At 67.1% G+C, this 180,828-nt stretch carries 214 protein-coding genes, 8 tRNA genes and 1 other RNA gene; 70 read left to right on the forward strand and 153 right to left on the reverse strand.

Annotation, left to right across the window (positions count from 1 at the left end; all coding sequences use genetic code 11):
- Positions 1–179 precede the first annotated feature (179 nt).
- The 3 genes from D514_RS24360 (at position 180) to D514_RS24370 (ending at position 2,114) form a co-directional block, all read left to right on the forward strand.
- Positions 180–707 carry a methylated-DNA--[protein]-cysteine S-methyltransferase gene (locus D514_RS24360; RefSeq protein WP_017828905.1) on the forward strand — a complete coding sequence of 176 codons (528 nt, stop codon included), beginning with the start codon at positions 180–182 and terminating at the stop codon, positions 705–707.
- A 110-nt stretch (positions 708–817) separates the two neighbouring features.
- Positions 818–1,675 carry a LuxR C-terminal-related transcriptional regulator gene (locus D514_RS24365; protein WP_017828906.1) on the forward strand — a complete coding sequence of 286 codons (858 nt, stop codon included), beginning with the start codon at positions 818–820 and terminating at the stop codon, positions 1,673–1,675.
- A 94-nt stretch (positions 1,676–1,769) separates the two neighbouring features.
- The gene (locus D514_RS24370; protein WP_031205549.1) at positions 1,770–2,114 is read left to right on the forward strand and encodes an Lsr2 family protein; all 345 of its coding nucleotides are present in this window, start codon (positions 1,770–1,772) and stop codon (positions 2,112–2,114) included.
- Between the two features lie 48 nt (positions 2,115–2,162).
- On the opposite strand, the gene D514_RS24375 is transcribed toward D514_RS24370, so the two are convergent.
- Positions 2,163–2,810, reverse strand: a complete 648-nt coding sequence (locus tag D514_RS24375) for a MarR family winged helix-turn-helix transcriptional regulator (protein WP_081603847.1) — start codon at positions 2,808–2,810, stop codon at positions 2,163–2,165.
- A gap of 88 nt (positions 2,811–2,898) precedes the next feature.
- Here D514_RS24375 and idi point away from each other — a divergent pair, with 88 nt between their 5' ends.
- The 9 genes from idi to D514_RS24420 all read left to right on the forward strand — a co-directional run bounded on the left by idi (position 2,899) and on the right by D514_RS24420 (position 10,907).
- Entirely contained in the window at positions 2,899–3,420 is a 522-nt protein-coding gene (gene idi / locus D514_RS24380; protein ID WP_017828907.1) for an isopentenyl-diphosphate Delta-isomerase, read from the forward strand.
- Between the two features lie 3 nt (positions 3,421–3,423).
- A complete protein-coding gene (locus D514_RS24385) occupies positions 3,424–4,506 on the forward strand; it encodes a polyprenyl synthetase family protein (RefSeq protein WP_017828908.1) in 1,083 nt (360 codons plus the stop codon).
- The gene (locus tag D514_RS24390) at positions 4,503–5,411 is read left to right on the forward strand and encodes a squalene/phytoene synthase family protein (protein WP_017828909.1); all 909 of its coding nucleotides are present in this window, start codon (positions 4,503–4,505) and stop codon (positions 5,409–5,411) included. The genes D514_RS24385 and D514_RS24390 overlap by 4 nt, the downstream gene beginning before the upstream one ends.
- Positions 5,408–7,009, forward strand: a complete 1,602-nt coding sequence (gene crtI / locus D514_RS24395) for a phytoene desaturase family protein (protein ID WP_017828910.1) — start codon at positions 5,408–5,410, stop codon at positions 7,007–7,009. Before D514_RS24390 ends, crtI begins: the two co-directional genes overlap by 4 nt.
- Positions 7,009–7,350, forward strand: coding sequence for a lycopene cyclase domain-containing protein (locus tag D514_RS24400; RefSeq protein WP_017828911.1), 342 nt, complete (start codon positions 7,009–7,011; stop codon positions 7,348–7,350). Before crtI ends, D514_RS24400 begins: the two co-directional genes overlap by 1 nt.
- Positions 7,347–7,691: a lycopene cyclase domain-containing protein gene (locus D514_RS24405; RefSeq protein WP_017828912.1), complete on the forward strand. Its 345-nt coding sequence runs from the start codon at positions 7,347–7,349 to the stop codon at positions 7,689–7,691. The genes D514_RS24400 and D514_RS24405 overlap by 4 nt, the downstream gene beginning before the upstream one ends.
- A complete protein-coding gene (locus D514_RS24410) occupies positions 7,688–8,581 on the forward strand; it encodes a prenyltransferase (protein ID WP_017828913.1) in 894 nt (297 codons plus the stop codon). Before D514_RS24405 ends, D514_RS24410 begins: the two co-directional genes overlap by 4 nt.
- 26 nt (positions 8,582–8,607) lie before the next feature.
- Complete coding sequence (locus tag D514_RS24415; RefSeq protein WP_017828914.1) at positions 8,608–10,794, forward strand: MMPL family transporter; 2,187 nt, start codon at positions 8,608–8,610, stop codon at positions 10,792–10,794.
- Positions 10,795–10,834: 40 nt separating this feature from the next.
- A tRNA-Arg gene (locus D514_RS24420) sits at positions 10,835–10,907 on the forward strand.
- Positions 10,908–10,980: 73 nt separating this feature from the next.
- Here the strand turns inward: D514_RS24420 and D514_RS24425 are convergent.
- The 3 genes from D514_RS24425 to D514_RS24435 form a co-directional block, all read right to left on the reverse strand.
- On the reverse strand, positions 10,981–11,478 hold the full coding sequence (locus D514_RS24425; RefSeq protein ID WP_017828915.1) for an HNH endonuclease: 498 nt from the start codon (positions 11,476–11,478) through the stop codon (positions 10,981–10,983).
- Positions 11,479–11,787: 309 nt separating this feature from the next.
- Positions 11,788–12,534 carry a M23 family metallopeptidase gene (locus tag D514_RS24430; protein WP_017828916.1) on the reverse strand — a complete coding sequence of 249 codons (747 nt, stop codon included), beginning with the start codon at positions 12,532–12,534 and terminating at the stop codon, positions 11,788–11,790.
- 361 nt (positions 12,535–12,895) lie between these two features.
- Positions 12,896–13,597, reverse strand: a complete 702-nt coding sequence (locus D514_RS24435) for a metal-dependent transcriptional regulator (protein ID WP_017828917.1) — start codon at positions 13,595–13,597, stop codon at positions 12,896–12,898.
- A gap of 101 nt (positions 13,598–13,698) precedes the next feature.
- Here D514_RS24435 and serC point away from each other — a divergent pair, with 101 nt between their 5' ends.
- A complete protein-coding gene (gene serC / locus D514_RS24440; RefSeq protein ID WP_017828918.1) occupies positions 13,699–14,811 on the forward strand; it encodes a phosphoserine transaminase in 1,113 nt (370 codons plus the stop codon).
- A gap of 10 nt (positions 14,812–14,821) precedes the next feature.
- On the opposite strand, the gene D514_RS24445 is transcribed toward serC, so the two are convergent.
- Together D514_RS24445 and D514_RS24450 are read right to left on the reverse strand one after the other, a co-directional pair.
- Positions 14,822–15,421, reverse strand: a complete 600-nt coding sequence (locus tag D514_RS24445; RefSeq protein ID WP_020380572.1) for a DUF3027 domain-containing protein — start codon at positions 15,419–15,421, stop codon at positions 14,822–14,824.
- The gene (locus tag D514_RS24450) at positions 15,405–15,785 is read right to left on the reverse strand and encodes a cold-shock protein (protein WP_017828921.1); all 381 of its coding nucleotides are present in this window, start codon (positions 15,783–15,785) and stop codon (positions 15,405–15,407) included. Before D514_RS24450 ends, D514_RS24445 begins: the two co-directional genes overlap by 17 nt.
- Positions 15,786–15,903: 118 nt before the next feature.
- Between D514_RS24450 and D514_RS24455 the strand changes: the two genes are divergently transcribed.
- The 3 genes from D514_RS24455 to D514_RS24465 are packed head-to-tail and all read left to right on the forward strand — an operon-like array spanning position 15,904 to position 19,577.
- Positions 15,904–16,179, forward strand: a complete 276-nt coding sequence (locus tag D514_RS24455) for a hypothetical protein (RefSeq protein ID WP_017828922.1) — start codon at positions 15,904–15,906, stop codon at positions 16,177–16,179.
- Between the two features lie 10 nt (positions 16,180–16,189).
- The gene (locus tag D514_RS24460; protein WP_017828923.1) at positions 16,190–17,899 is read left to right on the forward strand and encodes a helicase-associated domain-containing protein; all 1,710 of its coding nucleotides are present in this window, start codon (positions 16,190–16,192) and stop codon (positions 17,897–17,899) included.
- A gap of 37 nt (positions 17,900–17,936) precedes the next feature.
- Entirely contained in the window at positions 17,937–19,577 is a 1,641-nt protein-coding gene (locus D514_RS24465) for a DNA repair helicase XPB (protein ID WP_017828924.1), read from the forward strand.
- 10 nt (positions 19,578–19,587) lie between these two features.
- On the opposite strand, the gene D514_RS24470 is transcribed toward D514_RS24465, so the two are convergent.
- Positions 19,588–20,619, reverse strand: coding sequence for a CPBP family intramembrane glutamic endopeptidase (locus D514_RS24470; RefSeq protein WP_017828925.1), 1,032 nt, complete (start codon positions 20,617–20,619; stop codon positions 19,588–19,590).
- A 163-nt stretch (positions 20,620–20,782) separates the two neighbouring features.
- Between D514_RS24470 and D514_RS24475 the strand changes: the two genes are divergently transcribed.
- The 3 genes from D514_RS24475 (at position 20,783) to D514_RS24485 (ending at position 23,660) form a co-directional block, all read left to right on the forward strand.
- On the forward strand, positions 20,783–21,475 hold the full coding sequence (locus D514_RS24475; protein ID WP_017828926.1) for a response regulator transcription factor: 693 nt from the start codon (positions 20,783–20,785) through the stop codon (positions 21,473–21,475).
- 61 nt (positions 21,476–21,536) lie between these two features.
- Positions 21,537–23,231 carry a cell wall metabolism sensor histidine kinase WalK gene (locus D514_RS24480; protein WP_017828927.1) on the forward strand — a complete coding sequence of 565 codons (1,695 nt, stop codon included), beginning with the start codon at positions 21,537–21,539 and terminating at the stop codon, positions 23,229–23,231.
- Between the two features lie 141 nt (positions 23,232–23,372).
- Positions 23,373–23,660: a WXG100 family type VII secretion target gene (locus tag D514_RS24485; protein ID WP_017828928.1), complete on the forward strand. Its 288-nt coding sequence runs from the start codon at positions 23,373–23,375 to the stop codon at positions 23,658–23,660.
- Between the two features lie 67 nt (positions 23,661–23,727).
- Here D514_RS24485 and groL read toward each other — a convergent pair whose 3' ends face one another.
- The 4 genes from groL to D514_RS24505 all read right to left on the reverse strand — a co-directional run bounded on the left by groL (position 23,728) and on the right by D514_RS24505 (position 27,391).
- Positions 23,728–25,347, reverse strand: coding sequence for a chaperonin GroEL (gene groL, locus D514_RS24490; RefSeq protein ID WP_017828929.1), 1,620 nt, complete (start codon positions 25,345–25,347; stop codon positions 23,728–23,730).
- 124 nt (positions 25,348–25,471) lie between these two features.
- On the reverse strand, positions 25,472–26,050 hold the full coding sequence (locus D514_RS24495) for a LytR C-terminal domain-containing protein (RefSeq protein ID WP_031205557.1): 579 nt from the start codon (positions 26,048–26,050) through the stop codon (positions 25,472–25,474).
- An 81-nt stretch (positions 26,051–26,131) separates the two neighbouring features.
- A complete protein-coding gene (locus D514_RS24500) occupies positions 26,132–26,389 on the reverse strand; it encodes a DUF3263 domain-containing protein (protein ID WP_017828931.1) in 258 nt (85 codons plus the stop codon).
- A 9-nt stretch (positions 26,390–26,398) separates the two neighbouring features.
- Positions 26,399–27,391: a DUF2332 domain-containing protein gene (locus D514_RS24505; protein WP_017828932.1), complete on the reverse strand. Its 993-nt coding sequence runs from the start codon at positions 27,389–27,391 to the stop codon at positions 26,399–26,401.
- A gap of 71 nt (positions 27,392–27,462) precedes the next feature.
- Between D514_RS24505 and msrB the strand changes: the two genes are divergently transcribed.
- Together msrB and D514_RS24515 are read left to right on the forward strand one after the other, a co-directional pair.
- Positions 27,463–27,867 carry a peptide-methionine (R)-S-oxide reductase MsrB gene (gene msrB / locus D514_RS24510; RefSeq protein WP_017828933.1) on the forward strand — a complete coding sequence of 135 codons (405 nt, stop codon included), beginning with the start codon at positions 27,463–27,465 and terminating at the stop codon, positions 27,865–27,867.
- A complete protein-coding gene (locus D514_RS24515) occupies positions 27,864–28,439 on the forward strand; it encodes a nitroreductase family protein (protein ID WP_017828934.1) in 576 nt (191 codons plus the stop codon). Before msrB ends, D514_RS24515 begins: the two co-directional genes overlap by 4 nt.
- Before the next feature lie 4 nt (positions 28,440–28,443).
- Here the strand turns inward: D514_RS24515 and D514_RS24520 are convergent, their stop codons facing one another.
- Positions 28,444–29,355, reverse strand: a complete 912-nt coding sequence (locus tag D514_RS24520; protein WP_017828935.1) for a DMT family transporter — start codon at positions 29,353–29,355, stop codon at positions 28,444–28,446.
- A gap of 102 nt (positions 29,356–29,457) precedes the next feature.
- On the opposite strand from D514_RS24520, the gene D514_RS24525 reads away from it, so the two are divergent.
- The 5 genes from D514_RS24525 (at position 29,458) to D514_RS24545 (ending at position 33,909) form a co-directional block, all read left to right on the forward strand.
- On the forward strand, positions 29,458–30,084 hold the full coding sequence (locus tag D514_RS24525) for an SOS response-associated peptidase family protein (RefSeq protein ID WP_017828936.1): 627 nt from the start codon (positions 29,458–29,460) through the stop codon (positions 30,082–30,084).
- Positions 30,085–30,179: 95 nt separating this feature from the next.
- Positions 30,180–31,091, forward strand: a complete 912-nt coding sequence (locus D514_RS24530) for an ABC transporter ATP-binding protein (protein WP_017828937.1) — start codon at positions 30,180–30,182, stop codon at positions 31,089–31,091.
- Positions 31,088–31,903: an ABC transporter permease gene (locus tag D514_RS24535; protein WP_017828938.1), complete on the forward strand. Its 816-nt coding sequence runs from the start codon at positions 31,088–31,090 to the stop codon at positions 31,901–31,903. The genes D514_RS24530 and D514_RS24535 overlap by 4 nt, the downstream gene beginning before the upstream one ends.
- A gap of 9 nt (positions 31,904–31,912) precedes the next feature.
- Positions 31,913–33,187 carry a sensor histidine kinase gene (locus D514_RS24540; protein ID WP_017828939.1) on the forward strand — a complete coding sequence of 425 codons (1,275 nt, stop codon included), beginning with the start codon at positions 31,913–31,915 and terminating at the stop codon, positions 33,185–33,187.
- Positions 33,184–33,909 carry a response regulator transcription factor gene (locus D514_RS24545; RefSeq protein ID WP_017828940.1) on the forward strand — a complete coding sequence of 242 codons (726 nt, stop codon included), beginning with the start codon at positions 33,184–33,186 and terminating at the stop codon, positions 33,907–33,909. Before D514_RS24540 ends, D514_RS24545 begins: the two co-directional genes overlap by 4 nt.
- Here the strand turns inward: D514_RS24545 and D514_RS24550 are convergent.
- On the reverse strand, positions 33,872–34,825 hold the full coding sequence (locus D514_RS24550; RefSeq protein ID WP_017828941.1) for an aldo/keto reductase: 954 nt from the start codon (positions 34,823–34,825) through the stop codon (positions 33,872–33,874). The two genes, D514_RS24545 and D514_RS24550, sit on opposite strands and share 38 nt — an antisense overlap.
- The gene (gene ppk2, locus D514_RS24555) at positions 34,803–35,723 is read right to left on the reverse strand and encodes a polyphosphate kinase 2 (RefSeq protein ID WP_017828942.1); all 921 of its coding nucleotides are present in this window, start codon (positions 35,721–35,723) and stop codon (positions 34,803–34,805) included. Before ppk2 ends, D514_RS24550 begins: the two co-directional genes overlap by 23 nt.
- A 233-nt stretch (positions 35,724–35,956) precedes the next feature.
- Between ppk2 and D514_RS24560 the strand changes: the two genes are divergently transcribed.
- A complete protein-coding gene (locus tag D514_RS24560) occupies positions 35,957–36,280 on the forward strand; it encodes a hypothetical protein (protein WP_017828943.1) in 324 nt (107 codons plus the stop codon).
- A 35-nt stretch (positions 36,281–36,315) separates the two neighbouring features.
- Here D514_RS24560 and D514_RS24565 read toward each other — a convergent pair whose 3' ends face one another.
- Complete coding sequence (locus tag D514_RS24565) at positions 36,316–36,594, reverse strand: hypothetical protein (RefSeq protein ID WP_017828944.1); 279 nt, start codon at positions 36,592–36,594, stop codon at positions 36,316–36,318.
- A gap of 160 nt (positions 36,595–36,754) precedes the next feature.
- Here D514_RS24565 and D514_RS38850 point away from each other — a divergent pair, with 160 nt between their 5' ends.
- The 6 genes from D514_RS38850 (at position 36,755) to D514_RS24595 (ending at position 39,813) form a co-directional block, all read left to right on the forward strand.
- Entirely contained in the window at positions 36,755–36,979 is a 225-nt protein-coding gene (locus D514_RS38850) for a hypothetical protein (RefSeq protein ID WP_017828945.1), read from the forward strand.
- Positions 36,980–37,088: 109 nt separating this feature from the next.
- Complete coding sequence (locus D514_RS24575; RefSeq protein ID WP_017828946.1) at positions 37,089–37,364, forward strand: hypothetical protein; 276 nt, start codon at positions 37,089–37,091, stop codon at positions 37,362–37,364.
- A 106-nt stretch (positions 37,365–37,470) separates the two neighbouring features.
- Positions 37,471–37,761, forward strand: a complete 291-nt coding sequence (locus D514_RS24580; RefSeq protein WP_017828947.1) for a hypothetical protein — start codon at positions 37,471–37,473, stop codon at positions 37,759–37,761.
- Complete coding sequence (locus D514_RS24585) at positions 37,761–39,050, forward strand: putative T7SS-secreted protein (RefSeq protein WP_017828948.1); 1,290 nt, start codon at positions 37,761–37,763, stop codon at positions 39,048–39,050. Before D514_RS24580 ends, D514_RS24585 begins: the two co-directional genes overlap by 1 nt.
- Positions 39,047–39,532, forward strand: a complete 486-nt coding sequence (locus tag D514_RS24590) for a hypothetical protein (protein WP_144052948.1) — start codon at positions 39,047–39,049, stop codon at positions 39,530–39,532. Before D514_RS24585 ends, D514_RS24590 begins: the two co-directional genes overlap by 4 nt.
- Positions 39,529–39,813 carry a WXG100 family type VII secretion target gene (locus tag D514_RS24595; protein ID WP_017828950.1) on the forward strand — a complete coding sequence of 95 codons (285 nt, stop codon included), beginning with the start codon at positions 39,529–39,531 and terminating at the stop codon, positions 39,811–39,813. Before D514_RS24590 ends, D514_RS24595 begins: the two co-directional genes overlap by 4 nt.
- 163 nt (positions 39,814–39,976) lie before the next feature.
- Here the strand turns inward: D514_RS24595 and D514_RS24600 are convergent.
- Positions 39,977–40,052, reverse strand: a tRNA-Thr gene (locus tag D514_RS24600).
- Between the two features lie 45 nt (positions 40,053–40,097).
- Entirely contained in the window at positions 40,098–40,937 is an 840-nt protein-coding gene (locus tag D514_RS24605) for a thioredoxin domain-containing protein (protein ID WP_306300791.1), read from the reverse strand.
- A gap of 335 nt (positions 40,938–41,272) precedes the next feature.
- Here D514_RS24605 and D514_RS24610 point away from each other — a divergent pair, with 335 nt between their 5' ends.
- Entirely contained in the window at positions 41,273–42,376 is a 1,104-nt protein-coding gene (locus D514_RS24610) for an ABC transporter ATP-binding protein (protein WP_017828952.1), read from the forward strand.
- Positions 42,377–42,460: 84 nt separating this feature from the next.
- Positions 42,461–43,765, forward strand: coding sequence for a DUF4032 domain-containing protein (locus D514_RS24615; protein WP_017828953.1), 1,305 nt, complete (start codon positions 42,461–42,463; stop codon positions 43,763–43,765).
- A gap of 12 nt (positions 43,766–43,777) precedes the next feature.
- Here D514_RS24615 and D514_RS24620 read toward each other — a convergent pair whose 3' ends face one another.
- The 5 genes from D514_RS24620 to D514_RS24640 all read right to left on the reverse strand — a co-directional run bounded on the left by D514_RS24620 (position 43,778) and on the right by D514_RS24640 (position 48,633).
- Positions 43,778–44,419 (reverse strand): NAD(P)-dependent oxidoreductase, encoded by a 642-nt coding sequence (locus D514_RS24620; protein ID WP_017828954.1) that lies wholly within the window; start codon positions 44,417–44,419, stop codon positions 43,778–43,780.
- A gap of 22 nt (positions 44,420–44,441) precedes the next feature.
- Complete coding sequence (rlmB, locus tag D514_RS24625; protein WP_017828955.1) at positions 44,442–45,455, reverse strand: 23S rRNA (guanosine(2251)-2'-O)-methyltransferase RlmB; 1,014 nt, start codon at positions 45,453–45,455, stop codon at positions 44,442–44,444.
- Positions 45,448–46,848, reverse strand: a complete 1,401-nt coding sequence (cysS, locus tag D514_RS24630; RefSeq protein WP_017828956.1) for a cysteine--tRNA ligase — start codon at positions 46,846–46,848, stop codon at positions 45,448–45,450. Before cysS ends, rlmB begins: the two co-directional genes overlap by 8 nt.
- On the reverse strand, positions 46,845–48,080 hold the full coding sequence (locus tag D514_RS24635; RefSeq protein WP_017828957.1) for a bifunctional 2-C-methyl-D-erythritol 4-phosphate cytidylyltransferase/2-C-methyl-D-erythritol 2,4-cyclodiphosphate synthase: 1,236 nt from the start codon (positions 48,078–48,080) through the stop codon (positions 46,845–46,847). Before D514_RS24635 ends, cysS begins: the two co-directional genes overlap by 4 nt.
- Before the next feature lie 70 nt (positions 48,081–48,150).
- Complete coding sequence (locus D514_RS24640) at positions 48,151–48,633, reverse strand: CarD family transcriptional regulator (protein WP_017201416.1); 483 nt, start codon at positions 48,631–48,633, stop codon at positions 48,151–48,153.
- A 137-nt stretch (positions 48,634–48,770) separates the two neighbouring features.
- Here D514_RS24640 and D514_RS24645 point away from each other — a divergent pair, with 137 nt between their 5' ends.
- Complete coding sequence (locus D514_RS24645; RefSeq protein ID WP_017828958.1) at positions 48,771–49,310, forward strand: hypothetical protein; 540 nt, start codon at positions 48,771–48,773, stop codon at positions 49,308–49,310.
- Positions 49,311–49,397: 87 nt separating this feature from the next.
- Here the strand turns inward: D514_RS24645 and D514_RS24650 are convergent, their stop codons facing one another.
- Both D514_RS24650 and D514_RS24655 read right to left on the reverse strand, forming a co-directional pair.
- The gene (locus D514_RS24650; RefSeq protein WP_017828959.1) at positions 49,398–50,081 is read right to left on the reverse strand and encodes a response regulator transcription factor; all 684 of its coding nucleotides are present in this window, start codon (positions 50,079–50,081) and stop codon (positions 49,398–49,400) included.
- On the reverse strand, positions 50,078–51,301 hold the full coding sequence (locus D514_RS24655) for a cell wall metabolism sensor histidine kinase WalK (RefSeq protein ID WP_031205564.1): 1,224 nt from the start codon (positions 51,299–51,301) through the stop codon (positions 50,078–50,080). The genes D514_RS24650 and D514_RS24655 overlap by 4 nt, the downstream gene beginning before the upstream one ends.
- 216 nt (positions 51,302–51,517) lie before the next feature.
- Here D514_RS24655 and phoU point away from each other — a divergent pair, with 216 nt between their 5' ends.
- Complete coding sequence (gene phoU, locus D514_RS24660; RefSeq protein WP_017828961.1) at positions 51,518–52,228, forward strand: phosphate signaling complex protein PhoU; 711 nt, start codon at positions 51,518–51,520, stop codon at positions 52,226–52,228.
- Between the two features lie 73 nt (positions 52,229–52,301).
- Here phoU and D514_RS24665 read toward each other — a convergent pair whose 3' ends face one another.
- Complete coding sequence (locus D514_RS24665) at positions 52,302–53,051, reverse strand: phosphoglyceromutase (RefSeq protein ID WP_017828962.1); 750 nt, start codon at positions 53,049–53,051, stop codon at positions 52,302–52,304.
- Positions 53,052–53,109: 58 nt separating this feature from the next.
- Here D514_RS24665 and D514_RS24670 point away from each other — a divergent pair, with 58 nt between their 5' ends.
- Positions 53,110–53,937 carry a class I SAM-dependent methyltransferase gene (locus D514_RS24670; protein ID WP_017828963.1) on the forward strand — a complete coding sequence of 276 codons (828 nt, stop codon included), beginning with the start codon at positions 53,110–53,112 and terminating at the stop codon, positions 53,935–53,937.
- Positions 53,938–53,960: 23 nt separating this feature from the next.
- Here the strand turns inward: D514_RS24670 and D514_RS24675 are convergent, their stop codons facing one another.
- The 3 genes from D514_RS24675 to D514_RS24690 form a co-directional block, all read right to left on the reverse strand.
- A complete protein-coding gene (locus D514_RS24675; protein ID WP_017828964.1) occupies positions 53,961–55,091 on the reverse strand; it encodes a folate-binding protein YgfZ in 1,131 nt (376 codons plus the stop codon).
- Position 55,092: 1 nt separating this feature from the next.
- Positions 55,093–55,695 (reverse strand): FABP family protein, encoded by a 603-nt coding sequence (locus D514_RS24680; protein ID WP_017828965.1) that lies wholly within the window; start codon positions 55,693–55,695, stop codon positions 55,093–55,095.
- 150 nt (positions 55,696–55,845) lie between these two features.
- On the reverse strand, positions 55,846–56,136 hold the full coding sequence (locus D514_RS24690; protein WP_017828966.1) for a hypothetical protein: 291 nt from the start codon (positions 56,134–56,136) through the stop codon (positions 55,846–55,848).
- Between the two features lie 71 nt (positions 56,137–56,207).
- Between D514_RS24690 and D514_RS24695 the strand changes: the two genes are divergently transcribed.
- The 7 genes from D514_RS24695 to pstB all read left to right on the forward strand — a co-directional run bounded on the left by D514_RS24695 (position 56,208) and on the right by pstB (position 64,307).
- Complete coding sequence (locus D514_RS24695; protein WP_017828967.1) at positions 56,208–56,891, forward strand: response regulator transcription factor; 684 nt, start codon at positions 56,208–56,210, stop codon at positions 56,889–56,891.
- A 51-nt stretch (positions 56,892–56,942) separates the two neighbouring features.
- Entirely contained in the window at positions 56,943–59,108 is a 2,166-nt protein-coding gene (locus tag D514_RS24700) for an RNA degradosome polyphosphate kinase (RefSeq protein ID WP_017828968.1), read from the forward strand.
- Positions 59,105–60,094 carry an NUDIX hydrolase gene (locus D514_RS24705; protein ID WP_017828969.1) on the forward strand — a complete coding sequence of 330 codons (990 nt, stop codon included), beginning with the start codon at positions 59,105–59,107 and terminating at the stop codon, positions 60,092–60,094. The genes D514_RS24700 and D514_RS24705 overlap by 4 nt, the downstream gene beginning before the upstream one ends.
- Positions 60,095–60,244: 150 nt before the next feature.
- Positions 60,245–61,351, forward strand: coding sequence for a phosphate ABC transporter substrate-binding protein PstS (gene pstS / locus D514_RS24710; protein WP_017828970.1), 1,107 nt, complete (start codon positions 60,245–60,247; stop codon positions 61,349–61,351).
- 92 nt (positions 61,352–61,443) lie between these two features.
- Complete coding sequence (gene pstC, locus D514_RS24715; RefSeq protein ID WP_017828971.1) at positions 61,444–62,394, forward strand: phosphate ABC transporter permease subunit PstC; 951 nt, start codon at positions 61,444–61,446, stop codon at positions 62,392–62,394.
- A 1-nt stretch (position 62,395) separates the two neighbouring features.
- Entirely contained in the window at positions 62,396–63,499 is a 1,104-nt protein-coding gene (pstA, locus tag D514_RS24720) for a phosphate ABC transporter permease PstA (protein ID WP_017828972.1), read from the forward strand.
- A 28-nt stretch (positions 63,500–63,527) separates the two neighbouring features.
- Positions 63,528–64,307: a phosphate ABC transporter ATP-binding protein PstB gene (gene pstB / locus D514_RS24725; RefSeq protein ID WP_017828973.1), complete on the forward strand. Its 780-nt coding sequence runs from the start codon at positions 63,528–63,530 to the stop codon at positions 64,305–64,307.
- Between the two features lie 90 nt (positions 64,308–64,397).
- Here pstB and D514_RS24730 read toward each other — a convergent pair whose 3' ends face one another.
- The 4 genes from D514_RS24730 to sigK all read right to left on the reverse strand — a co-directional run bounded on the left by D514_RS24730 (position 64,398) and on the right by sigK (position 67,496).
- Positions 64,398–65,282 carry an aminodeoxychorismate lyase gene (locus D514_RS24730; RefSeq protein WP_031205567.1) on the reverse strand — a complete coding sequence of 295 codons (885 nt, stop codon included), beginning with the start codon at positions 65,280–65,282 and terminating at the stop codon, positions 64,398–64,400.
- 164 nt (positions 65,283–65,446) lie between these two features.
- Positions 65,447–66,076, reverse strand: coding sequence for a hypothetical protein (locus tag D514_RS24735; protein WP_017828975.1), 630 nt, complete (start codon positions 66,074–66,076; stop codon positions 65,447–65,449).
- A 29-nt stretch (positions 66,077–66,105) separates the two neighbouring features.
- Positions 66,106–66,900, reverse strand: coding sequence for an anti-sigma factor (locus tag D514_RS24740; RefSeq protein WP_017828976.1), 795 nt, complete (start codon positions 66,898–66,900; stop codon positions 66,106–66,108).
- Positions 66,897–67,496 (reverse strand): ECF RNA polymerase sigma factor SigK, encoded by a 600-nt coding sequence (gene sigK, locus D514_RS24745; RefSeq protein WP_031205569.1) that lies wholly within the window; start codon positions 67,494–67,496, stop codon positions 66,897–66,899. Before sigK ends, D514_RS24740 begins: the two co-directional genes overlap by 4 nt.
- 195 nt (positions 67,497–67,691) lie before the next feature.
- Here sigK and D514_RS24750 point away from each other — a divergent pair, with 195 nt between their 5' ends.
- Together D514_RS24750 and D514_RS24755 are read left to right on the forward strand one after the other, a co-directional pair.
- Positions 67,692–68,348, forward strand: coding sequence for a fasciclin domain-containing protein (locus D514_RS24750; protein ID WP_017828978.1), 657 nt, complete (start codon positions 67,692–67,694; stop codon positions 68,346–68,348).
- 137 nt (positions 68,349–68,485) lie between these two features.
- Positions 68,486–68,558 (forward strand) — tRNA-Lys (locus D514_RS24755).
- A 93-nt stretch (positions 68,559–68,651) separates the two neighbouring features.
- Here the strand turns inward: D514_RS24755 and D514_RS24760 are convergent.
- Complete coding sequence (locus D514_RS24760; RefSeq protein WP_017828979.1) at positions 68,652–69,092, reverse strand: DUF1622 domain-containing protein; 441 nt, start codon at positions 69,090–69,092, stop codon at positions 68,652–68,654.
- 113 nt (positions 69,093–69,205) lie between these two features.
- Positions 69,206–69,661 carry a hypothetical protein gene (locus D514_RS24765; RefSeq protein WP_017828980.1) on the reverse strand — a complete coding sequence of 152 codons (456 nt, stop codon included), beginning with the start codon at positions 69,659–69,661 and terminating at the stop codon, positions 69,206–69,208.
- 180 nt (positions 69,662–69,841) lie between these two features.
- Between D514_RS24765 and D514_RS24770 the strand changes: the two genes are divergently transcribed.
- Complete coding sequence (locus D514_RS24770) at positions 69,842–70,387, forward strand: type 1 glutamine amidotransferase domain-containing protein (protein ID WP_017828981.1); 546 nt, start codon at positions 69,842–69,844, stop codon at positions 70,385–70,387.
- Positions 70,388–70,394: 7 nt separating this feature from the next.
- On the opposite strand, the gene D514_RS24775 is transcribed toward D514_RS24770, so the two are convergent.
- Together D514_RS24775 and D514_RS24780 are read right to left on the reverse strand one after the other, a co-directional pair.
- On the reverse strand, positions 70,395–71,339 hold the full coding sequence (locus tag D514_RS24775) for a DUF1254 domain-containing protein (protein ID WP_017828982.1): 945 nt from the start codon (positions 71,337–71,339) through the stop codon (positions 70,395–70,397).
- An 81-nt stretch (positions 71,340–71,420) separates the two neighbouring features.
- Entirely contained in the window at positions 71,421–71,936 is a 516-nt protein-coding gene (locus D514_RS24780; RefSeq protein ID WP_017828983.1) for a CGNR zinc finger domain-containing protein, read from the reverse strand.
- Between the two features lie 25 nt (positions 71,937–71,961).
- Between D514_RS24780 and D514_RS24785 the strand changes: the two genes are divergently transcribed.
- On the forward strand, positions 71,962–72,186 hold the full coding sequence (locus D514_RS24785) for a hypothetical protein (RefSeq protein WP_017828984.1): 225 nt from the start codon (positions 71,962–71,964) through the stop codon (positions 72,184–72,186).
- Here the strand turns inward: D514_RS24785 and D514_RS24790 are convergent.
- The 3 genes from D514_RS24790 to D514_RS38855 all read right to left on the reverse strand — a co-directional run bounded on the left by D514_RS24790 (position 72,167) and on the right by D514_RS38855 (position 73,422).
- Entirely contained in the window at positions 72,167–72,700 is a 534-nt protein-coding gene (locus tag D514_RS24790; RefSeq protein ID WP_017828985.1) for a DUF1697 domain-containing protein, read from the reverse strand. The two genes, D514_RS24785 and D514_RS24790, sit on opposite strands and share 20 nt — an antisense overlap.
- Positions 72,697–73,278 carry an isochorismatase family protein gene (locus tag D514_RS24795; protein WP_017828986.1) on the reverse strand — a complete coding sequence of 194 codons (582 nt, stop codon included), beginning with the start codon at positions 73,276–73,278 and terminating at the stop codon, positions 72,697–72,699. The genes D514_RS24790 and D514_RS24795 overlap by 4 nt, the downstream gene beginning before the upstream one ends.
- A 70-nt stretch (positions 73,279–73,348) precedes the next feature.
- A tRNA-Thr gene (locus D514_RS38855) sits at positions 73,349–73,422 on the reverse strand.
- Between the two features lie 130 nt (positions 73,423–73,552).
- Here D514_RS38855 and D514_RS39365 point away from each other — a divergent pair.
- From D514_RS39365 to D514_RS24805, 4 genes are all read left to right on the forward strand, one after another.
- On the forward strand, positions 73,553–73,675 hold the full coding sequence (locus D514_RS39365; protein ID WP_017828987.1) for a hypothetical protein: 123 nt from the start codon (positions 73,553–73,555) through the stop codon (positions 73,673–73,675).
- A 63-nt stretch (positions 73,676–73,738) separates the two neighbouring features.
- The gene (locus D514_RS38860; protein ID WP_186004812.1) at positions 73,739–73,888 is read left to right on the forward strand and encodes a hypothetical protein; all 150 of its coding nucleotides are present in this window, start codon (positions 73,739–73,741) and stop codon (positions 73,886–73,888) included.
- Positions 73,885–74,094, forward strand: a complete 210-nt coding sequence (locus D514_RS24800; RefSeq protein WP_017828989.1) for a hypothetical protein — start codon at positions 73,885–73,887, stop codon at positions 74,092–74,094. Before D514_RS38860 ends, D514_RS24800 begins: the two co-directional genes overlap by 4 nt.
- Before the next feature lie 20 nt (positions 74,095–74,114).
- Positions 74,115–74,360: a helix-turn-helix transcriptional regulator gene (locus tag D514_RS24805; RefSeq protein ID WP_017828990.1), complete on the forward strand. Its 246-nt coding sequence runs from the start codon at positions 74,115–74,117 to the stop codon at positions 74,358–74,360.
- A gap of 7 nt (positions 74,361–74,367) precedes the next feature.
- Here D514_RS24805 and D514_RS0119055 read toward each other — a convergent pair whose 3' ends face one another.
- The 11 genes from D514_RS0119055 to D514_RS38000 form a co-directional block, all read right to left on the reverse strand.
- Positions 74,368–74,625 carry a hypothetical protein gene (locus D514_RS0119055; protein ID WP_017828991.1) on the reverse strand — a complete coding sequence of 86 codons (258 nt, stop codon included), beginning with the start codon at positions 74,623–74,625 and terminating at the stop codon, positions 74,368–74,370.
- A gap of 87 nt (positions 74,626–74,712) precedes the next feature.
- The gene (locus tag D514_RS24810) at positions 74,713–75,021 is read right to left on the reverse strand and encodes a hypothetical protein (RefSeq protein WP_017828992.1); all 309 of its coding nucleotides are present in this window, start codon (positions 75,019–75,021) and stop codon (positions 74,713–74,715) included.
- Positions 75,022–75,422: 401 nt separating this feature from the next.
- On the reverse strand, positions 75,423–75,767 hold the full coding sequence (locus D514_RS24815; RefSeq protein ID WP_017828993.1) for a hypothetical protein: 345 nt from the start codon (positions 75,765–75,767) through the stop codon (positions 75,423–75,425).
- Positions 75,764–76,411 (reverse strand): collagen-like protein, encoded by a 648-nt coding sequence (locus tag D514_RS38415; protein ID WP_036322840.1) that lies wholly within the window; start codon positions 76,409–76,411, stop codon positions 75,764–75,766. Before D514_RS38415 ends, D514_RS24815 begins: the two co-directional genes overlap by 4 nt.
- Positions 76,404–76,706: a hypothetical protein gene (locus tag D514_RS24825; protein WP_017828994.1), complete on the reverse strand. Its 303-nt coding sequence runs from the start codon at positions 76,704–76,706 to the stop codon at positions 76,404–76,406. The genes D514_RS38415 and D514_RS24825 overlap by 8 nt, the downstream gene beginning before the upstream one ends.
- Positions 76,706–77,542 carry a hypothetical protein gene (locus D514_RS24830; protein ID WP_017828995.1) on the reverse strand — a complete coding sequence of 279 codons (837 nt, stop codon included), beginning with the start codon at positions 77,540–77,542 and terminating at the stop codon, positions 76,706–76,708. The genes D514_RS24825 and D514_RS24830 overlap by 1 nt, the downstream gene beginning before the upstream one ends.
- The gene (locus D514_RS24835) at positions 77,539–78,216 is read right to left on the reverse strand and encodes a hypothetical protein (RefSeq protein ID WP_186004814.1); all 678 of its coding nucleotides are present in this window, start codon (positions 78,214–78,216) and stop codon (positions 77,539–77,541) included. The genes D514_RS24830 and D514_RS24835 overlap by 4 nt, the downstream gene beginning before the upstream one ends.
- Positions 78,213–79,088: a hypothetical protein gene (locus tag D514_RS24840; protein ID WP_017828997.1), complete on the reverse strand. Its 876-nt coding sequence runs from the start codon at positions 79,086–79,088 to the stop codon at positions 78,213–78,215. The genes D514_RS24835 and D514_RS24840 overlap by 4 nt, the downstream gene beginning before the upstream one ends.
- Positions 79,085–80,200, reverse strand: coding sequence for a hypothetical protein (locus D514_RS24845; RefSeq protein ID WP_031205573.1), 1,116 nt, complete (start codon positions 80,198–80,200; stop codon positions 79,085–79,087). The genes D514_RS24840 and D514_RS24845 overlap by 4 nt, the downstream gene beginning before the upstream one ends.
- Complete coding sequence (locus tag D514_RS24850; protein WP_017829000.1) at positions 80,193–81,014, reverse strand: hypothetical protein; 822 nt, start codon at positions 81,012–81,014, stop codon at positions 80,193–80,195. The genes D514_RS24845 and D514_RS24850 overlap by 8 nt, the downstream gene beginning before the upstream one ends.
- Complete coding sequence (locus D514_RS38000) at positions 81,011–83,833, reverse strand: phage tail tape measure protein (RefSeq protein WP_017829001.1); 2,823 nt, start codon at positions 83,831–83,833, stop codon at positions 81,011–81,013. Before D514_RS38000 ends, D514_RS24850 begins: the two co-directional genes overlap by 4 nt.
- Positions 83,834–83,875: 42 nt before the next feature.
- Here D514_RS38000 and D514_RS38870 point away from each other — a divergent pair, with 42 nt between their 5' ends.
- Complete coding sequence (locus tag D514_RS38870; protein WP_186004815.1) at positions 83,876–84,046, forward strand: hypothetical protein; 171 nt, start codon at positions 83,876–83,878, stop codon at positions 84,044–84,046.
- 346 nt (positions 84,047–84,392) lie between these two features.
- Here D514_RS38870 and D514_RS24870 read toward each other — a convergent pair whose 3' ends face one another.
- The 14 genes from D514_RS24870 to D514_RS38890 all read right to left on the reverse strand — a co-directional run bounded on the left by D514_RS24870 (position 84,393) and on the right by D514_RS38890 (position 93,368).
- Positions 84,393–84,803: a hypothetical protein gene (locus D514_RS24870; protein WP_017829004.1), complete on the reverse strand. Its 411-nt coding sequence runs from the start codon at positions 84,801–84,803 to the stop codon at positions 84,393–84,395.
- A gap of 76 nt (positions 84,804–84,879) precedes the next feature.
- The gene (locus D514_RS24875; protein ID WP_144052950.1) at positions 84,880–85,386 is read right to left on the reverse strand and encodes a hypothetical protein; all 507 of its coding nucleotides are present in this window, start codon (positions 85,384–85,386) and stop codon (positions 84,880–84,882) included.
- Positions 85,387–85,497: 111 nt separating this feature from the next.
- Entirely contained in the window at positions 85,498–85,647 is a 150-nt protein-coding gene (locus tag D514_RS38875) for a hypothetical protein (RefSeq protein ID WP_017829006.1), read from the reverse strand.
- Positions 85,647–86,063: a hypothetical protein gene (locus tag D514_RS24880; RefSeq protein WP_017829007.1), complete on the reverse strand. Its 417-nt coding sequence runs from the start codon at positions 86,061–86,063 to the stop codon at positions 85,647–85,649. Before D514_RS24880 ends, D514_RS38875 begins: the two co-directional genes overlap by 1 nt.
- Positions 86,063–86,470 (reverse strand): hypothetical protein, encoded by a 408-nt coding sequence (locus tag D514_RS24885; RefSeq protein ID WP_017829008.1) that lies wholly within the window; start codon positions 86,468–86,470, stop codon positions 86,063–86,065. The genes D514_RS24880 and D514_RS24885 overlap by 1 nt, the downstream gene beginning before the upstream one ends.
- The gene (locus tag D514_RS24890) at positions 86,470–86,886 is read right to left on the reverse strand and encodes a DUF6093 family protein (RefSeq protein WP_186004816.1); all 417 of its coding nucleotides are present in this window, start codon (positions 86,884–86,886) and stop codon (positions 86,470–86,472) included. Before D514_RS24890 ends, D514_RS24885 begins: the two co-directional genes overlap by 1 nt.
- 8 nt (positions 86,887–86,894) lie before the next feature.
- Positions 86,895–87,353 carry a hypothetical protein gene (locus D514_RS24895; protein WP_017829010.1) on the reverse strand — a complete coding sequence of 153 codons (459 nt, stop codon included), beginning with the start codon at positions 87,351–87,353 and terminating at the stop codon, positions 86,895–86,897.
- A gap of 10 nt (positions 87,354–87,363) precedes the next feature.
- Positions 87,364–88,254 carry a P22 phage major capsid protein family protein gene (locus D514_RS24900; RefSeq protein ID WP_017829011.1) on the reverse strand — a complete coding sequence of 297 codons (891 nt, stop codon included), beginning with the start codon at positions 88,252–88,254 and terminating at the stop codon, positions 87,364–87,366.
- Positions 88,255–88,301: 47 nt separating this feature from the next.
- The gene (locus tag D514_RS38880) at positions 88,302–88,784 is read right to left on the reverse strand and encodes a hypothetical protein (protein ID WP_017829012.1); all 483 of its coding nucleotides are present in this window, start codon (positions 88,782–88,784) and stop codon (positions 88,302–88,304) included.
- 67 nt (positions 88,785–88,851) lie between these two features.
- Complete coding sequence (locus D514_RS38885; protein WP_017829013.1) at positions 88,852–89,610, reverse strand: hypothetical protein; 759 nt, start codon at positions 89,608–89,610, stop codon at positions 88,852–88,854.
- Positions 89,594–90,913 (reverse strand): phage portal protein, encoded by a 1,320-nt coding sequence (locus D514_RS24915; RefSeq protein ID WP_017829014.1) that lies wholly within the window; start codon positions 90,911–90,913, stop codon positions 89,594–89,596. Before D514_RS24915 ends, D514_RS38885 begins: the two co-directional genes overlap by 17 nt.
- Entirely contained in the window at positions 90,913–92,682 is a 1,770-nt protein-coding gene (locus D514_RS24920; protein WP_031205576.1) for a terminase, read from the reverse strand. The genes D514_RS24915 and D514_RS24920 overlap by 1 nt, the downstream gene beginning before the upstream one ends.
- Positions 92,666–93,031: a hypothetical protein gene (locus D514_RS24925; protein ID WP_031205577.1), complete on the reverse strand. Its 366-nt coding sequence runs from the start codon at positions 93,029–93,031 to the stop codon at positions 92,666–92,668. The genes D514_RS24920 and D514_RS24925 overlap by 17 nt, the downstream gene beginning before the upstream one ends.
- A gap of 181 nt (positions 93,032–93,212) precedes the next feature.
- Positions 93,213–93,368 carry a hypothetical protein gene (locus D514_RS38890; protein WP_017829017.1) on the reverse strand — a complete coding sequence of 52 codons (156 nt, stop codon included), beginning with the start codon at positions 93,366–93,368 and terminating at the stop codon, positions 93,213–93,215.
- Between the two features lie 405 nt (positions 93,369–93,773).
- Here D514_RS38890 and D514_RS24935 point away from each other — a divergent pair, with 405 nt between their 5' ends.
- Positions 93,774–94,082 carry an HIRAN domain-containing protein gene (locus D514_RS24935; RefSeq protein ID WP_186004817.1) on the forward strand — a complete coding sequence of 103 codons (309 nt, stop codon included), beginning with the start codon at positions 93,774–93,776 and terminating at the stop codon, positions 94,080–94,082.
- Here the strand turns inward: D514_RS24935 and D514_RS38895 are convergent.
- The 35 genes from D514_RS38895 to D514_RS25075 form a co-directional block, all read right to left on the reverse strand.
- Positions 94,079–94,237, reverse strand: coding sequence for a hypothetical protein (locus D514_RS38895; protein ID WP_017829019.1), 159 nt, complete (start codon positions 94,235–94,237; stop codon positions 94,079–94,081). The two genes, D514_RS24935 and D514_RS38895, sit on opposite strands and share 4 nt — an antisense overlap.
- On the reverse strand, positions 94,234–94,374 hold the full coding sequence (locus D514_RS39170) for a hypothetical protein (protein WP_017829020.1): 141 nt from the start codon (positions 94,372–94,374) through the stop codon (positions 94,234–94,236). Before D514_RS39170 ends, D514_RS38895 begins: the two co-directional genes overlap by 4 nt.
- A 9-nt stretch (positions 94,375–94,383) precedes the next feature.
- Positions 94,384–94,992, reverse strand: a complete 609-nt coding sequence (locus tag D514_RS38670; RefSeq protein WP_144052954.1) for a hypothetical protein — start codon at positions 94,990–94,992, stop codon at positions 94,384–94,386.
- Between the two features lie 300 nt (positions 94,993–95,292).
- A tRNA-Asn gene (locus D514_RS24940) sits at positions 95,293–95,368 on the reverse strand.
- A 218-nt stretch (positions 95,369–95,586) separates the two neighbouring features.
- Complete coding sequence (locus D514_RS24945; RefSeq protein ID WP_017829023.1) at positions 95,587–95,859, reverse strand: hypothetical protein; 273 nt, start codon at positions 95,857–95,859, stop codon at positions 95,587–95,589.
- A complete protein-coding gene (locus D514_RS24950; protein WP_017829024.1) occupies positions 95,856–96,479 on the reverse strand; it encodes a hypothetical protein in 624 nt (207 codons plus the stop codon). The genes D514_RS24945 and D514_RS24950 overlap by 4 nt, the downstream gene beginning before the upstream one ends.
- 154 nt (positions 96,480–96,633) lie before the next feature.
- Positions 96,634–96,768, reverse strand: coding sequence for a hypothetical protein (locus D514_RS39370; protein ID WP_017829025.1), 135 nt, complete (start codon positions 96,766–96,768; stop codon positions 96,634–96,636).
- Positions 96,761–97,129, reverse strand: a complete 369-nt coding sequence (locus tag D514_RS24955; protein WP_017829026.1) for a hypothetical protein — start codon at positions 97,127–97,129, stop codon at positions 96,761–96,763. Before D514_RS24955 ends, D514_RS39370 begins: the two co-directional genes overlap by 8 nt.
- Complete coding sequence (locus D514_RS24960; protein WP_017829027.1) at positions 97,126–97,731, reverse strand: hypothetical protein; 606 nt, start codon at positions 97,729–97,731, stop codon at positions 97,126–97,128. The genes D514_RS24955 and D514_RS24960 overlap by 4 nt, the downstream gene beginning before the upstream one ends.
- On the reverse strand, positions 97,728–98,051 hold the full coding sequence (locus D514_RS24965) for a hypothetical protein (protein WP_017829028.1): 324 nt from the start codon (positions 98,049–98,051) through the stop codon (positions 97,728–97,730). The genes D514_RS24960 and D514_RS24965 overlap by 4 nt, the downstream gene beginning before the upstream one ends.
- On the reverse strand, positions 98,048–98,392 hold the full coding sequence (locus D514_RS0119100) for a hypothetical protein (RefSeq protein WP_017829029.1): 345 nt from the start codon (positions 98,390–98,392) through the stop codon (positions 98,048–98,050). The genes D514_RS24965 and D514_RS0119100 overlap by 4 nt, the downstream gene beginning before the upstream one ends.
- Positions 98,389–98,823 carry a hypothetical protein gene (locus D514_RS24970; RefSeq protein WP_017829030.1) on the reverse strand — a complete coding sequence of 145 codons (435 nt, stop codon included), beginning with the start codon at positions 98,821–98,823 and terminating at the stop codon, positions 98,389–98,391. The genes D514_RS0119100 and D514_RS24970 overlap by 4 nt, the downstream gene beginning before the upstream one ends.
- Entirely contained in the window at positions 98,820–99,191 is a 372-nt protein-coding gene (locus D514_RS0119105; RefSeq protein ID WP_144052955.1) for a hypothetical protein, read from the reverse strand. The genes D514_RS24970 and D514_RS0119105 overlap by 4 nt, the downstream gene beginning before the upstream one ends.
- A gap of 145 nt (positions 99,192–99,336) precedes the next feature.
- Entirely contained in the window at positions 99,337–99,861 is a 525-nt protein-coding gene (locus D514_RS38010) for a hypothetical protein (protein ID WP_017829032.1), read from the reverse strand.
- Positions 99,858–100,022, reverse strand: coding sequence for a hypothetical protein (locus D514_RS38900; RefSeq protein ID WP_017829033.1), 165 nt, complete (start codon positions 100,020–100,022; stop codon positions 99,858–99,860). The genes D514_RS38010 and D514_RS38900 overlap by 4 nt, the downstream gene beginning before the upstream one ends.
- Positions 100,019–100,342, reverse strand: coding sequence for a hypothetical protein (locus D514_RS24975; protein ID WP_017829034.1), 324 nt, complete (start codon positions 100,340–100,342; stop codon positions 100,019–100,021). The genes D514_RS38900 and D514_RS24975 overlap by 4 nt, the downstream gene beginning before the upstream one ends.
- Complete coding sequence (locus D514_RS24980; RefSeq protein WP_017829035.1) at positions 100,339–101,088, reverse strand: hypothetical protein; 750 nt, start codon at positions 101,086–101,088, stop codon at positions 100,339–100,341. Before D514_RS24980 ends, D514_RS24975 begins: the two co-directional genes overlap by 4 nt.
- Positions 101,089–101,109: 21 nt before the next feature.
- Positions 101,110–101,388: an HNH endonuclease gene (locus D514_RS39530; protein ID WP_141369750.1), complete on the reverse strand. Its 279-nt coding sequence runs from the start codon at positions 101,386–101,388 to the stop codon at positions 101,110–101,112.
- A complete protein-coding gene (locus D514_RS24990) occupies positions 101,385–101,918 on the reverse strand; it encodes a helix-turn-helix transcriptional regulator (protein WP_017829037.1) in 534 nt (177 codons plus the stop codon). The genes D514_RS39530 and D514_RS24990 overlap by 4 nt, the downstream gene beginning before the upstream one ends.
- Before the next feature lie 61 nt (positions 101,919–101,979).
- Complete coding sequence (locus D514_RS24995; RefSeq protein WP_017829038.1) at positions 101,980–102,306, reverse strand: hypothetical protein; 327 nt, start codon at positions 102,304–102,306, stop codon at positions 101,980–101,982.
- Positions 102,303–103,196: a PD-(D/E)XK nuclease-like domain-containing protein gene (locus D514_RS38020; RefSeq protein ID WP_017829039.1), complete on the reverse strand. Its 894-nt coding sequence runs from the start codon at positions 103,194–103,196 to the stop codon at positions 102,303–102,305. Before D514_RS38020 ends, D514_RS24995 begins: the two co-directional genes overlap by 4 nt.
- Positions 103,193–103,483, reverse strand: a complete 291-nt coding sequence (locus tag D514_RS25005) for a hypothetical protein (RefSeq protein ID WP_017829040.1) — start codon at positions 103,481–103,483, stop codon at positions 103,193–103,195. The genes D514_RS38020 and D514_RS25005 overlap by 4 nt, the downstream gene beginning before the upstream one ends.
- Positions 103,480–103,692, reverse strand: coding sequence for an LPXTG cell wall anchor domain-containing protein (locus D514_RS25010; protein ID WP_017829041.1), 213 nt, complete (start codon positions 103,690–103,692; stop codon positions 103,480–103,482). The genes D514_RS25005 and D514_RS25010 overlap by 4 nt, the downstream gene beginning before the upstream one ends.
- On the reverse strand, positions 103,689–104,267 hold the full coding sequence (locus tag D514_RS25015) for a hypothetical protein (RefSeq protein WP_017829042.1): 579 nt from the start codon (positions 104,265–104,267) through the stop codon (positions 103,689–103,691). The genes D514_RS25010 and D514_RS25015 overlap by 4 nt, the downstream gene beginning before the upstream one ends.
- A gap of 264 nt (positions 104,268–104,531) precedes the next feature.
- The gene (locus D514_RS38905; protein ID WP_017829044.1) at positions 104,532–104,702 is read right to left on the reverse strand and encodes a hypothetical protein; all 171 of its coding nucleotides are present in this window, start codon (positions 104,700–104,702) and stop codon (positions 104,532–104,534) included.
- A complete protein-coding gene (locus D514_RS25020) occupies positions 104,699–104,917 on the reverse strand; it encodes a hypothetical protein (protein WP_017829045.1) in 219 nt (72 codons plus the stop codon). Before D514_RS25020 ends, D514_RS38905 begins: the two co-directional genes overlap by 4 nt.
- A gap of 120 nt (positions 104,918–105,037) precedes the next feature.
- Positions 105,038–105,253: a hypothetical protein gene (locus D514_RS25025; protein WP_017829046.1), complete on the reverse strand. Its 216-nt coding sequence runs from the start codon at positions 105,251–105,253 to the stop codon at positions 105,038–105,040.
- Positions 105,250–105,435 (reverse strand): hypothetical protein, encoded by a 186-nt coding sequence (locus tag D514_RS25030; RefSeq protein WP_017829047.1) that lies wholly within the window; start codon positions 105,433–105,435, stop codon positions 105,250–105,252. The genes D514_RS25025 and D514_RS25030 overlap by 4 nt, the downstream gene beginning before the upstream one ends.
- A 332-nt stretch (positions 105,436–105,767) precedes the next feature.
- Positions 105,768–106,004, reverse strand: coding sequence for a hypothetical protein (locus D514_RS25040; protein ID WP_017829049.1), 237 nt, complete (start codon positions 106,002–106,004; stop codon positions 105,768–105,770).
- Positions 106,005–106,441: 437 nt separating this feature from the next.
- Positions 106,442–106,954 carry an NUMOD4 motif-containing HNH endonuclease gene (locus tag D514_RS39535; RefSeq protein ID WP_017829050.1) on the reverse strand — a complete coding sequence of 171 codons (513 nt, stop codon included), beginning with the start codon at positions 106,952–106,954 and terminating at the stop codon, positions 106,442–106,444.
- Positions 106,955–107,450: 496 nt separating this feature from the next.
- Positions 107,451–107,672, reverse strand: a complete 222-nt coding sequence (locus tag D514_RS25050; RefSeq protein ID WP_017829051.1) for a hypothetical protein — start codon at positions 107,670–107,672, stop codon at positions 107,451–107,453.
- Between the two features lie 392 nt (positions 107,673–108,064).
- Complete coding sequence (locus tag D514_RS25060; protein WP_017829053.1) at positions 108,065–108,286, reverse strand: helix-turn-helix domain-containing protein; 222 nt, start codon at positions 108,284–108,286, stop codon at positions 108,065–108,067.
- Positions 108,286–109,140: a hypothetical protein gene (locus D514_RS38025; protein ID WP_144052956.1), complete on the reverse strand. Its 855-nt coding sequence runs from the start codon at positions 109,138–109,140 to the stop codon at positions 108,286–108,288. Before D514_RS38025 ends, D514_RS25060 begins: the two co-directional genes overlap by 1 nt.
- Before the next feature lie 2 nt (positions 109,141–109,142).
- Positions 109,143–109,985: a ParB N-terminal domain-containing protein gene (locus tag D514_RS38030; RefSeq protein WP_031205592.1), complete on the reverse strand. Its 843-nt coding sequence runs from the start codon at positions 109,983–109,985 to the stop codon at positions 109,143–109,145.
- The gene (locus D514_RS25075; RefSeq protein WP_017829055.1) at positions 109,982–110,227 is read right to left on the reverse strand and encodes a hypothetical protein; all 246 of its coding nucleotides are present in this window, start codon (positions 110,225–110,227) and stop codon (positions 109,982–109,984) included. The genes D514_RS38030 and D514_RS25075 overlap by 4 nt, the downstream gene beginning before the upstream one ends.
- Before the next feature lie 119 nt (positions 110,228–110,346).
- On the opposite strand from D514_RS25075, the gene D514_RS38675 reads away from it, so the two are divergent.
- Positions 110,347–110,940 (forward strand): hypothetical protein, encoded by a 594-nt coding sequence (locus D514_RS38675; RefSeq protein WP_017829056.1) that lies wholly within the window; start codon positions 110,347–110,349, stop codon positions 110,938–110,940.
- Positions 110,941–110,947: 7 nt separating this feature from the next.
- Positions 110,948–111,400 (forward strand): ImmA/IrrE family metallo-endopeptidase, encoded by a 453-nt coding sequence (locus D514_RS38035; protein WP_017829057.1) that lies wholly within the window; start codon positions 110,948–110,950, stop codon positions 111,398–111,400.
- Positions 111,401–111,444: 44 nt separating this feature from the next.
- Here D514_RS38035 and D514_RS25085 read toward each other — a convergent pair whose 3' ends face one another.
- The 11 genes from D514_RS25085 to D514_RS25130 all read right to left on the reverse strand — a co-directional run bounded on the left by D514_RS25085 (position 111,445) and on the right by D514_RS25130 (position 122,213).
- Positions 111,445–112,722: a tyrosine-type recombinase/integrase gene (locus D514_RS25085; RefSeq protein ID WP_017829058.1), complete on the reverse strand. Its 1,278-nt coding sequence runs from the start codon at positions 112,720–112,722 to the stop codon at positions 111,445–111,447.
- 118 nt (positions 112,723–112,840) lie between these two features.
- Positions 112,841–112,916: transfer RNA gene (locus tag D514_RS25090), tRNA-Thr, on the reverse strand.
- A 69-nt stretch (positions 112,917–112,985) separates the two neighbouring features.
- Positions 112,986–114,515, reverse strand: a complete 1,530-nt coding sequence (locus D514_RS25095) for an alpha/beta hydrolase (RefSeq protein ID WP_236610915.1) — start codon at positions 114,513–114,515, stop codon at positions 112,986–112,988.
- A 20-nt stretch (positions 114,516–114,535) separates the two neighbouring features.
- A complete protein-coding gene (locus D514_RS25100) occupies positions 114,536–115,693 on the reverse strand; it encodes a DNA polymerase III subunit delta' (RefSeq protein WP_017829060.1) in 1,158 nt (385 codons plus the stop codon).
- A 70-nt stretch (positions 115,694–115,763) separates the two neighbouring features.
- Complete coding sequence (gene tmk, locus D514_RS25105) at positions 115,764–116,393, reverse strand: dTMP kinase (protein ID WP_017829061.1); 630 nt, start codon at positions 116,391–116,393, stop codon at positions 115,764–115,766.
- Complete coding sequence (topA, locus tag D514_RS25110; protein ID WP_017829062.1) at positions 116,390–119,251, reverse strand: type I DNA topoisomerase; 2,862 nt, start codon at positions 119,249–119,251, stop codon at positions 116,390–116,392. The genes tmk and topA overlap by 4 nt, the downstream gene beginning before the upstream one ends.
- Positions 119,252–119,331: 80 nt before the next feature.
- Positions 119,332–119,658, reverse strand: coding sequence for a hypothetical protein (locus D514_RS25115; RefSeq protein ID WP_017829063.1), 327 nt, complete (start codon positions 119,656–119,658; stop codon positions 119,332–119,334).
- Positions 119,658–120,035, reverse strand: a complete 378-nt coding sequence (locus D514_RS0119140) for a TadE family type IV pilus minor pilin (protein ID WP_051056553.1) — start codon at positions 120,033–120,035, stop codon at positions 119,658–119,660. Before D514_RS0119140 ends, D514_RS25115 begins: the two co-directional genes overlap by 1 nt.
- 17 nt (positions 120,036–120,052) lie before the next feature.
- Positions 120,053–120,250: a DUF4244 domain-containing protein gene (locus D514_RS25120; protein ID WP_017829065.1), complete on the reverse strand. Its 198-nt coding sequence runs from the start codon at positions 120,248–120,250 to the stop codon at positions 120,053–120,055.
- Positions 120,251–120,309: 59 nt separating this feature from the next.
- A complete protein-coding gene (locus D514_RS25125) occupies positions 120,310–121,206 on the reverse strand; it encodes a type II secretion system F family protein (RefSeq protein WP_031205596.1) in 897 nt (298 codons plus the stop codon).
- A complete protein-coding gene (locus D514_RS25130; protein WP_031205597.1) occupies positions 121,206–122,213 on the reverse strand; it encodes a TadA family conjugal transfer-associated ATPase in 1,008 nt (335 codons plus the stop codon). Before D514_RS25130 ends, D514_RS25125 begins: the two co-directional genes overlap by 1 nt.
- Before the next feature lie 403 nt (positions 122,214–122,616).
- On the opposite strand from D514_RS25130, the gene acs reads away from it, so the two are divergent.
- Positions 122,617–124,584 (forward strand): acetate--CoA ligase, encoded by a 1,968-nt coding sequence (gene acs / locus D514_RS25135; protein ID WP_017829068.1) that lies wholly within the window; start codon positions 122,617–122,619, stop codon positions 124,582–124,584.
- 108 nt (positions 124,585–124,692) lie between these two features.
- On the opposite strand, the gene D514_RS25140 is transcribed toward acs, so the two are convergent.
- Together D514_RS25140 and D514_RS25145 are read right to left on the reverse strand one after the other, a co-directional pair.
- Entirely contained in the window at positions 124,693–125,151 is a 459-nt protein-coding gene (locus tag D514_RS25140) for a RidA family protein (RefSeq protein ID WP_017829069.1), read from the reverse strand.
- Complete coding sequence (locus D514_RS25145; RefSeq protein WP_017829070.1) at positions 125,148–125,372, reverse strand: hypothetical protein; 225 nt, start codon at positions 125,370–125,372, stop codon at positions 125,148–125,150. The genes D514_RS25140 and D514_RS25145 overlap by 4 nt, the downstream gene beginning before the upstream one ends.
- Before the next feature lie 89 nt (positions 125,373–125,461).
- On the opposite strand from D514_RS25145, the gene D514_RS25150 reads away from it, so the two are divergent.
- From D514_RS25150 to D514_RS25175, 6 genes are all read left to right on the forward strand, one after another.
- On the forward strand, positions 125,462–128,026 hold the full coding sequence (locus D514_RS25150; protein ID WP_031205598.1) for a transglycosylase domain-containing protein: 2,565 nt from the start codon (positions 125,462–125,464) through the stop codon (positions 128,024–128,026).
- Positions 128,017–128,958, forward strand: a complete 942-nt coding sequence (locus D514_RS25155) for a metallophosphoesterase (RefSeq protein WP_031205600.1) — start codon at positions 128,017–128,019, stop codon at positions 128,956–128,958. Before D514_RS25150 ends, D514_RS25155 begins: the two co-directional genes overlap by 10 nt.
- A 55-nt stretch (positions 128,959–129,013) precedes the next feature.
- Positions 129,014–129,090: transfer RNA gene (locus D514_RS25160), tRNA-Pro, on the forward strand.
- Between the two features lie 66 nt (positions 129,091–129,156).
- Complete coding sequence (locus D514_RS38040; protein ID WP_017829073.1) at positions 129,157–129,633, forward strand: VanZ family protein; 477 nt, start codon at positions 129,157–129,159, stop codon at positions 129,631–129,633.
- Positions 129,630–130,385, forward strand: coding sequence for an HAD-IIB family hydrolase (locus tag D514_RS25170; RefSeq protein ID WP_017829074.1), 756 nt, complete (start codon positions 129,630–129,632; stop codon positions 130,383–130,385). The genes D514_RS38040 and D514_RS25170 overlap by 4 nt, the downstream gene beginning before the upstream one ends.
- Positions 130,386–130,437: 52 nt before the next feature.
- A complete protein-coding gene (locus tag D514_RS25175) occupies positions 130,438–131,280 on the forward strand; it encodes a DUF1295 domain-containing protein (RefSeq protein WP_017829075.1) in 843 nt (280 codons plus the stop codon).
- 43 nt (positions 131,281–131,323) lie between these two features.
- Here the strand turns inward: D514_RS25175 and D514_RS25180 are convergent, their stop codons facing one another.
- The 16 genes from D514_RS25180 to ffs form a co-directional block, all read right to left on the reverse strand.
- Positions 131,324–132,583: an alpha-hydroxy acid oxidase gene (locus D514_RS25180; RefSeq protein WP_017829076.1), complete on the reverse strand. Its 1,260-nt coding sequence runs from the start codon at positions 132,581–132,583 to the stop codon at positions 131,324–131,326.
- A 10-nt stretch (positions 132,584–132,593) separates the two neighbouring features.
- Positions 132,594–133,316 carry a FadR/GntR family transcriptional regulator gene (locus D514_RS25185; RefSeq protein ID WP_017829077.1) on the reverse strand — a complete coding sequence of 241 codons (723 nt, stop codon included), beginning with the start codon at positions 133,314–133,316 and terminating at the stop codon, positions 132,594–132,596.
- A 161-nt stretch (positions 133,317–133,477) separates the two neighbouring features.
- Entirely contained in the window at positions 133,478–134,131 is a 654-nt protein-coding gene (locus tag D514_RS25190; protein WP_017829078.1) for a thymidine kinase, read from the reverse strand.
- 9 nt (positions 134,132–134,140) lie between these two features.
- Positions 134,141–135,571, reverse strand: coding sequence for a malate dehydrogenase (quinone) (gene mqo, locus D514_RS25195; RefSeq protein ID WP_236610947.1), 1,431 nt, complete (start codon positions 135,569–135,571; stop codon positions 134,141–134,143).
- Positions 135,572–135,696: 125 nt separating this feature from the next.
- Entirely contained in the window at positions 135,697–136,767 is a 1,071-nt protein-coding gene (locus D514_RS25200) for an aspartate-semialdehyde dehydrogenase (RefSeq protein ID WP_017829080.1), read from the reverse strand.
- 181 nt (positions 136,768–136,948) lie between these two features.
- Positions 136,949–138,229, reverse strand: coding sequence for an aspartate kinase (locus tag D514_RS25205; RefSeq protein WP_031205603.1), 1,281 nt, complete (start codon positions 138,227–138,229; stop codon positions 136,949–136,951).
- Positions 138,230–138,357: 128 nt separating this feature from the next.
- Positions 138,358–139,275, reverse strand: coding sequence for a DMT family transporter (locus D514_RS25210; protein WP_017829083.1), 918 nt, complete (start codon positions 139,273–139,275; stop codon positions 138,358–138,360).
- Positions 139,272–139,865, reverse strand: coding sequence for a recombination mediator RecR (recR, locus tag D514_RS25215; RefSeq protein ID WP_017829084.1), 594 nt, complete (start codon positions 139,863–139,865; stop codon positions 139,272–139,274). Before recR ends, D514_RS25210 begins: the two co-directional genes overlap by 4 nt.
- A complete protein-coding gene (locus tag D514_RS25220; protein ID WP_017829085.1) occupies positions 139,865–142,138 on the reverse strand; it encodes a DNA polymerase III subunit gamma and tau in 2,274 nt (757 codons plus the stop codon). Before D514_RS25220 ends, recR begins: the two co-directional genes overlap by 1 nt.
- 44 nt (positions 142,139–142,182) lie before the next feature.
- A complete protein-coding gene (locus tag D514_RS25225; protein WP_017829086.1) occupies positions 142,183–144,687 on the reverse strand; it encodes a glycoside hydrolase family 65 protein in 2,505 nt (834 codons plus the stop codon).
- Positions 144,684–145,442 (reverse strand): HAD-IA family hydrolase, encoded by a 759-nt coding sequence (locus tag D514_RS25230; protein WP_017829087.1) that lies wholly within the window; start codon positions 145,440–145,442, stop codon positions 144,684–144,686. The genes D514_RS25225 and D514_RS25230 overlap by 4 nt, the downstream gene beginning before the upstream one ends.
- 100 nt (positions 145,443–145,542) lie before the next feature.
- Positions 145,543–146,763: an acetate/propionate family kinase gene (locus D514_RS25235; RefSeq protein WP_017829088.1), complete on the reverse strand. Its 1,221-nt coding sequence runs from the start codon at positions 146,761–146,763 to the stop codon at positions 145,543–145,545.
- Complete coding sequence (gene pta / locus D514_RS25240; RefSeq protein ID WP_017829089.1) at positions 146,760–148,892, reverse strand: phosphate acetyltransferase; 2,133 nt, start codon at positions 148,890–148,892, stop codon at positions 146,760–146,762. Before pta ends, D514_RS25235 begins: the two co-directional genes overlap by 4 nt.
- Before the next feature lie 65 nt (positions 148,893–148,957).
- Positions 148,958–149,653: a hypothetical protein gene (locus D514_RS25245; protein ID WP_017829090.1), complete on the reverse strand. Its 696-nt coding sequence runs from the start codon at positions 149,651–149,653 to the stop codon at positions 148,958–148,960.
- Positions 149,650–150,261, reverse strand: a complete 612-nt coding sequence (locus tag D514_RS25250) for a rhomboid family intramembrane serine protease (protein WP_017829091.1) — start codon at positions 150,259–150,261, stop codon at positions 149,650–149,652. The genes D514_RS25245 and D514_RS25250 overlap by 4 nt, the downstream gene beginning before the upstream one ends.
- Positions 150,262–150,327: 66 nt before the next feature.
- Positions 150,328–150,424, reverse strand: an RNA gene (gene ffs, locus D514_RS38435) — signal recognition particle sRNA small type.
- Positions 150,425–150,568: 144 nt separating this feature from the next.
- Between ffs and D514_RS25255 the strand changes: the two genes are divergently transcribed.
- From D514_RS25255 to D514_RS25265, 3 genes are read left to right on the forward strand one after another with little or no spacing between them, the layout of a single operon-like run.
- Positions 150,569–151,558 (forward strand): MoxR family ATPase, encoded by a 990-nt coding sequence (locus D514_RS25255; RefSeq protein ID WP_017829092.1) that lies wholly within the window; start codon positions 150,569–150,571, stop codon positions 151,556–151,558.
- Positions 151,559–151,569: 11 nt separating this feature from the next.
- Complete coding sequence (locus D514_RS25260) at positions 151,570–152,760, forward strand: DUF58 domain-containing protein (protein ID WP_017829093.1); 1,191 nt, start codon at positions 151,570–151,572, stop codon at positions 152,758–152,760.
- Positions 152,747–155,014: a DUF3488 and transglutaminase-like domain-containing protein gene (locus D514_RS25265; protein ID WP_017829094.1), complete on the forward strand. Its 2,268-nt coding sequence runs from the start codon at positions 152,747–152,749 to the stop codon at positions 155,012–155,014. The genes D514_RS25260 and D514_RS25265 overlap by 14 nt, the downstream gene beginning before the upstream one ends.
- Positions 155,015–155,051: 37 nt before the next feature.
- On the opposite strand, the gene D514_RS25270 is transcribed toward D514_RS25265, so the two are convergent.
- The 13 genes from D514_RS25270 to mpaB (D514_RS25315) form a co-directional block, all read right to left on the reverse strand.
- Positions 155,052–155,942: a rhodanese-related sulfurtransferase gene (locus D514_RS25270; RefSeq protein WP_017829095.1), complete on the reverse strand. Its 891-nt coding sequence runs from the start codon at positions 155,940–155,942 to the stop codon at positions 155,052–155,054.
- Positions 155,943–156,005: 63 nt separating this feature from the next.
- On the reverse strand, positions 156,006–156,740 hold the full coding sequence (locus D514_RS25275; RefSeq protein WP_017829096.1) for a hypothetical protein: 735 nt from the start codon (positions 156,738–156,740) through the stop codon (positions 156,006–156,008).
- The gene (locus tag D514_RS25280; RefSeq protein WP_017829097.1) at positions 156,737–157,465 is read right to left on the reverse strand and encodes an ABC transporter permease; all 729 of its coding nucleotides are present in this window, start codon (positions 157,463–157,465) and stop codon (positions 156,737–156,739) included. The genes D514_RS25275 and D514_RS25280 overlap by 4 nt, the downstream gene beginning before the upstream one ends.
- Complete coding sequence (locus tag D514_RS25285; protein WP_017829098.1) at positions 157,462–158,178, reverse strand: ATP-binding cassette domain-containing protein; 717 nt, start codon at positions 158,176–158,178, stop codon at positions 157,462–157,464. The genes D514_RS25280 and D514_RS25285 overlap by 4 nt, the downstream gene beginning before the upstream one ends.
- Positions 158,159–159,865: a daptide biosynthesis intramembrane metalloprotease gene (gene mpaP, locus D514_RS25290; RefSeq protein WP_186004818.1), complete on the reverse strand. Its 1,707-nt coding sequence runs from the start codon at positions 159,863–159,865 to the stop codon at positions 158,159–158,161. The genes D514_RS25285 and mpaP overlap by 20 nt, the downstream gene beginning before the upstream one ends.
- Positions 159,852–160,679, reverse strand: coding sequence for a daptide-type RiPP biosynthesis methyltransferase (mpaM, locus tag D514_RS25295; protein ID WP_017829100.1), 828 nt, complete (start codon positions 160,677–160,679; stop codon positions 159,852–159,854). Before mpaM ends, mpaP begins: the two co-directional genes overlap by 14 nt.
- Positions 160,680–160,743: 64 nt before the next feature.
- The gene (gene mpaA3, locus D514_RS39460) at positions 160,744–160,863 is read right to left on the reverse strand and encodes an MpaA3 family daptide-type RiPP (RefSeq protein ID WP_017829101.1); all 120 of its coding nucleotides are present in this window, start codon (positions 160,861–160,863) and stop codon (positions 160,744–160,746) included.
- Between the two features lie 36 nt (positions 160,864–160,899).
- On the reverse strand, positions 160,900–161,013 hold the full coding sequence (gene mpaA2 / locus D514_RS39465; protein ID WP_017829102.1) for an MpaA2 family daptide-type RiPP: 114 nt from the start codon (positions 161,011–161,013) through the stop codon (positions 160,900–160,902).
- A gap of 52 nt (positions 161,014–161,065) precedes the next feature.
- Positions 161,066–161,200, reverse strand: a complete 135-nt coding sequence (gene mpaA1, locus D514_RS39375) for an MpaA1 family daptide-type RiPP (protein ID WP_017829103.1) — start codon at positions 161,198–161,200, stop codon at positions 161,066–161,068.
- Entirely contained in the window at positions 161,201–162,391 is a 1,191-nt protein-coding gene (gene mpaC / locus D514_RS25300) for a daptide-type RiPP biosynthesis dehydogenase (RefSeq protein WP_017829104.1), read from the reverse strand.
- Positions 162,388–163,647, reverse strand: coding sequence for a daptide-type RiPP biosynthesis aminotransferase (gene mpaD, locus D514_RS25305; RefSeq protein WP_017829105.1), 1,260 nt, complete (start codon positions 163,645–163,647; stop codon positions 162,388–162,390). Before mpaD ends, mpaC begins: the two co-directional genes overlap by 4 nt.
- Positions 163,644–164,693: a daptide biosynthesis RiPP recognition protein gene (mpaB, locus tag D514_RS25310; RefSeq protein WP_017829106.1), complete on the reverse strand. Its 1,050-nt coding sequence runs from the start codon at positions 164,691–164,693 to the stop codon at positions 163,644–163,646. Before mpaB (D514_RS25310) ends, mpaD begins: the two co-directional genes overlap by 4 nt.
- Entirely contained in the window at positions 164,693–165,700 is a 1,008-nt protein-coding gene (gene mpaB / locus D514_RS25315) for a daptide biosynthesis RiPP recognition protein (protein WP_036323081.1), read from the reverse strand. The genes mpaB (D514_RS25310) and mpaB (D514_RS25315) overlap by 1 nt, the downstream gene beginning before the upstream one ends.
- A gap of 236 nt (positions 165,701–165,936) precedes the next feature.
- Here mpaB (D514_RS25315) and D514_RS25320 point away from each other — a divergent pair.
- Positions 165,937–166,024 (forward strand) — tRNA-Ser (locus D514_RS25320).
- Between the two features lie 517 nt (positions 166,025–166,541).
- Positions 166,542–166,832 (forward strand): transposase, encoded by a 291-nt coding sequence (locus tag D514_RS39110; RefSeq protein WP_017829108.1) that lies wholly within the window; start codon positions 166,542–166,544, stop codon positions 166,830–166,832.
- A gap of 951 nt (positions 166,833–167,783) precedes the next feature.
- Here the strand turns inward: D514_RS39110 and D514_RS25330 are convergent.
- From D514_RS25330 to D514_RS25345, 5 genes are all read right to left on the reverse strand, one after another.
- Entirely contained in the window at positions 167,784–168,917 is a 1,134-nt protein-coding gene (locus D514_RS25330) for a hypothetical protein (protein WP_144052958.1), read from the reverse strand.
- 362 nt (positions 168,918–169,279) lie between these two features.
- Positions 169,280–169,609, reverse strand: a complete 330-nt coding sequence (locus D514_RS25335; protein WP_031205610.1) for a hypothetical protein — start codon at positions 169,607–169,609, stop codon at positions 169,280–169,282.
- A 2-nt stretch (positions 169,610–169,611) separates the two neighbouring features.
- On the reverse strand, positions 169,612–170,388 hold the full coding sequence (locus tag D514_RS25340) for an ABC transporter ATP-binding protein (RefSeq protein ID WP_017829113.1): 777 nt from the start codon (positions 170,386–170,388) through the stop codon (positions 169,612–169,614).
- An 8-nt stretch (positions 170,389–170,396) separates the two neighbouring features.
- Complete coding sequence (locus D514_RS38685) at positions 170,397–170,663, reverse strand: hypothetical protein (protein ID WP_144052959.1); 267 nt, start codon at positions 170,661–170,663, stop codon at positions 170,397–170,399.
- A 214-nt stretch (positions 170,664–170,877) separates the two neighbouring features.
- Positions 170,878–171,600: a response regulator transcription factor gene (locus tag D514_RS25345; RefSeq protein WP_081603855.1), complete on the reverse strand. Its 723-nt coding sequence runs from the start codon at positions 171,598–171,600 to the stop codon at positions 170,878–170,880.
- A 291-nt stretch (positions 171,601–171,891) separates the two neighbouring features.
- Here D514_RS25345 and D514_RS25350 point away from each other — a divergent pair, with 291 nt between their 5' ends.
- The gene (locus D514_RS25350) at positions 171,892–173,010 is read left to right on the forward strand and encodes a histidine kinase (RefSeq protein WP_017829118.1); all 1,119 of its coding nucleotides are present in this window, start codon (positions 171,892–171,894) and stop codon (positions 173,008–173,010) included.
- A gap of 294 nt (positions 173,011–173,304) precedes the next feature.
- On the opposite strand, the gene D514_RS25355 is transcribed toward D514_RS25350, so the two are convergent.
- The 7 genes from D514_RS25355 to D514_RS25380 all read right to left on the reverse strand — a co-directional run bounded on the left by D514_RS25355 (position 173,305) and on the right by D514_RS25380 (position 180,813).
- Positions 173,305–173,907 (reverse strand): GNAT family N-acetyltransferase, encoded by a 603-nt coding sequence (locus D514_RS25355; protein WP_017829119.1) that lies wholly within the window; start codon positions 173,905–173,907, stop codon positions 173,305–173,307.
- Positions 173,908–173,936: 29 nt separating this feature from the next.
- A complete protein-coding gene (locus D514_RS25360; protein ID WP_051056554.1) occupies positions 173,937–174,566 on the reverse strand; it encodes a phosphatase PAP2 family protein in 630 nt (209 codons plus the stop codon).
- Between the two features lie 31 nt (positions 174,567–174,597).
- A complete protein-coding gene (locus tag D514_RS25365; protein ID WP_017829121.1) occupies positions 174,598–175,998 on the reverse strand; it encodes a multidrug effflux MFS transporter in 1,401 nt (466 codons plus the stop codon).
- A 158-nt stretch (positions 175,999–176,156) separates the two neighbouring features.
- Complete coding sequence (locus D514_RS25370) at positions 176,157–177,311, reverse strand: cystathionine gamma-synthase (protein ID WP_017829122.1); 1,155 nt, start codon at positions 177,309–177,311, stop codon at positions 176,157–176,159.
- Positions 177,312–177,378: 67 nt separating this feature from the next.
- Positions 177,379–178,755 (reverse strand): cystathionine beta-synthase, encoded by a 1,377-nt coding sequence (locus D514_RS0119190; RefSeq protein ID WP_017829123.1) that lies wholly within the window; start codon positions 178,753–178,755, stop codon positions 177,379–177,381.
- Positions 178,756–178,849: 94 nt separating this feature from the next.
- On the reverse strand, positions 178,850–179,812 hold the full coding sequence (locus D514_RS25375; protein WP_017829124.1) for a carbohydrate ABC transporter permease: 963 nt from the start codon (positions 179,810–179,812) through the stop codon (positions 178,850–178,852).
- Complete coding sequence (locus D514_RS25380; RefSeq protein WP_236610948.1) at positions 179,809–180,813, reverse strand: carbohydrate ABC transporter permease; 1,005 nt, start codon at positions 180,811–180,813, stop codon at positions 179,809–179,811. The genes D514_RS25375 and D514_RS25380 overlap by 4 nt, the downstream gene beginning before the upstream one ends.
- Between the last annotated feature and the right edge of the window lie 15 nt (positions 180,814–180,828).

Genomic DNA, 180,828 nt, shown 5'->3' on the forward strand with positions numbered 1-180,828 from the left:
ACTGACACCCTAGGCGCGTGACCTGCGGAGGCGGGGTATCCCGGGCGGGTTTCCGCCGAATTTCCGCCGTCCGCAGGGCGACCTGCACTCCTCCTGCCCGGTGTGGTCACCGCTCGCGTTCTCCACCCGGAGCGGCCGGCGCAGGACTCCGAGTCGGATCGGGCGGTCAGGATGGGGGCATGACCTTCCGCTACGACTTCGCGCCGACGCCGTTCGGCGATGCTCTCGCGGTGTTCTCCGACGAGGGCATCGTGCGCTTCGACCTCTCCGAATCAGAAGACCCGCGCGTGCCCTGGCTGCTCGAAGGCGTCTCCCGGCAGCTGGGTGCGGTGCCCGAGCCCGACCCCGGTGCCGCCGACGAGCTCGCACACCTGCTCGCCGAGTACTTCGACGGCGAACCGGTGCGCTTCGAAGAGCACATCCGGCTCGACTGGCGACTCGTCGACGGGTTCGCTCTGACCGCGCTGCAGACGATCTGCGACATCGGGTGGGGAGAGACGATGAGCTACGGCGAGGTCGCGGTGCTCGCCGGGCACCCCGGGGCAGCGCGCGCGGTGGGCACGGCGTGCCGCATCACCCCGTTCTCGATCATCGTGCCGGTGCATCGCGTCGTGCGCTCCGACGGGAGCGCTGGTCAATACGGCGCGCACCCCGAACGCAAGCGGTTCCTGCTCGACCTCGAGGCGAGCGGAGCCGTCGGCCGCTGATCTCGTGGGCCCGGCGTGTAGGCCGCCGGGCCCACGCGCATCGTGGTGCGAGTGATATCGTCGACGCTACGAAACGGGGAACTGCGTCGTCACCCCGGAAGTAGGTAGTCGTGTCCTCACCCGTCACCCGCGAATCCGAGGCGGATCTCATCGCCAATGCGGTGCGCGAGCTTGCCAGGCGCACGCGCTTCCCGGTCGCTTTCGGCGGCCTCATCGAAGAAGGCGTCGTGAGCGTCACCAGCATCGTCGGTGCGCGCACCCGATCACTGGACGGTCTGCGCGTGCGGCCGGAACGTGGACTGGGCGGACGGGCGATGATGGAGCTGCGCCCCCGGATGACGAGCGACTACGGGTCCTCGCAGCAGATCACGCACGACTACGACGTCTTCGTCCTGGGTGAGGGACTGCGCACCCTTCTCGCCCTTCCGATCGTCGTCCAGGGTCGTTCTCGCGGCGTGCTCTACGCAGGAGGTTGGGATGAGGAGCGGGTCGGCGGGGTGACCACGGCTCCCGCCATGCAGGTCGCGCAGTCCGTCGCCGACGAACTGCGCATCCGCGACGAGGTGCAGCGACGGATGCAGGAGGCGCCCCTCGGCGTCGACAGCGTCGCACCGGCGCACCGGGAGGAACTGCGTCAGAGCTTCGCGGAACTTCGCAGCATCGCCGCCTCCGTCGACGACGTCGATATCCGCGCGAGGATCGCGCACGTCGAACGCCGACTCATGACGCTCGCGGGGAGCACCTCCGCGCCGGCGACAGGCCCCATCCCCACGGTCCGCCTCTCCCCCCGAGAGACCGATGTGCTCGCGTGCGCGGCGCTCGGCTCGACGAACGCGGAGATCGCCGCGCAACTCGGCCTGCGCGAAGGCACGATAAAGGCGTACCTCGGAACCGCGATGTCGAAGCTCGATGCCTCCACGCGCCATGCGGCTGTCACCAGGGCGCGACGAGCGGGACTTCTTCCCTGACCACAGGGAATTGATTTATTGCTTCGCGTGAATTCCATTGCGCTAATGATTGTTCCGACTTGTCGCATTTCGCCCTGACGGGTAAAGTCCCCGTATGGCAAGACGAATTGTGCATCAGCTGGTAGACGACATCGACGGCAGCGTCCTGGAGGTCGGCGAGGGCGAGACTGTGCATTTCTCGCTCAACGGCGCCGCTTATGAGATCGACTTGAACTCCGCGCACGCCGATGAATTGCGTAAGGCCCTCGAGCCTTACGTGACTGCGGGGCGAAAGGCTGGCTCCTCGAGCGCTCCTCGCACCTCCGCGGCTCGGAAGCGGCCCGCGCGGAACCCCGAGGTCGCTGCCATCCGCGCCTGGGCGAACGAGAATGGGCACAAGCTCTCCGAGCGTGGTCGCATTCCCGCACAGGTCGTGGACGCATACAACGCGGCACACTGACCTCGGTCGCAATTACGCAGCTCTTCCGCCTGCACCGGCAGGCGGGTATTAAGCGCCTCCCTGCAACCAGGGTTCGTCGCGGAGCGTGATCTCTTCTGTCATATCCATGAGGAATCGGATCACGACTTCCCTTTCGGCAGGCGCGAGTCGGGCGGCGGAATAGAAGCGCTTAGCCTGCTGCCGTCCGACGGTTTCCATCGCGGCATGACGCGTCTGTGCAGTGATGTTGATCTGCAGCGCCCTGCGATCGGTCGGGTGCGGGGCACGCGTGATATGCCCTCCCTGTTCCAGACGATCGAGAAGCTTGGTGGTCGCCGCGGTCGAGACACCGAGGTGATGCGCGATCCCTCCGGGCGTCGCCACCAGGTTCCGGTTCGCGCACACGATCAGATAGTGCAGCGCGCGCATGTCGGTCTCGTTCAGGCGCATGTATCGACGCGATGCCTGGGAGAGCGTCTGCTCCGCCTCGCGCAGTCCGGCGAGCGCCTCCATGACTCTCGAGATCTGCTTGAGCTCCTCCGGCGAGACGCCGGTCCGGTCGATCAGGACACTGCGAGGATCGCTCGCCTCGACGTCGTAGATGGCCGAATGGGTCAACCCGTCCGGGGCCGCCCCGGATGACCGCGATCCTTCGCCTGCGACGGGGAGCGAATCCTGCGCGCCCGCGTGCGGGGTGGTGCCGGGCTCCGTGTCCATGCGATCATGTTACACACCAACAGTTTCATGCTAAGTTGACTACTCACCAAGTTAGCTAAATGGAGAAGCTTCAGAACAGGGAGATGCCATGGACGACGTGACCCTCCTCGCGGAAGACGGGACGGCCATCGGCACCCTTCCCAAGAGCGAAGTCCATACCCACGACACACCCCTGCACCTCGCCTTCTCGTGCTACGTCCTCGACCGCGAAGGACGACTGCTGCTGACGCGCCGAGCACTCTCGAAGAAGACCTGGCCCGGCGTCTGGACGAACAGCTTCTGCGGGCACCCTCGGCCCGACGAGGCGATGTCCGATGCTGTGCGTCGACACGGCGCCGGCGAACTCGGCCTGCAGCTCTCCGAGATCCGGGTGGCCCTCCCCGATTACCGATACCGCGCGGTGGATGCCAGCGGAATCGTCGAGAACGAGATCTGCCCCGTGCACGTCGCGGTCTTCGACGGCGAACCCGCCGCCAACCCCGACGAGGTGTCCGAATGGACGTGGGTCGCCGTCGGTCCGCTCGTCGAGGCCGTCACGCATGCACCCTTCGCCTTCAGTCCCTGGCTGGTCGAGCAGCTCCCGCTGCTGCGGCGGCTCGGCGAGGTGTGAGAGATGAGCACGACGACGACGGAAGAATCGCTGGGGACACGGATCGAGCAGGCGCTGCGACACCGCTTCTCCGAGCGGAGCGCGGCCGCCGAACGGTACGGGAGCGAGTTCGCAGGACTGTGGCAGGCGGCTGAGGAGCACGCTCTCGGCGGAAAGCTCATCCGCCCGCGTCTGCTCCTGGACCTCGCGTGTGCTTTGGCCCCCGCCCCGCTGACCGCCGACGAGATGCGCTCCGCCATCGATGTCGCGGCCCATGTCGAGCTCCTCCACTTCGCCTTCCTCCTGCACGACGACGTCATCGACGGCGATCTGATGCGGCGACGGCGCCCGAATCTGATCGGTGCGCTCGTCGCAGGACGCCCGGCGGGTCCGACCGAACCCGCCCTCCACTGGGCGCGATCGAGCGCGATCCTCCTCGGAGACCTGCTGCTGTCGTCGGCGGTGCTGGGATTCGCGCGTGCGGGTGTCACGGACGAGGCCCGCGAGCGTCTGCTCGGCCTGCTCGAGGAGACGATCTTCGAGACCGTCGCCGGTGAGCACGCCGATGTCGCACTCAGCGACGGCATCATCACCCCCGATCTGCGGACGATCCTCTCCACGAGCGCGTACAAGACCTCGACGTACTCCTTCGTACTCCCGCTGCGCGCCGCCGCGGTGCTCGTCGGCTCGTCGAACGCGGCGGAAGACCACCTCGCCGTGATCGGCCGGCACCTCGGCCTCGCCTATCAGTTGCAGGACGACCTGCTCTCGGTGTTCGGCGACCCCGAGGAGCACGGCAAGGACCCGTTCTCCGATCTGCGGGAGGGCAAGGAGACCGCGATCATCGCCTACGCGCGCATGACCAGCCAGTGGGACGGAATCGAGCTGCACTTCGGCAGAGCCGACCTCAGCCCCACGGACGGAGCAGCTGCCCGCGATCGACTGCGCGAATGCGGCTCGGAGAGCTTCGTGCGCGGCCTGGTGCGGGAGCACCTCGAGTCGGCGGACGCTGCCCTGCGCGAGGCAGAGGGCGCCGGGCTGCTCCCGGCAGCGGCAGGCGATGCCATCCGCGCACTCGCCTCCCGAGTCGGAAGCCGCAGCCGATGACCGCGAACTCGGCCGGCCACCGCGACGACACCGCCCTTCGACGCTTCAACCGCACGGCGGAGATCGCGACGACAGATGTGATCCGCACCTATTCGACGTCGTTCGGGCTCGCCACCCGTCTTCTCGGAAAGCGCCATCGCCAGCACGTGCGCAACATCTACGCCATGGTGCGCATCGCCGATGAGATCGTCGACGGCGTCGCCGCCGAAGCAGGTCTGGACGTCGCCGCGCAATCGGCCGCCCTCGATTCCTACATCGCCGAGACTCATCGATCGATGCGTAGCGGCTACAGCAGCGACCTGATCCTGCATGCGTTCGCGCGGACCGCACGGGAGTGCGGGATCGGCGAGGACCTGACACAGCCGTTCTTCGATTCGATGCGCGCGGACATCGAGGAGGACGCCGGATTCGCCGCGTACGACATCGACGCCCATGCGGCGTACGTCTACGGCTCTGCCGAGGTCGTGGGTCTCATGTGTCTGCAGGTCTTCCTGCGCGGGGTCGAGCGCACCCCCGAAGAGATCGAGACCCTGCGCCACGGTGCACGCCAGCTCGGTGCGGCGTTCCAGAACGTGAACTTCCTCCGAGACCTCGCGGATGACACCGACCGACTCCACCGCGGCTACCTCGGCGGGACCGCGCGTCTGACGGATGCCGATCGGGACGCATGGGTTGCGACCGTGTTCCGGCAGCTGTCCGACGCCCGCGCCACTATCCCTCTGCTGCCGAAGGACGCCCGTGCGGCGGTGCGCAGCGCCCTGGCTCTGTTCGCCGCGCTCACCCGACGCGTGTCCCAGACACCTGCCGACGTCCTCTATCGACGCCGCGTGCGCGTTCCCGATCCGATCAAGGCCGCACTCGCCACCCGTGCCGTCCTCACCACGGCGATGGAGCGCGACCGATGAGCCGGGTCGTGGTCATCGGTGCAGGAGTCGCCGGTCTCGCGACAGCGGGCCTGCTCGCTCGGGACGGACACGAAGTGGTCGTGCTCGAGAAGAACGACCGCGTCGGCGGACGCGCAGGGACGATCGAGCGCGACGGCTTCCGTTTCGACTCCGGCCCCTCGTGGTACCTCATGCCCGAGGTCTTCGACCACTTCTTCGCGATGATGGGCACCTCGACCGCGGAGCAGCTCGACCTCATCCGCCTCGACCCGGGCTACCGGGTGTTCCGCGCCCCCGACGGGACGGATGCCGACCGCTCCCCCGTGACGGTGCCCGCCGGACGCGAGCAGGTCACCCGGCTCTTCGAAGAGCTGGAGCCCGGCTCGACAGCGGAGCTCGACTCCTACCTCGACTCCGCGCAGCATGCCGGAGCGATGGCGCAGAAGTACTTCCTCTACAACCCGTTCACCCGTATGCGCTCGCTCCTCGCCCCGGAGGTGCTCCGGGCACTGCCTCGCCTCGCCACCCTGCTCGGAACGCGGCTGCAGTCCTTCGCTGCCCGACGCTTCACGCACCCGGTGGTGCGCCAGATCCTCGGCTACCCCGCGGTGTTCCTCGGAACCGACCCCCGAAGCGCGCCGGCGATGTACCACCTCATGAGCGCGCTCGATCTCGACCAGGGCGTCAGCTACCCGCAGGGCGGTTTCTGGCGTGTGATCGAGCGGATCGAGGCGCTGGCCCTCGAGGCGGGGGCACGGATCATCACCGAGGCGAACGTCACGGGAATCCGTACGCAGGACGGCGCCGACGGCACCCGTGTGACGGGTGTCGGCTGGGTCGACGGTGCCGGCTCATCGCACATCGAGAGCGCCGATGTGGTGGTCTCCGCGGCCGACCTGCACCACACCGAGACCACTCTGCTCCCGCCCTCGCTGCAGACCTACCCCGAGTCGTGGTGGGCGCGACGCACCAGCGGACCGGGCGGCGTGCTCGTGATGCTCGGCGTGCGCGGCGCGCTCCCCGAGCTCCCGCACCACTCCCTGTTCTTCACCGACGACTGGGACGCGAACTTCGACGCGATCTTCGGGGCCGCCCCGACGGTGCCGGACCCGGCGTCGATCTACGTGTGCCGCCCCAGCGCCACGGACCCCGAGGTCGCGCCCGCCGACCACGAGAACCTGTTCGTGCTGATCCCGGTACCCGCGGACGTCGATCTCGGACACGGTGGACCCGACGGAGAGGGATCACCTGCGATCGAACGCGCAGCGGACGCGGCGATCGATCAGGTCGCGACCTGGGCAGGGATCCCCGATCTCCGCGACCGCATCGTGGTGCGCGAGACGAAGGGTCCCGCCGACTTCCGCGACGACTACCACTCCTGGCACGGCGGCATGCTGGGGCCCGCGCACATCCTCTCGCAGAGCGCGATGTTCCGTGCTCAGAACACGTCGAAGCGCGTGCAGGGTCTGTTCTACGCGGGTGCCACCACCGCGCCGGGTGTCGGTGTCCCGATGTGCCTGATCAGTGCGGAGATCGTCCTCAAGCGCATCCGCGGCGATCACTCCCCCGGTCCGCTCCCCGTCCCCCGCACCTCACCCGCGGGGACAGAGGCGTCCTGATGGGAGTGGTGTACCTGGCGGCCCTTCTCCTGTCGCTGGGCTGCATGCTGCTGCTGGACTGGCGATTTCGACTCTTCTTCTGGCGCGATGCGGTCTCGGCTGCGGTGGTGACGGCCGTCGGTCTGGTCTTCTTCCTGGTCTGGGACGTCGCCGGCATCGCCAACGGGATCTTCTTCCGGGGCGACGGCATGATCGCGACGGGAGTGGTGCTCGCGCCTGAGCTGCCCATCGAGGAACCGGTCTTCCTGCTGTTCCTCGTGGTGTGCACCATGATCATCTACACCGGAGCAGAACGGGTGCTGACGCGTCGCCGCGAGCAGGCGAAGGGCGGCGGGTCATGACCTATATCCAGCTCTCCGCGTGCTTCGTCGCCGTCGCCGTCCTCGGCGGCATCGGATTCGCGCTCGCATCGCGCGGAAAGGGTCCGCGACCGCTCGCCGTCGTGCTGACCGTGATCGTGCTGTTCCTGCTCACCGCGGCCTTCGACACCGCGATGATCGCAAGCGGTCTCTTCCACTACGCGCAGGACCCGCTGCTCGGGGTGCACATCGGACTGGCTCCCATCGAGGACTTCGCGTACCCCCTGGCGGGCGCGCTGCTGCTTCCGGCGCTGTGGACGGCGATGCGCGCCCGGCGGCGAGTGAAGGATCGTCGAACGCTCGAACAGGAGGAACGACGATGAGCACTGCCGCAGCCCCGTCGAACAGCATCGGACGCGACATCGCCCAGATCGTGCTGTCGTCGCGTCCGATCAGCTGGATCAACACGGCCTTCCCGTTCGCCGCCGCGTATCTGCTCAGCACACGCGAGATCGATCTGACACTCGTGATCGGCACGCTGTACTTCCTCATCCCCTACAACCTGGCGATGTACGGGATCAACGACGTCTTCGACTACGCCTCCGACCTCGCGAACCCTCGCAAGGGCGGGATCGAGGGAGCCCTCCTCGCACCCCGCATGCACCGGACGACGCTCTGGGCGGCGGCGGTGACGAACATCCCCTTCCTCGTCTACCTCGTGATCGTCGGGAATCCGGCGTCCTGGCTCTGGCTGGCGGTCAGCGTGTTCGCCGTGATCGCCTACTCCGCCCCCGTCCTGCGCTTCAAAGAGCGCCCGTTCCTCGATTCCGTCACCTCGAGCACCCACTTCGTGAGCCCTGCCATCGTCGGCCTCGCCCTCGCCGGGGCACCGGCGACCGCGGCCACGGTCATCACGCTCAGCGCCTTCTTCCTCTGGGGCATGGCCGCACACGCCTTCGGCGCCGTGCAGGACATCGGGCCCGATCGGGAGGCCGGGATCTCGTCGATCGCCACCGTCATCGGAGCGCGCGCGACCGTGCGCCTGTCTCTCTCCCTGTGGGTGATCGCAGGCGCTGCCATGCTTCTGACGCCCTGGCCGGGCCCGCTCGCCGCGGCCCTGGCCGTGCCCTACGTCGTGAACGCGGCTCGGTGGTGGAACGTGACCGATGAGACCTCCGGCTCGACGAACCGCGCCTGGCGACGTTTCATCGCCCTGAACTACTTCGCCGGTTTCCTCGCCACGATGATCCTCATCCTCGCGTGGATCTCCTGACCCCCAGCGCACCCGAAAGGAACCCGATGTCCCGCCGCGAACCGACGCCGACCCCGCCCATGAGGGAGCGTTCACGACGACACTCCTGGGTGCGCGTCTTCCTCCCCGTGGCCCTGATCCTCGTGTGGCTGGTGGGCGCATCTCTCGGCGGCCCCCTGTTCGGCAAGGTCGACGAGGTCTCCTCCAACGAGCAGACCACCTATCTCCCCGAGTCCGCGGATGCGACCCAGGTGCAGAAGCTGCTGGGCGAGTTCAACGACAGCGATTCGATCCCGGCGATCGCCGTGTTCACCTCCGATGAGAAGCTCACCGCTGCCGAGCTCGACGCGATCTCCGGGGCTGTCTCTGATGCGCCGAAGGTCGAGGGCGTCGGGGAAGACGTCTCTCCCGCGCTCCCGTCGGATGACGGCCGCGCGGTGCAGGCCTTCATCCCGATCGACTCCGACGCCGAGCTCGCGGACGCGACGAGCGCTCTCGGGGAAGAGCTGCGCGCTGCGGTGCCCGACGGGATCACGGTCTACATCACCGGACCCGCGGGGTTCAGTGCCGACCTGGTGGCGGGCTTCGCCGGTATCGACGGCCTGCTCCTGGGCGTCGCGCTCCTCGCCGTGCTGGTCATCCTGGTGCTGGTGTATCGCTCGTTCCTGCTCCCTCTGGTCGTGCTGTCCACCAGCCTCTTCGCCCTCTGCGTCGCACTGCTCGTGGTGTGGTGGCTCGCGAAGTTCGAGATCCTGCTGCTCAGTGGCCAGACACAGGGAATCCTCTTCATCCTGGTGATCGGAGCTGCCACCGACTACGCCCTGCTGCTGGTCGCGCGCTTCCGAGAAGAGCTGCGCGTCTCGCAGGACAAGGGCACCGCCATCATGGCGGCGTGGAAGGGCTCGGTCGAGCCGATCGTCGCATCGGGCGGCACGGTGATCGCGGGGCTCCTGTGCCTGCTGCTCAGCGACCTGAAGTCGAACAGCACGCTCGGGCCGGTCGCGGCGATCGGCATCGTGTTCGCGATGCTCTCCGCCCTGACGCTGCTGCCGTCGCTGCTGCTGCTCTTCGGTCGCGCCGTCTTCTGGCCGCGACGCCCGCGCTTCGAGCCGGAGGTCGTCGCCGCAGAACACGGCATGCGCACCACGGGCCTGTGGGCGCGACTCGCCGGCTTCATCAAGCGCCGTCCGCGCGTGATCTGGATCGTGACCACGCTCGTCCTCCTCGCGGGAGCGGCGGGAGTCACCCAGCTCGATGTGGACGGCGTGCCACAGTCCGACCTGGTCCTCGGTGCATCGGAAGCGCGCGACGGACAGGTCGCGCTCGGCGAGCACTTCCCCGGCGGATCCGGCAGTCCGGTCTACGTCGTCGTCGCCGAGGGCCAGCTGCAGGACGCCGCCGACATCCTGCTCGCGAACGACGGCGTCGACGCGGTCTCCGTGACCTCCGCCGACTCCCCGAGCGGCTCGGCCCCTGTGACCGCGGACGGGATCACGTCCGTGGGCCCTCCTGGAACGCCGGTCCCCGACCCGACCACGGTGAAGGGCGATGTGCTCCTGCAGGGCACTCTGACCGATGCGGCGGACTCCGAGGCCGCAGCCTCGACGGTGCGCGAGCTTCGCGGCCAACTCGACGACGTGGATGCGCTGGTGGGAGGGGTCACGGCGACCTCGATCGACACCAACGACGCCTCGATCCACGACCGGAACCTCATCATTCCCGTCATCCTCGTCGTGATCATGTTCATCCTGATGCTGCTGTTGCGCTCGGTCCTCGCACCGGTGCTGCTGATCCTCACCACGGTGCTGTCCTTCGGCACGGCGATGGGGGTGTCGGCGCTCGTCTTCAACGGCATCTTCGCCTTCCCCGGCGCCGATCCCGCTGTTCCTCTCTTCGGGTTCGTCTTCCTCGTCGCCCTCGGCATCGACTACAACATCTTCCTGATGACGCGAGTGCGCGAGGAGTCGAAGGCGCATGGGACACGAGAGGGCATCCTGCGCGGTCTCTCGATCACCGGCGGCGTGATCACGTCGGCGGGCCTCGTCCTCGCGGCGACCTTCGCCGCGCTGTCGGTGATCCCGATCCTGTTCCTCGTGCAACTCGCCTTCATCGTCGCTTTCGGCGTGCTCCTGGACACCTTCGTCGTGCGTTCGCTGCTGGTCCCGGCGCTGACCTACGACATCGGCAAGGCGATCTGGTGGCCGTCGAAGCTGTGGCGGCGCGGGAAGGACTGAGACGTGGCGGCGTGCATCCGGTCGCTTAGACTGGATGCACGCCCTCGTAGCTCAGGGGATAGAGCAGCCCTCTCCTAAAGGGCAGGTCGCAGGTTCGAATCCTGTCGCGGGCACGACGTCGAAGAGGGGCCGCCCGAAGGGTGGCCCCTCTTCGACGTCTCAGGCCCTCGTCAGCGGGTCCCCGCGTCAGGCGGCCAGAGCGAGATACGGCTCCCATCGCGGGTCGCTGCGTTCGGTTCCGCGCACCGTCCAGGCCGTGCCGTGCGGCGGTCGAGGGGTGAAGCGCAGCTGCCAGCGCATCTCCTGCGGCGTGCGATCGCTCTTGACGTTGTTGCAGCGCAGACAGCACGCGACGAGGTTCTCCCAGGAGTCCGCTCCCCCGCGCGAGCGCGGCAGCACGTGATCGATCGTCGATGCCGCCTTCCCGCAGTATCCGCAGCGGTGGTTGTCGCGGCGGAGCACGCCGCGCCGGGTGACCGGCACACGCCTGCTCGTCGGGACCCGCACGTAGCGGGCCAGGATGATGACCGCCGGGCGATCGTAGACGCCGTGCGTGCCCCAGACGGGGTCTTCCTCGATCCGTTCGATCACGGTCGCCTTGTCGTTCATCACCAGCACCAGGGCTCGTTTGAACGACACGATCGCCAGGGGCTCGTATCCGGCATTCAGGACCAGTGTGCGCATTCGTCATCCTCTCGATCCGCCGGGACGGCTTCCCGGCACTCTCGACTCACACGAGGTCGTGCAGGAGGCAGATCGATCGCGAGGACGAAAAAAGGCGCCGTCTAAAGACAGCGCCTTTCGCGCACGGCAACGCCGTGGCATCCCTGCGGGCTATGCAGAAGGACGTGACGACCGAGGGCATCCATGGTTCGGATGCTCGGTATTCGCTCCATCAGCCTCTCCCACCTGTACGACAACGGGATCAGGCTAACCCATCGCGCTGGGTGCAGGGCGAAACAGCGGGTGAATGGAGGGAGGCGTGTCCGGAAATCAGCCGGCGTTGACCGAGAGCCAGGACATGGGCTCCACGAGTCCGCCGTTGATCCAGACCTCGAAGTGAAGGTGGTTGGCGGTCGAGCGGCCGGTGCTGCCGACATAGCCGATCAGCTGCCCGGCGGAGACCGTCTGCCCCACCTGCACCTGACGCGAGCCGTAGATCATGTGGCCGTAGGTGGTCTGCACACGCTGCCCACCGACGACGCTGTCGAGCATCACGGCGACGCCGTAACCACCGATGCTCTCTGCGGAAGCACGGACGACGCCGGCGGCGGCGGCATAGATCGGAGTTCCAGCCGGAGCGAGCATGTCGGCGCCGTTGTGCCCACCGCCCACAGTGCGGCTGACGTTCCACGAGCCCATGGGAAGCGGATAGCGCACCTCACCGGATCCCGGCGAGGTGAGCGCATAGCCCGCGGTGTTGAAACGGGATGAGGCGGTTCCTGCGGTTGAGGCGGCGGCGGCGGCACGCGCTGCGGCTGCCTCTTCCGCCTTCTTCTTCGCGATCTCCTCGGGGGTGGTCGCGCTGAAGGTGCCGCGAGCGAGAGGTGCCGCCGTGGCCTGAGAAGCGACGACGAGCGACTGCGCGTCGACGGCTGCGAGCTGCTGAACAGTCGTCGGGGCGGCTTCGCTCGGCTTCGTCGAGGCGAAGGCGGGCAGCGCGATTCCGGCGACCAGTGCACCGACGGCCCCGAAGATGGCGATGGATCGGAGTGGCTTGACGGCCTTGCGAGCACTCATGCGCGCACCGGTTCGGCGGGCGGGTACTCGGTCTTCAGATGTCTTCTTCGCGGGCGGTTCGATGTCTGCGGCCAAAACTTGGTCCTCCTGGGCCCTCGCGCTGTTCGGGTCAGCGCTGGCTCGTCGGCACTCTGCTCTCGTGGCACGAATGTAGCTCGGGTACTTTGTGCGTTCCTGCCGTGAAGACGACGAGCCTGGAAGGCAATCTTCGCGGGTTCATCTCCAGCGGGCTTCTTCGCTGGCGACCTGTCCGAGGTTACCGGAAGATAACGATCATGTCACCCCGGGAATCTGACAATCACCGCAGAAGCCTCCGGCGCCCCGCCGCTGCACTGGCGTCGGGGCCGGATTTCTCGCGGGATCAGGCCGGTTCACCCACCAGGAAGATGTGCGACGCCAGCTCCACCGGGAGTTCGAGCCCCTCGTCCTTGCCGTCCATCTGGATGAGCACGTAGCCCTCGCTGAAGCGGAAGTCTCCGTGGGCGCCAGGAACGACACCCGCATCGCGCAACTGCTCGAGCAGCTCGGGATCGACCTGAGCCGGCTCGGCGAGACGACGGACCGTTCCCTCGACGGGTGCACCCGCGGCGTTCAGACGCTGGACGAGTCCGACGACACCCTCGTCGAACGTGCGCGCGGGAACGTCTCCGAGCTGGTCGAGTCCGGGGATCGGATTGCCGTACGGCGACTCGGTGGGATGTCCGAGCAGCTCGACGAGGCGACGTTCGACCTGCTCGCTCATGACGTGCTCCCAGCGGCAGGCCTCTTCATGCACGAACGCCCAGTCGAGTCCGATGACGTCGGACAGCAGACGCTCGGCGAGCCGATGCTTGCGCATGACGTTGACGGCCTTGTTGCGCCCCGCGTCTGTGAGCTCGAGGGTGCGGTCCTCGGAGACGATGACGAGACCGTCGCGCTCCATGCGGCCGACCGTCTGCGACACGGTCGGACCGGAGTGGCCGAGACGTTCGGAGATGCGCGCGCGCAGCGGCACGATGTTCTCTTCCTCGAGTTCGAGGATGGTACGGAGATACATCTCCGTGGTGTCGATCAGATCGGTCATGTGCAGGCCCTCCGAGGTTCTTAGGCAAGCCTACATTCCCCGGCGGACATCGGACTCTCGAGCGGTCCTGCGACAGCTCGAGCGCCCCCTAGAATCGACCCATGGCGATCGAGATTCCCCGTGACCTCCTGCCCATCGACGGCCGCTTCGGCTGCGGTCCCTCGAAAGTGCGCCCTGCGCAGCTCGAGGCACTGGTCTCTTCGGGGTCGACGATCCTGGGGACATCGCATCGTCAGGCACCGGTGAAGAACCTCGTCGGCAGCGTCCGCGAGCAGCTCGCCGCCCTGTTCCGCGTGCCAGAGGGATACGAGATCATCCTCGGCAACGGCGGATCGACCGCGTTCTGGGACGCGGCAGCCTTCGGCCTCATCGAGCGCCGCAGCCAGAACCTCGTGTTCGGCGAGTTCGGCGGCAAGTTCGCCGCCTCCGCCGCCGCCCCCTGGCTCGAGGCACCCGATGTGCGCAAGGCCGAGCCCGGCTCGCTGACCGTCGCCGAGGTCGTGGAAGGCGTCGACGTGTACGCCTGGCCGCACAACGAGACCTCGACCGGCGTCGCCGCGCCGATCCAGCGCATCGCCGCCGATGGCGCACTGACCGTCATCGATGCCACGAGCGCCGCGGGAGGCATCGACTTCGATGCCACGCAGGCCGACGTGTACTACTTCGCACCGCAGAAGAACCTCGGCTCCGACGGTGGCCTGTGGTTCGCCGCGGTCTCTCCGGCCGCGATCGAGCGCATCGATCGCATCGCCGCGTCGGGTCGCTACATCCCCGAGTTCCTGAGCCTGAAGAACGCGGTCGACAACTCGCGGCTCAACCAGACGTTGAACACCCCGGCGCTGACGACCCTGCACCTGCTCGACAGCCAGCTGCGCTGGATCCTCGACAACGGGGGCCTCGCCTGGGCGGCGGCCCGCACCGCCGAGTCGTCCTCGGTTCTGTACGACTGGGCCGAGGCCTCGTCCGTCGCGACGCCGTTCGTCACGGATGCCGCGCACCGCTCGCCCGTGGTCGCCACGATCGACTTCGACGACAGCATCGATGCCGCGGCGATCGCGAAGACTCTCCGCACGAACGGGATCGTCGACACGGAGCCGTATCGCAAGCTCGGGCGCAACCAGCTGCGCGTGGCCACATTCGTCTCGATCGAGCCGGATGACGTGCGTCAGCTGACCCGATCGATCGAGTACGTGCTGGAGAACCTGGGCGCCTGAGCGCCCGGAGTCACTCCTCCTCGTCGACCTCGCCGGCGTCCTCATCGAGGGCGTCGGCGTCCTCATCGAGGGCGTCGGCGTCGTCGTCTTCCGGCTCTTCGTCTTCGGCGGCGCCGTCGTCGAGCTCGTCGATGTCCACGCCGTCCAGATCACCGGCGTGCAGGATGTCTGCTTCACCGTCGTCGAGGTCGTCGTCATCGAGGTCGTCGTCGTCGAGGCCTTCGCCGACCAACGCCTCGTCACCGATCGCCACGTCGTCACCGGCAGCAGCAGCCGCCTCGGCGAGCTCGACCTGATGGGCGCGGTACTCGGCCAGCCTCTCGGCCCAGGGGACCCATTCCGGCGCGAGCAGCGCGCCGTCGCCGGGCAGGAGTTCGATTTCGAGGACGGTCGGCTCCTCGCCTTCGACGCGCGCGACGGTCACCGTCCAGAACCACCCCGGGTAGCCGGGGAGTCGGTTCTGGAAGCGCAACGAGACCGAGCCGTCTTCCTCGGCGAGGTATCCGGCGGCGGGGCCGACGGTGGATGCCGGGGTGATCTCGGCCAGCGCGGCCAATGCGAGGTCGTGGGCGGCGATGAGACGCGCGTCGGCGTCAGGCGTCGAGGTCATCAGCGACCTTGCGCAGGACGGCCGCGATCTTGCGGCCCTGTCCGGAAGAGGGGTAGCGTCCGCGACGCAGATCCCCGCCGATGCCGTCGAGGAGCTTCACGAGGTCTTCGACGATGATGGCCATGTCGTCGGCCGGCTTGCGCTTGGCCTTCGAGAGGCTGGGCGGCGCCTCGAGCACACGCACCGACAGCGCCTGCAGTCCGCGCTTACCGTCGGCGACGCCGAACTCCACGCGCGCACCGGCCTTCACCGCGGTGCCGGTGGGCATCGCGGAGGCGTGCAGGAAGACGTCCTGGCCGTCATCGCTGGCGATGAAGCCGAAACCCTTGTCTTCGTCGTAGAACCTGACCTTGCCGGTGGGCATGGGAGAACCTCGCTGAGATCGATATGCAGAACAGTGGACGCGCTCGTGCGCGTGCCCCCAGCCTACCGGTCGTGGCGCGCGCACAGCCGAAGGTCTCAGTGCGAGTAGGCTGATGCGGATGAGCACGCAGAATTCCGAACCGGAGGTTCCCATCCGCCGGCTGGATCGTATCCTGGCGTTCACCGCGCTCGGAATCGCCGCGGCGTCCGTGGTGTGCTTCTTCGCGATCATCATCGGCACCGCGCTCGGGATGGACCAGGCCGCGTTCGGTGAGGGCATCTGGCCTGTCGTCGCCGCGATCCCCTACTGGGGACTGCCGGTCGCCTTCCTCATGATCATCACGCTCCTGACGATGAGCTTCATCCGGAAGGGACGCGCGTCTTCGCGTTCCTGAGGCATCGGCCATGAGCACTCACGCGCGACCGCTGGCGGATTGGCTGGCGGCAGCGAGCGATGACGACCTCCGCCATCTCTTCCGCGCACGGGGCGTGCGAGCGGATGCACCGTGGCACGACTTCTTCGATGCCGCTGAGGCACTGCTCGATCCGGCATCGCTGACGCGTGTGCTCCCCACGCTCACGGCATCAGAGGCGAGCGCGCTGGTCTCCGCCGCTTCCGGACAGGACGCCGGACGCGAGACGGAACGGCTGAAAGCGCTCGCGCTGCTCCGTCCCGACGGCACGCCCTATCCTCCGGTGGTCACCGCGATCGCCGGGCGCACCGCCTCCGGACCGCCCGCTCAAGCACCGGCACCGGCGTCGTCCGAGGCTGCCGCGGCGCACGCGGCCGAGCGCGCCTTCACGACCGTGGCCGTACTCGCCGACCTTCTCATGATCGCGAGGGAGAGCCCTTTCGCCCTGCTCACCGGCGGTGGGGTCAGTGCCGGCGAGAAGCGTCAGCTCGCCGAAGCCGGCGTCGCCGCCGAGATCGTCGACACCCTCGCCGCCATCGCACTCCAGTCCGGGCTCGCCGTCTCCGCAGACCGGCGGCTGCGCTCGAGCCAGTCGGCGGAGGACTGGCTGCGCTCGTCCGCCGCCGATCGATGGGCGGTCCTTGCCACCGCGTTCCGCGACGCGCTGCCACGAGGAGTCCGCTCCGAGACCGGCGGATGGATCCCGCCCGAGGTGTGGCCGTTCGCACACCCGTGGGATCCCGCATGGGCCGAGCGTTCGCGCACCCTGCAGGAAGCGGCGTCGCTGCTCGGTCTGATCGCCGAGGACGGAACCGAACCCGAGTGGGCCGTGAGCCTGCGTCGCGGGGATGCCGCGGACCCGGAGGCCCTCGTGCGCCTGCTGCCGACCGAAGTCGACCGCATCTTCTTGCAGAACGACCTGACGGCGATCGCGCCGGGTCCGCTGGAGCCGGCGCTCGATGTGCGACTGCGCACGATCGCGGCCCGTGAGTCCGCAGCCCAGGCGTCGTCCTACCGCTTCACCTCCGAGTCGGTGGCGCACGCGTTCGTCGCAGGCGAGACCGAGCAGTCGATCCTCGATTTCCTCTCCTCCGTCTCCCTCACGGGTCTCCCTCAGCCCCTCAGCTATCTGATCGCCCAGACCGCCCAGCGACACGGACTGGTCCGCGTCTCAACCGATGACGAGACCGGCCGCACGCGGATCGAGAGCTCCGACTCGCACCTCATCCAGGCGATGGCGGTGGATCAGTCCCTGCGCCCGCTCGCCCTCACCGCGCACCTCGACGCCCTGACCACCCGCGTCGGTCGGGACACGGTGTACTGGGCGCTCACCGATGCGCGATATCCGGCGACGCTCGTCGGCCCGGACGGCGCACTGCTCGTCCGCGAGCGCCATCCGGCGCCCCCGTCGTCGGCATCGACCGGGAACTCGATCGACCTGATGCCGCTGATCGCCCGGTTGCGTTCGCATCAGGGACCGGATGCCGATGCCGCGTGGCTCGACCGCGAGCTCGAGGCGGCCGTGCGCGCGAAGTCCGTCCTCCAGGTCACCGTCGGGATGCCGGACGGATCCACCAGGGAACTCCTCCTGGAAGCGACAGGGATCGGCGGCGGCAGACTCCGCGGACGAGACCGGGCGGCCGACGTGGAGCGGACCCTCCCCGTGTCGAGCATCCTCGCAGCGACGATCGTCGCGCCGTAGAGCCCTGCACCTGTCTCGACCGCTAAACTGGTGAGCTATGTCTGATGGCCCACTGATCGTCCAGAGCGATCGCACCGTGCTGCTCGAAGTCGCCCATGCCGACGCCGAGAGCGCCCGCCACGAGCTGGCGATCTTCGCCGAGCTGGAACGCGCCCCCGAGCACATCCACACCTACCGGATCACGCGTCTGGGGCTGTGGAACGCCAGAGCCGCAGGGCACACCGCCGAAGACATGCTCGAGACGCTCGATCGCTGGTCGCGCTTCCCCGTGCCGCCCTCCGTGTCCGTCGACCTGCGCGAGACGGTGAACCGCTACGGGCGGCTGGTCATCGAACGCGACGACGAGGGAACCCTGATCCTGCGCTCCTCCGATCCCGCCGTGCTGGCGCAGGTCGCGAACAACAAGCGCATCCAGCCGCTGCTCATCGGCCACCCGACGCCTGAGACGTTCGTCGTCGATGCCTGGGCTCGCGGGCAGATCAAGCAGGAGCTGCTGAAGATCGGCTGGCCCGCCGAGGACCTCGCCGGGTACACCCCGGGAACACCGCACGAGATCGACCTGGCCGAGGACGGCTGGCACATCCGCCCCTACCAGCAGGATGCCGTGGATGCCTTCTCGAAGGACGGCTCCGGCGTCGTCGTGCTCCCCTGTGGCGCCGGCAAGACGATCGTGGGCGCCGGCGCGATGGCCGCGACCAAGACCACCACGTTGATCCTCGTCACCAACACCGTCTCGGCCCGCCAATGGCGCGACGAGCTGCTCAAGCGCACCAGCCTCACTCCCGAGGAGATCGGCGAGTATTCGGGCCAGGCCAAAGAGGTCAAGCCCGTCACGATCGCGACCTACCAGATCCTGACCGCGAAGCGTAAGGGCGAGTACGCGCACCTGGCCCTGCTCGATGCCCTCGACTGGGGACTCATCGTGTACGACGAGGTGCACCTGCTGCCGGCTCCAGTGTTCAAGCTCACCGCCGACCTGCAGGCGCGTCGACGCATCGGCCTCACCGCCACCCTCGTGCGCGAGGACGGACGCGAGGGCGACGTCTTCAGCCTGATCGGCCCCAAGCGCTTCGACGCTCCCTGGAAGCAGATCGAGGCGCAGGGCTTCATCTCCCCCGCCGCCTGCTACGAGGTGCGCGTCGATCTGCCGCCGAGCGACCGGCTCGAATACGCCGCGGCGACCGACGACGAACGCTATCGCCTGGCGGCCTCCGCCCCGGCCAAGGTCCAGGCGGTGCGTGAGCTCATCGCCAAGCACGAGGGCGAGCGCATCCTCGTGATCGGACAGTATCTCGATCAGCTCGAGTCTTTGTCCGAGGCGCTGAACGCGCCGCAGATCACCGGCGCGACCCCCATCGACGAGCGCGAAGAGCTCTACCGCGCCTTCCGCGAAGGCGACATCTCGCTCCTCGTGGTCTCCAAGGTGGCGAACTTCTCGATCGACCTCCCTGAGGCCTCGGTCGCGATCCAGGTGTCCGGCTCCTTCGGATCACGTCAGGAGGAGGCCCAGCGACTGGGTCGTCTGCTGCGCCCGAAGCAGTCAGGACACACCGCGAGCTTCTACACGCTCGTCGCCCGCGACACGATCGATCAGGACTACGCCCAGAACCGCCAGCGTTTCCTGGCCGAGCAGGGCTACAGCTACACGATCATGGACTCGGACGCGATCGCCGCCTGACCGCGGAAGATCACGCTCGGGCGGAACGTCCCTGCAGGGCGAGGCCGAGGTGATGGGTACCGGTCGCCCCCACGGTGGGAAATGCGGCCCGCGCCGTGCGTGCGATCCCGAGCCTCGCCGCCCAACGGTCGGCGAGCAGGGCGTAGACGACCATGGCCAGCGCCGACGCGAGAAGGTCGACAGCCGTGCCCGACGTCGCGTTGGCGTCGACCAAGGTGACGGATCCGAGCAGGAAGATGAGCACGTTGTTGACGATGTGCAGCGAGATCGCCGCCTCGAGTCCGCCCGTGCGCCAGGTCAGCCAGGCGGCGACGATCGCGAACATGCCCACGCTGGCCGCGCCCCAGATGTCGTAGCCGTGACCGAGCACGAACAGCGGCACGGGCAGGAGGATGGCGAAGGCGGGATGACGCAGCCATCCCCCGACCAGCTGCATCAGATACCCGCGGAACACGTACTCCTCGGCCGCGGCCTGGAAGGGGATCAGCAGCAGCACGAGCAGCACCATGATCCACAGTCCCGGGTGCGAGAAGTCGGCGGTCACCGCGTCGCCGCTGAGCGCCGACCACCCCAGCACGACGGCGAAGTAGACGACGAACACCGCGAGTGCCAACAGCAGAGTCCTGCCGAGCCATCCCATCCGCAGACGCCCGGTGACGGACGACAGCAGACCGACCCCCCGTCCCTCGACGATCCGCGAGGCCAGCAGCAGGGCGGGGATCATCAGGATCAGCGGCAGCACCAGCGCCACGAGCAGCCACGGGCGGTCGAGGTCGAAATATTGCGACGTCGTGAGGAGCACCTGCGCATCGATGCCCCACCCCGGGACGAGCATCGACACGATGGCCAGCGGCACGATCACGATCAGCAGGATCGCGATGTAGAGGGCGATGCCGACGAGCCCGGTCAGCAGCATGCGCCACCAGCGATACCGCGGCCGCAGGCGTGCCAGCCGGTGGTAGGCGAGCTGCTCGACACCGGGCAGTCCGGCCTGTGCGACGGTGTTTCCGGGGGCGGGGGTGGCGTCCTCGTTCAAGCTCATACCTCGATCCTCCCGTGCGCAGCTGTGCGCCGCATCCGACCGTGGGACGATCTCGGCTCCCGCCGTCCACCTGCCGTGCGCCCGGCTCGTTCGAAGGGGGCGACTCCACGCCGTTCCGCACAATAGTCAGCATCCACATGGCCGGAGTCACCATAATGGGGACATGACTGCTCCGCGCATCCTGGTCGTCGATGACGAACCCAACATCCGCGACCTGCTCTCCACGGGTCTCAGCTTCGCCGGATTCCAGGTGAAGACGGTCGCCAACGGCGCCGCCACGATCTCGGCCGTCCTCGAAGAGGAGCCAGACCTCATCATCCTGGATGTCATGCTGCCCGACATGAACGGGTTCAGCGTGACCAAGCGCCTCCGCGGCGCGGGTTTCACCGCCCCGATCCTGTTCCTGACGGCGAAGGACGGCACCGACGACAAGATCGAAGGCCTCAACGCGGGTGGCGACGACTACGTCACCAAACCGTTCAGCCTCGACGAGATCGTCGCCAGGGCCCAGGCGATCCTCCGCCGCACGATGCAGGCCGACGAGGAGTCGATCATCCGCGCCGGTGAGCTCTCCATGGATCAGGACACGCACGACGTCCACGTCGGCAAGGAGCCGATCGAATTGAGCCCGACGGAGTTCAAGCTGCTCCGCTACCTGATGCTCAACCCGAACCGCGTGCTGTCGAAGGCCCAGATCCTCGACCACGTCTGGGAGTACGACTTCAACGGCGACGCCGGCATCGTGGAGAGCTACATCTCCTACCTCCGCCGCAAGATCGATCCGCACACCGAAGAGTCGTTGATCCAGACCAAGCGCGGCTTCGGCTACATGCTCAAGGTCGGCAAGACGGTCTGACGACCACCGCACCACCATCGACGCCGCCCCGCGGCGGAGTCGCCGCATGAGGGAGGACCGCATGGCGCACAAGCCCGATGCGGTCACCAGCTGGTGGCGACGCATCAGCCTTCGGGCGAAGGTCACCGGCGTCACGGTCGCGGTGCTCGCCCTCGGCCTGCTCGTCGCGGGTATCGGCACGGTGCCGATCCTGCGCAACGCCCTGGTCGCGAACATCGACGCCCAGCTTCCCGCCCTGGTCTCCAGCGACCTGGTCGATCGCTACTTCGACACCGTGACGGTCGATGGCGTCAGCACCTACAGTCCCCGCGACGAGCAGCCTCGGGACTTCTCCTTCGCGATCTACGACGCGACGGGCGAGCTCCGTGCGGCGGCACGCGGCACCTCGGGCCAGGCGCCACTGTTCCCCGCGCGGTACTCGCTCGCGAAAGCGACGGCCAACACCGACCAGATCCCGCTCGAGATGGAGGGAGCCGACGGCGAGCGCTTCCATGCCGCCGTCGCTGTGGTCCCCTCGGAGGGCGGGGTGCTGCGCATTCAGCTGGTGGCCCTGCCGCTCTCGCCTGCCGATCGCATCATCAGCCAGTACTTCGGCATCTACATCACGATCGCCCTGATCACCATCCTGATCGCCGCACTCCTCACGCGTGGACTCGTGACACTGACGTTCCGCAGGCTCGGCCAGGTCGAGGCGACAGCCATGTCGATCGCCGCCGGCGACTTCCGGCAGCGGCTGACCGACCTGGAGCCGACCACAGAGGTCGGGCGGCTGAACACCGCCATCAACACGATGCTCGATCGCGTCGACCGCTCTCTCGCGCAGCGGGACCGCACGGTGCAGCACATGCGGCGGTTCATCGGCGATGCGAGCCACGAGCTGCGCACGCCGCTGGTGAGCGTCCGCGGCTACGCGGAGCTGTACCGGATGGGCGCGATCAAGGGCGAGGAGGATACGGCCAGGGCCATGGAGCGCATCGAGAAGGAAGCCATCAGGATGGGTGTCCTGGTGGAGGACCTTCTCGCTCTCGCCCGGTTGGACGAGGAACGCGAGCCGGAGATCGTGCCGCTCGATCTGCGGCCGATCGCGAGGGACGCCGCCCTCGATCTGCGTGCCGCGGCCCCCGGACGCACGGTCACCGTGATCGACCGCACCGCCGACAGCAAGACCGTGATCCCCGTTCACGAGATGCCACCGCTTCAGCCGCCGCAACCCCCGGCCCCGCGCGGCCTGTCGCGCGCCACGCTCTCGCGCCTTCGCCGTCGTCCCCGGCCGCAGGAGCAGGCTCCAGCCATCGACTTCACCGAGGTCACCGATCTCCCCGTGCGCACACCGCCGATCGTGCTCGGCGAGGAGAACAAGGTCCGTCAGGTGGTCACCAATCTGCTGGGCAATGCGCGCCGATTCTCTCCGGAAGACGGTCCGATCGAGATCGTCGTCGACTCGGACCGCGTCGCGGGAACCGGAAGCATCGCGATCGTCGATCACGGCGAGGGGATCCCTCCGCAGATCCGGGAGCAGATCTTCGAGCGGTTCTGGCGAGCCGACACCTCACGTGCCAGGGAGACGGGAGGCTCCGGCCTCGGGCTCGCCATCGTCGCATCGATCCTGAAGGCCCTGCACGGCGGCGTCGACGTCTCGGAGACCCCTGGTGGCGGCGCGACGTTCACCGTCACACTTCCTCTCGCACCGGCGCAGGCCACGCCCGCGCATCTCCTCGAGGACACGCAGCCTCTGGAACGGCTCGATCTGCCCTGAGCCCGGGCCCGGACCGCCTGCACTCCTGCACCGCCGCTGCCGCGCACCGATTGCGCACAGCACGCGGAGCTCGCTGTCTTCGTCGGCGCCCACGGCAGCGGCGTCCGCTTAGCCTCGGAACCCCTACGAGAAGGAGTTCCCATGTCTGTCTTCACCGTCGACACCGAAGCCGTCCATGCCGCCCACACAGCGACACGCGCCACCATCGAGCGCTTGCAGAGCGAGTCCGCGACCCTGATGGCTCAGCTCCGCCAGCTGCAGTCGACCTGGTCGGGGACGGCGTCCAACGCCTTCCAGACGTGCGCGGAGCAGTGGCAGGGCGCTCAGGTCCACGTGGAGCAGGTGCTCGACTCGATCGGCACCTCTCTCGGCTCGGTCGCCACCCAGTACGCAGACGCCGATCAGTACTCAGCCAGTCTGTTCCGGTGACACCGCCTCGGCGTCAACGCAGAACGCCCCCGGCCAAAGCCGGGGGCGTTCTGTCAGGAGAGCGGGATCAGAAGTCCATGCCACCCGACGGGTCACCCATGGGAGCTGCAGCCTTCTCGGGCTTGTCAGCGACGACGACCTCGGTGGTGAGGAAGAGAGCCGCGATCGAGGCTGCGTTCTGCAGTGCCGAGCGGGTCACCTTCGCCGGGTCGATGATTCCCGCGGCGAACATGTCGACGTACTCACCCGTGGCCGCGTTGAGGCCCTGGCCCGAGGGGAGCTCGGAGACCTTGTTCGCGACGACACCCGGCTCGAGACCGGCGTTCAGCGCGATCTGCTTGAGCGGAGCCTCGATCGCGACGCGGACGATGTTCGCTCCGGTCGCCTCGTCGCCCGAGAGCGAGAGGGAGTCGAGGGCCTTGGTGCCCGACTGGATGAGCGCGACGCCACCACCGGGGACGATACCCTCCTCGACGGCTGCCTTCGCGTTGCGAACGGCGTCCTCGATGCGGTGCTTGCGCTCCTTGAGCTCGACCTCGGTCGCGGCTCCGGCCTTGATGACGGCAACGCCACCGGCGAGCTTCGCCAGACGCTCCTGGAGCTTCTCGCGGTCGTAGTCGCTGTCGGTGTTCTCGATCTCGCGACGGATCTGCGTGACGCGACCTTCGATCTGGTCTGCCTCGCCGGCACCCTCGACGATGGTGGTCTCGTCCTTGGTGACGATCACCTTGCGTGCACGACCGAGCAGGTCGAGCGTGGCGTTCTCGAGCTTGAGGCCGACCTCTTCGGTGATGACCTGACCACCGGTGAGGATCGCGATGTCCTGCAGCTGCGCCTTGCGGCGGTCGCCGAAGCCGGGAGCCTTGACGGCGACCGACTTGAAGATGCCCTTGAGCTTGTTCAGCACGAGCGTCGCGAGAGCCTCGCCCTCGACGTCCTCGGCGATGATGACGAGCTCCTTGCCGTCCTGGATCACCTTGTCGACGATGGGCAGGAGGTCCTTGATGTTGGAGACCTTCTGGTTCGCGATGAGGATGTACGGGTCCTCGAAGACCGCCTCCTGGCGCTCCGGGTCCGTGACGAAGTAGGGGTTCAGGTAACCCTTGTCGAAGCGCATGCCCTCGGTGAGCTCGAGCTCGGTGCCGAACGTCTGCGACTCCTCGACGGTGACGACGCCCTCCTTGCCGACCTTGTCGATCGCCTCGGCGATGAGCTCGCCGATCGCGGGGTCAGCAGCGGAGATCGAGGCCGTGGCGGCGATCTGCTCCTTGGAGTCGATCTCCTTGGCGCTGGCGAGCAGCTCCTCGGTGATCGCGGCGACGGCCTTCTCGATGCCGCGCTTGAGCGAGATGGGGTCGGCGCCGGCTGCGACGTTGCGCAGACCCTCGCGGACCAGAGCCTGGGCGAGGACCGTGGCGGTCGTGGTGCCGTCACCTGCGACGTCGTCGGTCTTCTTGGCGACCTCCTTGACGAGCTCCGCGCCGATCTTCTCGTACGGGTCGTCCAGCTCGATCTCCTTGGCGATGGAGACGCCGTCGTTCGTGATGGTGGGGGCGCCCCACTTCTTCTCGAGAACGACGTTGCGGCCGCGCGGGCCGAGGGTGACCTTGACCGCGTCGGCGAGGATGTTCAGGCCGCGCTCGAGGCCGCGGCGGGCCTCCTCATCGAAAGCAATGATCTTTGCCATGAGTTTTTTCGTCCCTCCTGGACGTAGACGTTGGGTTTAGCACTCAGAGTGAGAGAGTGCTAACGCCATTCTGGCACTCGACACCTTCGAGTGCAAGCCGCCGGAGGTGAGGTCCACCCCGAGGTCAGGGGGCCGGAGTCTCCCCGGGCGTCTCGGACGCCGAGCTCGATCGATCGAGGCCGATCACCACCGTGAACTGCTTCTGACCGTCCTCCGTCTGACCGGAGTAGTAGTCGCTCTGCTGCACGGCTGCGCCGCCGAGGAGGTTCGCCAACCCGATCGCGGCGAGCTCGTCTTCGTCGTTGAGGTAGAAGACCGTCGTGGCGGCGAAGTCCTGGCTGGAGCTGTCGCCCGCGAAGACGATGTCCGACGCCCACCCGTTGTTGATGAGCAGGTCCCTCATCTGCGTGTCCAGACCCTCGTCCGGCGTGCCGTTGAGGATCAGCACGGAGATCGAGGTGTCCACCACACCGGTCTCCTCCGGAGTGGGGACGGCGGTGGGCACGGCCTCGGGGAAGAGCGAGACGCGACCCATCACCACGAGGGACCCGAAGATCCCACCGATGATGAGCACGAGCGCGGCGACGAAGGACCACAGCAGTACGACCCAGCCGTTCATCCCCGGCGCTTCAGCGCGGTGCGCTCCTACGCGTCCGGAGGAACGGGGAACGTCATCGAAGCGATCGCGGGAGGGCTTGGACACCCCTCGATGCTAGCGGCACCTTCCTGGCAATCCGTTCCTCGGCGCGGATCATGCGACCCATGAGGCTGTCGGCGCGTGCGCTCAGCCCACGAAACCCGGCGTCCTGGCCGAGCGCTGCCTGGCGCGGGAATCCCGGATCCGACGCAGTCTCCGCACCAGCATCGGGTCGTACTCCAGAGCGGCTTCCGATTCGATCAGTCGCCCGAGGAGCTGGTAGTAGCGCGCGGCGCTCATCCCCAGCTGGGCGCGGATGACCTCTTCCTTGGCCGAGCCGTGGCGCGGCCACGCGACCTCCATCGCGAGGATCGCGCGGTCGCGCTCCGTGAGATCTCCGAGCATGGGTCCAGGTTAGGACGCATCCGCGGGGACGGCCGTTCGCCACTCCCACCGGGCGCCGAGAGGATCCGCGGCCGCACGCACGTTCCCGTCGATCGCGACGACGAAGCCCGGCCAACCTTCCGTGTCCACCGGAGGCTTCCAGACATCGAGCGCACCGGGCGGATCGATCGTGACCCAGTGCGCGTCCAGGGCGGAGATGCGCGCGATCAGCGCGCTCCTGCGCTCCCGCGGGATGTGCACCAGAACACCGGGTGTCGTGATGACGAGCGTCGCCTCCATCGGCGCGGCGGCCGCGAGCGCCTCGATGCCCTCCAGAGCATCCCCGGCGACGAGCAGAGGCGGATCGGATGCCGCGATATCCAGCGCGGCATCGATGCGCTCCTGCCTTCCCCTCTCCCCCGGCCACACGAGTCCGCGCAGCCAACTCCGATCCCGTTCGTCCGCCGCATCCAGCGGAGCCAGATCGATACCTGCCCGCCAGATGATCTCCGGAAGACGCATCCGGGGCAGAGATCCGGTCACCGTGCTCTCCAGCACGACCGTCGACGGCCCCTCTGCGGGGTCGAGCGCGGCTCGGAGCGCGCCGTCCTCCCCGATGAAGCGATACGAGTAGCGGTCCGGGTAGAGGCACAGTCCCGCAGAGGCTCCGACCTCGAGCAATGCGATCGGGCCGTCGATCTCGGACAGCACGGGAAGCAGCGCGGCGAGGCGGAGCGGCTCATTGGTCTGCAGGCTGCGACTCGCGCACTCCGCGACGACCTCGTCGGCGTTGCGGAGCACGAACTCCCGCCACTGCGGATACGCCTCGAGTCCGGCGCCGAGCATCCGGGTCACGGCGAACACGAGGGGCGGCTGCCTCCGCGTCTCCGGAATCCGCAGCAGGACGCCCCGCACCTCTTCGTCAGCGGCGACTCCGGCGGCCCACGCCGCGTAGAGGGCGCTGCGACCGGGCGCCTCGTCGCGGGCGAATCGTGCGTAGCGCTCCTGCACAGCATCCGTCATCCGTCCATTCTGACCCGGAGCGCCCGAGACCTCGCCGCGCGGGGGAGAATGGAGACGACTCAGGAGGACACATGTCGTACAGCGTGGACAAGACCGAAGACGAATGGCGCGAAGAGCTCGGCGAGGAGCAGTACGCCGTGCTGAGGCAGGCCGCGACCGAACGGGCCTGGACCGGTGAGCTGCTCGATGAGGAGCGCGCTGGACTCTATACGTGCGGCGCCTGCAACGCCGAGCTCTTCAAGAGCGGCACGAAGTTCGACTCCGGATGCGGATGGCCCAGCTTCTACGAGTCGATCCGCCCCGATGCGGTCGAGCTCATCGAAGACGACAGCCTCGGGATGGTGCGCACCGAGGTGCGCTGCGCCAACTGCGGGTCGCACCTCGGCCACGTGTTCCCCGACGGCTTCGGAACGCCGACGGGCGACCGCTACTGCATGAACTCGATCGCACTGAACTTCACCCCCGACGCGTCGTGAGCGCCCTCGACGCTGTCCGGGCACGGCAGTCCTGGTCGAAGGTCGAAGACACGGCGCCGACCCGCGAGGAGCTGCTGACGTTCGTCGCTGCGGCCGGCCGCGTCGCCGACCACTCGTCGCTGCGGCCCTGGCGGGTGATCGAGCTGCGCGGCGCGGATCGCGAGGTGCTGGGCGCGGCGATCGCGAAGGCCCAGGGAGATTCCTCGCCCTCGTCGAAGCCGCTTCGCGCTCCGCTGCTCATCGCCGTCGTCGCGAGCTACCGCAAGAGCGAGAAGGTACCCCGGTGGGAGCAGGAGGCGGTCGCGTCCGGTGTCGCGCACGTGTTGAGTCTTCTGCTCGACGAGGCCGGGTGGGGCGTCATCTGGCGCACGGGCCACTACACGCGTGCGAAGGCGGTGGCCAAGGCCCACGGCCTCGGCAAGAACGAGGAGCTCCTCGGCTGGCTCTACGTGGGTGGCAAACCCGAAGGCAAGAAGCCCGGCCGGCGCAAGAGCGTCGATGCCCGCAAGCTCCTCACGCGCCTGCCCGCGGCGAGCACCGAGAAGGCGAAGAAGAAGAAGAAGAAGAAGTAGCGCCTCAGCGTCGACGCCGCCACGGCACGGCCACGACCACCGACCCGACGGCGACCACGACCATCGCGAGCACCTGCCAGAGCGCGGGTCCCGCCGCCGGCGGCCACAGGAGGTCGATCACGACCGACGTGACCAACTGCCCGAGCACCGATCCCAGGCCCATCAGCAGCACACCCGTCTGGGCCACGATGAAGGTACCGAGCAGGATGTACGCGGCACCCAGGAAGCCTCCGAGGTAGAGCCAGGGCTCCCCCGGCAGCGCCGCAGGTGCGCCGCGGAACGCGACGCTCACGCCCGACGCGAGCGCGAGGACCACGGTACCGGCGATGAAGCTCATCAGCGTCGCGGCCAGCGGCGAGCGCGCGCGCTGCGCCAGCCGCCCGTTGGTCGCCGCCTGCCACGCGATGCCGACGCCCGCTGCGAACGGCAGCAGCAGCATCCACAGCGGTGCGGAGGCGAGCACATCGCCGGAGAGCGAGATGCCGACCGCCGCGAGCGCGAGCAGACCGCCGAGGACCCGACCGGGAGTGACCGCGACGACACCGGCCGGGCCGAAGCCGATCCGATCGAGCACGAGACCGTGCACCGTCTGCCCGGCCACCACGCCGACGGTGAACAGCGAGACGCCGAGCACCCCCGCCGTGAGTCCCTGGGTGGAGACGGTGAGCGCGCCGCAGGCGCCCCCGAGCAGCATCCAGAACGGGATCGTCTGCTGCCGGATGCCGTCGCGGAGTCTCCCCACTCCTCGTCGGGCCGAGGGGAGACAGATGATCACGACTGCGAGCACCAGGAGGCCCACGGAGAAGGAGACGAAGCCGGCGACGATCCCATCGTCGACACGCACTCCGAGCACTCCGTTGATCCGCGCCTGGATCGCCGTCATCACCCCGATCGCCACCGCACCGCCCAGTGCCACCGGGGCGGGAAGTCGACGGGGCTCTGGCACCTGTCGACCCTACCCGAGCCCGTGGGCGCTCTCGTCCCTGCGGATGTCGGAGCCCGGCGCTACGCTGGCGGCATGTGCGCGAGCTACGGTCTCGATCCCCGATTCACCGATGCGGAGCTCCTCGCCGCCGCCGACAACGCGGTGCTCGAGGGCCTGCGGGTGTGGGCCCGCGAGAATGCGGGTGAGACCGTCCGCCCCACGGGCAAGAACCTGCGCAATCTCAATCCCCTGGTCGTGCAGCCCGATGCCGCGCCGACCCTGGAGCCCGCGTGGTGGGGCTTCCTCGTGAACGGCGAGCCGGCGAAGTTCCCCTCGATCAACACCCGCTCCGAACGCCTTCAGGAGCGTCCAGGAGGGGCGAAGTCGAGAGCGATCGTGCCGGCGACGAGCTGGTACGAGATGCAGAAGCCCTCTCGCCAGTGGAACGAGTTCATCGTCGACGACGGCACGCTGTTCGGTATGGCCGCGGTCACCCAGCGCGGGCGCACCGCCGATGGCGAGTGGTTCACGTGCTACTCGATCGTGATGCGCCCCGCCCCGGCACACCTCGTCGATCTGCACGATCGGATGCCGCTGCTGCTCCCCGCCTCGCTGAGCCACGACTGGCTGACCGCGCCGGTGTCGAGGGAGATCATCGACGAGGCGGTCCTCGCCTCCGACGAGATGGCCGCGCGCGTGCAGGCACGTCCTCGCCCCTGAGGTGCGGATGTCCGCCGGTGGGCGGACCCGCTCTCCGGCAGATGTGTACCTGAGGAGGACGCGCGATACCGGGGTCGCTCCGTAACGTTGTCCTCATGATCACAGCAGAAGGCCTCACCAAGAGATTCGGAGACAAGACCGCCGTCGATGATGTGTCGTTCACGGTCAAGCCGGGCAGCGTCACCGGATTCCTGGGCCCGAACGGCGCCGGGAAGTCGACCACCATGCGGATGATCGTCGGCCTCGACCGGCCGACGTCCGGCCGCGCCGCCATCGCGGGCCGTGAGTACCGCAAGCTGCGCGCACCGCTCACCGAGGTCGGGGTGCTCCTCGACGCGAAGGCGGTGCACACCGGCCGCACCGCGCGCAACCACCTCCGTGCGATGGCTGCGACCCACGGCATCCCCTCCTCTCGCGTCGACGAAGTGATCGACCTCGCCGGCATCGGGTCGGTGGCCCGCAAGCGTGCAGGCGGGTTCTCGCTCGGCATGGGCCAGCGCCTCGGTATCGCCTCGGCGCTGCTCGGCGACCCGCACACGCTGATCCTCGACGAGCCGGTCAACGGCCTCGACCCCGAGGGCGTCCGCTGGGTCCGCCAGTTCGTCCGCCACGCCGCCTCCGAGGGGCGCACCGTGCTTCTCTCGAGCCACCTGATGAGCGAGATGGCGCAGACCGCCGATCACGTCATCGTGATGGGACGGGGCCGCGTGCTCGCGGATGCGCCGCTCCCCGAACTCGTGCGCTCGTGGACCCGCAACACGGTCAGGGTGCGCACTCCCCGCCCGGCCGATCTGGCCGCGGCCGTCAGCGGACCCGATGTCGAGATCGTGAGCTCGGCTCCCGACCTGCTCGACATCGTGGGGCTGCCTGCAGCGCGCATCGGCGACCTCGCTGCGGACCGCGGCATTGCGCTGCACGAACTCACCCCGACCACCGGTTCGCTCGAAGACGCCTACCTCGCCCTCACCGGCGACTCCGTCGAGTACCGCACCAAGGAGATCTCATGACCACGACACAGGCCCCCGCCGCCACACGGCCGCGCGTGGACACCGGTCGAAAGCTGACGTTCGTGCGCGCGCTGCGCGGTGAATGGATCAAGCTCGCCACCCTACGCTCGACCTGGTGGTCGATCGGGATCGCCGCTGCTCTGACCGTGGGGATCGCGGTTCTCATCGCCCAGGCCCTCGACATGCCGGACTTCGAGCCGATCCAGGCCGTCATCATGCCCATCCAGTTCACCATGCTGCTCGCCGGCATCATCGGTGCGATCTCGGTCACCGGCGAGTACTCGACCGGAATGATCCGCTCGACCCTGACGGCGAACCCTGTTCGCGGATCAGTGCTGGCGGCGAAGTCGACCGTGCTGGCCATCTTCATGTTCCTGTCGTCGCTGGTGATCTTCGCCATCGCAGCCCTCGCCGTCACCCTCATCGTGGCGCCGCGGGATCAGAGCATCGACTGGTCTGACCCGTCGGCCTCGATCCTGCCGATCGTCGTGGCCTCGCTGTCCATGGCCGTCTTCGCCCTCATCGGCGTCTCGTTCGGGTTCATCCTGCGTTCGGGGGCCGGAGCCATCGCCGCGACCGTCGGTGTGCTGTTCGTGCTGCCGATCGTCGCGAGCTTCTTCTCCTTCGCCGGGGAGGCATGGGCGTGGGTCATCGAGGCCTCGTCTTACCTCCCGGTGGCGGCTGCGCAAGCCGCGATCATGCCCAGTGAGACGGCGGCTCTCGATGCACCCACCGCGTTCCTGACGCTGGGCTGCTGGGTCGCCGGTGGCGCCCTGGTCGCGTGGGGCGTGCTGCGCACGCGCGACGCGTAAAGTCGGCCTGTGAGCAGAACGCGAAGCCGCAGCGACTCGATCCGTGAGGACGAGGAGCTGCGGCTTCCGCGTGCCCCTGGCCTGTTCCGACGCTTCTGGGCGCGCCACCCGCTGTTCGCCGACATCCTGCTCGCCCTGATCTGCCTGTTCCTGTCGCTCGCACCGGCCGCGCCCTACCCCGACACATCGGTCCCGGAGGGCACCTACATCGCCCTCAACATCGCGACGGTGGCGATGGTCGCGATCGGGTGCAGCACCCTTATCTGGCGCCGTCGAGCACCGCTGGGCCCCTTCCTCGCTGCGGTGATCCTGGGGACTGTCGGTCTGTTCACGGGCATGTCCGGCGGCATCGTCCTCCTGCTCGTCGCCTGCTACGGCGTCGCGGTGTATCGCTCGGCCCGCCTGGCCTGGATCTGCTACGGGATCGGCGCAGCATGGTTCCTCGGCTTCACCACAGTGCTCATGCTGACCGGAGCGACCGTGCTCCAGGTCGGCCTCGACACCGCACTCGGCTACGTCGCGCTCGGTCTCATCGGCACACTCGTCGGAGTCAACGTGGGTGAACGCAAGCGCTACCTCCTCGCCATCATCGACCGCTCACGCCAGCTCCTGATCGAACGCGACCAGCAGGCACAGATCGCAGCCGCATCCGAACGCGCCCGCATCGCCCGGGAGATGCATGACATCGTCTCCCACTCGCTCACCGTCATCGTCGCCCTCTCCGAAGGCGCGGCCGCGACACCGGACCGGGAGCAGGCACGCAAGGCCGCGGCATCCGCCGCCGACACCGCCAGAGGTGCGCTCACCGAGATGCGCTCGATGCTCGGTGTGCTGCGCGACGACGAGTCCCCGTTGCCGCTGGCCCCGATGCAGCCCGTACCCGCGCGGGACACCGTGGAGACCGCGCAACGAGCCGGCTACCCGGCGACGCTCACCGTCGTCGGGCAGGCGGAGGTCTCCCCCGCCGTCGCGCATGCGATCGGAAGGATCGTCCAGGAGGGGGTGACCAACGCGATGCGTCATGCCCCCACCGCGAAGACCATCGCGGTGCGACTGGAGTACACGACCGCGACGGTCACGATCGAGATCCTGAACGACGGCGTCACAGGCGAGGTCGGGTCGGACGGATTCGGAGTACGCGGACTGTCCGAGCGCGCTGCGCACGTTCACGGAACGGTGCGGTCGGCACCTGCGGGCGGGGGACGATGGGTTCTGCGGGCCGTGCTCCCCACCTCGGGAACCGCGCCCGCCGCGCGACGAGAGACGATGGAGGACGACGGATGACGGATGCGATCAGGGTGCTGCTGGTGGATGACCAGGAGCTCATCCGAGTCGGGTTCCGGATGGTGCTCGACGCCGAGGACGACATCGTGGTGGTCGGCGAGGCCGGCGACGGCAGGGCGGCCATCGCGCAGACCGCGCTGCTCGCCCCCGACCTGGTGCTCATGGACATCCGGATGCCGGAGCTGGACGGCATCGCCGCCACCGAGGCGATCGTCCGCGACCACCCGCAGACCAAGGTGCTCGTTCTGACCACGTTCGATCTCGACGAGTACGCGTTCGGTGCGATTCGCGCGGGCGCGAGTGGATTCCTGTTGAAGGACGCGCAGCGCCACGAGATGATCTCCGCCGTGCGCGCCGTGCACCGCGGGGATGCAGCGCTCTCCCCTCGGGTCACGAGAGCGCTGATGGAGCATGTGACACCCCGACTCGGCGCGACATCTTCCGCCGCTCCGGCCGCCGAGGAGAGCGCCGCACTCGAATCGCTCACCGATCGCGAGCGCGACGTGTTCCTGGCGATCGGCCGAGGCCTCACCAACGCGGAGATCGCCCAGACTCTCTATGTCGGCGAGTCCACGGTGAAGACGCACGTCGGTCGCGTGCTCGCGAAACTCCAAGCCCGCGACAGGATCCACGCCGTCATCTTGGCGCATAGGCACGGACTCGTCGGCGACGAGCGAGGCGAGCTCAGGTCCGGGCCGGAGTCCACTCCGAGACCTGGTTGAGCCTGTGCACCTCGTCGTCCGAGAGCTCGAGGCGGGCACCGGCGAGGAGATCGGGGACTTGGTCCACGTTGCGCGCACTCGCGATCGGTGCGACGACGGTCGGCTGCGCGCGGAGCCAGGCGAGTGAGGTCGCAGCGATAGAGGCGTCATGCACGTCGCCGATCTCCTGGAGCGCATCGATGACCCGCAGCCCCGCAGGCGTCGCGTAGTTCGCCGCTCCGTGGGCCCGCGGCGAGCTCTGCCCTTCGACATCCGTCGAGCGGTACTTGCCGGTGAGGAAGCCGCTCGCCAGCGAGTAGTACGGGACGAGACCGAGCCCGAACTCCTCGGCGACCGGGATGATCGTGTCCTCCACCTCGTTGCGGTGCACGAGGTTGTAATGCGGCTGCACAGCGACCGGCAGCGCGGCACCGGTGCGACGGGCGATCTCGATCCACTCGCGGATGCGATCGGCGGAGTAGTTCGATACGGCGATGTGCCGCACCAGACCGTCTTCGACGAGCTGACCGAACGCGGCGACGGTCTCCTCCAGCGGAACCGTCTCATCGTCGAAGTGCGCGTAGTAGAGGTCGATCTCGTCGACGCCCAGGCGCGCCAGCGAGGCTTCGGCGGCCTTTCGGACGTTCGACGCGGCAAGACCGCGGAACTTCGGGTGCTGGCTCACCTTGGTCGCGACGACCACCCCTGCGGGCCTGCGAGAAGCCAGCCATTCACCGACGATCGTCTCACTCTCCCCGCCCTCGTTCCCCGGCGCCCAGGAGCTGTACGAGTCAGCGGTGTCGATGAAGTCGCCACCGCCGTCCACGAACGCGTCGAGAACCGCGAAGGAGGTGTCACGGTCGGCCGTCCAGCCGAACACGTTGCCGCCGAGCGAGAGCGGGAGGACGTCGAGATCACTGGTGCCGATGCGAGTCATGAGGGGGACAACCTCCGAGTCCACCCCTCGCATTCCCGGATGCCCTCCTGTTGCGACCCGCAGGCATCACTGCGTCGGCCTCTCCCCCCTCGTGGTGGATCTGCGAGGGGCGCCCCACGAGCCGCGGATCAGGGGCGTGAGCGATCAACGGATCCTTGCCCGGGTAGTCGAACCGCGAGAGGACGCACCTCATCGCTTCCAGCCGCGCGCGCCTCTTGTCGTTGGACGCGATGACGATCCACGGGAGGGCGGGGGTGTCGGTCTGGACGAACATCGCCTCCTCCGCTGCGATGTACTCGTCCCAGCGGTCGACGCTCGCAAGGTCGGTCGGGCTGAGCTTCCACTGCGCGACGGCGTCTTCGCCCCGGCGCGCGAACCGGCGCCGCTGCTCCGCCTCATCTATCGAGAACCACAGCTTCACGAGGCGGATGCCCGAGCCGACGAGCATGCGCTCGAACTCCGGCACGGTCTGGATGAATTCCTCGTACTCGGCGGATGAGCAGTAGCCCATGACCCGCTCGACACCGGCGCGGTTGTACCAGGAGCGATCCATCATCACGATCTCGCCACCGGAGGGCAGATGCGCGACGTAGCGCTGGAAGTACCACTGCGTCCGCTCGGTATCGCTGGGTTTGTCGAGTGCCACGACACGGGCGCCCCGGGGGTTCAGATGCTCCATGAAGCGCGTGATCGCGCCTCCTTTGCCCGCCGCGTCTCTTCCCTCGAACAGGATGAGCACGCGTTCGGACGAGCGCGTGATGTGCGCTTGGAGTTTGAGGAGTTCGATCTGCAGCAGGCGCTTCTCGCGTACGTACGCCTCCCGCGTGAGCGCGGTCTCATACGGGTCGCCCCTCTGCTGTTCCGGCCTGGGCCGCTCCGACTCCGGTGAGCTGCTCATGACGTACCCCTCCCCTGGCGCTCCATGGACCACGCCCACCAAGGGGCAAGCGCAGGTGGCCGTGGCGGGGAGTCGACCACCTGCGCAGTCATCCACCCGGTGACACGACGTCGTACCCACCAGGAAACTCAACGTTTAGTAACATATCACCCTCTAGCGCGATACTCCGATATGCTCTTTCGCCATCACGGCCTGGCGCGGAAAGTGCGCGCGGTGGCGGCTATGGTGCAGAGATGGGAACGATCCAGTACGGCAACGGCGAGGAGATCCATATCGAGGACCGCGCGCTCGCGCATCTGAAGGTGGTCATCGCCACCAAGTTGCGACGCAACGAGAGCTTCACCCTGTCGTGGCGTCATCCCGACGGCGATCCGCTAGGACGCTCGACGATCTGGCTGCACCCCTCGATTCCGCTCCGCTTCACCTTCGACGAGCCAGAGGCACCCCCCTTGAACCCGTCGTGGATTCAGGACCTCATGCAGTCGGCGAGCTCGACGGGCGGAATCAGCCTCATCGACGAGGTCGTCGACACACCAGAACCGGTCTCAGCGAACTGACTCCGCCGAGAGCACGGATCAGAGACGCGTGAGTCTCAGCTCGTCCGCCATACGGAGAGCAGCTGCCACCCCTCGGGCACCTGCGACTCGAGGGCAGCCATGTCGTCGCCTTCGATCTCACGGATACCGTCACGACGCAGGAACTTGCCTTCGACCGAGCGCATCGATCCTGCTTTCTCCATCGTCGCCATCGCCGAGACGAGGTCCCATCCGGCGGGAGCCTGAGCGGTGAGCTGCGCGCGAACCTCGGCGAGATCTTCGCCCTTCAGCGTCACGCTGTGGGCCTCGACAGGGCGAATCAGTCCGTGGAGCATCACACCAGCCTAGGACGAGGGAGGGGCGGATGTTTCGTTCACTCCCCCGCACCCCTGCTCTCCGAAGCACCGGAGGAGTGCTACCGCCCCCACTCGCCTGCGCTGGAGGACGAGTCGCTGCTGGATCAGCGACGGGGTCGGCTCCGCATCAGGCTCGCTCATGCGCAGAGCCTACGACCTGCGCGGCGGGGGCATACCGGACAAAATCGCCGACGACGGACAAGCCCGGTCCGAGCTCTGCCTGCAGATCTGCCACGAGCTGCTCGCCCTCAGCGATCCATGTGCGTCCGATCTGTGGATCTGGCCATCGCATTTCAGTGACCGGATCCAGCACGGTCTCCCATACCTGATTCCACTCCCGGAGCCGCTGTCGCAGCTCAGCTGAGACCACAAACCTCTCCGGTATCCGGTCACCTCCGAACCACTCCGGGTACAGCAGAAACGTGTTCATACGCTCTTCAGGAGTCATCCCCCGAGGACCTGGGTTCGCCAGCATGCAGTCACAGGCTCGATCGATCCTCGAGGCCGCGAAGCACGGCCCGCTGCAGTCGCTCACCGATCGCGAGATGGACGTGCGCGAGCAGCCGATGACGATCTACCCACGCCCGAAGCGCGTCCGGGCATGGGTCCGGTTTGGGCCCGAGGCGGTGCGCGTCGATGCGAAGCTCGTGCGCTCCACCCCCCTCGCCGCCGGCATCGAGTTCCGCGCCGGCGAGCAGACGTTCCAATGTTGGGTGTGGAGGAACGCCGTCAGGCTCTACGGCGAGTGACGGGCAGCCTTCGCCGCTCATTCCGATATTCCGTGAGCGATGTCGCGATTGACGAGGTGCACGGTTATGGTGATCCGGCAGCCGGGGGGCTCGATGGAGGGCAGCGATGTCACAGGACTATGAGATCGACACAGACGTGTTGCGGGCGATGGCCACGAAGGCGCGACGAACCGTCGTAGACCTCCGCTCGTCGGAGATCACCGAACCTGGCGATGCGGGTCACGAGTGGGTCGTCACGGCGGCGGCGGAATTCAGCGCGGCATGGGCCAAGGGGCTGACCGCTCGAGTGACCGACACCGGTGATTTCGCGGAACGGTTGGACACGACTGCACGCGTGTTCGACGAGGGCACCGACGCGGCGAAGACCGAGGTCGACGCGATGATCTGGGACCAGTGATGGAGCTCGGTCAAACTCAGTCGCCGATCGATCTCATCCCAGGCTCAGCTGGTGAGGTGCGTGCAACGGCCGAAGCGTGGAAGGCCCGCGGCGTCGCGGCAACGCAAGTGCGGGACGGCCTCACGAAGTTGGACGACGGCGGCACCTCGAAAGGCGAGGCATACGACGCCTACCTCGAGCGCTTCGACCGACAGCTGCTGCACTGGAAGAACGCCGGCGACTGGCTTCAGGCTGGCGCGGGCGCCCTCTTCACCTGGGCGGACGCGTTGGAGTGGGCACAGGACGAAGCCGCCCGCGCGATTACGCTTTGGAATGAGGCCGAGCAACAGGCCGCTGCGGCCCTTGTCGCGCACCGTGCCCAGATGCGCGAGCTGAGAGTCGGACAGGGGCTGCGACAACCCGAAGTCGATGTGCCGTTCGTTGATCCTTCTGGGCCCGCGCACGAAGAAGCGCGCGAGGTGTTGTTCAACGCTCGGGCAACGCTCGAGGTATGCGCGCGGGACTGCGCGACCCGGCTGGACGAGGCGGCAGACGCAGCACGGATGCCGTTGACCGATGCGGAAGCGGCGATCGCGTCACAGAACGCCGTGACCGAGGTGCTTTTCAACATCGCCGTCGTGCAGCCGTTCCAGGCCACGATGAACATGCTCGCCGTATCCGCGCAAACACTGTGGGAACACCCCGACATCATCCTCGAACTCCTCGGCGGGGCCGCGACCTTCATCGGAGGAGCCGCACTCGCCGTCGGCGGCGGAGGCTTGACGGTGACCGGAGTTGGCGCCCTCGCCGGAGCTCCGGCCCTGGCCGCCGCTGGCGTCGGCGTCGCTGGAGTCGGTGCAGGACTCATCGGCGACGCAACGGGTCGATGGTTCCGAGAATCTGACGGCGTGACCGACCGTCGCCCCGGCGTAGATCTCGGCAACGGGCGCGACTACGAAGGCAAGTTTGCCAAGGGGCAGAGCGACAAGCCCTGGGTCGACAAAGAGAAGGTTGGACTCGACAAACACGCAGATGAGAACCATGTCGAGGTGATTCGATCCAAGGCCAAAGTCGACTACGAAGGCTCCCCCCAGAACGGCCGCTCCTACGATGGGTATGTCAAGAACAACGACGGCCCCAACACGTACACAGGTATCGAAGTGAAATCCGGAAACGCTATCGATCGATACGGTCCGAACAGCACGCAATGGCAGTTCGATGAAGCCGTGCGGAACGGCACCCCTGCACATGGAAAACTGAATGACGAAGACATCATCGTTACGAGAGTTGAGACCGAGGTAGTACCGTGACTTTTCAGCCCACCCACGGCCAGGCGTCACCGTCGGGGCTTTACGGCTTCATCACCGACGGTTACCGCCCGATACCCGACCACCTTCGTTTGATGCTGGGTCAGCTGGACGGCGACGAGAAGTGCACCTACATCATCTGGCGAGCGGCGCACCCGGAACGACGATATGTCACCCCAGGCGACGTGACTGACTCGTTCATGCAGGCCGCAGGCTCTTCCGAGGGCATTACCGTCGAGGTGCGTCTCCCCGGACCGGATGGGGAGAGCCACCTGTACACGGTCGGTCGGCCCGAACCTTCCGATGGGACGACGACGCTCATCCCAATCAGCCCGACCCGTGCAGTGCGCGTGTTCTCGAACGAGGTGTTCACCGCCGACGAAGCCGCGGTCATCTTCTACACGTACTACCTCACTGACACGGTTTCGCAGCCGTACGTGCTCCGCGAACTCGACCTCTCCCAGGAGCTCTCGGAAGAGCGATGAAGGTCGCCGTCAACCACGATGCAGTCACCGACACGGTCGCACGACTCGCGCTCACGGTGCGCGCCTTCGAGCACGAGCTCGACACCCTCGATGCTGAGGCGAAGAAGCTGCAGGCCGCGTGGAGTGGTGACGCGCAGGACGCCTACGAACGCGCCCACCGCGACTGGTCCGCTGCAATACACGGAATGAAGGCATTGCTCGCCGAAGCCAACCGCCGGCTCATCACCGCCAACGCGATCTCCATGGAAACGGCCTCCGCCGCCGCCCGTGTCTGGATCTGACGAATCGGCGTCGACGACATGACGTAGGGTCGCCGCCACGTGCGGACGATTCGCGACCGGTTGCCCGGAAACAGAGTGTGCAAGACCTGGGCAGCACTCCTCCCCTGGATACGACGAAGGCCCGCATCCCCAGTATTTCCAAGGGGATGCGGGCCATCGTGTGTGGAGCCGACTACGGGACTCGAACCCGTAACCCCCGTATTACAAGTACGGTGCGCTACCAATTGCGCCAAGTCGGCGGATGCCACCCACCAGCTTAGCGATGGCATCGACCCCGCTTCGACCTAGGGGGCGGGCGTGGTGGTCGGTGTGGGAGTCGGCGTCGGCGTGGCACGCGAGGCATCGCTCGCGACGCTGAGCACGAACTGCGAGAACTCGGCCGGATCGTCGAGCGCTCCGACGTACGCTTCGCCATTCGCGACGACCATCGGGGCCGACTGCAGGACCAGGTCCTTGGAGCCCGCGAGCGGTCCGTCCAGCGCGCGCGTGGTCGCATCCTTCGCCCAGCTGACGAAGTCGCCGTTCTCGATGCACGACCGCACGGCCTTGGTGTTATCGGTGCCGACGGCCGCAGCGAGGTTCGCGAGCTCTTCGTCGGACATGCCGTCGCTGCCGACCTCGGGCTGGTTGTCCAGCAGGTCGTGATTGAACGCGTAGAACTGTGCGGGCGAGTGCGTGGCGACGCAGGCGGCCGCGGCCGCCGAGCGCAGCGAATACTTGGTGCCGTTCGAGCTCGCGGTGAGCAGAGCGACCGGGTGGTAGCTGACGGTCACGGCGCCCTCGCTGATCCAGCCGGCGAACTGACGCGCGTTCGCCCGCTCGAACTTCCCCGCGTCCGGCGAGAGGTAGTCGACGTAGACGTGGATGTCGACCTTCTCAGAGGTGGTCGCCTTGGGAGTCGGCTCGGTCGACGCACCCGCATCGGTCGGTTCTGCGGACGGTGTCGCGGGGACCTCGTCGGATCCGGCGACCGCGGTGATGTCGGTGACGACCACGCCGTCCGACTCCATCCCCGTCGGGGTGAGCTTGGGCTTGGACACCTGGGCGGACACCGCAAGGGTCACCGCAGTGCCGATCGCCCCCACCGCGACGACCGCGACGGCGCCGATGATGATACGTCGCATGAGGCGCGCCCTCGACTGCTGGGCGTGCACTTGCTGAGCCTTCTCCCGCACGGCCTCGCGAGAATTGCGAGGTGTGGGGACGTTCGGCGTTTCGTCGCTCGACATCGTTCCTCTTGTGAGTCTGCGGGGGTCCGGGTTGGCCCCGACCGCCGCTCAGCGACGATCGCCGCTGCGCGCGGCCGAGTTCGATGCTAACCAGTGAGGCTGAGAAATACCCAGGTACAGCCGTTCATGTCATACTGATTTCGACCCAAAGACGGGTCACGGTGACTCATATCACCGCTTCATCACTACGGATCGTCCGGCACGTACCTGCCGGTGAAGGAGAAACGACAATGGCATCTGTGACTTTCGACGAAGCCACCCGCCTGTACCCCGGTGGAACCCGTCCGGCCGTCGACAAGCTGAACCTCGAGGTCGGTGACGGCGAGTTCCTCGTCCTCGTCGGTCCTTCCGGTTGCGGTAAGTCCACGTCCCTGCGCATGCTCGCCGGCCTCGAAGAGGTCAACGCCGGCCGCATCCTCATCGGCGACCGCGACGTGACCGACGTCCCGCCGAAGGACCGCGACATCGCGATGGTCTTCCAGAACTACGCGCTGTACCCGCACATGACCGTCGCCGAGAACATGGGCTTCGCCCTCAAGATCGCCGGTGTCGGCAAGGAAGAGCGTGCCTCCCGCGTGCTCGAGGCTGCGAAGCTCCTCGACCTCGAGCCTTACCTGACCCGCAAGCCGAAGGCCCTCTCGGGTGGTCAGCGTCAGCGTGTCGCCATGGGCCGTGCGATCGTCCGCCAGCCGCAGGTGTTCCTCATGGACGAGCCGCTGTCGAACCTCGACGCCAAGCTCCGCGTCCAGACCCGTACGCAGATCGCGTCGCTGCAGCGTCGTCTCGGCGTCACCACGGTCTACGTCACCCACGACCAGACCGAGGCGCTGACCATGGGTGACCGCATCGCGGTTCTCAAGGACGGCCTGCTCCAGCAGGTCGGCTCCCCGCGCGACCTCTACGAGAAGCCGAACAACGTCTTCGTGGCCGGCTTCATCGGCTCGCCCGCGATGAACCTGTTCTCGGCGGACCTCGCCGAGGGCGGCATCCGCTTCGGCACCGAGGTGGTCCCGCTCGACCGCGACACCGTCGGCCGCGCGAACGGTTCGCAGGTCACGGTCGGCGTGCGCCCGGAGGACATCGTCGTCGGCCCCGCCGATGGCAAGGGCCTCTCGGTCACGGTCGACCTCGTCGAAGAGCTCGGCGCTGACGGCTACCTCTACGGGCACACCGAGATCAACGGCAAGCGCGCCGACCTCGTCGCTCGCGTCGATGGTCGCAACCACCCGAACGCGGGTGAGACGGTCACGCTCGCAGCTTCGGCCGGCCACGTGCACGCGTTCGACATCGAGTCGGGCGAGCGTCTGAACGACAAGCCGGTCGTCTCCGCCTGATCGGATCCACAGACGCGGCGCAGGCTGACTTCGGTCGCCTGCGCCGCGTCTCTTTTTCCTCTTCGCACGCAACCAGGGAGCACCATGCAGGATTCGCTGCGGATCACCGCCAGCAAGATCGATCCGGGGTTGCTCTCCCTCCCCTGGTCCACCACGTTGGCGAAGTGGCCGTCCGAGCACATCGTCTCGCTCCCGAAGGGGCTCTCCCGCCACCTCGTGCGCTTCGCCGACCTCTCCGGTCGCGTCGTCGCCGTCAAGGAGACCACCGCGGAGATGGCGCAGCGCGAGTACGACATGCTCGGCAACCTCGCCCGACTCGATGTGCCCTGCGTCGACCGGGTGGCCGTGATCGCCGGGCGCACCGACACGCATGGCGACCCGCTCCCCGCCGCGCTGGTCACCTCGCACCTGCGCTTCTCGATGCCGTACCGTGCTCTGTTCACACGGGTCCTGCGCCCGGACACCGCCAACCGTCTGGTGGACGCGCTCGCGCTGCTGCTCGTACGCCTGCACAACGTGGGCTTCTACTGGGGTGACGTCTCACTGTCGAATACCCTGTTCCGTCGGGACGCCGGCGCATTCGCCGCCTATCTCGTCGATGCGGAGACGGGAGAGCTGCACGAGGAGGGGCTCACCGACGGCCAGCGCGCCTACGACCTCGATCTCGCCCGCACCAACATCGCCGGCGAGATCATGGACCTCGCCGCGGGTGGACGACTCGAGCACGGCGTGGACGCGGTCGCGATCGCCGACGGCATCGTGTCGTCGTATCGGTCGCTGTGGGCAGAGCTGACCGCGCAGGAATCGTTCTCCGCCGCCGAGACCTGGCGCATCACCGAACGTGTCGAGCGTCTCAACGCCCTCGGCTTCGACATCGACGAGATGTCGATGTCGACGACGGCCGACGGCACCGTGGTGGAGATCCAGCCGAAGGTCGTGGATGCCGGACATCATCAGCGCCGTCTCATCCGCCTGACCGGCCTCGACGTCGAGGAGAACCAGGCACGGCGTCTGCTCAACGACCTCGACGAGTTCCGGGCCCGCTCGACGAAGCAGTGGGCGGACGAGGAGATGTACGCCCACGAGTGGCTGACCCGAGTGTTCGAGCCGGTCGTGCGTGCGATCCCCTACGAGCTGCGTGCCAAACTCGAGCCGGCCGAGGTGTTCCACCAGGTGCTGGAGCACCGCTGGTACCTGTCCCAGGCGGAAGGACGCTCCATCCCGCTCGCCGAGGTGCTCACCAGCTACATCAACGAGGTGCTGCGGCATCGGCGCGACGAAGCCACCATCATGGGTCCACCCACCGAGACGATGAGTCTTCCCGTCATCACCGGCATGACGCCGGTCGCCGATGATGACGAGGACGTGGACTGGCGGGATCTGGTCTGATCGACCGGCGGCTCAGTAGCCGACGGTGAACCGCTCCCTGTGGTGGTTGCCCTGCTCGATCTCGTCGACCACCGCGACGGCGAAGTCGGCACCCGAGATGTACGACTTGCCTTCGGCGTCGCGGACGATCACGTCGCCGCCGTCCCGGTAGTGACCGGTGCGCTCGCCCTCCGCCCACGGTCCGAAGACCTCGGCGGGGTGGATGAAGAACCAGTCCAGGCCCGCGTCGATCGCCTCGAGGAGCGCCAGCGAGTCGATGCCGACCTGCGCCTCGTGCTTGTACTCCTCCGGGAAGCCCTGATCGAACAGGCGCGGCCCGCCGGGGGCCACGAGGCTCCCGCCGGCACCGCCGACGACGCCGAGACGTGTGTCCGTACCGGCGAGCTGCTCGACGACGTTCGACAGCGCCTCGAGCGCACGGTCGGCCATGTCACCGCGCGGCGAGAGAGCCGAGACCACGGCGTCCGTGCCGACGAACGCGTCCGCGAGCGGCGCCAGGTCGAGAGCGGAGCCCTGCAGATATGCGGCCCCCGCCACCGGATCGGCCGGCGCGGAACGCGAGATCGAGATCACGGCATGGCCACGGCTCACCGCCTCCGTGACGATGTGACGACCGGCGTAACCGGTCCCTCCGAGCACGATGATGCGAGCCATGGTCTGCCTTCCCTCGAACGGTCTAGTTCTTCTTCGCGGCGCGGAGCGACGCGACCTGGTAGAGCGCGACGGAGGTCGCGATGCCGGCGTTCAGCGACTCGGTGGCCGCAGAGATCGGGATCGAGACGATCTGATCGCAGGTCTCGGAGACCAGGCGGGACAGCCCCTTGCCCTCCGAGCCGACGACGATCACGACGGGACGATCGGCGAGCTGAAGTTCGGGGAGCGACACATCGCCGTCGCCGTCGAGGCCGAGCACGAACACGCCCTGCTTCTTGAACTCCTTGAGCTGCGTGGTGAGGTTGGTAGCCAGCGCCACAGGGGTGCGAGCGACGGCTCCGGCACTGGTCTTCCAGGCGGCCGAGTTGACGCCGGCCGAGCGACGCTGGGGAAGGATGATCCCCTGGCCGCCGAACGCCGCGGTGGAGCGGATGATGGCGCCGAGGTTTCGGGGGTCGGTGATGCCGTCGAGCGCCACGAACAGCGGCACTTCGCCGCGGTCGATGACCTGCTCGAGCAGATCCTGCGGGTGCGCGTACTCGTACGGCGGCACCTTGATCGCGACGCCCTGGTGCACACCGTCGAACCCGGCCATGCGGTCGAGCTCCGGACGTGTGACCTCCATCACGGGGATGCCCCGATGCGTGGCGATCGAGAGCATCTCCTTCACGCGGTCGTCCATCTCCACGCGCTGCGCGATGTAGAACGCCGTCGCCGGGATCTTCGCCCGCAGTGCCTCGAGCACCGAGTTGCGACCCGTGACGTTCTCGGTGTCGTCTCCCGCCTTGGCCTTCGGCGCACGGTTGCCACCGCCGCCGGAGCCCGGCCGGCTGCCACCGGGGCGGCCCTTGCCGCCCGTCGCGGCGGCGTAGCGCTCGGCCGCTGCCTTGCGCTTGCCGGCGGGGTGCCACGCGCGGTCCTCCGCCTTCGGCGTCGGTCCCCGACCCTCGAGCGCCTTGCGCCCGAGTCCGCCGGTGCCCTTGGTCGGGCCCTTCTTGTTTCCCTTGCTCGCGCCGGGGCGCCCTGGCTTAGCCATCGATACTCCAATGAGTTCCGGCCGGAGTGTCCTCCAGCGTGATTCCTGCGGCGGCGATCGCATCTCGGATGCGATCCGCCGCCGCCCAGTCCTTGTCAGCGCGTGCCTGAGCGCGCTGGGTGATCATCGTCTGGACGAGGGCGTCCAGAGCGGATTGCGAGGCGTCGGCCTTCGCCCCGGATGTGTGTGTGAGGCCCAGGACCGACGTCATCGCCAGCACGGCGCGCAGCGCGTCGAGCGCGGCGTCGTCCTCCCCCGCGTCCAGCGCCGCGTTTCCCGCACGCACCGTCTCGTGCAGCACGGCGAGCGCCTGGGGCACGCCGAGATCATCGTCCATCGCGGCCGCGAACGCCGCGGGGAGGCTCTGCGACGGCAACGACCCGACGCCGCCTCCGGCGACACGTGCGGCGCGCTGCTGGAACGTGCTGATCCGGCTCAGAGCCGCTTCGGCCTCCGCCCACGACGAATCGCCGAGATCGAGGCTCGACCGGTAGTGAGCGGCGGCGAGCGCGTAGCGCACCACCAGCGGATCGTGCGCGGCCAGCACGTCTGCGGCCAACGTGAAGTTCCCGAGCGACTTCGACATCTTCTGCCCGTCGACGGTGACGAGACCGTTGTGCATCCAGTAGCGCGCGAAGCCGTCACCCGCCGCCGTCGACTGGGCGAGCTCGTTCTCGTGATGGGGGAATCGCAGGTCGAGCCCACCTCCGTGGATGTCGAACTCGGGCCCGAGATAGCGCTTCGACATCGCGGAGCACTCGATGTGCCATCCCGGACGTCCGGCACCCCACGGCGACGACCAGGTGGCGTCTGCCGGCTCTTCGGGCTTGCTGCCCTTCCACAGGGCGAAGTCCTGCGGATTGCGCTTGCCACGGGGGTCGGCGTCCTCCGCGGCTTCCATGGCATCGAGGGATTGATGGGTGAGCGATCCGTAGTCCGGCCAGGAGCGCACATCGAAGTACACGTCTCCCGAACCGTCGGGGGCGGGATATGCGTGACCGCGCTCGATCAGCAGCGCGATGAGCTCCTGCATCTGCGGCACTGATGCCGTGGCTCGCGGCTCGTACGTCGGGGGCAGGATGCCGACCCCCGCATACGCCGCGCTGAACTCCTGCTCCATGCGATACGCGAGCGCCCACCACGGCTCGGAGTCGGTGGCGTTCGCGAGCACCTTGTCGTCGATGTCGGTGACGTTGCGCACGAAGGTGACCCGACCGTGGCGGTATTGCAACCAGCGGCGCAGCAGATCGAAGCTCAAGGCAGCCCTCACGTGCCCGATGTGAGGGCCTGATTGCACCGTGGGTCCGCACACGTACATCGTGATGTTCTCGGGATCGAGAGGCACGAAGTCGCGCAGCTGCTGCGCGCGGGTGTCGTAGAGGCGGACTGTCACCGCTCAAGCCTACTCGCGGACGGCTGAGCGCCCGCCTTCAGATGACGATGACCATCGGGAACCACCGACGCGATGGCCGTCACCGCGATGCCCTCTCCCCGTCCGGGGAACCCGAGCCCGTCCGTGGTCGTCGCCGTCACCGACACCGGAGCGCCCAGGACGGCGGACAGAACCCCTTCGGCCTCGGCCCGACGCGGGCTGAAGCGCGGTCGATTGCCCTGGAGCTGCACCGAGACGTTGCCGATCTCGAACCCGGCTTCGGCCAGCAGCTCACGGGTGCGAGCGAGGAAGACGTCCGCATGCGCGCCGGCGTACTCGGGGTGGGAGGTGCCGAAGTGCTCTCCGATGTCGCCGAGCCCCGCGGCGCCCAGCAGCGCGTCGACGATCGCATGGGCGACGGCGTCTCCGTCCGAATGACCGGAGAGGGGCTGCTCCCCCGGCCACTCGAGGCCGGCGAGCCAGAGGTTCCCCTCGCCCCCGAAGGCGTGGACGTCCGTGCCGATGCCCACCCGGGGGGCGCCGGTCGCCGCGACGCTCGCACCCAGCAGGTGGCGGGCGCGCTGGAGGTCAGCGGGCGTGGTGATCTTGAAGGCGCGTTCCGAACCGGCGATGTACCGCACGGGGTGGCCGGCTGCCGAGAACAGTGCCGCATCATCGGTGTACTCGATCCCGCTGTCGCCGGCGGCAGCGTACGCCGCCTCGAGCGGCCCCCTCGGAAACCCCTGCGGCGTCTGGGCCGCAGCGAGCTCGGAGCGGTCGACAGCCCCGACGACGACCCCGTCCACGACCTTCTTGAGCGTGTCGACGACGGGCAGCGCCGGGATGATGCCCTCCTCTGCCGTCACCGCAGCGGCGACGGCGTCGATCTGCGACGGAGGGGTGAGCGCGCGCGCCGCATCGTGCACCAGCACGATCTCGACGTCGCCCCAGAGCGCGGCGAGACCTGCCGCCACCGACTGCTGCCTGGTCGCACCACCGGTGACCACACGACCGAGATCAGCCCGGTCGCCGGCCGCTGCGCGCAGTTCCGTCTCGGCGTCGCCTTGCCATCCATCGGGGGCGACCACGACGACCTGCGCAGGCGATGCGGCGAAGACGCCGTCGAGCGCGTGGCGGAGGACGGAACGGGCGTCGATGCCGACGAAGGCCTTCGGAGCTTCGGCACCCAGACGCGTGCCGGAGCCTGCAGCCACGACGATGATCGCTGAACGCGGGACAGGGAGGATGGTCACAGCATCACGTTACCGGCGAAGACGACGAAAGGCGGATGCCGAAGCACCCGCCTTTCGTCGTGGAAAGAGCTCAGGAAGCGAGGACCTCGTCGAGCAGTGCGCCCGCCTTGTCCTCGTCGGTCTTCTCGGCGAGCGCGAGCTCGGAGATGAGGATCTGACGAGCCTTCGCCAGCATGCGCTTCTCGCCCGCGGAGAGGCCGCGGTCCTGATCGCGACGCCACAGATCGCGCACGACCTCGCTCACCTTGATCACATCGCCGGAGGCGAGCTTCTCGAGGTTCGCCTTGTACCGGCGCGACCAGTTCGTGGGTTCTTCCGTGAAGGGTGCTCGCAGCACCTCGAAAACATGATCGAGGCCTTCCTTGCCGATGACGTCACGCACGCCGACCAGGTCGACATTCTCCGCGGGGACCTCAATGATGAGATCACCCTGGGTGACGTTGAGCTTCAGGTATTTCTTCGCCTCACCCTTGATGATGCGCTCCTTGACCTCGATGATGGTCGCAGCGCCATGGTGGGGATAGACGACGGTCTCGCCAACCTCAAAAAGCATAAAAACGTGTCCTTTCGGCAACCTCAAGGATACCACAGGGGACATGCGCTAAGGTTCGCGCCCCCGGTGCCGCAGGAGCCCTCACGACTTACGCATAGAATGGATGCGGATATCCCCGCCGGACCTCAGGAGGACCCGTGAAATCGCGCCTTGTTGCGTCTGCAGCCCTCAGCGCCCTCGTTCTGCTCGGCGCGACCGGGTGCACGTTCATCACCCCACAGTCCACCAAGACCGAGTACGCCGCGTCCGACGGCGTGAACGTCTCCGACGCCGACGGCCCGATCGACGTGCGCAACGCCCTCGTGGTGGCCACCGAAGACGGCTCTGTGGGAAATCTCATCGCGGCGTTCGTCAACCCCACCGATGAGAAGGCGACTCTCACGATCACGGTCGCAGGCGTCGACCCGCTCGTCGTCACCGTCCCCGCCGGCGACACGGTGAGCCTGGGCGCCGGTGCCGAACCGCTGCGCATCGTCGGACTCGACACCAAGCCGGGCGCGACGGTGGAGATGCACTTCCAGTCCGGCGACTCCACCGGCGTCAAGACGGAGGTTCCCGTGCTCGACGGAACGCTCCCCTACTACTCGGACCTCGCCCCCTCGGAGAAGACGGCCCCTTCGACGCCGACGCCGACGCCGAAGCCCACCGACACGGCGGCTCCGGCCCCCAGCAACTGACACCTCAGAGCACGAAGACGAAGAGGCCGGCGCCCAGGGGCGCCGGCCTCTTCGCTGTCTCGACGGGCTCTCCGTCCCGTCGGGAGATCAGCCTTCGAAGCGGTATCCCAGACCGCGCACGGTGACGAGCATGACCGGCTCGCTCGGGTTCTCCTCGATGCGCGAGCGGATCCGTTTGATGTGCACGTCGAGCGTCTTGGTGTCGCCGAAGTAGTCGCTCCCCCAGACCCGGTCGATGAGCTGGCCGCGGGTCAGGACGCGCCCGGAGTTGCGCATCAGCACCTCGAGCAGCTCGAACTCCTTCAGCGGCATGTTGATCTGGGCTCCGGCCACGGAGACGGTGTGCCGATCGATGTCGAGCGAGACCCGTCCGCCGTCGAGCACGCGCTCGTCGAGCTCGCTGTCCGCCTGCACGACCCGGCGCAGCACGGCACGCATGCGGGCGAGCAGCTCCCTGGACGAGTATGGCTTCGTGATGTAGTCGTCTGCTCCGAGTTCGAGGCCCACCACGATGTCGACCTCGGAGTCCTTGGCCGTGAGCATGATGATGGGAACGGCGGAGGTCGACCGGATCTGCCGGCACACCTCTGTTCCCGGCATTCCGGGAAGCATCAGGTCGAGCAGCACGATGTCGGCCCCGCGCTCCCGGAAGGCCGCGAGCGCTCCGGGGCCGTCCTCCGCGATCTCCACCTCGTAGCCCTCACGCCGGAGCAGGTACGCGAGCGGGTCGGCGAGGTCGGGCTCGTCTTCGACGAGAAGGATTCGGGTCATGCTCTCTCTCCGTTTCGAACGCGCGCGGATGCGGCGGACTTGGCCGCTTTGCGCGCGCGCTTCTTCTTGCTCTTCTTGCCCGCGTCGAGGTTGTCGGGGGCGTCGATCCGGGGAAGACGGATCGTGAACGTGGATCCGCGGCCCGGACGCGACCACAGCCGCACCTCGCCGCCGTGCCGCTGGGTGGCGTGCTTGACGATGGAGAGCCCGAGCCCGGTCCCGCCCGTGCGCCGGGAACGGGCCTCGTCGGCCCGGTAGAACCGCTCGAAGATGCGCTCGCGATCGGCTTCTGCGATGCCGATCCCCTGGTCGGACACCGCGATCTCGACCACGCCGTCCTCCGCCCGGACGCCGACTCCGACGCGGGAGCCGCGGGGCGAATAGACGATCGCATTGGCGATCAGGTTTCCGACCGCCTCGATCAGGATCTGGGCGTCGCCGCGCACGAAGACGCCGCGGTCCCCTCCCCTGGTGAGCTCGACCTCTGCGGAATCGGCCTGCACGACGTGAGCCTCGATCGAGGAGGCGATCACCTCGTCGATCGCGACCGGGCCGACCTTGGTCAGACCGTCCTCGGCTTGGAGCCGGGACAGGCTCATGATGCGTCCGGTGAGCTGTCCGAGCCGCCCCGCCTCTGCGGAGATGCGCGCGGCGAAGATGCGCACCTGCGCGGGATCGTCGGCCGCGGACTCGATGGCCTCGGCGAGGAGGCTCACCGCGCCGACGGGCGTCTTCAGCTCGTGGCTCGTATTCGCCACGAAGTCACGACGCATCTGATCGAGCCGCTCCTGCTCCGTCACGTCGCGGATGATCAGCAGCACCAGACGCGTGCCGATCACGCTGGCACGGGCCGAGACCAGGCGGGGGTCGAGGCTCAGACCCCCTCGGGTGAGGCGCATCGACTCGGTGGCGGTACCGCCGGCCTCCCTGACACCGCGCACGAGCTGGCGCAGTTCCGGGTTGTCGAGCGTCGAGCCGACATCGATCCCGAACCGGGTCGCCGCCTGCGAGGAGGCGAGTACCAGACCGGAGGTGTCGACGATCGCCGCGGCATCGTCCATGCTGTGCAGGACATCGGTGATGCCGGCGGGAATCGCCAGCGATGTCTCCTCCTGCACGCGGGCCCGCGCCCGGTACGCCCACACCACGAGCAGGGAGAGGCCGACGCCGATCACCAGCCCGATGGCGAGCGAAGACAGCGCGAGCTGCGGCAAGGTCATGACATAAGCGTAGAGTGCGTTCACCGTCCGTCCGGCGGGTTTCCGCGCCCTGGCGGGAACAGGAGAAGTACTATTCACGTGCTGGGCACCGTTCGTTAACCTTCGAAGCAGACAATCGCTTCGGGCTTGTGCGGGAGCACAGACCTGCTCTCGTGCGGACGACCCGCCGTCTCGCGCTGACACAGCCGAGATCCGAATGAAAGGTTGCGCCCCAACATGCGCGAAGTCTTCCACCAGTCCCTCGAGGACCTTCAGAACCGCCTCGTCGAGATCGCCGACCTCGTCACGGTCTCGATCGACAAGGCCACCAGGGCATTCGCCACGAGCGATGTGGCACTGGCCGAGGAGGTCATCGCCGACGACGCCAAGATCGACGAGCTGGCCGTCGCCCTCGATGAGCAGGCGATCGAGATCCTCGCCCGCCAGCAGCCCGTCGCGCGCGATCTGCGCATCGTCGTGACCGCTCTGCGCGTGAGCGCCTCGCTCGAGCGCATGGGGGACATGTCGGAGCACATCGCCCAGCTCGCCCGCCTCCGCTTCCCCGAGCGCGCCATCCCGAAGGGCCTCAAGGGCACCTTCGTGAAGATGGGCGAGCTCGACGTCGAGGTGGCCCGCACGCTCTCCGAGCTGCTGCGCACCCAGGATCTGCGCTTCGCCGACGCCATCCGCAACGCGGACGACGATGTCGACGAACTGCACGCCACCGTCTTCGAGAAGGTGCTCAGCGACAACTGGAAGGGGGAGGCGACGGCGACCGTCGACGCCACGCTCGCCAGCCGCTACCACGAGCGCTTCGCCGACCACGCGGTCGCCGTCGCGAAGAAGGTCGTCTATCTCGCCACCGGTGACTGGGCGGTCGACGAGGAGGACATCCCCCTCGCCGTCGAGCAGCAGGAGCTCGGCCAGCAGGAGTTCGGCCACGCCTGATCGCACCCACGGCAATGCAGAAGCCCCCGGATGCCTTCGCATCGGGGGCTTCTGCATGAGGAGCAGAGGGCTCCTACTTCTTGCCCTGGGCCGCGACCGCGGCGGCACCGGCGGCCGCAGCCTCCGGGTCGAGGTAGCGTCCTGGGCCGGTGGAAACGTTGTTCTCGTCCAGCTCGTAGACCAGCGGGATGCCGGTGGGGATGTTCAGCTCGGCGATGTCGTCGTCGCTGATGCCTTCGAGGTGCTTCACCAGGCCACGCAGCGAGTTGCCGTGCGCCGTGACGAGCACGGTCTTCCCGGCCTCGAGGTCGGGGACGATCGCGCTCTCCCAGTACGGCAGCAGACGGTCGATGACGAGCTTGAGCGACTCGGTGCGCGGCACCTCGCCGTCGATGCCCGCATAGCGGACGTCGTTCACCTGGCTGAACTCGCTCTCGTCGTCGAGCACGGGCGGCGGCACGTCGAACGAGCGGCGCCACAGCTGGAACTGCTCGGGGCCGAACTCCTCGAGCGTCTGCGCCTTGTCCTTGCCCTGGAGCGCACCGTAGTGACGCTCGTTGAGCCGCCACGAGCGGGTCACGGGAATCCACAGACGGTCGGCGGCATCGAGGGCGATGTTCGCCGTCTGGATCGCACGGCTGAGCAACGAGGTGTGCAGCACGTCGGGGAGGATGCCGGACTCGGCCAGCAGCTCGCCGCCGCGGCGCGCCTCCTTCTCGCCCTGCGCGTTGAGGCGGACGTCCACCCAACCGGTGAACAGGTTCAGTTCGTTCCACTCGCTCCGGCCGTGGCGGAGCAGGATGAGGGTGCGCGTCGCAGTCATGCGGCCAGTTTATCCGCCCGGAGCCGAAGCCCGAGTCGGATGCTGGGAGGATGGAGACATGGCGTCATCTCCCCTCGGTCGGCCGACCCGCGGCACCACGGGGACCAACCGGCTGCGACGCAACGATCGCTGGATCGCCGCGAGCGACGCCCTGCGCCGAGCATCCGATCCGCTGGTCGTCGATCTCGGCTACGGAGCCAGCGGCGTGACCGCGTTCGAGCTCGCGACGCGCCTCGTCCGGGTGCGCGATGACGTCGAGGTGCGCGGTCTGGAGATCGATCCGGGGCGCGTCGCGACGGCCGACGCCCAGCTCGCCGAGGTGCGCGCGGGGCGGACGACCTTCGCCCCGGACCTCCCGGTCTCGTTCGGGCGCGGCGGCTTCGAGGTTCCGCTTCCCGGCGGACGCCGGGCCGCGGTCATCCGTGCCATGAACGTTCTGCGGCAGTACGACGAGCAGGACGTTCCCGATGCGTGGTCCCGCATGGCCTCACGCCTGGCGCCGGACGGGCTGCTCTTCGAGGGCACCTGTGATGAGATCGGCCGTGTCTCGAGCTGGGTCGACGTCGATGCACATGGCTCACCGCTGCGTTTCACGATCTCCCTGCGGCTCGCCGACCTCGAGCGCCCGAGCATCGTCGCCGAGCGATTGCCGAAGGCGCTGATCCACCGCAACGTCGCCGGAGAACGCATCCACGGGCTGCTCGTCGACCTCGACCGCGAGTGGGACCGCGCGGCGCCCCTGTCGACCTTCGGAGCCACGCAGCGTTTCCTCGCCGCCGTATCCGCTCTCCGCGCGCAGGGCTGGCCGATCCTCGGCGGACGCACGCGTTGGCGTCTGGGCGAGCTCACGCTGCCGTGGGCCGCAGTCTCTCCGCTCGCGGACTGAGTCGTCCTGCCGCCGAGGGCGGGTCAGAGCTCGACGCCGGAACCGCGAGGGTCGGGAGCCGTGGGCCGTCGCGACAGCCGCGTGAGGCGCGGGATATCCGCCGTCGCACCCGCATCCGCCGGGACGATCACCTGCTGAGAGGCGGCGATGTCGATGCCATCGGCGCGAACCACGAGATCGCCGATAGGTGCGCGCCGAGAGAGGATCGCGAGTGCGATCGGACCGTCTTCGTGATGACGCGCCACCGAGGTCAGGTGCCCGACCTCGTCGTCGCCGGCGAACACCGGCGCGCCCGGCTCGGGCAGCACCGCATCGCTGCCATCGAGGTGGAGGGCGGCCAGACGACGGGGCGGGTGGCCGAGGTTGTGCACCTTCGCGACGGTCTCCTGCCCGCGGTAGCAGCCCTTGTTCAGGTGCACCGCGCTGCGGATCCAGTCGGACTCGTGCGGCAGCGAGCGCTCGTCGACCTCTGTCTTCCACCGCGGGCGCCAGGCGGCCACGCGCAGCGCCTCCGCGGCGAGGAGGCCCGCGAGCGACTCCCGATCGATGGATGCGGCGAGGGCGTCAGCCGCCTCCTCCTCGAGGATCGCGACGCGCCAGGCGAAGTCGGCGGCGGGGTGCTCGGCGACCTCGGAGTACTGGTGTCCTCCGACGCTGATCCGCTGCCACGGGTCGGCCCAGACGAGGGCGGTGCCGTTCGGAGCTGACGCGGCAGCGGTCACCGCCGACGCGACGGAGCCGCCCTCGACATAACCGACCAGCACGAGGTCGGGTCGGATGTCGACCGTGGCCTGGGTGCGGAACTTCATGCGCGTCAGCCAGGCGGCGAGCGCATCGGCGTCGTCGGCGTCGACGATGAGCCACGTGGATGCGCCGTCGTCGAGCACACCGGCCGCGTGCTCGACGCGGCCCTGCGGATCGAGCACGAGGAGCTCTGTGCTGTCGCCGGGGGCGAGACGCCCCACGGCCTGCGACGTGATCGAATCGAGCCAGGTCAACCGCTCAGGGCCCGCCACCTCGATCACGGTGCGGTCGCCGAGCGGTGCGAAGGCCGAACCACCGGCGAGAAGTCGCTGCTCGCGGAAGGCGTCCCCGAAGTGCACGATCACGTCGCCGTCGGACACGACGCCGTCGATCTGGCTGAAGCCGGACACGTCAGACCTTGGCCAGGCGCGCCGACGCGTGCGAGCGCAGCGGGGTTCCGAGCGCGGCGATGTCCCACGCCCACAGCAGATGTCCGTCGACGAGGCCGTACATGCGCGACGATGCGGTGTGCACCTTCGCACCGGCGCTGCGCACGACGGCGTCGGAGCCGATGTCGATGCGCGGACCGTTGATCTCGCCGAGGTAGAGCTCGAGAGCGCCGTCGGCGTGCGCGAGCGAGACCTCGATGGGGAACCCGCCGCTCGGTGCACGCAGCTCTTCCACGTCGTCGACCGTGCGCGTGTGCACGGGCGCGGTGGGGGGAAGCAGCGCGGGGCCGGGATCTGCGGCCGTCGCCGGGCGCGCGAGTCGCCAGAAGCCCGTCTCGGCGAGGAGCGCCGCGGCGGGAGTGCCGTCCTCCGTGAGGAAGGTGGCCGTGCTGGAGTAGTTCAGGAACGGTCCGCCATCGTGGCTGAAGCTGATCCGGTGGGTGAACTCGCCCTGCAGGCGCTCATCCCCGACCGGGTAGTCGATGACGCCGGTGCCCTCCCAGACGCCGATAAGCCATGCGAAGGGAACGATATCGGCCGGAAGGTCGACGGGCAGTTCGAGCATTATCGCGTCAGCGCTGGCCGCGGAAGAGGTTGCGCAGCACCACTGCCGAGACGAAGACGATAGCGAGGCTCGCAAGGCCCAGCAGGCCGATGAAGAAGATTTCGAGCGCCATGAGGTCCATGTGCTCCACCTTACCGCGCCGCGCCGGTGTCAGGAGGGGATCAGCGCCGCGAGGCCGAAACCGACCGAGATGATGCCCATCAGCAGCAGAGCCCCGATGACGCTTCCGGAGACGCGGAAGATGAAGCCCTGGGTGCGCCCGTACCAGAGCTGCACCGCGAAGGACAGCAGGACGACGCCTCCGAACCCGACGAGCAGCCAGGGCACACGCCATTCCTCCGGCACGAAGATGCCGATGGCGACGGTGGCGAGGAAGGCCGTGGCCCAGACGACGAGCACACCGACGAACGCATTGCGTGGTGCGAGTGCGGGATCCGTCATGTCTCCATTGTTGCGCATCGCTCCCGGTATCATGGCGGCACGACGTCGATCCGCGTCTGTGAGGAGTGCGCGTGGCCCAGGTGCTGGTTCTGACCAACGCTCCGCTCTCCGAGCAAGTGCTCCCCGCGCTCGAGCTGCTGAGCCACCGCACGCGCCAGATCCCCGCAGAGACGTCGCAGCTGGTCAACGCCCCGGACCACGACGTCGTGATCGTCGACGGCCGCCACGATCTCGTCGCCGCGAAGTCGCTGTGCCGCCTGCTGCGGACCGCAGGGCAGGATGCGCCACTGCTGCTCGTCGTCACGGAAGGCGGGATGAGCGCGCTCTCGGGAGACTGGGGAATCGACGACGTCCTGCTCGCCACAGCCGGTCCTGCCGAGATCGATGCCCGGCTGCGTCTCGCGCTGGCTCGACGCGACGAGGTCGCCGAGCCCGCACGCGTGCAGGCATCCGGCGTCACGATCGACGAGCAGTCCTACTCGGCGAAGTTGCGCGGCAGGCCTCTGGATCTCACCTACAAGGAGTTCCAGCTGCTGCATTTCCTGGCAACCCACCCCGCTCGCGTGTTCACCCGCGAACAGCTGCTGAGCGAGGTGTGGGGCTACGACTACTTCGGAGGCACCCGCACCGTCGACGTGCACGTGCGACGGCTCAGGGCGAAGCTCGGCGACCAGGAGCAGATCATCGGCACGGTGCGAAACGTCGGCTACCGCTTCAACGTCAACGAGGACGAGAGCCTCGCGAGCGTGGTCTGACGATCGACTCCGTTCACACGCGCGTCACCTCTCGGTGCTTAGATGTACCCCATGATCGATCCCGCACTCGCCGACGCCGGGCTGGGTGACGCCGAAGACGACGACTTCGACGCCATCGAGTCCTACGACTCCCAGCTCCCGGACCACCGCTACCTGGATCGCGAGCTCAGCTGGCTCGCCTTCAACCAGCGCGTGCTCGAGCTGGCAGAGGATCCGTCGCTCCCCGAACTCGAACGCGCCAACTTCCTGGCGATCTTCGCGAGCAATCTCGACGAGTTCTTCATGGTGCGCGTCGCCGGACTCAAGCGCCGCATCATGACCGGTCTGGCCGTGCCCACCAACATCGGCCGCTCCCCCGTCGACGCCCTCGCCGACATCTCTCGCGAGGCGCACGCCCTGCAGCTGCGTCATGCCGACGCCTGGACATCGCTGGTGCGACCCGCCCTCGCCGAATCCGGAGTGGAGATCACCGAGTGGTCCGAACTCACCGATGGCGAGCGCGCGGCACTGTCGGAGTACTTCGGGGCCCAGGTCTTCCCGGTGTTGATGCCGCTCGCGGTCGATCCCGCCCATCCGTTCCCCTACATCTCGGGTCTCTCGCTGAACCTGGCGATCCGCATCCGCAACGCCCGCACGGGGCGCCAGGAGTTCGCGCGCCTCAAGGTGCCGCCCATGCTTCCGCGCTTCGTCGAGGTGCCAGGAGGCGGCGAGATCAAGCGCTTCCTGCGTCTGGAAGAGCTCATCGCCAACCACCTGGGCGATCTGTTCCCCGGCATGGAGGTGCTCGACCACCACGCGTTCCGCCTCACCCGCAACGAGGATGTGGAGATCGAGGAGGACGAGAGCGAGAACCTCATCCAGGCGCTCGAGGCCGAGCTCCTGCGCAGGAGGTTCGGCCCGCCCATCCGTCTCGAGATCACCGACGATATGGATGACGTCACGATGGACCTGCTGGTCCGCGAGCTCGACATCACCGACCTCGAGGTCTACCGCCTCCCCGGGCCGCTCGACCTGCGCGGTCTGTTCGATCTCTCGCGCATCGACCGACCCGACCTGCGCTATCCGCCGCATCTGCCCACCACGGCGGTGGCGTTCCAGCCCGCGGGATCGAGCGCCCGCGCCGACATCTTCAAGGCGATCCGCAAGTCGGACGTGCTGGTGCACCACCCGTACGAGTCGTTCACCACGAGCGTGCAGGCGTTCCTCGAGCAGGCCGCCCGCGATCCGCACGTGCTCGCCATCAAGCAGACGCTCTACCGCACCTCCGGCGACAGCCCCGTCGTGCAGGCCCTCATCGACGCGGCAGAAGCGGGCAAGCAGGTGCTGGCCCTCGTCGAGGTGAAGGCCCGCTTCGACGAGGCGAACAACATCGTCTGGGCGCGCAAGCTCGAGAAGGCCGGCGTGCACGTGGTCTACGGGCTCGTCGGGCTCAAGACGCACTGCAAGCTCGCGCTCGTGATCCGCGAGGAAGATGGGATGCTGCGTCACTACTCTCACGTGGGCACCGGCAACTACAACCCGAAGACCAGCCGCATCTACGAGGACTTCGGACTGTTCACCGCGGATGCGCAGGTCGGCAAGGACCTGACGCGACTCTTCAACGAGCTCAGCGGCTACGCGATCGAGAAGAAGTTCAAGCGCCTCCTGGTGGCGCCGCTGCATCTGCGCAAGGGGCTGATCCGCCAGATCGACGCCGAGCGGAAGAACGCCGAGGCCGGGATTCCCGCGCACATCCGCATCAAGGTGAACTCGATGGTCGATGAAGAGATCATCGATGCGCTCTACCGCGCGAGCGCCGCGGGAGTGAAGGTCGACGTCTGGGTGCGCGGCATCTGCAGCCTCCGCACCGACCTCGACGGCATCAGCGACAACATCACGGTGCGCAGCATCCTGGGGCGCTACCTGGAGCACTCGCGCATCTTCGCGTTCGAGAACGCCGGCGACCCGCAGGTGTACATCGGCAGCGCCGACATGATGCACCGCAACCTCGACCGCCGCGTCGAGGCTCTGGTGCGCGTGACTGACCCCGCCCACCTCAAGGAGCTCGAGACGTTCTTCGACCTGGCGATGGACGCCGGAACGACCTCGTGGCACCTCGGCGCCGGCGGCGTCTGGGAACGCCACGCCGTCGATGCGGAGGGCAAGCCCCTCATCGACCTGCAGGATAAGACCATGGGGTTGATCCAGCGGCGCCGTCGCGCACGGGCGGTTCGATGACTGCGCGACAGCTGCAGCTCCCGGCCGACACGGCGACGAGCTCGAAGTGGACGGACAAGGCCGTGTACGCGGCGGGGGCCGTCGTGTGGCGCCTGGTCGACGGCAAACTTCGCATCCTGCTGATCCACCGCACCAAGTACCGCGACATCACCCTCCCGAAGGGCAAGGTCGATCCCGGTGAGATGCTCGCCGAGACGGCCGTGCGCGAGGTGCACGAGGAGACCGGCATCCGCGTCTCTCTCGGGGTGTCGGTCGGCGTGAGCCGGTACCACCTCGCCTCGCAGAAGCAGAAGGTCGTGCACTACTGGGCTGCGGAGGCGACGGACGCGGCGATCCGGGAATCGACGTTCGTCCCCAACCGCGAGATCGCCGCGCTGGAGTGGGTCAGTGTGAAGAAGGCGCGCGCACGCCTGAGCTACCCCGTCGACCTGGAGATCCTCGACTTCTTCTCCAACCTCGTCGACGACGGCGTGCTGCGCACCTTCCCGGTGATCGCGCTGCGTCATGCGAAGGCCACGCCTCGTTCGGAGTGGGACGGTTCGGATGCCTCGCGACCACTCACCGAGCGCGGGCGCACGCAGGCGAAGTCCATCGTCGGACCGTTGCGCGCGTTCGGCGTGCGTCGGATCGTGACCAGTGACGCGGTGCGCTGCGTCGAGACGATCACCCCGCTCTCTCGCGCGCTCGATCGCAAGCCGGCGAAGACCGAGAAGATCAGCCAGGACGCCTGGGAGGACGGCGAGTCCGACCTGCGCGCGGTCGTCGGCCGCCGCATCCGCGCCGGCAAGCCGGCCGTGCTGTGCAGCCACGGTCCGGTGCTTCCCGGCCTGCTCTCGGAGATCGCGTTGGCCACCGGCACCATCCAGGGGTCCTACCTCAGCAGCGCAGCAGACCTCGAGCCTGCCGCGTTCTCGGTCGTGCATCTCTCGGCCACGAACCCCGGATCCGGGATCATCGCGATCGAGACGCATATCCCTAAAGTCTGACGGCCCTTGATTTCTCGCGGGAGCACCCCAGAGAGTCGCCCGTCGTTCACCTGCCGTTCACCTGCTCGGGAGAGTCTCGTTAACCGTCGCCCATAGCGTCACTGTGTGCCCTGCACCGGGCCCCACCCATTCCAGATCGAAGGATCCACAGTGAAGATCTCCCGAATCGCACGAATCGGCGCCATCGGCGCCGTCGCCGCTCTCGCCCTCGCCGGCTGCGCCGCGAACGAAGGCGGCACCGGCTCCACCGACGAGCCCACCTCCAACACTTCCGCCGTCAGCGGCTCCCTGGTCGGCGCGGGCGCTTCCTCGCAGCAGGTCGCCATCCAGGCGTGGACCGCCGAGTTCCAGAAGACCAACCCCGACGCCCAGGTCGAGTACGACCCGCAGGGCTCGGGCGGTGGCCGCGAGTCCTTCCAGCAGGGTGCGGTCAACTTCGCCGGTTCCGACCGTGCGTTCAAGACGGACGAGATCTCGGCCGGCGGCTTCGGCGCGTGCGTCGACGGCTCGGACATCATCGAGATCCCGGCCTACATCTCCCCGATCGCTATCGTCTTCTCGCTCGACGGCGTGGACGAGCTGAACCTCGCCCCCGAGACGATCGCGTCGATCTTCGCCGGCAAGATCACCAACTGGAACGACCCGGCGATCGCCGAGGACAACCCCGACGCGAAGCTTCCCGACCTCGCCATCACGCCGGTGCACCGCTCCGACAAGTCGGGCACCACGGGCAACTTCACCGACTACCTCGCACAGACCGCGGGTGACGTGTGGACCGCAGGCAGCGTCGAGGAGTGGCCGGCCGACCTCGCCGGCGAGTCCGCCGAGAAGACCTCGGGTGTCGCCAACGCCGTCAAGGGCGGACAGGGCCTCATCGGCTACATCGACTCCTCGCAGGCCGCCGACTTCTCGGCTGTCAACGTGAAGGTCGGCGACAAGTTCGTGCCGCACTCGGCCGAGGGCGCCGCCGCGACGCTCGACGCATCGAAGATCGAGGAAGGCCGCACCGACGGCGACCTCGCCTTCGCGATCGACCGCACCACCACCGCTGACGGCGCGTACCCCGTGCTCCTCGTCAGCTACCTCATCGGCTGCGCCGAGTACGAGGACGAGAACGTCGCGGCACTGACCAAGGCGTTCTTCACCACCGCGATCAGCGCCGAGGGCCAGGACGCCGCCGCGACCAACGCGGGCAGCGCGCCGATCTCGGACGACCTGCGCACGCAGGCCCAGGCTGCGATCGACCTCATCAAGTGAGCCAGTGACGGTCTCCGGGATGCCTCACGGCATCCCGGGGACCGTCTGCTCGCGTCAGACACCCGATCTCCACTGAGCAGGAAGCAGCTCCCATGACAGCCACGACCTCGCCGGCGTCGACGCGCATCGTCGCGAAGAAGCGCGCCGGTGACCTCTGGTTCTCCGGAACGGCGGTCGCCGCCGGTTCCATGATCATGATCACGCTGGCCGCGGTCGCGATCTTCCTCATCGTTCAGTCGATCCCGGCCTTCACCGCGACCGCTGAGGACGCCTCGCTCCTCAAGACGAGTTTCTGGGACTACGTCGGCCCCCTCCTCTTCGGCACCGTCTGGGCGGCCTTCCTGGCCCTCCTGCTGGCCGTGCCGCTCTCCCTCGGCGTCGCCCTCTTCATCACGCACTACGCCCCGCGACGACTCGCTCAGGGCCTGGGCTACGTGGTCGACCTGCTCGCCGCCGTCCCCTCGGTCGTCTTCGGCCTCTGGGGCATCCTCGTCCTGGCCCCGGCCGTGCAGCCCATCTACGTCTGGCTGAACACGAACGCCTCCTGGATCCCGCTCTTCAGCGGCGTCGTCTCCCCCACCGGCCGCACGATCCTCACCGCTGCCATGGTGCTGGCGGTCATGGTCGTACCGATCATCACGGCCATCTGCCGCGAGATCTTCCTGCAGACGCCTCGACTGCATGAGGAAGCCGCTCTCGCCCTCGGCGCCACCCGATGGGAGATGGTGCGCATGGCCGTGCTGCCCTTCGGCCGCTCCGGCATCGTCTCCGCCTCCATGCTCGGCCTCGGCCGCGCGCTCGGTGAGACCATGGCCGTCGCGATGGTGCTCTCGGTGAGCAAGGCCGTCACGTTCGAGCTGCTCACCTCCACGAACCCCTCCACGATTGCAGCCAACATCGCGCTGACGTTCCCCGAGGCGTACCAGGTCAACATCAACATCCTCATCGCGACCGGTCTGATCCTGTTCGTCGTGACGTTCGCGGTGAACGCTCTCGCACGCTGGTTCGTGAACCGCCGCAAGGAATTCTCGGGAGCGAACTGACATGACCGTTACCGCCCCTGAATCGGCTCGCACGGCGAGCGCCGCTCCTTCCCAACTGTCGCTCAGCTCGGGCCACCTCCCCCGCTGGTCGCCCTGGGCCCTCCTCGCCCTCTCCTTCCTCATCGGCTTCACGCCCTTCGCACTCGAGGCAGTGGCCAGCGGATCCGACCTCAACATCGCCGGCTCCGTCGTGCTCGGGGCGGTCATCTACCTGGTGCTCATCTACGTGATGTCGCGCATCATCGAAGGCTCGAGGAAGGCGCTGGACCGCCTCATCACCGGCGTCGTCACCTCGGCGTTCGCGATCGCGATGGTGCCGCTGGTGTCGGTCGCGATCACCGTGGTCGCCAACGGAGTCGCCCGCTTCGACGGGCTCTTCTTCTCGTCATCGATGCGCGGAGTGCTCGGCGAGGGCGGCGGCGCCCTGCACGCCGTCATCGGCACGCTCCTGGTCACACTCGCCGCGGCGGTCATCTCGATCCCGATCGGTCTGATGACGGCCGTCTACCTCGTCGAGTACGGCAAGGGCGGGCGCATGGCGCGCACCATCACGTTCCTCGTCGACGTCATGACCGGCATCCCCTCGATCGTCGCGGGTCTGTTCGCCTACGCGGTCTTCGCGCTGATCTTCGGTCCCGGTGTGCGCATGGGCATCGCGGGCTCGGTCGCTCTGGCCGTGCTCATGATCCCGGTCGTCGTGCGCTCCACCGAGGAGATGCTGCGACTGGTACCGAACGAGCTGCGCGAGGCGTCGTACGCTCTCGGCGTCCCGAAGTGGCTCACCATCGTCAAGGTGGTCCTTCCGACCTCGATCGCCGGCATCACGACGGGTGTGATGCTCGCCATCTCCCGCGTGATCGGCGAGACCGCGCCGCTCTTGCTCACGGCCGGATTCACCGACGCCATGAACTACAACCTGTTCAGCGGACGCATGCAGACCCTCCCGGTGTTCACGTACTCGCAGTACGCATACCAGGGCATCCCCGCTGAGGCATACGTGGAACGGGCCTGGGCCGCCGCCCTGACGCTCATCATCATCGTCATGCTGCTCAACCTGATCGCGCGGCTCGTCGCGAAGATCTTCGCACCCAAGACCGGCCGCTGAGCCTCGACCCGACAAGCAAGGAACTGCAGTGTCCAAGAGCATTGAAGTCAACGACCTGAACGTCTACTACGGCGACTTCCTCGCCGTGGAGGGCGTGTCCCTCGACATCCAGCCGCGCAGCGTCACCGCGTTCATCGGCCCCTCCGGCTGCGGCAAGTCCACGTTCCTGCGCACCCTCAACCGCATGCACGAGGTCATCCCCGGCGCCCGCGTCGAGGGCGAGGTGCTGCTCGACGGCAAGGACCTCTACGGCCCCGGCATCGATCCGGTGCTCGTCCGCCGCCAGGTGGGCATGGTCTTCCAGCGTCCGAACCCCTTCCCCACGATGTCGATCAAGGAGAACGTCCTCGCCGGTGTGAAGCTCAACAACAGCCGCATGTCGAAGAGCGACCAGGACGCCCTCGTCGAGAAGTCGCTCACGGGCGCGAACCTGTGGAACGAGGTCAAGGACCGCCTCGACAAGCCCGGATCCGGCCTCTCGGGCGGTCAGCAGCAGCGTCTGTGCATCGCCCGTGCGATCGCCGTGTCGCCCCAGGTGCTGCTGATGGACGAGCCGTGCTCGGCTCTCGACCCCATCTCGACCTATGCGATCGAGGAGCTGATCGGGGAGCTCAAGAACGAGTTCACGATCGTGATCGTGACGCACAACATGCAGCAGGCGAGCCGAGTGTCCGACAAGACCGCGTTCTTCAACATCGCCGGCACCGGCAAGCCCGGCAAGCTGATCGAGTACGACGACACCACGTCGATCTTCACGACCCCCTCCGTGCAGGCCACAGAGGACTACGTTTCCGGACGCTTCGGGTGAGCTGAGGAACACGAGAAGAGGGCCCAGGAACTTCGGTTCCCGGGCCCTCTTCTCGTTCCGGCGCCTCTTCGCGTTCCGGCGCCTGAAGGATCAGTCGCGGGGCGAGAGCAGGTAGCGGTTCAGGTCGGCGGTCAGCGTGTGATCGACCGGAAGTGCGACATCGTCGACGGCCGTGATCGCGGCGGCGAGACGCACGCTCGACACCAGCCAGGCGGCGTCGGCTTGAGGGAGGTCGGTCGCCGGGATGCGGTCGTAGCCGACGTCGAACCCCTGCGCGGCGAGATACTCGTACACGCTGAGCTGAGTCGTGCCGTGCAGGATGCCGCCGTTCGGGGCCGGGGTCACGAACCGATCACCGAAGCGGAGGATCAGCGAGGCGGTCGGAGCCTCCAGCACGAACCCGTCGCTCGAGAGGAAGATCGCATCGTCCGCGCCGCGTCGGTGCGCCTCGCGAAGGGCGGCCATGTTCACGGCGTACGACAGCGTCTTCGCGCCCAGCAACAGCCACGGGGCACGTTCCGCCGCACCCAGGTCGTACCCGCGGTCGAGCGTGACGACGCGCACGCCTCTCTCGCGTACGGCCGAGAAGTCGGCGGCCGGGGCCGCGGTCACCCACGCGGTCGGCGTGGGCCCGTGCTCCACCCCGCGACTGAGGATGAGCTTGATGACCGACTCCCCCGCACCCAGCTGCGCGGCCGCGTGGTCGATGGCCTGGCGCCACTGCGCGAGGTTCGGCACGGGAAGGTCGCACAGCCGGGCCGAATGCGCGAGGCGTTCCAAGTGGGGCACGACCTCCTGCGCATGCCCGTCGACCACGCCGATCGACTCGAACACGCCGTCACCACGCTGTGTGCTCAGCTCCCCGACGCTGAGCGCGGGGGCCGCAGCGTCGACCTGCGTGAAGGTGTCGGCGAAGTCGCTGCGCTGCACGTCGGCGGCGACGGGATCGATCATGAGTGCAAAGCGCCCTGTCATGATCCGAGCCTAGATGGCGGGAATACCCACCGCCTCATCGCGTTACAATTGAATGGCCGGGCCGCATAACCCCGGGCTCCAATTTTTGCCGCTTTGAGCGGCCTTCCGCCGAGAGGCGTTCTTGCGGCCCGGTCTTTTCATGTCCGGGCAGCCTTTCCGTCACCTCAGGCGAGAGCATCCATCCGCCACAGCACAGCGGCCGCGGCCAGATCCTGACCGTAGCTGCTCAGCCGCAGCGCGCGCGTGGTCAGCTCGCTGGCCCGAGCCGGCTCGGTCGGCTCGTAATCGTCGGCGGCATGGGTCGCCCCCGAGGCCTGCACGCGGCAGAACGCCGCGGCCCGGTCGAGCGCGACGGCGAAGTCGCCGCGGAACGCGCCCCGCAGGATCGTGTCGATCAGTGCGACCAGCTCGTCCGGACTCGCCGGCACCGGCGCTCCCGCGATGACCGCATCCGCCGACGGCAGTTCGACGCGCCCCCGGTCGTAGAGGAGTGCGGCGGTCTGCGGGTCGCCGTGGATCGCGAGCTGCAGGACGTAGAGGCGCCAGAGTGCGCCGGGCAGCGTGCGCGACGGCGCCTTCGACCACAGTTCGGCGATCTCGTCGATCCCGTGCTCGGCGGTGAAGGCCACGAGACGTTCCGCACTCGCCCCGCTCTCGTCCGCGCGGACACGGGTCAGCAGAGCGGATGCCGTGGCATGCGCGACGCGCGTCTCCTCGGCGGGATCGTGCGCGCCGACGATGTTGTCGAAGGCACTCGTGGGGCGGCGCACAGGGCGGTGGTACTGCTCGGGCATCCCTCCAGCGTACGCGCGATCAGTGCGGCTCACGCCGTGGGGATCACGATCACCGGATCGGTGGTGGGCTGACCGGACGGTGAACCGCCGGCCTGCTCGACGGTCACGGCGATCGCGTCGCCTGCCTGCATGTCACCCGTGAGCAGGGCTGTGGCCTCCCCACCGTCGACGTCGAAGACGCCGGCGGCGACGGGGCCGTCACCGCGCACGAACCACAGTTCGTAGGTCTGTCCGTCACCCGGGCTCGGCAGTCCGTCGGCCACCAGCACCGCCTTGCCGGCGGACGCCGACCAGTGCGCTGTGGCACTGCCGCCGTCGTCGAGCTCGACGGTCGCCTGCTGGGCATCTGCGGCGGCTTCGATCTCCTGCAGAGCGACCACGCTCGCGGGCGGGTTCAGCTGCTGGTTGAGAGCGACCGCACCGATTCCGACGCCCACGAGCACGGCGAGGCATGCGGCCAGGGCGAACACGCTCCGCGTCCAGCGGCGCTGCTTCGGCTTCGGTGAGATCGCGGGCTCGGCACCGGCGCCGTACGAACCGAGTGTGCTCTCGGCGTTCGCCGAGGAGTGGTCCGGATCCGTTCTCGATCCGTCGTCCTGCGGCATGTCCGCGATCCGCGCGAGCAGAGCGGTACGGATGTGCGAGGGCGGGGTGACAGGCTCGACCGGGTCTGCGAGCGACGCAGCGGTGGCGGTGTCCGCATCCACAGTGTCCTCCCATTCCGGGTGCTCAGCGAGGGCAGCGCGATAGCGTCGCTCGTCTTCTGCGTCGAGCGAGTGCAGCGCGGCACCTGCCGCGAGTTCCGCGAAGTCCTTCTCGTTCATGCCGTCACCCCCATCGCCGTGCGCAGACGAGTGAGCCCGTCTCGCATCCGTGTCTTGATAGTCCCCAGCGGCGCTCCCACGAGTGCCGCGATCTCGTTCTGACTGTAACCGCCGTAATACGCGAGGACGAGCGCTTCACGTTGCGCTTCCGGAAGACCCGACAGCGCTTCGACGACCTTTCCTCCCTCGATCCCCAATTCGACCTGCTCCGCGACACTGTCGTGCGCGACGCCGATGTCCTTGAATCCCGCTCGTACGTCTCGGTCGGCGCTCGACTGCGAAGCTCGCACCCGATCGACGGCCCGGCGATGAGCGATCGTCATGATCCACGCTCGTCCCTGACCTCTGTTCGGAGCGAACCGGGAAGCGGATTGCCAGATCTCCAGAAAGACTTCCTGGAGCACCTCCTCGCTCTGCGCGCGGTTGATCAGCACACGGAGGATGAGGCCGAACACGCGGGAGGAGAGCATGTCATAGAGAGTCGCGAAGGCAGCCTGATCACCGGAGGCGACGCGGACGATGAGGTCGGCGACAGCATCCTGCGTCGCTCCGTCCTCGGGAACGTCGAACCCATCGATGACCATCTCCATAAGCATGCCGTATCTCCTCCCCGATCACGTGCAGACGTCGCCCGAATGTGAAGGAAAAGAGATCGCGGAAATGTCCGCTCCTGCGCTGCCGTGGAGGCAGTTTCAAAGATTTCTCAGATTCGTCCCATCCGATCGCGAGCGGGCTCCGAACAGCCCTCGACGCCACGGAGAGGCCGTGGCTCAGTTCTGAAGGAGCTCGACATGTTCAGCACCAAGAAGAAGGTCACCGCAGCGATCACCCTCGGCCTGGCGAGCGCGTTCCTGCTCTCCGCCTGTTCCATGGGCAGCGGCAGCACCACGGAATCGTCCGAGCCGACGGCACCGGAGACGTCGGAGTCGACGCCGATGGAGATGGACCCGGCGGCCAACCTGGTCGGCCCCGGCTGCGCGGCATACGCCGACGCCGTGCCGGACGGCGCAGGCTCGGTCGAGGGAATGTCGCAGGACCCGGTTGCGGTCGCGGCTTCGAACAACCCGCTGCTGACCACGCTGGTCGCTGCGGTGAGCGGACAGCTCAACCCCGACGTCGACCTCGTCGACACCTTGAACGGTGGCGAGTTCACGGTCTTCGCACCGGTGGATGACGCCTTCGCGAAGATCGACCCCGCCACGATCGAGGCTCTCAAGACCGACAGCGCCACGCTGAGCTCGATCCTGACGTACCACGTGGTCCCCGGCCAGATCGAGCCGGCTGACATCGACGGCATGCACACGACCGTGCAGGGCGCCGACCTCGAGGTGACCGGCAGCGGCGATGACCTGAAGGTCAACGGCGCCAGCGTCATCTGCGGTGGAGTGCAGACCGCGAACGCGACCGTGTACCTGATCGACACGGTTCTGATGCCCCCGGCTTCCTAAGCCAGGGACAGCCGGGTGGGAGGACGCCCGGCACACGCCCTTCTCGGGTTCTGGAGGAGAGACCCGGGAAGGAAAGGGGCCGTCGGTGGTGCTGTGTCGCCGACGGCCCCTCGTCGTGCGCACTAGACTTTGATGAGGGGCCTCTAGCTCAGTTGGCAGAGCATCGGACTTTTAATCCGCGGGTCGTGGGTTCGAGCCCCACGGGGCCCACCCAGTTGACGATGTTCTCGGGTGTCTGCACGAGCCGTCACCAATCCTCCGTCGCGGAGGACAGCACTTCCGCCAGCACCGCACGCAGGTCGCTCAGGGTGTCGGCTTTTCGGGTGCGACGGCCGTCGCCTCCGCGGCACGGTCTCGGCGAACGTTCTCCGCGATCAGCTGGCCGCCACTGGTCAGGAGGGCTCGACGCCAGGGTGCGACGCCCTCGATCTCGATCTGGATCGACATCGAGAGCACCGTCCGGATCAGCACGATGAGGCCGAGGATCACGGCGTCCTCGATCGACGGCTTCGACGTGATGGTGCGGATGAGGTCGGCAGCGACCAAGACTTCGAGGCCGAGCAGGATAGCGGCGCCGAGCGTGTTGCGCAGGAGCAGATAGGCGGCGTGACCGTCGCCCGACCGTCGCAGCGAACGGACGGCGAGCACCACGGCGATGATGAACCCGACGACCATCGCGAGTGCACCGAGCACCTCGAAGCCCACCGCGATCACGGTGAAGAACGATTCGATCCCCTCAACCACGTGGCCCCCTCATCCTTGTTCGGTCAGGTCACCCTTCCGACAGGATCACTCTACGGTGACGTCGAAGACGCGCGGATGCTCTCTCCGCCGCAGTTCGCCTCTCGGCAGCCGTCTCAGGACTCGCCGCCGGGCGCTCCGGTCAGCAGTTCTTCGCGGATGTCGGCCACGCCATCCGGGAGGGTCTCCCCCTCGAGGGCGAACACCGGCGCCTCCTGGGTGCCGCCGATGCCGCACACCGCGACGCTGTCCGCACCGTCGAGCGTCTTGGGGATGACCACGAACCAGAGCGATGACGATTCGAGCCGTTCGGTGGTCGCCATGTCGCCGAAGTACGTCGCGTTCGGGGCCAGGACACGAGTCCTCTCGGTGCAGAGCTGCACGAGCACCGAGGTCGTGAATTCCGTGCCCGTCACCGGCGGTTCCGCGGTCTCGGACGCCGAGGGAGACGGTGTGGGGGTCGGCGAAGACGACTTGGATGCGGAGGGCGAGGGGCTCGCCGCCGGCTCGGGAGCGCACCCCGCGAGCAGGACGAGCGCCGAGAGGAGGACGAGTGCAGGACGAACGCGCATGTCTGGATCGTACTGCCGAGGCTCCTCCATCCGAGCGGAGCGCTCCGAGGGCCGTCGCTTCTCCCGCTCACCTGTATCACCGGCTCGCCTGCGCGGCCACCCCCTTCCCTCCTCTTCCGCTGCGGGGGATCGTGGAGTCGTCCCCCGAACGGCGGACGACTCTCCAGGAAAGGACGAACGATGACTCTCAGCGGCAGCCGCGTGGCATTCCTCGCGACAGACGGATTCGAGGACAGCGAGCTCACGAGTCCCTGGGATGCGGTGACGGCGGAAGGCGCGAGCGCGACCATGATCGCCCCGGACGGTGCAGCCATCACCGGCAAGAACGGACATGAACAGGCGGTGGATCTGCACGCGTCTGCGACCACAGCGGATCAGTTCGACGCGCTGGTTCTGCCCGGCGGCGTCGTCAACGCGGACCATCTGCGCATGGACAAGGCCTCCGTCGATCTGGCAAGGGCCTTCTTCGAGCAGCACAAGCCGGTCGGTGTGATCTGCCACGGCGCCTGGATCCTCATCGAGGCCGGTGTCGTCGACGGGCGCACGCTCACCAGCTACCCGAGCCTGACCACCGACCTGCGCAATGCGGGCGCGACGTGGGTCGACGAAGAGGTCGTGGTCGATGAAGGCCTCGTCTCCAGCCGCACGCCCGACGATCTGCCGGCGTTCAACGCGAAGCTCGTCGAGGAGATCGGCGAGGGGAAGCACGCCGGGCAGACCGCCTGAGCGTGCCTCAGTCGGCGGGCTCGACCGAGGGAACGGTCCAGCCCGCCACCTCAGCCAGCCGTGGACGGTAGAGGCGGATCAACAGGTTCCATCCCTCGGGCGTCGGTATCCGGTTGGGGCGATCGTCGTCGAAGTCGCCGAGCCACACCGTCATCGACCCGTCGTCGTTCTTGACACCGGACACGTCGTTGACGTTCGTGATGCCGGAAGCGCTCGGCTCGAAGTATCCGTCGCCGTTGTACACGCTGACCGAGTAGAACGCATCCGCCGGCACGTCGCGGAGCGTGAGCCGGTAGCGCCCGGGCTCGAGCCCGGGGAAGAGTGCGACGTACTGCGCCTCATCGTCGGGGAGCCCGCCCCAGCCGGCAGCGGTTCCCAGCAGGTGATGCACGGGGTCCACCTGCTCGACGCTCCCGAAGCTCCGAGAGAATCCGGGAAGACCCTCCGCGAGCCCCAGGAGATGATCACGGGTGACCTTATGGGTCACCGGGTCGAACGCCGACGGTGCGAACGGGGTGGCAGAACCCGCATCCACACGCATGCCGTCCTGGATGCGGTGGACGGCATCGAGGTCGTCGGGATCAGTCGGATCGAACAGCACACGGGCGGCAGCCACCACGTAGTCGGAACCGAACTCGTCGACCGTGAGATCGTATGTTCCCGGCTCGTGCAGCACCCGGTTGATGTAGTGGTCCTGGTTGATGATCATGACCGAGACGTATCGGTCGCCGAACGGCGGAAGCGTGAACGTCGCTCCGTGAGAGATGTCGACGATCGCGACCGAGTAGAGCGTGTCGCGGTTCTGTCGGATCACGGGCTGCCTGTCGAGCGGTGCCAACTGCCGATCGTGGTAGATCGCGTTCACGGCCCCGGCCTGTTGCAGAATCCGATCGATCATCACGTCCGTCTCAGCACGGGCGAAGTTGTCGACATTCACGATCACATCAGACACGTCGTCTCCTCATCGTCTCTCGGCCATCGTGGCACGGAAGCCTCGCGCACGGTGTGGCCGAAAGTCTCGATTCGCCGTCTGTCAGGTCCGCGCGCGGTGTCTGCGCACCGCCGCACGGTTGGCGCAGCGCACGGAGCAGAAGCGCTGGCGGCCGTTGCGGGTCACGTCCGCGACGACTCTCGTGCAGGGCGCGGCCTGGCAACGGCTCAGCCGGCTCATCCCCCGGGTGACCAGATGCAACGAGGTACCGAGGCTGATGATCGCCCGGAGCACGTAGGGCAGTGACGGCACATCGTCGCGGTAGTGCAGGTGCCATCCTTCGTCGTCGTGGTTCGTCAGGCGCGGGTAGGCGGCTGCCGCGGCGAGTTGTGCGTTGAGGAGGGACGCTCGCGCGTCGGGGTCGGGTTCATCGACGATCGAGAGCCATTCGTCGATGACCGCCCTGACCCGCTCATGGTCATCCGCGGCGGGTGGGAAGGTCTGCGTCATCCCCAGTTCGAGTGTGCGCGCCTCGATCCCTGCTCGATCTGCCGGCCAGTCGTTGGCCAACGACGCGGCCAACAGCACGGCATACTCGCCGTAAGGGTTGAGATGCATAAGACCATTACATCACGCTGGATGCATGACCTCGCTGAACACGCTTCCGATCCCCCGCGTCCACCCCGCTGCGCCGGCGCACGAGCATGCCTGGCTCGTGGAGTCACGTCATCCGACGAGCGAGGGCATCGTGCTCTATGTGCGGTGCTCGGCCTGCGACACCCGCCGGGTCGACCTGCAAGCCCACCCGCACATCCCACCGGCAGCGATGAGCACAGATCTGGGCGGCATCACGCCGTCAGCTCGATGAGCGTCCGCGTCGTCCGCAGGTTGCGGGCCGTCCCCGCGACGCCGAGCGCCCGATCCAGCACCGCCTTCGTGAGTCGGGTGGAGTGCACGCCGCCCTCGCCGTAGTCGATCCACATGTCGTCACCGACCAGCGCGATCCGCTCGGCCGGAAGGAGACGCTGCTCCAACGCTTCGATCGCGCCCTCCGAGGGCGGGCCCTGGAGGAACATCGCATGCACGAACTTCACGTCGCCCTCGGGGAACGGCTGCGCGGACTCCGAGGATGCCAGCTGCGCGTGCGTGCGGTGGATGACGGGGGTGTCCACCCCGAACTCGACCCGGATGGCCGCGTGCACGGCGGCGCACGCGGCATCGGGATCCCGCGGGGTGCGGCAGAGGATGTTGCCGCTGGCGATGTACGTGGAGACCTCGGCCAGGTCGGTCTCGGCTGCGAGCACTTCGCGGAGACGCGCCATCGGAACGCTGTTATGGCCGCTGACGTTCACGGCCCGCAGGAGCAGGACGCTCCGGCTCACGCGTCGGGGCTCTCTGCCACTTCCGCTCCCGCGTGCACGAGCTCGGCGAGTGCGGCCTCGCTGGGCGCGGATGCGACTCCGGCGACGAGGTCGGTGAAGATGCGGACGCGAACACCGTGCGCGATGGCGTCGAGAGCTGTCGCCCGCACGCAGTGGTCGGTCGCGATGCCCACCACATCGGCAGTGAGCGCGCCCGCCGCGGTCAGGATCGCGCCCACCGTCTCCCCCGCCTCCGTCCGGCCCTCGAACATCGAGTACGCCGGCTTCCCCTGCCCCTTGCGGACATGGTGGGTGACGGCATCGGTCGCCAGAAGCGGGTCGTACTCGGCCCCCTCGGTTCCCGCGACGCAGTGCACGGGCCACGAGTCGACGTAGTCGGGAGCCAGCGCGAAGTGCCCTCCGTTGTCACCGTCGGCGTCGTGCCAGTCGCGCGAGGCGATGATCACGTCGTAGTCGTCCGCGTGGGCGGCGAGAAAGAGGGTCACGGCAGCGGCGACCGCATCGCCTCCCTCGACGGCGAGTGCCCCACCTTCGGTGAAGTCGTTCTGGACATCGACGATGAGAAGCGCTCTGCTCATGCTTCGAGAGTACGCCGTGAGGAACGGGAAAGGCCCCGTGATGTTCTTCGCATCACGGGGCCTTCGGAGCCGCTTGTCAGAATCGAACTGACGACCTTTTCATTACGAGTGAAACGGTCAAGTCCAGCGAACGCCCACAAACCCTTGATTTCTAGACAGCCTACCCCGACAGGCAGCCCCAGGTACACACAGAAGTGCACACATCACGATCAGGCTTGCGCTATACATCCTCACGTTGTATACTTGAATCACAACAACACAGAGAGGAGGTGACATGGAACACCCACTGGAAGCCCTCGGATCGTTCTTCGCAGGACTCGGAACCTTCGCCATCGGGATCGCCGCCATCATCACGGCAACCAAGACGAAGCGGAAGAAGAAACGAAGACGGAAGTGAGGGAAGGGGATCGGAACTAGATGAAGTAGCTCCGATCCCCGCTTTCCAGTATCCATGCACATCATGAACAACACACTGAAACTCACAGCCGCCACCCTCGCCGCGGCCTCCGCAACATGGTCATTCGCGGCGGGGAACTTCTGGCCAGGACTGCTCGCCGTCCTCGCGGCGGGCATCCTCGTCATCTCGTTCATCAACAGGGAGGATGCATGATCCGCTACTTGTCGCGCGCCGAGTTCGCCGAACGCATCGGCGTCAAGCCCGCAACGATGGGCCGGTACAAGCTCCCCGAGCCCGACGCCATGATCGGTGACATTCGCGGATGGACTGTCGAGACCGTAGACGCATGGAACGCGGCACGGCCAGGGCGTGGTGTGCGCTCGCTACAACCAGACGAAGAGGGTGGCGCCGGCATCTAGCCGAGCCGTACTGTGCACACATGGGCATCGATTACGGCGCGGCAACCACCGCCCAGCTGAAGGCTGAGATCTCCGGGGCGGGGCGCAGCATCCGGAACATCGCCGCAGAGCTCGGTGTTGACTACACGACCCTGTTCAAGCGGGTGAAGGGCACGAACCCCATCCGCTTGCAGACCGTGTTCGACATCCTTCGCGTGCTCAACATGACGCCTGCCGTCTTCTTCAAACGGGTTCAGGAGCGTGCAGAGGCGGACTATCGCGGATAGTCGGCAGTCAGCGGCGCCCGTTCGGCGGCCCGCTGTGCACGTCGTCCTGCTGCTTCTTGTGCGCAGCGTACAGCCGCTCACATGCGTGGGACAGGGTGTTCGACCACCCGATGAGCTCGCCACGCAAGGTGACCTTGTAGCGGACGACGCCTGACACGCGTCGGAGCTCGATACGCCCGAACGCCTCCACCTCATGAGGTGCCTTCATCACCCACAGGCCGGGTTGCGGCTCGTCGGTCCAGAAGATCGGGTGCCACGAAGTCATGGAACCCATGATGAGGTGAACCAACGACAATCTGCACACAAGAACACCCGCGCCATGTTGGCGCGGGTGTTCTCCGGCTAGACCGGTCTAGGCGAAAGCCTCGACCTGGCTCTTCACCATGGTCGGGGGCGCGGTGGGCGAAACTCCAGAATCGGCGTCACCGAAAGCCTTCTGAAGAGCTTCCTCAGCGACATCTTCGACGAAGTTGTCGGACGAGGCGAGCCGGCAATCGATACCGAGATGGAACGAGATGGTCAACTCGTCCTCATTCACGAACATGTCAGCACTGACGACAGCCATGTTGCGCTGGACGGAAGTGTAGACCGCTTCGAGCCACTCGTCGGTGAATGGCTTGGGCGCCTGGAACTGCGCCGTGATGTGAATGCCATTGATCATCACTGTCCTCCTTCTGGTTGTGCGGCTGGTTGATGGAATTCGATGTGAGCCGCGATCTCCTCGCGGCGGGGGTCGTTGACCGGATATCGAAGGTCGATCGTGATCTGATACCCACGTCCTCCCTCCGGCCAAAAACGCACGGATGAATCTCCCCAACGGGAGCGGATGTACCAACCTGAACCGTGAAGCTCGTCGAACAATTCCGCGTGTCCGTCGGGGAGCGAGTCTTCGTCAACCATCTGACGCCAGTCGGTAGCCCCCACCTGTGCAGTATTGCACAACTGCAAACGGGTTTCCTCCGAGCGCGGCACCCGAAGGACTGCGCACAGCCCGAAACGACAGAAGACCCCCCGCCATGCTCCGGGGGCAGCATGGCGGGGGTCGGTTCAGGATCGGGGGTGTCACTCCCCCTTGAGGTCTCGGCGCAGGAGCACGCGCGAGACGGCCGCGTCGGTGTTCGCGAGCGCCTCAACAGGTTCGATCGTCGCCTGCTTCACGAGCGTCACGTCTGCATAGTCCTTCGGGATGCCGTTCGAGATGATCGAGAGCGCGGACGCGGCACCAGCGAGGACCGCGGTGGCGACGGCACCGGCGGCGGCGAGGCCGACGCCGAGCAGCGCGTCACCCGTGGTCGGGATCGTGATCGCTGCGATCGGGATCACCGATGCGAGCGACTGGGTGGCGGTACGGATGAATCCGCGCTTCGCGGCGAGCTTCGTCGCTGCGGGGACAATGGGATCAGTCATGGGGTTACTCCTTCAGGTGGTGCGGTGGGCAGGCAGACGGTTGCCTGTCTGCGCGAGAACGTGCCGAACTGTGAGTCGGCGATAGAGAGCCACACGGTCGTGGCAGTGGATCCGTCCGGGCATGTCGGGCCTGCAGGACCAGGAGCACCGGCTGGGCCGGGAACGGTGGAATCAGCACCGGGGGCACCATTCGTGCCGTTCGTCCCGTTGGTGCCGTTCTGCCCTGCAGGGCCGACGCATCGGCCATCGGCGCAGTACGCGGCCACCGCTGCGGCGAGCTGGTCAGCGGTGACGTCTTTCCCAGCGGTTCCGTCCTGGCCGTCTTTCCCAGGCCGACCGGCGGCGCCGACTGGCCCGGGCGCGCCCGGTTCGCCCTGTTCAGCGACAGGGGCGTCCTGTGCGACGTCGGAGGGGTCGGGAGCCTGTGGCTCCTCCCCCGTCGAGACGGTGAACTCGTCGTACAGGCTCACGTACTCGTCTTGCCAGTGCAGCGCCTGATCGCGCCACGAGTCCCCGCGTGAACGCTCGAGCAGCCATGCCGTCCCGAGCGTCCCTGCGACGACAAGCAACAGGACGGTGAACAGTGCGGACAGTCGCCGGCGCTCGCGCACGGACGCTTTCAGTAGTGCGTCGGTGTCAGTCATGCTTCTCCTCCGCAAGAATCCCTGTGCGTGCTGGCCACGGCGGGTACTCGCCCCGCTCGACACCACTCATTAGCTGCGACTCGCGCCGCTCCCACGCGACGTCGCGGCGCTGGTACCAGACCAGGGCTGGTTCGAGGGCGTCGAGGCGCGCTTCCAGAACAGTGATGCGCTCCTGCTGCTGGTCGATCATCTGGTGCTCGAGTGAGCCCTTCTTCGGGAACAGGGACACGATCGCGGCGATGACCGCAGTGAGAATCGCGACCACCCATCCGCCGATCGCTCCCAGCTCTGGCATCAGCTCTTCAGCAGGTTGTCGACTTCGGCCTGCGAGAGCGTGAAAGTGGGCGCATTCTTCCCGTGGAGCTCCGCAAGGGTCGAGGGATCGACGAGCGCCTCGAGCTTCCCCTGCGTCAGCAAGTAGACCGTGCCGTCGCCACCACGGACGTAGACGATCGTCGGGAGTGCCCCGTTCGGGGCGGTGCGGCCGAAGTTGTCGTTGATGCGCGCGTGAAGCGTGACAGGCACGTTGAGCACCTGCGCACCGCTGACAGCGGCCGCTTCATCGGGGTTGGCGAATCCGAACAGTCGGTCGCCGACGACGAGGCTCTTGCCTCCGGGTGAGCTGATGAGTGTTGCCATGTCGTCCTCCTGGACTGGTGTCGGTCGTGCAGTAGAGCCACCCGCTGCCGCGGGTGCGCCGATGGTGCCGAGTGATCCGCGGTTGGTCCAGTGCCACCACTCGGGTGAGCTGAAGCCCTTGCCGTCGCAGACGATGCCGAAGCTCGGCGCGAGCTGCTGCGCGCGCCGGTGCGCCGCGGTGTTCGCGTTGTACGGCCACGCGAGGTCGTTGGATCGGCGGCACTCATGGTCGCTGCTGCCGGGTGCCCCCACGAGGTCGGGGTGGATGCGATACCACTTCTGGCCGTTCCACCACATGGTCCCGTAGACCTTCCGGCCGCCGGGGTTCAACGTCATCCGCTCGTACCAGAGGCGCAGCTGCACTTCCGGGTCACGGTCGCCGGAGATCGACACCATGTCCGGGTGCCCCTCGCGCACGAGTTGTGCGGAGAGTCCGCCGAATGCATCGCGCGTGCCGGATGCGAGGTTGTACGCGCCGTCTACGTACCTCATGGTGCGATCCACCTCGCTCCCCAGTGCATCGGCTCGAGCGATGTCGCACCGCGCACGGCGTGAGCTCCACCTTCGCCGTACCCCCACAGGGTGAGCTTGTCGGCGGCGGCGAGACGCACCCGTGCGGATGCGTTGCCGAGGGCGATCGTGCGGAAAGTCACGTGGTCGATCGCGTGGAGCGCGTTACCACCGGGGGTGCCGGTCTGGTTCACGCCGATCCCGACGAGTCCTCCTGCGGAGGCGTTCAGCCACATGCTCCAGAACACCTCGTACTCACCAGGGACCGTGACCGGCAGGCCGTTGGAGTAGGTGCCGAACCCGCGGGTGCCGTCGTAGGTGGACGTCCATGCAGCGGTGGCGGAGATGTCCACGTAGGTGTTGTTCCCGAGGGTGAGCGCGGTGTTGGTGCGCCGCATGATCGCGACCGGGGTGCGCCCACCGACGAGGGACCAGTCCCCCGCGTGACGCAGGTAGATCAGGCCCGTGTCCGTCTCCCGGAACACGATGCCGTCCCGCAGCTGCCCCGGAGGGATCAGCCCACGCTCGGTGGATGTCCCAGCCCGGGTCACGTACGCGTCCCACAGGTCGTCGGCGAGCGACTGGGAGTCCTGTGGGAAGTTGTACACATCGTCGAAGACGCGCTTCCCTACGGGGTTCTTGCTGCTGCCCATCATGACCTCCAGGTGATGCTCAATGCGCCCGACCACGCGTTCTGCGCACGGGAAGAGAAGATGTTGTCGCCGCCCTGATTCAGACCGACGCCGAGGGAACTGCCGCCGGCCTTGAGCGCGGCGAACCACGCATCCGCCATCGGCGGGGTCTGCCAGCCGTCACCGGGTGACCACGCTGTGTACGCGCCGAACGTCGGCAGGCCAGCCTTGAACGCCTGATCGTGGAGAGCGAAGCGGGGATCGCCCCCACGGCGCTGCTGCCAGGAGGCGAAGAACTGCAGGGAGACGAGCGTCGCCCCGGCAGGGATCGTGTCTCGGATCTGCGTGCCGTAGAACCACGCCCCGAACGTCGAGTTCCCGGCGCGCGGTTGCCCCGTCCACCAGCGGGCCTGTGTGCGGTCCGTGGACCCGGTGTCGATCGGTTGAAAGGTCGCCGAGCGCAGTGAACCGCCACCCGGGTTTGGCACCGGGTCAGGTGTGGTGGGCTGCACTGATAGCGCCCCGATGACGAACGGTGTCTCAGACCACGAGATCCCGACGAGCGCTCCTGAGGTGGGAGCCGTGCCGATGAACGGCATGGAGAACGTGCCGGCGATGGTCTGAACAGTCACCAGGGTGGCGCTCGTCGTCATCACGGTCCCCGTGCCCGGGAGAGCCTTCGACGGGAGCAGGACGTGTCGGTCATTGACCGTGAGAACCTGCACCGTCTCCCCCACGGTGGGGACATATCCGGTACCCCAGTCACACGCGAACCGTGAGGTTCCCATGTCGACGAGAGCGACACCCGTCCCAACCCCGGAGAACACCCCACGGCGCAACACCACACGCGCGGCGTCCCCGAAACTCTCGAACATGGCGGCGGCTTCATCGATCACGACTTCACCTCCACCTCGACCACGGTCTCGGCGCCGTTGTGCTCAACACCGCGGACACGCACCAGGGATTCCTCACCCCCGCGGGTGGGATCAGCGAACACGTACACGTCCCCAAGCTCGCGCAGCGGGTTGAACGGCTCCACAAGACGCCGTGTCACCGAGCGGATCCGAGACACCTGCGGCAACAGCTCCTGCGCGTACGCCTTGCAGGCCTGCTGCGTGTCGAGCATGTTCGACTGGTACTCGTAGGTGTTCCCGCCGAACGGCGAGCGGGAGCCGTCACGGTTCCTCACCCGCAGGAAGCCGTCGGTGATCTCCTCGACAGCGCGAAGGACAGGCCCGGATGGGTCGGGGTTCTTCCCCTCGACCACCACACGGTTGTAGACGTTCTCAGAACGCATCTCCACTGGAGCCTCGAGCACCCGCTCAATGCGACCGAGAGGCTCTGGCCACTCCTTCGCCATCGCTGTCAGCGCGCCGCTAGGTGTGAGCGCCGGCCATGCGTTCGACGGCCCGAACACCTTCTCCAAGGCATCGAGTCGGTCCTCGTCGTAGGTGATCGCGGTCGGCAACGTCCGGTCAGGGATCGACCGGAACACGGGCAGGCCCGTCAGCCGCTGCGCTTCGTCCCACATCGACGTCGACTGAGGCGAGGCCGGAAACGCGAAAGAGTCTCGTGACACCCGCAGGAAGTAGTCTGCGAGGTCAAGTCGAACAGTCGACTCAACCACCACAGGGAGCCCGCCAAGTCGGTGCTGGATCGCGTACTCCACCGCGGACGGCACAGCGTCCAGAACGAACCGGCCCATCGAGATGCGCTCCTGGAACGCGCCCGCCGAAACGATGACATCGACCTGCAGCTCCGCACCGAACGGGGAGAACAGGTCACCGATCTCCCGCGGCACGATCGACTGCTCGAAGATGTCGTCCCAGAGGATCGTGCACGACCCCTTGCCCTGAATCTTCGCTCCCGCATCCCAGGAGAAACGCGGCTCCGAGATCAGGAGGTTCTGCGCACGAGGGGCGCCGTCGTAGATCAGGTCTGCGACCCACGAGACGTTGTAGATCCCATCCTCGAGAACGGCCAGCAGATCCTGGGATACGTCACGCATCCGCCGCTCCGATCAGTGAAGTGTCGCGCTTGATGTCCGAGTGCGTCGCGTAGCGGGCCTTCACCTGCGTGTGCGTGGCGAAGAACACCTTCATGTCGGAGTGTGTGAGCACTGCGGCCGTGATCCCCACCGCGGGGGGACGCACTTCGGTCGTGACCGCCTGGAAGTGGATCTCGGTCGAGTCCGTGAGCCGGTAGGTGTCCAGCTCCTTCAGCTCAACGGAGCAGAAGAACACGCGCGGGATGCGCATGTCAGGGGGTGTGCGGATGCACCAGACGGGAAGCTGCGGAGGGTCCAGAGTCGCCTGCAGCATGTCCGCGTCTTCGTGGTTCAGGGTGACCATGTTCCACTCGACGCCCTCAAGGCCACGGCGCGGCCCAAGACCGACCAGCCCGGGCAGCATCTCCCGTTGCGGGTATGTGAGCGAGAACGGGGTCGGGCGCGAGAGCACCTGCCCCGTCTCCCACATGCGTTCCACCTGCACCGAGAGGCGCGGGTCCAACGGCTGCTGGATCACCGTGCCGGCGAAGTTCAGCGTCACCGTACCGACAGGCCATGACCCGACGATCTTCCCCTCCGCGTCGTACCCGACGACCGTGTACGACGACTCGACCTGGAAGCCGGCCTCGGCGTCGACGACGATCAACGGCGAAAGTGCGGATCGGCGTACACCGCCACGCACTGCCATCGTCCGGCCCTCGCACGTCCGCGACAGAGACACAGTGACCGACCCCGCAGGGAACTCGACGACAGGAACGTCGACGAGTACCCGCGGGACCGGAGCCATATCAGGGAACGGGGTCAGGGTGCTCATGCGTCATCCCTTCGCCTGTGCTTCAGAGTCGATGCCACGTCACGGCCTCGCTCCTGCACGCGCACATCCACGTACTGGAGAAGGTCGATCCCGCCCTTGGGCGAGACGACGACTTCAATCTGTGTCGGTGCCGCTGACGTTTGCGGCTGAGATGCGAACCGTTCCCCCGAAACCCATGAGCCGGCCGTGCTGCTCCGGAGAGATGCCCGATACTGCTCAATACCCCGGTGCCCGCCTGCCGCGTCGACCTCGTGGGCCGGGATGACATGCTCGCCCGGAGCAAGCAAACGAAGCTCCGAATCGACGCCCTTCGCACCAGGTCCGACAACCGGCCCGCCCATCGCCTGCCCGGGAGGCTTGAGAACCGTCCCGACACCAACTGTCGACACAGGGATGTTGAAGTGCTTGCGGACCGCCTCGTTGAGCCTGGCGAGAATCCCGTCCAGGTTCGCGTGCGCGGAAGCAGTGTCAGCAGTGACCTTGATGTTCGGGTTCTTGGGGATGTTGTCGACCGCAGTCTTCACATCTCCGAGAGCGCCCGAGACCTCACTTGCCGATCCGAGGTTCGCGTCAGCCCATGTCGCTGCAGCTGCTGTGTCCATCCCCTTCGCGACGAGCATGTCAATGACCGCTTGTCGACCTGCAGCCCATGAAGCGTTCGCCTCATCGAGCGTGCCACCGTTCTGCAAGATCGCCTCTGCAGATGCACGATGAGCGTCCTCCACCTCGCGAATCGAATCGCGAAACCTGATCGAAGCGTCGTTCGTCCCGTCCAGGGCCGCGCCCTCTGCCTCCGCAGCATCGCGCATCGAGTTGATCGCAGAGAGAGCAGAGTCCTTCGCTTCTCCAAGATCCAGTGCACCACGCGCCACAGCCTCCAAGGCCGCAACCATGTCAGAAAGGGTCTTGTCCGCGTCGGACGCCGCCTGCTCAATCTCCGTGATCGCTTCAGCGCCAATCGCAGCAGCAGCAGGCGTCTCGCCCATCACGAAGTTGAGCAGCGACTGATCATCGGAAGCGATCCCGACAGCTTTCGCGGCCTTGATTACCTCATCGCGGAATCCAGGCATCTCCTTCATGAGCTGCATGATCTGGTCTTTGCTGAGTCCGGCGTCGTCCGCAAAGCGAAGGAACTGCTCGGAGGCGGCGGAGAAGTCGGTCCGGGCGAGCCCCTCAAGTTCCTCCCCCATGGCGAACACCGTCGAAAGAACTTCCTGGTTCGCGCCAGAGATGCCGTCGAACCAGTTGTCCGATTTGGCCTTTGCGTCATCGAGCGCATCGCCCACAAGCGCCAATGTTTCAGCGGCGCGCTCAATCATTCCGGGAGAAGCATCGCGCTTCTCCAACGCAGCCTGGAACAGCTCTACGCCGGACTTCGCCAATGCGACCTTGCTCGCCACTTCCTCAGCGGAAGGGCCGATAGCGTCGGCCAGAGCCTTGCCGAGCTCGTTCGCGGCGGTCGTCGCGAGAGCGAACACACCGACAACTCCTGCGACCCCAGCAGCGCGCCCGAGAACGCCCATGAGTCGTTCGGTCTTTGCCGCCGACAGCCCGAGGGTGATGAGCCCGTTCTTGAACTCTGCGATCTGCGGGATCGCGAGCAACGTCGCTCCGCCAACCAGACCTATTCCCGAGACAAGGACGCCGAGCCCAAGGGCGCCTTGCTGCGCCCAGTCCGGCAGTTGCGTGAAGCCGTCCACGAGCTCGGTGAGTCCCTGGATCAGGAAGCGCAGCGGCCCGTTCGCGCCTTCACCCATCGTGATGAACGCAGTGTCGAGTGCGCCAGTCAGCTTCTCCCAATCGCCCATCAGATTGTCGAGACGGGTGGCGGCGGTCTCAGCGGCGTAGCCCTGGTCATCCACGGCGGAGATCCAGTCACGGATCCCCTTCTCGCCTTCGGAGTAGATGACGTTCGCTGCGCGCACCGCGTCCGAGCCAAACATCACCGACAGCGCAGCATTCCGCTGCTCCGGGCTCAAGTCCTTGAGGGCGCCCTGAAGGTTGCCTGCGAACTCAGCCATACCGATGAAGTTCCCGGATGCGTCGTAGGCCGAGACGCCGAGCTCTTCCATCTTCTTCTTTGCCTCCGCCGACTGCGGAGTGAGGCGCTGGAGCATGGTCTTGAAGCTCGTGCCTGCGTCAGAGCCGAGGAGACCTTGCGACGCGAAAGCCGCGAGGGAGGCAGTGGTCTCCTCGATGGAGAGACCTGTGGCCGCTGCAACCTGTCCGCCCTGCGAAAGCGCGGCGGACAGATCGGTGACGTCACCCATCGCCTTTCCGGCGCCGGCTGCGAGAAGGTCCGCCACATGGGACATGTCTGAGCCCTCGAGATTGAACACCTTGAGTGCCGTAGCGGCGATGCCGGCGGCGTCTGCGACGTCCAGTCCGCCAGCTGCCGCAAGGTCGAGTGCACCGTTGAGGCCACCGCTCAGAATGTCCGCCGCCGAGAGTCCGGCCTTCGCCATTTCCTCAATGGCGTTGGCTGCCTCGGTCGCCGAGAAGACAGTGTCCGCGCCCGCGTCAAGCGCAGCCTGGCGCAGCTGATCGATGCTGCCGCGCGCATCGTCACCAGTCGCGGCGACGAAAGACATCGCCTGGTCGAACTCCGCGAACTTCGCGACAGCAACACCGATCCCAGCTGCGACCGCCGCGCCCATACCGACTGCGAAGGTGCCGACTGTCTGCATGGCCTGACGGGTCTGCGCGAGCCTCTCTGCCTCAGTGCCCACGGTTCGGGTGGCCTGAGCGGCCTCGAGCATGCCCTTCTTGTAGTCGTCAACGACAGCCAGCAGCCGGACCTTTACGACGCGATCAGCCATGCGCCACCCCCAGAGAAACGAAAAGCCCCTACGATGAGGGGCATGAAGTGGTCAGCAGTCGTCGCCGCAGGACTAGGCATCGCAGCGGTTGGCGCTATCGTTTTCGCGGTCGCGCTGATGGTTGGCGAACCCGTCTTCGGGGTCGTGATCCTTGCGCTCGGTTCCGCAGTCGCTCTTATGGGCGGAACCATGTACTTCGCCGAGAAGCGCTAGCTGACCTTCTCAACCCGCCACAGTAGCGAGCCCATCTCCGCACCTGGCCACGCTTTCCGGTAGCGCTCCTGCGCGCGATCCAGAGCCAGTTGAGCGAAGTCGGTCGTCGGGAGGTCAACTTCGAACGCATCCTTGTTCTCGGGATTCGTCGCATCCGCAAGCAGCAGACCGTGACGGCCCCGAGGTCGTCGCTCATCACGCCTATCAGCGAGGAGAACGGCCAGATCCCAAGCAGAGAACTCCGGTTCTCTCACGGTCACGGACTCGATGCAGCGGCCGAGACTGTCGTACTGATGCGTGGTGACCTCAGCGGGCTCCCACCCGAGTAGACGGCGCGGTGAAACCCCTAGTTCGCGGGCGAGGGCGACTTCTGGCCCGCGCGGGCTTTTCCCAGTTCGCGGAGCTCCCTGAGAGAGTCATTGACGTTCACGCCCCAGATTACGACGCCGATATTGTTGCGGTGCACCCCATCGAGTACGTCGAACATGTCAGCCCACGTCTCGGCGTCCACCACTTCCCCGTCGACAGTGATGTTGGGATACGCGCGCGATACTCCGGATGGGTTGTATCCGACCATCGAGTCAGACTCAACGCCCGCACGTGGAGGGTTGGAGGCCACGAGCTCTTCCCACTTGGCGGGGTGGGCCTTGGGGATGCCGACCTTCAACAGCTCGCCGTCGAGGACTACCTCAACCTCGGACTTCTTCACGTCAGCGAGGCGCGCCCGCTGTCGTTCGATGCGTTCTTTCAAATCCATGTTTCTCACCTCTCACCTTCCTCACCGAAGGGAACCGTGGGCGGGGTTGGTGAGGGAACCCCGCCCACGGTGGTTATCACGCGACGATCGCGGACTCGGTCAGGATTTCCCCGGTGATCTCGGGGACCATCTGCTTCATCAGCTCGGTATTCGCAGTCGGCGGGACGTCCGTAGATGTGCCGATGCGTGCCGGGATGATCGCGTTCACGATGTCGCCGGCCGCGAAGACGTGATCGTTCGGATACCCGAGGATGTGCGCGAACGCACCGGAAGTTCCCTTGGCGCCCAGCACGAGCTCAGCGTCGGTCGGCTCCTCGCGGTTGTAGACATAGCGCGTCGTCAGCGTGAAGTCCTTCGTGCCTTCGAGCTTCAGTGCCTGCGCGAGTGTGTAACGGGTCGACGTGATCGAGTTGATGGTGACGGCGAGATCGAAACCATCTCCGGCGAGACCGTACGTGAGGCGCTTGTTCGCCACGTTGTTCACGTCCGCCACCGCGAGAGGACCGCCCGTGTAACCAGGAATCCAGAGGACGATGCCGTTTCCGTCAGAGGCGGTTCCCGCCTGTACTGGCTCATTTGCCATGTTCTTCTCCTTGAGGGAATGCCCCTCGGAGGGGCTATGTACCCGGCACCGGATGGCGACAGGCATGCAAAAGGCCCGCACCACCAGGTATGGGCCTTCGCGGGATTTGGGTTACTCGGCGGTCTTCGCCACCGTCTTGGAAGCGGGCTTCTTGGCCTCCACCACCTCGTAGTCGTCCGGGTACTTCTCCACCAGACGCTTGTCCACCAGGAACTGCGTGCGCTTGCCCTTCGCGGAACGAACATTCACCAGATCAGCCATCAGGCCCTCCTTGATTGGAACTCGAAACTCAGGTCGAGGTAGTGGAGGTCGGTGACCGGATCGAACCGCCCCTTCCCCTCCTCCACCCCAGGAACAAGCGACACCGGATCGCACCGGCGCCCCGAAACCATCGGGATCTTCCCGATCACCGACATCACCGCGTCGGCGAGCTCCAGGAGCCCGTCAGCGGTCGTCGCGACGATCCGCACGTCGTACCGCCACGTCGAACGGGAATCGGCCCTCTGACGGGCCGTGAACCTGTTGTCCCCCAGCTCTGCCGGCGCGTCAGGGAACAGGACAATGTAGTTCGCGCGGACGGGCTTGCCATCGACGCGGCGAACGTTGTCGTAGACCTTCCCCACCAGGACGGCCACGGCGAGCAGCAGGGCGCGGAACGCAACGAAGTGGACGAGCATCACTCCTCCAGCTCTTCGGCCAGCGCCTCGAAGACCGCGTTCTCGAGTCCTTCGAAGAACTCGGGTTCGTTGGCTTCGAGCGCGTCGCGGCCGGCGTGGTGAACGGGACCGTCGATACCTGCCGTGCTCTTCGGATCGTCGAGGAATCCAGCAGAGGCACCGGGTGTGCTACCCAGGACCGGGCCGATCTCGCTCTCGATCCCCCCGAGCGGGAACTTGATGTCGAAGCTGATGGCCGCGGCGTAGGTGTCCGCGTAGCCATCAGAGATCTCAGCGCCTTGCCTCCAGTCCTCTTTCATGCGGAGGCTGGTGCGCTTGATCGACTTCTCGATGAGTCGGTTGGCCGTGGCCGGCACACGTCGGAGGTCGGCTTCTAGGCGTCCGATCTCGAAGGCGTCGTCAGCCATCAGCTCAGCTCCTCGAGTGGGTATCGGTATGCCGAGACTTGGCCTGCAGCGGCAGCGCCCGAGATCTTGAAACGCCGACCGACCAACAGAGGGTCAGGGGAAGCGCTGCACTCCACCTCATCGTCGGTGAAGAACCGTGCCGTCCCGAACGGGACGGACAAATACGGCTCCTGCATCGCGACTGGGGAGCCCGTCGCCTGGGAGTTGGACACCTCACGCGACCCCCAGCGGATGCGCGCCTTGCCCGCGTCCGGACTCGTGTCATCGGGAGCGGGGTAACGCTGCTCCACCAGCACTCGGGTGGCTTCCTTGGTGTCGGGGTCAGTGCCATCGCGGAACTTGCCGACGAGCACTGTCTCGGACATGCGAGAGTCGGCCATGTGCTGGCCTCGGATGAGCATCCGTGCACCTCGCATGATGCCTCCTAGTACCAGGGGAAGAAGACGTCGGGTGTGTCGGTGGGAACCCAACCGGAGACGGTCGGCGTCTCCCTGCGCGTCGTCGATACGACTGCGAGTCCGCCGGACCCGGCCTCGCGGAACGGGGCAAGCATGCGCTTCTCCGATGCTGTGAGGTACGCGCCGGCCTCGTCGACCTTCCACCCTTCGGTGTAGTCGTCGATTCCGCCGCGTGTCTGCGCGTTCCGGTTGTCGAACACCCGGGACGCGCAGTACAGGGTGACCATGACGACATCTTCAGGGAGCGGATCGACGATCTCCCCGGCGTCGGTGAGCCACGTCCGCCCTGATTCCTTGCGGACCAGGGCGGACGCGGCACGGAGGCACATGGCGGCCCGTCGCTCCTCTGCAGAGTTGTCGGGGATGCTTTCCCCGATCCAATCTGCGAGTTGTTCGACAGAGGCGAGAGTGACGGGCTCAGCCATGTGGTCCTCCTTACGGTGCGAGCTCGACCGAGACAGCCCGGTCGGCGTCGAGCGTGGTCGCACCGTAGAAGGTGTCGACGACGCTCTGGTCCTCGAGCTGGTTCGGGTTGTAGTGCTGGATCCAGCGCAGCGCGTAGCCGTCCTGTGCGACGGACGCGGAGAACGCGGCGCCGTCAGGCTGGCGGGAGGGGCGGGTGACGTGGGCGAACGCGTCCTTGTGGTAGCCGATGCCGAAGTCAGAAGCGAGCTTCGGGTCCGCCACGATGGTGAATCCGAAGAGGCGACCGATCGTGGCATCACGGAGGACGTCCGAGGTTCCGGACTCGTTGACCTTCTGCAGGAGCTCGTCCGACAGCGCGGCAGCTTCGAGGTCCGAGCCGACTGCGAAGGTGCGTCCGGCCGCGGGGATGCCGCGATCGTTGAGCACCTGGCGCGTCTTGATGAGCACCTGGCGGAAGTTCGATCCATCCGGGGCGACCTTCGGGATCGAGGCATCGGTCGCGATTGCCGACATCTCCGTGATGAGCGGCGCGGCGAGCTCGTCCACGACCGACTCGGCCTGCGGGCGCAGAACCTGGCGAGTCATGTCCTCGAGGCTGAACGTAGCGAAGTCGTCCGGAAGACGAATCGCGTTGTACACCTGGTCCTCGAGGGTCACGGGGAACCATTCCTGATCGATGTTGTTGAACTGGATCGCATCGCGCGCCGTGCGATTCGCCTTCGTGTAGACCTTCGCCTTCCCCGCGCTGATCGGGCCGAGAACGTTGACCGTCTGCCCAATACCGGCGACGAACTCTTTCGAGAAGTCCTGACGAACGGTGCGAGGGAGCAGGGAGAGGCGACGCAGCGACGAGAGAGTCGCCTTCGCCGCCTGCTCAGGGGTAAACAGAGTGATTGCCACAGTGGGCCTCCTTCATGGTGTGAACGCACCCACGGTGGTGGGGGCGGTTAGTTCTGGAAGACTCGATCGACCGTCTTCTCCACGTCGATCTCGGCGTTCCCGGACGGATCACCGGGGCTGCGCAGCTTCTCCTTCGGCTGCTGCGTCGGAGGCTTCTTGGATCCGAACAGCTCCATGAGCTCTTCGGCGTCCTGAAGGATCTCCTCCTCGGTGGTGCCGGTCAGCCGCTTCACGAGGGACTCGGGGAGCCCGTGCTTCACGGCGACGCGAAGTCGCATGTTGTCCGCCTCCAGGGCGGTCAGCTTCTTCGCGGTCTCGTCGGCGCCCTCAGCCTTCTTCTCGGCTTCGGCGGCGCGCTGTCGCAGGTTCTTGTTCTCGGAGTTGATCTTGCGGATCTTCTCCCGAGCCTTGTCGGGGTCGAATCCAGGATCCTCGGGCTCGTTGGCCGGGTCTTCCGGCTCGTTGGGCTGTTCGGGTTCCTGGGGGTCTCCCGGCTCCTGCGGATCTTCAGCGGGGTTCTGGTCGCTCATTTCGCCCTCCTGGGGCATGTCGGGCTGCCACCAGGGCAGCGGGTGTATCCCGAAAGGTTCGGGAGGTCTATGTGATGGGCGAGTCCCGGAAGCCGCCCTGTCGACGCATCGCAGCGAGAAGCTTCTTCGTGTCGATCGCCTTGCCATCGCCGGCGACGATTGCGCGAGCTTCGCCATACGCGTCCATGTACCGCTCCTCGTCGGCGGTCGGCTCCCACGCGTTCGAGTACGCCGGCTCAGCCGTGCACCCACAGTGCGAGTGGTATTGGATACCGTCAGCCGCTGCAGCATCCCGGTAGACCGGGCCGCGGGAAGCGAGCATCGCGCAGAACGCGCACGGGTTCCCATCGGTGACGCGGCGCCCCCCGACAGCTCGCCTGTCCCGGCCTGCCGTTGCGGCGATCGTCAGGCGACCGCCCATCATGGCCTGCCGACGTGCCATGCCGCCGAACTTCGTCAGCGCCGCAGTGAACGCGACGGCGGGCTCCATGCCGGACCCGATGAGACGCTTGACCCTCGTAGGGCCAGCAAGGCTCAGCGCACGCGCCGTCTCCGTGGGTGCCGCCAGAACGACAGCACCTGCAGCTCCGAGTTCAGCAAGCCGATACTCGGTCAGGTACTGGCTCGCGACCCTCTGCGATTCCGCCATGCGACGGTTCACCGCAATCGTCGTCGAGGCCAGCCAGTACGGCTTCGACCCGTCGAGATCGTCGATGTCAAGGCGATCCCATAGTGCGCGCGCTTCGATCTCTGCGCGCGCACCGATCTGGATCTGTGCGTCTCGATGAGCGGTCGTGAGTTCTCTACCCTCAGCCGTTGACGCCATTGGACTGCTCATTCAGAGCCGCCGCCAACTGCTCCTCAGCGGAGGGGTGCTTCTCCTTGTATTCGCGCCAGGCTTTCGCGATCTCGGGCGTCACGGTCGGGATGCGATCCCAGAGGAGTTCCACCGGGATCTTGAGCATCGTCGCCATCTTGCCCAGCGCATCCGCCGCCTGCGACATAGACCGTGACTGCAGGTCGGCCCAGTCGGTGCGGAGCGAGAAATCAGCAGCGTCCTCTGCGCGACCCTCGATGTGAGCGGCAAGCCGAAGCAGCTGCTCGTTCGAGTCACCGAAGCCGACCTTGCGTTCGTTGACCTTCAGGTCGGCCATCGCCCGAGACTCCGCGATCGCATCGGCTGACAGATTCACCAGATCGCCCGTCAGTGCGTGCACGGGAGTCTGAGTAACCACAGCGAGCAACTTCACATCCTCGTCCGTGGCCTTGATGAGGCTGTCAGACGACGTCTCATCAAGGGTTCCGAACTGGACGCCCTCTTCACCGGTCAGAATGTCTCCCTGACGGAGGAGCAACTTCACCCGCTCCCGGTCGGCGGGGTCGGTGGGCATGTCGAGCCCGGTCGCCGTGCGCACCTTCCACGAGTTGAAGTGCTGGTTCACCATCCGGTCGTACGTCGTCTTGTCGATGCGAGCAGCAACCTGCACGTACGGCTCGACCTCACCAGGCGTGCGCCCCTCGAGGTCGATCTGGTTCGAGTACCGCACGGCCGGCGCGACGCCGGCGTTGTGGCGACGGTCTTCGATGTAATCGACACGGCCGTTGTCGTCACCGAGAATGTAGACGGCTTCTTCGTCCACGACGTACTTGTGTCCGCCCTTCACGAGCAGGTAGTACATCGGGTACTCGTCCTCGACGACATCGCCGTACACCGCGTAGAGGTCACGGGGTGAACGTCCACGGATCACAGCGCCGCTGTCTCCCGGCATTGCCGTCGCGTAGGAATACCCATACGCAAGAGCGCCACGGTACACCGCACGCTGGCGCGAGTGCATCCGGTTCCGTAGCCACGGGGCGATGACCCTGTCCATCTCGACGCCACGCGCAGACCGGAACGTCTCAGCCACAAGCTGCTGCGCCACGGTCGTTACGACCAGGGACAGGAACGGGGTCTCGCTGATCTTCGCCAGGTTCCGGTGCTCGCTGGTCGCGTAGTTCGGGATCTTGTCCCGCAACGCGTCAGGCTCCCACCGGTGCCACTTGTCGATCACATCTAGAGTCCGTCGCTGCTGCTGCCATCCCGGGATCAGGACGTCATTGGCGAGCTCGATCACATCACTTCGCTTCATCACCACACGCGCCCCCCTTGCTTCTTGCCGCTGTTCAACACACGACGGCGGGCCATGCGCGCACCAACCATGCACACTGCGAGATCGATCTTGTTCTTGGAGTCCGCGCGATCCTTCGCGATCGACACGAAGCCCGCCACTGGGTAGCGGCGTGCGTTCAGGACGTGCCGGCGCAGACGCGGGTCACCGTCATGGGTGAACTGCCCATCCTGGATCTCCCGGAGAGTGAAGCTGACCGCCTCAGCGATCGCTTTCGAGTTCGTTCGGTCGGTCATGTCGAACTTCACCGCATGACCCTTGCCGCCCTTGGTGCCATACGCCCACACCTTCAGCTTGTTCCGGTATCGGCGATGCCATTCGTCGAACAAGAGATCCCAATACGAGTCCAACGTTTCGTCGTTGAGCGTGTGGGATGGGTCTCCGAAGAACGCGACAACGCGGTACTTCTCGAACGTGTGATCCACAACGCCGTCGACCTCTTCGCGCGGTGCCAACCATCCCTCGCCACGCTTCCCGGGCGGCTTCTGCCACATCCCGAGCGTGAACACGTGACCGTCAGACATGCGAACACCGACGAGTCCGGTCGCGTCATCGGACTTGGAGCAGTCGAGGAACATGGCGATCTCCTCGCCAGGTTCCACAACGATCTCTTCGTCCTTCAGCGGGTCGAACTCATTCGGTTCCGTCCACGCATCCTCAGCCGCGGTGACCTGGTTGTACCACTTGCGACGAGACTCGGACGGCGAGTTCAATGGGTTCAGGATCGACTTGCGGATACGACCGCCGGCATCGAGCCACACCGAGTCGCCACGCACGGCTTCCACGACCGAAGGGGCCGCGTCAGCCGTCAGAGGAGCCTCGGGCGGAGCCTCGAGCGAGTCGTACAACAGGCCGTAGTCCATGGCCTTCGCGTCATCACCCTGGGTGTCGTCCCACGCTTCACGCTGGCGCTGGCCGACCGAATCTTCACCCGGCCGGTACGCGTTGCAGATGTCCAGGATGCGCGCAGGAGCGCCAACCTCGGACTTCGCCGCGTTACCCTCCATCGCGCCAGCCATGTCGTGGCCGCCGTTGGACGAGTTCCAGTTCTGCGTTTCTGCCCGGATGACGAGCTTCGGGCGCCCACCCTCAATCGCAAGAGGCGAAGCGGTCACAGCCTCGATCTGCGCGGAGTCACCGCGAGCCCAGACGTTCTGCTTCCCGATCTGGACGCCGAAGTGACGACGAGTCTCCGCAGGGATCAACCCCGGGAAGATCTTCATCGTGTTCTTCGTCTGATCCAGCGACACCGCCGCGATCTGCACCCATGCGTCGGTGACCTGATGGCCGACCGGCTGCCCGTCCTTGCCCCAGTGATCGAACTCGAGCGGACCCACCAGGGTGTTCGTCGACTCGACGGCCGCGAACGGATCCTTGCCCCAGCCCTTCAGGCGCTGCAGCACCGCCGAGTGAGACACGTGCGTGCCGTCCTCGTTCAACGCATGGAACCACAGCACGAACCGTGCCTGCTCCATCGTGTACTTCCACGGCTTCCCGCGGTGAGTCAACCACTGGCCAGCGAACGCCAGCGCCTCCCACCCAAGCGAACGCTCAGGGAGAAGCCACCCGCCCTCGTACTGCCATGTCGGGCCGACCTTGACCGGCTCCCACTCCAACCCGATAGGGGGCAGAGTGTCCGCCAGCTCAGACCGATACCAACGCTTGATCTCCTCGGCCTCATCAGACCGGTTCTTGATGAACGCCGGGGTGGCGCTAAGCAGTTGCGCCATGAGCCGAAGCCCACCGCGACTGAGCAGCCTGACGCTGCTGCGACACCTGCTCGCCACCCTGCTCGTCAGGGAGCTTCAACTTCGCAAGGAGTGACGAGATCTGCGCCTCATGCGCCCGGATCTCTGCGATCAACGGGTGCACGACCAGCTGACCGGTCGAACCGAAGGACGTCACGGCGTTGCCGCGCTCCTCCTCCATCGCCACGACACGATCGGCTGCACGGCACGCAGCCTCGAGCGTCACGAGCTCATCCGCACGCAGCGTGTACTTCCCCGTCACCTTCACCCACAGCGCCTCGCCGGCATCGTTCAGCCCAGCGGGAACGCCCAACGTCTTCTTGCGAGTCATCATGCCCTCCTGGGGCGAATCAGCGCCCACCAGGGGCGATCAAACGTTCGGAACTCCCCCAACGGGGTGCCGAAAAAACGAGGTCGAGCCGCACGCAGAATCGGAGTCGCTATCACCAGCGACTCTTTCCAGGTCGGAGGGAGTACCCCCCACCCCGTGGGTTCGCCGTGATGTTCGAAGGTCAGTCGGTGGTGTCTTCGGCCTTCTTGGCGCGTCCCTTGACCTCTTCTGCGTATCCTGCGTCGATGAGGTGTTCGGCTGCCTTGGGTGTGGTGGTGATGGTGTCGCCTGCCTGGTTGCCGCCTGCGTTGCGGGTCAGCTTGATCTTGACGCTCATGTCAGTCTCCCTGGGTGTTGTTCGCTCGGCTTGTACCGTGCTGTCTTCCGCTCGCGGTTGCGGGCTGCGGTCTCTCGGTTGGTCTTGGCCCAGTGGCATGGACCGCTCAGCCATTGGAGGTTGTCCGGGCTGTGGTCGTCGCCGGGGATGATGTGGTCGGCGTCGCTGCCCCATCCTCGGCACTTGGGTGCGTGGGTGGTGGCTTGGCACTTGCCTTTGGCTCTGGCCTTGGCTGCGGCTCTGCGCTTGGGCCAGTCGTGCGGTAGTCGGTCCTTGCGGTCTGAGGTTGACCACGCCATCGCTCCACCTCGCTATGGTGTGACCATGTGGCCATTCAGACGTTCCGCGCCGGTTGTCCCTGCTGTTCCTGCCGGGGTGGATCTGCGGGGCGTGGAGGCGACTCGCATGCGGGTGAAGGGTACGGCCAACTACGTGCCGGATGCCCTACGGGAGCACGTGGGTGGGCAGGTCTATGTTCTTCGCCGTGAGCCAGACAACGCGCACGATGTGAATGCGATCGCTGTGCTTTGGGAGGGGAAGAAGGTCGGGTACGTGTCGGCCGTCAAGGCTCAGGCGATGGCGCCGCTGCTAGATCAACTTGGATCTCGGGACTTCGTCGTCTCAGGGATGGGCGCGTACACCTCGAGCACGAGGCTGTGGGTGGACGTGCCGAAGATCCCGGCGTTGCGGAAGTTCGTAGCCGATCAGGTCTAGTCGTCTTCCCACCGGTGGATGGGGCGCATGATGCGGGGGCTGACGTGGTTCTTGCGTGCGGCGATGTTCTCGGCGTGGCATTCCTCTTCGCAGGCCATCATGGCGGCGTAGGTGTGCCGGTCGATGCCGCAGAGCTCGCAGACGAAGGCGCTCATGGTTCGTCCGCGAATGCGTCGATGCGGGCCGAGAGGGCAGCGAGGTTGTCTTCGACATTCACGATGTAGTCGATGAGCTCAACGCGAGTCATGCGCGCGAGTTCGCGGCGACGTTGGAGGTCGCTAGATTCGGACACTCTTCCTCCTCAGTGCGACACCACATCGGGCTGGAGACCGGCAGCAATGTAGGCGAGGTCGAATATCTTGTGGCAGGGAACACAGCGCGCGTGATAGTGATCGGTGTTCGTGCTGTACGGTCCGTCAGGGCTTTGCTTCTCGTTCGGGTCGGCGTGATCGTATGACCAGTGGGCCGCCTGCCTGCCGCAGTCAACACACTCATGGTCCCTAGCGGGGCCTCTCAGTGCCTTCACGCGTCCATGGACCGCGCTGTTGCCAACGTCGTCGCCAGATCCCATTCTGACGAGAACCTTGTGCGGGTCGCCGTGCTGCTTGAACCGCTGGAAGTGCTTGGTGCACATGCCGTTCACATACGCCGTCCGCTCGCATCCACCAATCGAACAGAACCGGAGTGTCTTAGCGATCCGCGGGACGTTCTTGCACTGCACGTAGTGTCGGTTGCAGTACCCCAGCGCCAGATGTGGATCCTTGCATCCGCTCACTCTGCACTGCACGGTCGGCTGACGCAGCGGGCCGAGATCTCTGCCGCGAGACTTCTGCTGGTAGTGGGAGCGGCAGAGGCCAGAGGCTCTACTGCTCCGGTCGCATCCGGGGAAACAGCAGGTACGATCAGTCATGTCGAACTCCTCCAACGGGTTCGGTCAAGACCCCGGACGGTTCCAGCCGTTGCGGGGTCTCTTCGTGCTCAAGCAAGGCGTGAGAGCCAGCGCTCGTCTAGTCACCTCTCGATAGCGCCCATCCGAGGGCGGGCTTCCAGATGATGTGAGCAAGGATCGAGAGCGTGACTCCGGCTCCGATGCCGAGAAGGATCTTCATGCCCGCTCCCTGCATATCCGTGGGCTATAGCCGTATTGGCTATTCGTGTACGCCGATCAGCGTTCCCCGTTGGGGTGGGGTGGAGTCGAAGGAAAGGACTGTGGCTGGCGTGGCTGGGATCGAACCAGCGCGTTCTCGATTAACAGTCGAGGGCTCTGCCTGCTGAGCTACACGCCAATGTCCCGTATGCGGCTCCGGGAGAACGAGCGCTGATTCAGTTGTTGCGAACCGGCCGGGGTTCGCTGTGTGCCGTTGTTATCCGGCGTCTCGCCGCCGCTCGCCAGGTTGGAAGTCACTGAGCTGGGCGGGAGGAACAAGAAAGCCTCAGACGAGAGGCGTCTGAGGCTGGTTTTTCACACAGTGGTGGAAGGCATCTCCCATCGTACAGGATGAAACTACATGCGTGTAGTTCGATTCTGCCGTGTCTTGGCTCGGACGAGGCGTGGCCGAAAGACCTCTCGGTTTTGACAGGTTCGGCCCGTCGCCTCAATTGCGATTGCCCAGTTCTTCGATAGGCGCACGATGGGCACCTTCGCGTGGAGCTTCCACATCCCGTCGAACGACTCCGGCATGTAACCGAAGTCGATGCAGGTGTCGTAGTAGCTCGCATCTGTCTCCGGGTTCTCGAGCAGGATGCGGTGCTTCTGCTGCTGGGGCGTCTCGTTCACGCTGTCTCCTTGTCGTTGAGTTCGTCTCGGAGTTCTTCCATGGCGTCGCCGCCGATCCAGACGGCGTCGCAGGCGCGGCAGAGCACCTTGGAGTTCTTCCACATGTGGTCGCTGTCGGGTCGGTAGGTGAGGGCGAGGGGGTTGGTGATCCGCTCCCCCATGTCGTTGACGTACTCGCCTTCACCGCAGACGGGGCATGGTGCGGTGATCTCGATCACCTTGGGTGGGTTCACCATGGCCCGGATCTGTGCCGCCCATGCCCGGAGTTGCTGGAGGTAGAACTCTTCGGGTTCGTCGCGGGAGAGGAAGGCGGCGTGCCAGGCTCTGAGGTCTGTCACGGCGTCGCGGCTGATCTGGTCTCCGGTCATGCCGGCGATGCGACACCAGTCTCCGATCTGGGAGGTGATGATCGCGGCCTTCTGGAGTGCGTCGCCGTCGAGGACGTTGCGGGTGGATGGTGAACCGCCCGCCCCCGACCCAGAGTTCAGGGACGACGAGACGGCTTCGCGCAGCTGCACGAGGAGCGCATCCTCGGTTGCCCACGTGTACCCGTCGTCAGTCTGCACCTTCACCGGTTTCGGGAGGGTCAGGTCATCTACTGCGTCGAGTAGTTCGGTCATCGGGTTCTCCTTGGTAGCCATGCTGCGTACGGTCCATGGCCGATCATCAGTCGGCGGGTGACATGTGCGCCGATCGAGTAGCCGTCGCCGTAGCGCATGTCTTCTATGTGCCGCTTCTCAGCGGTACGGATTGCTCGGAGCCGGTTGGTGATCCTCACGTCTCCTCCTTCCCTTCGGCGTTGAACATCGCGGTCATGGCATCAGACACTTGCTGCACGAGCGGCGTGGCCACCGCAATCGCGGCGATCCTCGCTTCTAGCGAAACGCCAGGCTTCTCTTCGTCAGACATCGTCGGTTCCTTCCTGCTTCACCGGCACCCCAGCAGCCGCCAGGAGGTCGATCGCTCTCTGAACCGTGACGGCATCTCGATCGCTGTCTGCGACCATCCGCTCCCACGACCGCATGTGCCCGCGCTCGCTCTCGATGAACTCGATCGCCGAGCGCCCTTCTTCGAGAGCCGCTCGACATGCGTCGAGGATCACCTGCAGTCCTTCCGGTTCCTCGGTTACGACACCAGCACGCACCTCGGCATCATGAGCAGCCTCGATGTGTTCCAGGTGGGCACGATGCAGGTTGCCCTTCACCCACTCGAGGTCGTGCCCGTACTTCGGGTCGTTGATCACCTGTGTCACGTACTCGCTGAGCTTCATCGCTTCTCCCCTTCCTGTCCGACGACACCAGCAGCACGTAGAGCGGCGCGCAAGGCGTCGGCGAGTTCGAGGATGAGCGGATCATCGCGCTCTGTTCCGACACGCTCGGCGTGGATGACGAGGTTGAGAGCGTCGGATGGTTCGGCTTGTGGTTTCGGGCGCTCACACACTGCGGCATTGGAGCACTCCGCCGCCGGGTAGTACTCCTCGTCACCCCGCTTCCAGTTGCCGACGTAGAAAAGGGGACACGGCCAGACGTGTCCAAACGTTCCGCGATGCGTCGTCTCGGCGTTCGGCTCCGGTACCTCGGAACGGCGGAGAGCGGCGGCGATCTCAGCATCGGTGTACGTGCGTCCCCACGGAGACTCCTCGAAGTTGTGATCTCGAAGCAGGAAGGCGATCATGTCTTCCCGCTCGTCGTCGGTAGGGGTGAGAGCCGCGATGATGAGGTCACGCACCGCCTCGGCTTCGTCCCTTTCAGCCCGGCACGCGTCGTGCTCAGCCTTCGTGACGACGCGGTCGTTCTCGACGGTCATGGAGTCAGAGGTCGCGGTGTCGATCACAGCGCGCAGCCTCTCGATCAGCTTCTCGTTGTCGGTCATGACTGCTTCTCCCATTCGTCTGCGAACTCCGAATGCCACTTGAGTGCCTCGTGGATCTCGTCCCAGGTGACGTTGGCTCGCCCGACTTCGTTGCGGAGGTCGTCGAGTGCTTCACTGATGGCGTCTTCGACAACCCCGTCCACGTGGGACTGGATCCTGTCGACGCGTGTCGGGTTTGATGCGCGGGTGCGGTGCGAGGACTTGCCGGGACTCATCGTCGCGGCGCGATGGTCCTTGGCTGCCTGCTCGGTCGGGAGCGTGATCCCGCAGTCGTCACAGGCGCCGTAGTCCGCGCCGTCGATGGGGTCGAACCGGCTCATGACTCGTCCTCCTGGTCTTCTTCGTGGATGCCGAACCGGGTGACCTCGGCCAGCTCGGACGGGGTGAGGGACGGCGTTTCGACAGGCTCGTACGTTGCGGCGAAGATGTCGGGCTTGCAGGGGTAGAACTCGCCCTGCACGCCGCGGATGATCCAGTCGCCAAGTTCCGCGGTCATCTGCCCTTCGAGCGTTTCGATGATCGCGAAACCGACCTTTGTCCCGACCATCCCGCTCTTGATGAGCCGGATGGTCGGGCAGAAGTCCTGCACGCGCTTGTAGGGCTTCTCGAATCGCACGGCCTGGATCTCTACAGGCCTTTTCCGGTAGGTCATTGCGTTCATGTGAGTCTTTCCTTCGTGAGTTGATCGACCTGTTCGGGCCGGAATGGGTTGGATACGTCGGTTATTTCGACGCGGAAGTGGGCGAGCTCACCGGGCTGGTGTTCGATGACCAGTCGGGGTTTGTCCATGAACTCCTTCGTGTCGTCCTGGACGATGCGGGCAGACACTCCCCGGTCACTTCCGATCGCGTCGTAGACGACCTTGCACATCGGGTCGGGGCCGTCCTCGTCCCGCTTGTGACGCGTCGGGACCACCCACACCACCTGCACGGAGATGCGCTGCAGCTTCGGGATCTTCGCCGCCCGGCACAGCACCGCGACACGTTCACGGAGCTCCTTCGCCGAGCGTGCCCTCACCCGCCAGTGGCATCGGTCGTTCGCGTGGAGCCCCTTGGGTGGGCGTTCGTATGGGAGCTCGAGAGTCCAGGTCATCCCGACACCTGCTCGATGTGCTGGATGAGTTGCCTGCCGATGTACTGGGTGTAGGCCGGTGGGATTGCCTCGCGCAGTCCGTCTCGATTCGCCCATGGCATGCCCATGACTTTGCGCCCTCGGTCAACTCCCGAGAAGTTGCCGACGATGTGCATGTACTCGCCACCGACCGGAGCGCGACCCATCTTGGTTGTTCGCGCGACGTGTACGGGGTGCGCCTGCGAAGCGAGATCCCAGTTCGTTTCGAACAGTCGATGCCGGTACGTCTCGAGCCCGAACATCGCCCCGCAGAGCTCCACCGGATCGACGAGCGGCGACCCCGGAACGTTCTCGATGACGTAGGGGACAGGCTCTACCCCGTTGCGCATCCTGTACGCGTTCGCCTCCTCGAACATCCTCCGGGTCGGTGGGATCAGGTCAAGATGAAATCGGCCCTGGATCTTCTGCGCGTTGGTGTGCGCCTGGCAGGGTGGTGACGCGTGCCATGCCTGGAATTGGTGCGCATCGGCCGGCTCATGAAGAAGCCCCCGTGGTTGCGGGGGCTGGGCGGCGGTTGCTGTCGGGGTTGCGTGGGAGCTTGGCGGTGTTCCTCGCGCCGGCGACTTGCCGTCGTGTGAATCCGAGACGTTCACCGATCTGCCGGTCGGTGAGCCCTTCTCCGAGAAGTGCCGCGAGCTTGTCTCGTGGGATGAGTGCTTTCTGTGGGATGAGGTTCGCTGCTCGTTTCGCACGGCGGGCGGCGTTGTGGCGTTCCCTGGCCGCGTCTCGCGTCTCGGCGGATCGCTGGGACCCCTTGGCCTTCTTGGCTCGCAGATCGGTGTCTGCGGCTTCCTGCGCCTGCTTCCGTTCGGCGGCGACGATCTCGGCGGGGGTCATCCCTGCGTTGATCTGTCTCCTGAACGCGTAGTCGCCGTTGAAACGAGTGAAGACCGTCTTGCACGAGACTTCGGCGGGGCAGTGCCCAGTCGTGCAGCCCTTCTCGAAGCCATCGACGGTGCTGTGCGGGTAGGTGGTGTCGGTGATGATGTCAGCATTCACGCTGGTCTCCTCATGGATGCGTCGAAGCGTGCGGCCTCGAGCGCACGCTGGATGGACTGTTGGGCGTCGGTGTTGAACAGTTCTCGTTGCAGGCGACGCCGGTACTTCGAATCCGAAGCGAACCGTTCCTCGCATGCCTGCATGTAGGCATCGAGGCTCACGATTCCTCCCTGTCCGTGCAGTACAGGCAGGTGCCATCTGGCAGCCACCGGTGAGCTCCGTCCGCACAGGATGGTGGTGCTTCTTCGCTCATGGTCGACGGGAGTTCAGCGCGTCTCTTCGCGCGCACTCTCGCGGTGATATGCGCGGGGAGCAGATACTCGGTCGATTCTGCGAAGTGTCCGTTGACCGCTTCCACAGCATCCGGGTACGGGACGTGAGCGAGCAAGGGCGCCCACGCCTCGATCGTCAGCTGGTCAACCTGTCGGTTGTCGAGAACCTGGATGCGCGCGAGCAGCATCGTCAACTCTTCGGTGTTCATGAGGTGATCTCCTTCGGATCAAGCGAGGTGACCTGTCTGCCTGCGACCTGTCGGCCAGCAGCGGCGGTCTGTTGTGCGCGCTCGGTCGGGGTGAGCCGGTTGGGTCTCTTGCTGTCGGCGTCACGCCTCAGCCAGTTCCGCCACGTGGCGATCCAGTCGAGCTTCGTGGCCTTCGTCCCCGACTCGGCGCGCCAGTAGTCGACGAATCTGCGCGTGGAGGCGTCGGCGTCCACCGTGGGGACTTCAGCGGCAGCCCATTCGCGCATCTCGTGAGTGAGCATGAACGGTTCCGGGATGCGGGTGCCGCGCTTAGCGGCCCCCCTCTTCTTCGTAGAAGAAGAGGTATCTGTCTCTTCCTCTGTCTCTGCTTTCGTTTCGCTAACCGACTCGTAAACCGAACGGGTTTTCGGCGGTCGACCGCCCTTCTTGCCGTTTTCTGCGTTGACCTGGGATCTTTCTGCAACCTTCGCTCTGGACTCCTGCAGATCCAGGAATCCGTGCAGTTCGTACTCGCCTGACTCGACGCGCACGAGCGAGGGTGTCGCTTCGTCGTTGGTTAGCAACTCGGAAAGCGTCTCGGAACCGAATCGGTTTGCGTACCTCGCGGGGATTTTCCCGTCTGTGAGGTACTTCCGCGCGTAGAGGATCATGGACACGTGGGCGCGGAACGCAGCGTCTGAAAGCCGCTCGATCTTCGGGTGATCCGCGTAGTCAAGATCCAGCTTCGCGAACAGTTTGCCCGCCATAGCGTCTCCTCCCGGTCATGGTCAGTCCTTCAGGTAGATGAGTCCCCAGTGGTGCAGGAACAGTTCTTCGGCGGGGTCGTCCCACGAGTGGACGGCCCAGCCCTGTGGTGGTTCGGCGGAGTGAGCGATCGCATGGCACCAGAGGCACAGGTGCACGAGGTTCGCGGGCGTGTCCTTCCCGCCCCGTGAACGAAACTGCCGGTGGTGCATCTGTGTGGCTGCGCGTTCTCCGCAGCCTTCACAGCGCCCACCGGCACGCTCCGCAACAGCCTCATAGGCTCTCCGTGACGCCGCGTTCACGTCCTGAACCGGATGAGCTCGGCCAGGTGGTCGGCTTCACTGAGCCGCAACGGGCGTTCGCCCTTCTCGATCTGGGAGACGGTGGCCTGCGCCCATTTGAACCCGCGATCGGTCATCGCGGCCGCGAGCTCCTTCTGCGACAGTCCTGCACGTTCGCGTGCGGTGGCGACGTCGGCCCCGATCTGCTCCTCGGTCTGAGGTTCACGGATCTTGGCCGGCTTGGCGCCGTCGAGGATGCCAAGGTTCCGGAGAGCCCGTGACCTCGCGATGGTGTCGGCGGATTCGAGAGGTGACCCGGCGATGATCGCGTTGTCGTTCTTAGTGGAGCCTTGTGCCCATGCGGTCACATCCGGTCTGGACGCGACCCCGAGGCTGGGTCTGACGATGTAGGCGGCGGCGTTCATCACGTAGGTGACATGCCCGTCTGGGTGTTCGATCACCCGGTCGATCGTCGCTTCCACGTACCCGTCCGGGTGCTGCTCGCGGAATGCGGCGAACCGTTCCGCTGCGGTCACGAACTCTTCATCCATGACCTGTGCGTGAGGTTTCGGGAGACGGGATCTCCTTGTGTCTTCGGGGATGTCGATGTCGTCAGTCATCGTCGGCCACATTCTGGTCGAGCACTGACAGGAATCCCCTCAACGAGGATGCCGAACGCGCGACCGCGCCGACGACGCTGACACCGCGGGATCGGAGCTTCGCGCTGAGCTCGGAGAGTTCCTTTCGTTCTGCCCATGCCTCGAGCGTCCACACGCGACCGAAGCCGTCCGCCTCGGCCCCGGACTCGAGCAGGAACCGCATCGCACGGTATCCGGATCGCGCTTCCCCGTACTTGCGGCCGATCTTCACAACCTGCCCCTCTTCCGGCTTCCCGTAGGTGCGGGAGATCATCACCGTCTGTCCAACTGCGTACGTCACGCTGTTGCTCCTTCGAATTCGTCGATGTACTGGTTCACGTTCCAGACGGGTGCCTGGAGGATCCCGATAGGCCCACCGCTGCGGGTCTTGTACCCGGGCCACTCCCCCGTCTCGAGGGCGCGGGCGTACCGTTCCCGGGCCTCCCGTGCCCGTCTGCGGGCCATGAGGAGTTCGTCGGCTCCGAGGACGTGCACCGCTGTGAGGTAGGGCGGGTGCGCCTCGACCACGGCGAACAGGTACGGTCTCGTCTCACCCGTGATCAGGTTGTACGTGTGCTCGTAGTGGGCCTGTTGGATGTCGTACCCGAACCGGAACGCGTGGATCGCGAACTCCGACTCGGACGCATCCCCCGCCGTGGTCTTGAGGTCAACGAGGCGTGGGCCGTGCCAGTCCAGCCGCCCCCGCAGCGCTACTCCTGTGTCGGGGTCGGTGGCGAACATCGACACCTCCGGGTCACCCGATGCGAGCAACGCCTTCACGGTCGGATTCGACAGCACTGATTCGGCCATGATGTCCACCACCCGGGCTGTGACGCGCTTCACGGGGATCAGGCCACGGTCGCGGGCGTCCGCTTCGAACGCCTTCGCCACTTTGGTGGAGATGGCCCCGTTAGAGGCGAGCACGTTGTCGAGCTCCTTGCCGTCGTACTCGAACCGTTCGGGGCCGTTCCCATCCGGGTAGACCGCGATCTGTGCGCCCACACCGAGCACCTTCGAGTGGACGGCTGACCCGAGGTCGAACTCTGACTTCGTCTCCTGCGGCTGTTCCGCATAGTGCTTGTAGTGAGCGGGTGACTGGAGGATCTTCTTCGCGCCGGTGGAGCTCAGCCCCGGTTGGCGGTGGTAGACCTGCTCGTCGAGTCCGTAGACCAAGCCGTTGTAGTCCGTCACGACAGGCCCAACCTCTCGCCGGCTTCCTGGCGCAACTTCGCCGACCATTCAAGATCGGTGTACAGCCGCACACCGTCTTCGATTGCGTGGTCAAACTGCGCCATGGTCAACAGGTTGGCGATGCGCTGCTGTTCGACGAGCGCGAGAGTGGCGTGCACTTGAGCACCGAGAATGTTGAGCAAGTGCTGTGCGTCGGCGGTCTCGTACGGCAGATAGTTGGGCTTCGTGCCGAACTCACTATTGAACAGAGCCATCGCTTCAGCGGCGTGGTCGATTCGTTCAGTCATTTCGTGCTCCTGTGGTTCTTGGCTCGTCGCCCGAGGGTGATGGCGCCGATGATGATGGCGGCAGCCCCGAGGACGGTGAGGGTGGGGTCGTAGGTGGCCCCGGTGGTGGCGAGAGGTTCGTCGGTACGGTGGACGACAACCTCGGAGGCCGGGGTCTTGGGTGCCGGGTTGCAGGACACCACGTAGTTGTCGGTACAGGCGGCGCTCACGATGCGTCCTCCGGTCCCCAGACCTTGCGAGCGGAGACGACGTTCGAGGCATCGTCGATGTCGAAGTACGCACCGCCAGCAGAGACTCCATCCCTGCCGCCCATCGTGCGGTCAGCGTGGATGAACACCGTGTGCTCGCTGCCGTCGTCGATGGTCAGTTCCCAGACCTCGCCAGCCTTGGCCTCGGCAGCGGGCTTCCGCTCCGGGTGAGCCTCGAAGTAGGCCTTGGCCGTGTCGTGCCACCAGCCGCCCTGAGAACGCTCAGCCTGCGCCCGGGTGATTGTGTACGTCTCAGCATCGACTTCATCGAGGATGGTGATCTCGTCCGTCTCGTACCCCTCAGTGGGGTAGACCGTCAGCCGGGGGTTGTCGGGATCGCGCCACCGTCCGAGGGCTTCGTCACGCTCATGCTGGAAGAAATCGCGAAGGGCGGACACCTCTTCGCGCCCGAGCCACGGCGCACCTTCAAGCATGTTCTCGCCTCCCGCAGCGGCGTAGATGTCGATACGCTCGTGAGGCGTCTCCTCATAGTCGACGCGAATGCGCCCATTGCTCGCGGTGAATGTCTCGGTCATGTCTGGTCCTTCGAGTAGGTGTGGGGGCAGTCCATCCACACGGTCGGGTTATGGGTGATGACCACTTCTCCGTGGTCATGGCAGAGCGAGCACGGGGTCATGAGTCGCCGCCGATCGAAACTCGGTGATCGAACATCCAGACCGCGCCAGGAACTCCGAGGAGTGGCGGGACGTGTCGGCGCCACACGAATCGCAGCCAGCGCCACCCGCGGTCGTACGTCCACACAGGACGCCATGCGAACCACCGGAACCACTCGTTGCGGCTCATGAGCAGATCTCGAGACTGACGATGCTGAGGTTCTCGTAGACGGCCTGCTCGCGGGCGTAGTTGAACGCGCGAATCCGGTCGGTGAACACGGCGATCATCACCTCGCCCCGGTACACGCGCCACGACCCGTAGGAACCGCGGCGGACTCTCCAACGGTCAGCGATCATGGCTTCTCCTTCACCTCGAACGAGAGCGATCCGGCCGGTGCTTCACCGAAAGCACCGGCGTCGGTGATGAGCGCGACATCCTCGCCGCCCCGATAGAGAACAACCTCGGCGAATAGCGGACGATCGCCGACCTGTTCGCGGTTGAACTTCTCGACGACGGTGGCGAGGCCCGCGATGTCGACGAGCTCGCGGGGCCGGAATGTGTCAATGGTCATTTCTGGTTCCTTTCACCCAAAGCAGGCCGTGCAGGCGCAGTGGGGGACGAAGATGGGCCGACGCGTGCACGCCGGCGAAGGGTTGTGTGGTGGCTGTCCCGGAGTCGGGTCAGCAGTCGGTCATTTGCCGAGCCGCGCGTACTTCGTGGCGTCGTGGAACTCGAACCCGGCATGGACAAGGCAGGCGGTCGCGGTGACGACCAGCGCACCGGACCAGAACCCGTGCCCGAGGGTGAACAGCAGAACGGCGACCGCAATCGCGACCGCCGCACCGGTGAGGAACCCGAGACCTACGAGGCGTCTCCTCGCAGCCCACCTAGACCACATGCCAGTCATGGCTGTCTCCGAATCTCGACATCTGCCGACCACGACGCCGCGACCGGGAGCGAGACCATCGGTGCCCACGCGAGCACTTCGGCATCGTGCTTCTCGGCCCACTCGTCGCACTTGTCTCTGGTCGCGAACTTCACCGCGGCGATCCCGCCGCTCCGGAACTCGATCACTGCTGCGTGCATCATGGCTGTCTCCGAATCTCGACATTGGCCGGAGCGCACGAGCACGGATGCTCTGCGCACGTGCGACCTTCGCGGGCGTCCTCTTGCGACAAGTGCTCGCAGGGCTGAGGGCATCCACTCATTGCTGTCTCCGAATCTCGTGGATCGCGATCGCTCGACCGGCAGCTCGACGCCGTACGGTGCCAGCCTTGTCGCGGTACGTGCGCATCGTCGCCCGGTCCAAGCAGAACGGGCACCCTTCTTCCACGCCCTCGTCGATCACATCGTGGTCCTCGCAGAAGTCGTGGTTCTCCATACGCGACGCCAACGCCACCGCGATCGCCCGCCAAGATGCCTCAGCCATTGCTCTGTCTCCGAATCTCGACATCTGCCGAGCGATCGCTCACGTACCCGTCGAGGTACACGAGACCTTCCTCGGTCGGGTGGATGATCGACGTGAAGTTGTCCCCGTCGAAGCGAACGCGCAACCGGTGGTCGGCGCTCGTGATGTGTCCCTCGCGGCCGAGGTACGACACCCGTCGCCCTCGAATCGCCGGGACGCCGTAGTAGCGGCGGACGTAGGCCATGCTCATGCCTGTCTCCGAATCTCGTGTTTGGTGGCCTGTCTCCCACTCCCGCGGCAGTCCAGGCATTCGTCGTCGTTCTCGTAGTCGGTCCCTTTGCGGACCGTCGTGCTGCCCCACCCGAAGCAGGGACGGCAGTAGTCGTGGATGGCTGGGTTTGGTCTTCGGTTCATCGCTCCCCCTAGGTACAGGTGAGGCCCGGACGATTCCCCACGTCCGGGCCTCAACGGTCGGCACCCCACATGCCGGTTTGGTGGTGGACGGTCCCCCGTGTCCACCGTTCCCACACCCCCAGGAGTGGGAAGAGAAAGGGGCTGGTGTGTGATGCACCAGCCCCAAGGGGGTATCGGGAGTCTCAACAGGCACCCCGCCCGTCGCACGACTCAAGAAACCGATCCCCCAAGTGCCCGTGCGCCGATCTGTGAGCGCACGCACGAGCCTGATGATCAGCCAGTGAATCTGGCGTAGAACTCATTCGACAGTTGCTGATGGTCTCCCCCGCGCGCACTGATCACGCCTCGAGCCCTCTTACACGCCATGCACTCTCGTTTGCCTCGACGAATGCCAGATGCTGTCAGGTTCGGCGCCTGCAGAAGATGACCCCAAGGGCAGTGAGTTCTCAGTGTCAGATAGTGAGGGTTGAGCCGGTCCCGGTCCGCCATGTTGGCGAGATGGGTATCCCAGCGGAGGTTTGAAAGCCGATTGTTCGAGCGTTCTCCATCTCCATGACAGGCCTCCTGACCGTCCGCTCTGACCCCAACGAATGCCTCGAGTACAAGGTGATGGACGCGGCGCTTTGTGACCGCGCCTTTCTGGGAGAGGTTCAAGACCATGTATCCATCGCGGGTCGGTTGCTGCTTGAGTATTCGACGAGAGCCGCGTTTCGAACGGACCCTTCCCAGATCGGATACTTCGTACAGGTCGTACCCCAAGACGGGTCTCCACTGTTCCTGGTTCACGTCCGCTCCCTCCTGTCTTGTGCCCCGCTGAGTTCTTCGCTCAGAAAACCGATCTCAGGCTCGAGGCGGCCACTAACCCTGTGGCTCTGGTTCACGGCGACCAACCCGTGCCATCCGCTTGACCCTTCGCGGCTGGTTCCGCCCGTGTTGCATGGCGGCGAACTGTCGAATCTTGTACGCCTATTGGCGTTTCCTTTCCTTCGACCCCTAAGCCCTACGTCGCCCGCTCCAGCACGACGCCCAGCCAGCCGCACCAAAGGGTCGCTTGCAGGGGTTCACGCCGCCGTGGTTGACCCCACGATGGTGGGGTGCGGTATTCGGTGACGTCCCGCTCGCAGTTCTCGTAGCCGGGGCGCGTACCCAAGGCGACCTCCGATATCCCAAGGGATCACTGAGGGGTTACTCCTGCGAGTTCTGTTCAGTTGAGGCCGCGTCAGAGCGCGACAAGTAGCGCTAGGGACAGCGACGCCCCTAGAGCCGGATCAGATGACGGGGATCAGCCGGACAAAGCCGCCAAACGAGTCAGTACACGACGGGCATGATCTATCTGAGCGAGAGACCACGTGAAGTCTTCGCCGTATGCGCCGTATAGCCATGGGCGGTCGAGAACTTGAAGCCAGATGAGATTTGCCTGGTTGCCGCCGGATGCCCGGAACTTGAGCAGGATCGGGTTGCTCGGGTTGGTCTGCGGGTACAGGGTGGAAGCGAACTGAGCCATCAGCGCACCTCCACGCTCGTGCATGCGTACGGGCGACTGTCACGACGACGACCAGAACCAGTCACCACGACCGGATCGTTCGCTTCACGCTCAGCCCAGTACCGCTTCGATGCACGGAACTCCAGAACGAGGTACCGGTACGTTGCGAATACAGCGACACCGATCGCGAACCAGAGAGGCAGAGTGTCGTTCACGACGCACCCCTCTCAATGACGGCACGGTTCGCGGCGTGGAAGTTGTTGATCGTCATGACCGCTCCCCTCTCAACCGCTCAACAACCAAGTTCCACTTCCGCTCAGCCTCTCGAGCAAGGCGGATCGTCGACACGGATACCCCGATCGCACAGAGACTCAAGAGCACGGCCAGGGTCACGCACACCAGACCGAGCCAACTCACGACGCCACCGCCTGGTTTCGTTCAGGGAGCTTGTCGACGTAGCGATCCAGCTCAGACTTCTGAAACATGACCCGCTTGCCGTCACCGACCGGGATCAGCTCTCCCGTCTTGCGGAGGTCGTCGATCTCACGCAGCGACTTGGAAAGGTAGTACGCCGCGAGCTCGCGAGTGAACAGCGCAGGTGCGAACTCGATCCGCTGGACAACTCCGGCGCTCATTACTTCGGCTCCGGGGTCTTGGGCGCCACGTTCATCAGCGCCTTCGTCGTCATAGTCTTGCCCGCGCGCCACTGGTTCCACGCCCGGAAGAGGATGTTGAGCTGGAGTGGTGTGGTCATCCGCATGTTGCGGCGGCCGTAGCTCGACAGGGCGTCGTATAGGGCAACACGGGGGTCACCGACACCGTCCATGTTCCGCTCTGCAATGGAACTGATGAACTCGATCGCCGACTGCATGTCAACCGAGATGAACTTGAACGCAGCGAAGGCGAGTGCGGTGGGCGTTGTACCGATCTTCTTGGCGTACCGATGCGAGAAAGCCGCAGCTTCATGCACATTCGGATTCGCCTCAACCCACTCGACCGTCTCGGCATTGGTGATCTCGCGAGTCGTCGATGATGCCGCCGAACGCATCCCGCCGAGATCCCACCCGATTGCCACACGAGCAACGGCGGCGACGGTCGTGGCGTAGTCACCATGTCCGTTGAAGCGCAGAGCATCTGCCGTTGAGCGCTTGGAGCCCGAGTCGATAGCAGACTGCGCGTTCGGGTCCAGGTTCCGGATGATCATCATCTTGACCGTCACGCCGGACTCGATCACGGCGATGAGGCGGTGCTGCCCATCGATGATGCGTCCGTTCCAATCGATCTTGATCGACTCGGCAACGACCCACTTCCCAGCGATCATGTCGCGTGCATACTTGCGCCACACCTGCTCCCGGATGTTCCGGTTGCGGATGTTGTGTTCGAGGAGTTCCGCGGCGATCTCGGGTGTGACGTCGACGATCTCAAACTCGACGTGTGCGTGCATGGGGTGGTCAAGAGCGACCAGGTTGGTAGAATTGCGTGCAGACATGATCAGTCCTCCTGAGACTGGTTATCGAAGAGATCGTCGAAGATCTCGCGGGCAAGGCCGGCAACAGGACGTAGAGCATCCTGGATGTTGGCCTTGTTCTTGTTGAAGCGGTCGTCACGGATGATGGTCCGCAGCCGCTCCAGGTACTTGTACAGGTCACGCTCGACGGCGTATGCGTCATCGACAATCGACTTGCGACGGTCGGGCCGTGGCTCCTTGCGGGCGTAGGACTTGCCGTCCGGATCATTGGTCTTCGGAGCAACGCCGCCCGCACCGATGAGATCGGCAACCTGATCCTCGGAATCGATGAAGCCACCCGACATCAGCGCGCCAATCTCATCCGGGCGCAGCCCGGTACCCGTGTCTGCTATCACAACGGGGGCGGGACGGGGCTTCTCTGCTGGTTGCGTCCGACCGAGAGAGTCGATCCGCGTTTCCAATTTGGAAACGTCCCCCGACTCTTGGAGTTCCCGGCGCACCGTGCCTACAGTTGTCGGGCTTACCCCCAGCGCTTTCGCGTGCTGGTAGTCAGGCTTCCGCGGCTCAGCACGCAGACTGGCCGCGATGATCTCACGACGCTGCTCGCGGGTGAGCTGTCGACGGTCAATGTTGAGAGAAATGGAGAGCTGCGTCTTCTCGACATCGGTGAGAGTGTCGCGCGTCTCGGTTGGGAGATAGAGCCCGTGCTCCTGTGCGATCTTCTGACGGTGATGCCCGTCGATGACGGTCCCGTTCTCGTCGACCAGGATCGGAATCTGGATGCCGTGATCGAGGCATGACACCTCAAGCTGCCGGTACTCATCCGGGGAGAGTGGCGGCATCGTCTGGAACTGGACCGTGCTCATGCCGCTTCCGCCTCGACCGTCGCGAGGACATCCAGAGACCATCCGGTAAGAAGCGCGAGCTTCGAAAGCAACACGGTGCCGAGCGCACCAGTGTCATAGGCGCGGGTTACGGTCGAGACAGCGACCTGCAGATGTTCTGCCATCGCGGTTGCATTGAGCGTCCCCTTGAGGCGACCCCGTTCGTGCATCCAGCCGTTCTCTGATGCGATCCGTTCAAGGACCACGGGGCTGATGCGAAGCATCGGAACCTCCTTTGTCTTCCGTTCGATACAACCTGTTGCGTCCAACATACACACGTTGTCTGTTGCTCGCAACAGCCACGCGACTTGACTTTACGTTGCGTGCGCGCAACACTTGAGCCATGACCGAAACCGATCAGGCAAACAGCTGGGGAGCATGGCTCGCCACAAAGCTCGATGAGCGCGAGTGGCGTCAGGCCGACCTCGTTCGCGAATCAGGAGGCCTGATCAAGCGCGACCGCGCAAGTAAGTGGCTCAGCGGGAACGAGCGCCCGAGCCATCGGCTCGCCATCGTCGTTGCCAACACCCTCGACCTGCCGCATGAGGAAGCTCTCGAAGCCGCCGGCTTCACCGCGGAGTCTTCGAAACGCGAGAAGGATCTGGAGGAAGCACTCGCTCAGATCGATAAGCAGTTCGGGCCGGGGGGCACCATGACCCTTGCTCAAAAGCAGGAGCGGATGCCGTCACTCTCTCGGCTTGAGCTTTTCCGCGAGCTTGATCAGCACCCGGACCACCTGATCCTTCAGTACCTCACCGAGCGCGCGCTTCGCCGTCGCTTCCGCACCGATGCGGACCAACCCACCGCCGATGTCGGCGGCGTCGATGATGATGTCCCTGTGCTCTCCCGTGAGGAAGAGCGGGAGCTCAGGAAGAGTGACCATGACCTCGCCGCGTACCGCGGCCGTAACGAAGCGGATATCCCGCACGCCGAGTAGGAGCCAGATGTACGGAGATCTCATCCATCATGCGGCGACGCTCGGTGCAGAGGTGCACTTCGCCCACCTGGATGACGATCCCGGCTTGCTCGGGTACTTCCTCCCGAAGCACAGACGCATCGTGGTCCGCTTGGGGATGACGTTCGATCAGTCCCGTTGGGTGCTGGGACACGAGTGCGGGCACGCGTACTACAACCACAAGTGCAGTGGACCGCATGTTCGTGACGCTGCAGAGCGCCAGGCGAATGCGTACGCGGCGCGGTTGCTGATCGATCCCGTCGAGTACGCGCGTCTCGAAGCGATCAACTCGGACCAGCACTGGCTCGCTGAAGAGTTCTCGGTGTCCGTTGAAGGGATCTTCGCCTACGAGGAGCACTGCCTGACCAGACTCCGCGGCGTGACGTACAGCAGGGCGCGTCACGGAGTCGGGCAGTGGCGCCACCGGGCATTCGCGGGTTAACGCAGAAAGCCGCCCGACACCTGAGTGTCGGGCGGCTTCTTCGTCTACTGGTTGAACGCGGCCTGGAAGTGGGCGCCGATCGCCTCGAGCGCCTTGCGTGCCTCCGCAGAGGAGACGTGCTGGTATCCGCGAGTGGTTCGCACGTTGACGTGTCCGACGATCTCGCCGATGACCTTCGCGTCAACGCCGAGCTCCATCAGCACCGTGGCTGTGGTGTGCCGCGCGAAGTGCGTGGTGGGCGTTGGTGGGGTTCCGGCCGGTCGGTCTTTCGGCGGCAACGCCTGATCTGCGGTGACCACACCTGCATCGAGAAGGATCGACCTCCACTCGATCTGGTCCTGTTCTGCGGTGATGGGCGAGCCATCAGCGTTGTGCCAGATGAGTCCGTGTGGGTTCGGACCAGCGTCGGCAGCGAGGTACTTCGTCAGCTCCGCCTCAAGCGCAGGGATCAGCGGGAACGTCCTTGGCCTTCCCGACTTCGGGCGGACGATGCAGAGTCGCCCGTCGAGCTGTCGGTGCGCGAGGCCGGCGCCGACCATGAGCCGCCTGCTCGGGCACGAACCGGCTCGCTTCTTCCCGCAGCTTCCCTCGCACCCGTGCTTGAAGCGCACCTCCGACAGAGACCACTGGACGGTGAACTCATGCCGCACAAGGTCGATGCTGTCGAGCGTCGCTCCTAGCCTCTCTCCCTGCCGCATCCCAGTGAGGACAGCGAACCACCAGCGCACGCCGTCAGGGCGGCGCAGGGCAGCCTGCAGCACCCGCAGGGCGACGTCTGTGTCTAGGGCTCCGCGCGCTCCCTCCCCAGTTCCGGGAGGAGTGACGTCGGCGGCGACGTTCTTGGCGCACACTCCATCCAGGCGAGCGGCGTCGAGCATCGATGACATCACGGCGTGCACCTTCTGAGCAGACGAGATCGCGCGGCCGGCGTCCGTCACTGCGAGTGTGACCGCGCGGACGTCTGACGGCCTGAGCGCCGAGATCCTCTTCTTCCTCAGCGGGGGCACGATCCACTTGTTCACGGCGGACTCGTACCCGGCCAGAGCCGCGGGCTTCATCTTCGGCTCGCAGATCGTCCTGAGCCAGTGCTCAGCCCACTTCTCGACGGTCATCGTCCTGTCGAGGGGAGCGCCGTGTTCCTTCACCTCGGCGCGCAGGGCATCAAGCTTGTCCCGCGCTTCCTTCTTCGTGCGCCCCGTGACGTACTTCTGCTTGCGGCGACCGTCTGGATGGAAGCCCACGTCGATCACTCCACGCCAGTGCCCCCGCGACTTGATCTCGTACAGACCACCGTCCCCATTGCTGCGAACCTTTGGCATCATCTCTCCTCGGAACGGTGCACACATGGATGCACACATGCACCTGCAAAACTTATGTTTGCAGGTGCCACCGACAGAAACGCCAAAACCCCCGGAATCTCAATAGATTCCGGGGGTTTGATGGAGCCGCTTGTCAGAATCGAACTGACGACCTTTTCATTACGAGTGAAATGCTCTGCCGACTGAGCTAAAGCGGCGTGCGACGCGTGAGCGGCGCGATCACCGATATTACCCTGTCTCGCGCTCTCTCGCGAATCGAGGCCGCATCACTCGCAGCGGAGGCCGTCTTCGGGCACGACATCATCGAGCAGGAAAGCCTCGACCGCGTCGTCGACGCAGGCGTTGCCCTTGTTGTACCCGGTGTGCCCTTCGCCGACGCGCGTGATCAGAACGCCCTCTTCGAGCTGGTTCGCGAGCGACTCGGACCACTCGTACGGGGTAGCCGGGTCGTTCGTGGTGCCGATCACGACGATGGGGCCTGCACCTTCGGCCTTGATCTCGCCACGCGTGCCCGTGGGCGGGTACGGCCAGACCGAGCAGGAGTCGGGGCCGGTCCAGTACGGCGCGATCGTCGGTGCGCCCTGAGCGATCTTCGCGTTGATCGCTGCCTCTGCTGCGGGATCGTCTTCCACCGGGTAGTCCATGCAGTTGTAGGCACGGAAAGCTTCGGCGGAGTTGTCGGTGTAGGTGCCGTTCTCGCGTCCGTTGTAGAAGTCGGCGAGGAACAGCGCCGATGTCGGGTCGCCCTGCAGCGCCTCATCGAGCGCCTGCGTGAGGTAGCCCCAGCTGTCCTGGGAGTAGAGCGCCGCGATGATGGCGGTCATCAGGGAGTCCGCGCCCAGCATGCGGCCGTCTCCACTCTTGAGCGGTGTGCTGTCGACACTCGCGAGCAGCGCTCCCAGATCGGTCATCGCCTCATCGACGGTGCCGTTGAACGGGCACTCCCCCGAGTCGAGGCAGTCCTGCATGTAGGCGCGCAGCGCGGATTCGAACCCGAGCGCCTGTGTCGCTCCGACCTCGAGCCCCGGAACGGCGGGATCGATGGCGCCGTCGAGCACCAGGCGACCGGCCTTCTCGGGGTACAGCTTCGCGTAGGTCGCCCCCAGGAACGTGCCATACGAGTAGCCGAGGTAGTTCAGCTGCTTGTCGCCCAGCACCGCGCGGATCAGATCCATGTCGCGAGCGGCGTTGACCGTGGTGATGTAGGGCAGGATGCCGCCGCTGTTCGCGTCGCAGGCCTCGGCGAAGGCCTTGTGCGAGTCGAGCAGCTCAGCCTCCCACTCCGCCGTGCCACGGGCCGCAGCGGGGATGCCGTACAGGTACTCGTCCATCTGCGGGGCGTCGTAGCAGGTCACCGCGGTCGATGCCCCGACCCCGCGCGGGTCGAACCCGATGACGTCGAAGTTCTCGATGAGGTCGGAGCCGACGGCGTAGTCGAGGTTGTTGAGGATCAGGTCGACACCGCTCGCCCCGGGGCCACCCGGGTTCGTCAGCAGCGAGCCGACGGGGGTGCCCTCGGCGCGGTGCCGAACCACCGAAAGGGTGATCTCACCCTTGCCCGGGTCTTCCCAATCGAGAGGCGCCGTGACGTCGGTGCAGTCGAAGCCGACACCGCACTCCGTCCACGTCAGCTCCTGCGAGTAGAAGGGCAGCAGGTCTTCGGCGACGCCCTCGGTATCGGGGGCGCTGGTCGTCGACGGCCGCGAGGACTGCTCGGGGATCATCGCGTACAGACAGCCCGAGAGCGCGACGGACGCAGCGGCCAGCCCTGCGACGATCGCGGCGGCGCGACGCAAGCGGGAAGTCGATCGATTGTTCACGGTTTCCTCCCGCTCGTGATGGTCACGAGCAAGCTCTCCAGGGCGAGCAGAGGGGCGACGTTGCGCTCCAACGACTGCCGCGTGTCGGCAAGGTGGTCAAGTACGACAAGCGTACGGGTCTCGGACCAGGCGGATGCGAGCTCGGTCAGCTCGGTGCGAAGCTCACTGTTGATGAGATCGTCGCCACGGCCGAACTGCAGCATCACGACGTCGCGGAACAGCGACTGCAGATCGGTGAGCACGCGGTCGATCCCGTCGCGCAGACTGCGCGTCGCACGCTTCTTCTGATCGTCTTCGAGCGCGGAGAGCTGCGTGCGCAGGGCCGGCGGGACCGCCTGCCCCTCGGCGATGCCGATCGTGCGCAGCAGCGACGCCCGCTCCTGGGCGTCGCGCTCGGCGGTGAGCGCCTTCGCGTCCTCCGTGGCGGCCTGGATGATGCGACCGGCGACCTCGACCGCATCGCCCACTCCCCTGACACCGAGGACGGAGCGAAGAGTCTCGTCGCGGCGACGCCGGGCCGCATCGTCGGTGGCGAGCCGCTGGGCCATGCCGATGTGACGCTGCGCGTGCCGCGCCGCCTGTTCTGCCACGACCTCGTCGACGCCGGTGCGCAGGCTGATGAGCCGGGCGACATCGGCGACGTCGGGTTCCCGCAACCGCAGTGAGCGCACGCGGGATCGGATCGTGGGCAGCAGGTCGGCCTCGCTGGGCGCGCACAGGATCCACACCGTCTGCTCCGGCGGCTCTTCGAGCGCTTTCAGGAGCACGTTGGAGGTGCGCTCGACCATGCGATCGGCGTCTTCGACGACGATGACCCGATAGCGCCCCGCGGAGGGTGCGAAGTAGGAGCGTTCGACGAGACCGCGCGCCTCGGCGATGGTGATGATGACCTTGTCGGTACGCAACGCCGTGACGTCGGGGTGCGTGCCGGCGAGCACCTGGCGCATGACATTCTCGTCATCGGGCCGGTCGGCGATCAACGCTGCCGCGAAGGCGTACGCGAGGGTGGAGCGCCCGGAGCCCGGCGGGCCCGTGATCAACCAGGCGTGCGAGAGGGCAGAGGGATCGGATGCCGCGGCGCGGAGCGTGTCGACGGCGGCGTCCTGCCCCCACACATCCGCCCAGGGAAACGGGGCGGGAACGGTCTGGGGCATGGTCTCAGCCTAATCGCGACCACCGACGCTCACGGCACGGAGGATCGCTTCCTCGCCCGGTCGAGCCGGATCAGTCGAGCAGCGCTGCGACTCTGGTTCTGATCCGCTCGGCGATGACCTCCGGCGCCGCTGCCGCGTCGAGGACGAGGAACCTGTCCGGCTCGGCCGCCGCGAGATCGAGGAAGGCGTCGCGGACACGGCCATGGAACTCCGCCTGCTCGGCCTCGAGCCGGTCGAAGGGCTTGTCGGCGGAGTCCAGACGGGTGCGGGCCTCGGCGGGGTCGAGATCGAGCAGGATCGTCAAGTCCGGGAGAGCGCCCTCCGCCGCCCAGAGCGACAGATCTCGGATCTCGGTCGCGTCGAGAACCCGTCCGGCGCCCTGGTAGGCCACAGACGAATCGAGGTAGCGATCCTGCAGCACGATCTCGCCACGATGAAGCGCGGGTCGCACGACGGTCGCGACATGGTGCGCCCGATCCGCGGCGTACAGCAGCGCCTCCGCGCGCGGCGCGATGTCGCCGCGATGGTGCAGGACGATGTCGCGGATGAGCTGTCCGACCTCGGAACCGCCGGGTTCGCGGGTACGGACGACGGTGCGCCCGCTGTCTTCGAGCCACTGCGCGAGCAGGTTCGACTGCGTGGTCTTGCCCGAGCCGTCACCGCCCTCGAGCGTGATCCACACCCCGTGACCTGAGGTCACGAGTCCGCCTTCTCCGCCGCCTTCGCCGCAGCGTTGGCGGCGCGCGTGGCTGCCGCCTTCTTCGCCGCAGCCGACCGGGCAGCGGACGTGGCAGCAGTGGTCTTCTTCGCAGGCGCCTTCTTGGCGGCCGGCTTCTTCGCGGCCGGCTTCTTGGCGGCAGGAGCCTTCTTCGCGGCCGGCTTCTTCGCAGGAGCCTTCTTCGCTCCGCGCTTGGTAGCCGGACCCTTGGCACGCTTGTCGGCGAGCATCTGCACCGCGACCTCGAAGGTGATGTCCTCGACGGTCTGACCCCGCGGGATCGTCACGTTCGTCTCACCGTCGGTCACATACGCGCCGAAACGGCCGTCGCGGATGCGGATCGGCTTCCCGCTGACGGGATCGGCTTCGAACTCGGCGAGCGCACTGGATGCCCGGCGACCCGCGCCGTACTTCGGCTGCGCGTAGATCTCGAGCGCCTGGTCGAGCGTCACATCGAAGATCTGCGACTCCGACTCGAGCGACCGTGAATCCGCACCCTTCTTCAGGTAGGGCCCGAACCGGCCGTTCTGCGCCGTGATCTCATCGCCGGACTCCGGGTCGACGCCCACGACGCGCGGGAGGCTCAGCAGACGAAGCGCGGTGTCGAGATCGATCTCGTCGACCGACATCGAGCGGAAGAGCGAGGCCGTGCGCGGCTTGGGCGCTGCTTCCTTCTTCGCGCCGCGCTTGGGCTTGGGAGCGTCGACGACCTCGCCGGTGGTCTCGTCGACCGCGGCGTCTTCGGACACCGGGTCGTTCTCCTGCACGTACGGCCCGAACCGACCGTCCTTCACGACGACGATCTTGCCGTTGTCGGGGTTCTCCCCCAGCACGCGATCTCCGGCGACGGGAGCGTCGATGAGCTCCTGAGCCTTCTGGGCGGTCAGCTCGTCGGGTGCGAGGTCTTCCGGCACGTTGACGATGCGCGGCTTGGCCTCGGGGTTCGCGGGGTCGGCCACCTCGAGATAGGGGCCGTACTTGCCGAAGCGAAGCGTGGCCGTGTCGGTGATGCGCGTGGAGTTCAGCGCACGAGCGTCGATCTCGCCGAGGTTGTCGACCACCTGACGCAGACCCACGTGGTTGTCGGAGCCGAAGTAGAAGGACTTGAGCCACTCGACCCGGTTCTGCTCGCCGCGGGCGATGGTGTCGAGGTCGTCTTCGAGCGCGGCTGTGAAGTCGTAGTCGACGAGGTCGGCGAAGTGCTCTTCGAGCAGACGCACGACGCTGAACGCGAGCCACGTCGGCACGAGGGCCTGGCCGCGCTTGACGGCGTAGCCGCGATCGAGGATCGTCTCGGGGATCGAGGCGAACGTCGAAGGACGACCGATGCCCTTCTCCTCGAGAACCTTCACGAGCGAGGCCTCGGTGTAGCGAGGCTTCGGCGTGGTGCGGTGTCCCTTGGCCTCGGCGTCGGACACGGCGAGCTGATCGCCGACCGCGACAACGGGCAGCGACTGGTTCTCCGCAGCGTCCGCGTCACCGCGCTTCTCGTCGCGGCCCTCCTCGTACGCCTCCAGGAAGCCCTTGAACGTGTAGACGGTTCCGGAGGCCGTGAACTCGGCCTTCTTCCCGGCGGCGTCGACGGCGATCGTGACGGTGGTCGTCTCGTATTTGGCATCTGACATCTGGCTGGCGACGGTGCGCTTCCAGATGAGGTCGTAGAGGCGCTGCTCGTCGCGATCGAGCTCGGAGGACAGCGAAGCCGGCGTGCGGAAGTTGTCACCGGAGGGGCGGATGGCCTCGTGGGCCTCCTGCGCATTCTTGCTCTTGGACTTGTACACCCGCGGCTTCAGCGGCACCGCCGCGTCGCCGTAGAGTGCGACCGCCTGGCTCCGCGCCGCCTGCACCGCTTGGGTGCTCAGCGACGTGGAGTCGGTACGCATATAGGTGATGTAGCCCTTCTCGTACAGACGCTGGGCCACACCCATCGCCTGCTTGGCTCCCATCGACAGCTTGCGCCCGGCCTCCTGCTGCATCGTGGAGGTCGTGAACGGCGCGTAGGGACTGCGCGTTCCCGGCTTGGCCTCGACCTTCGTCACGCTTCCGGTGCCCACGGCGTCGACGGCCTGAGCGAGAGCGGTTGCGGCCGCCTCGTCGAGGATGACGACGGCCTTCTTGAGCTTGCCGTCGTCATCGAAGTCGGTGCCCCGCGCGAGCTGGCCACCATCGACGCGGACGAGACGGATCTTGAACGAGGTGCCCGTCGCCGCGGCTGCGGCATCGACGTCCCAGTACTCGGCGGAGGTGAACGCCATGCGCTCGCGCTCTCGATCGACGATCAGACGGGTGGCCGCGGACTGCACGCGTCCGGCCGAGATGCCGGTCTTGACCTTGTACCAGAGCACGGGCGAGACGTCCCAGCCGTACAGGCGGTCGAGGATGCGGCGGGTCTCCTGCGCGTCGACGAGATCGTGATCGAGTTCGCGGGTGTTGCCGACCGCAGCCTGGATCGCGTCCTTGGTGATCTCGTGGAAGACCATGCGCTTGACGGGAACCTTGGGCTTGAGGGTCTCGAGCAGGTGCCAGGCGATCGCCTCACCCTCGCGGTCCTCATCAGTGGCGAGCAGGAGCTCGTCGGCATTCTTCAGCGCACGCTTGAGCTCGGCGACCGTCTTGGTCTTCCGATCGGAGACGACGTAGTACGGGTCGAATCCGTTGTCGATGTCGATGGAGTACTTCCCATAGGCCTGCTTGTCAGCGGCCGGGATGTCCTTCTTGTCAGCGAGGTCGCGGATGTGGCCGACGGAGCTGAGCACCTCGTAGCCGTCGCCGAGGTATCCCTGAATAGACCGCATCTTCGTCGGGGACTCGACGATGACGAGCTTCTTGCCTTCAGCCAAGGGTGCGTCCTTTCTTCGAAGCACACCATACACACCACTGTGTGGGGTCGTTCACAGTGAGCGAGGTCGCGCTGCCGTCGCTATCCCTCGGGTGGCCCGGCACGGGCTCGGGAGACGGCTGCGAGTCCAGCGTACGCCGCCTGCACCTCCACGGTCGCCACGAAGCCCTCGAGAACGCACCCAGTGAGGGTGGCACCCGCCGCCTGCGCGACCCTCGCGGCGAGTTCGCACGGCTGCTCCCCCGTGGGCACGGCCCCGCTCGCGGCGTCTGCGGCGGCGAGCGCGGCGGCGTCTGCCGCACCCGCCGTGCGCTGCGCCGTCACCGCCGCGCCGCCGACGGCAGCGAGCCCGAGGGAGAGCGCAGCGGCGACGGCGAGAACTCCGGACGCGAGAGCGGAGCCCGCCATCAGAGGCCCCCGTCGAGTGCGCAGCTCGTAGCCCGAAGCGGCATGCGGATCAGCGACCCGATGGAGGCGTCGACCGAAGCGGTGACGCACACGAGGTCGCCGGAGCGCGAGGAGGACACCCCGGCTCCCGAGACCGCCGCGTGCACCACGCGCTCCGCCGCATCCTGCCCTTCCCCGCGTCCGAGAAGACGCGCCGCATCGGCCGAGGCATCTTGAAGCGCCACCTGGCGGGATGCCGCACCGAGTGCACCCGCGCCGAGCAGAAACGCGAGCACGACCGCGGGCAGGGCCAGCGCCAACTCCGCCGAGACGGACCCGCGGTCACCCGCGTGTCGCGGCCGTCGTGGCGCAGCCCCGGAGGCGTGAGGAGGGGGCATCCGTCGAGCTCTGCGCATCATGACACCGTCAGCGCCCGCCGCACGAGATCGGTGAGGATGCCGCGGACCTCGTCGGATCGCATGATGACGACGAGGAGTCCGGCGAACGCGACCGCCGCCATCGTCGTGATCGCATACTCGGCTGTGGCGGCGCCGGTGTCATCGCCGAACAGGGTCGCTGCACGCCGACGGTCCAGCGGGGGGATGCTCTTCATGGTGTTCCTTCTTTCTATGGATGCGTGGGCATCGGATGGTGGCGGTGGGTTGGATACGGTCACAGCGGCATCGGCGTGGAGGCGAGGACGCTGAGCAGGAGCGGCGCGACCCCGAGGAGGAGGAATGCGGGCAGCGTGCAGACGCCGAGGGGGAACAGCAGCCGCGTCGAGAGCTTCGCGGCACGGAGGCGCCCCTGCACCCTGGCGGCGTGCCGGTCCTGGGCCGCGGATGCCCGAAGAAGTTCCGCAGCCGGCACACCCGCAGCACGGGAGAGGTCGAGCACGGCGCGGACACGTTCCTCACCGTCACCCGATGTTCCGCTCTGCGACACCAGCTGCAACGCGCGATCGATGGAGGCGCCGCCCGAGAGCGCGATGGCGACCAGTTCCGCTCGCATGCCGGGAGTACCGGGAGCAGGCCGCGCCTGTCGAAGCAGACGTGCTGTCCACACGCGTGCCGCCACCACGAGGAGCAGGCCGAGGACCACACACGCGGCGCCGAGCACGTTCCCGAAGATCACCCCGATGGTGTCGAAGCCGAGCGCGAACCCGAGCAGCAATCCGGCGAACGGCATCCAGAGCAGCAGCCGCGCCGTTCCCGCCGGTTCTGCGAGTGCGATGCGCACATCGTCGGCTGCGGCAGCCGCATCCCTCAGGGTTTCCGCGATCGTCCGGAGAACCTCCGCGAGCGGTGCGCCCACGGTCGTCGCGATCTCCCAGGCCGCAGCGAGATCGACCCACGCCCCGCCCTCGGCCTCGATGGCGTCGAGCAGCGGGACTCCGCGATCGACCCGGTCGACCACTGCCCGGGCCTGCGGATCATCGGTGTCAGCCAGGTGCCGCCAGGCGACGACCGGCACCGCCCCCGCCTGCAGCAGCACGGCCAGCGTCTGCACCGCGGTCGCGGCATCCGTCGCACCCGTCTGCGCCTTTCGCGGCATGCGACGCGGCCGCATCACCACGGCTGCACCTCTTCGATGTCGAGTCGATCCCCGGCGATCACGAGCCGCCCTGCCTGGCGGATACGACGGGTACCTCCGGGTGCCCGATCGAGATGGAGGACGATGGTGAACGCGCTGACCGCCTGACGTGCGAGAGCGACCGCATCCATCCCGGCGAGGGCCCCGAGAGCTTCGAGCCGAGCGGGAACGTCGCGCAGCCCGCTCGCGTGCAGAGTGCCGGCACCGCCGTCGTGCCCGGTGTTGAGAGCGGTCAGCAGCTCGCGGACCTCTTCTCCGCGACACTCACCGACCACCAGCCGATCGGGACGCATGCGCAGCGATTCTCGAACCAGCCGCGCCAGGGTGATGGCGCCTGCTCCCTCCAGGTTCGATTGCCGGGCCTCGAGGGAGACGTGATGCGGGTGGCGCGGGCGCAGCTCGGCGACGTCTTCGATCGTGACGATGCGCTCCGTCGAAGGCACTTCCGACAGCAGCGCCGACAGCAGCGTGGTCTTGCCCGTGCCCGTTCCCCCGGTGATGAGGATGTTCGCCCGCTCGGCCACCAGCCCCAGAAGCCAGACCCGCTGGGACGCGTCGAAGGCTCCGAGAGCGGCGAGCGTGTCGAGGTCGGCGGCGCGCACACGCGGAATGCGTATCGACAACGCGGTTCCGGTGGTCGAAACCGGCGAGAGCACCGCATGCACGCGGATGCCGGAGTCGAGGCGGACGTCGACGCAGGGCGCCTGGTCATCGAGATGTCGGCCTCCGAGGCCGACCAGCGCGACCGCGAGATCTCGGACTTCTCTCTCCGATGCCCTCCAGCCCTCTGCGGGCTCGGCTCCGTTCCCGCGGTCGACGAACAGCCCGCCCGCCCCGTTCACGAACACATCGGTGACGGCATCGTCGAGATGGGCGAGGAGCGGTCCGAAAGCAGGATCCATACGAAGGCGCTCGGGCGAGGCTTCCGCCACCGATGCGGCAGACCGCTCTCCCCTGGGCTGGATGACGAAGGAATCGGGCATGACGGTGACGCTATGCCGCGCCGCGCCGAGGAGAGGGCGCCGATCGCCGGACGACTCGGCCCCTGTGAAGAAGCCGACTCATATGCCCGCGGTGCAGGACCGGGCGACGATCACACGCGAGCGGGAAGGGAGCGCTCCCAAAGGAATGGGCGGCATCTCACGGGGGGAATGAGATGCCGCCCACGGCGGTCCACGATTGGGGGAATCGGGCACGCCAAGGCCGGAATGAGATTTCGGCTGTCGTCGAGTGTACGCAAGGCGACCGTCCGGACAAAACCGGCAGCACTACCGACTTTCGGCAGTATGCGATGGGTGGTCGCACGGATAGATTCGCCGTGACCTGGTCGCCCACCCCCCACGACCATGCTCGAAAGACCCGTATGCCGCAAAGGAGCGCCTGCCGATGAGCAGCCAGATCGACCACCTTCTCGACGAGACCCGGAAGTTCCCGCCGTCAGAAGAGTTCGTCGCCCACACCATCACGTCGCCCGAACTGTACGAGCGCGCCGCCGCCGACCGCGAGGCCTTCTGGGGCGAGCAGTCCCGCGAACTCGTGCACTGGCACAAACCCTTCACCCAGGTGCTCGACTGGAGCAACCCGCCGTTCGCGAAGTGGTTCGACGACGGCGAGCTGAACGTCGCCTACAACTGCCTCGACCGTCACGTCGAGGCGGGCAACGGCGACCGCGTCGCCCTGCACTGGGAGGGCGAACCGGGTGACACCCGCCGCATCACGTACGCCGAGCTCACCGACGAGGTCAAGCGCGTCGCCAACGTGCTCGAGGGACTGGGCATCGGCCAGGGCGACCGCGTCGCGATCTACCTGCCCATGATCCCCGAGGCGATCGCGTCGATGCTCGCGGTCGCGCGTGTCGGCGCCATCCACTCCGTCGTGTTCGGCGGCTTCAGCGCCGACAGCCTGCGCTCACGCATCGACGATGCCGGCGCCAAGCTGGTCATCACGGCCGACGGCGGCTATCGCAAGGGCCGCGTCTCGGCACTCAAGCCCGCCGTCGATCAGGCTCTCGCCGACCGCGGCGACGGCGAGCAGCAGACCGTCGAGCACGTCCTGGTCGTCAAGCGCGGCGAGAACGAGGTCGACTGGATCGACGGCCGCGACATCTGGTGGCACGACGCCGTTCCCGCCGCATCCGCCGAGCACACGGCGCAGGCCTTCCCTGCGGAGAACCCGCTGTTCATCCTCTACACCTCGGGAACGACGGGGAAACCCAAGGGCATCCTGCACACCTCCGGCGGGTATCTCACCCAGGTCGCGTACTCGCACAAGTACGTCTTCGACCTGCACCCGGAGACCGACGTGTTCTGGTGCACGGCCGACATCGGCTGGATCACGGGGCACAGCTACGTCGCCTACGGGCCCCTCGCCAACGGCGCGACCCAGGTGCTCTACGAGGGAACCCCCGATGCACCGCACCCCGGCCGGTGGTGGGAGATCATCGAGAAGTACAAGGTGTCGATCTTCTACACCGCCCCGACCGCGATCCGCTCGTTCATGAAGATCGGTCGCAGCGTCCCGGCGAAGTTCGACCTGTCGTCGCTGCGACTGCTCGGTTCGGTGGGAGAGCCCATCAACCCCGAGGCGTGGATGTGGTACCGCGAGGTCATCGGGGCGAACAAGACGCCGATCGTCGACACCTGGTGGCAGACCGAGACCGGCGCGATCATGGTGTCCGCTCTTCCGGGAGTCACCGAGACCAAGCCCGGGTCCGCCCAGGTCCCGCTCCCCGGGATCTCGATCGACGTCGTCGACGAGAGCGGCATCGAGGTCGGCAACGGCAGCGGCGGCCTGCTCGTGATCACCGAGCCCTGGCCGAGCATGCTGCGCGGCATCTGGGGCGACCCCGAGCGCTATCGCGAGACCTACTGGGAGAAATTCGAGGACCAGGGCTACTACTTCGCCGGCGACGGAGCGCGCCTCGACGAAGACGGCGACCTCTGGCTGCTGGGCCGCGTCGACGATGTCATGAACGTCTCGGGACACCGCCTGTCGACGGCGGAGATCGAGTCGTCCCTGGTCGCGCACGAGGCGACCGCCGAGGCTGCGGTGGTCGGCGCCTCCGACGAGACGACCGGACAGGCGGTCGTCGCCTTCGTCATCATCAAGGAGAGCTACCTCGCCGCGCACGAGCCTGCGGGCCTCGCCCAGCAGCTGCGGCTGTGGGTGGGCGAGCAGATCGGCGCCATCGCCCGCCCGCGCGACGTGTACATCGTCGGCGAGCTGCCGAAGACCCGCTCCGGCAAGATCATGCGTCGCCTACTCCGCGACGTCGCCGAGGGCCGCGAGGTCGGCGACACCACCACGCTCGCCGACACCGCGGTGATGAGCATCATCTCGGCCCAGGTGAAGTAGGTCGGCCCACGCCTCCGAGGCGTGACAGACGAGAGAACGCGCCTCCCCTTCCCCGGGGAGGCGCGTTCTCTCATTCGGATGCGACGATCCACGCCGCGTACGTCGTGCTCAGGCGAGAAGGAAGGCGACCTCGACCTCGACCGGGCTGCCGAGCGGGAGCTCTGCGACGCCGACGGCCGCGCGGGCATGACGACCGGCATCACCGAAGATCTCTCCGAGCACGTCGCTGGAGCCGTTGATCACGCCGGGCTGACCGGTGAATCCCTCAGCGGAGGCGACGAAGCCCCCGACCCGCAGCACACCCGCGATGCGATCGACGCCGCCGGCGGCATCCGCTGCTGCGGCGAGGGCGTTCAGCGCACACGTGCGGGCGTAGGTCTTCGCGTCTTCTGCGGAGACCTCGGCGCCCACCTTACCCACGGCGGGAAGCGCGCCGTCGACGAAGGGCAGCTGTCCCGAGGTGTAGACGAGACCGCCGTGCACGACGGCCGGCACGTAGGCGGCGACCGGAGCGGCGACAGCGGGCAGTTCGATGCCGAGCTCGGCGAGACGGTCCGAGACGCTCATGCCTGATCTCCCTCGAACTGGCGTGCGGCCTGCTCGGCGGCGGCGAGGCCGGCGTTGGCCGACGCGTCGGAGGTCACGGGGCGCTTCAGATAGGCGACGAGTCCGCCCTCCGGTCCCTGCACGACCTGCACGAGCTCCCAGCCCTGCTTGCCCCAGTTGTTGAGGATGGCTGCCGTGTTGTGGATCAGCAGCGGCGTGGTGAGGTACTCCCACGTGGTCATGGCACTCCTGTCGATCGGGGCGCGACACCGGAATTCCGGGGCGTGCTCGTCAAAGGCGGTATTCAGGGAACTCCCCTACGATCAAGCGTATGCCCCAAAAGAATCGCACGGTGAGAGGCGTGCTCGGCGGTCTCGTCGGGCTCGTCGGTCTGAGCGCCGTCGCCGGTCTCCTCGTCACGGCCAGCGTCACCCCGGTGCTCGCGATGACCGGCCTCGCAGGCACCCAGGCTCTCACCCTCTTCGATCAGCTCCCCGAGAGTCTCGACCCGAGCACGCCGATGGAGCAGTCGACGATCTACGCGACCGCCCCGGACGGTTCGACGGTCGAGCTCGCCTCGTTCTACGAGCAGAACCGCGTCCCCGTCACCTACGAGCAGATCTCCCCGAACCTGTACGACGCGATCCTCTCGAGTGAGGACAAGAACTTCTACAGCCATGGCGGCGTGAACATCGGCGCCACGGTGAAGGCTCTCGTCGACAACGTGCGCGGCACGTCCAGCCGCGGCGCTTCGACGATCAGCCAGCAGTACGTCAAGAACGTGCTCATCCAGAAGTGCGAGCAGGAGGTCGACACGACCTCCGACACCTACTCCGAGGACCTCCAGCAGTGCTGGCTCGACGCGACCAACGCGACAGGGAGCAAGGGCATCGAGCGCAAGCTGCAGGAGATGCGGTACGCGATCCAGATCGAGAAGGACTTCTCGAAGAACGACATCCTGCTCGGGTACCTGAACATCGCCAACTTCGGTGGCACCGTGTACGGCATCGAGGCCGCAGCGAACTACTACTTCTCCACGACCGCGGCGAACCTCACGGTCGCGCAGTCGGCGACGCTCGCCGGCATCGTGCAGAACCCCAACACCTACCGCATCGACAAGGCGGAACAGGGCACGATCACGAACGCCGAGGGCGTCGCGCTGAACAACGCCGCTGACGGCTACGCGCTCACGAAGGACCGCCGCCACTACGTGCTCGGTCGCATGCTCGCCGACGGCAAGATCACGCAGGCGCAGTACGACGAGGCCGACGCCTCGGACATCGCGCCGGCCCTGAATCCTCCGACCCAGGGCTGCGCGTCCGCCGGGGCCAGCGCATACTTCTGCCAGTACGTGAAGTCGATCGTGCTGAACGACGAGGCCTTCGGCAAGACCCAGCAGGAGCGGACGGATCTGCTCCGCCGCGGCGGTCTGAAGATCTACACCACGCTCGACTACCGCATCCAGACCCCGGCCGCCGAGAAGATGGCCGAGGTCGTTCCCGCCAACGCCGACAACGCCTACTTCGGCGCCGCCGGTGTCTCGGTCGAGGTCGGCACCGGTCGCATCCTCTCGATGACGCAGAACACGCTGTTCACCGAGACTCCCACCGATGACCAGGCGTACTCGTCACTGGTGTTCGCCGGCGACAGGGAGCACGGCAACTCCGGCGGCTTCCAGGTCGGCTCGACCTACAAGCTCTTCACCCTGATCGACTGGCTCGAGAAGGGGCACTCCGTCAACGAGGTGCTGAACGGAAGCGTGCAGACGAACCTGAAGATCCCCGTGTGTGGCGCAAAGCAGAACGCCAACACGAAGGAGATCGGCAACTTCGGCGGCGGTGGCGGTGGAACCGGATCCGTGCTGAGCTTCACGAAGAACTCGCTCAACAGCGGTTACTTCGCGATGGCGTCGAAGCTCGACATCTGCGACATCAACAAGGTCGCCGACCGTATGGGCGTCACGCTGGCGAACGGCGGCAAGGTCACCGACGAGAACGTGCCCTTCGACGTGCTCGGCCCGAAGAACATCTCGCCCCTCGCGATGGCGAACGCCTACGCGACCGTCGCCAGCGGCGGCACGTACTGCACGCCGCGCGCGATCGATCGCGTCGTCGGCCCCGACGGCCAGGACCGTGAGCTGCCCGCCTCCTCGTGCACCGAGGGCGTGATCTCGCCTGAGGTCGCAGCGACCGCTGCCTTCGCACTGCAGAGCGTGATGGGTGGCGGCGGCACCGGTGCCCGCGCCAACACCAACGACGGCACGCCGCTGATCGGCAAGACCGGAACGCACGACACCTGGTCGACCATGATGATCGAGTCCAGCACCAAGGTCGCCACGGCGGTCTGGGCCGGTCGCTGGCAGGGTCAGGAGAACATCTACCGCAAGAGGGCCAACGGCTGGAACCTCAACGACATGCGTTATCCGGTGGCACAGGCCGCGCAGGCCGCAGCCAACGCCGCGTACGGCGGGGACGCCTTCCCGAAGCCCGATGGCAAACTCACCCGCCAGCAGCTGGCGACGGTTCCGAGCGTGGTGGGCAAGTCGGTGGAGGAGGCGACCGCGATCCTGACGGACGCGGGCTTCCAGGTCTCCGTCGGAGGGGCGGTGGACAGCGATCTCGCCGCCGGTCTCGTCGCAGCGCAAGATCCCAACGGGGAAGCGGCGACCGGCGCGACCGTCACCCTCACGACGAGCAACGGGCAGGGCACGACCGTTCCCGCGAATCTCGTCGGGATGTCGAGAGCCCAGGCCTCCGCCGCGCTCGGTGCGGCAGGATTCACGAACATCGAGTTCGACAACTCCTGCAATCCACCGACTTCTGTCGTGGGGAACTCCGACCCGGCTCCCGGCACCGCGGCCAGCAAGTCCACGTCCGTCCGTGTGACGTGCCAGTAGTCGCACGCCGCGCCGCACACCCGGCCCTCGTCGCGCTCGGCGCGGTGGGGGCCGTGGGTGCGGCAGCCGCGATCTGGGGCATCGGCATCGAGAGGTACCTCTTCACGGTGCGGGAGGCCACGGCGAAGGCCCTGCCCTCCGGCTCTGCCCCGTTGCGTATCCTGCACATCTCCGATGCGCACATGGCGCCGTGGCAGCACCGCAAACAGGACTGGCTCGCCTCCCTCGCGGAGTTGAAGCCCGACCTCATCGTGAACACCGGAGACAACCTCGGCCATGAGAACGGACTCGAGGGCATCCGACGCGCTTTCGCGCCGCTCGCGGGCATCCCCGGCGTCTTCGTGCACGGATCGAACGACGTCGCCGCGCCGTCGCCGCGCAACCCGTTCCGCTACTTCCTCGGACCGTCCAAGAAGCACCACAAGCCCGAGCTCCTGGACACCGACGCGATGGACCGGTACTTCACGGACGAGCTCGGCTGGACCGACCTGAACAACGCGGCAGCGCGGCTGCGCATCGCCGGCGCCGAGGTCGACCTCTTCGGCGTCAACGACGCCCACCGCGACTGGGACCGCCTGGATGAGCTTCCCGACGCCATCGCCGCCCTCGGGGCCCGCGCGGCGACGACTCCTGTACTCGGTGTCACGCACGCGCCCTACCAGCGCGTGCTCAACGGCTTCACCGATCTGGGAGCCGACGCGATCCTCGGTGGCCACACGCACGGCGGCCAGGTCTGCCTCCCGGGATTCGGCGCCCTCGTGGCGAACTGCGACATCCCCCTCAAGCAGGCCAAGGGCCTGAGCACGTGGTCGCACGGCGACCGCACCGTGCCGCTCAACGTGAGCGCGGGCTGCGGACACTCCATCTACGCCCCCGTGCGCTTCGCGTGTCGGCCCGAGGCGACGCTGCTCACGCTGACCGCGCGGGACTGATCCTGCCTCGATTCGGCGCAGAGAACATTTCCCTGTAGACTCGGAGGGTTGCAAACGGGGTGTGGCGCAGCTTGGTAGCGCGCTTCGTTCGGGACGAAGAGGTCGCAGGTTCAAATCCTGTCACCCCGACCAGTGACACCGGAAGGCCGCCCTCAGGGGCGGCCTTCTCTGTATCGGGATCGCGCACGAAGGGAACGCATGAGCTCTCTGCTCCCGCCGCCGCGCCGCTTCACACGGGTCTGGGCCCTCGTCCTCGGAATCCCTTTCCTGATCGGCCTCGCCGCTCTCACCCTCACGCCCTCCCGGGTCGAGGAGACCATGCCGAACCTGCTCGATGTCGTGCTCACCACAGCTCATCGTCTCGGCTGGGAATCGCTCGATTTCACCCGCCTCGAGATCATCGCGAACGTGCTCGTGTTCGTGCCGGTCGGCATCCTCGCCTTCCTGCTCCTCCCCCGTCGGGTGTGGTTCCTCGCGCTCCTGGTCGGTCCCCTGCTTTCCGCGGCGATCGAGACGGCGCAGCGCGTGGCGCTCCCCCACCGCGCGGCGACGGTGAACGACGTCGTGGCCAACTCCACGGGCGCGATCCTCGGGGTCGCCCTCGCCGTCGTGGTCACTCTGCTCGTCGCCCCGCGATCCTCCCAGCGTCCACCTTCTAGGCTGGAGACATCATGACCGCGCCCACACTCGTCGCCTTCGACCTCGATGACACGCTCGCTCCCTCGAAGGGTCTGATCGACCCGCGAATCGCCGCCCTGCTGCGCGCCCTCCTGCGCACGGTCGACGTCGCCATCATCTCGGGTGGCAACGAGGCCCAGTTCCGCTCGCAGGTGGTGTCGCGCCTCGGCGACGCCGACCCCGCGGATCTCGCGCGTCTGCACCTGCTGCCCACGTGCGGCACCCGCTACCTCCGCCACGACGGCACCGACTTCATGCCGGTCTACGCCCACGACCTCAGCGACGCCGAGAAGCAGGCCGCGCTGACGGCTCTGCGCGAAGAAGCCGAACGGCTCGGACTCTGGGAGGCCGAGCCGTGGGGCGAGATCCTCGAAGACCGTGGTTCCCAGATCACGTTCTCGGCGCTGGGTCAGAGCGCCCCGCGCGAGGCGAAGCACGACTGGGACCCGACGGGGGCCAAGCGCGGTGCGCTGCGCGATGCGGTCGCTGCACGTCTCCCCGGTCTCGAGGTGCGCTCGGGCGGCTCGACCTCGATCGACATCACCCAGGCCGGCATCGACAAGGCCTTCGGGATGCGGCAGCTCGCCGCCCGCACGGGCATAGCACTGACCGACATGCTGTTCTACGGCGACCGGCTCGACGAGGGCGGCAACGACTACCCCGTGCTCGCGATCGGTGTGCCCTCGGTGGCGGTGGAGGGCTGGGAAGACACCGCCGACAAGCTCGACGCCCTTCTGCTCACGCTCTGACCTGAACAGTGTCGTGCAGCGTGACACGGCAGCAGGGTCCTAGCATGGCGTCATGGATGCCCTGCTGATCGTCATCATCGTCGCCGCGGTCACCAGTGCCGCCTGCTGGGTGCTCTCCCTGATCACCCGCGACACGTCCTGGGTCGACCGCGCATGGTCGATCGTGCCGGTGGCCTACGTCTGGATCTTCGTCGCCGGGGCCTTCGTGAACGGCGAAGGATCCGCCCGTGTGGTCCTGATGGGAGTACTCGCGACCGCGTGGGGCGCACGCCTGACTTTCAACTTCGCCCGCAAGGGCGGCTACACCGGGATGGAGGACTACCGGTGGGCCATCCTGCGGGGACGGATGCGCCCCTGGCAGTTCCAGATCTTCAACGTGCTGTTCATCATCTGCTACCAGATGGCGCTGCTCGTGCTCATCACACTCCCCGCCGCCGTCGCCGCGCAGAACCCCTCCGCCCTCACCGGCTGGGATGCGCTGTTCATCGCCGCCTTCGTCGCCTTCCTGGCCGGGGAGACCGTGGCTGACCAGCAGCAGTGGCGGTTCCATCAGCGCAAGAAGGAGGCGGGCGGCACTCTCGCACCCGGCTTCGCCACGACGGGCCTGTTCCGCTACAGCCGGCACCCGAACTTCTTCTTCGAACAGGCGCAGTGGTGGGCCTTCTACGCGATCGGCGCGACCGCAGCGGTCACCGGCGGCGGCGGTGTCATCGGAGGGGTGCTGAACCCGACCATCGTCGGCCCCGCCCTGCTCACGGTGCTGTTCATCGGGTCGACGATCTTCACCGAGTCGATCACCGCGTCGAAGTACCCGGCCTACGCCGACTACCGCCGCACGACGTCGATGCTCGTGCCGTGGCCCCCGCGCGCACGGGCGGTGGCCACGCAGTCCTGAGACCGCAGAGCCACCGCGCGCACGGGATCGAACGAGCGCGGTCTCAGTGCACGCGAGCCTCGGCGGCAGAGCGGGCGACCGGGACCAGACGGGTCAGCTGCGTCACGTGCGCGGGCTCGAGCTCGGCGAGGGAGGCGACCCCCAGCAGGCGCATCGTGCGCTCGATCTCGCTACGCAGGATCGCGATCGTCCGGTCGACGCCCTGACGCCCGCCCGCCATCAGGCCGTAGAGGTACGCCCGTCCGATCAGAGTGAAGTCCGCCCCGAGGGCCACGGCCGCGACGATGTCTGCGCCGTTCATGATGCCGGTGTCGATCATGACGGTGAAGTCGTCGCCGACGGCCTTGCGCACCTCGGGGAGCAGGTGGAACGGGATCGGCGCACGGTCGAGCTGACGCCCTCCGTGATTGGAGAGCACGATGCCGTCGACACCCGCGTCACGCAGGCGCACAGAGTCCTCGACGTTCTGCACGCCCTTGATCACGATCTTGCCGGGCCAGATGTCGCGGATGACCGCGAGGTCGTCGTAGCTGATCGTCGGGTCCATCGCCGCGTCCAGCAGCTCACCGACCGTGCCGCCCGTGGTGCTGAGAGACGCGAACTCGAGCTTCGGAGTGGTGAGGAAGTCATACCACCACCAGGGCCGCGGGATCGCGTTGATGATCGTGCCGAGAGTGAGCTGCGGCGGGATGCTGAACCCGTTGCGCTTGTCGCGCAGGCGGGCACCGGCGACGGGGGTGTCCACCGTGAACTGCAGGGTGTCGAACCCCGAGGCGGCCGCACGGCGGGTGAGCTCGTACGAGATCTCGCGATCACGCATGACGTAGAGCTGGAACCAGTTGCGCCCGTGCGGGTTGGCGGCCTTCACCCCCTCGATCGAGGTGGTGCCGAGCGTCGAGAGCGTGAACGGGATGCCGGCTGCCGCCGCGGCTCCCGCACCCGCGGTCTCCCCCTCCGTCTGCATCAGACGCGTGAATCCGGTGGGCGCGATTCCGAACGGCAGGGCGGAAGGTCCGCCGAGGATCTCGACGCTCGTGTCGACCGTGGGCGCCGGACGCAGGATGCCGGGGTGGAACTCCACGTCCTGGAAGGCCTGACGTGCGCGGGTCAGGGAAAGTTCGCCTTCGGCGGCTCCGTCGGTGTAGTCGAAGGCGGCCTTGGGTGTGCGTCGCTTGGCGATGAGGCGCAGATCGTCGATCGTGAGGGCACCCTCCAGACGCCGCTTGCGCCCGTCGAGTTCGGGCTTCTTGAACTTCATCAGCTCGAGGAGCTCGACGGGGTTCGGGAACTGGCGCTGCACCATGATGTGCCTCTCAGATCTGGGGGTGGGTGTCACGGGTGAGCCCCGCGGACGTGTAATAGCCGGTGATGTGGGTGTGGACCAACGAGCGCGCGGCATCGACATCGGCGGCATCGATGGCCGCGACGAGGGCGCGGTGCTCGGAGCGGAGACGAGTCGCCATCGCCTCCCAGTCCGGGATCGCGGAGACTCCCGCCTGCACGTAGGACTCGATCGAGGAGCGAAGACCCGCCATCATCGCGGCGATGACCGTGTTGCCGCTGGCTTCGGCGAGGGAGAGATGCAGCTGAGCGTCGAGGGCGAGGAACTCCGCCGGGGCGAGGCCTCGCGCATCCATCGCCTCGAGCAGTTCGTGGGCGCGGCTCGTGTCGCGGTCGGACGCCGCAGCCAGCACCTGGACGACCGCGTCTTCGAGCACTAGACGTGTGCGTACGACATCGTCAAGAGGGAAGCCCTGAGCCGCGACCTGCAGCCGCAACAGCGCCGACATGCCCCCGGTGGGCGTGGCGATGACGATGGCGCCCGACTGCGGGCCTGAGCCGGTCGCGGTGCGGATGAGTCCCATCACCTCGAGGACGCGGAACGCCTCCCGAACACTGGATCGGCCGACGCCGAGCTCGGTGGCCAGATCACGCTCGGAGGGCAGCCGGTCGCCCGGGCCGAGGCGGGCATCGAGGAGGTCGCGTTCGATGTGCTCGAGCACGAGTCGCCATGCGCGCGCCGGCTGTTCCGCCATCGATCCTCCTGTGGTCTGACCACAGAGTATCGCGTGTGGTCAGACCACGCAAACAGGCGCGGAAAGACGCCGCCCCTCGCGGGAGGCACGCGGGAGTCTCCTTCATCGCGCGCGACGAAAGGCGCTCTTCCTGGAGCGTGGAGAGGGAGCCGGGCGGCGCCTCAGCCCAGGCGCCCGCCGGACTCTTCGAGGTAGCAGGTGCCGCACAGCGACTCATAGGTGGTCAGCTCGGGCGAGGCCGAGCCGGTGGCGCCCTCGTCGATCGCGACCTGGTCGCCGTCGAACACGAAGCGCCCGCCGACCACGCGACCGTTGAACACGGCCTTGCGTCCGCAGCGGCAGATGGTCTTGAGCTCCTCGAGCGAGTGCGCGATCGCGAGCAGGCGCGCGGACCCGGGGAACGCGTGCGTGAGGAAGTCGTTGCGGATGCCGTACGCGATGACCGGGATCCCATCGACCACCGCGATGCGGAAGAGGTCGTCGACCTGCGACGGCGTGAGGAACTGCGCCTCATCGATCAGCAGGCAGGCCACGTCGATCGGACCTTCGGGGAGCAGTTCGTCATCCGACGCGTGCTGCATGCGTCCTCGATGAGTGGCGAAGATCACGCGGGCATCGTCGTCGGGGGCGATGAGGAAGTCGACCTGGCGCGTCACGCCCAGTCGACTCTCGATCTCCGACGCCCCTTTGGTGTCGATCGCCGGCTTCGCCAGCAGCACCCGCTGCCCACGCTCTTCATAGTTGTAGGCGGCCTGCAGCAATGCCGTCGACTTGCCCGAGTTCATCGCGCCGTAGCGGAAGTAGAGCTTCGCCACGGTGCCGGCTCAGACGTTGATGCCGAGTGCGGCTGCGGTCGCTTCGGTCGACTTCTCCGCGAGTGCCGCGTCGTCGTTCAGCTTCTGGCCGAAGGTGGGGATCAGCGCGCGCAGCTCGGGCTCCCAGCCCGGGTACTCCGCGGGGAAGCACTTCTTGAGCAGGTCGAGCATGATCGGGACGGCGGTCGAGGCACCGGGAGAGGCGCCAAGCAGACCGGCGATCGACCCGTCGGACGCGGCGACGACCTCGGTGCCGAACTGCAGGATGCCACCCTTCTTCGGGTCTTTCTTCATGACCTGAGCCCGCTGACCGGCGTCGATGAGGGTCCAGTCCTCATCCTTCGCCGTCGGCATGAAGGTGCGCAGGCTGTCGACCTTCTTGGCGTGGTTCTTCAGCAGCTCGCTGACGAGGTAGGTGATGAGGTCGGGGTTCTTCACCGCCACCTGCAGCATCGGCAGCAGGTTGTGCGGGCGCACCTGGGTGACGATGTCGAGCATCGACCCGTTCTTCAGGAACTTGGGGCTGAAGGTCGCGAACGGCCCGAACATCAGCGAGGCCTCGCCGTCGACGACGCGGGTGTCGAGGTGCGGGACCGACATGGGCGGAGCACCGACGGACGCCTGCGAGTACACCTTCGCCTTGTGCTGAGCGACGACGGTCGGGTTCGTGGTCTTGAGGAACTGTCCGCCGATGGGGAAGACGCCGTAACCCTTGATCTCGGGGATGCCGGAGTTCTGCAGCAGCTTGAGCGCCCAGCCGCCGGCTCCGACGAACACGAAGCGCGCCTTGACCTCGTTCGGGGTGTGCCCGATGCGGTTGCGGTACTTGACCAGCCAGGTGCCGTCCTTCTGCTTCTTCAGGCTGCGCACCTCGTGGTTCGTGCGCAGCGTGACGCCGGAGTCGGTCAGGTGGTCGAAGAGCTGGTTGGTGAGGGCGCCGAAGTCGACGTCCGTGCCGGCGGGGACGCGGGTCGCGGCGAACGGCTCACCCTTGACGCGCTGCTGCATGAGCAGCGGCGCCCACTTGTTGATGACGCGGGAGTCTTCGCTGTACTCGATACCGGCGAACAGCGGCTGCTTCTTGAGCACCTCGTAGCGGTTCCTGAGGTACGCGACATCCTTCTCACCGCGCACGAACGTCATGTGCGGCGTCGCGTTGATGAAGGTCGACGGCGCGTCGAGCACGCCCTTCTCCACGAGCGACGACCAGAACTGACGGCTCTGCTGGAACTGCTCGTTGATCGAGACCGCCTTGGCCGGGTCGAGCGGAGCGTCTCCCTGCTGCGGCATGTAGTTCAACTCGCACAGCGCAGCGTGCCCCGTGCCGGCGTTGTTCCACGGATTCGAGCTCTCCTGAGCCACCTCGGAGAGTCGCTCGAAGGCGACGATCTTCCACTCCGGCTGCAGCTCGTGCAGGAGAGTACCCAGGGTGGCGCTCATGATGCCACCGCCGATCAGGACGACATCGACGTTTTCAGTCACCGAACCAGTCTAGTTCGCGGGCGCGTCGTCGCAGACCATGCGGAGCTGCTGCGCCAGACCGCTTCCGCATCGCGGGCATACCGTCAGGCTATGACCGCCAGGCGCTCCGCCAGGATCTCGGCGATCTGCACGGCGTTCAGCGCGGCACCCTTGCGCAGGTTGTCGTTGCTCAGGAAGAGCACGAGTCCCTTTCCCTCGGGTGCGGACTGGTCGGCGCGGATGCGACCGACGAAGCTCGGGTCCTTGCCTGCAGCCTGCAGCGGCGTGGGAACCTCGTCGAGGACGACACCGGGTGCCGTGCTCAGCACCTCACGGGCACGCTCGGGAGTGATGTCACGCGCGAACTCGACGTTGATCGAGAGCGAGTGGCCGGTGAAGACCGGGACCCGCACGCAGGTGCCGGCCACGCGGAGGCCGGGGAGTTCGAGGATCTTGCGGCTTTCATTGCGGAGCTTCTTCTCCTCGTCGGTCTCGTTGTCGCCGTCGTCGACCAGGTTGCCGGCGAAGGGGATCACGTCGAACGCGATCGGGGCGATGTACTTCTCGGGTTCGGGGAAGTCGACCGCGGATCCGTCGTGCACGAGACGGAGGGTGTCGCCCTGGGCGAGCACACCCTCGACCTGGCCGAGCAGCTCCTGAGCGCCGGCGAGTCCCGAGCCGGAGACAGCCTGGTAGGTCGACACGATCAGACGCTCGAGGCCGGCCTCGGCGTGCAGCGCCTTCAGCACCGGCATCGCGGCCATCGTGGTGCAGTTCGGGTTCGCGATGATGCCCTTGGGGCGCTCGTCGATCGCATGCGGGTTGACCTCGCTGACCACGAGCGGAACCTCGGGGTCCATGCGCCAGGCGCTGGAGTTGTCGACGACCACGGCACCGGCAGCGGCGAAGCGCGGCGCATAGGCGCGGCTCGCCGTGGCTCCCGCCGAGAACAGGGCGATGTCGATGCCCGTGGCATCCGCCGTCTCGACGTCTTCGACGATCACGGTCGCGCCGCCGAACTCGATGGCCGTGCCGGCGGAGCGCGCGGAGGAGAACAGTCGCAGGTCGCGGATCGGGAACGACCGCTCGGCGAGAATCTCGCGCATGACGGTGCCCACCTGGCCGGTGGCGCCGACGATGGCGACGGAGAGTCCTGATTCGGAGATGCGGGTCATGATGTTCCTTGGCGTCGTGCGGTACTGCGTACGAGGCTTCGGGCGCGGCGTCGGGGTGCTGAGGCTGCGCCTGGCGCCGGTGTCAGGGTTTCGGTGAGTCTACCGTGCCGCCGACAGGCCGCCGGCCCTACGCTGCCGGCTCTCGCACGGTCGGCAGGAAAACGGCGGCGAGCGGCAGAGATCAGCGGCCGGTGCCGGCGTGGACCGTGGCCTCGGCGTCGCCGTCGAGCCCGTAGGCGGTGTGCACGGTGCGTGCGGCCTCGGTCAGGTCGGTGTCGCGCAGCACCACGGAGATGCGGATCTCGGAGGTCGAGATCATCTCGATGTTGATGCCGCCGGCCGACAGCGCCTCGAAGAGGGTGGCGGAGACGCCCGAATGCGTGCGCATCCCCGCACCGACGACGGAGAGCTTGCCGATCTGATCGTCGTGGATCAGGTTCTGGAATCCGACCTCGGTCTGCTCACCGGCGAGGGCCTTGAGAGCTCCCGCCGCATCGGCCTTGGGCACCGTGAAGGAGATGTCGGTGCGTCCGGTGGCAGAGACGTTCTGCACGATCATGTCGACGTTCGCGCCCGACTTGGCGACGATCTTGAAGATCTCGGCAGCCTTGCCCGGCACGTCAGGCACACCCGCGACCGTGATCTTGGCCTGGCTGAAGTCGGTGGCGACACCGGCGACGATCGGTTCTTCCATGACTGCTCCCTCGGCTTCGCGGGGGTTCTTCATACCCTCGCCCAGAACGTATGTGCCCTCGGCCGACGAGAAGGTCGACCGAGCGTGAATGAGGACGCCGTGACGGCGCGCGTACTCGACGGCGCGGATGTACAGCACCTTGGCGCCGTTGGCGGCGAGCTCGAGCATCTCCTCGCTGGAGACATGATCGAGCTTCTGCGCCTTGGGGATCACGCGCGGATCGGCGGTGAAGATGCCGTCGACATCGCTGTAGATCTCGCACACGTCGGCGTCGAGCGCAGCGGCGAGGGCGACGGCCGTGGTGTCGGAGCCACCGCGACCGAGCGTGGTGATGTCGCGGGTGTCGCGGTTGAAGCCCTGGAACCCGGCGACGATCACGATCGCCCCCTCGTCGAGGGCTTCACGCAACCGCACGGGAGTGACGTCGACGATGCGAGCGGCCCCGTGCTGGGAGTCGGTGATCATGCCCGCCTGGCTGCCCGTGAACGAGCGCGCCTCGAACCCCATCGAGTGGATCGCCATGGCCAGCAGCGCCATCGAGATGCGCTCTCCGCTGGAGAGGAGCATGTCGAGCTCGCGCGGGGCGGGGATCGGTGCGACCTCGTTCGCGAGATCGAGCAGCTCGTCGGTGGTGTCGCCCATCGCGCTGACGGCGACGACCACGTCGTGGCCTGCACGACGCGTGTCGACGATGCGCTTGGCGACGCGTTTGATGCTCTCTGCGTCGGCGACGGACGAGCCGCCGTACTTCTGCACGATGAGGGCCACGATCACTCCCTGGGATGACGGGCGGATCCGCCCACGCTCATTCTATGATCGGCGCGTATGCTCCGTTGCGCATGTGTCACCCGTCCGGTCGTCTGGCCTCGTCCGCGTGACCGGATGCGCGAGCGCGGCTAGAGGGCGGGCGGGAGCGCCTGGGGCGAGACCGGACGCAGCCGTCCCCCCGTGGCGGCGAACCAGCAGCCGATGATGATCAACGGGAAGCCGAGCAGCAGGCCGGGGGTCAGCGGCTCGGCGAGGACGATCGCGCCGAGGATGATCGCGACCACCGGGTTCACGTAGGTGAACAGCGGTGCGCGCACCGGCCCCACCTCCCGGATGAGCGCGAAGAACGCCAGGAACGCCACCGCCGTGCAGATCACGGCGAGCGCGAGGAGCGCGGCGATCGACGGAAGGGTGGGCACCTCGTGCTGGGTGAGCAGACCGATGGGGAGGTAGAAGACGCCGATCATCAGAAGCGACAGGGTGATGGTGCCGAGCGAGGGGACGTCGTTGAGCTTGCGCGCGACGATGAAGGGCGCGATCGCGTACAGCACGGCGACCAGGAGCACCTCCCCTGCAGCGAGGAGGCTGACCTCGCCGCCGAAGAGTCCGGGACCGGCGACGACGATCGCGACGCCGATGAAGCCGACGAGCAGTCCCATTCCGCGGGCAGGTCGGAGCACCCCGCGATCGCCCCCACCGAGAGCGATCAGTGCGGCGAACAGCGGAACGGTCGCCACGAGAAGGCCCGTCATCCCGGAAGGCAGCGTCATCTCGGCGTGGCCGAGCAGCAGGAAGGGCCCGGCCATCTCGACCGCGCCGAAGGCGAGTACCCACGGCCAGTGCTTCAGCGCGGCGCGCAGCGCGCCGTTGCGGATCGCGAACGGCAACAGCAGCAGAGCGGCGATGAGCGTGCGCCCTGCCACGATCGCCGGGGGCGAGAACGACTCGACCGCGACACTGATGAACAGATACGGCACTCCCCACAGCAGCGCCATGGCTCCGAAGAGGAGCCAGCCGCGGCGCGAGAAACCCGCGTTCGGGCTCACAGGATCCGTCGGCCCTCGAAGGCACGCCCGAGGGTGACCTCATCGGCGTATTCGAGGTCGCCGCCCACGGGCAGCCCGGAGGCGAGACGGGAGACCGTGATCTGCATCGTCGTCAGCAGACGGCTGAGGTAGCTCGCGGTCGCCTCCCCCTCGAGGTTCGGGTTGGTGGCGAGGATGACCTCCTGCACCGTACCGTCGGCGAGACGGGTCATGAGCTGGGCGATGCGCAGATCGTCCGGGCCGATGCCGGCGATGGGGCTGATGGCTCCGCCGAGCACGTGATAGAGGCCGCGGAACTCCCTGGTGCGCTCGATGGCCGCGACGTCTTTCGCGTCTTCGACCACGCAGATCAGTGCCTGGCTGCGACGCGGGTCACGGCAGATGGCGCAGCGCTCCTGCTCGGCGACGTTGCCGCAGATCTCGCAGAACCGCACGCGGATGCGGATCTCGCTGAGCAGCTCGGCAAGACGTGCGACGTCGAACGTCGGCGTCTGCAGGATATGGAAGGCGATCCGCTGGGCGGACTTCGGGCCGATGCCGGGGAGCCGACCGAACTCGTCGATCAGCTCCTGAACGATGCCGTCATACATCAGGAGAACCTCGTCGGGGGCTCGTAGGGCTCTTCGCGCAGGAACGTCGCGCCGAGCACCTGGCGGATCACGGCCTCACCGTAGCGCTGCACTCCCCCGACGGAGGGCGAGCGCTCGATGACGACCGGCGGAGCGGCCACGGCCGTGCGCTGCGTCTGCGGCGCGGACCGTTCGGGAGGAGAGTGGCGTGACACGGACGGCTCGGCCGGCGGCTCGTACGACGGGTCGTACGGAGGCTCGTCGTCATAGGCCGGAGCGTCGTCGTCGCCGGGCAGCGGGGGCTCGTCGCGGTCGACGACACCGTCTGACGGGGGAACCGGAGCCGATGCCGCAGCCTCGACCTCTTCGGGCTCGTCGTCGACGGGAAGGGGTGCCGACGGCGCCGGCGCGTCGCGCACCTGCTCCTCCTGCGCGGTCGGAATCGGCGCGACGGCCCACTCCGTCACCGACGACGCGGATGCGCCACGGACCTGCGGACGAGGGGAACCCGCTGACGCAGGCTCCGATGCGGGAGCGGAATCGGCCGGCGCCGAGGAGCCGGACGATGCGGGCTGGCGCGGAGCGCCCCCGGCGGGCATCGGGGCGGGAAGGTACTTCACCCGCACGCCGAGCTCGTTCTCGATCGCCGAGCGCAGGTGATCGGAAGGCCCGGACCCCGGAGTGGTCCCCTTGAACTTCGCGACGTCGTGCTGGCTGGTGAACCCGAGCGTCAGCACCTCGGTCTCGGTGACGTACGCCAGCGGCTGCACGGCCGTCGCCAGCAGCCAGGACGTGCGGCTGATGCTCTCGAGCCGCGTGAGTACCGCCGGCCAGGCCGCGCGGACACGTTCAAACGTGACCGGGCCCTGGGGGACTGCCGGCTCCGCGGGAGCGGTGGGAGCGGCCTCGGATGCGGCGCTGACGGTCTCGCCCGCACCCTGCGCGCCGGCCGGAGCCGGGGCGACGGGCGCGGAGACCGATTCTGCGGTCGCGGGCTCCGACGTCGGCACTGCGGCGGCCGGTGCCGGAGCGGACGGAGCAGCCGGTGACGGAACGGACGGTGACGGAGCAGCCGTCGCCGCAGCCGCTGGCGCCGAAGCCATCGGGGCCGACACCGGACGGGCAGGAGCCGCAGCGCGCTCGCCTGCGGGGGCAGGCGTCACGACTGCAGGCTCGGTCGCACCGGCGAGGACGCGCGCGACCATGAGCTCGAGGTGCAGGCGCGGCGATGTGGCACCCGACATGTCGTCGAGGGCCGCACTCACCACGTCGGCCGTGCGCGAGAGCCGCGCGGAGCCGAACACGTCGGCCTGGGTGCGCATGCGCTCCAGGTCGTCTTCCGCGATACCGCGCAGCACGGCCGAGGCACCGGCGCCGACCGCGGCGATCACGATGAGGTCGCGCAGGCGCTCGAGCAGGTCGTCGACGAAACGGCGAGGGTCTTGCCCGGTCTGCACCACGCGGTCGATCGCGGGGAACGCGGCTGCCGCATCTCCTGCGGCGAGCGCGTCGACGATCTCGTCGAGGAGGGCGCCGTGCGTGTAGCCGAGCAGGGAGACGGCGCGCGCGTAGCCGACGGTGACGGTCTCGGATCCGGCAGGTGCGTCGGAGCCGGCGATCAGCTGGTCGAGCAGCGAGAGCGTGTCACGGGGCGAGCCGCCACCGGCGCGGACCACGAGCGGGAGGACACCCTGTTCGACGATCACGCCCTCTTCGGCGCACAGCTTGGCGACGTACTCGAGCATCGCGGCCGGCGGCACGAGCCGGAACGGATAGTGGTGTGTGCGGGAGCGGATGGTGCCGAGCACCTTCTCGGGCTCGGTGGTCGCGAAGATGAACTTGACGTGCTCCGGCGGCTCTTCGACGAGCTTCAGCAGCGCGTTGAAGCCCTGCGGCGTCACCATGTGCGCCTCGTCGAGGATGAAGATCTTGTACCGGTCGCGGCTGGGGGCGAACGTCGCCCGCTCGCGCAGGTCGCGTGCGTCGTCGACGCCGTTGTGGCTCGCTGCGTCGATCTCGACGACATCGAGCGATCCGCCGCCGGCGCGCGAGAGCTCGACACAGCTGGGGCAGACGCCGCAGGGCACGTCTGTCGGCCCCTCAGCGCAGTTCAGGCAGCGCGCCAGGATGCGCGCCGACGTGGTCTTCCCGCACCCGCGAGGCCCGGAGAACAGGTAGGCATGTCCGACCCGGTCACCGCGCAGCGCGGTCATGAGCGGATCGGTCACCTGGGACTGCCCGATCATCTCGCCGAACGTCTCGGGTCGGTAGCGGCGGTAGAGGGCTGTGGTCACCTCAACAGCCTACGGCGTGCCACCGACCTTCGGCGGGCCGAGCGTCAGTCGATCGGCTCGATCACCGGGATCGTCGTCGTGATCACGGGAACGGACGCCGACATGCGCGTGCCGTCCTCGCGTCGGGCGTCGGCGAACTGCCGGAGCGTCGGACGACCGGGGATCAGCGGACCCTGATCGGCGAGCGGCACGACGACCTCGTCCTCGACCGTCGCGATGTACGAGGCCTCCCGCACGCTGAACGGCACCGGGGGGCCGCTGCGCACCTGCACGCGCAGCTCGTCCTTCGTCACCGTCACGTGCAGAGTCGATCCCTGCCACTGGAGCGGGAACGACAGCGACGGCCAGCTCGCCGGAAGCCGCGGGTCGAAGCTCAGGTCGCCTGCGTAGTCGCGCATGCCGCCGAAGCCGCATACCAGGGCCGTCCACACCCCGCCGGCGGAGGCGACGTGCACGCCGTCCGCCGCGTTGTGGTGCAGATCATGCAGGTCGACGAACAGCGACTGCTCGAAGTACTTCTGCGCGAGGTCCTGGTAGCCGACCTCGGCCGCGAGGATCGACTGCACGACCGCCGACAGGGTCGAGTCGCCCGTGGTCAGCGGGTCGTAGTAGTCGAAGTCGGCCTTCTTCTCCTCGGGCGTGAAGTGGTTGCCCTGCAGGAACAGCGCGAGCACGACATCGGCCTGCTTGAGCACCTGGAACCGGTAGATCACCAGCGGGTGGAAGTGCAGCAGGAGCGGACGCTGCTCGGCGGGCGTGTTGGCCAGATCCCACACCTCGCGCTCGAGGAACAGGGAGTCCTGCGGATGGATGCCGAGTCCTTCGCTGTACGGGATGTACATGGCCTCTGCGGCGCGGTCCCAGGCTTCGGCCTCGCCCGGACCGAGCCCGGTGCGGTCGACCAGCTTCACGTAGTCCTCGGGGTGGCTCTCCTTGATCTCGCGCACGATCTTGGCCGCGTAGCGCAGGTTGTAGCGCGCCATCACGTTCGTGTAGAGGTTGTCGTTCACGACCGTCGTGTACTCATCCGGCCCGGTGACGCCGTGGATGTGGAAGGTCTCGATCCCGTCTCCCGGCGCTCCTTCGACCAGACGCGAGGCCCGCCAGAAGCCGAGGGTCGCCCACAGCCGCGCCGTCTCGATCGCGATGTCGGCGCCCTCGCGCCGCAGGAACTCCTCGTCGCCCGTCGCGCGCACGTACTTGCCCAGCGCGAAGCTGATGTCGGCGTTGATGTGGTACTGCGCGGTGCCGGCGGCGTAGTAGGCCGAGGCCTCCTCGCCGTTGATGGAGCGCCAGGGGAACAGCGCCCCCGCCTCGTTGAGCTGCGATGCCCGTCGACGCGCCGCCGGGAGCATGCGCACCCGTGCACGTAGCGCGTTGTACGCCCATCGCGGTGACGTGTATGTCAGGAACGGGAGCACGTAGATCTCGGTGTCCCAGAAGTAGTGCCCGCTGTACCCCGAACCGGAGACGCCCTTGGCGGGAACGCCGGCCCCGTCGGCGCGCGCCGACGCCTGGGCGAGCTGGAACAGGCACCAACGCGTGGCCTGCTGCAGATCGTCTCGTCCACCGATCTGCACGTCGCTGCGCTCCCAGAACGCGTCGAGCCACTCCCGCTGACGGCGGAACACGGTCTCGACGCCCTCGTCCGCCGCGCGGTCGAGGGAGCGGCGGCAGCGATCGACCAGCTCACGCGGAGGCACGCCTCGTGACGTGTGGTAGCTCACGAGCTTGGTGACGGTGATCGGCACCCCGGCCTTCGCCTGCACGCGGAACACGTTCTTGGCGATGTCGGCCTCGATGAGCGTGCGGGCGTTGTACTCGTTCTCGGTCTCGACGACGTGATCCGCGACCACGGCGACGGTCATCCCCGAGTCGGCGACACGGTACGACAGGGCCGAGCGCAGCCCGTCCTGCCAGTGCTCAGCGGGCTCCAGCACGCGGTCGGCGATCTTCTCGGCCTTGCGCGGGTCGAATGCCGCGGCCTTCGTGCCGATCGGCGTGCCCGCATAGACACCGGCACCGTCCTGCCGGTTGAGCAGCTGGCAGCTGATCGTGACCGGGGCGTCGGAGTTCTCCACCACGACCTCGAGCCGCAGCACCGCGAGGTGGCGCTCCTCGAAGCTCACGATGCGCTCGTCGCGCATGCGCACGCGCTTTCCCGACGGAGTCTCCCAGACCACGAGGCGCTCCAGCACACCGGTGCGCAGATCGAGCGTGCGCCGGTACTCGCGCACGTCGGCGTCGTCGAGCGAGACGGGCTCGTCGTCGACGTACACGCGCATGACCTTCGCGTCGGGGGCGTTGACGATCGTCTGCCCGACCTCCGCGAAGCCGTAGGCCTGCTCGGCGTGACGGATCGGCCAGGTCTCGTGCAGGCCGTTGATGAACGTCCCGTGCTCCTGGGCGCCGCGGCCCTCGATGTGGTTGCCGCGCAGGCCGAGGTAGCCGTTGCCGACGGAGAACAGCGTCTCGCCGACGCCCTCCTCCGAGTAGTGCGTGTCGATCAGACGCCACGGGTCGACGGGGAAGCGGTCGCGGTCGATCATGCGGTCTCCGGGATGTCGTTGCGGGAAGCGGGAAGGAACACGTCGAGGTCGTCGACCACGACGGTGGCGCCGGCGGCGCGCAGGGCGTCGGCGCCCGCACCGCGGTCGACGCCGACCACGGTCGCGAAGCCGGCTGCGGCTGCGGATGCGGCGCCGGAGGTGGCGTCCTCGACGGCGACGGCGCGTGCAGGGTCGACCCCGAGGGCTGCGGCACCGGCGGCGAACATGTCGGCCGCGGGCTTGGAGGCGAGTCCGTCGCGTTCGGCGACGACGCCGTCGACCACGATCCGGAAGAAGGAGCGCAGGCCCGCGGCCCCCAGCACCTCTTCGGCGTTCTTGGAGCTGGACACCACGCCGAGCGGGATGCCCACGGCGTGCAGGCTCTCGACGAGCGCGAGCGAGCCGGGGTACGGCGCGATCCCCTGAGCGCGCAGCGACGCGGCGAACGCGGCGTTCTTGCGGTTGCCGATGCCGCAGACGGTCTCGGCCGTCGGGTCGTCGTCGACATCACCCCAGGGCAGCTCGACGTTGCGACTGCGCATCAGGCTCGCGACACCGTCGTAGCGCTTCTTGCCGTCGACGTAGTCGTAGTAGTCAGCATCGGTGTAGGGCGACGTGATGCCCCATCGCGCGAACACATCGTCGAAGACGGCCTTCCACGCACGCATGTGCACCTCGGCCGTCGGGGTGAGCACGCCGTCGAGGTCGAAGAGCACGCCGTCGGCGTGGAACAGGTCGGGCAGTGCTTCAGGCACAGAGCCTCCAGGAGAAGGGCGATCGTCGGGCCGGCACCTCTCCGTGCCACTGTGCAAGCGTAATGCGGCGGCGCGCCGCGGGGTAACCCCCGCGGACGGATCAGATCAGCTCGGCCGTCTGCCGGGCGATCTGCAGTTCCTCGTCGGTCGGCACGACGAGTACGGTGACCGGGGACGCATCCGCGGAGATCCGACGGATGCCGCGCTCGCGTGCGGCGTTCCTGACGGGGTCGATCTCCACGCCGGCGAAGCCGAGCGTGGCCATCGCGGCAGCGCGCACCGGCGCGGCGTTCTCGCCCACTCCGGCGGTGAAGGAGATGACGTCCACTCCCCCGAGCTGTGCGATGTAGGCCCCCGCGTAGGCGCGCAGCCGGTGCACGTACACGTCGAAGGCCAGAACCGCCGCGTCCTCCCCCGCCTCGACCCCGGCGAGGATGTCGCGCATGTCGCTGCGGCCGGCGAGACCTGCGAGCCCGCTGCGCGTGTTGAGCAGGGAGTCGAGGTCGTCGATCGAGAGACCGGCACGGCGGGACAGGTGCACGAGTGCCGCGGGATCGATGTCGCCCGAGCGCGTCCCCATCACGAGCCCTTCGAGCGGGGTGAGGCCCATCGACGTCTCCACCGATCGTCCGCCGTCGATCGCGGTCACCGACGCCCCGTTGCCGAGGTGGAACACCAGCTGGCGGAGATCGGCGAGGTCGCGGCCGAGGAAATCCGCCGCCGCCGCGCTCACGTACTGGTGGCTCGTGCCGTGGAAGCCGTATCGGCGCACCCGGTGCTCCGCGGCGAGCGCGGCATCGATCGCGTAGGTGTAGGCGGCGGGCGGGAGCGTCTGGTGGAACGCGGTATCGAACACCGCCACGTGCGGCACTTCGTCGAACACCGCGCGCGCGGCGACGATGCCGGCGAGGTTCGCGGGGTTGTGCAGCGGCGCGAGCACCGCGAGCTCGTCGATCTGCCGCTCCACGTCGGCGTCGATGAGCGTCGGGGCGTAGAAGCGGGCGCCGCCGTGGACCACGCGGTGCCCGACCGCGACGGGTCGATGCTCCTGGAGCGAGGGGCCGTGCGCGGCGAACTGCTCGCGCATCATCTCGAAGGCGGCGGCGTGATCGGCGATCGGCCTCTCGCTGCGATAGGTCGCATCGAGCATGGCCGGCACGGCGTCGCCGTCGACCGCGGGGCGTACCGTGTGCGCGACCGGGCTGATCTCCTGCCCGATGCGCTCGATCAGTCCGCTGGCGAGAAGGTTCTCCTGCCCGATGTCGATCAGGCTGTACTTCAGCGAGGAGGACCCGCTGTTGATCACCAGGATCGCACTCATGCAGCGCCTCCCGTCTGCGCAGACCCCTGGGCCTGGATGGCCGTGATGGCGACCGTGTTGACGATGTCGTCGACGAGCGCGCCACGGGAGAGGTCGTTGATGGGTTTGTTGAGCCCCTGCAGCACCGGGCCGATCGCGACCGCGCCGGCCGAACGCTGCACCGCCTTGTAGGTGTTGTTGCCGGTGTTCAGATCGGGGAACACGAACACCGTCGCGCGCCCCGCCACCGCGGAGCCGGGGAGCTTCGCCTTGGCGACCGCCGCATCCGCGGCCGCGTCGTACTGGATCGGCCCCTCCACTGGCAGCTCGGGTGCACGCTCGCGCACCAGGGCGGTCGCCGCGCGGACCTTGTCGACGTCCGCTCCCGATCCGGACTCCCCCGTCGAGTACGACAGCATGGCCACGCGGGGTTCGATGCCGAACTGGCGGGCGGTCGTCGCCGACGAGATCGCGATGTCGGCGAGCTGCTCGCTCGTCGGGTCGGGGATCACGGCGCAGTCGCCGTAGACGAGCACCCGGTCGGCGAGAGCCATCAGGAACACGCTGGAGACCACGTTCACGCCCGGTTTGGTCTTGATGATCTCGAACGACGGACGGATCGTGTGCGCCGTCGTGTGCGCCGCGCCGGACACCATGCCGTCGGCGAGACCGAGGTGCACCATCATCGTGCCGAAGTACGACACGTCCGTCACGGTGTCTGCGGCCTGGGCGAGGGTGATGCCCTTGTGCGCCCGCAGCCGCGCGTACTCCGCGGCGAACCGCTCGACGAGGTCGGGGTCGGTCGGGCTCAGCACCTGGGCGGCGGCGATGTCGATGCCGAGCTCGACGGCCCGCGCACGGATGGACGACTCGTCGCCGAGGATCGTCAGATCGGCGACCTCCCTCGCGAGGAGCGTGGCCGCGGCGCGCAGGATGCGATCGTCGTCACCCTCCGGCAGCACGATGCGACGACGGTCGGCGCGAGCGCGTTCGATGAGTCCGTACTGGAACATCAGGGGCGTCACGACGTGCGCCTCGGCGAGCCCGAGCTGCTCGGTGAGCTCCGTGATGTCGACGTGGGATTGGAAGAGACCGAGCGCACGGTCATACCGTGCGCGCGAATCCGCCGAGATGCGGCCGCGGGTGCTCATCACACGCACCGCCGTGTCGTAGGTGCCGAGGTCCGTCGTGATGATCGGCACCGACGAGGCGAAGCCGTCGAGCAGCCGCACGATCGGCTCCGGCAGCGGGAACGGGCCGTTCAGGATGATGCCGGCGATGCGGGGGAACGTACCGGAGGAGTCGGCCAGCAGCGCGGCCAGCAGCACCTCTGTGCGGTCGGCGGGGATCACCACGACCGCTTCCTCGGTCAGTCGCGGCAGCACGTTCACCATCGACATGCCCGCGACGACGATCGTCAGCGCCTCCCTGGTCAGACGGTCGTCATCGCCTTGGAGCAGGGTGCCGTCGACGGCGGCGAGGATGCCGCGGATCGACGGTGCCACCAGCGCGCGGTCCTCGGGGATCGCCCACACCGGGGTGTTCTCGGCGGGGAGTGCGGCGTGCACGGCCTCGATGATGGCCTCGAGGGCCTCGGGATCGGCGCGGTTGACGGCGACGGCGAACAGCTCGGCCCGCTCCTCGGCCAGCTCGGACAGCGCGAGGGCGGCGATCTGCGCGATCGCTCCGGCAGGACGCGCCGTGGTGGTCCCCAGCTGCTCGGCCTGGCGCTGCTGATCGCGGCCGCTGAGCACGAGGAGCACGGGTGCGCCGAGGTTGGCGGCGATCCTGGCGTTGAACCCGAGTTCGGCGGGGCTCGCGACGTCGGTGTAGTCGCTGCCGATGACGACGACCGCGTCGCACTGCGCCTCGACCGCCTTGAACCGCGCCACGATGGTCGACAGGGCGGCCTCGGGGTCGGCGCGCACGTCGTCGTACGTGACGCCGATGCAGTCCTCGTAGTCGAGGTTGACCCCGTCGTGCGCGAGCATCAGCTCGAGGATCTCGTCTCGCGCCGTGACCGAGCGGGCGAGGGGGCGGAACACGCCCACCCGCGGCGAGACGCGCATGAGGGCGTCGAGCGCCCCGAGGGCGATCGTCGACTTTCCGGTATGGCCTTCGGCCGAGGTGATGTAGATGCTCTGCGCCACGGCTTCAGCTTAGGCGCGGCGCCCGTGAACCCACCGAGCGTCTCACCGGAGCAAATGGTGCGGCATCACTCGCACGGGCCGGACATCGCGTCCACGACCGCCGTGGCATCCGTCTGGAACCGCGAGTAGTAGTCGCGGTCGGTGTTGATCTGCACCCGGTGGATCGCATGCGAGGGCTCCATCGTCTGCCACTCGGGCAGCCGCCCGAGTCGATCGAAGAACAGCGTCGTCGCGGTGGCCGGGTCCATCCGCTGCTCGACGCTCCCCCACCACTCCTGCTGCTGGAAGAGGCCGATGCTGGTCGTACGCGTCCCGTCGGGATTGGTGAATCCGCGCGTCTCCCAGTCGCCGTAGTCGATGTTGCGCAGACTGCTCTCGCCCATCGCCGTCATCACCCCGAGGATCTGCCCCTCCCTCGGGAAACCGAGGGCGCCGGCCGTGCGGATGATCGTCGCGGCGTTCTCGAGCTGCTCTCCGCTCCAGCCCTCGATCCCCGCTTCGGGGAACGTCTGCGGATCATCGATGCAGATCGGGGCGGGATCGCGCGCGAGGCCCAACGGGATGAGCACCAGCAGTCCGACGGCGACGGCCAGCGCACCGGCCGACAGCAGCGTCCGCCGCAGGATCCTACGACGTCGCCGACGGTTCGCCGCCTTCCCTCTCGTGCCGGTCGTGCGACGTCTCGGTGTCCTGGTGCGTCTCGCCGCAGGCCTCTTCGTCGCCGGCCGGCGCTTCGCCCTCGATGCCGGTGCGGCGCTCATGACGTCAGGGCTCCGCCGGGGGTGCGACGACGACGCCCGACGAGAGCGGCGAGGCCGCCGCCGATCGCACCGAACAGGTGTCCCTGCCAGGAGATGCCCTCGGCGACGCCGAAGACCCCGGCGAGCATGGATCCGCCGTAGAGCGCGATCACGATGACGGCGATCACGGCGTAGAGGATGCGGTGCGCGACGCGACCGGGGGCGAACACCCTCATCACGACATAGCCGAAGTAGCCGAAGACCAGACCAGAGGCGCCGACCGTCAGAGTTCCGGGGGCGTTGAACACCCAGGTGCCGATACCGCCCACGACCGCGACCATGGCGGTGACGGCCCAGAACCGACGCGTGCCCTCGACCGCCACGAGACAGCCCAGCACGAGCAGAGGCACGGAGTTCGCGATGAGGTGCTGCCAGTTCGCGTGCAGGAGCGGACCGAGCACGATGCCGCCGAGCCCCGAGACGTCCCAGGACCGCAGCCCGAATCCGGTGAACGAGCCGGGAAGGATCGCATCGGCGAACTGCACGACCCACATCACGACGAGCAGGAGCACCGGCGAAGCGAATCGGCCGAGCGGATGCTGCGCCTTCTGCGGCGGGGTGACGGTCACCGGACGATTGTCGCAGGTGCAGCCACGAAGGGGCTGAGCGTGCGGTCGGGAGGGCCCGCGGGCAAAGAAAATGACTCTCCGCGCACCCAGCAGAGCCCGGTTACCCTTGCTGCGTTTCCGCCCTGGGGGAATTGGCCTGGATGCCGCCACGCGGAGAGCCGTCAACCATCCTAACCCGACCGGCGCGATGGTCCGAATCGCGCCTCTGTTCGCCGCGCATCCTCAGGGGAACCTGCCAGAGCGGCGCACCCTGTGCAGGGTTACGATCGAATAACGCGCACCGCTGCGCCGACGTGAGAGGGAACGCATGCCAGAGAACGCCCCCCTGATCCCGGTATCGATGGATGCCGAGAGGTTCGCCGCGCAGACCTCTGCGATCCTCGGTTCGATCGGTCAGGTCATCGACGGCAAGCCGGATGCGGTGCGCAGCGCTCTCGTCTGCCTGCTGGCCGAGGGGCACCTGTTGATCGAAGACGTGCCGGGGGTCGGCAAGACCATGCTCGCCAGGGCTCTCGCCGCGAGTGTGGACGCGACCGTGCGTCGCATCCAGTTCACCCCCGACCTGCTCCCCGGTGACGTCACGGGTGTGTCGGTCTACAACCCGGTCGATCGCGAGTTCGAGTTCAAGCGCGGCGCCGTGTTCGCCCACATCGTGATCGCCGACGAGATCAACCGTTCCTCCCCCAAGACGCAGTCCGCCCTGCTGGAGGCGATGGAGGAGGGCCAGGTCACGGTCGACGGCGCCACGCACATGCTGCCCCAGCCGTTCCTGGTCGTCGCGACGCAGAATCCTCTGGAGATGGAGGGAACCTACGCCCTCCCGGAAGCGCAGCGCGACCGATTCATGATGCGCATCTCGATGGGGTATCCGGATGCCGCCGCCGAGGCGCTCATGCTGCGTCAGCGCGACGTCGTCAGCCCGCTCGCCGCCGTCACACCCGTCGCGGACGCGGCATCCATCGCCCAGCTCATCGCATGGGCGCGGGCGGTGCACGTGGCCCCGGCCCTCGAGGAGTACACGGTCGCCCTCGCCCAGGCCACCCGCTCCGACCCGAACCTCCACCTCGGCGCGAGTCCCAGGGCCACCCTCCAGCTGGTCAGGGCCGCGAAGGTGTGGGCGGCCCTCGACGGACGCGAGTACGTGATCCCCGACGACATCACCGCCCTGCTCATCCCGGTCCTCGCGCACCGTCTGCTCCCGGCGCGCGGCGCACACCGCGCAGGCGCACAGCCGATCGAGGCCGCCCTGACCCAGATCGTCGAGCGGGTGCGCGTGCCCGTCGCGACGCGTTCCTGACAGCTCTCATCATGCGACGACGTCGATCCCTCACCGGCCGCGGTGCCGGAGCCCTCGTCGCCGCGCTGTGCTGCCTGATCGCTGCGAACCTCCTGGGTGCGCGCGTGCTGCTCTACCTCGGCGTGCTGCTCGCTGCCCTCACCCTCTTCTCGCTCCTCGCGGTCCGCCTGCCGCGACGATCCGGCACCGTGACCCGCCAGATCTCGACCGACCTGCTGACCGTGTCCGAGACCTCACGAGTGAGCGTGCGGTTCTCCCTGCGCTCCATCCGCGTGCCGCGCGGACTCTGGCACGATGTGCTCCCCGACGCCGTCTCCGCGGACTCCGGCGGCGAGTATCCTCCGGAGAACGGCCGGCTCAGCTACCTGATCACCGGTGTGCGGCGCGGCGTCTGGCCCGTCGGCCCGCTGATGCTGCGCACGGTGGACCCTTTCGGTCTGGCACAGCGCGAGCAGGCGTTCGGGGAGACCCGGAGCGTGACCGTCGTCCCCGAGGTGTTCGCCCTCGCACCTCTCGCGGTGCGCGTCGGTGCCGCCGGGGGAACCGCGCACACCTCGTCGACCCGACTCGGACAGGGCAGCGACAACCTCTCGCCGCGGGGATACATCCCGGGCGACTCGATGCGTCGCATCCATTGGAGGGCGACGGCGCATCGGGGTCAACTGATGGTGCGGCAGGAAGAGGAGGAGTCCAGCCCCGACGCGGTGGTCGTGCTCGACCGGAGCGGTCGCCGCTGGGATGCTCCCGGGGCCGAGGCCGATCCGGCCTTCGAAGCCGCCGTCTCACTGTGCGCCTCCGCGGCCGTGCACCTGGCCTCCGAGGGCTACAGCGTCGACGTTCTCGACAGCGCGGGCACCCTCCTCGGCGCTCTCCGCGGCCACGAAGACGACCGCGACGGCCTGCTCACGGCTCTCGCGATGGTCACGCCCCGCGGCGAGAGCCGCGACCTGGTGGCGCTCATCGGCGGCACACCGCCCGGCCCACTCGTCTACATCACCGGCCGCCTCGACGAGGACGATGCGGCGGTGCTGCGTGCCGCCGGTGCCGCCGCACCGATGCTGTTCAGCACCGAACCGCTCCCCGGTGCCACCGAGGCCGCCACCCGTCACGGGTGGACCGTGGCACGGCTCGGCGGCGACATCTCCGCCGCCTGGGAGGATGCCGTCTCGGCACGGATCGGAGTCGGCGATGTTCCGCGCTGAACATGCTCCGCCCGCCGCGCCCGCCGCGGTGCGCCGACCGGCGTTCTGGCACCGCGATCACGAGGAGCCGGCCGGGGTGGTCGGCACCGGGGCGCTCGCGGCGACGGCGGCGCTCGTGGCCATGTGGCCGTTCACCTCGGTCATCGCTCCCGGAGCCTGGTCGTTCACCGTCATCGCCGTGATCGTCGCCGTCGCCGGCACCGGCATGCTGATGCGACACCTGCTGCGCCGACGAGCCGAGTGGGTGCAGGACCTCGCCACGCTCGCCACGCAGGTCGTGGTCGCCGTCGCCGTCGTGACGCTGCTCATCGCCGGTGACACCGCCCTCTTCGGGATCATCCCGACCTCTGCGACGCTGACGCTGTTCGGGGTGCTCGGCGCCTCCGCTGTCGAGGCGGTCGTGTTCGGCTCGGCACCGCTGGACCCCTCCCCCGGGCTCGCGGCCGCCATGGGCGTCTGCTTCGCGGTCGTCGCGATACTCCTGGATCACCTCGTCACCCACCGGTCCGCCGTACTGGCGGTGCTGCTGACCGGGGCCGTCGGCGCTGTGCCGATGATCGTCACCCTCGGCGACACGAACGTCGTCTGGTTCGTGCTCTTCGGTGCGGTCGCCCTCCTCGTCTTCCGCCACACGGCGCGCAGACATCCCGAATCCCCACGCCGCTCCTCTGCGTCGGTCGCCGTCGCGATCGGGGCTGCCGCGATGGCGACGACCATCGCCGTCGCCCCGATGCTTCCCGTCAGCACCAGCCTCGCCGGCACCGGCGTCGGGGTCACGGTCGATGCATCGCTGCGTCTGGGTGATGATCTGCGCCAACCCAATCCGGTCGAGGTCCTGACCGTGGCGGCGAAGGGCGAGACCGCGCCGTATCTGCGCCTGACGACGCTCTCGCGCTTCGACGGCCGCGTGTGGCGACCCGACGACGGGGATCTGCAGGCGCAGGACGACGGATTCGGCCCCCCGGAATGGGGCGAGGACATCACGACGGAAGAGCAGACCACCTCCATCCGCGTGTTGCGGATGTCGAGTTCCTGGCTCCCCGTGCCCTATCCCGCCACCGCCGTGCAGGGACTCAGCAACGCGTGGCGGATCGCCCCCGAGAACCGCACGCTGTACTCCCGCGGCGCCGATGCCGTCGGAAACGACTACACGGTCACGTCGTCGCGGCTCCTGCCCACGCTCGAGCAGATCCGGGCCATCGACGCCGCCGCTCCCGTCATCGATCCCGACGCCGAGCCGGTCGAGCTGCCCGCCATCATCGGTGAGCTGGCCACCGAGGTGACCGCAGCTGCGAGCACCGACTACGACCGGCTCATCGCCTTGCAGAACTGGTTCCGTTCGCAGTTCGCCTACTCGCTGGAGACCCCGGTGGAGGAAGGCTTCGACGGCACGGGTGCAGAAGCCGTCGCGGAGTTCCTCGACGCGCGATCCGGATATTGCGTGCACTTCGCGGGGGCGTTCGCGCTGATGGCGGAGACCCTCGGCATGCAGGTGCGCATCGTCGTGGGATACCTTCCCGGCTCACTCACCGACGAGAAGCGCGGCAGCGAGTCGGTGTTCTCGGTGACCAGCGATCGTCTGCACTCCTGGCCCGAGGTGCTGTTCCCCGGTGTCGGGTGGGTCCCGTTCGAGCCCACCGCGTCGCTGGGTGTACCCACGGCCTTCCGCCCGGGGGCGACGCAGGGCAGCGGATCAGGGAACCCGTCCGCACCGGCACCCACCACGGCACCGCAGGCCGAGCAGACCTCGGGTCCCGAGGTCGACCGCAACGACGCCGGCGGAGACCCGGCCAGCAGCGGCGAGCTGCGCCGCCTCGACCCGACACCGGTCGCCCTCACCACCCTCGGCGTCGTCGTGCTGCTCCTGCTTCCCGCGCTCATCCGGCTCGCGGAACGTCGGGCGCGCCTGAGCAGGGCGCGCCGTGGCGACCCTGCCGCCGCCTGGGCGGAGGTGCGCGACACCCTCATCGACCTGCAGATTCCCGTCACCGACGCCGACACTCCCCGCGTGCGCGCGGCCGGTCTGGTGCGGCAGAACGGCGTGGATGCACACGCGATGCGTCGGCTGACGGATGCGGTCGAACGGTCGAACTATGCCCGCTCCGGCGAGGCATCGGACGATCTCGCCGAACCTCTGGGTGAGGTGCTCGCGAGTCTGCGCCAGAGCGCCGATCGAGCGACGAGGGTGCGGGCGGTGCTGGTGCCGCGTTCCCTGTACGCGCCGCGAGCCGCCGAGCCCGGCATGACGGTCTGAACGGGCCGACGTCCGTAGGCGTCAGGCGGCGTGCGCGTCAGGCGGCGTGGGCGGTGCAGGGGACCGCGACGCAGCCCTCGCACACGACGAACTGCGAGCGGCACGACGGGTCGGGACAGTTCGCGGTGCGCTTGGTCGCAGCCCCGCATCCGACGCATTCTCCGATGACCGCGGCGTGGTCGGAGAAATCGACGGAGCCGCGGCCGTCGAAGACGTACAGGGACCCGTCCCAGAGGCCGTCGTCGCCGTACTTCTCGCCGTACCGGACGATGCCGCCCTCGAGCTGGTAGACCTCGCCGAAGCCGCGGGCCGTCATCAGGCTCGACAGCACCTCGCAGCGGATGCCACCGGTGCAGTAGGTCACGACCGGCTTGTCTTTCAGGTCGTCGTAGACGCCCGAGTCGAGGAGCTCGACGAAGTCTCTGGTGGTCTCGGTGTCGGGCACGACCGCACCGCGGAAGCGCCCGATCTGCGCTTCGAGCGCGTTCCTCCCGTCGAAGAACACCACATCCTCGCCGCGCTCATCGATCAGGCCGTGCAGCTCTTCGGGCGTCAGACGAGTGCCGCCGCCGACCACGCCGTTCTCATCGACGCGCAGCTCCCCCGGCGCACCGAACGACACGATCTCGTCGCGCACCTTGACGCTGAGCTTCGGGAAGTCGACGCTGCGTCCTTGGGCATCCACCCCGGTGCCTTCGCTCCATTTGATGTCGGCGTCGGCGAAGGGCTGGTACGAGCGGAACGACCGCAGCCACTTCTTGAGCGCACCGATGTCGCCCCCGAGAGTGCCGTTGATCCCGTCCTTCGAGATGATCAGACGCCCGCGCAGGCCCAGCGCCTCGCCGATGTCTCGCTGCCAGACGCGGATGGCGTCGGGGTCGGCGAGCGGGGTGAACGCGTAGAAGAGGACGATCTTGGGTGTTGCCACCTAGGGATCCTATGTCGTGGGCCACGGCCGATCCGAACCTGCGCTGACACGCTGTCGAGGCGGCTACGTCACATCGCGCCTCAGGAACGCGAGCGTCCCCGCCAGAAGAGCCGCCACCATCCATCCGGCCGTCACCCCCGCGGCCAGGGAACCGTCGAGCCGATCGGTCGCTGCGACTCCGAGCGCGTCGATGTCGAGGCGGAAGGCCTCGAGCATCACGAGGGGTGGAAGGTAGACGGCGCCCGCTCCCCAGAGCATCGCGAGAAGCACCGGCCCGCTCATCGACAGGGAGACGATGAAGAGAGCCACGAGATGGACCTGCACGACGACCCCCAGTCCCATCCCCCACAGCCCCGCGACCGCGCCGAGGGCGAGTGTGGATCCGACGGTGGACCACTCCACGGGAATTCCGCCCGCAGTGACGGTCAGCGCGATGTGACCGCCGACCAGTCCTGCGAGGGACACGACCGCCCCACCGACGACGGCACCGGGTACGCGGACGAGCAGGCTCACCCACCGGGACTGCAGCATCAGGCGCTGAGCGATCACACCGTCACGCCGGTCGACCGTGTAGCGGAACGAACCGTACACCGCGGCGAGAACCGCGCCGTACATCGCGATCACGGCGGTGAGCGACCCGGCGAGCGCTTCTCTGGCCTCGAGCGGAGCACCCGCGAGGTCAGGCGGGATGCTCATCGCCAGGGAGAGGGACATCAGCAGCGCCGCCACGGTCACTCCGAGGAGAACCATGTCGCCCGCGAAGCTGCGTGCCTGTGCTCGCAGAGCGCGGCGGATCACCCCACCCTCCGGCGTCCTGTGAACCAGGCGACCGCCACGAGCCCTGCGGTCCATGCGAGTCCGACTCCGAGGGCGGGGGCGAACTCGAGCAGCCGGTCCTGGAATCCGGGAACCCCCACGGCGGCGATGGCCAATCCTGGCGAGAACTTCGCCACCTCGGGTGCCGTGCGCAGCAACGCGAACTCGACGACCATCGGCAGAACGAGGACGATGATCGCCGTCGCATAGTAGTTGCGGGTGATCCAGCCGACGGCTCCTCCGATGAGCGCGCCGAGCACGGCACCGCCCAGCGCGCCGGCGTACAGCTGCCAGGACTGCAACGACAGAGCGAGTGTCAGCCCGTTCTCGGCCAGGACGAGGAAGATCCCCAGCGTCCAGGTGACAAAGATGCACACGGACAGCGCGATCGCGATGAGCGCCCCGGCGATGAGCTTTCCCGAGAAGGCACGGCGGAACCCGACACCGGTGAGGGTCCGCTCCATCGAGGAGTAGTAGTACTCGCGCGTGACCGCGTACGCCCCGACGAACGCTGCCGAGATCACCGACCACGCGAGCGGCTCCAGAAGGCGGGAGGTCGCCGCGTGGGAGTCGACCCCGGCGAGGTCGAAGCGCGAGCCGTCGGAGAACAGCACGAACAGCGGCATGAGCAGGGCCACGAGATAGACCGGCAGGACGGAGGGTCCGCTCACCGCGCGCAGCAGCTCACTGCGAATCGCGTTCCTCATGCGGACGCACCGCCGACCAGGTCGAAGTACTTGCCCTCGAGCGAATCGGCGTCGCTGGTGACCAGGTCGCCGAGCCGCCCGGCGAACAGCGCCCGCTGCTTGATGACGACGACCTCATCCACGACCTGCTCCAATTCGGCGAGCTGATGACTGGAGAGCAGGACGGTGCCCCCGCGTTCGGCGAAGGCACGCAGGAACCGGCGAAGCCAGCGGATGCCGTCGGGATCCAGACCGTTGGCCGGCTCGTCCAGGACGAGTGTGCGCGGGGAACCCACCAGAGCCGTCGCCAGCCCGAGGCGCTGGGCCATGCCCGTCGAGAACGTCTTCACCCGGCGACGGGCATCCGCGGCCAGCCCCACCTCCTCCAGCACCTCGTCGACCCTGCTGCGCGGTGCCCCTGCCGCGAGTCGGCAGATCTCCAGGTGTCTTCTGGCGGAGATGCCCGCTTCGAATCCGAACCCGTCCATGTGGACGCCGACGTGCGATGCGGGGTTGTCGAGGGCTGAGAACGGCACACCGTCGATCAGGCTGTCTCCGCTCGAGGGCCGGAGCAGGCCGACGATCGCTCGCAGAGTCGTCGATTTCCCCGCCCCGTTCGGGCCCAGCAGCCCGACGATCGATCCGCGCGGGACGACGAAGGACAGCTCCTCGACCGCGGTCCGCTGGCCGTACCTCTTCGTGAGTCCGCGCACCTCAATGGCGTAGTCGTTCATTCTCATCCTCTTCCGCTCTCTCGCTCTGCAGGGTCGCCAGTGGCAGCGTCACGCCCGTCGCCCAGAGCGACTGCCACACGTTTCGGACGCCGAGTTCGACGCGTGCCTGCCCCGTCGCAGGCAGTTTCGGGTTCCCGTCGGCGAGGTCCACGCCCGCGACGATCACCGCAGGCAGGGACACTCCTTCCGCCGTCACGGGGAACAGCGCGTCGAGCGGCACCTCCGTCGGTATCGCTCGCGGCCGGGTGACCGTTCCCTCGCCGACCCGCTCGTCGGCGAGGAGGCCGCTGCGCATCAGCACGACGGGCGCACCTTCCGGCACTTCCGTCTCTGCGGCGCCGCCGGCGTGCAGGAGGACCGCCCGGCCGCCCTGCGCCGAAAAACCGAGCGTGACGGTCACCGGTACGGGGATCAGGACTCCTGCGACAGCGACGGTCGAGACCAGTGCGGCGAGGACGGCGACGAACCGCAGTCGCGAGACACCCGACCGGAAGGCGCGGTGCAGTGCCCTCGAGACGAGGACGACGCCGACCACGACCACGACGGCTTCCAGGGCGACCACGAGCAGACCGAGGACCGGTCCGCCGCCGGCGACCGCTCGAGCAGCCCGTCCGACGGCGAACAGCACCAGGACCACCGGAGCGAGCAGGCTGGCCAGGCCGAACGGCACGCTCCACCACCTGTTCAGACTCTTGGGCGTCTTCTGCCCGCCGAACAGGAAGCGGGTGAGGGAATTCGCGCCGTCACGAATCGTCCGTGCTCTCAGGTTGGGCTCATCCAGCGCGCTCATGAGCGCGATGTACCCGTCGAACCGCACGAACGGGATCAGGTTGACGAGGACGATGGCAGCGCAGGCGAGCGCGAGAAGCACCAGCGTCCGGCGCACCTCGGTGTCGGGCAGCGCGAGCGCGACGAGAAGGGCCACGGCGGCGACGGCGGCATGCACGGCGGGCCCGGCCAGGGCGATCGCGACGCGTTGCCGGCGGTCGGGGAGGCGCCAGCCATCGGTCACGTCGACGAAGAAGGCGGGGGTGAGATAGAAGATCATGAAGCCGGCCCTGCGGGGCCTTCCCCCGAACCTCGTGAGCGTGAGGCCGTGCGCGCTCTCGTGGAGCAGGGTCAGGAGCGAGAGCACGGCGACGAGGGTCACGAGACCGGACAGCGGGATCGGCGAGGTGAGCGCGCTGCGCAGCTCCCCTGCCTGCAGGATCGCCGCCACGAACCCGAGGCCGAGCAGCACGGCGACGGTGGCACCGACCGCCCTGCCCGAGAGCGGAACGACCAGATGGTCCACGCGGCCGAACAGGGCAGGCGCTCGAAGCGTCGCGATCTGCAGGGTGAACGGGGGCCGATAGTCCCAGCGGCCAGGTGGCAGCTTCGTGTCTCCGTCGAGGAGTCCGCTCGCACGGAAGCGAAGCACCAGCCCGAGAAAGCTCTCCCACGACTCGGCGGCGGCGAAGCGCATGTGCAGAGCGTGAAGCGGGGTCTCGCCGTCCAGCGCCATCAGCATGTCGACGACCGCGCCCGAGACCCGCGACGAAGGCACGCCGTGCAGCATCACGATCCATGCCGCTTCGTCGGCCCCCTTCTCGAAGGCGACCCCGGCAGCCAGGAGCGGGCGCGCGTCGGGGGTCAGCGCCGCTGCGGCCTGCGGCGCTCTTCGACGCACGAAACTAGTCGGACGCATCGCCGGGCGCCTCTCTCCTGAGTTCTGCGAGCGAAGTCATGAGGAGGAGGATCTCCACTCCGTGGCTCGTGCGCACGGGCGAGACGGCGGGTGGCGCGAACCCGGCCTCCACGACCTCTCGAGAGAGCATCTCCTGGCTGAGCACCTGCAGGCGGCTCGTGAGGACGGTCACCTCCGCACCGGCCACGAGGTCGGAGGCGCGAACCCAATTGACCACACGCGCCGCGCCGTCGTGGTCCAGCTGCTGTGAGAAGAGGTAGGTCTCTTGTCCCTCGGCTCCGGGCACACCGATCTCGTGATCTCTGGAGACCGTGAGGCTGTCGGCAGCGTCGCCGCCGGCGACGGTGAAGGCGAAGACACCTCCATCGGAGAGATGCCGTCGCACGCTCGCATAGAGGCCGGACCTGCCCGCACGATCGAGCAGTGTGATGGAGGTCGCCCCGATGACGATCAAGTCGTAGAGACGCCCCAGGGAGAAGTCGCGCATGTCCGCGACGACGCAGTCGAGCGCGGCGTGGTCCGGCAGCGCCCGTCGAAGGTGGGAGAGCATGTCGTCGGAGAGATCCATCGCGGTCACCCTCTTTCCCGATCTCACCAGCGGGATCGTCAGCCTCCCGCTCCCCGCCGCGACATCGAGGATCGGCCCCGCGGAGTCTCTCGCGAGCGCGAGCACTTCGCGGATCTCGGCACGGTCGGCGCCGACGAGCCGCTCGTAGAAGTCGGTGCCGACTCCGGCGTACAGGTCTTGTGCCATGGGCACCGCGCCGACCGCCTCGAGTCGCGCCGACAGCGCTTCGGTGATCAGATCTGACATTCGCACATCGCCTCTCCAGGGGAACAGGGGGTGCGGGCGTGCGAGATACGCCCGCACCCCGCGGTCAGGTTGCGATCGCTGCCGCTCCGCCGATGATGGCGATGATGTAGCTGGCGTGCTCCCACCATTCGAGCGGTGCGTCGATGTGTTCGAGTTCTGTGAATTCCAGCGATTCCGTCTGCAAGGCGAACCTCCTTTGTCGAGCTTTCGAATGCTGGGTCTAGGTCAAGGCGAGAATTCCGATGATCACGCCCACGGCGAATCCGCGAATGTAGTCATCGGTGTCGTTCAGGGCCTCCATGGCTTCGAGTTCCGTGAACTCAAGCGTCGGCATTGCGGTGTGCATCCTTACCTCCCTTCCCCTTCTCGTCTTCCGCCACCAGCGGTCACGTCGCGGCGGCTGCGCCGATCCCGATGAGAACCAGCGCACCTATCGCGCCCTGATAGAAGCTCTCCCAACTGGGGGCCTCCATCGTTTCCAGTTCCTGGAACCGGATACTCGTCTCCTCATTTCTGCCCATCTAATTCACCTCCTTCGAAAGCACGGTCGATGGTCGGCGATCTGCGCCGACCGGCTCAGGGCTCCAGCACGATTCGCGGAGCAGATCACGGAAGTCGCCCGCGATGAGACCGGGAAGCATCGGCTGGCGATTTCCCCATGCCGCTTCGGTAGCGGCGGAGATGCGGTCCACGTCATGAGCGCTCGGCTCGGGCGGACGCGGAATCCCCCAGCGGTCGAGGAGCGCAGCGATCCCGGCGGGCGGATCGACGGGAAAAGCCGTTCCGATCGACACTCGTGCCCAGAAGCCCTCCAGGCTCTCCCGATCGCCCCAGCGCGCGTCTCCCGCGCAGATTCGTCGCCAGACCGCGGCGATGACGGCCGCCGTGGCGACGACCTTTCGGACCTGCAGCAGAAAGGCCACTTCGTTCGCCAGATACCAATGGCGAGCGCTGTAGGGGTCCCGCCCTCTGAGCGCCTCGCTGCGCTGGGTCGCGGCACTCAATCGCGCGATGCGGAGCCTTCCCGCCGCCGAGTCGGGATCGCGGGTGGTCGCGTCGATGAGCGCTCGGCCGAGGGCGACGGCGTCGCGGTTCGCCCTGACGCTTCTCCGCGCGCTCGTCGAGGCGCCCGCCAGACGGAGGAACGCCTCCAGCGCTCCCTCCCTCACGGCTTCGGATGTGAGGGAGCTAAGGTTGCAGGGATCGATGATCGCGTGCCGTGGTCTCAGGGCGTGCCCCACGATGAGTCGGTGACCGCAGTCGGTCGTGAGGGTGCCGACGCTGTTCGTCTCGGACGACGTGCCCAGCGTCGTCGGCACGGCGACGATGTCCGCAGCCGGCAGAGCGTGAGGCAGGAAGGTGAGCGCCGACCACGATGCATGCCCGATCGCGTAGTCGAACACGCGCCCGCGGGCGAGCGCCAGTGCGGCGATCTTGCTGGCGTCGAGCACGGTTCCTCCGCCGACGGCCACGATGACGCTCGGCGACCGCTGGACGATCTCCTGCGCCATCGTGACGACGGCCGCCACATTCACCGCAGGAGCGTCGATCGTCATCGTTCTCGCCGAGAGGCCGTCCAGGAAGGGGGCCGCGACAGCCGCGTCCGCCACCACGAGAGTCTCGCGGCCCGCGGTGAGGCGCTTCATCATCTGCCCGGCGATCCCTTCTCCGTGCCACAGGGTGGGAACTCGACCAGCGAAGTCCGAGCTCATGCGGATGCCTCCTGCGCCTGAGCCAGCCCTGTGCGGATGGCTGCGCCCACCTCATGCAGCTCGTCCGGGGTGAACCCGTAGGCGGGAATCAGCTCGATCGAGCTGGGACCGGGCTGCACCAGGACGCCGTTGCGCGCGATGGCGGCGACGACGCGGAGCACCTCCACCCCGGAGAGCGGGGCCTGATCCTCGGTGCGAAGCCCGAGCCCGATGAAGCATCCCCTTCCGGTGATCTCCGCGACCACGCCGTCCGACAGCAACGACGTCGCCAACTCCCCCAGCCCGGCTCCCAGCGCTCGGGTGGTCGATTCCACATCGATGCGGCGCAGTTCCTCGATCACCGCGATGATGGCCGCCGCGCAGGCCGGGGTCCCCGCCTGCGTCTCGCCGTGGACGAACGTCCAGCCCCCGCGGACGAAGTCGGAAGCGACCCGATCGCCCACCAGGAGCGCCGCAGCGCCCATCGCGCCGTTCGTCAGTGCTTTGGAGAGGATCAGGACATCCGGTGCCGCCGCCCAGGTATCGGTGGCGAGCATCGTCCCGGTGCGGCCGAACCCCGTGGCGACCTCATCGGCGACGATCAGGAAGCCGTACTCCTCCCTGAGGGCGAGGAGGCGATCGATGAACGCTCCGGACAACGCATACGCGCCGCTGCCGAGGACGGGTTCCACGACGACCGACGCCACCCTGGATCCTTCCCGTTTGAGCAGCGTCTCCAGCTCTTCGCCGTCGTCGCTGTGAGAGACGTGCCTCACCGCTCTGCGGTCGACGGAGTAGGCGGACTGGAGGAGGTCGTCTCCGCTCAGGGCATGGCTTCCGTACATCGTGCCGTGATAGCCGCCTCTGAGGCCGACCACGATCGAACGGGAGCCGCCCGACTTCTGCGACCAGTACTGGCGTGCGAGCTTCATCGCGGCGTCATTGGCCGCCCCGCCCGACGTGGAGAAGATCACGCGGCGGTAGCGGCTCGGGTCCGCCAGTTCGATGAGGGCTTCCGCCGCGTCTCGCGCATACCGATGGGGCGCTCTGAACAGCGACAGGTAGGAGGCGTCGCGCATGGCTTTGTCCACCGCGTCGGCGACCGCCGCGTTCCCGAAGCCGAGCGGAACATTCCACAGACCGCTCGTCGCGCACAGCCGCGTGGATCCGTCAGCGAACTCGATACGGTTCCCTGCCGCGCCGACGGCCACACGGTCGTACGTGAAGATCTCGTCCGCGGGGAGCATCGACGTCCACAGCGCATGCGGCAGGCTCACGCGTCGACCTCCTCGGTTCGGCAGCGCGCATCGGCGGGCGTGCCTACGTGGACGCTGAGCGCCGTGCGGGCTTCGCGGCACAGGGCGCGGGCGTCGGATGTCGCTATGTCGAGCCGCCGAGCCACGCGGTCGGCCGCGACCTCGGTCGAACGGGAGGTCTGCGTGGCGGCGACGACGACGGCCGTCGACTCCGACAGCAGTTGGCGGCGCAGGGATCCGATGTCCGCGAGCAGGAAGCCGTCCTCGGTGTCGAGGAGGAACGGATCCGTGGCCAGCGGTTCGGCGTCGGCGCGCCCGTCATCGATGAGCGACCAGCCGAAGCCGGAGATCCTGGCGGTCGCAGTCTCCAGCCGGAGCATCTTGATGAGGTCGGTTGCTCCGAGGTATCGCGCCATCCACTCACGACTCGCCAGGTCGGCTGCGAGCACATCACGGGGCAGGACTCCTCCCAGTGCCGCAGCACCGGGCAGCGGAACCGTGAGCAGCGCCTCGAGATCGGCGGTGCTGCCGATGATCTCGCCCTGCAGGCCCAGGCTGACCGCGCCGTCAGAGCTCAGTCTGAGAGCGCTCGGGGCCTCCAGCCCACCCGGCCTCACCAGCGCAGCACGATCGGCGAGAAGCACCCGCGGATCGGTCAACGCCGAGGGGAAGACTCCGGTGCGTCGCGCGAGTTCCGCATCGTCGAGGAAGGCGCGCCAGCTGGTCTCATCGAAGAAGCGGACGGCGGTGGGACCGATGATCTGCACGAACGCCGCAGCGACGTAGTCCTGGAGCTCGACGCCGCGTTCACCGAAGAAGAGCTCGTCGCCGACCTCGCGCAGCGCGCCGCTGTACCGGGCACTGCCGGCCGGCCCGTCGTACGGCGCGCTCTCCGTCGGCAGCAGGACCACGTCGTCGTGACCGGCCACGTCTGCGAGGTCGCTGACGTCTGCTCCGCTCTCGAGGAGGAAGATCCGGGAGTGCTCCCTGTGCTCGCCGGTGATCCATTCGCGCAGCGCCCTGGCGCCGAAGAGCTCCGGCTGAGCAGCGCGGTCGTCGTCTCGCATCAGAGGCCTTCGTCCCGGCTCGCGGCCACGTCGAGACCCGCCGCTGCCAGGTCGCCGCGGACCTCCCGCACCACGGGAGCGACGCTGCTCGCGCGCCTGTCGAGCTCGGCAGCGAGCAGGGACACCGCCGCCGACTCGTCTCCCGTCGCGATCAGACATTCGGCCGCACGCGCGGCGTCGATGCCGAGGCGGAACCGACGACGAGTCACGGGATCCACCAGCAGATACTCGTCATCGCCGCCGGTCAGCAGGAACGGCGCCTCGGCGGATACGACACCCAGGAGCGCGGGGAGTTCGTCGAGCGCGCGCACGATATGCCCACCGAACCCCGAGATCGCCGGACGCGCCGGGATCCCGTCCCACTGACGCAGTATCCCGAGCGCCGCCACGTACCGCGCGAGCCACCGCCTGTCATCGAGGTCGGCCTCGAACATGCCGCGGTCGACGATGCGCGCGAAGGCCCGTCCTCGGCCCGCGCCGTCGACGGCGCGGGCCTCGACGTCCGCACGCTCGTCTCCGACCTCACCGATCACCAGCCCGTCGGGGCCGTCCCGATACCCGCCGTCTGCGCTCACATGGACACGCACGAGGGCGTCCGGCTCGTGATCGGTCCCGACGAAGGAGACGAGAGAGTCGAGGAGAACGGCGCTGCTCAGCAGCTGCTCGACGAAGACGCCGGATTCCCTCGCCGTATCGGCGTCGCTGAAGAAGGCGGCCACGCCCTCCGCGCTGCACTGCCGGATGACGGTGGGCCCGACGATCGCCACGAAGGGCGCCGCGACGTACTCCTGCAGTTCGAGCGTCTGCCTGCCGTCGAAGGTCAGCTGGTCACCGGGCCTGCAGAAGCGCCCGTCGTATTCGACGACGCGCGGATCGCTCCGCACGGCTGTGCCCGCCGGGGTGAAGACGACGTCCCCCGGCCTGCTCCCGCTCAGCACCGCCTCGAGGTGCGTGCCGGATTCCAGGAAGAACACCGCTCCCTCGACGAACCCGCGCCGTGCGCTCACATACTGCTCGAAAGCCGTCGCGGTGCGGTGGCCGCTTCGTGTCGCCGTCGAACTCGCCTGCATGCTTCCCCCAGAGAAACGTCGTATCACGACAGAAGGCGATACGTCCTCACATGAGGCTATACAGACGGCAGGTGACGCGCAATATTTCACATCCGGGGGTGCCGGAGGCCCGGTTGTCGGCGGTCTGTCCTGTCGCACGCCCGGCATCGGATAGGATGGACAGGTTGTTCCTTGGTGACGTGTCCGAGCGGCCGAAGGAGCACGCTTGGAAAGCGTGTGTTGTGCAAGCAACCGCGGGTTCGAATCCCGCCGTCACCGCCAAATGCAGTTCGTTCGAACCCCGCGCAAGCGAAAGCTTGGGCGGGGTTCTTTCGTGTTCCGTGCCGAAGCTGAGAAGCACGGCAGAAGGGCTCCAGCGCCGTTCTGGGCGTGCTCCCCGCTCCACCGTGTTCAGAGGGAACCCATAGGTTCCTGTCGCCGCCAGCAGCGTCTCTCTTGCTGCATCGGCACGGGCAGCACGGTGATGTTCCGGTCGCTCAGCTCCCCTGTCTCGTTTCGCAGCAGCGGTCCCGCGAAGATGACTTGGGGTTCCGCGTCTTCGACTTCGCCATCACGTCCTATGAGGAGCCTTTTGAAGAAGCCTTGAATGACGAGACGGCGCTCGGCGGGCACTGCGTTGGACGTAGGCGCGTGTGCCCTCTTCTGCGACCCTCAACGCGGCACTCAGCTGTGCTTCAAGGTCTTGGAGTGAGGCTGCTGCATCTTTCATGGGGCGTGAGGAACGAATAGGTGGCAACTGATCGTTAGCGCTGGGAGGCGCTGGCGGCGAGGATTCATCATGACTGGTCCCTATCCCAGCGAGTTCCGCGAGGATGTTGTCGCGGTCGCTCGTAGCCGTGAGAGCGGCGTCACTATCAGACAGATCGCCACCGACTTCGGTATCAGCGAAGCGACGTTGCGGAACTGGCTCCGCCAGGCTGATGTCGAGGAGGGCAACCGTCCGGGTCAGACTGCGGCGGATGCGGCTGAAGCTCGTGAGTTGGAGAAGCGGATCCGCCTACCCGAGAGGGAGAACGAGGTCGTCCGGCGTGCTGCGGCGTACCTGTCGCAAGCGAACCTGAAACGCTGAACCGGCACCGATGGACGACCCGCCAGGAGCTGCGCCTGGCAATCGTGGTCTGGATCGAGCGGAAACATCACCGTCAGCGCGCCCAGGACACACTCGGCGGATTGACGCCCATCGAGTTCGAGGCCAAACGGACCGAGCCGCTCACACTCGCGGCCTAACTGAACCTGTCACCAGTTCGTTCCTCACGCCCGAACGTTTCATGCTTAGCCTCGGTTGGCCCGGGAGTTGACGCCGACTATTTCTTGCCCGCCCACGCTTCGCGCAGCTCTGAGAGCATCGCGGTCTCCACCCGGCAGGAACACGGACAGAGTGTGACCGATCCCCACGATCGAAAACGCGATGAGTTCGGCAACACCCATGACGGGCCAGAGAACAAGCATGAGAACCAGCGGGCTGAACGGCCCAGCCAAGGTCACGAGGACGTCACGCCTCGGAGGCAGTGGTTGCCGCACCAGGCCAGCGTTCATCCCTGACCACCACACTCTCACCGGTGCCCCCGCGGGAGCGAGAGCTCGGAAGGCTACCAGATGGCCCAGCTCGTGAACGGGAATCGACAGAAGAACCCCGAAGAGGATGAAGAAGGCGTGGGCGAGGAACTCGAGACCGAGCACCTGCATGACACCAGCCACGACAAGGGGTGCCAACAGAAGGATCCCGATCGAGTCGGCGACCACTCGAGTGAAGATGAGAAGGTCCCTGCCCCATCTGCCCGGGAGTACATCAACTCTGTACGTTTCGAGAACTCGGGGTCGCTTACGCACCCGTTGCACGGATGCGACACCGCGGTGAACGGCATCCCGCACACGATCGAGCTCCGCATCCGTCGACTGCAGCGACAGGAACGACGGAGGGGACGGCGCTGTCGCTCCCGTTGCCTCACAGCTCCAGGCATTGTGATCGAAGTCGATCCGGGGCGCGGGGATGACCACGATGCACGGTCGGTCGTCTTCCCTAGTGACCGATCGCACCTTCGTTCACCTCCCTGCTCCAGAAGAGTCCTCCGACAGCGGCGAACGCAGCGACAGCGAGGCTCGCGATGGCGGTGCTCGTTATGCCCAACTCATTGGCGAGCCATCCGATCAGCAGTGTGGCAACGGCATACACACCGAGCGCGGCAACGCTCGTCACCGTGGCCGAGAGAGGCTGCTGAGCGGTGAATGGAACGAGGGAGCCCATGAAGGTGGTCGTGATGGAGAGCGCCAGACCAGCGGCCAGCCCTTCGGCGATCTGTGGAAACCCGATTTGACCCGTGAGTGCTCCGGTGAGGATCACGACGAGCGCCATGGGGAGGCCCGCCAGAAGTGTCGCGATATAGGTCGCCAGAGCGTTCCCTCCGCACCTAGCCGGTGTGAGCCGTGTCCTTGAATGAAACCATCTCAAGCTCCCAAACGCATACATGCCTATTGCCCACGGTACGGCGATGAAAGTGGGTACTAGAGCGGCCGCATAGAGCTGCAAGCCGGGGAGATCCGAGCGCATCGCCCCCCAGGTGGAGAGAATACCGAGGAGTGCTAGCAGCGACAGGACTATGTACTGGGGAAGTCGCACGACGACTAGCAGCGAACCAACGATGTAGGCAGCGAACTGGCCACGGGGAAGCCCGACTCCCACGAGCAGTCGAGTCGCCGGCTGTCCATCGCCAATCTCGCGCAGACGGAGGCCGAGGACAAAAAGCGCGCAGGCAGCCACCGCCCAGACCCCGAGAAGCGCCCAGCTGATGAATCCGCCGGCCGCCGGATCGAAGAGGAGCTCCGAGAGCAACGAGCCCGGGACGTAGACGCCGACACCGCTCGGTGGGATCAGGCCCAGACCGGGGACAGCGAGCAGCACACCGACGATGAGCGTAAGCAGCGACGCGATCGCTGTTCCGTACATCCTTGGCAGTCGCAGGACCGCGGTCATGAGCCAGCAGAGAACGCGGATGCTCCCGATCACGCCTAGTCCGGAAATAACCAGCAGCCCGACCCCCATGCCTACTGCCGCTGTGGACAACCCCGTCGAAGCGACCACGTACCCGACCATCGTGATCGACGGTGCCGCGAGACATATGGCGATGAAGTTGCCCACCGCAAGGACGGGTTGCATCAGACCCAACGATATGGACGACGTGGATACGGGGAGTCGCCGGAGGACGCCCCTCAACACATCTGTTGACGGACTGATTGCGGCATTGAGCGAGTTGACTATCACTGCCGCCAGCAGCACCCCGGACAAGCCCAGACGCACGTAGGGCCGTAGATCGGTGCCTGCTTGCGGTCGTAGATCCCCGAATACGTAGAGCACCAACCAGCAGAGCCCAATACTGGCAAGTGCTGCCACCGCGCCGCTCACCCAGATGGCCAGTCGGACTGACCATGTCGACCAATGCAGCGAACGCGCAAGGTCACCGCGCCAAGTGTTCCACGCGGTCGATGCGATGACTGCCGTGGCTGTGCTGGCGGCCGACACTAGTGAGCCTTCACGTCCTCCGTCGACGGGCTACCCGGCGCGTCAGCGACTGATGCCCGACTACGTGGCTTTGCGAGATAGACGAAGAGCAGTGTGATGACCGCGGTCCACACCAGGAGAACGACACCCATCCCCGCGAAATTTGGGAGGAAGCGGAGCTGGGGTGTGCCATCGGGCGCAGCACCCGACCAGGATTCAAAGATCCCGGGAATCACTACGTCTGCTCCGTTGGCGAATGTGAGAGCAAGGGACACAACCATGACGAGTGCCAAAGCGATGATCCCTGTGAAGATGCCGGTGATCACACCGAGGACGATGGAACGTCGCATCACTACCTCCTTGTTGTCGTTGCTGTGAGATCGAGAATGAGTTCGTTGTCGATCTCAGCTGATTTCTTGTCCGTGGTCAGTGCATCGAAGGCCGCTTCCAGCGAGAGGGCATTCTGCGCTTGCGAGCGGACCTCCTCGGCTGTTCCTTGGGATCGGATCAGACCGTTGTGAAGCAGGAATACCTCGTCTGCGTCACGCTCTGCGCGAAGCATGTCGTGCGTTGCGACGAGAACGGTCTTCCCTCCATCGACGTACCTCTGCAGGAAGGTCCGAAGGACCAACGATGACCTCGGGTCGAGTCCGCGAAAGGGCTCGTCGAGTGCAAGCAGGGCCGGCTCGTGCGAGACCGCTGCAACGAACTGGAGCTTCCGACGCATGCCGTGCGAGAACTCGAAGATCTGCTGATCGAGCGCGTGCTTGATTTGGAAGAGCTCGGACAGCTTGAGGCATCGCTCGGAGTCGTCGCGTTGGCGGAGTCGATTGTGGAGCTCGAGGAATTCCCAGCCGGTCAGACTTTCGGGGAAAGGCACATCATCCGGGCTGAAGCCGAGGTCTCGGCGCGTCTCCAGATTGTCGATCGACGTGCCGCGCACGGTAACCATGCCGGACGAGCAATTCGTCAGGCCCATCAGAATGTGCAGGAGAGTTGTCTTTCCGGCGCCGTTCGGGCCGAGAAGCGCGTAGTACCGCCCCTTATCCAGCTTCGCCGACACAGGGCCGAGCACTTGGCGCTTTCCGTACTTCTTCGTGACGGATTGGATGTCCAGCATGGCTACCATGATCACTCCTAGCGCGGGACCATGCACCCGAAGTAGTAGAACCCGTTCTTCTGAGTGGGCACTCCCACCGCCGGCCACGAACCGGGCCAGTTGGCCGTGCAGTACATCAGCCACGCCGCAGCGAGACCCATAACGGCGATCGCGACAACGGCCGCGGCCACAGCGATGACCGCGAACAACACGAGAGGAGCGGGGTTGTTCGTAACCGCTCGCGGAGACATGCGAGCCGCGACGCCATCCAGCGCCATTCGTCCGTAGCCCGAGATATTTACCACGGCCGATGACAGTACATCAGCCGACCGTGCCACGGCTGTTCGCGGCAATGCGACAAGTGACATGTAGTGACTCCTTTTGTTGGTGGTGAGCGAGCATTCAGCGTGCATCCGATTGGCAGCTGAACACTCGCATCCTGCTCGCCGTCAGTCCGCCTATACAAGGAACGAGAGCGCTTCATAGCCCTGGGGCTAGGAATAACCCGCGCTGGTCGAATCAAAGGCTGATGATGCCGAGTTCGGTAGCGCGCAGCACGATCTGCAGTCGGTTATCGACGCCCCACAGCTGATTGATGTGGCGGATGTCTGCCTTCACGGTGCCTTCGGCGTAGTGGAGATCCTCGGCGATCTCAGCGTTCGTGAGGCCCTTCGCGATCAGTTCGATGATCTGCCGTTCGCGATCGCTGAGCGCAGGCACGTCGGAGAGCTGACCATCGCCGGCCTCGACGGCTGCGCGAACGAACCTCTCCTGCACTTCCGGTGAAACCACCCGGTCGCCCGCGTGGGCGGCGATTATGGCGTCGATGATCTGCGCAGGAGTGGAGTTCTTGATGAGGTAACCGCAGGCACCGGCGCGCAGTACCTCGAGTGCACGCCACTCGGTCGTGAAGGTCGTCAGCGCGAGGACGCGGCAGTTCGGGTTCCACTCCAAAATGCGGCGGGTCGCTTCTACTCCACCCACCGACGTCATCTTGATGTCCATCAGAATGACGTCGGGCTTCGTGACTTTGGCGGTGTCGATGACCTCGGTGCCGTCGGCGGCTTCCCCGACCAGAGTGACGCGGTCGTCGCCAGAGAGAAATGCGCGCAGCGCGTGCCGAACCAGGGCTTCGTCGTCGACGACGAGAACACGTACGACTTCACTCACGTCTTCACGGTATCGCGGGTATCGGCGCTGATCCCTAGCCCTGGGGTCACGATTTCTCGACCCGGACGCCATCGCTCCTAGGGTGGACGGAGCTACCGTAGAGCCTGTCGATGCCGATCTGAGGGTCGACGTGGACGGTCGACCGAATGAAGGAAACTAGCATGGGATTGATCAGCGGATATGTCGTGAACGCTCTGGGACGTGTGATCACTGATCAGTACGATCTCGGCGACTGGCTCTGCAAGGTGATGGGCATCTGTGCCTGACGGCCTCGTGCCGTCCGGCAGTCACCGGGACCCCCTTCTCGCTGGGCGCGGATCAGCCGGGAGGATGTTACGGTCTCCCCGGTTCTGGGAGACTCGGATGCTCCATCCGGTTGCACGCCTGCTCTTGATCGTCGTCATTGGCGTCCTTCTGGCCGTAGCCATCGGGTTCGCCGTCGAGGGCGGTGAGTTCAGCCGGTACGACCTTCTCGCCATCGTCTTCTACCTGGGGCTCGCCGCGTTCGCGTGGCATCCGATGACGGCGGCGTTCATCGTCATGCTGATCAGCAGCGCCGGCGTAGTCTTCACCGGGAGCGGCGGCGATCTCCTCGAGCTGGCGGTCTCACTCGGACTGGTCGCCGCGACGTGTGCACCGTGGGTGATTATCACCCACGTCGTGGTGGTGGCAGCGCTTACCGCGTATGTCGCGGTAGAAAGCACCACGCTCGCGGCGGGCGGCATCTACGGCATCGCCGGCGTCGCGACGATCGCGTTCCTCGTCGGCGTCGCCTTCCGCCTCGTGGCCGCGAGAGAAACGGTCCTCGTAGCTGAACGTGCTCGTGTCGAGCGAGTTCTTGCAGCCATTGCCCGAGAGGACCAGGAGCGCATCGCGGATGAGCTCCATGATGGGATCGCGCACGACCTCACGCTCATTCTGTTTCATGCGCGGGCCTTGCCCCGACAGCCGGACGATGCTGCTCGACAGGTGTCACTCACCACGATCGACGAATCGGCCGAGCAGGCACTGCAGAGCATCCAGTCCCTGCTCTCGCTCATGCGCGACCCGACGACAGAGCCTCCGCCCTCCCGCGAGACTCGCTACAACGGCAGCGTCGTGGATGCGGTCACCTCGCTCAGCGAGCTTCTGGAGGATGCGGGGATCGCCACCCAGGTCTCTGTCCCGAACTCGTCTCTCGGCGCGACGTCAGCGGCAGAGCGCGCGCTCATCGAGACGACGATCGAGGCTGTCATGAACATCATCAAGCACGCACCGAAGTCCAAGTCCGCGAGCATCAGTGTTCATACGGACCCAAGCGGTATAGAACTTGTCGTCACGAACACGGGGCCGTTGCCCCCGGCCCGTTCGAGTGCCTCGAGCGGTGGCCGCGGACTGCGGCGGGCAGGACAACGCCTGCGGCAGATTGGCGGGAAGCTGGAGTCTGGTCCGACGGAACAGGGATGGGAACTCCGGGCACGAGTGCCGACAACCGTCATGTAGGAGGGCAGCTCCGCATGCAGCCGAGCAACCTCCGGCACGAGCAAGTCATCGCGCAACTGCCGCGCCGACGGCGCCCGGTTCACGGCGGCGCGGACACCGCGTGAGGTCAGGAACCCTCTCAACCGGTCGGAGGACCTGGCGGATGCTCCATCCTTACAAAGAGAACGGAACAAAAGTCAGGCCGATTCAAAGAGAGCGCCCGCTGGTGCGGGGGCTCTCTTCTTGTCGATGGGGCGTTGGGGACTCCGAAGGGGCGGGCACCGGGCCCGCCCTCGCCGCCGGAATCGCGAGGGCTCAGCCGTCGAAGCGCACGCCGTAGATCTGACCACCCGGCTCCGCCGGCAGGCGCGTCATCCCGAGCCGCTCGTAGAAGGCGGCGGCACCGGCGTTGTTCGGGTCGATCCCCAGGTGCAGCCCGCGCACCCCGCGCCGGCTCAGCTCGGCGAACAGCGTCTCGATGAGCTGGCGACCGAGACCCTGCCCTTGGGCCTCGGGAAGCAGGTCGATGTGCAGGTGGGCCGGGTGATCCGCGACGTTGGGCTCGATGCCGGCGGCGCGGCTGTATCCGTAGTCGATCATCCGATCCTCCCGCGTGACCACCTCCACCGGCCGGGGGTGGCGTCCCTCGAGCGTCGGCCACCACTGCTCACGGAACCAGGCGTAGAAGGCGTCGGTGTCGTCCGTCGCCACGATGTAGCCGATCGTGCGCTCGTCGTCGCTCTCGACCACCCACGCGAGATCGGGATGACGCTCGGCGTAGGGCACCGCGAACAGGTCGCCCCACAGCGAATCGTCCGACAGCACGCCGGTCGCATCCGTCCCGGCATCCGCGGTCTTCACGCAGATCTCGTACAGCGCGGCACGATCGGTGGGGCGGTACGGACGAATGCGGGACACGGCGACTCCTCGGGAGGGAACGGGTCCTGTCAGCCTATCGGCGCCTCGACTGCGACCCTGTTGCGCTGCACCCACGGGAGCAGCCAGGCGGCGAGCACCAGCACGACACCGGCGCCGACCAGCGCACCGCCGAGGGTGTCGGTCGCCCAGTGCACCGAGAGGAAGGTGCGCGAGAGCGCCATCGCGAGCACCCATGCCGCACCGACGATCGCGACCCAGACCCGCGGGAAGAGCACCCAGAGCACGAGCGCGATCGTCGCGGCGTTCGCGGTGTGACCGGAAGGGAACGAGCCGTAGTCGCTCACCACCAGCATGTCGTCGGGCCGTGCACGCCCGAAGAGCTGCTTGAGCAGCTGCACGCCGGCGGCACTCGCGGCGAAGCAGAGCGCGGCGAACAGCGCACCACGCCACCGCCGTGCGATCACGAGCACCAGGATCGCCAGCAGCGGCACTCCGAGGATCGCGACCCAGCCGCCACCGACCCAGTTCAGCGCGAGGGCGAAGTCGACCATCCAGTCCGCACGGGCCCCGGCGATGGTGTCGTTCCACCACCGATCGAACCCGGGGGTCGCCGGGTAGGCGAACACGACCACGGCACCCAGCACCGTCGCGAGCGCGAGGAGGCCCACTCCCCACCACAGCAGCATCCGCCTGTTCATCGTCCCATTCTGTCGGACGATGCCTGAACACTCAGGGAGCGAGCATCCCGACCGTGCGCGGACGCACGACGAACCAGAGCGACAGGATGCCGATCGCGGCGCATCCGACCATGACGGAGGCCATGGTCGTCGCGGTGATCACGGCGTCGTGCGAGAGCCATCCGACGACGGGCGAGATGAGGCCGGCGACGCCGAAGTTCGTCGCGCCGATGATGGACGCCGCGGTTCCTGCGGCTTTTCCGTGACGGTCGAGCGCCAGCACCTGCACGTTCGGGAACGTGAATCCGCACGCGGTCATGAACACGAACAGCGGGATCACCGTGCCCCACAACCCGAGACCGAGCTGATCGGTGACGATGATCGCGACTCCGGCGAGCAGCAGCACCGCGGTCGAGTAGGCCATGACCCACTGCGGTCCGAAGCGCGCGGCGAGTCGGGACGCGGTCTGCACGCCGAAGACGACACCGAGCGAGTTCACGGCGAACAGCAGACCGTACTGCTGCGCGTCGAGCCCGTGCGTCACCTGGAACAGGAACGGCGATGCCGACAGGTAGGAGAACAGGCCGGAGAAGGTCATCCCGCCGATCACGAGCACGCCGAGGAACACCCGGTCCGAGAGCACGGAGCGGTATCGCTGCAGCATGGTCGCCCCTCCGCGGTCCTGGCGACGCGCGACGGGCAGGGTCTCCGGGATGAACAGGATCGTCGACAGCAGCATCACCACGCCGTAGGCGGCGAGCACACCGAAGATCCCACGCCAGGGCATGAGCGTGAGCAGCCACGAGCCGATCAGGGGCGCGATGACCGGAGCCACACCCGAGACCAGGGCGAGGCGCGAGAGCATGACGACCAGTCGCCGCCCGCCGAACAGGTCGCGCACGATCGCCATGGCCACGACGCCACCGGCCGCCGCTCCCACGCCCATGAGCACACGGGCGACGCTGAGCAGTCCGAGGTCCGGCGCGAAGGCCGCCCCGACGCTGGCGAGCACGTGCAGCGCGGTGACCGCGATGAGCGGCACCCGACGCCCGACCTTGTCGCTGAGCGGTCCGACCACAAGCTGACCGAGCGCGAACCCGATCATCGTCCCGGTCAGGGTCAGCTGGATCGCCGCGGCGGTGGTCTGGAAGTCCTCTTCCAGCACCGGGAATGCCGGGAGGTACAGGTCGATCGTGAAAGGGCCGAGGGCCGTGAGCGCGCCGAGCAGGATGATGTACAGCGTCCGGCGGCCGAGGGAGATGGCATCTCCGGGGTGCAGCATGACCGGTGCGGTCGCGGGGTTCGCGCCGAGCGTGCGGATCGCACCGGTCGCACTCGGGATGCGGATGCTTCCCGTCGCGGTGCGCTCCGGCTGCGGGGCCTGCTGCGCGTCGGCGGCGGAATCGTCCGCCTTCAGGGCGGGGAGGGAATCAGTGCGGGGAGCGTCGGACACGACGTCCTTCCAGAGTTCGGGGGAAGACCTGGGTCGAATCGATTCGACCTGGGGAAGCCCCTATGTTACCGCCGCTCTGCCTTCATCCGACCGCCACAGATCCGAGACGCACCCCGGCAGCTGCGCGGGGTGAGTCTCGGATACCGTGTCTGGCGCGGTCAGCGCGAGACGCGCTCGAGCGCCTGCTCGAGGTCGGCGATCAGATCGCTCGCGTCTTCGATGCCGACCGAGAGTCGCACGATGTTCTCCGGGACCGCGAGCTCGGTGCCGCGCACGGAGGCATGCGTCATGTCCGGCGGGTATCCGATGAGCGACTCGACGCCGCCGAGCGATTCGGCGAGCTGGAACAGCGAGGTGCTCTCGACGAACGCCCGTGCCGTGGCGGCTCCCGCGGCGAGCCCGAACGACAGCATCCCGCCGAATCCGCTCATCTGCTTCGCAGCGATCTCGTGGCCGGGGTGCGAGGGCAGCCCGGGGAAGTACACCTGCGCGAACTCCGGACGCTCCTGCGCCCACTCGGCGATGGCCTGCGCGTTCTCGGAGTGCTGCCGCATCCGCAGCGCCAGGGTCTTGATGCCGCGAGTGGTCAGCCAGGCATCCAGCGGCGCAGAGACGGCGCCGACCGCGAACTGCTGGAACTTGACCTGATCGAAGAAGCGGTCGTCGGCGAACACGACCGTGCCGCCGAGCACATCCGAGTGCCCGCCCAGGTACTTGGTCGTGGAGTGCACGACCACATCGGCCCCGAGCGCGAGCGGCTGCTGCAGCGCCGGCGAGGCGAAGGTGTTGTCCACGACGACGATCAGACCGGCCGCGTGCGCGATCTCGGCGATCAGGGCGATGTCGACGATCTTCAGGAGCGGATTGCTCGGCGTCTCCAGCCACACGACCCTCGTCTCGGGACGGATCGCCGCACGGAGGGCATCGACGTCGGAGAGCTCGACCGTCGTGGTCTCGATGCCCCAGGGAGCGAGCACGCGGGTGAGCAGCCGGTACGTGCCACCGTACACGTCGTTGCCCAGGAGGATGTGGTCGCCCGGCTTCAGGATCCCGCGCAGCAGTGCATCCTCCGCGGCGAGTCCGGATGCGAACGACAGCGCGCTCGCACCCCCTTCCAGGGCCGCGAGCTGCGTCTCCAGCGAGGAACGCGTCGGGTTGCCCGCCCGGTTGTACTCGTATCCGCCACGCAGACCGCCGACGCTGTCCTGCACGTGCGTGGAGGACTGATAGATCGGCGGGATGATCGCGCCCGTGACGGGGTCTGGCGCTTGTCCTGCGTGGATGGCTCGGGTGGCGAAGGCGTGATCGGACATGCCTCTCAGCCTACGTCGGCCCTCGCGCAGACGGCCTCCCGGTTACGCCCCGGGTCGGGGCATCGGCTCAGCGCGACAGATAGGCCAGCAGGTCCTGACGCGTCAGGACCGTGTGAGGCTTGCCGTCCTCTGTCACCAGCAACGCGTCGGCGTCGGCGAGCGCGGCCTTGGCCTGCGCGACCGAGGTGTGGATGCCGACGAGCGGAAGCCGCTCCCCCACGTGCGCGCCCACGGCATCGGTCGCATTCGCCTCGCCCCGGAACAGCAGATCGAGCAGCCCCTTCTCGTCGACCGCGCCGACCACCTCGCCCATCATGACCGGCGGTTCGGCGCTGAGCACGATCAGCTGCGAGACGTCGTACTCGGTCATGATGCCGATCGCCTCGAGCACGGTGTCGGTCGGGTGAGCGTGCACGAGGTCGGGGATTCCGGCGCCCTGCCTGGCCGGACGAGCAGCGAGCACGTCGGCGACGGTCTCCCCGTCCTCCACCTCACTGAACCCGTAGGAGCGCATCCATCCGTCGTTGAAGATCTTCCCCAGGTAGCCGCGCCCTCCGTCGGGAAGCAGCACCACCATCACAGCATCCGCCGGCAGCTCCCGCGCCACACGCAGCGCACCGACGACGGCCATGCCGCTCGACCCGCCGACGAGGATTCCCTCCTCGCGTGCGAGTCGCCGCGTCATCGCGAAGGACTCGGCGTCGTCGACCGCGACGATCTCGTGCGGCACCGTCGGATCATACGCACCGGGCCAGATGTCCTCGCCCACGCCCTCCACGAGGTACGGCCTCCCGGTGCCGCCGCTGTAGACGCTGCCTTCCGGGTCGACGCCGACGATCCGCACGCGTCCTTCCGAGACCTCACGCAGGTATCGGCCCGTCCCCGTGATCGTGCCGCCCGTACCGACGCCCGCCACGAAGTGCGTGACCTCACCGTCGGTGTCGCGCCAGATCTCCGGTCCCGTGGTCTCGTAGTGGCTGCGCGGACCGTTCGGGTTCTCGTACTGGTTCGGCTTGAACGCCCCGGGGATCTCCCTGGCCAGTCGGTCGCTCACGCTGTAGTACGACTCCGGGCTGTCGGGAGAGACCGACGTCGGAGTCACCACGACCTCCGCGCCGTAGGCCCGCAGCACGTCGATCTTGTCCTCACCGACCTTGTCCGGCAGCACGAACACGCACTTATAGCCACGCTGCTGCGCGACCAGCGCCAGGCCCACGCCGGTGTTGCCACTGGTGGGTTCGACGATCGTGCCCCCGGGCTTCAGCTCGCCCGATGCCTCGGCGGCGTCGATGATGCGCGCGGCGATGCGGTCTTTCGAGGAGCCGCCGGGGTTCATGTACTCGAGCTTGACGAGCACCGTGCACGCGACGCCCTCGGTGACGTGCTGGAGCTTCACGAGGGGCGTGTCGCCGACGAGGTCGACGATGGAGTCTGCGTACTTCATGACTTCAGGGTAGACGCGCGGATGCCGCGACCGGCGCTGTGTTGCACCCGACCGCGGCATCCGTTCTCGAAAGGCCCCCGACGTCTCTCGAAGATCAGCCCTTCGTCGATCCGGCCAGCAGGCCGCGGACGAAGTAGCGCTGCAGAGCGAAGAACACGATCAGCGGCACGATGATCGACACGAAGGCGCCCGCCGTGAGCAGATACCAGTCGTTTCCTCGCGTACCCGTGATCTCGGCGAGCAGTTTCGTGATCGGCGCCGCGGCGCCGTCGGCGAACACCAGTCCGACGAGCAGGTCGTTCCACACCCACAGGAACTGGAAGATCGCGACGGACGCGATCGCCGGCATCGTCAGGGGCAGCACCACGCGGAAGAAGATCTGTCCGCGGGAGGCGCCGTCGACGCGCGCCGCCTCGATGATCTCCCCCGGGATCTCCGACATGAAGTTGTGCAGGAGGTAGATCGCCAGCGGCAGCGCGAACATGGTGTGCGCGATCCACACCTGCGCGTAGCCCGAGGAGGCGCCCAGCGGGGTCGTGACCTGCAGCCCGAAGAGGTTGATGCCTCGCGAGAACGAGCTCAGCAGGGGCACCAGCGCCATCTGGATCGGCACGATCTGCAGAGCGAACACGAAGATGAACAGCGCGTTGCGACCCTTGAAGTCGATCCATGCGAAGGCGTACGCCGCCATCGAGGCGATCATCAACGGCACCAGCGTCGCCGGGATGGTGATCGCGATCGAGTTGATGAACGATTCGAGGATGGTCAGCTGGGTCGTGCCGGACTGCAGCACGTCGACATAGTTCTGGAACGTCACCTGCGGGTCGGAGAAGAACGTCCACCATCCGGACGACTGGATCTGATCGCGAGGACGGAATGAGGAGATGAACAGCCCCAGCGTCGGGAGGGTCCACAGCACCGCGATCAGGATGGAGGCGACGGATGCCCAGGGACGCGACAGCTTCTTGCGAGTGCGCCCTGCAGCGCCGTCGAGGCCGCCCCCGGTCGTGATCGCTCGTGTGCTGACAGCGGATTCGGACTTCACGGTGTCGGTCATCGGATCTCCCGCTGCTTCTTGATCTGGCGTGCGTTGTAGATGACGATCGGCAGCACCAGGATGAACAGGATGACGGAGAGGGCGGCACTGCGGCCGGCCTCGAACTTCGAGAACTGCGTGTACATCTCGTTCGCGAGCACCGAGGTTCCGTAGTTGCCGGCGGTCATCGTCCGCACGATGTCGAACACCTTGAGAGAGGCGATGGAGATCGTGGTCAGCACCACGATGAGGGCGGGCCGGATGGAGGGGACGGTCACCGAGACGAACCGCTCCCAGGCGTTCGCACCGTCGAGTTCCGCCGCCTCGAGAAGCTCCTGCGGCACACCCTTGATCGATGCCGACAGCAGCACCATCGCGAAACCGGTCTGCACCCAGATGAGCACGACGATGAGGAACATGGTGTTCCACGGCTCGTTCAGCAGCCACTGCTGCGGCTCGCCTCCGAACCACACCATGATCTGGTTGAGGAGTCCGATCTGCTCGAACTCGGGCCCGCGGTACTCGTACATGAAGCGCCAGATGATGCCGGCGCCGACGAACGAGATGGCCATCGGCATGAAGACGAGGACCTTGTAGATCTTCTCGCCGCGGGTGCGATCGATGAACACCGCGTAGGCGAGACCGACGATCGTCGACACGGTCGGGACCACGAGCACCCAGATGATCGTGTTGACCACCGCGGTGATGCCGTCGGACTGCGTGAAGATCCACAGATAGTTGGCGAACCCGACGAAGTCCTTGCCCGACGAGCTCAGGAACGACGAGTACATCGTCTGGATCGACGGCAGGATCAGGCCGACCAGCAGCAGCAGGATCGCCGGTGCCATGAAGGCGACGAGCTGGATCAGGTATCCCGCGCCATCGCGTGATCGATAGTCCAGCCAGAAGAACAGCGCACCCACGGCGACGGCCACACCCATCGCCCAGTAATAGGAGTTGAAGAACCACATCACGGCGAGCGGGATGAGCAGGCACATTGCCAGCCGGATACCGGTGTACAAAAACCCCTTCGAAAA

It is taken from the genome of Microbacterium sp. UCD-TDU (assembly GCF_000340625.1).
GTDB lineage: Bacteria > Actinomycetota > Actinomycetes > Actinomycetales > Microbacteriaceae > Microbacterium > Microbacterium maritypicum.

Coding starts and splice junctions, on each gene's coding strand:
- D514_RS25025 (WP_017829046.1), bottom strand. CDS start 105,253: ATGACTGGCATGTGGTCTAGGTGGGCTGCGAGGAGACGCCTCGTAGGT.
- D514_RS25100 (WP_017829060.1), bottom strand. CDS start 115,693: ATGCCCCAGACCGTTCCCGCCCCGTTTCCCTGGGCGGATGTGTGGGGG.
- D514_RS25185 (WP_017829077.1), bottom strand. CDS start 133,316: ATGGCGGAACAGCCGGCGCGCGCATGGCGACTCGTGCTCGAGCACATC.
- groL (WP_017828929.1), bottom strand. CDS start 25,347: ATGGCAAAGATCATTGCTTTCGATGAGGAGGCCCGCCGCGGCCTCGAG.
- mpaM (WP_017829100.1), bottom strand. CDS start 160,679: ATGTCAGATCTGATCACCGAAGCGCTGTCGGCGCGACTCGAGGCGGTC.
- D514_RS24935 (WP_186004817.1), top strand. CDS start 93,774: ATGCGGGTGAAGGGTACGGCCAACTACGTGCCGGATGCCCTACGGGAG.
- D514_RS24500 (WP_017828931.1), bottom strand. CDS start 26,389: ATGCTCGGAGATCTCACGGAGCGCGACCGCGCGATCCTCGCGATGGAG.
- D514_RS24460 (WP_017828923.1), top strand. CDS start 16,190: ATGAGCACTCACGCGCGACCGCTGGCGGATTGGCTGGCGGCAGCGAGC.
- D514_RS24620 (WP_017828954.1), bottom strand. CDS start 44,419: ATGGCTCGCATCATCGTGCTCGGAGGGACCGGTTACGCCGGTCGTCAC.
- D514_RS38025 (WP_144052956.1), bottom strand. CDS start 109,140: ATGTCTGCACGCAATTCTACCAACCTGGTCGCTCTTGACCACCCCATG.
- D514_RS25170 (WP_017829074.1), top strand. CDS start 129,630: ATGACCGCGCCCACACTCGTCGCCTTCGACCTCGATGACACGCTCGCT.
- D514_RS25285 (WP_017829098.1), bottom strand. CDS start 158,178: ATGAACGACTACGCCATTGAGGTGCGCGGACTCACGAAGAGGTACGGC.
- D514_RS24550 (WP_017828941.1), bottom strand. CDS start 34,825: ATGACTCGCATCGGCACCAGTGATCTCGACGTCCTCCCGCTCTCGCTC.
- D514_RS24800 (WP_017828989.1), top strand. CDS start 73,885: ATGATCCGCTACTTGTCGCGCGCCGAGTTCGCCGAACGCATCGGCGTC.
- D514_RS24915 (WP_017829014.1), bottom strand. CDS start 90,913: ATGAAGCGAAGTGATGTGATCGAGCTCGCCAATGACGTCCTGATCCCG.
- D514_RS24850 (WP_017829000.1), bottom strand. CDS start 81,014: ATGAGCACCCTGACCCCGTTCCCTGATATGGCTCCGGTCCCGCGGGTA.
- D514_RS24780 (WP_017828983.1), bottom strand. CDS start 71,936: ATGCATCTCAACCCTTACGGCGAGTATGCCGTGCTGTTGGCCGCGTCG.
- D514_RS24740 (WP_017828976.1), bottom strand. CDS start 66,900: ATGAACGAGAAGGACTTCGCGGAACTCGCGGCAGGTGCCGCGCTGCAC.
- D514_RS24750 (WP_017828978.1), top strand. CDS start 67,692: ATGTTCAGCACCAAGAAGAAGGTCACCGCAGCGATCACCCTCGGCCTG.
- D514_RS24700 (WP_017828968.1), top strand. CDS start 56,943: ATGATCGATCCCGCACTCGCCGACGCCGGGCTGGGTGACGCCGAAGAC.
- D514_RS24410 (WP_017828913.1), top strand. CDS start 7,688: ATGAGCACTGCCGCAGCCCCGTCGAACAGCATCGGACGCGACATCGCC.
- mpaP (WP_186004818.1), bottom strand. CDS start 159,865: ATGCGTCCGACTAGTTTCGTGCGTCGAAGAGCGCCGCAGGCCGCAGCG.
- D514_RS38880 (WP_017829012.1), bottom strand. CDS start 88,784: ATGAGCGACCAGAACCCCGCTGAAGATCCGCAGGAGCCGGGAGACCCC.
- D514_RS24895 (WP_017829010.1), bottom strand. CDS start 87,353: ATGGCTGAGCCCGTCACTCTCGCCTCTGTCGAACAACTCGCAGATTGG.
- D514_RS24960 (WP_017829027.1), bottom strand. CDS start 97,731: ATGACCGACAACGAGAAGCTGATCGAGAGGCTGCGCGCTGTGATCGAC.
- D514_RS24560 (WP_017828943.1), top strand. CDS start 35,957: ATGGGAACGATCCAGTACGGCAACGGCGAGGAGATCCATATCGAGGAC.
- mpaA1 (WP_017829103.1), bottom strand. CDS start 161,200: ATGGGCAGAAATGAGGAGACGAGTATCCGGTTCCAGGAACTGGAAACG.
- D514_RS0119105 (WP_144052955.1), bottom strand. CDS start 99,191: ATGCGCAACGGGGTAGAGCCTGTCCCCTACGTCATCGAGAACGTTCCG.
- D514_RS24375 (WP_081603847.1), bottom strand. CDS start 2,810: ATGGACACGGAGCCCGGCACCACCCCGCACGCGGGCGCGCAGGATTCG.
- D514_RS25120 (WP_017829065.1), bottom strand. CDS start 120,250: ATGAAGAGCATCCCCCCGCTGGACCGTCGGCGTGCAGCGACCCTGTTC.
- D514_RS24485 (WP_017828928.1), top strand. CDS start 23,373: ATGTCTGTCTTCACCGTCGACACCGAAGCCGTCCATGCCGCCCACACA.
- sigK (WP_031205569.1), bottom strand. CDS start 67,496: ATGCTTATGGAGATGGTCATCGATGGGTTCGACGTTCCCGAGGACGGA.
- rlmB (WP_017828955.1), bottom strand. CDS start 45,455: ATGGCTAAGCCAGGGCGCCCCGGCGCGAGCAAGGGAAACAAGAAGGGC.
- D514_RS38860 (WP_186004812.1), top strand. CDS start 73,739: ATGAACAACACACTGAAACTCACAGCCGCCACCCTCGCCGCGGCCTCC.
- D514_RS24785 (WP_017828984.1), top strand. CDS start 71,962: ATGACCTCGCTGAACACGCTTCCGATCCCCCGCGTCCACCCCGCTGCG.
- D514_RS25050 (WP_017829051.1), bottom strand. CDS start 107,672: ATGGCTCAGTTCGCTTCCACCCTGTACCCGCAGACCAACCCGAGCAAC.
- D514_RS25060 (WP_017829053.1), bottom strand. CDS start 108,286: ATGAGCGCCGGAGTTGTCCAGCGGATCGAGTTCGCACCTGCGCTGTTC.
- D514_RS24415 (WP_017828914.1), top strand. CDS start 8,608: ATGTCCCGCCGCGAACCGACGCCGACCCCGCCCATGAGGGAGCGTTCA.
- D514_RS25245 (WP_017829090.1), bottom strand. CDS start 149,653: ATGAGCGCCGCACCGGCATCGAGGGCGAAGCGCCGGCCGGCGACGAAG.
- D514_RS25235 (WP_017829088.1), bottom strand. CDS start 146,763: ATGAGTGCGATCCTGGTGATCAACAGCGGGTCCTCCTCGCTGAAGTAC.
- D514_RS24830 (WP_017828995.1), bottom strand. CDS start 77,542: ATGAGGTACGTAGACGGCGCGTACAACCTCGCATCCGGCACGCGCGAT.
- D514_RS24530 (WP_017828937.1), top strand. CDS start 30,180: ATGATCACAGCAGAAGGCCTCACCAAGAGATTCGGAGACAAGACCGCC.
- D514_RS24880 (WP_017829007.1), bottom strand. CDS start 86,063: ATGCTCGTCCACTTCGTTGCGTTCCGCGCCCTGCTGCTCGCCGTGGCC.
- D514_RS38030 (WP_031205592.1), bottom strand. CDS start 109,985: ATGAGCACGGTCCAGTTCCAGACGATGCCGCCACTCTCCCCGGATGAG.
- D514_RS24595 (WP_017828950.1), top strand. CDS start 39,529: ATGAAGGTCGCCGTCAACCACGATGCAGTCACCGACACGGTCGCACGA.
- D514_RS24730 (WP_031205567.1), bottom strand. CDS start 65,282: ATGACAGGGCGCTTTGCACTCATGATCGATCCCGTCGCCGCCGACGTG.
- pstC (WP_017828971.1), top strand. CDS start 61,444: ATGACAGCCACGACCTCGCCGGCGTCGACGCGCATCGTCGCGAAGAAG.
- D514_RS24770 (WP_017828981.1), top strand. CDS start 69,842: ATGACTCTCAGCGGCAGCCGCGTGGCATTCCTCGCGACAGACGGATTC.
- D514_RS25180 (WP_017829076.1), bottom strand. CDS start 132,583: ATGGTGCAGCGCCAGTTCCCGAACCCCGTCGAGCTCCTCGAGCTGATG.
- mpaA2 (WP_017829102.1), bottom strand. CDS start 161,013: ATGCCGACGCTTGAGTTCACGGAACTCGAAGCCATGGAGGCCCTGAAC.
- D514_RS0119055 (WP_017828991.1), bottom strand. CDS start 74,625: ATGACTTCGTGGCACCCGATCTTCTGGACCGACGAGCCGCAACCCGGC.
- ppk2 (WP_017828942.1), bottom strand. CDS start 35,723: ATGAGCAGCTCACCGGAGTCGGAGCGGCCCAGGCCGGAACAGCAGAGG.
- D514_RS24980 (WP_017829035.1), bottom strand. CDS start 101,088: ATGGCGGGCAAACTGTTCGCGAAGCTGGATCTTGACTACGCGGATCAC.
- D514_RS24970 (WP_017829030.1), bottom strand. CDS start 98,823: ATGACCTGGACTCTCGAGCTCCCATACGAACGCCCACCCAAGGGGCTC.
- D514_RS24465 (WP_017828924.1), top strand. CDS start 17,937: ATGTCTGATGGCCCACTGATCGTCCAGAGCGATCGCACCGTGCTGCTC.
- D514_RS24405 (WP_017828912.1), top strand. CDS start 7,347: ATGACCTATATCCAGCTCTCCGCGTGCTTCGTCGCCGTCGCCGTCCTC.
- D514_RS24680 (WP_017828965.1), bottom strand. CDS start 55,695: ATGCTCGAACTGCCCGTCGACCTTCCGGCCGATATCGTTCCCTTCGCA.
- D514_RS25040 (WP_017829049.1), bottom strand. CDS start 106,004: ATGAGCATGGCCTACGTCCGCCGCTACTACGGCGTCCCGGCGATTCGA.
- D514_RS25345 (WP_081603855.1), bottom strand. CDS start 171,600: ATGGCGTCCGGGTCGAGAAATCGTGACCCCAGGGCTAGGGATCAGCGC.
- crtI (WP_017828910.1), top strand. CDS start 5,408: ATGAGCCGGGTCGTGGTCATCGGTGCAGGAGTCGCCGGTCTCGCGACA.
- D514_RS25150 (WP_031205598.1), top strand. CDS start 125,462: ATGCCCCAAAAGAATCGCACGGTGAGAGGCGTGCTCGGCGGTCTCGTC.
- D514_RS39370 (WP_017829025.1), bottom strand. CDS start 96,768: ATGTCTGACGAAGAGAAGCCTGGCGTTTCGCTAGAAGCGAGGATCGCC.
- D514_RS24805 (WP_017828990.1), top strand. CDS start 74,115: ATGGGCATCGATTACGGCGCGGCAACCACCGCCCAGCTGAAGGCTGAG.
- D514_RS24845 (WP_031205573.1), bottom strand. CDS start 80,200: ATGCGTGACGTATCCCAGGATCTGCTGGCCGTTCTCGAGGATGGGATC.
- D514_RS38895 (WP_017829019.1), bottom strand. CDS start 94,237: ATGAGCGCCTTCGTCTGCGAGCTCTGCGGCATCGACCGGCACACCTAC.
- D514_RS25175 (WP_017829075.1), top strand. CDS start 130,438: ATGGATGCCCTGCTGATCGTCATCATCGTCGCCGCGGTCACCAGTGCC.
- D514_RS25085 (WP_017829058.1), bottom strand. CDS start 112,722: ATGATGCCAAAGGTTCGCAGCAATGGGGACGGTGGTCTGTACGAGATC.
- D514_RS0119190 (WP_017829123.1), bottom strand. CDS start 178,755: ATGAAGTACGCAGACTCCATCGTCGACCTCGTCGGCGACACGCCCCTC.
- D514_RS25340 (WP_017829113.1), bottom strand. CDS start 170,388: ATGGTAGCCATGCTGGACATCCAATCCGTCACGAAGAAGTACGGAAAG.
- D514_RS25375 (WP_017829124.1), bottom strand. CDS start 179,812: ATGACCGACACCGTGAAGTCCGAATCCGCTGTCAGCACACGAGCGATC.
- D514_RS38890 (WP_017829017.1), bottom strand. CDS start 93,368: ATGAGCGTCAAGATCAAGCTGACCCGCAACGCAGGCGGCAACCAGGCA.
- D514_RS24815 (WP_017828993.1), bottom strand. CDS start 75,767: ATGACTGATCCCATTGTCCCCGCAGCGACGAAGCTCGCCGCGAAGCGC.
- D514_RS25140 (WP_017829069.1), bottom strand. CDS start 125,151: ATGAGCGTCTCGGACCGTCTCGCCGAGCTCGGCATCGAACTGCCCGCT.
- D514_RS25255 (WP_017829092.1), top strand. CDS start 150,569: ATGCCAGAGAACGCCCCCCTGATCCCGGTATCGATGGATGCCGAGAGG.
- D514_RS25330 (WP_144052958.1), bottom strand. CDS start 168,917: ATGCAACCCGTCCTTGCGGTGGGCAACTTCATCGCCATATGTCTCGCG.
- D514_RS25350 (WP_017829118.1), top strand. CDS start 171,892: ATGCTCCATCCGGTTGCACGCCTGCTCTTGATCGTCGTCATTGGCGTC.
- D514_RS38000 (WP_017829001.1), bottom strand. CDS start 83,833: ATGGCTGATCGCGTCGTAAAGGTCCGGCTGCTGGCTGTCGTTGACGAC.
- mpaC (WP_017829104.1), bottom strand. CDS start 162,391: ATGAGCTCGGACTTCGCTGGTCGAGTTCCCACCCTGTGGCACGGAGAA.
- D514_RS24360 (WP_017828905.1), top strand. CDS start 180: ATGACCTTCCGCTACGACTTCGCGCCGACGCCGTTCGGCGATGCTCTC.
- D514_RS24505 (WP_017828932.1), bottom strand. CDS start 27,391: ATGACGGATGCTGTGCAGGAGCGCTACGCACGATTCGCCCGCGACGAG.
- D514_RS24965 (WP_017829028.1), bottom strand. CDS start 98,051: ATGAGCCGGTTCGACCCCATCGACGGCGCGGACTACGGCGCCTGTGAC.
- D514_RS24665 (WP_017828962.1), bottom strand. CDS start 53,051: ATGACTGCGACGCGCACCCTCATCCTGCTCCGCCACGGCCGGAGCGAG.
- D514_RS24475 (WP_017828926.1), top strand. CDS start 20,783: ATGACTGCTCCGCGCATCCTGGTCGTCGATGACGAACCCAACATCCGC.
- recR (WP_017829084.1), bottom strand. CDS start 139,865: ATGTATGACGGCATCGTTCAGGAGCTGATCGACGAGTTCGGTCGGCTC.
- D514_RS25020 (WP_017829045.1), bottom strand. CDS start 104,917: ATGACCATTGACACATTCCGGCCCCGCGAGCTCGTCGACATCGCGGGC.
- D514_RS25075 (WP_017829055.1), bottom strand. CDS start 110,227: ATGCTTCGCATCAGCCCCGTGGTCCTTGAACGGATCGCATCAGAGAAC.
- D514_RS24545 (WP_017828940.1), top strand. CDS start 33,184: ATGACGGATGCGATCAGGGTGCTGCTGGTGGATGACCAGGAGCTCATC.
- D514_RS24670 (WP_017828963.1), top strand. CDS start 53,110: ATGGCGTCATCTCCCCTCGGTCGGCCGACCCGCGGCACCACGGGGACC.
- D514_RS24615 (WP_017828953.1), top strand. CDS start 42,461: ATGCAGGATTCGCTGCGGATCACCGCCAGCAAGATCGATCCGGGGTTG.
- msrB (WP_017828933.1), top strand. CDS start 27,463: ATGTCGTACAGCGTGGACAAGACCGAAGACGAATGGCGCGAAGAGCTC.
- D514_RS25265 (WP_017829094.1), top strand. CDS start 152,747: ATGTTCCGCGCTGAACATGCTCCGCCCGCCGCGCCCGCCGCGGTGCGC.
- D514_RS25360 (WP_051056554.1), bottom strand. CDS start 174,566: ATGAACAGGCGGATGCTGCTGTGGTGGGGAGTGGGCCTCCTCGCGCTC.
- D514_RS24390 (WP_017828909.1), top strand. CDS start 4,503: ATGACCGCGAACTCGGCCGGCCACCGCGACGACACCGCCCTTCGACGC.
- D514_RS24585 (WP_017828948.1), top strand. CDS start 37,761: ATGGAGCTCGGTCAAACTCAGTCGCCGATCGATCTCATCCCAGGCTCA.
- mqo (WP_236610947.1), bottom strand. CDS start 135,571: ATGAGCGCCACCCTGGGTACTCTCCTGCACGAGCTGCAGCCGGAGTGG.
- D514_RS38875 (WP_017829006.1), bottom strand. CDS start 85,647: ATGGCTGATCTGGTGAATGTTCGTTCCGCGAAGGGCAAGCGCACGCAG.
- D514_RS24425 (WP_017828915.1), bottom strand. CDS start 11,478: ATGCGCACACTGGTCCTGAATGCCGGATACGAGCCCCTGGCGATCGTG.
- D514_RS24950 (WP_017829024.1), bottom strand. CDS start 96,479: ATGACCGAACTACTCGACGCAGTAGATGACCTGACCCTCCCGAAACCG.
- acs (WP_017829068.1), top strand. CDS start 122,617: ATGAGCAGCCAGATCGACCACCTTCTCGACGAGACCCGGAAGTTCCCG.
- D514_RS38415 (WP_036322840.1), bottom strand. CDS start 76,411: ATGACTGACACCGACGCACTACTGAAAGCGTCCGTGCGCGAGCGCCGG.
- D514_RS24445 (WP_020380572.1), bottom strand. CDS start 15,421: ATGACCTCGACGCCTGACGCCGACGCGCGTCTCATCGCCGCCCACGAC.
- idi (WP_017828907.1), top strand. CDS start 2,899: ATGGACGACGTGACCCTCCTCGCGGAAGACGGGACGGCCATCGGCACC.
- D514_RS24825 (WP_017828994.1), bottom strand. CDS start 76,706: ATGCCAGAGCTGGGAGCGATCGGCGGATGGGTGGTCGCGATTCTCACT.
- D514_RS24480 (WP_017828927.1), top strand. CDS start 21,537: ATGGCGCACAAGCCCGATGCGGTCACCAGCTGGTGGCGACGCATCAGC.
- D514_RS24605 (WP_306300791.1), bottom strand. CDS start 40,937: ATGCGACGTATCATCATCGGCGCCGTCGCGGTCGTCGCGGTGGGGGCG.
- D514_RS24765 (WP_017828980.1), bottom strand. CDS start 69,661: ATGCGCGTTCGTCCTGCACTCGTCCTCCTCTCGGCGCTCGTCCTGCTC.
- D514_RS24565 (WP_017828944.1), bottom strand. CDS start 36,594: ATGCTCCACGGACTGATTCGCCCTGTCGAGGCCCACAGCGTGACGCTG.
- D514_RS24535 (WP_017828938.1), top strand. CDS start 31,088: ATGACCACGACACAGGCCCCCGCCGCCACACGGCCGCGCGTGGACACC.
- D514_RS38870 (WP_186004815.1), top strand. CDS start 83,876: ATGAAGTGGTCAGCAGTCGTCGCCGCAGGACTAGGCATCGCAGCGGTT.
- D514_RS25370 (WP_017829122.1), bottom strand. CDS start 177,311: ATGTCCGATCACGCCTTCGCCACCCGAGCCATCCACGCAGGACAAGCG.
- D514_RS25280 (WP_017829097.1), bottom strand. CDS start 157,465: ATGAGGAACGCGATTCGCAGTGAGCTGCTGCGCGCGGTGAGCGGACCC.
- D514_RS38040 (WP_017829073.1), top strand. CDS start 129,157: ATGAGCTCTCTGCTCCCGCCGCCGCGCCGCTTCACACGGGTCTGGGCC.
- D514_RS24640 (WP_017201416.1), bottom strand. CDS start 48,633: ATGCTTTTTGAGGTTGGCGAGACCGTCGTCTATCCCCACCATGGCGCT.
- D514_RS24575 (WP_017828946.1), top strand. CDS start 37,089: ATGCAGTCACAGGCTCGATCGATCCTCGAGGCCGCGAAGCACGGCCCG.
- D514_RS24430 (WP_017828916.1), bottom strand. CDS start 12,534: ATGAGTGCTCGCAAGGCCGTCAAGCCACTCCGATCCATCGCCATCTTC.
- D514_RS25015 (WP_017829042.1), bottom strand. CDS start 104,267: ATGACCGAGACATTCACCGCGAGCAATGGGCGCATTCGCGTCGACTAT.
- mpaB (WP_017829106.1), bottom strand. CDS start 164,693: ATGCGAGACGACGACCGCGCTGCTCAGCCGGAGCTCTTCGGCGCCAGG.
- D514_RS24690 (WP_017828966.1), bottom strand. CDS start 56,136: ATGACGGATCCCGCACTCGCACCACGCAATGCGTTCGTCGGTGTGCTC.
- D514_RS24835 (WP_186004814.1), bottom strand. CDS start 78,216: ATGATGGGCAGCAGCAAGAACCCCGTAGGGAAGCGCGTCTTCGACGAT.
- D514_RS24885 (WP_017829008.1), bottom strand. CDS start 86,470: ATGGCTGACGACGCCTTCGAGATCGGACGCCTAGAAGCCGACCTCCGA.
- D514_RS24580 (WP_017828947.1), top strand. CDS start 37,471: ATGTCACAGGACTATGAGATCGACACAGACGTGTTGCGGGCGATGGCC.
- D514_RS24525 (WP_017828936.1), top strand. CDS start 29,458: ATGTGCGCGAGCTACGGTCTCGATCCCCGATTCACCGATGCGGAGCTC.
- D514_RS38850 (WP_017828945.1), top strand. CDS start 36,755: ATGCGCAGAGCCTACGACCTGCGCGGCGGGGGCATACCGGACAAAATC.
- D514_RS0119100 (WP_017829029.1), bottom strand. CDS start 98,392: ATGAACGCAATGACCTACCGGAAAAGGCCTGTAGAGATCCAGGCCGTG.
- D514_RS25145 (WP_017829070.1), bottom strand. CDS start 125,372: ATGACCACGTGGGAGTACCTCACCACGCCGCTGCTGATCCACAACACG.
- D514_RS24990 (WP_017829037.1), bottom strand. CDS start 101,918: ATGGATGAAGAGTTCGTGACCGCAGCGGAACGGTTCGCCGCATTCCGC.
- D514_RS24470 (WP_017828925.1), bottom strand. CDS start 20,619: ATGAGCTTGAACGAGGACGCCACCCCCGCCCCCGGAAACACCGTCGCA.
- D514_RS25005 (WP_017829040.1), bottom strand. CDS start 103,483: ATGACTGAACGAATCGACCACGCCGCTGAAGCGATGGCTCTGTTCAAT.
- D514_RS24920 (WP_031205576.1), bottom strand. CDS start 92,682: ATGGCGCAACTGCTTAGCGCCACCCCGGCGTTCATCAAGAACCGGTCT.
- D514_RS25200 (WP_017829080.1), bottom strand. CDS start 136,767: ATGACCCGCATCTCCGAATCAGGACTCTCCGTCGCCATCGTCGGCGCC.
- serC (WP_017828918.1), top strand. CDS start 13,699: ATGGCGATCGAGATTCCCCGTGACCTCCTGCCCATCGACGGCCGCTTC.
- D514_RS24385 (WP_017828908.1), top strand. CDS start 3,424: ATGAGCACGACGACGACGGAAGAATCGCTGGGGACACGGATCGAGCAG.
- D514_RS25115 (WP_017829063.1), bottom strand. CDS start 119,658: ATGGCGGGCTCCGCTCTCGCGTCCGGAGTTCTCGCCGTCGCCGCTGCG.
- D514_RS24875 (WP_144052950.1), bottom strand. CDS start 85,386: ATGGCAAATGAGCCAGTACAGGCGGGAACCGCCTCTGACGGAAACGGC.
- D514_RS24435 (WP_017828917.1), bottom strand. CDS start 13,597: ATGACCGATCTGATCGACACCACGGAGATGTATCTCCGTACCATCCTC.
- D514_RS24810 (WP_017828992.1), bottom strand. CDS start 75,021: ATGATCAATGGCATTCACATCACGGCGCAGTTCCAGGCGCCCAAGCCA.
- D514_RS25125 (WP_031205596.1), bottom strand. CDS start 121,206: ATGCGGCCGCGTCGCATGCCGCGAAAGGCGCAGACGGGTGCGACGGAT.
- D514_RS24955 (WP_017829026.1), bottom strand. CDS start 97,129: ATGAAGCTCAGCGAGTACGTGACACAGGTGATCAACGACCCGAAGTAC.
- D514_RS24705 (WP_017828969.1), top strand. CDS start 59,105: ATGACTGCGCGACAGCTGCAGCTCCCGGCCGACACGGCGACGAGCTCG.
- D514_RS38035 (WP_017829057.1), top strand. CDS start 110,948: ATGTACGGAGATCTCATCCATCATGCGGCGACGCTCGGTGCAGAGGTG.
- D514_RS25225 (WP_017829086.1), bottom strand. CDS start 144,687: ATGATCGACCGCGACCGCTTCCCCGTCGACCCGTGGCGTCTGATCGAC.
- D514_RS24925 (WP_031205577.1), bottom strand. CDS start 93,031: ATGACTCGCAAGAAGACGTTGGGCGTTCCCGCTGGGCTGAACGATGCC.
- D514_RS0119140 (WP_051056553.1), bottom strand. CDS start 120,035: ATGCCCCCTCCTCACGCCTCCGGGGCTGCGCCACGACGGCCGCGACAC.
- D514_RS38670 (WP_144052954.1), bottom strand. CDS start 94,992: ATGACTGATCGTACCTGCTGTTTCCCCGGATGCGACCGGAGCAGTAGA.
- D514_RS25030 (WP_017829047.1), bottom strand. CDS start 105,435: ATGATGCACGCAGCAGTGATCGAGTTCCGGAGCGGCGGGATCGCCGCG.
- D514_RS24650 (WP_017828959.1), bottom strand. CDS start 50,081: ATGACCCGAATCCTTCTCGTCGAAGACGAGCCCGACCTCGCCGACCCG.
- D514_RS38905 (WP_017829044.1), bottom strand. CDS start 104,702: ATGATCGCTGACCGTTGGAGAGTCCGCCGCGGTTCCTACGGGTCGTGG.
- D514_RS24890 (WP_186004816.1), bottom strand. CDS start 86,886: ATGCGAGGTGCACGGATGCTCATCCGAGGCCAGCACATGGCCGACTCT.
- D514_RS38675 (WP_017829056.1), top strand. CDS start 110,347: ATGACCGAAACCGATCAGGCAAACAGCTGGGGAGCATGGCTCGCCACA.
- D514_RS25130 (WP_031205597.1), bottom strand. CDS start 122,213: ATGCCCGATTCCTTCGTCATCCAGCCCAGGGGAGAGCGGTCTGCCGCA.
- D514_RS25335 (WP_031205610.1), bottom strand. CDS start 169,609: ATGCGACGTTCCATCGTCCTCGGTGTGATCACCGGCATCTTCACAGGG.
- phoU (WP_017828961.1), top strand. CDS start 51,518: ATGCGCGAAGTCTTCCACCAGTCCCTCGAGGACCTTCAGAACCGCCTC.
- pstA (WP_017828972.1), top strand. CDS start 62,396: ATGACCGTTACCGCCCCTGAATCGGCTCGCACGGCGAGCGCCGCTCCT.
- D514_RS24795 (WP_017828986.1), bottom strand. CDS start 73,278: ATGAGCAGAGCGCTTCTCATCGTCGATGTCCAGAACGACTTCACCGAA.
- D514_RS24610 (WP_017828952.1), top strand. CDS start 41,273: ATGGCATCTGTGACTTTCGACGAAGCCACCCGCCTGTACCCCGGTGGA.
- D514_RS24870 (WP_017829004.1), bottom strand. CDS start 84,803: ATGGATTTGAAAGAACGCATCGAACGACAGCGGGCGCGCCTCGCTGAC.
- D514_RS39365 (WP_017828987.1), top strand. CDS start 73,553: ATGGAACACCCACTGGAAGCCCTCGGATCGTTCTTCGCAGGACTCGGA.
- D514_RS24655 (WP_031205564.1), bottom strand. CDS start 51,301: ATGACCTTGCCGCAGCTCGCGCTGTCTTCGCTCGCCATCGGGCTGGTG.
- D514_RS38885 (WP_017829013.1), bottom strand. CDS start 89,610: ATGGCGTCAACGGCTGAGGGTAGAGAACTCACGACCGCTCATCGAGAC.
- D514_RS24735 (WP_017828975.1), bottom strand. CDS start 66,076: ATGCCCGAGCAGTACCACCGCCCTGTGCGCCGCCCCACGAGTGCCTTC.
- D514_RS25260 (WP_017829093.1), top strand. CDS start 151,570: ATGCGACGACGTCGATCCCTCACCGGCCGCGGTGCCGGAGCCCTCGTC.
- D514_RS24370 (WP_031205549.1), top strand. CDS start 1,770: ATGGCAAGACGAATTGTGCATCAGCTGGTAGACGACATCGACGGCAGC.
- D514_RS24455 (WP_017828922.1), top strand. CDS start 15,904: ATGAGCACGCAGAATTCCGAACCGGAGGTTCCCATCCGCCGGCTGGAT.
- D514_RS24975 (WP_017829034.1), bottom strand. CDS start 100,342: ATGAACACCGAAGAGTTGACGATGCTGCTCGCGCGCATCCAGGTTCTC.
- D514_RS24400 (WP_017828911.1), top strand. CDS start 7,009: ATGGGAGTGGTGTACCTGGCGGCCCTTCTCCTGTCGCTGGGCTGCATG.
- D514_RS39110 (WP_017829108.1), top strand. CDS start 166,542: ATGACTGGTCCCTATCCCAGCGAGTTCCGCGAGGATGTTGTCGCGGTC.
- D514_RS24450 (WP_017828921.1), bottom strand. CDS start 15,785: ATGCCCACCGGCAAGGTCAGGTTCTACGACGAAGACAAGGGTTTCGGC.